Here is a 230686-nt window from a genome sequence, read left to right on the forward strand (position 1 = left end):
GTTTGAAATTTACCAGACTCCCGGTCTATCCGGGTTACATTAAATGAAGGATAAATGCGGTGAACGTCCTGATCGATATAAGAGCCATCTGTTGATGCAAAATATTTCTGTTCATTTACTGCAAAGATCACTGAATTGACAAAGCTGGCACCATTTTGCATCGCTATGTCGTTTACATTTAGCAGAAGATCTACTTTTTCCTTAACGGGAACCTCAAAGGCATTAATTTCAATTGGGGTTTTCCAGCTTACTTCACCGTAGCCCTTTTGAGCGGCCAGCTGAACCGGATCTCCCTGGATCTTTGAATTTGCCTTTGCTACAGCAACAGCTTGCTCAGCTGCTTTAGCTATGGCATCTTTACTGACTATGTTTGTTGCGGCGAATCCCCAGCATCCATTAGCTATTACCCGGATGCCTACACCATAGGATTCTGTGTTCGCAATTCCCTGTACCCGTTTTTCGCGTGTGGACACAAACTGGTTCAGATAGCGGCCAATGCGGATATCTGCATAGCTTGCTCCTTTAGACTTTGCAGCGTTTAAAGCCACGTCTGCCAATTCTTTCTTAATTTTTGTATCTACGGTCTCCAGTGCCTGTAAAGGATCTATTGGATTTCCGAAAGCAGACAGGTCCGGGAGCATCAATGCCCCTGCTCCTATTCCGGATAAATAGAGAAAATCTTTTCTTTTCAAAACGGTTCAATTTAGGTCAGTTAATAATGATCCAATTTAACCAATTCTTAATTGGAAGAGGCATCTGTTCTATAACATTTTAGTTTCAATTAGAATTTAGCACTCAGGATTCTGGATTCGTACCATAAAAATCCGGCGCTACAAAGAAATAACAGTAAAAACCACCATAGAGAGACCGATTTTGAGACTGTATTTTCGAAATCAGCAGATCCCGCCTTTACTGTCCTGGTATTAGAAACAAATTCTGTGGTAATCTTTCTGTTTTGATGGTTGATGGCCGCATTCCAGTTGCCCGGATGATATACATAAAAGTAATCTGGCTTATTATTGATCGTTATGATATTCCATCCTTGTTTTTGCGGCCAGCTTATTGCATCCCATTTAAATGGAAGCTCTATATTTTGTGCAGGGCTAAGCCTATGGTCATTAATCTCGATCAGGGGTACTTTATCTTTTTGATCCTGATCCACAATAAACCGTGTCTTTTGACCAGGAACGGGAAATGCAGGGATCATTAGCCAGCTTTCAGTTTTGCTTAGCTTTTTCAAAGCTTTGCTAAATAAGGCCGACCAAAAACGGTTGTAATCCTGCTCTTTGCCTGCAAGAAGCCAATTGTAGGTAGCCGGAACGGAAGATAGCAGCACCTTGCCTGATCCATAAAGATGACTGTTAACCAATCCTTTTCCGGATAGATCTGTTACCAGCATCTGATCATTGGGCCTGGGTTTTAAAAAGGATCTTTGCTCAATGGGCAAAACGCCAAAAGCAGGTTGTTGTCCCGGAAAATGCATATTTAGCTGTTTTGACTTTTCATCGGGCAGACGGTATACTGAAAACCCGTTTACCAATGCTGTTTTTGTTTTTAGTCCGGGATCGCCCAGGCGGATCAGTATTCCCATACCACTTTCCGCAGCCCTGCTTATGGCGTTATATTCGCTGGCACTTAATGCATTTAATTCTTCTTCATCGACTACCAAAAGATCCGTTTTCTTCAATACAGCGGGGTTTATACGTTCCATATTGGATTTACTGGTATTCAAAAAATCTGTGCTAAACTTATCCTTGCTGATCCTGCTCCGCATCGTTACGGCAAACTTATTTTCAAACAGCCAGTTTTTCAGGAACTTATATTCAAAATCAGGATAGGATGACAGGATCAATACGCTGGATGGCAGTACTTCTGAGGTCTGGATGGGTACAAATTCTCTGGCAACGGTATCACTGCCACGCATAGCGATCAGTTCATATACCGCCCTTCCGGATTGTTTAGGCTGATCATGAAGCGTAAAGCGGCTGTATTCTTTTGGGTTTATACGAACCGAATCCAGGTTGGCCCCAAAACCGCGAAGCAGCAGTTTTACAGGTTCTGTACTATCATTGTGGTATGTTCCTTCCAGCTGCAGCTTTTCTGTAGATGCTAATTTCCAATTCCAGCTGCACGAGACAACACCTACCGGATCCGGAGCGGGATGAAAGGACATCTGGTAATTATCCAGTCCCTTTAGCTGGTCTTTTGATAAGCCATAACCGTACACCTTAAGGGCATTGATGCGTGGGTTACTCTTTAAAAAGTAAGGCAGGTCTGCAATAAATTTAACCTTTTCTGAGCGTGCAGTATTGGCTATTTCCTGCTCTGTGGTATAGCTGTTTCCTTTAATTCCGGTTATGGAATCTTTAGCTGTCCCCCGGGTTAACAGGTTAATTTCATGTATACTCTTCTGATCTGCCTGGTACTGAACCGGGAACAGCATATAGTATAAGCTAAGAATGGCAACGATGCTTGCCAGGATCCTGGCTGTTAAAAATGCTTTATTTGGCCTTTTTAGTTCACTAATGATCATGAAGACCCCTAAAATGATGCAGGCGGCTATTGCCATGTATTTCATTTCCATGGTTAGCGTTCTGATTTTTTAAGGTTGTTGAAATAACTTTGATATAATTCTGATGCCGGCGCAGCAGACTGCGGCTTTGGCTGATCACTTTCCCTGATCATTAGCTTTTGTATGGATCTTTGAACGAGGGTAATCTCCGGAACATCAGGCTGCTTAGCAGCTGTAACCTTTCTCAATCCTTTGAGTGCAGTAAGAAAAGATGCCGGATTACCCGCTGCTGCTGCTGCCATATATTTTTCGGCATCTTTGAGCAGCAGCTGATCTGCTGCACTAAATTTATTTCCCGCTTTCCGTATTTCCAACACAGAAAGTGCCTTTTTTAAATAGTATTCCCTGTTTTGCTTTTGTTCTACAGTACTCGTTTGCGTTGGATTGTTAATTTTATCCAGCTCTCCTGACAGCCGTTTCTCTGGTTTTAACTGGGCGGTTTTAACGGTAGTTTTTGCAACATAGGCCCGTGATTTCTGCTGAAGATCTTTGAGCAGCCGAAGTGCTTTATATTCAAAAGGAAGCGCATCTTCTGGTTTATAAGTTCTAAGCCTTAACTCTGAACTCCACATCTCTGTGAGTACAGCTTTTAGCTGTGCCTTTAATTCAGGTTCAAAGAATGTGGCGTCTTCTGCAATATCGTGTTTATGGGCATATCGGTCCATGATTTCCTGCACATTAGCAATCTGTTCTGTCTTTTCTTCTTTATGGTCGTGTCCTTCTTCTTTATGTCCTGCTTCTTCATCCTTATGCCCCTTACCGGCTTCCTCATGATCATGGTCTGCTCCGATCTCCGTCTCTGACTCTTCTCCCAGAAACTTACCATACCTCAGCCTCAATAGTTTCTGGTCTACGCCAATGTCATTACTCTTGTCTTTAAACGACTGTACAGCCATAGACGTTTTTTCCTTTAACAGTTTTTCTGTATCAATGATGATCTGACGCTGGCTCCTAAAATATTCAGGAACCAGGTTAATGCCTGTACTCATGCCCGCCATACTCATCAATTCTGTTGTATCTACAATCGATACGAAATAAATGTCTGATCTGCTCGTTTGACCATGGTTATCCTGAGCGTTTATATAGAAATAAAGCTCATCACCAGGCTTCATTCCGAGCAACTTCAGGTCAATGACTTTTGATAATTTAGACTGCCTGCTATTATTGAAACCTATATTAAAAGATATTTTCTTTTCGGTAAAGCTTACCCCCTCACCTTTACCGCTTGCCATTGTTGCTGCGATAAATGCATCTTTAATTCCATAGTCGTCTGTTAAAGACAACTGAAGGTTTACACGCTGTGGCATCCCATAGTCTATGGTACTATACTGTTTGGGACTGGTAATTTTTATATTCACCGGTAAGTCTGGTATTACTTCAATTTGATACAGATCTGACCTTATCCCATCGAGCTCAACCTGGTAAAAGCCAGATTCCTTAATTAGCCTGGCAGACTTCCATTTTGTATGCGCCTCATTCTGGGACTTCAATGGCACAATCTCCCGGTCATTAAAAATGAGATTGATCTTTTTTATCGTAGTATTGGTACTCAAATTCCATATAACACTGGAGCCGGCTTCTGCTTTAACTGAAAACTGGCTTTGCGTTCTGCTTTGAACACGTGTATAGGCTGGCGGGTCTATATAAATAGCAATCCTTGAAATTTGCGGAAGAATCCGTTCATGCACAACAGGCTGACCAGCTGCTACTGAAGGGTACATTTTATTGTCATTGTTCTTTTTATGCAGGTTTCCAATAACCAGACTGAGAACAATAGCCAACAGCAATGCAGCTAGAGCAGTTCCCAGTTTTTTAAACGGTGTTACAGGAATCTTAATTTCAGCCAGCAATTCGTTTACCTTATTTCTCTGCATGCGCTCCAGACCGGACAACTCATCTTCTGGTTTTAACAGTAAGCCTGAACTCTCTTGCAGGTCCGTAAAATTGGCATTCAGATACCTGGAGATATCTTCATTATTGATTCTCCAAAAAGGGTATGTAAAAGAGCATATAGTAAATACGACCAGAAATATCGGAACCACCGTCCAGAAAGAACCTAATGTTAGGTAAGTTAATAAAGAAACAAGGATCAGCGCTATTGCGAGGCTAAATGTTAAAACCCTGAAAAAGTAAAGCGTTACCCACTTTTTCCTAAAATCTGTGATCCACTGCTGCCCCTCTGACCTAATCATAACTGATCTTAGTTTTCTTTTTTAACGACACTATTCTTTCTATTGCAAAGATCACAAAAGCTGCAACCCAGAAAAGGCAACTAACCGGCTCTTTTCTATTGTGCTTTACTGTATGAGGTACCTCTTTTAATTTGGTCATTTCGGGTTGTTCATTGCTTAAGACCCGTTGATCTGAAGGATGTGTTTCAAATGCAAAGCCGGCACTATTGCTTTCACCGTTCTCGACATCCTCAACGCTCACAACGTTCTTGATGTCCTGTATGTGATCAACGTTCTCAACGCGCTCATTACCAATTACGAGCGGCATAAGTGCATCAACAAATTGGCTGTTCCAAACCAATTCTGTCCACTGCGGGTTAAACCTGCTGTAAAAATGATAGTGAAGGACATTATCTTTTCGCTCTAAAGACAGCAACGGATCGCCGTAGCCATCCAGCCAGATATCCGTTCCGCTATAACGATCTTTAAAGATTCTCTTTGTTAACGATACATCATCGCGGTTACCAGCTTGCTGAATGTTTAATTTAATAGTGGAATTTAAGCCAATGATCTTTCCCTTTTCATAGGTAAACAATTTTCCTGTTTTTTTCAATGCAGACTGCAAACCCGGATTAACCGGTTGGTCTGAAAGCCAAAAGACCAGATCAGTATTTATAGGAACAGCTGAGCCAGCACGCCAGTCTTTCACCGTTATATTTCTCCGGGTAAAGCTGGCCATTGCCGCCAGTGCTGCTTTAACATATTTGGCATCTGCAGAATTTCCTCCGTCAAAGATCATTACCTTGATGCTGCCCGATGTATCTGTGTTTGAAGCTGCCGGCTGATAACTGGTGAATGAAGGAGTGGATTGCGCATTAAAGATTTTACCCGCATGTTTTGTAGTCCATTTGCTAACTGTATCCGTAGATGCTGGTATATTTTTCCATATTAAGTGATAGGTTATAGCGGGTAGATCTGTGTTTAAGTTTGCCAGGCGCCGGTCTGCATAAAGATACACACGCATACCTGCAGGCAATTCGGTATTCAATTGCTTTAGCAATGAGGAATAACCCAGCCTGGTTTTTATGGTATCGGCATTGAGCACAGTCAAGGTATCATTAAGGTTCATTTTACCAAACCCAGATTCAAATTCGTGCAGTTCATATCCCGCTTTCAGCAAAGAATCTATGGTTGTTTTGCTGTGTTTATAAACTTGCGGCAGCTGTGGCCGCTCTATAAGCACCCATCCTTTTTTATCACTTTTTTCATCTGCTTTCAGGTATGGGCCTGCAAGCATGAAAGCCAAAAGAATAAGCAGCATACACCGCAGCATAAGCAAAAACCAATCGGTTACCCGGATACTTCTTGAACTTAATGAGGTAGCTGCTCCCAGCAGGGCGATACTGCCAATTTTGAGTGTCTTTCCTTGCTTAACATTCCACAAATGGATAATTACTGGCACAATAAGGGCCAGCAGTGCGAGTAAACCGATGGGATATAGTAACTGCACAGGCTAAACGTTTAATTTGTTTCTCTGGTTCAAAAAATCCCTGAGCGCAGCATCCAATGGCTGATCGGTACGGATCATCCGGTAAAAGATGCGCCTGTCCAGCAGCTTGATCCGCGTGGCTTCAAGATACTCCTGAAGCCTTGCCTTATAAACTGCCCTGGCTTTATCCTGATCAATCTGAACAGAACGTCCGGTCTCCAGATCTTCAAATGTCGAATATCCTTTAAAGTTCAGTTCCAGCTCATTTGGCGACATCAGGTGAAATACAACCACTTCATGCTTCAATGTATTTAACGTATCCAGAAATGAAAATATTTCTTCGTTCGTTTCATACATATCGGTGATAAAGACCAGTAATTCACGTTTTTGTGCGCCGGCATAAAGTTCTTTGTAGTGGATGGGTGTGATGAATGTTTTGTCAGGTTTTATTTGTTCCAGCTGATAAAATAGCCTGGCCAGATGCTGATAATCCTGCTTTGCAGCCATAGAAAAGATGCCTGCTTCATTAATCACATATAGCCCTATGGCATCACCCTGCAAATTACCCAGGTATGCCAGCGAGGCTGCAAGGTAACGTGCATAATCTATTTTGGTAAAATCTCCATCTTTGTGGTTCATAGAAGCACTTGCATCTACCAAAAAGCGGATGGAGATATTGGTTTCTATTTCTGATTCCCGGATGTAATAGCGGTCTGAACGGGCAAACATTTTCCAGTCCAGCGAACGAAGATCATCACCGGGCTGATAGCTTCTGTACTGACTAAATTCCAGACCTTGCCCCTTTATCGTACTTTTATTGATACCGCTCATAAACCCATCAATGGTTGTTTTTGCAGCCAGAGACAGCTCTTTAATTGCCATCAGTACTTTGGGATCAAGCAGTTTACTCATTAGATGTTAACTTTTGGTCTGGATATCGCTTTGACCAGCTCTGCAGTAACATGATCGGCATTTACATTTTCAGCGTCTGCTTTAAAGTTCATTAAAACGCGGTGTCTCAATACCGGGTAGGCCATAGTTTGCAGATCTTCCATAATTACCGCATACCGGCCATGGATCAGCGCTCTTGCCTTTGCAGTAAGGATTAAGGCCTGACCAGCTCTCGGGCCTGCTCCCCACCTCACCCATTCCTTAACATAACCAACTACTGTGGTATCCGGCCGTGTTGCACGGATCAGATCACTCACATAAGCAATGAGGTCTTCACTAATACTTACTTCGCGGGTTAAAGATTGGAGCACTTTAATATCTTCTGCCCCGATAACTGGGTTTACCACATTCCTTTTAGAGCCGGTGGTACTGCTTAGTATCGCTACTTCTTCTGCTGCCGTTGGATAGCCTATTTTAATATATAGCAGAAAACGATCTAGCTGGGCTTCGGGAAGCGGATAGGTACCGGCCTGTTCAATTGGGTTTTGGGTAGCCAGGATAAAGAACGGACGGTCTAACGGATAGGTTTGTCCGCCGTAAGTAACCTCAAATTCCTGCATGGCCTCCAGCAATGCAGATTGTGTTTTTGGGGGCGTCCGGTTAATCTCATCTGCCAGTACAATATTGGCAAACAAAGGGCCCTTATTAAATTTAAAGAATCTTTTCCCAGTAGTATGGTCCTCTTCGAGGATCTCTGTCCCTACAATATCTGTAGGCATCAGATCTGGTGTGAACTGGATACGCCGGAATGAAAGATCAAGTGCCTGCGACATGGTACGTACCATTAATGTTTTTGCAAGGCCCGGCACTCCTTCTAAAAGACAGTGGCCGCCGGCCAGAAGTGCCACCAGCATCTCTTCAATGATGATATCCTGTCCAACAATTACTTTTTGAATCTCCTTTTTCAACAGGGAAACCTTATGAATTAATTCTTTTATGTTACTTTCTGAAATTTCCAAGGCAATGATTTTTAAGAATTAAGAATTTACATCTCAATATAAGGCATATCAGTTAAAAACAGCCGTTGGATTTACAGAATATCAAAAAAATTACAAGGGATATCCTATAAAAAATAGCTTGTAATGAAAAATGGAGTTATTTTAGAAAGATGGAACAAGCTAAGTTCACTTTTGCAAGGATAAAATACAATTCGGGGGACTGGGATACGGATCAGCGGATGCCTTCTAATATTTTAAATTCCCTGCTGGAGTATACTACTATACCTCTAAATCCTGAAGAAAAGATTGTAGAACTCAGCAGTAATGAACTGTTTAACTATCCTTTTTGCTATTTAAGCGGCCATAAGCTGGTTCAATTTAATAAACTGGAAGCCTCCAATTTTAAGAAATATGTACAAAATGGCGGGTTTGTATTTGTGGACGACTGCAATCATGATGTTGACGGGTTATTTGCGAAATCCTTTGAAAAACAAATGACTGATTTATTTGGTCCGCAGACCTTAAAGAAGATCCCCAATAACCACCCGATCTATCATTCCTTTTTTAGCTTTGAGAAAGGCCCTCCAACTACTTCTTTCGAACTCAACGGCTGGGGCGACGACCTTGTTCATGATTATCTGAAAGCCGTTACCATCAACAACCGCATTGGTGTGCTGTACAGCAATAAAGATTACGGCTGTGAATGGGATTATGACTTTAGGAACAAACGCTTCCTGGCAGAAGACAATACGAAGTTTGGCGTTAATATTGTTTTGTACGCCATGGGAGTTAACAGTTAGCTATTTCTATCATTAAAAGATCACGCCACTATTGATAAACAATAATGGCGTGATCCAGCAATTATAATAACAACGCAATCATGATCAACTGCATTGCAAATTAGATCAATAAGTTAAACCGCGTCTGATAAAGAGGTGAATGTAAAATCACGGATCTTTAATGGCGGCAAAAGATAATTCTGGTTTGACTCTGCACTAACTGTCCGTTCTGCTTTACCCAGTTCCTCTAAATTATTCAGCATGATTACGGGACTTTCATTGAAACGGAAGTTTTTAACCGGGAATTTGATCTCCCCGTTTTCGATATAAAATGTACCGTCACGGGTTAGGCCGGTTAACAGCAGTGTTTGCGGATCAACAGTCCTGATATACCATAACCGGGTTACCAGGATTCCTTTTTCAGTTCCTTTGATCATTTCTGCAAGGGTTTTGGTACCCCCCTCCATAATTGCACCCCCTGGTGTTGGAATATCCTTTATACCAGTCTTGGCAGCCCAGTACCTGGAAGTATATAGATTTTTAACCACTCCTTTTTCTATCCAGTTTATTTTTTGCTGCGGACGGCCATCGCCAGACCAGGTATTTCCGGGCAGTTCTGTATTCCATGGGTCTGAATGAATATTAACGCGCGGATCCAGCAGCTGTTCTCCTACCCTGGTCTTACCGCCAGGTTTACTCAAAAAGCTCCGGCCTTCATCAGCCTGACGTGCATCCATATCGTAGAATATATTTTCAAGCATCACGGCTACCGCTGTAGGTTCCAGGATCACGGTATATTTACCGGGTTCAATGGCCCTGGCAGTTACCGATGCCAGTGCTTTTTGGGCAGCTACCTCTGTATCCTTTTTTACATCTAACTTACTAAAATCATTATAGCCGCGCGTTGCATAACCAGAACCTTTACCGTCTGAAGTACGCATGGTAATGTTAAATGCCAGATCGGTCGACAGGCTATAGGCAAACAGTCCTTTGCTGTTCATCATTGCGCTGTAACCGGTACTGTTTTCCAAAAACCCTGCTGCATTTAAATTATTCTCTTTAGATACGGCCAAACTTTTTGCCACTGCATCTGCCCGTTCTTTTGGGCCAACATTTGCCGTAATTGGAGAAAACGTCGGCGCATCAGGCCCGTAAGTTTGCGGCCCGAGTAAGCTCATATACTCTGGGTTTTCCGGAGCCAGCTGCGCCAGCTCTTCAGATCTCCTGACCACCTTTTCTATAGATGCATCATCATATTCATTAATAGTGGCCACACCAGATTTCTTGCCATATGCCGAAGTAACCACCAATTGGGTTGAACTTACGGCTCCGCTGGTGTTTACAGAATTACGGGCATACCTGATATTACCACCATCTGAACCACTTATATTTATTTCACATTCATTTGCTTTTGAGTAGCTCAGGACTTTAATTAAAAGTGCTTTAGCTTGTTCTTTTGTTAGTATTGGCATGATCGTATCAGATTTTTCTTCCTGTATTAATAACATTAACTCCATTAAAACGTGCTGTTGCAGAACCGTGAGAAACTGCACTGGACTGTGAAGGCTGACCTTTTCCATCAAAGAAAGATCCGCCCAGCCTGTAATCACGCTGATCACAAACTGCAGAGCAGGAGTTCCAGAACTCCTGGGTATTGGATTGATAGGCCACATCTTTGAGCATACCTACAATTACCCCTCCTTTGATCTCGTAATAAAGCTGGCCGCCGAACTGGAAATTGTACCGCTGCTGGTCAATTGAAAATGAGCCATCGCCTACAATATAAATTCCCTTTTCTACATTTTTTATCTGATCTGCTATACTAAGCGGCTTTTTCCCCGGCTGAAGTGAAATGTTAGCCATGCGCTGAAACTGTACACTACTCCAGTTGTCTGCATAACAGCAGCCCTGTGAATGATCTAACCCGATGATATGCGCCTGATCCCTAATGGCCTGATAGTTTACCAGAACCCCTTCTTTTATAATATCCCACTTACCACATTTTACACCTTCATCATCATAGCCTACTGCTCCTAAGGAACCTGTTTCTGTTTTGTCTGCTGTAATGTTCACTTCTTTACTTCCGTAGTTAAATTTCTTCGATTCCCATTTATCCAGGGTAAGGAAGCTTGTTCCTGCAAAATTGGCTTCATATCCAAGCACACGATCAAGCTCAGTAGGGTGGCCGCAGGATTCATGAATGGTTAACCATAAGTGTGAGGGATCGAGTACCAGATCATATTTTCCGGGCTCTACAGATTTTGCTTTTAGCTTATCGCCAACCTGGACCGCCGCCTGTCTGGCATCTTCCAGCATATCGTATCTTCCTTTATACAATGTACCCTGTGCGGTCTTAATCTTATGCTCAGGTTTTGCATCCAGGTATTCATATCCCATTCCGGTTGGGGCACTCAATGCATTCCGGGTTTCAAACTTTCCGGTTTCCTTATTAATTTTTGTGATGAAGAACGTTGGCCAGATCCGGTGAATGTCCTGATCTATATAAGAATTGTCTGTAGACGCAAAATACTTTTGTTCATTGACCATAAACAAAATGGAGTTGATGTAATCTGCGCCGCCCTTCATAGCTGCATCATTTACAGAAAGTAAAAGGTCTACCTTTTCTTTTATTGGAATTTCAAATGAATTCTTTTCAATTGGGGCTTTCCAGGTTACTTCTCCGTAACCACTCTGCGGGGCGAGTTTTACAGGCTCGGTTAGCAGCCTTGAATTCTCTTTGGCAATAGTTACCGCAAGTTCTGCAGCTTTTGCTATTCCGTCTTTGTCCATTTTATCTGTGGCTGCAAAGCCCCAGCTTCCATTTGCAATTACGCGGATACCTATTCCATAGGATTCTGTATTCACGAGGTTTTCTACCTTGTCTTCACGGGTAACGACGTATTGGTTTAAGTAACGTCCTATGCGTACATCGGTATAGGTAGCTCCTTTACTGCGTGCAGCATTCAAGGCAACATCTGCCATGATCTTTTTTGCTGCGGGATCAACGTATTCAAGTGATTTTTCGAGAGGAATCTCATTCCCCCATACCGGAATTGCAGGAAGCATAGCCGTAGCAGCCCCTATTCCGGACAAATAGATAAAATTTCTGCGTTTCAAGTTAAAGTAGTTTAGTTGTTAGGTTTATAAATATAACAATAAACTAATAAACTAAAAAACAGTTGATTAAGAATTAATTTCAGGCTTACATTTTTCGGAAGGACTGTACGGCAGCTCTTAATCTGCAGCTGATTGTGTCCGGATCTGTATCCAGAATAAAAGCTACCTCTGCAATGGTGTATCCTTTCAGGACAATGAGTTCAAGAATGTCTGTTTCTGCGAGATCTTTTAAGCCAATAGTAACTTCAGCCTGTCCGTTTACCCGGTGCGGCGCAGCCGTTTGCTTCGCTATTTTAACCATCCAGGTGAATAGTCTCTCTTTAGATTCATTGTATTGATCAATAGAAGCCCAAATCATAACTAATGTTTCTTCTAAAACACGTTCTGCAATGGGGCCTGTCTTAACTGTCCTTAAAATTACGCCCATTAACAAAGGTGCATATGCCTCATAAAATACAGCAAAACTGGCATAATTACCTGCTCTTAATAAGGTTAGAACTTCTTGTTCATTTACTTTGGCAGGAATACTTTTTACATCTTTTATCATAGAAGCAAGCGTTTAGGAACTAAAATTAAATTAATTATTCCCAAAGTAAACAAAACTTAAGTCTATTTCATAGATTTAGCGCAACAAATTGTAAAATGAATGAAATGAACAAAAAGATATTAACCCATCATCTTCCAGATTGCGCAGCTACCAAATACTAAGTGAAACGTGCTTGTTAATCAATAACCAGGTCAGGAAAGTTCATGTTTCTGTAGTTTGCCTCAAATCTCAATTAAGAGAAGCTATAGAACAGGCAAAGCCATTAAATACGATTTGATGCCATTGCCGAATTGACAATAAAGCCTATTTTAGGGATAAATTTTACAGGAAATAAAGCCATTCTTGCCATCCCGATAGATTAGATCATGATCATAAATTGTATTATAGTTGACGATGAAACAAAAGCGCGTAATAATTTACGTCAGCTCCTTCATGAATATTGTCCTTCCATTAAAATTTTGGATGAAGCCTCTTCTGCAACAGGCGCATTAAAGCTGATCAATCAACATCAAATTGACCTGCTCTTTCTGGATATAGAAATGGGTACTGAATCTGGTTTTGACTTATTGAGGTCGCTAAATGGAAATCAGAATTTTGAGATCATATTTGTCACTGCATTCGACAAGTATGGCATCCAGGCTGTTAAATCATGCGCCATTGATTATTTACTTAAGCCAATTAATATTCTGGAATTAACAAGTGCTGTAGAAAAAGCAATCCGCCAGATTGCACCTAAAAAAGAAAACATCCGTTTAAAAGAATTGATTGCAAACATTGATCGTGCTGAAGATGAACAGCGCATTGCAATTCCTTTGACCGATAAGATCGAGTTTGTAGCAGTTGCCAACATCATCAGGCTGGAAGCAGAAGGCAATTATACGCACATTTACCTGACAGGCGGCAAAAAATACCTGGTATGCAAAACCCTGAAAGAATACCATGAATTACTGGAGAACCATAATTTTCTGCGAACACACCAGTCGCACCTGATCAACTATAAGAAAATCTCTGCTTACGTTAAAAAGGATGGAGGATATTTATCGATGGAAGACAATAGCCAGATCCCTATTTCAAGACAAAAGAAAGAAGAGATACTGGCTAAGATCCTAAAATAACTAGATATTTGTTTTTACCCCAATCGTAAACCATGATCCCGGCATTGGTACTGCGCCGGCTTCAATATACGTTACATTGAACAGGTTGGCGCCATCTGCATAGATGCTGTAATGCTTTTGTTTTAAAGCCAAACGTACATCCATTACCGTATATTTTTTATAGTTTATACGCTCATTATACCTTGCGGTCACCGTTAAAGAAACCCGGTTATAAAACTCGGAATATAAAATACCGCTCCATTGATTTCTTAAACTCTCTAATGCGTAACGTGAAAAGTTTGCGCTGGCTATTGTAGTTTTAAAGCTTGGGTCAAGATTGGTGTAAGAAGTACCAATCCTGGCAGTTGTCAATGCACTTGCAGCACTTGTGGTTAGTGTATAATCTGCACTTAATGTAATCCCCCTGGTGGTTACTTTACTAAAGTTTTGAGGCTGCCATGGATCCGTTTGATTTGTTTTTACCCAATCAATAAAATGATCAATGGTACGGACAAAATAACTTGCATTTAAGGCCAGCTTTGTGGTATTAAACTTAAGTCCGCCTTCTGCATATTTAGATTTCTCTGGCTGTAACTGGTCATTACCAATATTGGTTGGCCCTTTATAGTACAAATCGGTATAGGTAGGTAAGCGCTGTCCGGTACCGAGGTTGGTAAATAACCTCCAGTTACCGTAAAAATTATATCCGGCATCCAGTCCGGGAAATACCTGCCATCCATAATCAGAATTGTGATTGGCGTAGGCACCAGCATTGATCAATAAACGTTCTACGGGTTCAAATTTATACTCACCAAATATACCTGTGTTACTGCGGTCTCTTTTACCAAGATTCGTACTATTGATCTTTTCTGTTCTTGCTTCTAAGCCCAATCCGAAAACCCCAATTTTTGTGTCAAAGGTGTTGTTTAGTTCCGCATTAAAGATATTCGTTTCATGAAGATTATGGAATTTGTCTGGCGTCTGCTTAACATATAAATAATCGTCTACATTGTTCCGGTAACTAAGCCTTGGTATGAGCGTCCATACTTCACTTATTTTAGCGGTGTACGCCACTGAAGCAAGCGCTGTTTTAACGGTCTCCTCAGATTCTTTGTCTCCCGGGGCAGCGTAATAACTGTTGGCACCAAAATTATTATGAGTATAACCTGCACTGATATCAAACGCATCCGTTTTACCTACGGCTAACTTTCCCTGGTAATAGATCTTTTGATTATTGAATGCAGTATTGTAGCGGTAACCATTTCCAGCTTCCTGCGATGCAGATAACAGATGTGATGATCTGTTAAGTGCCAAAGTTCCACTGGCACGTATTCCATAATTGGCATACGTACTGCCTGTAACCTCGCTCTTTTTAAAACTGCTTCCAGAAAACAAATTGGCTGATACTCCAGTGGTTTGTACGTTGCGGGTAACAATATTTATTGCTCCTGTTAATGCATTGATCCCATAGATTCTGGATGCAGATCCGCGCAGTACCTCAATATGATCAATATCATCAATACCAATGGGCAGGTTCATCATGTTGTGGCCAGTTTGAGGATCTGATACTTTAATTCCGTTGATCAGTACCAGCGATTGATCAAAGGTACCACCATCTATACTGATATCTGCCTGCGAGCCGCCCGGGCCACGCTGCCGAACATCAACCCCGGACACATAGCTTAGCAATTCACTTACCGATCTTGCTGGCAAACTCCTGATCTTCTCCTTATCGATGATCCAAATGTTTCTGTTCTGTTTGGTAAAAGGCAACTGGATCCTGTTTTCTTTAATTATTACCTCATTCAGATTACTTGTTGTGTCTTTTACCCCGTTCTCTTTCTGTTGCTGTGCATGAACAGCCGTGCTGGCTGCAAACAGTATAACTGGTATGATAATTTTATACATGTTCAAATCGTTTGATTTTTGGAGGGGCAAATATATAGGCTTTAAAGTATAAAGCACAGATATATTTTCACCAGGCCTTAGAAGTGTCTTAAAGCGAATTTATCTGCTGTAACCATTGCTTTTTTTGATTAACCGGGAAAATTAATCCATTTACCGATACATTGTTTAACCGGAATTATTTGTCCGTAAATTTATATCAACTAATAACAGCAACTTCTAACTGTTCCAGAATATCTGAAGCAATGTTATTTAGGTTTATAGATTATTTGGTTTTAAGATTACAACGGCTGTCTGTGTGGGCAGCCGTTGTATTTGGTACGCAAACCATCCCCAATCAGATGTTAAAATTGCAACACGAATTAAGAGTAAGCAGTTCATTTTTAAATGAATCTGGTCTATTTTTTACTTCGTAGATGGGTTAAAGAAACAAAAAACCTATGAAAAAAATTATTCTATCTGTTGTAGCCTTAGTAGCTTTGGCATGCACCTCACAAGTTTACGCACAAAAAAATCCAATGGTTGGCGGTGCGGCCATGTATGCCAATAAAGACATTGTTGACAATGCAGTAAACTCAAAAGACCATACCACTCTTGTTGCTGCTGTTAAAGCTGCCGGATTAGTAGAAACTTTAAAATCAGCTGGCCCGTTTACCGTGTTCGCTCCAACAAATGCAGCATTTGACAAACTACCTGCAGGTACTGTTGAAATGGTACTGAAACCAGAAAATAAAGATATGCTGACTAAAGTATTGACCTATCATGTTGTTGCCGGAAAAATGACTTCTAAAGACATTGCAAAAGCAATTAAAGCAGGAAATGGAAAAGCAGAATTTACTACAGTCAGTGGTGGTAAATTATGGGCCTGGATGGATGGCAGTAAATTGGTATTAAAAGATGAAAAAGGCGGAATGGCTACCGTTACTATTGCAGATGTAATGCAAAAGAATGGGGTAATCCATGTTGTTGATACCGTTTTAATGCCGAATTAATTATCTGTAATTCCTTTAAATTTTAAAAGCCTGGTGCAAATTGCACCAGGCTTTTTTGATATTTTAAAAACTATGCACACATTTACGTAATCAATTACGTAAATAGAAATGGATGTAGAGATTATAGCTTACAAACCGGAGTATAAGACGGACTTCAGGAAACTCAATGAGGACTGGATTACAACCTACTTTAAGATGGAAGAAGCGGATACCGGAATTCCTTCACCTTATGAACGGTGTAACATTCAAATGGAAATTATACTTTAGTTTATGAAATTGTTGTACAAAATATTTGTTGCTGCTCTCAATACATCGTTAATATCCCTTGTATAGGTTGGGTTACACCCATTGGTGATCACAACAATGCCAAACTTTTCTTTAGGCTGGAAAAACATGGCGCTATAAAGTCCATAAGCGGAACCGGTATGCCCTTTCATTATCTTTCCGGGAATCAGATCGTCTGTTGTACGGATTGCCAAACCATAGCCTTCATCATCAGAAACTTTAGTCTGCATTAATTTAGCACTCTTTTTAGAGATGATCTTAATGCCATTATAGCTACCCTGATTCATGTGCATCGTCATGTATTTTGCCAAATCCCCGGCAGAGATCTTCATTCCTCCGGTCGGAGAAAATACAGGCGTGCTATAGCCCATCACATAATTCTTTATTTCTTCCCTGCGTGGTGTATAAGCCGCCAAAGAAGGCGTAAAACTCTTTGAAGCAGCATTGTATTCATATAGCGTTGCGAACAGGCTGCTATCCAAAGAATCTACACAATACCCGCCATATAAAGCCAACGGATCTAAAATATGTTGTTTAACATATTGATCAAAACGCGTTCCTGATAACTTTTCGATGATCGTACCGATCATATTGTAATTCAGATTACAATATTGATAACCTTTTCCAGGTTCATAATCGTTATAACAATTTGTCCAGTTTGGGTTTTTATCGGGATTGATCACATCCAGGTTAAAATAACCTTCTTTATCATTTATACTCGATGTATGCGAAAGCACCATTTTAAGCGTGATTACCCTTTTCGGATATTTAGGATTTCGCACTTTAAACCCTGCCAATTTACTAAAATCATCTTTAAGTGATAATTTTCCAGCCTCTATCAGCTGCATGATCGACGTGGCAGAGAAAGATTTAGAAATAGATGCAATTCTAAAGATCGTAGGATCTGTAAGTGGTGTATTGCTCTCCTTATCTTTTAACCCAAAAGAATGGGTATACACGATTGCTCCTTCTTTTACCACAGCAACGGACAGTCCTACCACATCAAGTCGTTTCATCATGCTTTGAATTTCTGATTCTGCCTTTTCTGCCTGGGCATAACTACCTGATGAAATGGATATGATCATAAAAAAGGCTACAAGATATTTTAAGGCAGATTGAACCATAATTGGAGTTATAACAATTTACTAAATATAAGTTTTTTGAATTAAAGAAGGTGCTTACTTTTCTTTTCATAAGCTATGCTCAATAATTCTTTAGCATAATTCATGTCTCCGGCATCCTGAATGTAAAAGCTGATCCACCCGGAGTTTTTAAAAACATGATGATGATTGATTTTACCTTCCAGCAGCAGTTCTTGTTTTACTTTACGGTCAAATAAAATATCAAGCAGTCCATTGCTGTGCAAATGACCTATTTCCTTACCATAATAATTAAACTGAAGTCCTCCGTATTTATGCAGACCAACGCTTGCCCCTTCCCGGCTCATCACGTCTGATTCGATCTCGTCCATCAGGTCCAGCAAACCGGGGTTCACAAAAAACAACCAAACCCTGATCAGGTGATCAAATATATGCGGCAGTCCTGGAATAAACTTAAGAAAACTGAAGTATCTTACGATAAGAGAAAACAGCTTATTTAGCTTCACTCAGTTCCTGAATATGATCCATCACCCTTAAATGAACATTTCTGGTAATGCTTTCGGCCCAAAGATCATAATACCAGGCAGGGAATACATACAGCTTATACCAGCTGTTGCCCGTGAGCGTTGTGGTACCATCGCCATTGTCTTTCAACAAGAACTGACCGCGGATGATATCAATGTGGCCCATAATTTCCGGATCAAGAGGCTGCCCGGTAATATCGAAGGTCAGATTTTCATTCGGCTTGTAGGTAACTATCTTCTCATCAAATATATAGCCGTTGCTAAAGATACATTTTCGCCCGGCACCTTCGTAATAACCATCTACTGTAGTTTCCATCGGACTTGGCATCCCAATTTTGAATAACCAGTATTTATCTTTTTGTTTGATCTTTTCAAAGGCAACTACATTTTTCCAAACCACTTCCGGCGGTGCATTGATAACCATCTTATCAGCAACAAGGTTTACATAATTGTGCTCAGACAATGAATCAGCAACAAAAACCAATAATAGCAGCGAAACGATACTGATGTTTAAGGTTTGGCTTTTTTTCTTGAAAACCCTTTTCCCATAAAAGGACCCGATCAGTATAAAGGAAAAAATAAGTGGGGATACAATCAGCAGACAGATTATTCCTTCACCTAAAAAGAAGTAGCTCAAGAGTATGGCCACAAAGCCATTGATAATGGAATACCCGGTTACCGCTTTGTTCTTTAAGTCTAGCTTTCTCCAAAACCAGGCACTGATTATACCCATCAGCACTGGTATAATTATAAATTCAGAAGCAACTAAAGTTCCCAATACCTGAGCTTCAAAATACTTACTCAGGCCAATAATAGCAAAGGCAAAAAAATTGGATACAACGATACCATTTAATAAGGCAGATCTGTAAAATTTAAGGTTCATAATTTGAGAATGAGTTATTTAACGCGGTTAAAAAGTATAGAATTGATCTTTGCGGTTACAAACGGATGCTCAATATATCTTTGATGGCATGTGCAGATTTTGTAAAAAGAAAGGAATAACCAGTATCCAGAAGCCGCTTGGGATATACCCACCTGCTTTTTAAGATCAGCTCGGTTTCTGTTCCAATCATTGCTGCACCAATTTCCAGTAACCAGGCCGGTGCCGGAAGCCCAAACGGAATTCCCCATGCCTTTCTGATTTCAGTCATCAAATCAGTATTCTTTACAGCTTCAGGTGCGGTACAATTGATTACCCCCTGCAATTCTTCGTGCTGAATTAACCACTCGGTACATCTGGCAGCATCCTGTTCATGGACCCAGGATACATATTGCTGCCCATCACCTTGCTTACCGCCCATTCCAAACTTAACCAGGTTGAGCAAGCGCGGAAAGGCACCGTCAGACCGGCCAAGTACAATCCCCATGCGCAAAGCGATCTTACGCGTAAGCGGGGTATTGGTATCAAAGAATGAATTTTCCCATTTCCGGCAAACATCTATAGAAAACCCGTAGCCAATTTCTCCGGTTTCTTCATCCTGCGCACGGTCTTCAGCATGCCTGTAAATTGTTGCAGAAGTAATATTGATCCAGAGCTTTGGAGGATCCTGAAGCTTTCCGATTACGTTACCTAATAGCGTTGTAGGAATAATTCTTGAACTGATTATTTCTGCCTGATTCTCTTTGGTATACCTGGAATTTACATTCTTACCACATAGGTTGACCAGCAGATCTGCACCATCAAGACTTTTTACCCATTCTCCTTCATTACACCCATCCCATACTATGGTCTTAATTGTATCGGTATCTTTTTTTTCTTTGCGGCTCAGAATAATTACTTCTTCTGCAAGGTGTTTATAGTAGTTGGCAAAAACACGGCCGAGGTAACCATTACCTCCGGCCAGCACTATTTTCCTGTATTTCATAATAAGTGTGTAAGGATGAGTAAAAGAATGGCAACACGATAAAATAACCAGGTAAATGTTAAGGTCCAGCCCAGTTCTAAAAGCCTGGTTCTGCGTATGTGTTCTAAAAACATGGCGCCGGCCACCGCCATAAACCACACCGCATAAAAGATCGGATCAAGTTTTGTAAAGCCCGCTACAATTAAGCCAGGCAATAAGGCTAAAGCACCGGCAAAAGAGATGGTCATCATGTTGCCAAGATAATCCCAGGCTTTGTTTTTATAAAGAAAGTAAATAATGATGCCCTGAAAGAACACCTGCCCGCCGCAGACCAGATATTCCCGATTGCTGAGCCCTGATGGTAAAAGGCCAGCCATCAAGGTAGTATAAGCAGAAAGTATAAAGGCGGTAATAAACCAGGTGATCAGTAAATAGGCTATTCTATAATCCAATCTGAATGCAGGCTGGATCTGGCCGGCAGTATGTGTGTATTTTGCAGGAATGATCACCCTTCTGTTGTAAGAAATAAAAAAATAAAGCCTGCTCATTAACCAAACAAAAGGCTTAAATGCAAAAAGTGGTTTAAGTGCAGGAACAGCCACTCCAAAAACTTTAAAAAGGCTGTGAATCCCATAAGTAACTTCGCCTGTTTCCTGGTTTACCAGCGCAATTTCATTAGCCGCCCGCTGCCTGTCTACCATCGGACAAGCCTGTTCAGAAAGATCCTGATATGCCATACGTCCTTTCTGATCTAAAATGCCCTTGCTTACAATCGCACGGGTGTATATTCTGCACATCGGACATTCAGCATCAAATAGGATCTGGTGGTTGGCTAAAGTTTTCATAACGTATGTATTTAGTTCAAAGATTCGGAGTACGAATGGTTATTTAAATATTTTAAACAGAGATCCCCAAAACCAGCTTTCTTCTGCCTTGAGCATCGTGTCTAATGTTTTATCTACATTTTTCGCCAGCTTATTAATGTCGGTGATGGATTTAGAAAAGGTTCTAAATTCAGGATCTTTAGAATCACCGGTAACTTTTGACAATTCATCCAATACTTTTAATACCGGGTCCAGTTCTCTTTTTCTCCGTTCTTTGGCAACCTGCCTTGCAATATTCCAGGTATCCTTATCGGCAAAAAAATACTCCTTGCGCTCACCTGCCTTATGCTGCTTTTCAATTAAGCCCCAACCGATCAGATCTCTGAGGTTCATATTGGCATTTCCCCTGGAGATATTTAAAGTCTCCATGATCTCTTCCGTTGTTAAAGCCTCTGGCGAGATCAATAAAAGCGCATGAACCTGTGCCATGGTCCGGTTTATACCCCACTCAGAGCCCAGTTTACCCCATGACTCAATGAACTTTTGTTTTGCTTCTGCTAATTCCATGTACAAATGTACACATATTATTAAACTTTCAAAACTTTTTGAAAGTTTAATAACAATTACTTCATCGTGGAATGATGAACCAGATAACTCATTTAAATGCGCTCGAAAAATAGAAAGCAGGCAAAATCCCCGTAAACGGTTATTGCACCTGCTCAATATTTATAGGATTTTTACCTGTAACTATGAGCAATAAAAGCATCAGATTTTACGCAGTAATCTTCACTGTTCTATCAGAATTCGCAGGATTCCACTCTTTTGCCCAACGAAAAGATATTGCTGTGGCACAGATTGACCAGAGATTTACCGTAAGTATACAAAAGAACTGGGGCGTTGGCTTTGAAGAATATTTCTTCACCATAACCAACAATACCAATGATGCCTACAGGCTTGTAATGACTGTTGATCTGGATCTGGCTTGTGTGGGTAAGAAGAAACTGACCATAGGGCTCAACAAATTTGTATATCTGCCGCCCAATGGAAAATTTACACCAGAAAAAGATAATGATTATACCTATAACAGCGGAAGCGATAATTTTAAGGACTGCAGGTTAAAAGACGGAAACAGTTATACCTTACTTAAAGAATTGAAGTATGAATTTTCAGATATCAGACTGGCAACAGCCGCCAAAACTGAACCTGAGAAAACTAAAGCAGAACCTGCAAGAACCAATACCGCATCCGGTACATCAGCTAAAGTACCGGAGCAAACGGTTACAAAGTCTGAAAAAGAACCTACTCCCACAATAGTTAAATCTAATACAAGTACCTCTACTTCACAAAACAACGGCAATTCTACCAGATCAAATGCATCGTTTACTGCAGAGGTAAATCAGAATTTAAAAAAGCAAAACGATAAATTTTGGAGCGATATTGCAGAAAGCGATAGGAAGACTGAAACACAGTCAGCAAACCTCATGACTAGCTATTATGCAGCTAAAGCAGTCCAGAACGCCAAAACAGGATTAAATAATCTTACAGAACTTAGCGGAAATTATTCATCAGTACAAGAGCTTGAAGCGGAGTTCAGAGCAAAATCAAGTGCCATTAACGAGCAGGTGCAGGAACTAACTGAAGCCAGGAACAATAATTTACAGGCCGCAAAAGAAGTATTATTTACCGGATCAGGAGCGTCAGAAAATGCACTTGGACAAGCAATAGTTGGATTTGGGGCCATATTTAACAGCATCAAAGCGGATAAGGAAGCAAAAGAAGCAAGAGATGAGTTGAGAAGGGCCAGGGCTGCAGAGCGTACAAAGTTAGAGGAGCAGAAAAAAGCACTGACACAGGAATTGCGGATGAACTTTCTGGATCAATTTCCTGACGGAGGTATTCCTCAAACTTCAGCAGAATCAGGTATTAAGGAACTTTACTTTTTCTCTTACATTTTAGACCGGAGATCTATTGGCGAGAACGAACCCACCGTATTTGTAACCAATGTTTTTCCTTTAGCACGCTACAAGGGAAAATGGCCATCGAAGAGCACTATATCCGGCGATATCAGCGCACTTAAACCGGGAGAAGTTACATTAATGGGCTATTATTCTACGAAGGAACAAGCGGAGCAAATGCAGGGTTCGTTTGTAAATCTGGCTGCAAAAACCGGGTTCAGGATCTCAACAATACGTTATGCTGGCCGTGAAGCCAATGGCAATGACTATTTAAGTGACGACGAGAAAAAGGGGGCTGCTGTTGAACTTGCCAAAAATAGCACGGATGCATTTAAAGATGGACTTAAATATTTTGTTGACAAGGACTTTATAAGCGCTTACGAATTTTTTAAAAAGGCAGCTAAAGAGGGTGACGCTGAAGCCATGCAATATATCGGCGACATGCATTATGCCGGCTCTATTGGAACGCGTAGTTTTGATCAGGCTTTTGCCTGGTATAAAATGGCTGCAGACAATGGCAATGTAGAAAGTATGGTGAGTATTGGCGGTCAGTATCTGCATGGCAATGGTGTAGCAACAAATCTGCCTGAAGCTTTAAACTGGTATAAAAAAGGCGCGTTAAAAGGACATGCCATATCGATGTACCTATTGGGTAAATGTTATTACAATGCCTGGGGAACAACACAAAATGTAAAGGCTGCCCGGGAATGGTTTTTAAAGGCTTCGGCCAATGGATGTAATGAAGGCGCCTATTATCTTGGATTAATTTACTTTAATGGCTGGGATACTCCGGAAAACAACCTTGAGGCATTGAGATGGTTTAAAGTAGCCTCACCTGCAAACGGCATTGCAGCAGAATATGCAGCAGACATGTATTACAACGGATGGGGTGTAAAAGAAGACCGGACACAGGCAATTGAACTGTACAAAAAAGCTGCTGCTTTAGGTGAAAAGGCTGCTGCAAGAAAAATTGGTGAGATCTATTATAGCGAACCAGAAGCCAACCCTGCTGAAGCTTTAAAGTGGTTTAAGAAAGCTGCCGATGATGGAGACATTCTCGGAAACCAGTATATGGGAGAATTTAATTACTTCGGCATAGGTAAAAAGAAGGACTTGCCAGAGGCGGCGCAGTGGTTTAAACGGATTACATTTGAAAGTGCTGATGCCATGTATTATCTCGGGTTAATCAACCTCGAAGGTGAGACTGGCACCCCGGACAACAAAGAAGCAATGAACTGGTTTTTAAAAGCTGCGGAGAAAGGGCATGCCAGTGCCACATTTTATATCGGATCAATGTACCATGAAGGTTTGGCGGGTCCGAAAAGCGTGACAAAAGCGTTAAACTGGTATAAAAAGTCGGCAAGTATGGGCGATGTAAATGGCCAGCTAAATCTGGCTGAATTCTACTTCTATGGAGCTGGCGTACCGAGAAATTACACAGAAGCGATAGCCTGGTATACTAAAGCCGCGGAGCAGGGGCATGAACATGCCATGTTAAAATTGAGCGAAATGTACGAAACCGGAACCGGCACAACTAAAAACCCGGTACTTGCAAAAAAATGGCTTGATAAAACCCACGCTAATAAAAAATAAACACACCAATATATGAAGTACCTTTTCACACTGCTTATCTTCTGCAAAATTTATTCCTCCGCCTATTCACAACAAACAGATTTTGCCAAAAGTCTTAGCGCCGGAAAAGCTGAGTTTAAAAAAGAATACGTAGATCAGGATTATGAAAATGCAATTAAGCACCTGGAAAAAGCCGTTCAAATTAATCCGTTAAGTGCAGAAGCACATTATTTTCTTGGCTATGCTTATGATAAATTAAATATTAAAGATGGCTCAATGATCATAGAAAGCAATCTGGCACTTGCTCTTAAAGTAAGCAAAGCCTTTGAAACCGTCATCAAACTTTCGCCAAAATACACCGGAGAATTACTGGCCCTTGATCCCTACTCAAAGATCACGTCAACCTGGGGGTCTCAAGCAATGGCTTATCTGTACCGGGGAGATATTGATTCAGCAAAATGGGCATTTGCAGAAGGCAAAAAAAGAGGTGGCTTTAGTGAACTCTCTTTAGCAGCAACCCGCCTGGCCCTAAATAACTGCACACCAGGAAGTCTGCTTTTATCAACTGGCGACAACAGCACTTACCCATTGTTATATCTCCAAAATTTAGAAAATTACAGAACCAATGTAGCCACTTTCGATATCGGACTCCTGGACACCTATTGGTACGCCGGTTATTTACAAAATAACAAAATTGTTGACTTCAAACTTCCGGTTGCCACACTGGATACCTTGGAATATACCGTTAACAAAGACTCTCTATTCACTTTACCATTAGAGAATGGCAAACCTTTTCAATGGGTCTCAAAATCAAATTATGATGATGGCGTGCTCTATAGAAGAGACCGGTTGCTGCTAAAACTTCTGCAATCCAGAGGGCTTAAAAACCCGGTATACTTTACAAAGGGATTTTCCAGAGAACTGGCGATGGACCTTTTGGATTATACATTAAACCGGGTGTTTGTACAGCAACTAAACATTATTGATGAGCCTGAACTCACCCTGGATTCTTTTAATCAGAAAATAAAAGAGATGTACAAGCTTATTGAGCTCATTAACCCCAATAGCAGTGATGAGTTGATTCAAATCGACCTGATAAGAACAACAGTTCTATTCCGCGCAAATTATGAAGCAGGAAATGACCAGGAAGAAACTGCGGGAAAATTAATTAAGGAAATGAATTTGGCGATTCCACTTGCTAAATTTCCTATGGAAGATGGGTTTCTAAAAGATTTTATGACACAGTTTTTGGATTAACGGCATGCAATCTCCGGCATTTACATGTCGCAAACAGCCCCTAAAAAAGTCGCATCTTCCCATTACAAAAATCATCCAGCAGGTTTATTTTTACGATACTAAATATAAATCCTATGGAAAACAGAATTACCAGTTCAAAGATCAGCACAAACTTATGGTTTGATCATATTGCAGAACCTGCAGTAGACTTTTATCTTTCAGTCTTTAAAAATGCTTCAAAGGGCAGAGTTGCCAGATATGGAAATGCAGGGCAAGAATTTCATGGCATGGAACCTGGCACAATCCTGACCATAGAATTTAAACTGGAAGGACAAACCTTTGTCGCATTAAATGCCGGGCCTGAGTTCAAATTCAATGAATCTATATCTTTTATCATCAATTGTAACGATCAGGAGGAAGTTGATTACTATTGGGATAAACTTTCTGATGGCGGAGAAATTCAAATGTGTGGATGGCTTAAAGATCAGTTCGGTGTATCCTGGCAAGTTGTGCCAACGGTTTTAACGGATTTGCTGCAGAATTCCGATCCTAAAAAAACAAGCCGTGTGATGGCTGCTTTAATGACGATGAAAAAGCTGGACATAGCCAAACTTAAACAAGCATCCGAAGGTTAATTTCAAATTATTTATCAAGTGATAAATACCAGGCCAGCGCATTTAACTTGTTTTTTAGTGTTAGCGGATTTGTGGTAGACTTTTCGAGAAACTCATCCCTGTTGACCAGAATAACGACCAGAAATAACAGAAAAAAGAGCGTCATCACCAGTTGGGTTTAGTATAATTCGATTTGGTTTGAACAAAGGTATAATAGGCCTTATAATAATCTGTAAAATATTCGTCTTTGATCTTGCCTTTTCCCAAATGACTGGTTTTTACAATAATTAAAGTATCCTTTTTAAGTAAACCATAGCTGTACACAAACTGCTTTCTGGGAGTGGACATTCGCTGGATCACGATCCTGTCATTTTCAAGCCTGTAATAACTCTCAAATAATGTGGCACTATTCTTTTCCTTACTCTCTTTGATCTTATTGTTAAAAGCGGCCACGTAATCGGACTGTTGATCAAATACATGATCTATATCCACAATGAGGTTTACCTGTCCGGATGGATAAAACTTATAGATCTCTTTTGGGCTTACAGGAGCTCTGGTTCCTTGTTTGTCTGTCCATATTTTTTGAAGTATGTATACTCCATCTGTCCTTAATGAGGATAGGGTATCCAGTGAGAAATTCTTTGAGTAAAATGAGTAATCATTTTCAGAATAATGTTTTTGATAGTTGCAGCCAGATAAACTGCACAATACAACGAATGCAGTTAGTGCTGCCTTTGTAACAGAAGACCATGGCAGGTGATTAATGGGTTGGGGCTTTAATATCATTATAGGCAGAACATATATGAACAACTAATGTTTTAGCTGCACTACTCTAAATCCCTGGTTACTGAATGATGCACGCGGATTAATGTTACCAATATCTACAGAATTAAAATAGTTGCATGAGTTTTTGCTGCACCACCATGAACCTCCGCGGGCATGTACAATGACTCTTTCTTTAGGATCAGAGGGTAAACCTCCCTGACAAAATTCAAAAACATTTCCATACATATCATAAAGGCCCCATTTATTGGGCAAGAAGCTTTTTACTGGGGCAGTATACATAAAACCATCTGATTGGTCTGCTTTCAAATGATCTTTACCATGCCAAACATTGGCATACTTTACAATCTGGGTTTTATCTGCGCCCCAAAAATATTGTTCAGCAGCATCGCCTGCCCTGGAAGCAATTTCCCATTCTTCAAAAGTAGGAAGCCTCACTTTAGCCCAGCTGCAATAGGCTTGGATATCACGGTAACTTATAGTAGTAACCGGATGGTTCATCTTATCTAAAATCCCTCCCCTGCTTATGCCATTTGGATATCTCCAGTAAGCAGTACTGTCATTGATCCATCTGAATTCTTTTAGGCCGGGTTCAAAGACCATCGCATTACCCAACCGCTCTGCGTCTGTTTTATAACCCGTAGCATGAACAAATTTCTCAAAATCAGCATTCGTAAGCTCAGTAACTGCAATATTAAAAGCAGCCATGTTGACTTTTCTCAATGGATTCTTTAAATGGTCTTTTTCCCCAACGGTATAAACACCAGCAGGAACAGCAACATAATTAAGATTAAGCTGGGCGTATAAACTGACCTGCATACTGGTTAGCAAAAAGATGAGCACCTGGCGCATAGCACTAACCCTTTTTCATTTTAAGATAAAAATCATTCGCCCTGCTCAGCATCAAATCTTCATTTGCTTTATTGAATTTAATATATGACCTGTCATTGGCTTCATTTCCATATAACTTGCGATGGGTTTCTGACTGCATAAATGGTGCATAGTTATTATTGATCATGAGCTTCATCAACAATGTAAGCAGATCCAGATCTTTATGATCGGCTTTAAACGTCTGGATAATAAAGGGGATCATTTCCCATCCATTTATCTCGTTTATTGCCAATTTATAATTCAAACCCATTCTTTTACTTCTTAAAACAGACGCTTTGACCAGTGCCATTACACTGTCGCGGTTTTTATTTAAAAATGCCGTCTGTCTTTCACTCCAGGCAAATTCAGGAAAAGGGTTTTCCAAACTCGCCATTATCTTTTTTTCTTCATCAATGACAGGCAAAACAGGATCGCAATTCTGATCATAATCCTCTGCATGGATCATGCAGTATGTAAATTTTTCTTTTAGGCTAAGCGACAGATATTCCTTCGCTGAAAGCTTTAAATTTTCTGTATCACTGGTTATTTTAGCGATTTTTGCCCTCACTTTTACGATGCCATAAGGTGGAACTGAAATTTTTGTGCGGGCTTCGTGATAAGCCAGACTTTCTTTACTTTGTTTCTGGTTGTAATCTGCGGATTCCTGCGCAAAAAGTGAAGAACAAAATAATAATGCAATTGTTAACAGTTTATATTTCATTGAGCTTAATTTAATCATACCGGATATATCTCAATAATTGTACCCTAATTACATGAAAACAGCATTTCCACCAATAGCCGGCCCTGAAAGCCGAATCCTGATATTAGGAACCATGCCGGGCGACCGCTCTTTAAAACTACAGCAATATTATGGCCATTCTGGCAACCACTTTTGGAAAATGATGTTCTTGTTGTTTGACAAAACGTTCACACCAGACTATGAGACCAGGAAACAGCTTCTGCTGGATCATGGGATTGCGTTATGGGATGTACTACAAGCTTGTGAGTGTGAAGGAAGTTCAGATAACAACATTAAAAATGAGGTGGCCAATAACTTCAGTGCATTTTACACAGCTCATCCATACATCAAAACCATATTCTTTGCAAGCAAAAAAGCGGAAGCCTTTTACGATAAATATGTAATTAAGGACCCCGCTAAAACGTACGATACACTGCCATCACCAAGCAGTGCCAATACCTGGAAAACTTTTGATCAGAAACTGGAAGAATGGAAGAAAATACTATAAAGACTCCTTAGTGGCTTTAATGGTTTTTTCAATAGCACGTATAACTGCATCTTTATAGACCGTAAAGTTATTTTGGCGTGCTTCATCCGAATCACTTTCCTTAACCAATTTTTTACCATCCTTTACTTCCTGCAACTCTTTCTCATACAGATTAATAAATGTTTCTGGCTCCTTATTCTTTAATATTCTGATGGTATGAGAATATTTTTCATGACCATCAACCAGATTGGCTAAATTCTTTTCATCGTAACTGCCGATATTATTGATCCTTGTTAATAGCTGTTCAAGCTTTCCTCTTTCTTTTGCGTAACCCATAATTAGCGCAAATATACTAGTTATCCCCAAGAGTTGTACTATTAAGCACAGAACTGGAAAAACACGGTGACCATTAGGGTGTTAATCCCATGAATTTTTGACGGATTACCAGTTACCTTGGTGTAAACAAAATATTTAATTTTATGAAAAAGTACTTGATCATTTTCCTTGTGGCATTCGGATACATTTTTCCAACTTTAGCCCTGATGTCAATCTCTTCACCTGCTCACGCACAGGAAGAGATGTCGGCTGGAGTGAAGCTTCAGTATTTTGCAGGCGCCTGCAATGCCAGCCAGGTGGAGGTGCTTCTGGCCAACAACCCAACATTCGACATCTATAGTTCTGGCGTAACCAATTCGCCGGTAATGGTAGCCATTGACAGATATATTACAGCCAATAATGCCGGCAATTTAAAAAGCTGCACAGAATGCCTGATCACCATCAGAACCATCTTAAAGGATAAACGCTATAATTTTAAAGAAATGCCAAATCGTGATAAAACCGATCTGATGTTCCTTTTAGCAAAAGGACGGTCGGTAACAAATACTACACTCTACATCAGTGGCTATAACAACCTGTTATTTGCAATGCTTGATGAGCTCGACAAAAAAACAGGGTTCGATATCAATTACACATTACCCTTATATTTGAAAACGCTGGCTGGAAACGCAATAGGTGCATTGGCTTCAGGAGGCCTTAAATCAACATTCTGTGCCTTAATTACCCGCTATCCGCAGCTTAAATTCAACCTCGATAAAAGAAGGGATGATTCTAGCTATCCCGCATTGTTACTTGCGGTAATGAGTAATAATATGGAAATGGTAAACGCGCTGGCCAGTAATGGTGCTGATTTTTACCTGCGTGTAAATAGCTTCGGCATTTTCCCGGCAGAGGAACTCGCCAGAACGCTGGGGCATACATCCATAGTTACCTATTTAAACAACAGGAGACTTGGGAATGAGCCTGCAGCAACTACTGCAAATTATTGTGCAAACTGATTGTCAGCAACCGGAATATTCTATCAAATGCTGAAGTAGATATTTTTGTTGGAATTACTTTCTGATTTGGGCTTTTTGAGCTAAGATCTCTTTACCACCTTTATAAATTACAAGCAATGCGGGTGGCGTATTTTTTCCACCCGTAACAAAAATTGGACAGGTGTAGGTATAGGTACCACTTTTAAACTCGTATTTGTGATTCCCTCCACTCCCTTCCATGGTAAGTTTACCGTTTTTTAAGATCAGGTTAGGCTTATCGCTCATTTTACCCGATAAGTTCCACGCAGCATAGCGGAAGCTATTACTTCCCATATCATCAATTCTAATGATATATTTTGTGGTTTCTAAAACTACGATAGGCCGTTCAAATTCTTTAATCGACTCATGCACGTAGCTTTTATCGAGCGCAATTAATTTCTCTCTTTTCTTTCTTTCCGCGTTTGATTGATGATTCACACCAATTAACCGTCCATCATAGTCCAGCCAAACATCTCCCCTCAAAAGCATGATTCCACGCCATCCCACAGCAGACCAGTCAACCGCTGGCTTAGAATTAACGATCATCTTAATTAACTCGTTATCAAAAACTTCAGTATAACGCTTTAAAAATTCTTGCTTATTTTTTATTTCAGGTATTGGATATTCTCTCTTTAAAGGATAGGAAACTCTATCCGCTAAGATCTCCTTCTTTTGATTTTTGATGTAATAAATGAAATCAGAAACAACTTTCTGCTGTTCAACCTTCATTTCCTGTCCGAAGACAACAACGAAACTCAAACTCAGAATACATGTAATGGTCAGCTTTCTCATATCTGCAAAAGAATTTTATTCAAAGGTAACCATTAAAGAAATTATAACCTGACTACTAACCTAAAAAATAGAATGTATATAATGCACCCGGTAAAAAAAGATCATTCCCATATCATTCAAATTACATAACCAGGTTTGACAACAGATATAAACACTGATCACTTGACCTTCACAAATATCTAAAAGAGATTCATAACCAGTTTACAAACAAACAACACAAAAAAGCCCTTTAGAAATTTATTTTTAATAACCAGGCTAATTTTAAAAGACAAATTAATTAATCAGAATTTCAATCCTGCAACAAACCATATAATCAAAAAACATTAAGCAAAAAAGTAAATGATTAATCTTTAATTTATATCACTAATTTTATTAATTTTATTCAATATTAAACCACCACCAGTGCAGCAATGCAAAAAGCCCTAAAAAAATCATCCTTAACAAACCAAATAAACTAAATTATGCTCATTACACTCACAAAAGAAGAATGTATTTCTGCCATCAAGACATGGAAGGAAGTTAAATCTGATTATTCAAAAATCGAATCTATAATTAATCCTCAATTGGTTTTTAGTTTCAACAGAGAACAGATTGATTGGTTAAGCAAACTCAATAAGTATAAAAACTTCCACACGTATATTGGTGTACATCGCGATGAATTAATATTAATTCTTGTTCCCCTTGATCAATCAGGTACAGAACTTAAACTTTCAGAATACTCAACCTCTTCCCTGATCCCACTGGCAATAGACTTAAAACTGGTTGAAATAGAGGAAACAACGAAAATAAAAACAACAGTACTGTCACAAGATCTAAAGATCAGCAGCTATACTGAAGAGTTTAAATTACCCACAGAAAACAGGCCTGCAGTAGGTGAAAAAACAGCCTTGCAAGAAATAGAATCCTGGAGTAATGAATGTCACGACTGGTTTTATTGTGAGTGTTTTGATTTTCTGGGAAAAAGAATCTTTAACACGTTTACCGTACCGTTTGAAGATCTGGGTAAACCTGAGGAAGGTATCGATCAGGTAATTTGTATTTTTGCATTTAAAATCTCCGTTCTCTATAAAAGACAGATCCCAACATTAATTTTTATAGCGCTTGATGACAAGCAACTGGGTGCTCAGATCATAAGATCAACAGATGATAATTCTTACGATTGGTCTCAACCTTGCCCCCCGTTTTGTAAAGAAGGAAATTTTGATTTTTTAGAATAAAATAATCCCAATGCTATTTTATTATGGATCATTAGTTCTTTCAAACTGCTTGCTGGTTATTTCATTCTTGTTTGGGATTTTAAAACGGCCAGTGCTGCAAAAGAAAGAAAAATGGTATGTCTATTACCTGGGATATATTCTTTGCATTGAAATAATTGTCAAATTATTGATATTCATATACAGCGCAAAAAGCACCTATTTGGTTTATCCATTTTATGTAAGCGGTGAATTCTTCTTATTGTCGGCTATGTTCATTACCGAGTTAAAAATTTCACGTAAATGGTATATCGTAAACGGATTAATTACTGCTGTTATATTTATTAGAACCGTCTTACTTGTAATAAACAACCCAGGTGTGACAGATAATGCCAGTAAGATTTTCTCGCATTTATTGATCGTATGCCTGGCAGGGTATTCTTTAATTAAGGCATTGGGTTCTTTTGAAAAGAAGAACAAATTTTTAATAATTTATGCCTGCTTGTTTTTGTATTATTCAGTTTCATTGTTATTTTTCCTGCTGCTTGATCAACTTAAAATGTTATCTGATTTTAATGCCAGCACCATTTGGGGAATGAACAATGTATTGTCTTCCATTTTGTATGGAGCATCACTTTACACTTTTATATCATCAAAGAGATCTCAATAAATATCGAATTCTTCGTGGTTATGGTCATCATCTTAATATTGATCATCACCTTCATTTTACTTACGTATAGAAATTTTATTCATAAAATAATATTAGAAAAAAACATCCAGCATCAGCAGGAAATTCAACACCAAAAAAACAATGTAATCCAGGGAGCTAAAGTACAGGAAGAGGAAAGAAAGAGAATAGCCCAACTTATACACGACGATATAGGAAACAAGTTAAACATACTTTCTGTATGGCTTAATAATCCAAATGCCTGGAACAATGAGCGGTCAAAAGAAATTGTTGCGAAGCAAATACCTGAACTCATTGAAGCCACCAGAAATATTTCTCATGCCTTATTTCCAGTTAATTTAGAACATTACGGGATGATCCTGACACTGGAAGAACTGATCGCTAATATAGAATCTTCTTTAACTGTTCATTTGATCATTGTTCATCCATACACACCAGGAGCTATGTATTTTGAATTACAATTATACAGGATTATCCAGGAATATTTAAGCAACGTATTAAAACATGCTGAGGCTTCTCAAATGTTTATTCAGTTGAGGGACTCATCCAAATACCTATGTATCACGTTATCTGACAACGGAATAGGATTTGATGTAAACTCAGCAAGTAAGGGTATGGGACTAAGAAATATAGCATCCAGGATCAAATCTATGGATGCCGTTTATAGATGGAAAAGCATTAAAAATAAAGGAAGCCAGCTAACTATAGTAATTCCTAAAACATGAACAATCAAATTAAAGTAGCATTAATAGATGATGAATCTTTATTTACCGAAGGATTGGTCCTTTTATTTTCCACTGTAAAACACATTACAGTTGTAGCTACCGCTGCACATGGTATCAAGTTTTTAGATGATCTGTTAAACATCCCGCCAGTAGATTTCCCTGAAATAATCCTTGCAGACATCCAGATGAAGCCTATGGATGGATTTGAACTGGTCGAAATACTAAAGAAGAAATATCCGGGCCTAAAAATCATCATCCTCTCCTCCCATTATAAGAACAATGTATTTGGACACATGATCAAATTAGGGGTCTCCGCCTTTCTTCCAAAAAATGCAAACCTGAAATTGCTCGTCGAAGCCATAGAATCTGTTCATAAAACTGGCGTGTTCTTTAGTCAGAAAGACCATTTGATGCTGGTATCCTACATGAAGGGTAAATCTAAAAGCCATGACCTAAATGCCATTAGAAATTTATCTGAACGGGAAATTGAGGTGATAAAGCTCATCTGTTTAGAATATACAAATGATGAAATTGCCGACAAGCTATTTCTTAGCAGACGTACTGTGGAGAGCCACAGACAAAGAATATTAGATAAAATTGGCGCTAAAAACACGGTCGGGCTTGTGGTTTATGCCATAGCCCACCAGATTTATATACCACCTCAGCATTTCGATTCCGTATAAATACGTAACCTGTCATTTAGTAATTTCTACGCTAAGGTTCACAGCAGTTATCCCGTTACTTTGAATTGTTCATCCCAATGAAGCTTCAAACCAAACGTGAACACTGGTGGAATCCGAAAAACCAAACCAATAGAGTAGGATCTTTTATTAAAATGATTAATTATGACAACTTATTCAGTTAATTTCGAAAATCAAACCAATAACACCTGGACCCTTTGCGTATATCAGCAATTACCAGATTCAATAGGTCTTGACAGTGTATCCTGGAAACAAACGAGGGTACCTACTCAAGGCGTATCAGGCGTTCAGTGGAACACGCAATATCTTGCCTGCCTGGCCAATTATAAACAAGATGGAGGAAAAGGGGTTTATATCGCCTCACAAAAACTAAATACCGAACTCGGTAAACAATGGGACTGCATATATGCAGATGGCGTTCAGCAATTGACCCTGGCAGGCACTGCAACTGCAGGACAATTAATGATTACCAATAAGTCTCAAAAACTAGCCAATTTAGGAATTGGTATGGATGGAGATATTGCACTGATAAAGAGAGATGTATACAGCGGAAACAATGCACAATTCGTAGTAAAACCAAAGTACTATGTGGCATTGTACAGCAATTTAACCAAAGGTGAAGTTATTTCTGGTAATCAGATCCATGGCCCGTTAGAAGTTATATTTGAAGGCGGCCAAACCGTAAAAGAATATGTGGCCAGAATTGAAGGCGCTACTTTTATTTTCGAAGAAACAGGAACAAACTTCAGAGTTTCTGCACCATTACAACAAATTAACGAGCGTCTTTTACTTCAAAATGCAGAAGCCTAATCCAATCAATAAAGGCACTTGTAATTCATAGTGCCTTTATTAATTTCAACCCTATTGATATGAATGATTCAATACATGCTATTCTATTTGCAGCACAGCAACGGAATTTAGTTTACAATCATAATTTCTTATACTATAGCAATGAGGTAGTACAAGACAGTGCGGTAACCTTTAATCACCCTGACGGATGGATCTATCAAGATTCCGGGCCAAATGGGGAGATCAGTTTCGATGGAGAAACCTGTTCATGCCTCATTCAAAAAAGCAATGGCGATGCAATGATGACCTTTAACCAGGTGATTAGTGAGTTTCCAAGATGGCAAAAAGTCCTCTGCAGACAAAAAGTAACTGCATGCGCAGTACTTCTTAATCCAGCTGCAGCGAAAACAAGCTTTGAACTGACATTTTCTATAAATGATGGAATTTCGACAAGCAGCAAATCTCTCGTTTTTAATGCCGGCGACAAAAAGAACATTTGTATTGAACTAAACGTATCAGAAAATGCCACAAAATTGGAAGTTGCTATAACCTGCCCGACAAAAAATGCGATCATATATGTAGAAAAGGTATATGCAAACATTGGAGATGTGGCATTGGATACGCTACCCTGCATGGTTTCAGGAGTTATAGGAGAACGAAAACAATATATTGGAACCGAAAACCCACCGGAAGAAGAACTATCGCTATGTAATCCTGCAGTAGAACTCGATCATAATTATACGCGGTTAAATTCCGTGCTCAACAATCGGTTTGGTACCGGCAAGAATGGATACGCTATGTTACTGGATATGCGGGGCTACTTTAGCCGGGCATGGGACAATGGTGCACAGGTTGATCCGGATGCCGGGAGCAGAACCGAACCTGGAACAGGTATCATCAAAGGGGATCATGTCAGTACTTTTGAAAAAGACATTTTTCTTGAGCATGATCACGGTTTAAACTTCGCAATCAACAAAACCATCTTATCAGGCGATAAAGCTCCTGCAACTATTATTGACATCAATGGCACTTCCAGAGCAGATATGGAGGCCGATGGTAAAGAAACCCGTCCAAAAAATATAACCGAATTGTATACCATAAAGTGGGCTTAGCCTCTTTAAAAGCAAAGGTGAAATCTGAAAAACCTATCTAACAGAGTAAGAAAGAATTTAAAGATCATAAATTATGGCACATCTAACCAGACAATCAGTAGAGCAGTGTATCATGGCTGCATATAACCAATACCTTACCACCACACAAGGAACTATCGTTTGTGCAACTACAGATAACGGAAATGTATCGATACAATGTGTAATTAACGGAACCCGGTTTAATTGTGGGTTTGCAGGCTTCGATATGAGCAGAGCAGAAGTAACTAACTTAAGGCAATGGTGCATTACCCACCCGGGAGCAGGCTGGAATTTTGGTTTTAGAGGCACAGACCCTACTCATCCGGACAGCATAAACATAACATTAATTAATAGAACAGTGTTGATGTTTAACTTCCACGTCTTTCTTTATTAACAACCAAACACTTCGTAAAAGACCCCATTTGCATTTAGCAATGGGGCTTTTAGGAAAGGACTCCATGTCGTCCAAACAGGTTATTTTTTACCTTTGTCTGTTTTCTTAGGAACGCAATTGGGCACCGTCTTACCATCTTTAGTCTTAGTCCCTATCTGTTCATAATTTTTCCAGCAAGGGTCTTTGTCTTTCTTTTCTTTTGCCATAACAATGATTTAACCTACATATTATGCTCAGTGATCAACTCGCCGATCTGCTGTACAAAACCAGGATCCAACTCGTCTTGTGTGTTCCAGGTAACCTGGTCATCAGTTGGCTCAGGATAAATCACACCCAGTTTATTTTCTCCCTCCATAACCCGGTAGGTACCGTTCTCCTGGGGTTCAATCGTTAGCAGGCTTTCAGGCAGCTGTATATCAAATGATTTCATAAATATTCTATTTAATCACTTAACCATTGCAGCAGTTAAAAGTTTCAACTAACTACATTTTACTTCATTCATTTAACAATCCCAATCTGATCAGGTATCTAATTACTTACGCAGCTGATCAACATGTGTATTAATTTGCTTTTCCAAGTCATTGCTGAAACCTTCTATAGCAGTGATTACTTTTCCCTGCTGATCGATGATATAAAACGTAGGGATCGGCGTAACATGAAATTCTTTACTGAGCGCTTTGCCATTGAAATATACAGGATAAGGAAGTTGATACTTTGCCGCAAACTTTGCTGCACTTTCTTTACCTTCATCCACATCTACAGATACAATAACCACGTCAGAACCTTTGTATTTATTATGGAGCCTGCTTATTGCAGGAACCGCCATGATACAGGCGGCACAATTGCCCCAAAAATCCATGATCACGATCTTTCCCTTCAGGTCGGGACTGGAAAGGATCTTGCCATTCAGATCTTCCAGCTTCCAAACTGGTACTTCAGAGCCTGCAGATAATAGCGATTGAGGCTTTTCACTCAGCCGGTTGTTATTCTCATTCTCAGTAATAAAGCCTAAAGGAATTTTAGTAATTGTCCGGTCATTTCCAGAAGGGTTGTCAAATTTATAATTGGAATAATAATTCCGGGTTACCAAATAGATCATGTCTTCACTTGCTATCCCTCCCTTCTCTAAAAAACCCTTCATTTGATTTTCTGCATATACAGGCAGATCGGTAGCTTTATTCATATAAAATTCATAAATGGTGTAAGGACGCTTACCTCTGATCAGGGTGTCAAGTTCTGTAATCCGGACATGATAACAAGGAATCGTATTGACTACCGTATCTGCCAGCTGCCTAACTTGCTTACCAGGCTGTGTAATACCATTAATAACAGCAACCATTTTAAATAAGGGGATGGAGTTAAAATAATGCGATGAACGCTTGTAGTCTTCACCAACCGAATAATATTTACCAGTCAGGTTTACTTTCAATAATTTCTGACCATCAAACCTATCCTGTTCGGTTTTTGAAGCCAACTCAAATTGCAGCCTGGCTGCACCTAAAGTTTGAAAGGTTTGGATGGTATCCGAAAACTCACCCACAAAACCATCGTTCTTAATAATGGATGTATAACTGATATTATGATGCAAACTAAGTTTGCGAACAAAATTTTGAAGCACTTTTGTTTGTGCGGTTCCCTGCTGTGCATATAAGATCAAGATAAAACACAACGGCAAATAAAAGATTTTTTTCATATCAGCCGTAATCTACGAATTTTTCGTAACAAATGCTATATATGATCTTTCTGTATGAATAGCAATACACTAAACAGCGTTCTCAATGATTACAATATGTTAATCTTGAGTTAAACTCCATATCAATTAAAGCGGATAATTTTGTAAGCGAATATGGATAACAATTCTATAAATATACTTAAGGAGGGTGATATAACTGCATTTAATACAGCATATCGCCTTTACCATAAACAGATATATAGTTTCATACTTCACAAAACCCAATCTGAATTTATCGCATCTGAAGTAGTTCAGCTTACCTTCATCAGGTTATGGGAAAAGAAAAACAAACTCAATGACGAAGTAGAATTACAGCTGCAGCTTTTTGGAATGGCACGTCAGGTTATGATCGATGAACTTCGTAAAGAAGCTACCCGCTATAAATACAACAACCAGTTTAATCAATATCCGTATACAGACAGCCTCATGAAAATGATAGAAAGCAAGGATTTGCTGAAGCATTTTGAAAGGGAGGTTGAAGCAATGCCAACCATGCGTAAAATGGTTTTTAACCTAAGCAGAAAGAATGGATTTTCTTACAATGAGATTTCAGAAATGCTGGGCATATCTCCTAAGACCGTAGAGAGCCATATTTCAAAAGCACTTACCACCTTAAAGCAATACATGCTTACCGTTTTACTTTAGCTGTATTAACAAATTGTTAAGCACTAAGGGCTAGGTTACCGGCGTACGTAATATTGGTATGAAGGCACCAAAAGGAGATTTTCGGAATCCCCGGCACTACCCCTATTTTATAAAGAAACTTTTCAGCAATGAGGAGTGGCAATCTCATCCGCAAAAAGAAGAACTTTCTGAAAAAGCGTCTGAAAACATGTATGCTGTTATCCTTGGAAAGATCAATAACACGAATGAGAAAGACCAAAAAAGAAAAGAACTCAGGTTTAAACTGACCTACATTACCAGGTATCTTTCAGCTGCCTGCATCACCACCATTCTTGGTTTCTCGTTATGGCACATGGTACTAAAAGAACCGGTAACACCAAAGAATTTACAGGCGGCTGCTCATGCTCCGGCCTTAAGACGATCCACGGTGTGGATGGAAGTTAAAAATACAGAAAACCGGATCAGAAACATTCAATTACCCGACTACTCAGTAGTTAGCCTGTCTCCACAATCTTCCCTCAGGTATGAAAAGGACTTTCAAAAAAAATTCAGGGATGTATTTCTTATAGGAAAGGCCTACTTCAAAGTTAAAAGAAATCCGGAGAGACCTTTTAGCGTTCATGCAGGCGGACTAAAAACTACGGCATTGGGAACATCTTTTACCATCAATACCTCAGAGTCTAAGCACCGCACTTCAGTTGTGCTGCATACCGGAAAAATTGTGGTCAGCCAAACATCCGGCACCCAGCAGCCCATATATATAGCTAAGGCGGGAAATGGTTTATTATACGATACCCAGCTACAAACGGCCCGGTTAACAAAGGCAGCTGCAAGACCAAAATTGATCCCGGAAACCTCATTACATTATGAAGGCACAGCACTGGTAATGAAAAATATACCGCTGCCAAAAGTGATCTCACTTCTTAAAGAATCCTATCAGGTAAATATTATAACCATAGGAAAGGATATCGATCACATTACTTATACCGGTACAGTTGATTCATCAAGAGAACAGATTGAGCAGGTTTTAAAGGTCATCTGTCTCATTAATAACCTAACCCTCAGCAGGGGCGCAGAACAGGAATTCATTCTTCAAAAATCAAATAAATAAAACCAATAGTATTCATTAACAAACATTATGTATTCAAAAACATTAAAAAGCCTGAAACGTATGTTATGCCTAAGCATGATATGTTGGGCAGGTCCGCTTTTTGCCCAGGAACTTCCTGTAAAAGGATTGGTACAAGACGCATCGGGACAACCACTTCCCGGAGTTAGTATCAAAGCAGAGCACCAGCAAACCCGTAAAACTTTCAATGCAATGTCTAATTCTGAAGGACTATTCAGTTTTAGCAACATTCCTGCAGGTGGCCCCTACCGGTTTATATTCAGCTTTATAGGCTTTCAAACCGATACCCTGTCAAATTACACCGTACGTGCAGGGCAGCAAATTGCATTAAATATTAAACTTAAAGACCAGCCGCAGGATCTTCAGGAAGTGGTAATCGGATATGGTAATACCAGAAGGAACCAGGTAACGGGCTCCGTAACCTCAATTAAGCCTGAAGAATTCAACAGAGGTGTTTTCAGTTCTCCCGGACAACTCCTGCAAGGAAAAGTTGCGGGTATAAATGTTACCCGCAGCGGTAACCCCACAGACAAACCTGCTGTAATCCTCCGTGGACCATCAAGTTTCCGTGATGGAGCACAAGAGCCATTTTATGTAATTGACGGTGTTCCTGGTGCTTCTATCGACCTGATTGCACCAGATGATATTGTGAGCATAGATGTATTGAAAGACGCTTCATCAACTGCCATATATGGATCAAGGGCCTCGAATGGAGTGATCATGATCAGTACAAGAAACGCAGCAAATGGTGCACCGCGCCTTTCTTATAATTCTTACGTAGCCAGTGAAACCATTTCTAATACCATCGATATGGCAAGTGGCGCTCAGCTGAGAACCTACCTGACAGACAACGGAAAGAAACTTGACGCAGTAAGCGACGATGGCAGCAATACAGACTGGTTAAAAGAAGTGACCAGAACAGGCATCTCCCAGAACCACAATCTAAGTCTTAGCGGAAGCGGTGAAAATTCTAACTATGGCGGAAGTGTTAATTATTTCAATAATGAAGGAATTATCAAGACCTCTGCAATGGAGCGTTTCATAGTAAGGGCCAACATAGAGCAGCGTATGCTAAACAACAGGCTAAAACTTAACCTGAATGTAACCAACAGCAATACGATCAACGATAGAATTGCAAGTCAGGTATATAACAATATGTTCACTTACCTGCCAACTGTTGGTGTAAGAAAAGCAGATGGTTCTTATTCTGAAGATCCCAGCCGTACTACAGGCACAGGTGGATACTATAATCCGGTAGCCTTGCTATACAACAATACCATGCAGGGAAAAACCAATCTTTACCTGGCCAATGGTTCAGCAAAAGTAAATATCCTGAATGGATTGGATTTCACCACCATGGTATCCATGCAGAATGAGCAGATCAACGAAAACCTTTACAACAACAGGTATTCTATGCTTAAACAGGGATTTAATGGTTACGCAGAGCGCTCATCTGTAAAAAATACACAGAAGATCTTTGAAGGGTATTTTAACTATGACAAATCTTTTGCCGATCACAATGTTAAATTACTCGCAGGATACTCCTGGCAGGAAAATAAAAATGGCGACGGATTCCAGACATCAGGTCAGGATTTTGTATCAGATGACCTCCTGTGGAATAACATAGGCCTTGGTAATGGAAACGGTACAACCATCGTTAACTACGGCAGCAATTACATTTCAACCTTAAGACTGATTTCCTTCTATGGCCGTGCCATGTATGATTACAAGGGTAAATATTTGCTGCAGGCAACATTACGCCGTGATGGATCATCTGCATTCGGAATAAATAACAGGTGGGGTATTTTCCCGTCAGTGTCTGCAGGATGGAATATAGACCGGGAGAGTTTTATGCAGAATATCAATTTTGTTGATAACCTGAAATTACGTGTTGGTTATGGAGTGTCTGGAAATTCGATCGGATTTGATGCATACACTGCCAGGTTAATCTATGGCGCTCAGAATTCTTCCTATTTCTACTACAACGGAGAATGGATCACAGCAATCGGCCCGGTTCAAAATGACAATCCAAACCTGAAATGGGAACGTACAGCAACCTTAAACATCGGTATGGACTTCGGTCTGTTTAAAAATAAGCTCTCAGGTACCATCGATGTGTACAACAAGAAAACCACGGACCTAATTGCTCCGTATCAGGTATCTACTACCCAATATCCATTCAATGTACTTACAGCCAATGTTGGTGCAATGACCAATAAAGGTATTGAATTGAGCTTAAATACTACTCCGGTAAGAACCAGCAACTTCAGCTGGAATACTGCGATCAACCTGTCACACAATAAAAATGAGATCACATCCATTTCAAATGATGTATTCCAGGCCAGTGAATTTTATACCGCAAACGTTGGCGGAAGAGGACAATCTGGTGTAAACGGGTTCCAGGTCATAAAAGAAGGTTATCCTCTGGGTTCATTCTATACCCTAAGGTATGCAGGTAAAGATGAGGCTGGTAAGTCCATGTTCTATGATAAAGACGGAAATGCATCAACAGCAAACACAGGTTTTGAGCATTTCAGCGTAACCGGATCAGCACAGCCAAAACTATTATACGGATGGAATAACAGCTTTAAATATAAACACTTTGATTTCAACTTCTTTATTCGCGGTGTATATGGAAACAAAATTCTAAATGCAACCCTTGCAGATATGAATGCCCCTATCTATGCATTGCAAACGAACATCGCAGTGATGACCTTAACTGAGTCTATCAGTGATGATAAGGCCCAATTCGTTTCAGACAGATACCTGGAAAGCGGATCATACCTGCGTCTGGACAACGCCACGCTTGGATATACCTTTAGAATCGCAGGTAGTAAAAGTTTACGTCTTTATGCATCAGGGAATAACCTGTTCATCATCACTAAATACAAAGGTGTAGACCCTGAAATCAATATGGCCGGACAAACACCTGGAATTGATTACCGTAATTTTTATCCTAAAACACGTTCGGCAATCTTTGGCTTGAACCTTAGCTTATAACATCAAACAGAATAGCAATGAAAAAGAATATAACAGCCGCAATCCTGATGGCACTGACCTTAGGAAGCTGCACAAAACTGGATGTCGATGTTGAATCACAACTAACAACTGAAAACTTCCCTAAAACTCCTGAAGCCTTTGTTGCCGCCACAGGAACAGTTTATCAGAAGTTTAATGCCAAATTTGGTGTAGACATCTGGAGAATGTATGAACTGACCAGTGATGAAGCCATCATTACCGCACGTAACGGTGGTTATTACGATCAGGGAAGGTATCAAACCCTGCACAAACACAACTGGGCACCTGACCATCCAATCATCCAGAGCGCCTGGGAATGGGGATATGCAGGTATAAGTGACTGCAACCGGATACTTAATCTATTGAGTAAAGCTGAAGAAGGACATTTAAAAGAGTTGTTCCTAAAAGAGATCCGCACCATGCGGGCCCTTTATTATTTCTATACCATGGACATGTTCGGAAATATACCGATCACCAGCTTTGGAACCATAGAAAGCCCTAAACAATCTACCCGCGCAGAAGTATTCAGTTACATTGAAAAAGAATTACTGGAAGTATCAGAAGGCTTGTCTGCCCCTGCTACAGTAACCCAGGAGTTCTATGGCCGGCCAACAAAGTGGATGGCCTATGCCCTGCTTCAAAAGCTGTATATGAATGCGCAGCACTACATTGGAAAATCGATGTATGCAGAATCTATCATCTATGCAGATAAGATCATCACCGGCTCAGCAATGGGTACGGTAGACGATTATAATTCTTTATTTGCCGTAAATAACGGGCCAAATAAAGAAACCATTTTTGCTGCTATTTATGACGCAAATTACTCTGGTGGAAATGCAATGACCAGGTTCACTTTGCACAGTACCTTAAGGGCAAAATATAATCTGCCGTTTAGTCCGAGTAATGCGATGTGTACGTTCCCTGAGTTTTACAGCATCTTCAACCTTCCTGGCGACGTACGTAACAGCACCTGGCTGGCGGGCAAGCAATTTCTGGCTGATGGAACAACAAAGATCATGAACGGATCGGCACAACTGGACTTTACCCCTGAAATTGTTCTTACCAATACAGAAACAATGGATGTAGGCCCGGAAGTAAACGGTATATCACGCGGCGTGCGTTCTATCAAGTTCTATCCGGATCCCAATACCAACAGCAGTACGCGTTTCCAGAATAATGACATGCCTATTTTCAGAATGGGAGACGTTTATATGTCGAAAGCAGAAGCATTATTGAGAACTGGCGGGTCTGCTGACGAAGCCCTTAAGCTGGTTAACAAATTAAGAACCCGTTCAAAAGCTCCGGAACTTAGCGCAATAACCCTTGATGGCATCTTAGAAGAGCGTGGAAGAGAATTTGCCTGGGAAGGCTGGCGCCGTAACGATTTGATCCGTTTTGGAAAATACCAGGGTAAATGGGGTTTCAAAAATGGAAATGAAGGTGCTACACGCGATATTTTCCCAATTCCTGCTACAGAACTGGTACTAAACAAAAATCTCGACCAAAACGAAGGATACAAATAATGAAAAGGAGAGACTTTGTAAAAGGTACTGCGCTAACTGCAATAGGGGCTACACTGCTGGCCCCTTTGCAGTCTATAGCTTCCGGCTCAGAAACGCACCTGGAGAGTGAGGATGTTGCTCCCCGCAGTGAATTAAATGATGATTATTCGCTGCACTTTGCCGCAATAGGAGACTGGGGACGAAATGGCGCAGACCACCAGATCCATGTAGCTAAGCAGATGGGTAAATGGACAACAGAAAACCCAAATGATTTCATTCTCTCATTAGGTGATAACTTTTACCCAAAAGGGGTAGCCAGTGAGCATGACCCGTTATGGCATTATTCTTTTGAAAATATCTATACTGATTTTTCATTGCAATGGGATTGGTATCCCATCCTGGGCAATCACGATTATATAAGCGATCCTGATGCACAGGTACGCTATAGCAAGATCAGCAGAAGATGGAAAATGCCAGCGCGGTACTATTCCAAAGAAGTTGATCTGAAAGGAACCAATGGCGATAAAGTATTGATGATCTTTATCGATACCTGTCCTTTGATCCCTGAGTTCCACGCCAATCCGCAATATGCGCCATTTGTAGAGAACCAGCATCCAGAAAAGCAGCTGGCATGGATAGACGAGACCTTGAAAAATGCAGGGCCGAATATCAAATGGAAAATGGTAATTGGTCACCATCCCATCTATACCGTTGGACCAAGGATAAAGAACTACGATACGCTTGCCTGTCGTAAAGTGCTTAAAGATATCTTTGATCGCAACAAGGTTGATGTATACCTTTCCGGGCATGATCATTCCTTACAGCACTTAAAACCAGAAGGTTTTACCAACCACTTTATATCTGGTGCAGGTTCTGAAGTAACACCTGTAACTGCCGGGGTAGCGTACAGTAAGTTTGAAGCATCAGAATATGGCTTTATGTATTTTTCTATAGATAAAAGCCGGCTAAATGTGAAGACGATCAGTCACGAAGGAAAGGTAATTTATGAGACCACCTTGTCAAAAGCATAACCGATATCATTTTCTTTGAATAATAAATGTGCCCAAACGAATATTTCGTGTTGGGCACATTTATATATTATTTCATCCTTTCCCTGGTTTAATCTAACTTATGCTTGTAAAAGATTGCCTGTATACCGTAGGTGATGTATTTGCCTTTTGTTTAAAAAGCTTATTAAAAGATTGTGGATGTTCAAAACCAAGCTGATACGCAACCTGGGCAATGGTAAGATCACTTGTACTCAACAACTCTTTAGCAATTTCTATCAGTTTATTGTGTATGTGCTGCTGGGTATTCTGGCCGGTATATGTTCTTAACATATCGCTTAAATAATCTGCAGAAAAATTCAGCTTCCCGGAGACGTACTGAACAGTTGGCAAGCCAGATGCCATTGCCTTACCGCCATCAAAATAATCGGCAAGCACATTTTCCAGCCTGCTAACCAGGTCATGATTCTCTGTTTTCCGCGTAATAAACTGCCGCGTATAATACCGGTCGCTATAATCCAGCAAAAGTTCAACATATGAAGCAAGCAAATCCTGGCTAAACGTGTCAATTGCTGAATGGAGTTCCGCCTCTATCTGCTTAAACAACCCAAGAATTACCTCTTTTTCTTTCTCAGAGAGATGCAATGCCTCAGATATAGAATAAGAAAAGAAACCATAATTTCTGATCTTCTTGCCCAGGCTGTGGTGCCTGATCAGATCGGGATGCAGGTATATAGAAATACCAGAAAGCTTATCAGAATTATGTACCACAGAGATGATCTGGTTGGGCGAAATAAAAAATAGTCCGCCTTCTTCAAAATCAAAATAATTCTGACCATATTTTATCTTGCTCTTTGAACCGGTTATAAAAGATATCTTATAAAAATTGAGCACAATACTCTTGTATTTATGATCCCTGGCGTTAATATCATTAAGGTTTACCACGCTGACGAGCGGATGCAGTGGTTTTGGAAGATCTAAATCCCGCTGGTATTCAGAAATAGAATCGTATAGATAGGGTTTTGTATCTGCCTTCATAAAATAGATGATATGCATGAGTATAATCAAATACACTCATGCTAAGTTAAGGAATTAAGATCACAAGTATTTGTTAATAAACTTCTTTACTATTCTTCGGTAGTATAGATGAAATCAGAGACGTTTTACCGTTAATGGTAGTTCCACCCATTCCATTGTGATAACCTGCCCTCATAAAAGGAATAGGAAAGTTGAGTACCGGTTCTGAAACTTCATTGAGGTACCCCACCTCTTCATCACTCAATGCTACAGAGAGCGATGCCAGATTCTGGTTCAGCTGGTCTATAGTTCTAGCGCCAATTAAGGTAGAAGTTACAACCGGCATGGCCATAACCCAGGCCAGTGCAATTGCAGAAACTGTGGTACCCTTTTGTTCCGACAATATTTTCAGCCTTTCAATGATCACATAAGTGGATTCTGGTAAATCAGGATTTCCGAGTCTGCCGCTCAGGCTTGCCCCGTTGCTTTCTTTAGTGTATTTACCCGTAAGAATGCCACCTTTCAAAGGCGACCATGGCATTACACCCAGTCCAAGTTCCTGCGCCATAGGGATCAACTCACCTTCAGGAGTTCTTTCCAAAAGTGAATATTCCGATTGAAGGCTGATAAATGGAGACCATCCCCTAAATTGTGCAATAGTCTGTGCCTGCGCTACCTTCCAGGCAGGAGTATCAGATACCGCAATGTAGCGTACCTTACCGGAAACTACAAGATCGTTTAATGCCGACATGGTTTCTTCAATTGGCGTAAATTCATCAAAGGCATGCATCCAGTACAGATCAATATAATCAGTCTGCAGGCGTCTTAAAGAGTTTTCCAAAGAATTGATGATGGTTTTTCTGCTGGTACCGCCCGCATTGGGATCTCCAGGATATAAATTGCCGTAGAACTTGGTAGAGAGCACAACGCCATCCCTTCTAACCTGGTTCTCGTGGAGGTAATCTCCAATAATTTTTTCAGAATGACCTTTGGTATACAAGTTTGCTGTATCCACAATGTTTCCACCCTGATCCAGGTATGCCTTCAATATCTCTTTTGATTCCTGAACAGTAGATCCCCAGCCCCACTCTTCTCCAAAAGTCATTGTCCCTAATGTTAAAGGACTAACCCTTAAACCAGATTTTCCTAATGTTCTATAATTTGTTAAATCCATAATAAACTGTCTTTTAATAACAACAGTACAAAGTTGCTGAAGGGACAATAGATGAAATTAGTCGAAACAAGGAAATGGGTAGCCAGAATGGGTGAAGATGCCGCAAATACCTTTAATTTGGCACATTGCTCAAATTAACTTAAATTGATGATTCCAATTGTACCTGTAAAATGAAAATATTCAATTTTAATCCTGCAGATTTTGAACCGGTAAGAAGAATTGCACTTCAGTTCCCCAATGCATCAGACAGCCTCTCCCATTATGATACGCCGTCGGTTAAGATCAAAAAAAATCTGCTTTGCCGACTAAATGAAAATGGAGAATGGATTGTGATCCGAACAGATTTCGACAGCAGGGCCCTATTTCTGGAGCAATATCCTGAAAGTTGTTTCATTACACCACATTATGAGAAATACCCATATATCTGCCTCCAGGTAAATAGTTACACCACAGATCTAGCCAAAGCAATCCTGGAAAGTGGTTATTTGGCCATTACTGCAAAAAAGAAAAAGTAAGCTCCTAATTTACACCTCCATAATCTTCCATGTCGGCCATTGGATAAAATACAACTGCATAGCCGTTCAAGGTTGTCAATACAATATGATTTTATTGAATAAAAAAATCTAAGTTTGTATTATAACCTCACACCGTTGAAAAAAATTTGCGCTTTCACCCTCTTATTCATCTGCACCGGTGTATTTCAACTATTGGCACAGCACAACCGTAAGGTTTCCGGTTCGGTAACCGATACCGCCAAAACTGCAATCCCCAATGTAAAAGTGATGATCATTGCTGATCAGGATACGCTAGGGACTGAAACCGATGATGATGGAAATTTCAGCATTTCAAAGATCAGTGCCGCAAAGTTTTCAGTAAAGGTATCCATCTTAGGTTATCAGGATTTTACCGCTGGGTATACGTTTACTGAAAAGGAAAAGCACAAGCGATTGGGTAACATCATCATAAAAATGTCCAGCAATATGCTGAAAGAGGTCGTCATCAGCGCCAAGCCTAATCCAATCAGGTTCATGCAGGATACTATAGAATATAATGCAGCAGCATTTCAGGTCAATGAGGGTGATAACGTAGCTGACCTTATCAAACAGTTTCCAGGTATAGAGGTTGATGAAGATTATAACGTTAAAACAATGGGTAAGGAAATGGTAAAGCTCCGCATCAATGGCAAAGACTTTTTCACCAATAATGTGAAAGACTTTATCGGAAAACTTCCTGCTGGCATGGTATCAAAGATCCATGTGATAGACGACTTTGGCGACGAAGCAAATTTTACCGGACTTAAGATTGGTGAGCCAAGGAAGATGTTAAATATTGTTACCAAGCCCGGCATGAGCAGGGGTGTATTTGGAAACCTTTCTGCAAATGCGGGAACAAATGAGATGATCGGTAGTCGTTCCCAAATGAATCTATGGAAAGACAATAAGCAAAGTTCAGCCAATGTAAATGTCAGCACACTAAATAACGGAGCGGGCATTAACAAATCAACCGGCATAGGATTAAGTCATAATGATAACCTGGGCAAAGGTACCCAGGGTGGCTTTAGCTATAATTTCAGCAACAATAGCAGTGCATTTATACGTGAACAGGTATCAGAGTCTTTAAATCCAGAGGGCAACTTCATCAATAACTCCAAAAGTGAGGGCGACAATGGAGCAAGCCGCCATGCCCTAAACTGGAATATAAACCACAGTAACAATAAAGTTTTCTTACAGGGATCCGTTAACAGCTCATACAGTCGCTCAGATAATCAAAATATGTCATTAAGCAATCAATCCGGACTTATCCGTCAGGATTTACAGAATAGCAATCGCTCAACAGGCTCATCGCCAAACTTAAGTACAAGCTTATCATTCTCAAAAAGGCTGAAGAATAAAAAGAATGGATTTTCAGCGAACACTTCTATATCCCTTTCAGGCAGCAACAGCGATCAGAACATTAGAACCAACACGCTTTATTACGACAAAAATACAGGAGCACTCTTAAAAGATTCACTTTTGAACAGAGACCTGAACAGCAACAGCGACAGACAGAACTTTAACTTCGGTTTTAACTATAGTATTGGGTTAAAAAGACCTAAGGATACCCTGGCACGGAAAAGTTTGAATTTCAGCTATAGCGGATCAGCAAGCAGGTCTATAAGCAAAGTTTCTACGTTTGTTTTCGACAACACAAATAGCGAAGTTTCCTTTGTCGACTCGCTGAGCACCTCATTTAGCAACCTTTCATTAAACCAGTCTATCGGCAGCAATTACAATTATAACTCAAACAAAACCCGGTATAATTTCGGATTCAACGCCAGCCCCAACATACTAACCAATCGTGATTTGAGGTTGTTTAAGACAACTAAGAACAATACATTCAACTATTCACCAAGTATGAACTTCAGCCGGACATTAAAGAGCGGCAAAACACTTTCAATAAACTACCAGGGATCTAACATTAATCCGACGATCAATCAGTTGCAGCCTGTAAGAAATACGCAAAACCTTCAGAACATAGTCGTTGGAAATCCGGATCTCAAAGCATCATTCAGGCACAATATGAATGCGAACTTCAATTATGCTCATATCAAATCCGGCAGGTCCTTGCAGGCTGGCATAAATGCATCAGCCACACAAAGGGAGATTGTGGACCATGTACTTTTATTACCAGATACCTTAAACAGTTTAAAACAGATCACACGGTATGAGAATGTAAATGGCAACTACCAGCTTAGCGGCAATTACAATCTCTATATCCCGATCAAAAAAAGCAAATATTCAATCGGATATTCAGGTTCGTTAGGCTTTTCAAATCGCGCCATTATCTTTAACAATCAAAAAGCCTTTGGTAAAGGCTTTAATTTCTCTCAACAGCTTAACGGCACCATATCATTAAAAAAAATCTCATTAAATACCATTGCCAGCTATTCCATAACGAATAATAACAATATGAGCTCAATGAGATTTTCTGAATATCAGCCGATAGGAATTGGCCAGATCAGTGCCCCAACCTTCTTTAGAACAACAAACTTCTCCACATCAATGAGTGGTAGTCTGAGGCTGAAAAAACTGACACTTGTTACCAGTTTAAGCTACAATACCAATCATAACAATACAACCGCAGAAGAGTCTATCCGGGATATTAGCACGATCAACATGTCTTTATCTGGCCATTTAACGATCATGAAATCCTGCCTCGTCAATTTAAGTGCAGCAAAAAGCAACAACTATGGTTATGCCCTTGCAAACTCAAATCCTCTGCTAATCAATGCCAGTTTATCAAAAAGCTTCTTAAAGAACAAGTCTCTAAGTTTGGCTATCAGCGGCAATGACCTGCTCGGGCAGGGCAACAATATCTCGCGTATCGTGGCAGGCAATACCATCATTGATAGCCGTGACAGACAGCAAACACGGGTTATTTCCATGAGTCTAGGCTACAACCTATCCAGATTTGGCGGAAGGAATTTCCGGGTTGACGCAGATTAATTGCCATTTATTAAATCTATTTTATCCAATTAGGCGCTACGACTCCAGTCTTCGTAACTCAATTCAAATTTGACCTCTCCATTTGCATAGCTACCCACAGGAGTCCAGCCTTGAAGGCTATAGAATTGTTCTGCACGGGTATTGGGAGATGTACCTAATACCAGCTTTTCTTTGGTTTGCTCAAAATACCAATCGATCATTAGCCTGTGCAATTCCTTACCAATGCCCTGCTCTGCAAATTCCGGATCTACAAATAATGCCCAAACACTTCTTTCCTTCAAATCAACAATTGAGAAACCTACCACTTGCCCATCCACCTCACAAACCCAGCCTTTTCCTTTTTCTGAAATATAAAATGCCACATCCTTATCAGGTACAAGATCAGGATTGCTAAGGGTGTTCTCTTTGACCAGGTGCCTGACTACCTGAATCTGTTTAATATCTGAAAACTCTGCCGTTCTAAAGATCATAGTTACAAAAATAAAAATCTGATATTTAACATGGTTTATTTATTCTCAACCCGGCCAATCGAATCTGGATTATCCCTTTAGGCCAGCTCCAACATCTTAAAATACTTTTATAAATGCGTGGAAATCAATTAAGGTTTCGGCTGTACGGCACATTCAGCCGCTCCAAAAATAAACTTCACTTGTCTGTAGTCGATAGGTACATTTTTGACAAAGTACGATCTGCCAAGCGTAGTTTCAATCTGCCCGACACCAAGGATCAGCTTCCCATCTGTTTTCAGTAAAGCCAATGGATTTTTATACACTACCGGATTTTTTGCAGAGAGCTTAAAAGTGTAATCTACAAAAAGGGTGTCACCTCTAAACTTTCCTTTCAGCTTACCATCATTTTTCCTCTTGTCCGCATAGTCAATTACCAGGGTACCGGTCACATCGCCACTCCTCAAATAGTCAAGGTTCAATTTAGCCGTATCCAGTGAATCAACAGCAACATAGCATTCCTTTTTCAATACGTCTGTTGATTTTAACGTATTTTTCGAATCATTATCGGTTTGATTACAAGACATTACAAGAGGCAACAAGGCAAGCAGGAAATATGTGGATACAGCTTTCATATTGTTTTTTTTAAATCCAAGATACATTATCCTCAACAACTTCCCATAGCAACTGGTTATTTTTAACAAAATTACTGAAAGTTCGGCAACCTGTAAGTTAGATAATACTAGACAAATGAATTTCAATATCGGCGATTTTAAGAAAAAAATGTAACAGTAAATGACAATGAACATATTCAGTTTGTCTTCGGAAAAGCTACCGAATGCTCGAATTCAATAGTCAATACTATTAAGAGGTTATTAAACCGGCCGAACAAATAGCTACCAGTAGAATTTAGAGATCACAGGTCATGTATTTAAACTATCTTCAAAGACTTTTGGTCAATAACAGAAATGGTGTTCGTAAACGCAAGAATTATATTTTTATCACGCTTCAACTTCATCAGTTGGGCTTGGGTGGGAGTAAAACCTTTGAAAGGTACTCTTTGCAAAGGAAACGAAATGATTAGATAGCTCGTATTTCGCAAAGAGATAATACCTTCTTGCATATAGTAATATCTTGTCCTATAAACTTGCCGTATTGCCTTTTTTATATGACCCCGGTTAAAATTATTATTATGTTGGCGGTATTTTAGTTCGGCAAACAAAACCCAAGAGTGTTGGTCAGAATCATGCGGAAATACAACGCATTCGCATTGTGATCTTGAATTGGTACCACATACAAAACTTAGATTATCGAAAGGAATTCCACCGATCTCTAGTTTGACATCATTTTTTAAAGTAAAATACAAATTATCTATCGGAGCTATATCAGGATGAAATTCCACACCTCTTTTAATGGGCAACAATTTTGTTTGTTCTGTATAATCCGCAACAAATAATGACGCAATCATATTTACGTATTTTTGGTACTGATGGGGAAGTTTAGTGTTTACAGCCCGTTTAATCATAGTGGTTTAGCATCGTGTAAAAACCTTCCATAAGCCCATTCATTATAGAATCAAAAAAATTTTCTTCAATAAGTCCATCTTTTCCCTGAATCTTATTCAACACACCATCAGTTATCTCATAAATAGAAACTTGTTCAGGACGTAAAGCAGATTGTGCACATAAGATCACGGCATTTTCCGCTTCACTCAGCTTTTCCTTAACTAATGAGTACATAATGCAATTATTTATTGCATATAATACATAAGGGCTATGGGTTGTTAATGTAAGCGTATGCTCATAGGAAGGGTTTATTATTTTGTTGATAAGATTATAAACAAATGTTTTTTGAGTTGCCGGAAAAAGATTCTGTTCTGGTTCCTCAATGATCAAATTTGAACTAGATGTCTTAAATAAGTTATCCATGATCATGTGATATTGACTAATACCTTTTTGTATTTCTTCGTTCGGTTCGTCTATCTCTTTGTTTACCGCCTCAACCTCTTCATCTGTCAATGACCCGCTATAGTGCTTATCAGGATAAATTTTGTTAACTATAAATTCGTACAATAATTTTCTGGAAGTTGCTCGCCTAATTTCATCCAATTCAAAAGAAGTCGATCCACCTTGATAGAATATATTGGTAATATATTCTATCGTTGTTAGCAAGGGAATAAGTGATTGTAATCCGCTAGAAGCTTCGCTCAACTGTATATCACTTTCTTTCGCTTTACTTAGGATATGATTTTCTTTGTTACTATCATTGAAATAATAAGCAAAATCCAGATCAAGAATATTTAAACAATTGTCGATATTGAATTTCTTTCTAGAGTCTAACCAATCAAACAAGAAACTCCTCAGATTATTATGCGGAAATTCAACTTTTTCAATCTCTGGTAAAATGACAAGATTTCTTTCCGAAGGAATGTAGGAAATCTTCTGCCGTTTGTACAAATGCTTGCTTTTCCAATCAATATTAAAGGAAGAATACTTATAGTGAATATCTATGATATCGCTAGAATAATAGATCTCACTTTTTTCGTTAAAATAGCCATGTAATTTGTGAAAACTAATCAATCTACTCTCAAAAAATTTAGGATCAGTCTTATATTCTTCAAGTGACTGATGTATTGAAACATTTTTTTCGACCCAACTACAATAACTAATGATCTTAGCTATAGTACTTTTTCCACTTCCTTGCGGACCAATAAATATGTTAACTTTGTTCAAGTCAATCGATATCTGCTTTATTGGGCCTACATTAACTATTTTAACAACTTTCATTCAAATGAATTTCTTTATTTATTTGGTAAAATTATGTTTTATCACTGTAAAAATATGCGACATTTATCTGACACTAGAACTAACAATGATAGAATCAACACCTTAAGACATTCAATATAATCTAAATGGCTATAATCCAGTAATTCACTATGATTAAGGCATAATCGTTACTTGCTTCAACTATTTTGTAATTGTAAAGTTAGAAATTATTATTATATCTTACTGTTACGTTCAAACTAATTCGAAATACAAACCGAGTAGAACCCAAGATTAATCTCACGTCCTTTAAAGAAATTATAATTATATGAAACACTGATTATTCCTTTGCACTTAAAAGCCGTATACTCATTTAGGACTAGTTCACAAAAAATAGACCGAGAATATCTTGCGACCTCAACTTATTTCTTCGATATTCAATTACAGATATCATTCTTAATTATCTTCAATATTGGATGCTTTTATTGACTCGTTATCGCTTAAATCTATCTGACCGGAGATTATTTTATTAGCCTCTAGAATTTACTAATGAAATTATAATTCTTAAAATTTTATATCACTATTATTGATCCAGAGGTTTTTATCGATAAAGCTAAGAAATACTCTAGTACATTTGACAACAACCTAATCAACATATTGACGTTATTTTTACTATTCTTAAAATTGAGTATTATAATCCTAAAAAAAGCAGGTTTACATCTATTAACAATCCTATCAAAATATCTTCAATTTGCTTCTACTTAATTTTGGAACACTACATTAGCTCACAATACGACGAATAAGTTAAAAAAGCGATATATTGGGTTGAATAAGCCTTAACAATTATTAAATAGCCTTAATTTTTAAGGCCTCAGTTTTGTACAAATCATCGCTTGTTTTAAAATGGATTGAATGGTCATTAACGGGAGGTTTTATCAGGCTCTAATAACATAGTCTTCATTCTCGAACGTTTTTTGATCAACAGGTCGGGATGATCCAACCGTTTACCCTCAACCATTCCAATATATGGCTATTTGAGTTTTTTTTATGGATTCACAAATAGCAAAACATTTCTCCTTTATAATAGAAAAACAGCATTCCATATTTCAAAGCAGTTTGCAATGTCTGGATCCTGATCAAGAATATTTCCCGCAATGCAAACAGACAACCTCTAATAGACTCGTTTTTTTTGTAGGTAAAATCATCCGGTCCTTTCATGACTGTCATGGTGTAACTGTATTGAATTAAAAATATCTTCAACAGTAGTGCTGATCAATTCCAATTCATGTATTTTAGTTGCCCCTATGAAAAGTAAACTGCAATTTCTCCATACAAAAAAGAACATAACCCCATTCATAAAAATTGAGACAGATATGCAAAAGTTTGATACAAAAACTCAACTCCGGTAAATTTCAACCACTTAAATTTACAATCCGGAATAACGAGAATTAAAAGAACACCGAAACCAAAAACCAAACATGAACAAATTGAAAAAATTAAAACTCCTGAGCTTACTGGCTTGCTTTTTTACATTCACCCAAAGTCAGGCACAGGACAGGAAGGCTCCTTCCTATCCGCTCATCACACACAATCCCAATTTCAGCATCTGGTCCAATACGGATGAACTCAACGCATCCACTCCTACTCACTGGACTGGTGTAAACCACTCGCTCCTCGGCCTGATTAATGTAGACGGAAACATCTACCGCTTTATGGGTAAGGAAGAAGCAAATTACAAAACGGTACTTGGAACTTCAGATGACGCACCTTTTACAGTAAAGTACACCGAGACAGTTCCCCAGGGAGATTGGATGGCTGACACCTATAGTGCCGGCGATTGGAAATCGGGTTCTGCACCTATAGGTAATGAGGCCAGGCAGGTAAAAACGCTTTGGAAAACAAAAGACATCTGGGTAAGAAGGACTTTTACAATTGCCAATCCGGCCAGCATCAATGAACTGCTGTTAAAACTGAACCATGATGACAACATTGAAGTGTATCTAAATGGCAAAAAGGTATATCAAAAACAAGGCTGGATCAACACTTTCGAGTATTACCCAATCAATAAGAACGACTTAAAGGCAGGTCAGAATGTAATCGCTATCCACATGGCCAATACTGCCGGTGGCAGTTACCTGGACTTTGGCTTGTCAGACAAACAAAAAGACAATTCAGCAAAGATCCAGTTAGCGAAACAGAAGAATGTAGAAATAACCGCTACACAAACGATCTATGACTTTACATGCGGCAAGGTAAATCTGAAACTAACTTTCACATCACCGCTGTTGATGAATGATTTAGGTTTGCTGGCGCGTCCGGTTTCGTACATCACGTATTCGGTACAGGCCAGCGACAAAAAAATGCATGCGGTAAAGGTGATGCTTAGCGCTTCGTCAAACATCGCAGTATACAAGCCCTCACAAGAAGTAACGGTTAAAAAGTACGCAACTTCTGAATTATCAATCCTTAAGGCAGGTACTGTTGAACAACCCATTCTGCAAAAGTCAGCCGATGATATGCGCATCGATTGGGGATATTTCTATGTGGCTGCTCCTAAATCAAGCGGTGCGGCACAATTCATTACCAGTGGTGCTGCTGCAGCTGATGCTTTCACAAAAGGCTCGTCAGCGTCTACCGCCTCCCGTGGTAAATCTCTCGCATTAAATACGGTGCTCTCTTTTGGAACCGTAGGTGAAAAACCAGTGGAGCGCTTTATTGAGCTGGGCTATGATGAGATCTACGCTATCCAGTATTTCAAAAAGGATCTTAGACCCTGGTGGAATACTTCCGGCAAAGAAACCATTGAAGGACAGCTAACCGATGCTGCAAAGCAATACAAAACTGTAATGCAGAAATGTAAATCTTTCGACAAGTCTGTATATGCAGATGCACTGAAGTCTGGCGGCAAGGAATATGCGCACTTGTGCGTACTTGGCTACCGTCAGAGTATCGCAGCACATACGCTGGTAAAAAGCCCTGAGTCAGAAATATTATGGTTATCTAAAGAAAACAATAGTGGCGGTTTCATCAATACCGTAGATGTAACTTATCCTTCAGCACCACTCTACCTTATCTACAATCCGGCTTTGCTGCAAGGTATGCTGAACGGGATCTTTTACTTCAGTGAAAGCGGAAAATATCCGCACCCATGGGCAGCACACGATTTAGGAACCTACCCACTGGCTAATGGCCAAACTTACGGAGAGCCAATGCCTGTAGAGGAATCAGGTAACATGATCATCCTTACCGCAGCAATTGCCAAGGCACAAGGCAACGCCAACTATGCAAAAAAACATTGGAACACCCTATCTACCTGGGCAGATTACCTGACAAAAGAAGGACTGGATCCTAAAACACAGCTGTGTACCGATGATTTTGCCGGCCACCTGGCAAGAAATGCGAACTTATCTGTAAAAGCCATTGTAGGGATCGCCTGCTATGCGCAAATGGCAGAGACATTGGGTTACACAGAGACCGCTAAGAAATACAGGGCCATCGCTGAAAGTATGGTACCTAAGTGGATCGAAATGGCTGATGCTGGCGATCACTATGCGCTTACTTTTAACGACAAGAATACCTGGAGCCAAAAATATAACCTGGTTTGGGATAAAGTTTTAGACCTAAACTTATTTCCGCAGAAAGTGTATGATACGGAAATTAAGTATTACCTGAAAAAACAAAACAAATTCGGCATCCCACTTGATAGCAGAAAGGCCTATACCAAGAATGACTGGATCCTGTGGACAGCTACTTTTGCTCCTACGCAGGAAGAGTTTGAAGCATTGGTAAAACCTGTTTACAGACATGCTATTGAAACGGAATCGCGCGTTCCGCTGAACGATTTCTATGATTCAAATACAGGCATCCGTGATAATTTTAAAGCAAGAAGTGTGGTTGGCGGATTCTATATGAGACTTTTTGCTGACAAGCTAAAAGGCAAATAGATTTAAGTTTTATCACATAAGGCTTACAAAGAGACTGTCTCACAAGGGCAGTCTCTTTTGCTAAAAGACTTCTTTATTAGTTTGCAAATAGCCCTATATATCTAAAATTTGTGATTTGGTTTTTCGGCAGAAAAGTAAAAGTTCCCGCCCTCATCTCCGAACGTTTCCTTCAGTTCCAATCCGAAGTCTGTAAGTAGTTTAGCATACGTATTTTTTCCCAGCGACCTTGACCATTCCCCTGTCAGCACATCTTTCCATTTCACCCGCTGCTTTGGCGCAGTGAAAAGTAGCCTTCCGCGAGGTTCGAGTGCTTTCGCCATTTTTTCTATCACCACCCGCTGACTTTGTTCACTCAGCAGGAAGATCAGTCCCCAGGCCAATATGCCATCAAACTTCTTTTCGAAAAAATCCGACTGTTCCGCTGCTTTACACTCAATTGGTAGCTTCGGAAAATTCTTTCCAAATAATTCTACCATAGTTTCCGATGCATCTGTCGCCCATACATTCATCCCTTCTTCTACCAGTATTGCCGTCAACGGAAAACCCGTCCCGCAACCCAAATCCAATACCTCCGATCCTTTTTCAAGCTTACGTGCCCATACGCAGACATGATCAGCACCGGCTCCCACTTTATGATTGCCTCTTGCTTGCGCAAAAGCTTCCGCATTTCTTTGATAACCATTTGAAGTATCCTGCATTGCTACGTGTTTTTATGCGGTCCTGAGCTGCTCAATATCCATTTGTTGCAACAGGCCATCATGAATTACATATACATGCAATACCTTGCCTTCAAATAGAACATGGCCTTCTAAATCCTTTACCAGTTGATCGACTTCAACTTCTAAAGTTCCATTTTCTCTTTCATGAAAACCAACCGGCGTTACATTCGGGTCAATCTCTTTCCATTGCCGTTTCCAATAAGCACTAACTTCATCATGTCCGTTTGCGTAGTCGCCTTCCCATGCCTTTGACCACTTTACTTCCGGATGCATAACTTGTAGTATGGCATCGATATCCCTGGCGTTAAAGGCAGTATAAGCTTTTTTAATTAACTCCTGATTTTTAGGCATATTTTCTTCGTTCATGATATTTAAATCAAGGTTTATGTCGTAATTATATAGGCGAATTTACAACTTATATCCATGGTTTAATACTTAAATACGTTAGCGGTGCGCTGCTTCAAGGCTGCTACTCCATTTGCGTTTCATATCGGGTGGCAAAAAAAACCTCTGGTATGAACATATTGTTCACTACTTCTAGTTAATAATTCAAATGCAACTTCTAATTTTTGATCACATAAGTATTAATACCGGCTTCAAGTCCTCCAATTTCCTCGTTAATAGTATGTAATAGTGAATCAATTTTACAGTTAAAAGGTTCTTTTTCCAGGTAAACACCAGAATTAAAGCTGAGCCGGATGTGCGCACCGGTTTGAATATCCAAATTTGGAACAATCATTTCCTCATACTTTGCAGAGGCTTGATGTTCAGAAAAGATTACAAATTTATAATGGTGAAATTTTTGGAGCAATTGCAGAATTGAATGATTATTTAAATGTTGCATAACTTGTCTTACCAGGAGTAAATCGCCCGCAGCAATATCATCTTTACAAGCATCTTTAAACTGAAATTTGACACATTGGGAACCAAAGGACGCTGTATTTCTGATAATTAAAGGTGCAACAACATCATACCCAAGGTAATTATAACCGTATTCCTGTTCATGAAGCAAGCTTAATATTTGACTGCTCACATGGAAGTCGCCGCAGCCTGCTTCAACTATGCTTCGAATGTTATTTTTAATAATAAATTCAGCAATTGTCCTCGCATAGCCCGGAATAAACCGACTATGCGATCCACAACCAGAATAGTATTCGCCTTTTTTACCACCCCAATAATTTTCCTGATAAACCTTTGTAAATATTGCAGCGTTTTGACTGTGATCTAAGTTGTCGTTTTGGTCATTTTCTTTCATATATGAAGCAGTTAGGGTAATTCCATGATTACAATCTACGGTGATCCGGAATTACAGATACATAAGGTTAACCAGCTAACCAATTTCCGGAAAAATAATGTACCGCATAGGCATTTTCCATTTTTAGGATCATTACATCATCCATGTCATTATCCACCAATCTTTCTGCTTCGCTGGCAGTTAAGGGATATAGCTTTTCAGATGAGATTAAATTAACCTCATCCTTATGAGCATATTCAGCATAGGTAAGCGACAGAAAAGTCGGGCCTGTGGATGCCAGCACATCGAAGAAATAATTTCCTCTGCTTACTTCAAACAGATATAACTTGTCAAGAATTTTTCTGAAAAAATCGTTGCTTTTATACGAAGCCATGAATGCATTGCAAATTAAAAAATCCATACTTTTCTGATCAGCATGAGCTGGAGGCTCTAAACCAAAACTGCATTTATAGTCAGCAATCAGCGGTTCTATGTTTTCCAGGCATTCAAAATCCAAATCAACAAAAACACCACCAAGCTGATACAAAATAAAATACCGTACTGCGTCAACACGTTGAATGTTATGCGGATATGAATCGTAAATTAATAGAAAGTCCGGGAAAAATGTTTTGATAAACACCCGGTTCATTTCGTCGGTCCACAAAATAAATTCCCAGTCGGGATGCATAACTTTCCAGGAATGAACAGCTTTTTCATAGTGTTCGGGAATATGCACTGTTTTCCAGGTTTGATGGAATATTTTAGGCATATCCTCTGCTGGGTTATTAAAATGTTGATCAATTGATCTTAAACAGTCTTCATGAACCATTCTTTTTCTGGGATAATGAAGTCCAGGATGTCTGCCATCAAAAGGAAGATTTTCATTCCAATTTAAGGACCGGCTACACACTGGAATTGGCACCGGGTCAAACCCCATCATCGTCGCAACTGTCGCAAATCGCAACTCACTTTCCAGATTCAGATAATCAGGCTTCCAAATCTCAGAACTGATATCATCCATAGCCCTTTCAGAAACAAGGATTCCGCAGAATGGCAATATACCGGTTGCATACAACCTGGATTGAACCGGAAGTTGATCTATGGTTTCAAACCAGTACCAGGAGTCTCTTTCCGGATACTTTACCGAAGGTCCCGCCACATCGGCGTTCCAGACGCCCTTGTAATATTCTTTTACGTTGACATCGCACCAGCAGGCCCAATCGATTAAAAGAAATCTTTCCGCATCAAGACTATCTTTGTTAGCGCTGTACCACTGTAATAAGGAGACATCCATCAATGAGTAGGATTCAGAAGAACTCTCCAGAAGGCTTTTAACACAAACAACCTCACATTCGGGATTATGTTTTCTGAAGGTTTTCATATTCTCCTCAAAACAATCCGCCTCAGCCTGATCCTTGCTGTCGTACCAGGATACAAGAATAGTCAGTTCTCTTTTTTTCATCAGTAAGTCTCTCCGTAGTAAGATAAATGCCGTGACGAGGGCAAAGAATATTTAATATATTCATTTCTCATAAAATTCATTCTTTTATAATTCTCGGCCATCGCTTCCTGGTTACCAGGTTCACTTTCCGAATCCAGGCGTCTTGAAATAAAAGGATAGATTAAAAGCTTATTTGAAGAAGCATTGTTATAGATCATTGATAGTGACAAATGATGTGTCTTTGGCAAACGGAGTATGGCATCAAAACAACTTTTAAACAATACAACAAATTGGGCATTTGTGAACCAATCTACCCAATACAAATTCGTTTGTACCGCAACAGCTGAACCAAACCGGTCAGTCCCTCCCGAAATGATCTTCGCGTTTGCATTTTGAGCAAGTTGAATACATTCGAAAAAATAATCACTGGTGTAAGTTGAAGTAAATTGATGATTTGAATTACAGATCACAATCTTATCTTCATCATGTGCGATTGCCAATTTGATGACTTCCTGAATAAAATACAAGAATCCCTGGTTGTCAGTTTCACGCTTGGCAATTCTCACTATTGTAGTGTCAAACTCATGCTTGTCTTTGAACTGCTCCCTGATCTTGTCCATCTGCAAAGCATCAGGATCTGAAGCCAGGATATAAGTGGAGATTACTTGGTGAGGTGTAGCTTGATAATCAGAAACGGGCAATTCTGTAACCGGGTTCGTATCATAGAATTTCCAGATTTGGTTTAATAAGCTTAGCCTTTGAATCGCTGAATTAAAAATTGCGGTAACGCGTCCGAAATTATCGTTTTTAGAGGTTGCATCAGAATAACCAAATTCCTTCTGCGTGGATATGAACGGAAACAAGATGAATTTTTTTGTCGACAAAGCAGCAATTTTGTAATCGGCTGAATCATGATCGCCGAAGTCAGCATCCAGGATCTGTTTATAAAACTTACTGAAAACAACTACAAATTGCGTCGCCGAAAAGGTTTCAACAGAAAACAAATATTCCGCAATCTGTGCTGCCTCGGTAAACCAGCTCACACCGCCTAAAAGCACATCAGCATCATTCTTCCGGGCCTCATCAATACAGGAAGCTAAAATTTCAGGTGAGTAAGCATCGGTAAACTGATGGTCATCTTCGCAAATGATTATAAATTCTTCATCAGTAACTTTCGAAAATACAGACCGTATACTTTGCCATAGGCCTATTGCACCGTTCGGATGTTCTATTGCCTCTACAATAGTTACCTTGAATTCATTCCGTCCTAAAAATTCATGTTGAATACTTTGTAATCTTTCCGGTCTTTTTTTCAGGTTAATTACATATATCGGAAATTGAGCATGATTCTTCATAAACTGTTATTATTGATGGTTAAAAGACAACCGGTTTCTTAACCGGATGAAAAAGTGACTGTTGACTGTAATCAAAATAATCAACTTCCTTCCAGGTTATGTTCCGATTGCAGACCGGATTAACGATGGGATCCATATTCAGCATAGATGCAATGGTCGCCAACCTCATTTCACTGTTAAAATTATCAAATTCTGCTTTGAGAATCTCTTTACTGATGCTTTCCATTGCCTTTCCCGACAATAGAATACCATTGAAGGGAACGATGCCTGTAGCATATGGTCTGGCTTTAAGCGGCAGATCAGGGATGGCATTAAACCAGTTCCAGTAATCTCTTTTAGGATAAAAAACCGATGGACCAACAACGTCACAATCCCAAACCCGGCTATAGTAATCCTTTAAATTACAGTTACACCAGCAATCCCATTCCACAAGCAGGTACCTTTCGCTTTCAATCTTATATCCTTCGTCAACAAACCATAAAAAAATGTTCAAGTCAGTGCTTAACCAGGCTTTATCTTTATTCTCAAACCTGTTTGGTATAGATATAATTGCAGATTCAGGATTATGATGGATAAACGAGTTTTTGTTGATGGCATAAGCCTGCTGCTTTTCCGGATCAGGATCATCATGCCAGCACATTAAAATAGTGAGTTCTTTCATTGGAGCATTTGGTTTACCTGGCAATGGTTTAATTTGATATCTGTAAATTGGTTTAATAGGTGATCCGCTTACAGATCACCTATTTTAATAAGTATAACCCGATGCAATTTCAATTAAGGGTTAACCTTGATGGTAATATTCGCATAGATTGATTTAGAAAACTGCGACCCGCAAATCTCATTATCATTATCAATTTTATAGGAAAGACTGGTTCCTAAATGATTACATGGAAATTCAAAAGTATGGCTAACACCAAAAAGATTGATAGGAAGTATGTTGTTACCTGTTAGAACATTATAGTTATTACCGTCAATTTTTATTGGAATGGTCAGGCCAGTTGAATAATTTTCGGTATATACCAGCCAATAGGTTCCACTGCCAGAGCCACTGCCAGAGCCGCCTCCTGAACCACTGCCAGAACCGCTTCCTGAACCACTGCCCGATCCGCTTCCACTGCCGGAACCGCTTCCAGAACCACTGCCGCTTCCAGAACCGCTACCCGATCCAGGAGTTGGACAAGTATAAGTAATCCCTGCTCCGCTACCGCAATCGCAGCTCACAGAAGTAGCCGTACTGCTGCATGATCCGGTATCGTTTGCACAATAACAAGTTGCAGATTCTTCTCCACCCGGACAGTCTACACTTGCCGAACACCCAGCTGCTGCCAGTCCTGCAGAATTGCCTTCATTACTATTTGGGTGGTATACTAAAGTATTTTTTAATTCATCTTTTGTTAGGATTTCTCCCGCGCCGAGGTCTTCAGCTTTTGATTCTAAATCTTTCATGATCTGATTGTTTATAGGTTAAATGATTAATTATTAAGTAGTAAATATTATTGTCGGTATTGATAGTTTTGCCATCCTCTAACATGTCAGTAAGGCAATTAGATACTAAATCACATGGCGATTGTCCATAATTGATACATCAATTCTAGGAGCCACTACCAGATCCGCTTCCACTTCCTGAACCACTGCCACTTCCTGAACCGCTTCCACTGCCACTGCCAGATCCACTTCCACTTCCTGAACCACTGCCGCTTCCTGAACCGCTTCCACTGCCTGAGCCACTGCCGCTACCTGAGCCACTTCCACTTCCTGAACCACTGCCGCAACTAACCTGTATGGTTGCACCACCGCTACATTGGCAGGTAACGGAATTACCGTCACTTGTACAAGTACTACCAGCATCGGGACAACCGCATGATACGGTATTTCCATCTGGGCAAGGATCGGATGTTGCCCGACAGCCGTTAGTACTGCCTTCACTTCGGCCGTACGTAGTTTTTAGTTCGGCTTTACTCAGGATCTTTTCAATTCCAGATCCTTCATTTGTTAATTCTAGTGTTTTCATAATGATTTATTTTTGGTTTAAAGAAATTTGCTTTAGCTACAGACCATTCATTTGGAGATATCCGTTTTCTGAACTAATCCATGAAGTAATATTTTAAATCACTGATCGTATAATCTGGCGGCAATTGATGCCCATTGACAAAAAATGTAGGTGTAAATGAAATATCTGTCTTGTTCGACCAGTCCCGCATCGAGTCGATCTTTTGATTTTGCCTGGACAGCATATCGTCACTCAATGGATATTTAGAAGCAAACACCGGGTAATCTTTTATATCTGCATGATACCAGTCCTCCAGGGCTTGTTCTATATTGACATCGCCTTTTTCATACAGCGCCAATAAATGTCTAACTGGCAATGCCCTAATGTCATTATTCTCATTGCTGGCTGTAAATATGATTTGAATGGACAAATCATCGCTATTGCTTAGCAATTCTTTTATAGAATCGTGAACAGAAGCGCAGGGGCCACAATATGGATTACATACTTTAACTATTTTATTGGCAGACAAAGGATTTCCCAATACAATACCCAAACCATCTAAATCTTCAGTAATTGTCTTTTGCTGAGCCAGGTTTTGATTTAAAACATCAGGATTACGTTTAGACCTTTGAAATTCCAATTTTCCCTTTCTATTTTCCTTAGCTTTAATGAACGCAGAATACAGCATACTGGCTCCAATAAAAGGAATAACGAATGAGGTAAGCAGCTGGATTAAGGAAGGAATATTAAAGTCTATAGTTGTATACCAACCGGCTACAAATCCAGCCAGCGTGATCAATACCAGGATAAGTTGTACAGTTAAACAAAGCGGGCACCAGGTTTTAGCGACTTTCCATTGATAATATACGGAGTAGAAAACGTATAGCGTGGCAACTAAATTTAGTCCCCAAACCATCGTTAACGGCTGTAAATTATTAAGCCCTCCGGTAAGTATAAAAATCAGACTGCCCAAAAAATAGGAAAACCCTATAATACTCCACTTGATTCCAAATATCTTGCCTCCGCTAGAATCCAAAATGGCATTACAATTGACTTTTTTACCTGCGGAACAAATGGCTTGGGTTGCCGGGTTAAAATGGTCGATATCGTGCCATACCAGCAGGAACGAAATTAAGCTCCCGGCCAAAAGCAGGATTGATAGTAAGAACGGTATAATGATCGGGCTACCAATCTGAATAAATCCAATCACCCCCTGAAAAAGTAAGATCGCGGGCAAAATAAAAGCAGCAAAATATTGAAAATATAGTGCCTGGTTTTCCTTCTTGATTTCCTTTACATAATTTTTCTCACCAGAATTTCCCCGAGTCTGTGCCCTTAACACTACTCCAGTACACTTTTCCCTGAAAATTGGCCTATCTTCTATTTTCCATTTCCGGGAATCAGGTTCGTAGTATTCAACACTATTTTCATCACTTTTTCTAACAACAGAGAAAAAGTTGCCCCCGCGGTCTTCACCTTTCATTTGAATCAGAAATGGCACGGGAATGTCCGGAATTTTATTCAGGTCGAACTTGGCTGTGACATTTTTAATCCCAAAGCTGCTTAAGACTTCGCTTATACTTAATAGACTGGGATAAAAAGGATGTTCTTCAATTTCTTTCTGAAGGGTTGATCTGGAAATTTTGACATGCAGTGAATTCACGAATATACTTGCAATGTCAACAATACTGGGGGTGGTTTTGAAAAGGTCAATCATATATAAGAATTAGAGGAATAATTACAAAACATACTTCAGCAATACCCTGAAGTTTATAGCATTCAGAATTCACAGCAACGATCAGGTGCTGATAAAGTCACGGCTTAGCTTTAGATATCTTAAAATCGATATTCCAGGCTATCAGGTTAGTAAAGTTTTAGAATTTGTTGAGTTTACTCAACTTGACGAATTATCATGAGCGGAAATTTAAGGTTTTACATTTGGTTAATAAAAAAGGGTTATTTTTTTAAGCTTCTACCTTTCGCATAATGAAGTTATAAAAAATAAAATTAAAACTAAAATAAATAAGTGATTAATTTTCAGATATATATAAAAATAATAAAAACACAACGATCATACTTTCAAAATAACGGATCAGAATTATTCTTATCGTATTTAAATTAAAGTAATCAATGGTTTTTATTATCTTGCATTAAGAAAGATTTAAATAACCTTAAGTTCATACCAAATGAACAAAAACGCTATAACGCTTATCATTATCTACTTTGGGAAGTGGCCTGAATGGTACAACTTTTTTTTAGAAAGCTGCAGTAAAAACATCGATGTCAATTTTTTAATATTCACTGATCAGGAAGTTGAGACCAACCCATTCACAAACATCAGATACATTGATTTCTCCATGAAAGATTTCAACATGCTTGCATCAGCAAAGCTGGATTTGGCCATTGAGTTTACCGAGCCTTATAAGATCTGTGATTTTAGACCTGCATTCGGAATTATTTTTGAAGATTATCTGAAAGGATGCACGTTCTGGGGACATACGGATATAGATTTAATACTTGGAGATATTACTCATTTCATTACAGACCAATTGTTAGAAGAATATGATATTTTAAGTGCAAGAAAAGAATATTTAGTCGGTCACTTTACCCTTTATAAGAACACCAAAAGAATGAATACGTTATATCGCCTAACCGATAACTATGAACATATTTTCAGGTCTAAAGAATATCTTGGTTTTGATGAATGTAATTTTTTGTGGTGGCGATTAATAGCAGGGCATGATATTTTAAGTTTGTGTACCAAGCACATGAGCATGACCCATCTGGTTAAGAGATTACAAGCAGATCATGAAATCCGGGCATTATTCACTCCGCTCGTTTTAGAACAAATCCATGCCAATAGTTCATTTGACAGGATATTAATTTGGAATGATGGAAAATTAAAAGACTATCATACCAACGAACCCATTTTATATTTTCATTTTCATTTCTTAAAGAAGAAACCCGAATTCACATACCCTGATTGGAACACCTTACACCAGGGGTTTTTTATTTCTAACGAAGGTTTTTCCTTCAAGCATTCTTAATTCTCGTTCAAAGTGCTTCGCTTCTTTTCATCGTCGGCTCCATCACTTTTTCTCGCATTTTTGATCGTGCCGCCAAAATTATAATTCAAGTTTAACTTAACCATTCTGGTTTCAAACTGGTTTCTCCACACTTGCTGCACCAGGCCGCTATTTTGCTGGTAGTAATTTCGGTATGATTTAAAAACATCCATAAAATTAAGCTGCACCGAAGCACGTTTATTTAAAAACTGCTGGCGAACACCCGCAGTTAAATAGGCAAAAGCCTGATTGGTAATGGTACGGTCTATGCTTTTACCGCGATAATTGAAAAGAAACATCACAGAGAAGTTCTTACTCAGCGACAAACTATTGTAAGAAGTTGCCGATAAGCTCGCAATGCCATCACTCTGCAGTGGCATGCCATTAAATTCACCTTTAAAAGACCGCTTTGATAAAATAGCATTTGTACTGGTATACCACGATGATAATACTTGTTTACCATACATGGCTTGCATAGTGAAATAATCAGCATAATCTGCATTACCAGGCAATGTAGTCGTTATGCGGTCATTCAACGGAATAGAGAGGCTTGTAAAATCATCAATACTGTAACTGTAGGTAAGGCCTAAGAAAAATGCATTTTTATAGCCATACCACAAATCGGCATTATAAGCAATTACAGGACGAAGTGCCGGGTTTCCCTGTTGAAAATTATTGCTGCTAACTACACGTACCAACGGGTTTAAACTTTCATAACCAGGGCGCTCTATCCTTTTGTTGAGTCCTAAGCTAAGGTTATGGTTTTTAGCAAGTTTATAATCAAAATGTACTGAAGGGAATGGTTGAAAATAGGTTCTGGTAAAACGGTTTGTTTCAAATTGCTGCTCGCCCTGTCCACGCGTATATTCTCCCCTAATACCCAACTGATACGAAAATGCTTTCCCGGTATGGCCATAAGTTAAATATGTCGCAGAAATAAGTTCTTTATAGCTGAACAAATCGGTCTGCTGACCATTTATATCCTGAAAGAAATTAGAATTTCCAGAATTGACATAACTCGTTTTCAAACCCATTTCTAATTGATAACCGTTCTCAAATGGATGAGAATAATCCATTTTAAATGCATAAATATCAAAAACGCGGTCTTGGGCAATCTTACTTCGCAAATCTGTAGCAGGATTGAAAACAAAGGTTCTATTTTCCTGATCGTTATAATTTCCATACCGGTAATAATCTAAGTCGATGGTTAGTTCCCGTCCAACCGTATCAATTTGATGCTGGAGCCGTAATCCAGAAGAGAAATTCGCTGCCTCAATATGAACCAGATTAAAAAATTGTGATTGATCAATGGGTTCTCCTTCCCGATTGGAATTGATGTAAGCAACACCATCCCGATTAAAATTTTGGAATCCGGGTTTAACAGAAGCAGACAAGGTAGTCCGTTTAGTAAGATAAAGATCTATCCCTAAATTTGGCGTATAATTGGAATTGGTCCTCATACTTTTAATATCGGAAATAGACTGGTCAGATGGTATTCCGGCACTATAAAAGCTGGAAGCAATGTAACTGTCGTAAAAATATTTATTGTAATTATAGTCAAGGTTTAGCAGCAGATTATAAGCCTTCCCTTTATAATTGAGGTTGATACCGCCATTGGCTTTTCCAAATGTTCCTTTACCTCCACCGGCGTAGATGTTACCGTTCAGTCCTGCTTTGTAGTTGCGCTTGCGGATGATATTGATAATAGCGCCATTCCCGGCAGCATCATATTTGGCAGATGGCTGGGCAATGAGTTCTATTTTTTGAATGGCTGATGAAGAAATACCTTTTAATAAGCCTGCAAGTGCTTCAGCAGATAGCGTTGTGGCTTTACCATCCATATAGATCTGAACAGATTTCCCATTCAGGCTAATCCGGTCATCCGGTGTAACAACAACACCTGGCAATTGGTTCATTACCTCCATTATGGGTGCTCCAGAGTCCAGTCCATTCAGGTTAACGATGAGTTTATCAGCCCTTCTTTCAACAAATGGAAGTGCTGCAGCAATGTTTACATTAGCTAATTGTGTCGCAACCGGATTCAGCCGGATAGTACCAAGTGATGTAGTTTGCCCGCCAACAACATCAAAAACTTTCGAGTAGATCATACCATACCCCATCATCTTCAGTTCAATCAAATATTTACCACTGGTAATTTCGAAGGCAAAGCGTCCCTGATCATCAGCAAGTACCGCTTTTACAGTACCAGAATCCCGCTTACTTTTTAAAGTTACCTGCACAAATGGAAGTGTAGTACTATTTTCATCAACTACCCTACCAGTAACCTTACCCGGGCTTTCCTGAGCGACAGCCAACATGATGTTAAAAAGCAAGGCAAAACTGAGAACGTAACAAAACAGATCGAATTTAGGAATTGAAACACACATAACGTTTGGATAAATTTACATAACCCAAACATATAACTAATAAATTAGTCAAACAACTAATTTATTAGATGTATTAACTAAATAATTAAATATAATAGATAATCAACTGATTATCAACTAAAAATTTATGCCAATTTGATAAGCTGAACGTACTTCTTCCCCATTCTGCAAAGCTGGCTCCCATTTCGGACTTGATTTAATAATCCTTAATGCTTCTTTATCACTTGCTCCATCCAGACTGCTTTCAACTTTTTCATTGGTAACTTCTCCATTGGTTTCTACAACAAAACTCACCATAACCTTTCCATTTTTATTAGAAACTTTCCTTGCAGTTTTGATCAGATATTTACTGAAAGCTTCAAATCCACCTCGGAAATTCGCTGCCTGATCAGTTTCATTCATGCTGCCGTTAAAATAGGAAGTACTGAACGAACACATTAACATTATCAAAACAATTAATGGTATATAAAGCACATATTTCCATAATCGATAAGCGTTAGAGCCTTTGCGCTGCAGCATTCGGATTCGCGCTTCCAACAATAAAGGAGTATAAAAGGAGTTGGACAAAGCCGGTCCAGCTTTAAAATTCTGTAAAAACAGCATCATTGCATATTCCTTCTTATTCTTTGCAAATTTCGCAGCGTACTCATCAGCCAGGTATTCATGAATAAACTTCAAACTACTCCGGTAACAATAAATCAGCGGATTAAACCAAAAAAATACACCAATCAGTTCAATAAATAGTATATCCAGCGTATGAAACTGTTTTACATGTACATTTTCATGCGCATCAACCGCAACAAAATCGGTAAACTCCTGATCGATCACCTTTGTTCTCCAAAATGAAAAGGCACTTCTCTTTTCCGGCGATTGCATTTGTCTTTTTACGCCAAGAAGTTTAATCCATAATAAAACTGCAGTAAACAGGACACCAATCCAGTAAATAATGGACAACCAGTTCAATTCTTTTTGAGCTGGGATTACTTTTCCATCACCCATAACCGACAATGCAGAAACCATCAATTCTATTTTTGGCAATACAATTAAGGGGGACAGATCCAGCCATGGAAGCATGATCGACAAACAAAGTGCAGATAACAAATAGATCCTATTCCACAGGAAAAAAGTCTCGCGTTTGAGCAATACCAGATAAAAAAGGTAAAATATAGTCATCGAAATGCTCGACCAGAAAAAGTAAAGCGGAGCTTGCATAGGGTTTAATCTTTAATTTGATCAATCATTTTTAACAATTGCTCCGCATCTTTCAGGTCGATTTTTTTTTCACGAACGAAAAACGAAAACATATCCTGAACAGAGTTCGAAAAATAGTTACCCAGAAATTTATCTGCTTCGTGACGCATGTATTCTTCCTTCGTAATGAGCGGATAATAACGATGCGTTTTACCAAAAGCCTCAAAACCAATCACACCCTTGTTTTCTAAAATTCTAATAATGGTAGAAACTGTGCTGTATGCGGGCTTAGGCTCAGGCAACTCTTTAATAATTTCTTTAACGAAAGCTTTGTGTAATTTCCAAAGTACCTGCATCAACTGGCTCTCAACTTTGGTCAAATCTTTTATATCCATCAACTATTTTTTATGATCAAATATCAGCTAAAAAATTAGTTGTTGCAACTAAAGAATTATTCCAAATCAAGAATCACTTCAACTCAATATGTGAAATGTTGACCTATATACAAACTACAATAAAGTGCTGGTTGATTAAAAGCTGAATCCTAAAACTATTAATCTGAACTCCGTACCGATCTTAACAGCATAAAATAAACCAGAATACATTTGCTAATATAGACCGAACGGTCTATATTAGTTATATCAAAGCATCAGATATGAGCAAATCAGAAAGAACCAGACAATTCATCATCGAACAATCAGCGCCCCTATTTAATAGGAAGGGCGTAGCGGGTACGGCGATGAGTGATGTAATGGCTGCAACTAAGATGGCTAAAGGAGGACTTTACGGACATTTTGAAAGTAAAGATGAACTATCATTCGCGGTTGTAGATTACAATTTAGGAAAACTGGTTGAAAAGGTTAATGATGTGGTAAACAGGGCTGTAACTGCAAAGGATAAACTCTTTGCCTTTCTTGGTGTTTTTAGTAATCCCATGCAGTTTCCAGTAGAGGGCGGTTGTCCGATGCTTAACTTCGGAACCGAGGCAGACGACACCAATCCAGTAATCAATCAGAAAGTAAAAGGTACTATTTTGAGCGCACAAACTAAGATTGCAGCGATTATAGATAAAGGAATTTCAAGCGGAGAATTTAAGCAGGGTTTCGACGCCGGGGAGTTTTCTATCAAAATGTTAACCCTTATAGAAGGCGGAACCTTAATTGGCCGCGTTCTGCAAACCAACAGTCAAATGGGCATCATTGTTAACCTGCTTAAAAAAGAAATTGAACAACAATTAGCCTAATTTTTTTAATCGAGAAAAGACCAAACGGTCTATTACAATAACAATCACCGCCGCATTATTATGGCCATCAGCAAAGCCTCGGCATTGATTACTCCCTGCATGCATGACCTGAGGCCAGAATATTTAAAACATAAATAAGCTTAAAACTATAAAACCATGGAAAATTTACCAATATATATTGCCGCCACGTTTGGCTTCACTGTTTTACTGGCAATCTGGCTGTTTATCAAAGCCGCACACTTTTCGAAACCATTTCTTTTTTTCTTATTGGCATTGATCATTATTCAATCCGCATTAGGACTCTCAGGATTCTACAGCGACCTCCAAACAATGAGTACACGGTTTCCGTTGCTGGTCATGCCGCTAATGGTTCCTTTAATATCCTTATTCTTTATCCGTCAGGGCAAAGCTTTCATCGACTCGCTGGACATTAAAACACTCACTGTTTTACACACAATTAGAATCCCAGTGGAAATTGTATTGTTTTGGTTGTTCGTACACCATGCCATCCCCCAGGCAATGACATTTGAAGGCAGGAATTTCGATATTTTGTCGGGTCTGTCTGCGCTATTGATATATTATTTTGGCTTTATCAAAAAGCAGCTCAGCAGAACCTGGATGATCATCTGGAACGTAATCTGTATGTTATTGCTGATCAACGTTGTATCTAATGCCATCTTATCACTGCCCTCAAGATTTCAAAGCTTCGGCTTTGAGCAGCCCAATATAGCAGTTGGCTACTTCCCTTTCTTGCTGCTGCCTGCCATTTTGGTGCCATTGGTCTTATTTGCAAACGCTGCCAGTATCAGACAATTGATCCTTAACAAAAGCATTGGCGTTAAAAATTTGAAATAAAGGAAATACAATATATGATTTATTGATTTTTTACCAGATGCATTGAGTAGCCAGGCAAGGGAACCGGAACTGTTCAAAATGCCGCTATAGGCTGATTAAATATGCATGAGTTGGAATCATATCCTTACCATATTCAAAGAAATAGATACCGGATTCAGTTATCAATAATAAACTATAGATCCTGCGCTTCATTTTTGATCAAAAAAAAGACAGAAATGAAAAAAACAGTTATCCTCTTTTCCCTGTTCCTATCAGCGTATTACTGCTCAGGACAATCCATCGATACCGCTGCCCTGGGAATCCTTCAAAGATCCTACGACAAGCTAGCCAAAATAGAAACGCTTAGTTACCAGTTGATCAAACTGGATACTATGATACGGGAAGGGCGAAATCTAAGCGCCATTAAATCAGCGGTAAGGGGAACAATAAAAAAAAATGGAGACTGGTATATGCATTTTGAGGATCATTCGGCATGGCTTCTCCATAACGATACCTTGTACAAGAAACAGCCTCCACATGCAGAATCCACAACATATACAACGCGATGGAACAGCCATGACCTAACCGCCTTTAGCGCCCATAATATCCTGGGCACGCAACGGCCTGTCCTGCGTTGGGATATTGCCTCGCTTGCATTTGTCCCTGGTTCTGAAAAGGAAAAATTTTACATCATAGACATTGTTCGTAAAAAAATTGATTACGGGACGGCAGAAATTGAAAGCAAAGAACACTATAACCGCTACTGGATCGATAAGAAAAGCCTTTTGCCGGTAAGAAGGATGATGTATGGAAAAAGGCTGGAAAGCGGAAAGGAAGCAATTGATATTTACGATTTCTCCGTATCGATCACTACATCTGACACAAATGATTATGATCTTTCAGAGTTCCTGTCTGGTCCACTGGAAGAAGAGGCTGAAAAAACCGGCATTGAAAATTTAGAAACAGGGACCATGGCTCCTTCATTTTCAGCAACCGATGTTAGAAACGGAAAACCGGTATCGCAGAAAGAATACAAAGGAAAGGTTGTACTGCTGGATTTCTGGTACATCTCCTGCATGCCCTGCAGAATACTGATTCCGAAGATCCAAAGACTGCAGGAGAAATTCAAAAATGAGGATGTTGCCATCATCGGGATAAACGTCAGCGACTCTTCTTCTACGGAAATCATGAAATTCTTAAAAGAAAGAAAGATTCTTTTTTCACAATATTATAAGACCGGATCTCTGGCTAAAGATTATAAACTATATGCTTTTCCCACCACCATGATCATAGGCAGGGATGGAAGGGTAAAGCTAGTGGAGGTCGGTGAAGCAGAGAATATAGCGCAAAAGCTGGAGCAAGCGATCAGAAAGGAACTGGAATCACCTGCACCAGTCAACAACCATTAATTACAACTACATTATAGCAGATTATGAATCAAGATTTTCACATATATTTTTCGATCTTGCCAGCCTTTTCATGCAAGAAAACTATGAAGAAAAACATCATCCTCATCATATCACTCTTTGTCATTTGCCAAAGTAGTTTTGGAAGACAAAAGCCGGAAGATAGCCTCCTGAATAGTTTTTCGAACATTATGGTAAAGAAAAAAGTAGCCGGAAAAGTGTGCGACACCTGCAAAATAGATTTTGCCGTTAGTGCCGAACCTGATTTCAGTTACATCATGACCGGATCGGGACATACTCCGCATCGGTTCTATCCCTTAATCAATCCTATTAAAACAGCGTATAGGGATACACACCATTCTTCAATTCAACTGGTCTCTAACCAGCTGATCGGGATAACCTTCCTGCCTAATTTTATAATCAGGAACGGCAAGAGAATCCAGCTTTATCGTTCATTTGGAGGTGAGGACTATAGTAAACTGGAATTTTCGGCACAGCAGAACAGCAGGACTATAATTTCATGGACTCCACTCCAACAGCTGGGGGAAGATAAAAATTATGCGATCCTGGGAAGTAAAACACATTCAAATGAAACTGTTGCAAAGCCCTGGATCCGTACCTTCTATGCCGGCACCTTTAAACTCGATATCAACGACACACTAAACATTACAGTTAGGAACATCCTTACAAAAAGCATCGTAAAGACGATCACGGTTATCCGGCCGGAGGATAAGGCCAATGATTTTATCTTTTACCAATTACCTCCCGGGGGTGAACAACTCAGCACAAACCTGGAAGATATTCTAAATTTCCGTTCCGGGATACCCAAGATTTTCGATGGAAGAACCTCGAATCTTTTTGAAAAAGACTATGGCACGATCTGCATTTTAAGATTTGACCACCTGGGGGATGAAGTGCTTCAGTATTCCTTTGAAAAAAATCCTGATCAATGGAAGTCTATAAAGCCACTGAATCCGGAGAATGCGGCCCATATTGTCCTGGACAATAATATGCCAGAAGGAAAAGACGAGGATCTCTACCTGAGGTACAGCAGCCAGCCAGGAACTATCCATAAGATAAAGATCCGTGTAAAACAACGGCCATTTCAAATCCCCTGGGTAAAAGTGGCTGGGATCAGCATGCTCTCATTGGCATTCGCTGCAATAGGGTTTTACCTTTGGAACAGGAAGAACAAAAGAAAGCTCACCGTGCTAAAGCGTAAAAGCGAGGATATTGAATCCCAGCTTTTATTACTGAGTGGACAGCTCAACCCACATTTTCTCTTCAATTCACTAAGTGCCATTCAGGGTGCTTTCAACAAAAACAATCCAGACCAGGCAAATGCCTATATAGGAAGTGTAGCGGCATTTATGCGTGATGTGATGGATAACGGAAGAAAAGAGTTCATATCCCTTCAGGAAGAATTAAAGATAGAAGCGGACTACTTAAAACTCGAGCAGGAAAGAATGTACTTTTCTTATTCCATTGATATCGAGAGGGAAACTGCATCTTCCATGATTGATTTTCCGCCTTTACTGTTACAGCCAGTATTGGAGAACAGTATCCGGCATGCCTTTAGCCCCAACCTTAATGCTCCGATGATTACCATCAGGATCTTTAGCAATGAAAACACTTTACATATTGAGATTGCTGACAATGGTTGTACCAGTTGGGACAGTGCAGCAACACCTGAGGGCCATGGATTATCTCTGGTCAGAAAACGGATCGCCATCTATAATAAAAAGCTGGAGAGCATGTCCATCGGGATGCAGATAAATTATGCTAAGGGAATAGGAACAATTACTAAATTTACCTTTCAAAACTGGCTTTCATGAACAATCTTTCCTGCTTTATCATGGATGATGAACAAGGCGCTGTCGAAACACTATCACAGCTGTTGCACAATTATGCTCCCCATCTAACCATTGCCGGTACTGCCAATTCGGTAAAACAGGCGCTGGAATTTCTAAGCGGTCATGGTGTTGATATCCTGTTTTTGGATATCAAGATGAAGCAGGAATCCGGATTTGATCTGCTGAAGCAATTGCCAGAAAATAAAGCACACGTAATTTTCGTTACCGCACATGACGAGTATGGTATACAGGCCATTAAATTCTCTGCCACAGACTATCTGCTAAAGCCGGTAATGCCTAAAGATCTGATCGCTGCAGTACACAAAGTTGGCCAGCAGAAAAATTCCCAAACCGAACAGCTTGCGATGCTATTACAGTCCTACCAGCATCAACGGGACAATACACAGAAAAGAATTGCCCTGCCCGATCAGCATGAGATCAAATACATGCTTATAGAAAACATCGTCTGCTGTGCTGCAGACAACAGCTACACCAGTTTCTATATCAGCGCTGAGAGCAGTCCTATTATTGTCTCAAAGCCTATTTCAGAATACGAGCAGATTCTCTCCGTTTACGGCTTTATCCGGATCCATCAGTCCTGGCTGATCAACAGGAATCATATTGATTCCTTCAAAAAAGCAGATGGTGGTTATCTGATCATGGACAATGGCATGAGCGTACCGGTCAGCAGGCAGCGGAAACATCTCCTAAAAGAATTATAAGTATTTCTTACCGGGCGATTACTTTGATACCCTTTTTTTTATTTCGCTGCGGACCTGTCCCAAAACGATCAAAATAGGTAAAAATGTCATAGGGAACCCAATACCAGCTGCTAAAAGTCCGGGCTTTTTTGATTCAATAGACAGATAGATTAATATGCCACAAGCCAGAAGCATAATAGTCCCTAATGCAATAGCTATATTCTTCAGGCTCTTTTGTCTTGCATTCAACTCGTCGAGCGTAAGTTCGGTAAGTGGTTTTGATGTTTTCATTACAGATTATATTATATATTTTTAGAATTTATCTACCAGAAAATATAAATAGCTATCGTTAAACCTGCTGGCTTTTATGGATTTCTTCTATTTCTCCTCTTATTATAGGATTCCGCTATAGCTATTGCTGCCGCAACTGCACCAATTATTGCAAAGATGAAATACCAAAAAGATTGAGTAAAAATATATGTGCTACTTTCAGAGTTGTTATTATTTACAACCGATCCAACACCAATTGTATCTGTTGACGGGATTTCAAGCTTTGACTGCGGTCTTTGCATTAATGGATATTTCATTTCAACAACATGCGGCAAACCAAATACATTCTTCCCATCTCCAATACTATATTTAAATACATAACTATTAACCCCGACCTGGTCTACGTCTAAGTACTTCTGATTGCTTGTTGGTTTGAATTCAGAAATCGTTGATACATTCTCCAACTTGACCTGCCCAATGCGTAATATTCTGTCATCAAATTTGATTTGCACCAACACTGAATCCGGTTCTGTACTAATCTTATACACATTAATCTTTAGCACCTGCTGGGTGCTGTTCCTATATTTGTAATTGTTAATTGGGTTAAAAAATAGCTGTGCCTCTTTTACCCCATTCAGCCTGCTGGTTAAAACAACAACTGATGTATCATCAGACACACTTAAATTGTAATTAATATTAGCCTGATCCCAAATTTTGGTGACGGCTTGCTGATGATCTCTGATCAGTTCTTTCAATGTACTGGACGTATCATCCGTTTGCTTTTCAATGCGTAAGGTCAAATATAGCTGATCATAATCTGCTTTTATATTTAATTCCTTTACCTGCACCCAATTACATGAAGAGAGAAAAAAGATAAGAAAGCTAAAAATACAAATCCTAGAAATGGCGTGTGAGATGGTATTTTTCAAAATTGTAAGTTAAGAGACGAAATTATATCCTGATAGCTAAAATTAGCACTAAATAATTTGATTCAAAATAAAAAAACACAAATCCTTAGATATCTTATAGCCTTGCCATCTGTATAAAAATCTTTATTGAAAATTTTCATTAAATAAATTAACAATCTATCACATTTGCCTTTACTCCTGCTCTCCATATTCACATTTTATTCCTAAGACCTTACAAGCGCCTGTTCTTTATAGCGTTCAACAAATTCAATGGCATCAATCATATTTTCGGGATATGGAGCGTAACCAATAAATCTAGGTATCGCATGGCGATCAGGTTCAAATATGGAGATGTGTTGATATTTAAATCCATGCTTTACAAGAAATCTAACCACATCCCATCTTCTGTTGTCATCTAATTTCGGAGGTCTAAATCTATGAGTAATGGCAATTGATTGATTACCACATTCGGGACATTTAAAATTCGAACCTTTTAAATCCTGTGATGACATGTTAAATGACTTTTTACAGTTTAAACATAGTTTTTTACCCATAGCAATTAAAGGTCATAATCTCGTTTTACATTTCCAATAAAATAAATAATAATGACTTTCTTGTAGTGGAACTGAATACAAGCTCAAAATGGTGCAGATCATTTATCTACAATGTTAGTTTCATCAGTCTTTCTTTAGCGCAACCTTTAATTGAAGCTTGCCCTAAATTCCAGGGGTGACAGATTGGTCTTTAATTTAAACAGCTTGCTAAATGATTGCGGATGTTCAAAACCCAACTGAAAGGCAATTTCACCAACCGTAAGATCGCTGATGGTCAAAATTTCTTTGGCTTTTTCGATCAGCTTGATGTGGATGTGCTGCTGTGTGTTGTGGCCGGTTAGTGCCCGCAATACATCGCCCAAATATTTTGGTGATATATTTAAACGCTCCGCCAGGAACTGAACGGTTGGCAAGCCATGCATCAATGCCGTTTTGTCATTGAAATAAGTATCCAGCATCTTATCCAGATTTTCAAGTAAGGCATTGTTAACAGGCTTTCTGGTAATGAATTGCCGTTTGTAAAACCGCTGGCTATAGTTCAATAGTAGCTCAATCTGTGATATCAGCACATCCTGACTAATATCATCTATAGCTATTTCCAGTTCGTCGCCTATATTTTTACCAATAGCACTAATGGTCGTTTTTTCCTTACCAGATAAGTGCAATGACTCATTTACCGAGTATTCAAAAAAGCCGTAAGTTTTAATCTTTGTATCCAGCGCATAATTCCGTAAAAAATCTGGATGGATCAGTAAGGTAAAACCCAAACTCGCATCAGCCGTCTCTACGCCAGTCAGCGGCTGACCCGGTGAAGTAAAAAACATACCGCCTTCCTGAAAATCATAAGTTGTTTGCCCGTATTTCATTCTACAACCAGCCGATTCATTATAGGTGATGTTGTATAAGTTCATCACAAAAGGAGCAGAAAGCATCTCCTTCGTGATTTCTACTTTGCTATAGTCAAGCATACTGATCAACGGATGCAAAGGTTGTGGTAAACCAAAAGCACGCTGCATTTCAGTAATAGATTGAAAGACCCGTAATTTATTTCTCTGTTCCATACCTAAATACTGCCGGTAAATATCATCAAAGATATCTACCGGCAATGTCATTTAAATTCCCTGATTGGTGTTGAGCATTTGCTTTATTCCTGCCATGAAAGCCTCATCGCCATTTTCCAGCCGCTGTGCATACAGGTTTTTGGCATCTTCACCACACACATAACGCAAGGTATCTTTACCGTCGGTAGCAGCACCATAAACAACTTCTGCGATCTGGTCTGCCGTTGTAACATTTTCACCATGTGCGATTAGTGCCATAAATTTAGCCATCAAACTTTCGTAAGCCGGGTGAGAAACGACGACCGACCGGTCTCCGATTTCGGTTGCTACCAACCCAGGCTCAATGGTTTTAATGCCGACACCAACTTCAGCTAATTCATAGGACAGGCTTTCGCTCCAACCTTCAAGAGCCCACTTGCTTGCATCATACATGGAACTTACCGGAAATCCCATTAAGCCGGCAGAAGATCCGGTAGTAATAAAAAGACCGGAACCTTTTTCACGGAAATATGGAATAAAGGCCTGAGTTACCCGAACCACACCAAAAAAATTCGTTTCCATCTGGCTAACGATCTGCTCATCCGTAATGGCTTCCAATACGCCTAGCAAAGCATAACCAGCATTATTAAAAACAACATCAATTGGAGACAGTGCCAGCGCTTTCTGTACCGTTTCTTTGATCTGTTCCAGGTTTGTCACGTCCAGTGGCAGCAAGGTTACCTTGTCCAAAAGATTAAGTTCTTTCTCATTTTCCGGCTTGCGCATAGTCGCAATTACATTCCAGCCTTTCTGCGCAAAAAATCTTGCAGTAGCCTTACCTATACCTGCCGAAGCTCCCGTAATAAATATTGTCTTTGTCATTCTTTTCTTATGATTAATTGAATGCAAATCTAATCCTGCAGCATACAGGCTTTGTGGCGAAACCGGAGCATCTTGTAGCCAAAATGATAAGTATGCATTTATTCCCTAACCTCTTCACCTTTAAAGTCCGAGATGGTCTTTCCGTCATAACGGTATACACCGTTCATAGTGCCAAACCAGATACTTCCGTCATAAGCTTCTAATATGCCGAAAATCATTATTTCATTTGACTTTATTTGGGTTACAACAGGCTTTTTATTGGACAAAGATTTTCCATCATACCTGGAAAGTGCCCAAGATGCAGTATTGGCACCATAACCAAAAAGCAGCCTGCTTAGATCGTTAAAACTCTCTGAACTGATCCAAATATTGTCCTTTTTGTCTTCGTAGATATGACCAACAAACTTCTGTGTGAAATTCGTAAATTTACTGCCGTCGTAGTTCCAAAGGCCATCATTGCCCCCCAGCCAGATATTGCCTTTTTTATCTTCTATTATCTTACGAACATTCTTAAAAGGTGTGTTCTCATGGCTGAAAACGGTAAATGTTTTTCCGTCATATACGAAGGTATTGCCCCTTGTGCCAAACCAAAACCTGCCTGTTTTGTCTTCAATAATAGAATTAACTTCATAAGGTGGTCTATTCGTAAAAGTTTTCCCGGTCCGATCTTCATTCATCGCATCTCCATTTATGATATAATTCCGAAATGATGTCCCATCGTAACGGCTTGCTCCTCCAAAAACGCCGAACCAGATGTTGCCTTTTTTATCTTCATAAATACTTCCAACATCATTATTGAGCAATCCATCCCTGGTTGTGAAATTTTGAAAGGATTTCCCATCGTAATAAAAAACACCTGAGCCAATAGAGCCGAACCATAAGTTGCCCTTTCTATCTTCTAAAATAGAAAAGAAACGTGCCGAACTTACTTTACTGGTGATATGAGTAAAAGATTTTCCATCGTACCGAAAAATACCATCAAATGCAGCAATCCAAATGTTGCTCTTTTTATCTTGAATGATATTTCGGGTAATCGTTTTAGGTCCCTGAGTGGTCGTTAACGCTTTGTTTTCGAACCCGGCATCTGCTTTTGGCAGCTCCGTTTTATTTTGTCCTCTGCAGGAGGTACAAAGAACGGACATCAGCAACAAACTATATATATGGGCGTATCTCATCATTTTTCTTTTTTACGATCTTAATTATTTCTTAGTAAACACCAGTTCCAGACTCACTGGGATATCATTGGCAATCAGCTCGTCTTGCAGGCGGCCAAAGAGGTTCCAGGATTTAGACTCCGATTGATGACTGATATTCCAATTTGAGCGGCTAATGTTCATGTTTGCCGTTGCTGTAATCGTACTGCCGTTCTGCTTCATGATCGTTGTAAATTCAATGGGTCTGGTTACGTCTTTAATCGTCAGTTCACCATAAACGTTATAGGTTATTCCATCAGGTTTCGGCAGCATCTTGTTAACTACCATGATGGCAACAGGGTATTTTGAAACCGCAAAAAAGCTTTCGCTTCTCAGCTTATCGTCAACCTCTTTCCTTTTGGCAACTGAAGTTTCGTCGGTACTCCTCATAATGTTCATATTAATACGGAAAGAACCGTGTGTTGGCCTGCCGTTAATAAAGTGGCTAATAGATCCCGAATTAAATAATATAAAACCCTTATGCCTGTTTTTAGGAGCTATCCAAAGCAGCTTGCTTTTTTTAACATCGAGCTGATAAACGACATCCGGAGGACCTTTTTTTTGTTGGGCCTGTACGGGAGAATAAACTACTGCCAGTATGATCAGCAGGCTGTAAAAAACGCTTTTATTATTTTTCATATCCTATCAAAATTGATTCAGTAAAATTACTTTGATATTTTTCCGTCAGAGGGATCAGAATTGTAAATAAAAATGTAAACTTTGTAAATAAAAACTTGACATCATGCCTGTTATCCAAAATCTCATCTTCGGAAAACGCAAGTACCTGTTCGGATTGATACCACTTGTGTTGATCTCTGTAATCTGCGTGGCTTTCAGTATGGATGGAAGTGACGATAACTTCGATATCGCCAGGCGGGAAGTTCTGCTCCGCAGGATCGGACATGAACTGCTCTTACAGTCGGGCGATAGTACATCAAGGGTACTCCCGGTAGAAAAGATAGCAGAAAATGAATACCAGATCAAGTTTGAGAATGAACTTACTTTTCAACCGGACTCCCTGGTAAATACGACCCGGCGTTTGTTGGCCAAAGATCCGCTTACACCTAATTATGTGGTTAATGTTCTTAACTGTGGCAACGCCGGCGTAGTTTATGGATACGCTATCTCAAAGAATAGAAAAGATGATATTGTAGCCTGTTCAGGAAGAAAGCAGCCTACAGCATGTTACATAATCAACGTTAAATTTAAACCATTGGGCTTAAATACAGTGAAGAATGGATATCTTTTGGGTAGCCTGCCCCTTTTAGCGGTTGTTGGTTTTCTTCTTTTCAGATCCGTTAAGCCGCGGAGAGGCGTACCTGAAGTTCAGCATGACAGCTTGTTCACTTTAGGCACCGTGTTGTTCGACGCGAAGAATCGAAAGCTCATCATAAATGGGGAGACAATAGACCTGACCGGAACAGAAACCCGTGTATTGCTCATTTTCGCATTGTCTCCCAACGAGACTATTGAGAGAAGCAGGCTTCAAAAAGAGATCTGGGAAGATGAAGGTGTTATTGTCGGCCGCAGCCTGGACATGTTCATATCAAAACTTAGAAAAAAACTGGAACTCGATCCAAACATCAACATTGTTGTTGTACGAAGCAAAGGATATAAGCTGGAAATCAGCGCTTAAGAAGATCTTCGCGCGCCCGAATGTTACTTTGTTACACCTAAGGCAATTTCCGTTTCGGGTGGTAGGTATGGTTTTTGATCATAAATAAAATGAGCACAATTAAGTTTCATTATGAATTAATAGATCAGGTTCGAATTTCAACAGTTCACAAGAAACCAAAAGGCCTTCAATTATTGATTTTGGAGGCCTTTTGGTTTTAGAAGGGAATGGCAGTTAAGCGTTCAGCCCGCCATCAACGGTAACCCACGATCCGGTGATCTGCTTGCCCTCGTCGCTTGCCAGGAATGATACCAGGCCCGCAACATCTTCCACACTGCCATAGTTGGGCAGTGCCATACGGCTACGCAAATATCCGGCCTGTTCGGTATTATCGGGATTCATATCTGTGTGTGTTGGGCCGGGCTGTACCAGCGTCACGGTAATCCCTTTTGGACCAAGATCGCGGGCCAGGCCACGGGTAAAACCTTGCAATGCCGATTTACTCATGGTGTACAAGGTAGTTTGCGGCCCTATGGCATTGTCAGCCATATTACTGCCTATGGTGATGATGCGGCCGCCCGCTTTCAAATGTTTTACCGCTTCTAACGCAGCTACATAAACCGCCTTTACATTTACATCCATTAACTGGTCGTATTCTTCAATGGTATGCTCCTGGAAATCTTTTCCGATATAGATACCTGCGTTATTTACCAAAATATCAAGGCCGCCAAATTCGGCGACAGTTTTGTTTACCGCATGGATGATATCGGCAGATTTTGAACTGTCTGCCCTAATAGCGATCGCGCGACCATCAGCTGCATTAATTTCGTTGACTATGGCTTCGGCCGTCTCTGCCGAATTGGTATAGGTAAAGGCTACGAGCGCACCATCAGAAGCTAAACGACGAACGGTTGCTGCACCTATTCCACGACTACCACCGGTTACTAATGCTATTTTATTTGCTAATTTTTTCATAACGATTTTCTTTTGTTTTTCTAATATGACACAAAGCTAGACCCATTATTCTACATTTGCAGACGGGCAGCAAATAGTTAGGTACTAACAAATTAGTAAGTAATGAGAAAAGAGAACTCAACCAACGCTTTGAACGAAAAAAGCATTATGAACGAATGTAACATGGCAATAACCTTAGGGGTAATTGGCGGCAGATGGAAGCCTGCCATTTTGTGCAGGCTGGCAGCCGGCATTATGCGTTACGGCGAATTAAGAAAATCTATTGAAGGTATTTCTGAACGAATGCTGGCGGCGCAGTTGCGTGAACTGGAACAGGACGGCATCGTACGTCGGGTCGTATATGCAGAAGTTCCACCGCGTGTGGAGTACATGCTTACAGAACTTGGCCATACGATGATGCCTATGCTGAAAGTGATGTCTGATTGGGGTGGTATTCACCGCAATTTGCACGAACCGAAAGCCACTGCTAAACAACTCGAAGATTAACATATCACACAGGAAAACCATAACCGGCCAGTAGTGGTATTTCTATCTTAACGATATACTCCATCCAATTATCCTGTTAAACGAAATTACATATCAACTTTCATCACACAAATAAGGACTTTTAAGCACATAAAAATCCCCAGCTACATCTTGAGATCGTCAGCCAAACGGCTTAAAATAGCCCAATACAATAAAGAATCATATATATTTGCACCGGAAAACCTTGACTAATGCACAAAACTGCCAATACGCTGAACTAAATCGACCGCGATTCTATGGCGATCGGGCATACAGAAGCCTTACCCAAGCACTACAATAGCTTGCAAATAAACAGCACTGAAATACCATCCGAATTCGTGTCTGGTTCGGCAATAGCCGAACCAGACACGAATGAGACACGAGGTAGACACGAAGGAGACAGCAACCAGAGACGAACCCGAGTCGAACCCGACCCGAAGCCAGGCTAACCCATATTACCCTTTTTAACTTTTATTTGACTTTGCCCTATAGGGAAATTTTACTTTAACAGCCATACCATAAACACAACTACCACTGATCCGACAATTGAGCGGGCATCCAGAATGCCTGGCCGGGCACTACAATAGTTTGCAAATAAACAGAAATCACTTATTGCTCTGAATCGTATCTAAAAGGGCAAAAGCAGAACAAGACCCGAAGCAGACCCGAACAAGACCGCAAGCGGACTGCAACAAAAGCCGAAGCCGAGCAGAAGCGGAGTCGAACAACAGTCGAACACTTATTAGGTGTTTTTAACCTGAACTGACATTCAATACCAATTAAGAAATCCAGAATCCGAACATCATCCTGATGAAATTTGAAGCTGGACAAAGGGAATACAAAACCGTATGCCGCCTGTGGATTACTTTAGCCAATATACGAATTTTTCAGACTTTATTGAAACCCCCACTCATGATTCGTATTTGAGCGTTTCGACAGGATTCTTATTAGCGGCTACGAAAGAATGCCAGGCTACAGTTAGAAAAGCGATAAGCAATATTCCCATGCCTGAAATGATGAATATGGCAGGTTGTATTGTAATATGGTAATCAAACTTATTTAGCCAGCGGCTCATTATAAAATATGACGGAATAACTGCAATCACCATTGCGATCAATACCGTTTTTAAAAAATCCAGTGAAAGTAAGGCGATCATGTTAACTAAGTTTGCTCCCAGTACCTTGCGGATCCCGATTTCTTTTGTTCGAAGTTCTGCGCTGAAAGCTGAAAGGGCGAACAATCCCAGACAAGAAAGAAATACAGAAAACCCTCCAAATAAATTTGCGATTGAGGCCATCGTTTGTTCATCTTTATATTTACCTTGAACAAGTTTATCTACAAATGTAATATCTACCGGGAAGTCAGGATTTATCTCTTCAGTGATCGAGGTAATCTTTTCAAGGTTCGCATTTAAGTCATTTGTGCTGGTTAATCTCATGGTAATAAAGTCGCTATTTTCCGCATTAAATGAAACAATCATTGGCTTGATCTGTAAAGCGGGATACCCCCATACTATATCTTCGAACACACCTATCACCTGTTTTAACTCACCATTCAATCTGACTTTTTTGCCGATAGGATTCAGTAGCTGCATTCTCTTCACTGCGGTCTTGTTTAGAAGGAGACCATTTTGATCAGAGGATTTGTCTTTAGAAAAATCATGACCTATGCTCATTTTTATTCCTGTGGTTTTCACAAAATCATATGTCGTGTAAATCTGATCAAAAGCAATGCTTTTGTCGCTTTCGTCCATATCATCCCATTCGGGCTTAACAGTTTTGTTATTTTCGACTGCAACACTTCCAGAAGATTGGCATAGGGATTTTACTGCTCCAGATGCTAAAAGACGGTCTTTCAGAAGATCGAATTTAGCATAAAGATTTCCCTCATGAGGCATTTGTATTAAATAAGAAACCTCATAACCCAAACGTTTATTCTTTAGAAAATCTAATTGCTGATAGATGATGATGGTTGCAACAATCACAACAAATGAAAAACAAAATTGTATGATAACTAATGTTTTACGGATGGATAATGCGAAAGTTCCATGTGGTGCGCGTCCCTTTAAGCTCTTTACAGCATCCATTGACGCCAGTACAAAGGCAGGGTAACCTCCGGCAAATAATGTAGTTACTCCAATAAGAACAAGAAATAAAGTCCAGTTTGAGAAGTCTAAATAATCAATTGTTAATCTCATATCTAACATAGAATTAAACCAGGGCAAGCTCAATTCTACGGTCAGTAAGCCAAAAAAGAAACTTAAAACCGTCAATATCAGGAACTCTGACAAAAATTGAATCTTTAAATCCGTTTGGCTTGCACCCAATGTTTTTTTGATCCCTATTTCCTTTGCACGTTTTTGTGACCGGGCAGTGGACAGGTTAATGAAATTGATACATGCAATACATAATATCCCCAAAGCAAGTGATATGAAGATTTGAAGCTGGCTTATTCTACCTCCTGATGGCTTCCCATTCAAAAATTCTCCATGTAAGTAAAGTTTTGTAAGTGGATAAATAAATATAGAATAGTTAAATTGGGTTACGCCTCCGTGATTAGCCACGAAACTGCCAAGCTTTTTGTTAATAGCGTCTAAGTTTGCGTGACTTCTAAGCGTAAGCAAAGTGTAGAAAAACTTATTTTCCCAATTGGGTGGTTGGACCCAGTCATTTAAGGTTTCATATTCCTTCCAGGATATCAGACAGCCGAAATCATAGGTTACGTTTTTCGGTAAATCTTTAATTACACCTGATACTTTCAGATTAACCTGATTTTCATACTTTACATCTTGATTAATGACATCGATGGTTCCAAACAATCTTCTAGCTGTACTTTCCGTCAAAACTATATTACCAGGCCGTAATGCAATTTGAGCATTTCCTCTGAGAAATTCATATTTCAGGACTTCAAAGATATTAGCATCAGCAGCTCTTCCGTTTATCTTGTAGCTGTTATTTTTTGCTTTAACCAATCTAGGGACCACTTTTGTAATGCGGGCGGCAGCCTGTATCTCAGGTACCTCCTGTAGAAGCGCCGAGGAAAGTACATTTGGCGTTTCTTTAATTGTACTTACAATACTATTGTCCTTTGCTATTGTATTGAGCATAACTTGATAGACATTAGTAGAGTTTCTGAAATGCCTATCATGATTTTCCTCAGAACTTATATACAAATACAGCAATACCGTTGCTGCTAAACCAATGCCCATTCCAGCAATGTTTATGAAGGAAGATATTCTATGTCGTAATATGTTTCTAAACGCAATTTTAAACTGGTATCTAAACATAGATTTTATATATTAAGATTCTGTTAAAAGCTAAAAGTGTACCAATGATACGGAGTTACTTTAAATGTTCTTCAAATTGATATAGTGCTGCAACCTGAATTACTTATGTTCGCTATTGGACAATGATCGTCCGAAAGTGAACAGTAGCAGCTAATCATGTTCATTAGGAAACTGTTCATAATACGCCTCTATCTGCCGCCCTATCTCATCACAAACCTCTGTATTGATATAAAATTCTTCACTAAGCCAGGCTTTAGGCTCGTCAGGTTTATCATCCTCACCATAAGGCGTAACATTGCATATATTTTTCCCGTCAAAAAAGATATTAAATGACCCATTTACCCTTGGCTCTGCCAGCAGCATCCTGCCAAATACCAAAATTTCAAAACTTCCCATAATTTAATTTTCATAATAATAAATAGTTAGTCACCATACTTTGGATGATAATAATCCTCATTAACCGGTATAGCTAACCTTATCCCCCACGAAGCAGCCTGTTTAAATGCTGGGTCGTAATGCCCAGGAAAGAAGCCATCATTTCATTGGTAACATAACCTTTAACAGGCGGCATCGCAGCCTGAAGTGCATCTAACCGATCCGAAGCATTAGGATAATGGTCAAGAAAATATTTACTGCTATGTACCTTATTACTTTCCAGTAAATAGTCCACAAAAACTTTCGCATACGGAAAGGATTGCAGCAACAGATCAACCTGCGCATAGGTTAAAGAAACCAAAACTGTACCCGGCGTAACAACCTCAATATAGTAGCTGGACTTTGTTTGCAACAAGAAACTTGTCGCATCAGCCATTAAAGATGTTTTAAGCCAGATAAAATCCGTTTTTTCCTTTTCGTTTACATCGTCATAAATGTAAGCACGGGCGCAGCCGTTTTCAACAAAGTATATGCGTTCAGGCGTATGCCCGCGCGCAGAAAGTAAAATCTTATGCCCATACGGGATTCTTTCAATTTGTGACTCTAAGAAGTCCACGAGCCTCTGCCGCTCACTTTCATTTTTAAGTTCTTCCGGAAGGATCTTACACCCGAAAAGAAAATCATACAGAATTTGGTTTACCATTTCATGCCAGTTTGATGCGTTGATAGCACGAAGCACTTGCTAGTAATTACAGTTGGAGTTGGAGCATCTTTCTTTAAGTGTATATATCACAATAGGGATTATGTATAATACGGTTAGTCAGTTCAAATGTGTAATCACAAAAACAATGAGTGTACTTATACTATTTAGGGTTGATTAAAACAAACGTAATAAATAAATCTTGCTTTACACTAAACTTTTTAAATAAAAAAAGCAGGATAGCAGCACCAGAATCGCACTATTTCTATTCTTTTTATAAAATATCCCAAAAATCACAAACAACATACAACTAAATAACCTAATGGTTATATACGGAAATTATAGGAGGAAAATACGCGTTTATTGTTTGACGTTCCAATATAACTATTAAACAGTGTATTCAGGCCGAAGAAATTGTGTTCCACTGGCTAACTAATCAAGAGCACCTAGGATTTATAAAAAGCGTTTAATTAAGATTGCCTGATATAGACCTCTCCATCAATATAAACCCGTCCAGTTTAAATTTCCAAACATAGAGCAATTGTTCTGAAAATAAGAACAATTGCTCCGCAATTAGCAACAATTGTTCTACACCTTTCAGGAATATCACCCATATCTTAGTCTTAACAAAACAAAGAGAAATATAACCAGACTTCAATAGATATTAAAATTGTTAAGATGAATAGAACAATCTTACAGTCCTCACTTTTAGCAATAGTTGCTGTAGCAGGAGCATTTACAAATAAAACAACTAATACAAATAATCAAATTCGTTATGAACAATATACAACCCCCCTTTTACAATGTTCGCAAATAACTTGCTCTAATATTGAATCGGAAATGTATTGCGGACATAGTTCGTCGAGTACTCTTTACTTACTTTCCACAGGAATATTATGTTTATTACCAATATATGATGATTTTGTTTACAAACCATAATAACACCGGAGATTATAATCACATACAAATGAAAATAATATGATAAAATCGCAAAATGCTAAAACATTAACTCTAGTTCGTATAAAGGAAATTTCAGTAAATATAATTTGTAGTCTGGGCATACTTTTATTTTTGTATGCTGCTGTTAATAAACTAGTTGACTACGAGAAATTTCAAGTCCAGCTTGGTCTCTCACCAATATTGTTCCCCTTTTCCGACATTATAGCATGGTTTATACCTATTGTGGAATTAATAATTGCTCTCTTATTATTAATTCCTAGAGTGACCTTAATAGGGCTATATGCGTTCTATACTTTAATGGTGGTTTTTACAATATATATATTTATAATACTAAACTACAGTGAAAATATACCATGTAGTTGCGGAGGGATTTTGGAAGAAATGGGATGGAAGACGCACTTAATATTTAATATAGTTTTTGTAATAATGGCTCTAGCCGGAATTATTATGAAAACTACAATCATTGGAAAAAAAGCTATAAAATAAGCTTTCAAAATATTCTCAGGCCACAAGAATTAGGGAACGCCGAAAACCTATGAAAGAGTAAGCACTAAAAATCAAATTAAATAACATGAAAAGATTAATTTTTTCCGCAATTCTAGCAACAGTTGCTATAGGCGGAGCATTTGCTACCAAAACTACCAAAGTAACAAATGCGACCCGTTACCAACAATTAACTTCACCTCAAGCATGTCAGCAATTGACTTGTAGTAATGTTGAGAAAGAAACATTCTGTGCAGTTTCTGAGTCAACAATTCTTTATTTAACTCCAGGTACTCCTAGTACAATTTGTACTACACCTGTTTCGGATGCATTTATTTATTCGAGAGATCTTTAAGAAATGAAGGGAGGAGAAGGACTAATTCCTTTTGCTCCCTTCTTATAACAATAACAATTACGAGGACACTTCATACAATATTGAAATTAAATGAGAAAAACCATATTCCTAATTTTAGCGTGTACACTTTTAAGTTTTGGTGTTAATTATTATCTATGGAAAGCTGAACAATTTAGAAGAAATATTAATAACGGGTTTCTTCGAATATATAGAATTCCTATCGCTACGCAAGCAAATAAGATAGATTTAAAATATACTTCATTCTATATTGCTGGAATTACTAATGACACTGTTTTTTTTGGAAATTCTGAAGCTCCTACATATCTATTAAAAAGTAACCTAGAATTAAAAGATACGGTTAGTCAAAATATTAAAATTATCACTAGAGAAAAGATTGCTTGGCAATCGATGAAGGTAAGAGTTGAATATCCAAATTATTATATAACCGAGGGGGTAACCCCCATAAATTATTATGGGAAATTCCCAAATTTAGAACCCAAAAGGATAGAAATAGGAAACAGGAGATTTGACAAACCAATTGTAATATCACCAACATCTGTAGTTTTTCGTACGCCAGATACAAAATTAAAGCAGAATATTCTTATGAAAGTCAAGTTTAATAATGACAGTACCGGGATTAAAAAGAATATCCTTATGGCACAAGGGGACGGCTACTTTAGTACTGATGGCGCTTTAATATTTGACGAAAAAACTCAGAAAATTGTCTATTTGTACTATTATAGAAATACATTTTCCGTACTTGATACGAATTTAAATCTAATATTAGATGGTCATACAGTAGACACAATAAGTAAGGTTAAACTATCTCTACATTATATCAGTAGCCTGAAAACTACAAAATTTGATAGCCCTCCCTTGGGAGTGAACTCCCAAGGAAGTATTTATAACAATCAACTCTTTGTACTATCAAAATTAAGAGCGGATAATGAAAACAAGCAAATGTTTAGTGAGAATTTTGTAATTGATGTCTACGCATTAAGTAATGGTTCGTATAATTACAGTATATATTTACCAAAGCTTGGACATAAAAAAATATCGAACTTCAAGGTTTATAATAACTTTATTTACGCTATATATGATACAGTTATTTATAAATTTATATATGTTTCAACGCAGCTGAAATAAGAATATCTATATCCGACGAAGACATTAAGTTATTTAATCTAGAGTAAATCCTTCCTTTTTTATCAATCATCAACAAAAAAGGTAACGCCATCACACCATACTTTTTTAATAATGGATGATAACTTTGTAGTCCATCTGTATATAAGTTAATATTCTCACCTGAAGTATAAAGTCCGGCTTTTACACTTTTAAGCCATTCGACCTTTGTTTTATCAATTGAAACACTAATAACCGAAAAATCTGAATTCTTCCTGAACTTGGGATAAACTTCCTTTTCCATACGTTGAGAAAACTCCCTGCAAGGGATACATCCTGTATACCATATATCTAAAATTACAACCTTACCTTTGAAATCTGATAGCTTAACTGTATCACCATTTGTATTAGGAAGTGAAAAGTTATAGGCATCTTGACCCTTTAATACTGTGGACAATCGCTGGAGAAATTCATTTTTTATTATCAAATTTCTTGAATTATCATATGCTTCCTTTAAACATAATTCATAATCCATAGAAGATTCTTTCCTACCGAATCTTTTATATTTAGGATTTATTAACAATTGTAGATACAATCTTTCTCTTAGATCACCTGAAAAGTTAGATTTAATTAAGTTAAAAACATCAGAAATTGAAAATTCGATATTCCCTCTACTGTATACAATATAATCTTGAAGATTCATAAACATGTTCTCGAGGCTTTTATAACTCAAACTATATATACTGTCATCAAAACTAGGTTTAAGGCTAAAGTCTGACAAAAACGATTGTGCAATAATTTTTCTCTCATGAGTCGATGAAGTAGAATTATATGCTATTGAAATTAAGCCCCTTTTAGGTATGGGATATTTCGCTAACGCATCGGCTCTTAATACATTTAACTCGTGTTCACTAATTTTATTTTTGAAATCATCAATAGGGAATGTGAGGGCTTTGCTCCATATCCTATTTAATGAATCAATTAATAGAGGCTCTTTCATAATCCGAGAGGAGTATATTTTTATATACTGATCAAGTAAAGTTGCGTATATCAATTCAACTTCACGACGGCACGTATATTTATCTTTACCAAATCCATCAAAAACTAAATTCACATTATCACCATGTCTACTGACTGACATATCAATATTATCATCATACCTTACTAAGTATTCCTCTGCAATAACATGGTCATCGTGAAAATAAAAGACCATTTGAGAGATCTTACCTAGTTCCTTAGAAGATTTCAAGTTTATGGTGAAATTTCCAGTATTAGTAGGATATACGGTATAGACACTTGTATTTTTGTCAATAACCCCAAATAGATACTCATGCTTATAAATCACACGAATGCTGTCTATTGGGTCAGAGTCTTTGGTTATATGCCCTGAAATACGAACTGTAGAATCAATCTGATTATACTTAACGTTACTGGCCTTTGTTATGTATGTATTCAATAAAAAGGATAAGATTAAAATACATTTACAACCGTACTTACCGAAAGTGACATTAAGCACTTCTATGAAACTAATAACCATTATTCTGCGTAATATTAGGGTTAGAATTAATTTCGCTTAAGGGAATAGGATACAGAGAATCATCTGAAGTCCAATTTGGGCTTTTAGTTTGACTTAAAGTTTGATCTGTCAATTCTAATCTTTTTATATCAAACCAACGATGGCCCCATTCTGTAAAGAATTCAAGTCTCCGTTGCTCAACAATATCACTGATAGTGATTTCTCTGTTTAACTGGTCTAAGCCGGCACGTTTGCGAATTAACTCTAAATCAACTTTTGCGTCAACATTGTTTCCTACCTTTAGTCTTGATTCAGATCTGATCAGATACAGTTCGGCTAACCTTAAAACCATTGAATATTCCGTTAAAGTCTCACTATTTCCGCCTTTAACATTGTATTTCTTCGGAAAATAGAATTTATCAGAACCTTCCATTAAACTGTCAATCCAAAAGAACTTTCTTCTATCATCTTTTGAGAAACTTTTGATTAAATTTGGACTTAATGAACTTGATTGTGTCAAAACCGGTGAGACTGTCAACTTCATATAAAATCCTTCCCAGGTATTGTAAGCTGGATTTACAGGTTTTAGCTGCCATATCGCTTCTGAACTATTCTTCAAAAAGACTTCTTGCAAATTATTAGTTAAAGAGAATAATGAATTGGATATTACCTCACTAGATTTTTGTTCAGCTTTAACATAGTCCTTAGTATATAAATATACCCTAGCCAATAAGGCTTTCGCAGCCCACTTATTTGGCCTGGTTCGTTCATTCGACGAATATGAATAATCGTTAGAAAGTAAAATTTCTGCATCTAACAAATCCGAAATAATTAAATCATAGACTTGGTTTATCGGGGATCGAGAAACCTTTGAATTAATCTTATAGTCCGTAGTACTATGAAGTGGAACCGGACCATACATGTTAACCAAATTAAAATATATAAATGCTCTAATAAATTTTGCTTCTCCTGTCAATTGCTTTTTCAATGCTTCTGATACCGTAGAATATTTCTCAAGACTTTCGAGAATTAGGTTTGCGCTATAAACATATTGATAAGGTTCTGCCCATAAATAGTAAGAAATTTTACTATTATTAGAATTCAAGGAATTTAAGAAAAACTCGTCATTCAATGCATGGCTGATAAGATCATCTGAAGACAATGAGGTAAGGGAGGTTAGGCTGCTAGGTCCACCACTGGCAAATCCCTCACCATTCCCTGTTATCATCTGGCTATATATTCCAACTACAGCTGAAGTTGCAGACTTATCGGAGGAAAAAACATTGTTAGTGAGCTGTTGATTTTTAGGAAGATCAATTTCAATAAATTTTTTACACGCACTAGTTAATAGTGTTATAACTATTGCAACGCAAAATATTAATGAAAATCGTTGATTCTGTTTTATACTTCTGTAGTTCATGAAATTAGATTAAAGTGAGAAATTTATACCAAAAGCATACACTCTTAATGGTGGAACACTTTTATTGTTTTGATTTTCTGGGTCTAAACCGATGTAGTTGGTGATGGTAAAAGCATTTTGTGCTTGAAAATATACTTTGGTTTTTTTTAGTCCAATTTTAGTTGACATGGATGTCGGTATGTAATACGATAACATTATATTCTTAACCCTTATAAATGAAGCATCAGTAAAATAATGATCGCCATCAGTTATAAATGCAGTATAAGCAGGTCTTCCTGCCTGTGTCGTGAATTTCTGAATACTAGTAAGATCACCAGGCTTTTGCCACCTGTTTAGCACATCCTTAGCTTGATTAACCGTAGTACCTGGAACACCAAAACTTATTCTATAGCTATAACCTAATTGTTTAACAAATTGAGCAAAGACATCCAATTGAAGACCCCTGTATTTTAATGTATTATTTAAACCGCCATAAAATTTAGGATTTAAATCAATTCGTGACTGCAAATCTCCAGGATACGACCTGCCAGTACCATCTCCATCTAGATCCTCAAATATTAATAAACCAGTGGTTGGATCTACTCCTAAAGAATGGAATTTTTTCACCGTCGATAATGATTTTCCAACGGTATATAGATTACCGTATCCTGAAGATTCAATATCTGGGAAATCTAAAAGTGTGTTTTTAGGAAAAGTAATATTAAAAGAAGTTTCCCATTTAAAATTTCTTTTATTAATGTTTAGTGTATTTAGCTCCATTTCAAAACCTTTATTTTGAACTAAAGCTGGGAGATTACTCTGTACACTGAAAGCTCCAGTACTTGAAGGTAACGAGTAACCAACGAGCTGATTTGTTGAACGGTTACTGTAATAGCCAATTGTAGTGGTAATTCTATTATTTATTAACCCAAGGTCAAGACCTATTTCTAATTTACGATTAACTTCCCAGGCGTAATCATCATTAGCTATTCTATTAATTACTAGCCCAGAAACCCCACCGTAGGGGAACGTCGTTGGATTCCATAATTCTAAGTATTGATAATCCCCAATCTGATCATTGCCTGATGAACCATAGCTAGCACGCAACTTGCCAAAAGTTAAAAACGAAAAGTTTTCACTTATAAAATTTTCTTGTGAAAAAACATAAGCCATCCCGAGTGATGAAAAGTTTGCAAACTGCTTGCCAGGTCCAAAACGGCTAGAGCCATCTCTACGCATAGTGAAATTTAAAATGTATTTCTGTAACAAATTATAATTCAACCTGCCAAATAATGCACTATATAAATATTGCGAGTGGGTGTTACTTAAAATACTCAATGAAGCTGCGGCCTGAATATTCTCTAACATTATATCATTTGTATAGCCCCCTGCGTCTATAACTTGGTCAGCCCTTATACTTTCCTGTAACGTACCTCCGATCAATGCGCTCAAATTTCCTTCACCAACCTTCCTACTGAAATTTATTTGGGGTTCAGTAATCCAAGTATTTATTTTAGAAGTACCAAAACTTGAAGAGGGCAAAGTAGTAGATGTTGGACTTATCGTAGTCGATGGTATAGTTCTTATTTCCGATCGAAGTACATCATTATAGCCTCCAGAGATTTTAAACTCAAGCCCATTTATAAGTTTATATGATATTAGTATATTACTAGATAGGTTTTTTGTAGTAGCATTGTATTTTCGATACAAATCTAAATAAGGATTTCCACCTATTGATAATATATTAAGGCTTCCATCTTGATTAAACAAATTTGGCCTATTAGGTGCAAGTGTTAAAGACAAGTTAGTTACATCACTACTGCTCAATTTATCATCTATATATGAATATTGGGAAGAAAAATTAATATTTAATTTCTTGTCTATAGATTGATGATTTAAATTAATTGATGCATTCCCTTTTTTCTCTCCAAAATCTCCTGGAAATACAGTTCCTTCACTAAAATAACCTCCGTTTAGTAAAAAGGTGGTTGCTGAAGTGCCACCCGAAAGCGACGCTTGAAGATTATTGGTATTTACCGTACCACCAATAAACTCCTTTTGCCAATCTATGTTTCTGTTTTTATCCCATATTAATTGATCAGGAGCATTCGCGACCGTTGGCACTCGATTATCGTTTGCAAAAGCCTCCTTTCTCATTGTTAAAAATTCCTCGGTATTTAGCAAACTCATAAAATGAGCTACGGAACCTATTCCCCTATAATAATTAACGTCCAAATTAGTACTTCCTGAAATTCCCTTTTTTGTTGTAATTAGAACTACTCCATTGGCACCCCGAGATCCATATATAGCGGTTGCATCAGCATCTTTCAAAACCTCTATACTTTCAATATCATTCGGATTTATGCTGTTCAAGGGACTTGCGCCTCTTGAAACTAAATCCCCTAAAGATGTAGCAAGTGATGTAGAATTGAAAGGCACGCCATTGAGAATGTACAGCGGGTCATTCCCAGAAGCTATACTGTTCCTACCTCTAATTTGGACACTGAATGCTCCGCCGGGCAAACCGGATTGCTGTGTAATTACTACTCCGGCCATTCTGCCAATTAAACTTGCCAAGGGGTTACTAATTGGCTGCTTACTAATAGTCTCACTTGATACCCTTGAAATACTTCCAGTTTTTTCTTTTTCTGAAACTCGATAATATCCAGCATTAATGCTTACTTCTTCGAGCTTCGAACTGCTCTCAATTAGTATTAATTTCCCAAGATTTTTAGATACGGAAAATTCCCTCCAATCGTATCCAATAAAAGAAATTACAATTTTCGATCTCTCATCTACATTGGAAAGAAAGAAATCACCATCATTATTTGTTTTCATAGAGATTGTAGTGCCTTTAATCGATACTGTTGCGCCTATTAAAGGTTCACCTTTTTCATTAACAACGCGTCCTGTAATGTCTATCTTATCAAAATAAGCTTGGATAGCTTCAATGGATGATTCTACGAATGATTTTTTATAGATATTGATGTCTTTCCCATCAATATCATAGGAAAATGGCTGCCCTGTAAAGAGATTATCCAGTGCATTTTGAATAGAGACATTTTTCAAGTCAACAGTAACCGGCTTCGCCGCTTTCAGTTGAGCTTTAGTGAAAATAAAAAAGTAACCTGTCTGATTACTTATTTCATCCAGGACCGTCTCTATCTTTATATTTTTTCCTTTAAGCGTAATTTGTCCATACGTATTCGCACTTACTTGCATAAACGCAGCGATCAATATGATAACGGTTAGCTTCATAATCCGCAGGAAATTATTGGCATAGGGTTGCGCCTTATACCATTTTATGGTGTAAAAATTATACATTTGTTTTTGGTTTAGTTGATATGCGACTACTTGCCGATAAAGCAAAGCAATTCACACGGTTTGATCGATTGTTGCGAATTTATTGTTGCGGTCTAACTGAACTTCAGCTGGTTCCGGTCTCAAACGGAGCCAGCTTCTTTTTTTCCAGGTAACCATGTATAACTATCTTTTTTATTCGATAACGGTTACCCTCCTTCCTTCAACTTTAAAATGTACACTACCTGTTTTACCCAAGAGTTTCAGCACCCTTGATAATTTTGCCGAACGTCTGATACGTCCACCGATCTCAATAAGATCGGGATTACACTCATAAACTACATCCACATCATACCACCTGGAAATAACAGTCATTACGTCACGCAGCGAACCTTCACTGAGCACCATATAACCGTTCTTCCATGCGACAGCATTTTGAACATTAACATTAGAGACGGTGATTAACCCGTCTCCGTTTAGGGATTGTTGTCCTGGTGACAGAATTTGAGCACCAGTTTTTGCAGCGACTCCTGCAATCGGAGAGACTGGAACAACTCTTACGGAGCCTTCCAATAGTGTTGTTTTGGTAAGCGGCTCATCACTGTACGCGCTTACATTGAAATGGGTTCCAAGAACTTGGATTTCCTGGGTTTTGGTTTTGACTATAAAAGGATGCTTTGCATCCTTTGTAACTTCAAAGTAGGCCTCGCCGCTTAATATTTCAACTTTTCGCACATTGGAGTAGGCGAAAGTTGTTGGGAGTTTTAGAAGTGTGGCGGCGTTAAGCTCTACTTGAGTGCCATCCGGCAAATCAATGTGAAATTGTCCCCCTCTTGGGGTTTCAATCGTATTGTATTCGATGTTCCCGGATTTACTTCCGGTGTTTGTAATCTTATAATTGATTCCATTAGCGCTTTTTGTGATCTCTATACCATCTTCTCTGGCAAGGATTCCATTTTTAGCATTTGAAAGATTTATTTTTTTGCCGTTTGCGAGGGTCAGCGTAGCATGATTGCCGCCAGGGTTAACATCATTCTGAAAGACTGTTATTGCTTCATTTTTTCTTCCCGGCGTGTATTCGAAAAAATAGGCCGCAATTCCAATGGTAATCAGGGCTGAAGCCGCAATGGCAAGCTTAGCCCACAAACGCGTGGGCGACTTTCTCAGCGCTTTATCTTTAACATGCTCCACTATTTCGCGCGCGCCGAGGGACAACTCCTCTTCAGAAAGTCCCACGAGCGGCTCTTTGTCGTAAATAAAATAACCCTCAACCATAGCGTGCTCTTCCGGGTTAAGTTGACCGGACTGAAGTTTTTGAAGCAGGCTGTTTGGATTAAGGTCTTTCATTATAGTGGCTTTATAATAACACTACAACCGAGCCCTGCCTGTGGGGACATTTTTTGTTAAAATAATGTTAAGTTATTGTACCCGAGATGAATCATCAAAGAGTAAATGCCTGATATTTAAAGAAATAATATCAGCGAATGACCCAGCCTTTTTCTAAGAATTTCCAGCGCGCGGGTCATGCGCTTTTTCACCGTCTCCTGTGGAAGGTCTAATTTGAGTGCAATTTCTTTTCTGGAGAGGTTTTCGTTCCTGCTCAGTTCAATCACTACGCGCATTGATTCGGGAAGCGTGGCAATTTCCTTGGCGATCAGATCAGAAAGTTCGTTATGCCTGACCAGGTGATCGGCATTATCAACAGCAGTTTGCAAGTAATCCCGGAACCCATCTATATGACGCTGCTGCATTTTGCAATGTTTGAAATGGTTCCACAAACGGTTCTTGATGATCGTAAAAATAAATGGACGGAACTCTCCCGGCACATTAATTCTCTCCCGTTTTTCCCATAGATCACAGAAAAGTGACTGGACCATATCCTTTGCAAGATCTTTATCATCAAGTTTACCATAAGAATATTTATACAGGATTAGACTATACCGTTCCATGAGTTCGACAAAGGCACCAGACTCCCCTGACCTCAGGAAGTCTACCAGTTCTAAATCAGAAAGGCTATTATAGTCACTCATGAATAAATTTATTTATCCCACTATATATATCGAAATATATAACATGATGGTTTTCTGACACAGGTATTTAGTGATAGTCTAAATAGATTATTGCCAAAACGTTTTAGTTGCCAAATATAGATAATCCAAAAGTTAACAACTACATTCCTAGTTTAATTTTTTTCTATAAAATTGTAACAATGGAAATACGTTAGGTGGATTATCAGGGTTAAATAAATAGGTCGAAGATATTAAACATTTAAGAATTTATACATCATCTGAGATATGGCATATGAAGTAATTTAATAATTGTGGCAGATCGAACACAATAGTTGTTGAAAAAAAAGTTGACTTTCCTCATAATTTAAAAATGAAGGAAAAGGACAGCATATTTTTAACAAAACTAGGAAGTCAAATTTTACAAATAAGGCTATCAAAATCTCTTAGCCAGGAAGATGTTTCTTTTCGCTGTGACGTGGATCGGGCGAAGATCAGCAAGTTGGAGACCGGAAGTGCCAACTGCAATATCACCACCTTAGCAGAACTAGCTAAAGGTCTTGATGTAACCCTTAAAGAACTCCTTGATTTCTCATGAGTAATACGATCGAAGTACATTCCGACTATGCGTCGCTTAGCAATTTTTTTCAGTTCGAACCTGTATATCGCGTACCTATATATCAGCGTAGTTATTCCTGGGAACAGCCGGAGATCGAGGATTTCCTGCGTGACCTGGAAAAATGTTACAAGCAGCGGAAAATGACAACCGGAAACGAGCATCATTTTTTTGGTCAGATCGTTTGTATCTCAGATACGTTGCTAGGCACTACTGATAAAAAAATGTTACAGATCGTCGATGGTCAACAACGGATCACCACGTTTATCATGCTGGCTGCTGCGATCGTTGGCAATTGCGACGCGTTGTTGAAAACGATCGAAGGTGATATGCACCTTAATAATGAAGCTGGCATCTTACGAAAAAGAATAGAAGACTTAACAAAAAGATTTATTTGGTTCCCTTTTGAAATAAATGGTGTAATCGATGAGGTGAATGTATTGGAGTTGTCAAAACATGATAAACCTTATTTTACAAAATTATTGAAAGACCAAAAAAAAAGTGTGGCAACTCTTCATTCCCACGAGCGGTTGAAATATGGCTACGATCGAATTTTTGAGATGACCGATAAATTAACACGGAATGGCCAGCTGATCGATCATATAGGCAATTTAAAAACGATGGAAAAAGTCCTTCTGGATGATTTTTTCATACTCAAAATGGTTACTTCAGATACAAAAGCAGCGTTTAAGCTATTTCAGGTGCTTAATAACCGTGGCAAAAACCTAACCGAGGGAGATCTACTCAGAGCTGAAACGCTGCGCGTACTGGAGAATTTCCCGGATCTACAGGAGATCGCAGAACGATCTTGGGACGAAATCCTAATCGATCATCCAACAAAGACCGGGCATTACCTTCGGGCAATCTACAGTTCTTACACAGGTAAGACAGTTGACACAAACACTTTTTTTGTTGAATTACAAAAAGAATTTCTACCTGAGCATATACTAACTGTAGTGGAGCGTAGCAACGCTCAGAGTGTGGTCGATCGCATGGAACTGATGAAGAGTGACATTCTGTTATTGCGCAAGCTCCATGAAGGGGAATGGTGTTATCCTAATAAAAAACCAGTTGAGTTTTGGGACCGGAACCGACTTTACTTGTTGATTAAGGGCCTTAACCATGCCGAATGTCTGCCGTTTTTATTGTCGGCCCAATTACTGGACCATAAAGAATTCAATCTGATCGTCCAAGTACTGGAGCTCTTTGTTTTCCGTTTTCTGACGGTAGGCAAAATGTATATAGGTGACCTTTTATCGATCTACAATGAAGAAGCAGCTTATCTAAGGCTTAACACTGCCACTTATAAAGCCAGCCGGCTGATTGCTAAATTACAGCCACTTCAGGCCATGGTCTCCGATGAAACGTTCCGTCATCATTTGGATGATCTGGTCTACTACCGTAGCGGAAAAAGTAATAAACCCGTTAAGTATTTCCTGTTAACTGTCGAATACTTTTATCCTTGGTATAACGCTGGAGCGACCGGAATTCCTACCAACAGTAAAGAGAAAACACACGATTTCAATGATATCTCGATAGAGCATATATACCCCCATGCTGCGAACGCCTCAGTTTTTGACACTGCAATGGAATCTTATAAAAATCAGATTGGTAATCTAACACTGCTCGGCAATGAAGATAATAAGGCTGGTGATAACGATGACTTTGCCACAAAACTCCCGATCTATCTCAGTTCTTCGTTAAGTATCAACAAAAACTGGCTGGCTACTTATGCTGTATGGACTTATGCAGAACAAGTGGACCGTACAAACCGACTCAAAGATATGGCCTGTAAGATATTCATAATTTAGGCTTTGGGCAATCCGTGTAGTATCTTGAGCGTAAAAGTTTCCAAGTCTGAATAGGCTGCCGGATTGTTCTTAAGTTCCTGATCAATGATAGATAAGCCGGCATTGGCATATTCTTCTATAAATTGCTTGATTCGCTCCTTTTCTTGCAAGATCTCGAATGTCGCAGCTTTGGCTACAGCTAGTACCAGTAAGTTTTTTCGATGCTGGCTGCCAATATTTCCCCAGCGGAAAGGTTTATTCAGCTTTGTCAACGATTTAGGATTGCCTCTTTTGAAACCTAAAACAGCAGCATAAACGAATAACTCCCACATGTGTTCGAAGGGGAAGTTTTTTTTCTCTCGTTTCTCACCGCCCTGGCTGGGGGTTAAACGGTTATTGAACAAACGTTCATAATAATCCTGTTCAATATTCATTAACGAACCATCGTCTATAGGCTGATCTTCCATAATATTTATTTTAAAGTGGATACGGTGGTGAACTGTTCCAGCACCTTCCCAGCACTCCGGTCTATACTTAATTCATACGCATGCTTGATCTGCGGGTTGTATTGGATCAGTTGACGAACTTCATCATTCCGCAAGCTATCTTCGTGGCCCGTCCGGGCATCATCCTTCAAGATGATGATCGATTGCCGGAAGATGCTGATCATCGTCTTGATCGCCCCAATCTTATTATTACCGCCTAAAGCAGAGATCGGCGCATCGGCAACGAACGGAAAATAACTACCCCAGATCTTATTAGAGACCGATAAAACGGCCGCAACGAAAGCGATCTGCAGTGAAACCTTATTAGCCTGATTGATATTGGAGACGCGAGTACCTGTCTCGTCAATAACATAAACCTCACGTGCAAGGTAATCTACCTTAACCTTGCCAGACAGGGCTTCGCTTCCCTGCGTCATACTTGCAAAATAATTATTGGCTTCGGCTTCAATATCATAAATAAGCTTCGATAAAAAATTGTCATGCAACCGGTCAACGTGTCCCTTTATCTGTAAAGCCAGTTTCATACGTTTCTTTTCCAGCTCATTCGCCGACTGATCAATCAGGCCTTCGTAATCGTCTTGCAATTCTTTAAAAGCATCATTCAGAATTTCTAGATTACCGATGTACTGGGCAATTCTACTTTTAGACTTTTCCAAGTCGCTACGCAACTGGTCACGGGCTTGTTTGACCTTTACAAGGTTTACTTTTTCAATATCTTCGCGGGTGATATTTTCATTACGCTCGGCGGCAATATTTTCGATTACTATATCCAGTTCATCTTCTTTTTGGACCATTAGTCCCTTTGCCCGGTTGATCTCTTCTTGAATGGTGGTCAGCTCCGTCCGAAAAGTATTGCCTGAACTACCGACATTGCGGATCATCGTTGTCATGCTGTCAGCCGTGTCGCTCAGCGTGTTAATAATCGCCACCTCTGCATCAAGTGCTTTTTCATTGAGGTGTTCCAGGATAGCCGCATAGGCTGCCGAGCCCTTGGGCGCATGTGTGCCGCATACCTTACAAAGTTCCTCTTCAATCATTTCTTGTATAAAGTCTTGACGGATTGGTTCTGGAATTTTTTTATCATCCTTTGCGTCTCTATACATAGAAAGATAATATTTGAACTCTTCCTCAGATCCGGCGTAGATCCATTCAGAGATCAACGTACTGTGGTTATGTTCATATAACTGCTTTTTTCGCATGATAGCTTGATCACGTTGCTGTTCGTATTTTTTTAAATCATCTAGAATCGTTGCGCAAGCTTCATATTTAGAAAGCTCACGCAATTTCTCATCCAGCAGTGCCTCGATCTGGTCACGCTCTTTCACCTCGTTATCCTGTTTCGCCTGTACTTCATTAATCTGGTCCTGTTGGGCATCGATCGCTTTAGACAAACGTTCTTTTTCTTTCTGAACAGATTCCTCTCCATCTACCTTATCTTCAAAGGCAACTTTCGCCCTTTCATAGACGTCACGGGCATATATCTTCGCTTTCGCAAAAAATTTAATACCTGATAGTTCACTAATCGCTCGGGTAAAATCCGAGCGCTGGTTTAATTGCATCAGCTTGCTGATATTTTCACCTTGAAATAGAAAATACCTTGACAGGTTTTTAGGAAAATATTTCTTTAATTCCTCCTTCGCATTTTCGCCGCCAAGGGCTTGCCGATTATGGGTTCCAGCTTCGGTTCTTGTCACTTGTAGATTGGTGAGGGGACTCGTGTCCCAACTATCTTCAGCAAGTTTTCTAATCCTGTGTGTGCGAGTCACCAAATAGACATTACCATCCTCGTCTTCAAATTCCAGCTCTACTAGGATCTCCAAATGATTGTTGATCTTGCACTTCTGCATAGCTAGGCGGTTGCCTAGTTCCGAACCCCATTCCTTTGTAGTTTCCCATTTTTCTGCTTCGGTTTTAAATGCTTCATCATACAACACCCAGTTGTAAGCATCAAATAATTTAGATTTCCCGGAATTATTCTGCCCGATAATTATCGTAGCACCCCGATCAAAGCGAAATTCCGCTTTACCGTAGTAAGACAGAAAATTATTTATTTCAATAGACTTAATGATCACGCTGAACGAATTTAATGGAATCTGGCCTGTTCATCGATCAGGCGGTAAATCTTATCTTCTACAGCACGCGTAGTTCCTTCTGGCATATCCAGCTTAGGATCTGTATACATTTCTTGGAGGAGCGTGTTAACAATAACATATTGCGTATGATCTTGCTCTTTCAGATCTGCGAGCAGTCGCTCGACTTCTTCATTAACATGGCTATTTTTTGTACTCTGCATTCTTTTTAGGAAAATGGTGAAAAAACATCGATTTCAAACTCCTTAGCTTTATCATCGATCGAAGCTAAAGCTTGGTATTTATTTAATGCTAAACCGGCAAATTCATGCACTCGCCTGAATTCACCCTGCAATATACTTTTTTCCATTTGTAATGTATCTTCAAAATATTGGTCTGTTATTTCCGGTACCACCACTAAATCGTAGATCGTAGCAAATTTTTTATCTGGATGGGTACGCAAAATGCGCCCGCGCCGCTGAATAAATTGCCTGGGGTTACCTGTGCTAGAGCAAAAAACAGCGATTTCCGCCCGTCTGACATCCACGCCTTCGTCCAGACACTTCATGGCCGTAAGTACAGATATCTTCCCTTTGGCAAATTGATCCAAAATGTTTTCTCGGTTTGCAGTCCCACCAATATACTGATGTTGGCTGAGCTTGAAATCTCTGGTGATAATAGCGGAATACTGATCGATCAATTTGATGTCCTCTTCTTCGATCTGGATGTCGTTCCCTTCAGGCACATACACCAGCAAATACTTCAACAGATCAAAGTCTTCAACGAGTGTTTTCATTATCTCTTTAAATACTGGCAATTTACCAGCCGCCTGATGAATGATCCTTTTTCTTTTTAATAATAAAGCGGTGACCGCTGGGCTATCAATGAGTTTCCCTGCCTTCGTATCAAAAAAACGCATCAATTTCTGAGATATCTCCTTATATTCGGTCAATTCACTTGTGGTCAGCGACACCAATTTGGGATAATAGTAATATTCGCATAAAAAGCCAGCGGCTATCGCCTCTTTCATTCCGAATCGGTAAGTTGGTTGTTCCGTAACATTAAAATAAGTATTCAATGCCGCACTTCCTGTCTCGTCAAAATAGCGGTCTGGCGTTGCCGATAGGCCCAGCCGGAAAGGGATGTGATGCGGATAAAGCGAAATATGTTTTAACGTACCGAAATTATGAACTTCGTCTCCAATCAATAGCGTTTCGTTAGGCAAAATTGCGACGAGATGCTGGAATTTAGTAGTTAAAAAAGTCGCATAAGTAGAAATAATGGTAAAGGTCGGCCGGTCTGTATTTAAAAGTTCCAAGCATTCTTTATACCAATTCTTTGTTTTGCTATTGGCTAGGATTATATTGTTGGAAAACCACTGCCTTACCTCCGATGCCCACTGAACAGATAGATCCAATGTCGGTACCAATACCAAGATAACGAGCTGCCCCTTTTCTTTCAGCAACACCCGAGCGCAAGAAAGTGCCGTGATAGTTTTTCCGGTGCCAGTAGCCATTTCTAATAAACCGCGATAATCATTTGCTTGCCAGCTACCAATAGCATCAAACTGATAAGGTCGTAAGTCCGGGGATTGAATCATGTTGCTAATTTTCAAATGTTACTAATCCCTTTTCGTCTGGTTAATATAATCCGTGCCTGTTATCTTTTGATTGAACCTCTTTGCGATAATTTTAATACCGTCATCAATATGCATCTTCACGTATCGCCAGATATTTATCGAATCTGTACAAGTTATAATGAACACCTAATAAAACGAAAACACAAATATGCTTAAATCTGCATAATAATCCGTTTATCGCTTGTAAAAATTTTCCATATTTGACATCTATAAACATCTTATTTTACCCTCCCTTTTTTCGAACTGGTTTAGGATACGAGAATTCAAATCTGAACCTTTATACAGCCAATCCCTTTTCCACTTCATTCATCAAAAATTCAAGGCCAGTTACAGAGTCCTTGTTAATTATCTCCTTATTAATCAATTCTAAGCCATCATCTATATGCAATTTTACATACTTGGATATATCTTTATCAGATTTGTGTATCCTGTAATGAACACATATTAAAGCAATATATGTATCCATATAATTTCCGAATAGAACCTTTGAATTATATTCTTTACCTGAAGAATCTTTTATTTGGGATAAATCCAGAAGGCGACCGCGAGATAATGAGTAACTAAAAGCCAATCTAGCGATTATGTTTTCTGCACCCAAATTTAGCTTCTGGGTAAGATTAGTCACAATATCTTTATTATTTTTAGAAGTCTTAATATTAGTAAACATGTACTTGACTCATTTTATGGTATTGACTAAATAGATCTTCAGGAAAAATATCGTTAAAGTTTGATTGATTGGTTGTCTTTTGACCTATTAAAAATGCTTTACCTATTTTTGGTATTAATAATTCATACTCTTCGGCATTAAGTTCTTTTTCAAGAAGTGGAAAAATAACCACTTGGGATGATACACTAGGATAAAAGTCCTTAATAATATTAGATGAGTGCATCTTATCTAATTTTTGAAGAGGACTATCTATAAATACGGGAAATTGAATGTTTGATTCGGTAATAAGAGCTTTCAATAGAGCTGTAGCATATAATTGCTGCTCTCCCTTTGACAGACTATCTTTTAAAATTAACGATTGACTGTAGTCATAAAGTTCGATATCGATCAAGTCTCCCTCAATCTTGACCTCCACATTTTCCACAAAATCGCTTTTGTGCATTAATCTATTAAGTTCTTTCTTGATGTTCTTCTCTAAAGAAGCTTTCTTTTTTTGCTTTAGCTGATAGATAAATTTCGTTAAATGGCTTATTAACCTAGACGCACTTTCCTCTTTGTTTTTGTCAGCAACCTCGACTGAAATATGTTTAGACTGCTCGGATATTTGCCTTTTTAAGGCTATATTTTCTTTATCAGCAATACCTATTTTAACTCTTATATCTAAAATTGATTCTTCTAATATCTTTATATCTGATGATAAAGATTCATAGCTTTCTTTTAAAGTTTTAATTACTGGATCATCAGCCTTACTCTCTGCATCTTGTATTTTCCGTTGCGTAATGCTATAAGTGCTTTGTAATCGTTTTGATTCGGAAATCAGGTTTTTTAAATGTTTGGTGTAGGAATTATGTAGATTATCATAAATAGCTAGAAAATTATTATGCTGTTCCTTAGTAAAGTCTAATATTGACTTATCATTCAAATCATCATGTGATATTAGAATATCCGTAAGAACTGAATCCACTTGTAAAAGATCAAATCCTTGTTTATTACGAAAGGCATCTTTAAGTTCCAGATATTTTTCCTTTAGAAGGTTATTAACCAACGCGGAATTTTGCTGTCTTTCTTCAATTTCAAGTTGTTTTTTAACCTGAAATATTTGTGAAGAGAGCATCGCAAAGGGCGCGAGTTCAAGCATATCGTTAAATTTATTTTTATTTATTACGATTTCTTCCTTTAGCTTAGCCCGAACTTTTTTGAACTCCTGAATCTCCTCGAAAGACATCGAACTTCCAGCTCGAATAAGCCTTTCCTGAATTTCTGAAAAATCTCCCTTTTTGGTTAGAACCTCTTGTTCCTTTTTTAGTAAACTGCTATTATAAAATTCTAACAAAATATCATTTTCACTAATCTTCGCTTGAAAGCCTTCCAACTTTTTAAGATCAGCTTTAGATGCTGACTTTTTTCTCACTCGTAGTTGGAGATTTTCCAAGTTTGTTTTCAGATCCGTATATTTTTTTATACCTAAGACTTCATTATAAGCCTTGCTGAAATATTGCTTTTCCTCCAAACTTTTAACCTCTGCAAATGCAGTTATTTTTTCGGCATCGAAAAAGAAAAATTTAGCAATCTCTTTAGGTAGTATAAAATCGTTAATAAAAATTTCCGAACCGATTGCTTTCGTTAATTCGTTAATGTTGCCATCTATAAGAATTTCAACAACTTCGTTTCCGGTTTGGTAATTATATGTACGTTTAACCGTTACCTGTTTACACGAAAGATGAGGAATGAATATGTCTGTGAGTTCAATAGACACGGAAAAAGTATATAAGTCAGATATTTGGCTCTTGATTAATTCTTTTTCAACAACATTTGATGTTATAGCCAATTTTGATCTTAAGAAAGTATCTCTCTCTGGAGCCTCATTTAGCAATGACCTACTTATAAGTTTACCTGCATACTTTTTATAACCGCCGCTTTCGTAAATTTCCTTTCTATATCTTTCATCTACGTCAGCCATTAATTTTCCATATAATCCCCAAACCAATGCCGTAAGAAGAGATGTTTTTCCAAATCCATTTTGTCCAGAAATAATTGTTACATGCTTTTCTGGATTAGTAGATAAGGGTAATTGGTGCTCGCCCTTATAAACTCTAAAATTTCGCAGGAGGATATTTTCAATTAGCATAATTGTCTTTTCTTATAATCTCTCTCAATATGATTTTCGAAATCACTTTGAATTCCAAAATTATTCACCAAAATAATTTTTGATTTTTGTATTTCTAGTAACTCACCGATTAGATTAAAATCAGCATCATCGTCACAAATTTCTTTTAACAACTCCTTTTCAAAAATTTGTCCATCGGAGAAATCTTCATTTTTAAGATCAGTTTTGTAAATAGAATTATATATATCTGCCACATTATAGTCAAAAATTGAGTCACGATGCCAAGTAACTTGGATAGCTACCAATTCTTGGTAATTAATCAATACCAAATTTGGCTCATCATTTTGCACTTCTTTTTGCGCTTTAAGTAGCGTTTGTAACATATATGCACGCTTTTCTGGCAAATAGGGTCCCCATGTCTCAGCATCAGCATTTTCTTCACTACTATTTCGTCTCCAGGTTTGACGCCAAGATCTATCATTTCGAAAATCGACAAGCATGTCTCTAAATTCTACCAATGGCTCCATCCATTCTTCTCCATTATCAATCAATGCCTCCATTGATTTATCTCTTTTTACCACACTACAAACCCAGCAACCAAAGCGGCTTTGCCCGCAAGAAGGAGTAGTTGTATCAATCACTAATGGGCAATCGCCACCAGTAGCATTTCTATACAGTGTAACCAAATTGCGGTGCGTTCCTCCCCAAGGTGGATTTACCTGTAATAGATAAGGCCATAACTCGTCTATCGTTACATCTTTAATTGGTGCATAAACGAATGCATTTGGGAGCACGTGTCTTCTCAGGCGTTCACTATCTATATGAATCTTGCTGCTTTCAATACTTTTAGCCCTTGAAGAACTCTCATCGCTACGAGTTCCAAGCAAAATAATAGCCTCACCAACCTCGCTAATCTTATCTTTAATAAATTCAGTGGTAGGGTTTATCTTAAGTCTATCTGTACACCATCTAAAAGTATTATTGGGTGCGGGATATCCTTTCCCTAAAAGATTAACCCAAAAAGTATCCTCCAGTCTTGGGGTTGTTTGATGGACGGTTATAGGTAATCCCTGTTCTGCGGCAGCTTGCTGTATATCTATTAACGTCTGGTTTATAAATTGCGCTATTTTTGGATTCTCGACTAATGTATCATTACAAACAATATAAACTGGCCGACTTCTTAAAATAGAATCAAGCTTCTGAATAGCAATCCAAACGACTTGTAAAAGCATTGTGCTATCTTTCCCTCCCGAAAATCCAATGATCCATGGACGAGGATTATCATCATTTAAATATTGATCTTGAATTTCACTTTCTAGATATTTTAGATCTAAAGCCATTGTTTACTAAAATTAATATGTAGTCCCTATTTAAAGTACTTCGTTTCAAATATCGTTATTTAAGAATAAACAACCCTTATTTCAAGGTCATTTTTATTGGTAACACAATCTTTGAGGTAGATATATCTTGAATAATACCTGAAGCATTATCAAGATATTTTAGTCTATAACCAGAATAATTCTATTGATTGCACTATAATTATTTAATTAAGTCAATTTGGACTATAATTGGTTTTAATGTCTAGTGTGCATATTTCAATGAGTGTTCCGCTGCATTTCAATTCAATGTGGCCACTTAAAGAACTTTAAAAATTAACTTCGCCTTCGTTTTCAGAGACTCCAGATATGACCAACCTATAACATCTCTATCAAATGTAATCAAGTTACACACGATTTCCACTACTGTCTCGTCCTGATATTACTTGTCGCTAAAAAGACTGATTATGCCACACTTGTTGATGAAGCATCAAAAAGACTAAAAAAGCTGTATGAATTATATTGTAACGGCACAATCGAACAAAAACGTTGTATTATTGGTTCGATCTTTCCAGCAAAATGGACAATTTTTGAAAATAAAGGTCGAACCGAAAAAGTCAACTTAGCAGCACTACTTATTTATCAGATTAACAACACTTTACGGCATAAAAAAACCGGAGTTAGAACTAAATTAGAACTAACTCCGGCTAGTACCCAGCGCCGGAGTCGAACCGGCACGGTTTCCCACAGGTGTTTGAGACCAGCGCGTCTACCAATTCCGCCAGCTGGGCATTTGCTTATTCAGCGGGTTGCAAATGTATCAATTGCAGCATTAAATAACAAGATTTATTTTAATTATCTTCCTTAAGCCTTTTATCCACTATAAATGGCGCAAAAGGGAGCAAAGAAGCCAGTCCGATCAATAACGCCTTTCCAATTTTCCATTTATATTCCGTCCACGCCATGATCAAAACAACGATGTACAGCATAAACAGCACACCGTGTGCCCAACCCGCATATTTAACCACTAGTGGCAAACCCGCCCAGTATTTCAAAGGCATTGCAATAAACAACAGAAAGAGGTAAGAGATCCCTTCGGCAACAGCAACTTTTCTAAAAATCGATAATGTACTCATATAACAAATTAAATTACAGGTTTTCCGCCTTATCAATACTCTCCCGGATGCGGAATAAATACTTCGTACGGTAATATAAATCCTTTACCGCAGTAAGTGATTTTACTTGCTCAGCCTCCGTTTGCGTATCAAAGGAAGCAGTTAATACAGAAATCTCGTTATACAGGCTCTGTTCTATAGCGTCCACATCGGTTTTAAGCGCTTCTAAGCGCAGCGGATCAGGATCGAACTGTAAATCCATCAAAGTTTCATTTACATCCATCATATCCATTAAAAAGCTTTGCGGAAGTACGTAGTTCTCCCCTTCTTTCAAAAAACCCTTTAATTCTAAAATGTAGTGCAGCCGTTTTTGAGGATCACTCAAAACCTGGTAAGCTTTATTATTTACAGTGCTCAGTTCTAAAACCTCAGCTTGCTTCTCTTCGGTTTCATTGATGTAAAAATCAGGATGAAACTTTTTGCTGAACGCATAAAACTGCTGTTTAATGAGTGCAGCATCAGGATTGAAACTAAGCGGCAGACCGTAAAATTCAAAATAATCAACCATGAAACCTAATGCATAATGGCTTTAAAAATATCATTCCCCAGTACAAATACCATCAGGGATAGCAATAGAACGAAACCAACGATCTGTGCACGTTCCATAAACTTATCACCAAGCGGCTTACCTTTGATCATCTCAATAATCAGAAAAACAACATGACCGCCGTCCAATGCCGGAATCGGTAACAGGTTCATAAATGCCAGTGCAATGGAAATAAAGCCGGTAGAAGCCCAGAACCTTGCCCAGATCCACTCGCCACCATATACCTTACGTGCAATCTCCACTGGGCCTGAAAATGCCTTGTTAGCCTGAACTTTTCCGGTTAACACCTTCCAGATCCCTTTAGCATTATCACTAAAAGTTTTCCAGGCCTGGTTAATACCGATAGGTAGTGCTGCAAAAAGACTGTAATTGATTGTTTCCTCCCTAATCTGGCCCATGTCAAATCCAATACCAACTGCACCAGCAGAATCAATCTGCACATTGTGAGCACTCGTTACTGTACCACGCTTCACCGTAAACAAAGCCGGTTTGCCTTTGTTTTTACGTAATTCCTGAACAACATCCGCGTTATACTTAACAGGAACCTTATTTATAGCAATGATCTGATCGCCTTTTTTCAATCCTCCCTTTAATGCATTGTTATAAACACTGTCCACCGATGCAAGAATAAGCGGGGTACGGCTAATAAACTCATCAATACCTAAATCAGATACCTTATTTAAAACATTATCAGGAATGCTGACATCAATGGTCCTGTTATTACGGATCACTGCCAGGTTTGTATTGCCCAATAAAACTTTAGAACTGGTGATCTCATCAAAGCGGATCACCTTTTTACCATTGATGGCAACCACACGGTCCCCTTTTTGTAAACCAATTTCTTTACCAATAGTACCCGGATTAATCCCGTTAACAACAGAACTGTTAGGAATAAAGGTTTCGCCATATATAAAAGTAAGCATCCAGAAGATCAGGATTCCCACAATAATGTTTACCACAACACCGCCAAGCATCACAATAAGACGCTGCCAGGCCGGTTTAGAACGGAATTCCCAGGGCTGAGCAGGCTGTTTCATCTGCTCCGTATCCATAGATTCATCGATCATACCCGTAATTTTCACATAACCACCCAAAGGCAGCCATCCAATTCCGTATTCGCAGTCTCCTCTTTTAAAGCTGAAGAGTTTAAAACCCCATGCATCAAAGAACAGGTAAAACTTCTCTACTTTGATCCCAAAGGCACGCGCCGCTAAAAAATGTCCTAATTCATGTAAAATTACTAGTATCGATAACCCCAGAAGTAACTGGGCCGCCATAATCAGTCCGCTCATATATTATTTTAATATTTTTTTAAATTTGATTGTAATAAACTTATTTTGTTACGAGTTGGTTGGCAAATATACGCGTATGTTGGTCGGTTTCTAAATAATTATTAAGCGTCGGCTCAGCAATAAAATCAACACCTTCCATACACGCTTCAATCACATCGCTCATCTGCAAAAAGCCAATCTGATCCTGTAAAAAAGCATGGACCACCACTTCATTTGCCGCATTCACGATACAAGCCATGTTCCCGCCCTTGCGCAATGCCCGGTAAGCAAGATCCAGATTCCTGAACGTACCGCCATCCGCCTGTGAAAACGTCAGCTCCGGATAATCCATGAAATTGAAACGTTTAAAATCACTGCTTATTCTATGCGGATAGGCAAAAGCATAATGAATAGGCAGTTTCATATCCGGCAAACCCATTTGGGCCTTCATGGAACCGTCATTAAACTGTACCAGGGAGTGAATGATCGATTGCGGATGCACAATCACATCGATCTGGTCGGCCTCCAGGTCAAAAAGCCATTTCGCTTCAATAACTTCAAGTCCCTTGTTCATCAGCGAAGCAGAATCGATCGTTATTTTAGCACCCATTACCCAGTTGGGATGCTTAAGTGCTTCATTTTTAGTAACGCCAGATAGAAAATTCCGGTCCTTACCTCTAAAAGGACCGCCAGAAGCCGTTAAATAGATCTTCTCTACCGGGTTATCCGCTTCACCTACCAAACACTGAAAGATGGCAGAATGCTCAGAATCTACCGGAATAATTTTCACACCATGTTTTTTAGCCAGTCGTGTAACCAAATCACCGGCAACAACCAGAGTTTCCTTATTGGCTAATGCGATGTCTTTACCAGCTTCAATGGCAGCAATGGTTGGCTTAAGGCCAACCGCACCCACCAAAGCAGTAAGCACCAGGTCTGCATCCGGTAAACTGGCCGCTTCACACAAGGCATCAATTCCGGCAAGCACCCGGATATTCGTATGGGCAAGAGCTGATTTTACAGCCTGGTATTTGTCCTCATCACAAATCACTGCCATAACCGGCATGAACTGCAAGGATTGCTCAATTAACAGATCTGCATTGGAATATGCCGAAAGCGCTAAAACTTCGTATAAACCAGGATTTGACGCGATAACGGATAAGGCCTGGGTTCCAATAGAACCAGTTGCGCCTAATATGGATATTTTCTTCAATTTGTAAAACTACTTAAAACATCCGCAATCTTTCTGTCGTTTGATAACCTCGGCACTTTATTCTGTCCGCCAAGCTTACCCTGGGTCCGCATAAAATCTACAAAAGCATCTTTCTTTAACGAGCGAATGATCAACGGCTGCAATATTTTCCCCTCAATGAGGTCAAAATAGTAAATATTCTTCTTCTGCAAAGCCTCATCTACTTTTTTACTGAAAGCCGTCAAGTCTGCCGGAGGCGTAGAAAACTCAATAAACCACTCATGGTAAGGCAGTTCACCAGCCGGGGTTTCTACCTGGGGGGCTACCGTAAATTCGGTGATCCCCACCCCCTCTTCATTGGCAACGGTAAGCAATGCATGCTCTACCTCTTCACCAATCACATGTTCGCCAAAAGCAGAAATGAAATGCTTGATGCGTCCGGTTACCATGATCTTATAAGGATCCTTTGAAACAAATTTAACGGTATCACCAATACTATAGCCCCAAAGTCCGGCATTCGTATTCAGGATCAGCGCATAATTCTTTTCCAGCTCCACCTCCCCGAGACTCAAGCGGACAGGATCATCGTTATAAAATTCATCAGCAGGAATAAATTCATAGAAGATCCCAGCATTGACCAGCAAGAGTAAGCTTTTATCGTGCTGACTATCCTGATAGGCAATAAAACCTTCAGAAGCCGGATAGGTCTCAATAGAATCTATCTTTTTACCGATGCTGGCTTCAATTTTAGCCCGGTAAGGTTCGTAATTAACACCGCCATACACAAACAGGCTGAAGTTCTTAAAAACATCTTTGATCTTTTTACCGCCCGATTGTTCCTGAAGCTTATCAAAATACATCTGGACCCATGGGGGGATACCGGAGATCAGCCTCATATCCTCCTGGATCGTCTCTGCTACAATCGCATCAACTTTCTGCTCCCAGTCTTCAATACAATTCGTTTCATAAGAAGGCATCCTGTTCTTCTGCAGATAAGCCGGTACCAAATGGGCAACAATACCCGACAACCGGCCAACATTGATCCCGTTCTTTTTGGTCAGAACCGGACTTCCCTGTAAAAAGATCATTTTGCCGTCAACAAAAGATGCATTACCAGTTTCGTGAATATAAGTCAGCAGTGCATTACGTGCCGCCTTAACATGTTCAGGCATAGATTCTTTAGAAAGCGGAATGTACTTTACACCGGAAGTAGTGCCGGATGTCTTGGCAAAATAAAGTGGTTTTCCTTTCCACAGTACATCAGCTTCACCATTTACGACACGGTCAATATAAGGACGCAGGTCTTCATAGTCGCGTACCGGAACCTGCTTTTTAAAATCTTCGTAAGTTGTAATGGCATCAAAACGGTGGTCTTTACCAAAGGCTGTATTTTTAGCAGAACTGATCAGACCGGCTAACGTTTTCTGTTGTGCCGCCACTGCATTCCTTTTCCATTTATCTGTACCCCTGACTATTAAGGCAGCAAATGGTCTGCTCAATGCCGCTTTAAATCCCATAAAATTAAATGATGTTGTGTATAATATCAGGTTCATCATCGCTATTGTACTCGTTCATCATTTTACGGTACGCAATTGTAAGCGCAACGCTGGATAGCGGAACAATAATGAATGAACTCAAAATATTTACAAAAAAGGCGACCACAGGCCAATGAATATAGCTAAAGAATAAGTACAGCAAATGAAAGCCCAACAGGACAAGCAACAGCAAAAAGATCTTGGTAAAGTTACCGCGGGTAGTTGCCAGGCTAAACTTAATGGATACAAATGGAGGCAAGTCTTTATCAATGATAAAGAACGGAAAGAAAGAAATCCGGATCCAGGTAATAAAAATAGCGATCACACCGACAGAAATGGCCACATTGGTAATCAGATCCAACCGGATGCCCGTATAAATAAATGGAAATGCGATCAGGATCACCACAGAATATACACCCACAATACAAAGCATGAAATAAAGGGTGGCAATTAAAAAGCGGATGATCTGCTTGCGTGTAGGGATCGTGCTTACAATACTCACATCGTGTTCCTCATCATCAAGAACATGAAAGATGTATTTGAAAAGGGAAAGATTGATGGTAAAGTAAAACATGACGAAGATGAACGACATCAAAATGCTCAGCCCTTTGTTGACCTCGCTTAAAAAAAATGCCATTAAACTCGAAGCATTGGAAGTAATGAACATCAAAAAGCAAAGCGTTGCTATCGAAAAGTAATTCCTTTTAGTAACGGTCCAGGCCTTGCTAATTACCTCATTTACAGCAAAAGTACTTTCCTTTAAAAAATCTATCATTGTTGTTTAAATACTACTCTTTTAAAAAAATCCTGCATAAAACCCAGTCCGTAGGCAGTTAGCTGTATGAAGGCAGCAATAATGCTCAAAAATGCAACTTTTAATGATTTATTAGCCTGCCACGAATGAAAAAATATCAACATAAAGTATACCACAATTAAAAAGTTGCATATAAAGGCCAGGGGCCAATAAAACAAATTAATAAGTACAGTAAATATGACGAAACACGTAAAAGCTGCCGGGAAAAAGTGAATCAATTTAAGCTCCGCCGGAAAGTGTTTATAAATATTGATCCTTGCCCGCCCAAAAAAGTGCAGCTGCTTATAGAATTGACTGAAGCTCGTCCTTCTTTTATGAAAAACCCGTGCTGCAGGAATCAACCCGATCTTAAAACCATGTTCATGAATGCGGATGCTATATTCAATATCCTCCCCCAGCCGGGTCAGGATAAAACCGCCAACTTTTTCATAAACTTCCCTCGAGATGCCCATATTAAAGCTGCGTGGATGAAACTGACCGATGTGCTTTTTGTTCCCGCGGATTCCTCCAGTCGTAAATGGAGAGGTCATGGCAGAGCTGATCGCTTTTTGAACAGGCGTAAAACTATCGTGTGCCGCATCCGGCCCGCCGTAAGCATCCAGGTTATGCTCAAACAAATAATCCCTAACCGTTTCCAGGTAATCTTCCGGAATCAGGCAATCGGAATCAAACACCACAAAGTAATCTCCTTTAGCGCGTTCAAAGCCATAATTACGGGAAAAACCCTGACCCTCATTGGGTTTAAAATAATAACTGACATCCAGCAGGTTGATATATTTTTCTACCACTGCCTTCGCATGATTTGTAGAACCATCCTCAATAACCAAAACCTCAAACTGGGTGTAGGTTTGCTTAGTTAAGGTAAACAGCAATTCGTCTATCTCCTGCGGTCGGTTATAAAGGGGAATGATGATCGAAAAAAACATGACTATAAGATTTCCTTCTCGATCAGGTATTGGTTGCGTTCTGATGAATTACGGGTAACCAGCTCGGCCACAAATCCGGTTAAGAACAATTGAAAGCCGACAACAATGGCAACCAACGCAATGTAAAACAAAGGCTGGTCGGTAATGTCCCGGTATTTAAGGTTCATAGAGATCTCGTACAGCTTAACACTGATTAGCCAAATGGTGAGGAAAGTTCCGATCAAAAAGCTCAGCACCCCTAAAGATCCAAAAAAGTGCATCGGGCGTTTTCCAAACTTACCGACAAAGAAGATGGATAAAAGATCCAGGAAACCATTGATAAAACGGCTAAAGCCAAATTTGGTAACCCCGTATTTTCTGGCGCGGTGTTCCACCACCTGCTCACCAATATTCTTAAATCCAGCCCATTTCGCAATCACAGGAATGTAGCGGTGCATCTCCCCATAAACTTCTATGGTCTTAATCACATCGCTCCGGTACGCTTTAAGTCCGCAGTTAAAATCATTCAGCTGAATGCCCGACATTTTACGGGTTGCTGCATTGAACAGTTTGGTAGGGATGGTCTTGGTAATCGGATCGTAACGCTTTTTCTTCCAGCCCGAGATCAGGTCGAACTTTTCTTCCCTGATCCTGCGGTACAGTTCAGGGATCTCATCCGGACTATCCTGAAGATCGGCATCCATGGTAATCACCACATCACCTTTTGCAGCCTCAAAGGCTACATTCAGTGCGGCAGATTTACCGTAGTTCCTTCTAAATTTTACCCCTTTTACAGCAGGGTTTTCTGCAATAAGACCTTCAATAACAGACCAGGATGTGTCTGTACTTCCATCATCAATAAAAAGCAACTCATACGAAAAATTATGCTCCTGCATAACCTTTGCAATCCATGCAGTTAATTCAGGAAGTGACTCTTCTTCATTATATAATGGGATTACAACAGATATATCCATGTGTATTCTAAAAACGCTTAAAGTGCAAATTTTGTCAAATAAAATGACATAATAGGCAAGATGCAGATTTTTTATAACTTTGGTTAGTCAATTAAAATCAAAACACAAATGATGAACTTTAATAAAACACTTTTCGTTACTTCATTAATGATCGGAGGAATTGGAATGGCCCAGGCACAAAACAAACCTAAACCAGAAGACACTGAAGTTTATACGCCCGTACCTAAAGTAGTAGCTACCCAACAGGTTACTATCCCTGCACCTGCAGACGCGATCGTTCTTTTTGATGGTAAAGACCTTAGCCAGTGGGTGATGACAGAAGACCGCAGCAAACCTGCTGAGTGGACAGTTGCCAATGGCGCATTTACGGTAAACAAAAAAACAGGTAACATTGAAACGAAACAATCTTTCGGAAACTACCAGCTGCACCTGGAATGGCAGGTACCTGCAAACATTTCCGGTAAAGGACAAGGCCGCGGAAACAGTGGATTGTTCCTGGCTTCAATTGGCAAGGGCGATGCAGGTTACGAACTGCAGATCCTGGATTCTTATCAGAATGATACCTATACGAACGGACAGGCTGCAAGTATCTACAAACAGTTTGTACCGCTTGCCAACCCAACCCGCAAACCGGGAGAATGGCAGTCGTACGATATCATCTGGACAGCTCCAACATTTAACGAAGATCAATCGGTAAAAACTCCGGCGCGTGTAACCGTTTTGTTTAACGGCGTACTGGTTCAGAACAATACAGAGCTTAAAGGCCCAACACAATATATCGGACAGGCATCTTACAAAAAAGCACACGGACCGTCGCCAATTAAATTACAGTCGCACGGCGACCCAAGTGAGCCGCTAAGCTTCCGTAACATCTGGATCAGAGAATTGTAATCCATAGAATATTCATTACGGTATTGCCAAATATCAGTCATACCTAAATAGGAACAATACAAAAAGTGCAGGCCTTTTATAAGACCTGCACTTTTTATTTATCTTCAATTTTATATATAACCTGCAATCATTCATTGAACATACATTGATGTTATATACTACATGTAATCATACATTGAGCCTGTAGTTAATTGTTGTTCAACTAAAATATCAGAACAGCTGTTTAATCAAAATAGCAGGATCAATTGTTATTCAGTAGTTTCAAAGCCGTCCTGGATACGGGGAGCATTCTGATTTGTCTTTTTCAAAATTGCAGCCAGGATCAGCGCTAAAACACCATATACCGCCAATGAAACACCAAAGCTGGTTACTACATTTTTCGGGGTAATCTTTAATTTATCCGCATTGTTTCCTGCTTTAGCCATGGCCTCATCGATCTGCTCGGAAGTAGAACCAAATTTCTCCATCATAGAACGGGTATTTTCATCGATAGCAGCTCCAGCTTTTACCGGCAATTCCGGGTCAATAACTGTCATCAGCAATACATTGTATAAGGTAGACAGAGATGCGATGATCAATCCCATGATTAAAAAGGATTTAAATGCTTCACCAAAAGTCCAGAATCCCCCGGCATCAGTCCGGATGGTTTTACCGGCATAAACCAATAAAGCGATAAACAATACAAAAAGTACTAAGCCCAGCCAAAGGCTTGTATAAGCCATTAAAGGGTTAATAAAATAAAGGACCAACGACAAAACAACACTTACAGCTGCAATGATCAATCCATTTTTTAACGACAATTGTGTCAACAATTTTTGTCGGTCTACGGTTACTATCTTTTCTTCCATAACAAGAGTTTGTTTATTTAAGATTAAAATTAGCAATTAAAGTATAAACTGCAATATCAAATTCTTTATTCGCACTGTAATCTTCCAGATCTTTAATGACCTGGTCACTCACTTTAGGCTGGTGGAAGAATACCATGAACGGTACAAACAACTCTTCCATCTCTTCACCCAGATCAATCATTCCGGCGTGGCTGCAGATATCTTCAACACTACTTTCTACCAATTGCTGGTTGCTGATCAGATCCTCATAAATATGGAACTCATCCTGAAACTCATCTTCTTCAACCAATAAGAATTCCTTTAGGAAGTCGCCAAGCTCAGGCTTAATGCGCTCATCATGACACTCATTGATATACAGCAACAGGTTTAACAATTCCGTTCCGCGGTCAATCGTGTCTTCTTCAATCTCTTCCCATTCCTTAGAATCGAGGTAATCTTCTTCCAGCTTCTTGATATCATTTGAAAAGAAATTGATCATTAGAAGATCAAAAAACACTTCTCTTAACTCATCAAAGGCAGGATGCTCATCAAACACAGCATCAAACTCTTCCACTTTTTCCATAAAGCCAAGGTCTTTGCTGAAAACCTCAACCAGATCTTCTTCCAGCTTTATTGATTCGTTGCCAGATATGGCAGCAAACTTGTCTAACGATGCAATGAGTGCAACTTTTACGTGATTATCCATAGTAGATTTTTAAAATTTTTGTAGTTGTTTATTGTTATAAACCAGCTTAACCTTACCGGTTAACTTTTTATTCAGTAGCGGTGAATTTGCTGATTTTGAAAAGTTGCTGGCTTTGTTATACAGCCATTCTTCAGCAGGATGGTACACCGTAAAGTTTGCCAACGCACCTTCTTCAATCACCGGAATGGCAAGTCCGAGTAACTTACGTGGGTTAACAGCAAGTTTCTCGGCAATCAAACCCGCATCCAGTCCGGCTCTGATCAGCAGCGGCAATACGGTTTGCAGTGCAGTGATCCCATAAGAGGCAATCTCGAACTCTACATCCTTAAACTCAATTTCATGCGGACGGTGCTGCGAACCAACCGCATCAATTGTACCCTCCTTTAAACCGGCAATCAGTGCCTTTACATCAGACTTTGCACGAAGCGGCGGTTTAACTTTATAATTGCTGTCAAAATCATTCAGCAGCTCTTCCGTAAATACCAGGTGGTGGGCAGCAACATCACAGCTCACCTTAACACCGTCCTTCTTCGCCTTTTTAATCAGGGCCACAGCACCGGCAGTAGAGATGTTACTGATGTGGACCGGGGCATTGTGATAAGCAGCAAGGAAAATATCGCGGCTGATCTGCATTTCCTCAGCGAGGGCAGGTAAACCTTTCATACCAAGCAGCACACTGGTTTTACTCTCATTGACCTGTGACTTGCCTGCTATGGATTTATTTTCAGGATAAACCATCAGTAAACCATTAAAACCCTTAACATACTGAAGCGCCCGGCTCATAAAGCCATCGTCGGCAATGGCTTTACCACCATCAGAAAAAGCGATGGCACCGGCTTGCTGCATATCGAACAGCTCGGCCATCTCCTTACCTTCAAGATCATGGCTAATTGCTCCAATTGGCAGCACATCAACCAGGTTGTATTTAGCCCGGTTGACAATGTATTCCACTTCAGCCTTAGAATGTATCACTGGTTTTGTATTCGGTAAAACGGCCAGACCTGTAAAGCCACCGGCCTTAGCTGCATTGGTAGCCGTTGAAATGTCTTCTTTGGTTTCAAAACCAGGATCTCCGATAGAACAGTTCAGGTCAAAGAAACCCGGAGAAAGGACAGATCCGGAACCATCAAAAACGGTTTCAGATTCCAGTGCTTTTAAATTACCTATTGCAGTTATCGTTCCCTGTTCTACTCTGACATCACAATTCTGTTGGTTGAACTGGCTGTTGGGATCGGCAATGGTTACGCCCGTGATGAGAAGGTTCATGCTGTTTGTATGTTTTTTGGGTTATTAAAAAATCTGATCAGTAGTATTTCAAGCACTAAAAAAACAAGAACCAAGATCAGACAAAGTTTCCATAGTTCAGTGCTGCTGTTTTTTGCCTGGATATTGAGTGATAACGCATCTCGTTTAGAGTTGTAAACCGACACCTTTTGTTTACCAAACAGGCTGGTCAGTTCTGGCTCAGAAGCATAATGCATATCAGACTCCGTCCGGTTATCGTTAAAAGCCATAACGGCCAGTGTAGAATCCGCTTTCCTGAGTTCGTAAAATCCGGCTTTCTTTACCTGGTCTGCAATATAGAGCAGGGTCTTTCCAGGCGTTTGCCTTACTTCCGGAATCACTTCAAACTGATCCGTTACCAGTTTCAGGGACTGGTTGGCCAGCAAGTCGATCTTAGGACTTTCCAGTAAATTGTTTAAGCCAATGGTATAGAACAAGGGCTGCTCCCTCACACTTGCAAAGGCAACTTTATACATCAGCGGCACAAATACCGGGTGCCGCGGCAAATTGCCATCTGCTATGGTTAATGAAGCGGCCGACAGGTAAACCTGCCCTGCTCCTAAATTATATTTTGCAAACAGGGACCTTCCCAATGGCAATTGTAAAATGCTTTCTTTCAGGCTGCTGTTTTGATCCCCATAACTGAAATACCGGTTAACTACCGGAAGATCCATATTGCGGGGAACCTGGTCAAATACATCTTTAAAAACCGGATTTTTAAGATCAATGGTGCTGGAAATTGGAGCACCCGTAACCAGTTGCTGTACAGGCGGCAGGGCCATGGCTGTTAAAAAGGGGGTATAAACAGCTGCACCGGCATCAAGGTCAGGAAAAACAACAACAGAACCGCCATTTTGTACGTATCCTTTAAGCTGCTGGGCCAAACCAGACGATGGGTTTTTTAGTCCGTTTAACACAATCAGGCTGTATTCAGAGAATGTAGAATACCGGATATTTGATTCCGGTGTCTCAGTCAGTTTAAAATATGGGTCTGAAGAAAACAATGAACGGATAAACTTTTCGGAGGCATCGCCATTGATGCTCAGAACCTTCAGTTCTTTGTTAACACGGAAGCTGAAGTTCAGTTCATCATCAAACGTAAGCGGAAAATCTTTGATGCCAACCTTACCCTTTTGCCAGCCGGCCTTTAAGCCGCTAAAGGATAAGGTATCCAGAACAGAAGCCCCGGCTTTAACTGCAACATTACCAATTGCCTTTTGCTGCTGATCAATGGTTAACTTAACCGGGATTTCAGCGGCATCTTCTTCACCATAGTTTTTTAAGCGTACAACAATTTGTTCAGCCTGGCCGGGCTGATGAACCGGTGATAAGCTCCACACACTATCTACTGCGATATTGGGCAGGTTATTTGCATTTAATTTGATGAAGTTTACGCTAACCCCCGGATTTGATCTCAGCGGTTCAGTACCTGCAAAGCCTTTCTGAAAATCTGACAAGAGGTAAGCAATGTGATTGGTATTGGCTGCATATTCTGCCTGTTGCCTGTTTATAATTTGTGCTAAGCTCCTGCCTGCCGGAGAGATCTTAATCTCATCAAGCAGCTGAATGAACTCATCCTGGTTAACCAATCGCTGGTGTTTACCCTCAAAATCATTGGTAAGCAGCTGAAACTGGTCGTTAAGGTTATAGGTCTTTACAATTTCCCTTGCTTTACGTTTCGCTTCATCTAAAAGACTGCCTTCCTTATTTACCGTCTCCATACTATACGAATTATCGATATAGATGCTGATTACACTGCGGTCTGCGGGACTATTCGTTGAACTCGATTTGATAAAGGGCCTTGCAAAAGCGAACACTAAAAAGGCAACGGCCAGAATGCGGCACATCAGAATTAACAGGTGCTTAAGCTTTTCCCTGGATGAATTTTGTTCTTTAGCTTCCTTCAGGAACTGGACATTACTGAAATAGATCTTCTTAAATTTCCTGAAATTAAACAGATGGATTACAATAGGAATGGCTATTGCCAGCAGTGCAAAAAGGAAACCTGGATATAGAAAATTCATTAAAAACCAAAGTTATAACTTTTACATGAACTTCCTCATTGCATTCCATAAAGTTTCATCTAAACTATAAACATCTGGTCTGAATTGCATCGTTCCATTTTGTGACCATGCCGTAATGTAATTTATAATCAGCGGAACGGGCTTTTTAACGCCAAACCATTTCGGTTTCAATTGGAAGATATTTACGGTATCTGCTTTTTTAGCCAATTTCTTTTTATATAAAGCCATTTTATTCGTATCAATTGGCGGCAAATTCACTTCCATGCGCAGCTGATCGTACTCATATTTGTCTTTTACCAGCGTTTCTGCAAATTCCAAGGGCCGTTCTACACGCACACAACCATGGCTAATGGCACGGTTGGTATAATTAAATGCCGTTTTATTATTGGTATCATGCAGGTAGATGCTCGAACCATTATCAAATATAAACTTGAACTTTCCAAGGGCATTACCCCCACCCGATCCCTGTTTAAATTGAAATGGTAATCTTTCCCTTGAATACTTATTCCATTGAATGGTATCCGGATCATCAACCACCTTGCCCTTATAGTATACTTTAATGTTGCTGTTAGAAAGGTAATATGGGTCTTTTAAGGCCTGATAATAAATCTCACTGCGGGCAATGCTTACCGGAATGTTCCAGATTGGATTTACCTGTATAGAATTCAGCTTGCTGTACAGCATTGGGGTTTCGTGATTCTTTGGTTTATCTTCCAGTTTACCGGATTTGAGGAATTGCTTAATTTTATCGGAATAGCCATCTTCTCTTTTTCCGCCTACACAGACCTTCATGTGGCTCAGTGTATCTTGCTTCTTAAACCAGGTTAAGGAGAAATCGGGAATATTCACCTCAACATACTCATCTCCGAGCTCAGGGGTTTTCCATCTCCGGCGTTCCATGTTTACCAGGATCGTCTTAATGGCTTGTTCATCTCTGCTGCTTGCCTGGCTATATTTAAAAAGTTCATTTTGAAGGGAAAGATAGGCCGAAGATCTCGGTTGGATCTCTTTCAAAAGATCTGCAAGACGGGATGTTTGGAGTACGGCATTGATGCTCGCACTATCGGGTCTTTTTACAACAATATAATACCGGTTAAATAGTTTCCGTGGATTTAAGCTGCCGTAATAGATAAAATTCTGGTACTTGATCAGTGATTGGGCAGCATGAAGTTCCAGGCCCGCAATAACGGGATATACCGCATCAATAGATTTAAATTTATCGGCTTTTAACTGACCTAAAAGATCGGCTAAGTCCTTATGTCCGAATGTCTCCGGATTAAAGCCATGAGCAGAACTCCGTTCGATGTATTGTGCTAAGGTATCAAGTTCGCCGTTCACAAAAAACTTCATAACCAGCTCCGGATTTAGCTGCTTTTCTTCATAAAAGGATCTTAGTGTTTTTGGATTGGAAAACTTTGGCGACAACGAGTCCAGGTATTTAATAAATACGGTATTGTATACAGCAGTGTCAAACTTTTTATACAGCTTGTTATTAAAATGTTTAGCGAGTACCACACCTACTTCAGGCGTATCCCTAAACCAGCCGCAAGCGCTTAGCATTAAAATCAGCGGGATAAAAATGAGTATGGTTTTTTTCAAGGCGGCAGGATTAGGCAAGCAGGTAAATTTCAATCATTATTTTGATTACTTGTCAAATAAAATGCCACGTATTGATTGTGCCGTTCTAAAATGATAATCCAGATATATTTTTGATTTAACAATTCTATTTATATATTTGCCTCACCTTAAGATGCTTTGCATTATTGATTAGGAAATAAAATAATATGAACACAATTTTGAATCATCACTTACATTTGCACCATCGCCTGTTGGCGATGTATATGTAATGTTTTGTACTTCAAAACTTGTTTCCGACCTATTTCCTTTTTAAAAACAATAATTCATAATCAGCACTTTGAAAACACTCAAAATAGCTATCCAGAAATCGGGTAGATTAAACGAAAAATCAGTAGAGATCCTTAAAAATTGTGGTTTATCTTTCGAAAACTACAAAAGCTCCTTAATTTCAACCGTTACCAACTTTCCTTTGGAAATCCTCTTCTTAAGAGATGATGATATTCCTGAATATGTACAGGATGGAATTGCCGACCTGGGCATCGTTGGCGAAAACGTAATTGTTGAAGCCGGTGCTGAAGTAACTTACCTTCAAAAATTAGGCTTTGGTAAATGTACCCTTAAAATAGCCATTCCAAATGAAAGCAACATCACTGAAGTTGCCCAGCTGGAAGGTAAAGCAATCGCTACCTCTTACCCGGTGATCCTTGAGAAATACTTAAAAGACAACCAGGTGAATGCCGACATCCGTACCATCTCCGGATCGGTAGAAATAGGCCCCGGACTTGGGTTAAGTGATGCGATCTGCGATATCGTCTCTACCGGCGGAACGCTTAAAAGCAATGGATTGAAACCCTTCTCTGAAGTGATGAAATCTGAAGCCATACTGATTGGCGGTGAAGGCTCCGACCTGTTACCGGAAGTGCAGGAATTATTGCAGCGGATCCGTTCGGTACTGCGTGCTAAAGAAACCAAATATGTGGTGCTTAACGTCGCAAAAACAAATCTTAAAAAAGTGGTAGACCTCCTTCCGGGTGTTAAAAGCCCTACCGTTGTGCCATTGTTTGATGAAGACTGGGTTGCCGTTCACTCCGTAATTGCAGAGTACGATTTCTGGGAAAAGATCAATAGCCTTAAAGCTGCAGGTGCCGAAGGTATCGTAGTCATGCCAATTGAAAAGATCATCTCCTAATCATGAAAATCTACCGTTATACCGATTTACCTACAGAAAAGATCCAGTTGCTTTGCCTGCGTCAGCTTGAAGACGATCAAAGTATCATGGAGCGGGTAAATGCCATTGTAAATACCGTTAAGGTGGAAGGTGATTCCGCTTTGCTGAACTACGCAGCACAGTTTGACCGCGTTACCCTGCAGCAGTTGTTTATCGGTAAGGATGAAATTGAGCGCATTGCCCAAACCATTCCTGAGGATGCAAAGGCAGCCATTGATACGGCCTATCAAAATATCATGACCTTTCATGCGGCACAAGCCAACCGGGAAGAAAAGATAGAAACCATGCCTGGGGTAACCTGCTGGCGCGAAACCCGTGCCATTGAGCGTGTTGGTCTTTACATCCCTGGTGGTTCTGCAGTGCTTCCAAGTACCTTTTTAATGCTGGGGATCCCTGCTGTACTTGCTGGCTGTAAAGAGATCATAGTCTGTTCACCACCCCAGGAAGATGGAAAAACAAACTGCTACCTCGCCTATTGTGCGCTAAAGCTCGGCATTGAAAAGATCTACCTTGCTGGCGGTGCACAAGCCGTTGCTGCAATGGCTTACGGTACAGAAACCATCCCTAAAGCAGACAAGATCTTCGGTCCTGGAAACCGGTATGTAACGCAGGCCAAACAACTGATCCAAGCGGCCACCATGACGGCAATAGACATGCCGGCAGGTCCGTCTGAGGTTTTAGTCCTTGCAGATGATTCTGCCAACCCTGCATTTATTGCATCCGACCTGCTTGCCCAGGCAGAACATGGCGCCGATAGCCAGACCATTTTAGTAGCTACCTCAAACCAGATCATCACGGAGACCCTGGAGCAGATTGCGTTGCAGATCCAGGATTTGCCCAGAAAAGAGGTGACTGCAAAAGCCATCGCCAATTCATACGCGGTACTGGTAGATACGCTGGAACAGGGAATGGAATTCAGCAATACCTATGCGCCTGAACACCTGATCCTTTCTACAGTACATTTCCAAAAGCTGATCCCGCTGATCTCCAATGCAGGATCCGTATTCCTTGGAAACCTGACCCCGGAAAGTGCCGGCGATTATGCGTCCGGAACCAACCATACTTTGCCTACCAGCGGCTATGCAAAGGCCTACTCTGGAGTGTCACTGGATTCTTTTGTAAAAAAGATCACCTTTCAGCACATTACTCCGCAAGGACTGCAGAACATCGGCAGTACCGTTGAAGTGCTTGCAACAGCTGAAGGTTTACAGGCACACAAGAATGCCATAACTATTCGTTTAAAATCACAAGACTGACCGTACTCATGATAGATATTAACAACCTACAAAGAGAAAACATTAAAAACCTGCGCCCGTACTCAACGGCAAGGGATGAATATAAAGGACAAGCGAGTGTATTTCTGGATGCCAATGAGAACAGCTTTGGCTCTCCGCTCGGTCCGTCTGATCAAAACTACAACCGTTACCCGGATCCGCTTCAGCTGGATCTTAAAGATGCCATCAGCAGGATCAAAGGCGTTCCGATAGAAAATACCTTTCTTGGAAATGGCAGTGATGAGGCCATCGACCTGCTCTTTCGTGCTTTTTGCGAGCCTGGAAAAGACAATGTAGTCCTGCTTCCGCCTACGTATGGAATGTATGAGGTTTCGGCCAATATCAACAATGTGGAAGCCCGAAAGGTAAACCTGCTTCCAGGCTTTCAGCTGGATCTGGAAAAAATTGCAGAAGCAATTGATGCGCATACCAAGCTCATCTTTATCTGCTCACCGAATAACCCAACCGGAAACTCAATTATCCGCACTGATATTGAAACCGTACTGGCCAATTTTAACGGCCTTGTGGTCATTGATGAAGCCTACATTAATTATGCAAAGCAACACACATTCATTAAGGAACTCACAGAATACCCGAACCTGGTTGTTTTACAGACGTTCTCCAAAGCATGGGGACTCGCAGCACTCCGTTTGGGTATGGCTTTTGCAGCAAGACCGGTAATCGATATCCTGAATAAAGTGAAACCGCCATACAACATCAACCAAAGTACCCAGGACATTGCACTGAAAGCGATTGAGAACATTGCTCAGGTAAACGAGTGGATCAGGATCACGGTTGAGGAGCGTGAAAAATTAAGTCAGGATCTTGTTCAGCTGCCAATGGTACGCAAAGTTCATCCTTCGGATGCAAATTTCATTCTTGTCGAGGTAGATGAAGCCTTAAAAACTTACAACGCACTGGTGGAACAGGGCATCATCACGAGAGACCGCTCTAAGGTGACGCTGTGCGAAGGCTGTCTGCGCTTTACAATAGGAACAGTCAAAGAAAACGAAACGCTCTTAGAAGCGCTAAAAACACTTCAAACTGCTTAAACCCGGATCATGAAAAAAGTATTATTTATAGACCGCGATGGAACGCTCATCAAAGAAACTGAAGACGAGCAGATCGACTCATTCGCGAAATTGGTGTTTTATCCAAAATCCATCTATTACCTGTCAAAAATAGCTGCTGAACTGGATTACGAACTGATCATGGTAACCAACCAGGACGGGCTGGGCACGGACTCACATCCTGAAATTAATTTCTGGCCGGTACACAATTTTGTGATCGATACCTTTGCCGGTGAAGGGGTTGTGTTTAAAGAAGTGACCATCGATAAGACCTTTGCGCATGAAAATGCAATGACCAGGAAACCAAATACAGGTTTACTGCAGCATTTCTTTGCCGAAGGATATGACCTGAAGAACTCTTTTGTTATTGGCGACCGCATCAACGATGTGATCCTCGCTAAAAACTTAGGCGCTAAGGCAATCTGGCTGCGCAATAATGATCTGCTTGGTGCCAACGAATTGCTTGAAAAAGCAGATAACCTGACCGATGTGGTTGCCCTGCAAACCCAGGATTGGGTAGACATTTATACCATGCTGAAGGCCGGAACCCGGGTAATTACCCATGAACGCAATACCAATGAAACCAAGATCAGCATCAGCATTGATCTGGATGGTACCGGAAAAGCCGATATTGATACCGGCTTAAACTTCTTTAACCACATGCTGGACCAGATTGCCCGTCACGGCAGCATCGACCTGAAAATAAAGACCAGCGGCGATCTGCACATTGATGAGCACCACACCATTGAAGATACCGGCATTGCCCTGGGCGAAGCTTTTGCTAAAGCTATTGGAAATAAGCTAGGCCTGGAACGCTATGGCTTTTGCCTGCCGATGGACGACTGCCTGGCACAGGCGGCGATAGACTTTGGCGGACGCAGCTGGATCGTATGGGAAGCCGGCTTTAAACGTGAGATGGTTGGGGATATGCCTACTGAAATGTTCTATCATTTCTTTAAATCATTCAGCGATGCCGCAAAATGCAACCTGAACATTAAGGCTGAAGGCGATAATGAACACCATAAAATTGAGGCAATCTTTAAGGCCTTTGCAAAAGCAATTAAAATGGCCATTAAACGTGATGCAGAAAAACTAGTCTTACCAAGTACTAAAGGCGTATTATAATGATTGGAATTATCAACTACGGGGCAGGGAATATTTTTTCACTTTGCTCGGCACTCGAAAGGCTAAACATCCCCTTCGGCATGGTGAATACCGCAGCTGAACTGGATAGCTATACCCACATCATCATTCCGGGTGTTGGCCATGCCGGGGCTGCCATGAAAAAACTCGAACAAACCGGTTTAGTTGAGCCCATTAAAGCCTTAAAGAAACCCGTTCTCGGTATTTGCGTGGGCATGCAGCTGATTACGGCACATTCCGAAGAAGGTGACGCCAACCTGATGAACATTGTTCCTGTAAAAACAAGACTCTTCAATAAGGATCAGGGCATTAAAATTCCGCACATGGGATGGAATAATATTGAGCATAAAAACAATTCCTTATTCGAAGGTGTTGAAAATGATGCACAATTTTATTTTGTTCATTCGTACTTTATTGAATATAACCCTACTTTTGACATCGCGACTGCAAATTATGGAATGCCATTTTCTGCAGCTGTACAAAAAGATAATTTCTATGGTGTACAATTCCACCCGGAGAAATCCGGTATCGCCGGCGAACGTTTATTAAAGAATTTTTCAAACTTAAAACAGTAAAATGTACATAATTCCTGCAATTGATATTTTAGATGGAAAAGTTGTCCGCCTGGTTGAAGGCGACTATAACCAGAAAACAGTTTACGATGTTTCCATCGCTGAAATGATAGAGACCTACCGGTCTAACGGTACAGAATTCATACATATTATTGATCTAAACGGCGCTAAGGGTGATTTCAGCAATCAGCAGGCCTTGTTTGACATCATCAAAAAAACCGATATGCGCGTACAGTACGGCGGTGGGATCCGTACCATTAAACAGGTTACGGACCTTCTTGATGCCGGTATTCACCGCGTTATTGTAGGTACCCAGGCCATCACCAATCCTGAATTTTTACAGGAACTGAGTACGGAAGTTGGTAAAAAATACGATTATGCCAACCGCATTGTCATTGCCATTGACGTGCTGGATGAGGTGATCAAATATTCCGGATGGATGGAAAGCAGTCCAATTAAATTAATGGACTATGTTGATAAATGCCTGCAGCTGGGCTTTTTCAGGTTCCTGTGTACCGACATCAACAAAGACGGTAAATTAGGCGGCGCTGCCATTGACCTGTATAAAAAATTGCTGGAACATTCTCCATTCATCAAACTGATCGCTTCTGGTGGAATCAGTTCCATGAAGGACATTGAAGATCTTGCTGAACTGGATATCCGTTCTGTTGTAGTTGGTAAAGCCATTTACGAAAACCGGGTTACCATTGATGAGATCAAACAATGGAACTTAAAGCAAATGACCTCCCTATAATTCCATGTTAAGCAAACGCATTATTCCCTGCCTGGATGTAAAGGACGGCAGAACGGTTAAAGGGGTTAATTTTGTTGATCTGAAAGATGCCGGTGATCCGGTTGAACTGGCCTGGCAATACGCACAGCAAGGTGCTGATGAACTGGTTTTCCTGGACATTACGGCTACGCATGAGCGACGCGGAACTACCCTGGAAATGGTTAAGTCCGTTGCCAGGCAACTAAATATTCCATTTACCATTGGTGGAGGCATCTCTACCGTTGCCGATGCTGAAGCCCTGCTCAACGCAGGCGCGGATAAGATCAGCATCAATTCTGCCGCGGTAAGAAACCCTGCCTTAATTGAAGAACTTGCTAAAGCTTTCGGTGTTCAATTCGTCGTAGTTGCAGTAGATACTAAATTGATTGAAGGCAAGAATTGGGTTCACCTGAATGGCGGCCGTTTAATTACAGAGCTGGAAACAGAAAACTGGATCCGGAAGGCCGAAGGTTTAGGGGCCGGCGAGATCTTGCTGACCTCTATGGATCATGATGGTACCAAGCAGGGGTTTGACTGCCTGCTGCTGGATAAGGTCGCTAAATCGATCAACATTCCTGTAATTGCGTCTGGCGGTGCCGGTAAGGTGGAACATTTTACAGAAGTATTCCTCCAAACGGGTGTAGATGCTGCACTTGCTGCTTCTGTTTTTCACTTTGGTGAGATCCCCATCCCCTATTTAAAAGAAGAATTAAAAAAACACCATATTCCGGTTAGGATATAACAACATGAATATAGATTTTGAAAAAACACAGGGTTTAGTTCCTGTCATTATACAAGACGTGCAGACCCTGGAAGTTTTGATGCTGGGTTACATGAACCAGGAAGCCTGGACAAAAACCCGGGAAGAAGGAAAGGTAACCTTCTTTTCAAGGTCTAAGAACCGCCTTTGGACCAAAGGTGAAGAAAGCGGCAATTTCCTCTTTGTAAAAGAAACACATATCGACTGCGATCATGATACCATCCTGATCAAGGCAAGTCCAGTTGGACCAACCTGCCACACGGGTTCCAGAAGCTGTTTCAATACGAACTACAACCAGAACTTCATCTTTGAACTGGAAAAGATCATTAATGACCGTTATGAGAACCCTTCCGAAGAATCTTATGTCAATAAGCTTCGTAAAAAAGGCTTAAATAAAATTGCCCAAAAAGTGGGTGAAGAAGGTGTTGAAACGGTAATTGCCGCTTTAAATGAAACGGACGTAGATTTTGTCAACGAAAGTTCTGATCTGATCTTCCATCTTCTGGTACTTTTAAGGGAAAAAGGAAAAACCTTAGCTGATATTGGGGTTAACCTGGAAGGAAGGCACAGTAAATAAACCAAGATGCTGAAACACCTGCATACGCTTACCGGCCATCAAAACCCGATCTATTCGTTAGCTAATTCTATCGAGGACGGAATATTCTTTAGTGCCGGCAACGATAAAGGTGTGGTTCAATGGTCATTAAAGAACATGGCTTTCGTAAAAGTGCTGGTGCCGGTACAGAGTTCCGTATATGCGCTGCACAGACACGAAAACCTGCTTTTCATTGCACAGCGAAGTGGACTGATCCAGGTATTTGATCTCGTAGAGGAAAAGATCACCGCGACGTTAAGCTTCCATAAAAAGGGTGTTTTTGACATCAAATCCATTGCTTATAAGAATGAACTGATCAGCACGGGCGAAGATGGAAATGCAGCCATCTGGTCGTTAAAGGATTACAGCTTGCTGTATAGTTTCCCCGTAATCGCGGATACCGTTAGGGCTATTGCTGTTAGCAACGATGAAAAGGAAGTAGCTTTAGGTTGTAAGGATGGCGTGATCCGGATCTACAGCTCTGCAGATTACGGCCTGATCAGGGAACTCAGGAGCCATTCCCTGCCCATTACGGCCATTCAATATTCACCCTCTGGTGATTACCTGATCTCCGGAAGCCGGGATGCCCAGCTCAAAGTATGGAGCCTGCCGGATTATCAACTGATCAACCAGGTTGCGGCCCACATGTTCGGCATCTACTCCATTGTGTTCCATCCTACAAAACCTTTTTTTGCTACCTGCAGTCAGGATAAAGGAATCAAGCTTTGGGGTGCCCATGATTTTAAGCTGTACAAGATCTTAAGTCTGGAGAAGCAGACGGAAGGTCATTCACACTCCATCAATAAATTGATCTGGAGCACCAATGGCAGGTATTTAATTTCTACCGGTGATGACAGACTGGTTATGATCTGGTCTTTTAATCCTTAAGATCTCTTTACTGTAATTCATTTTCCTTAATTGGATGACATCATTCTGGAGATGAAAAATTAATTACTTTTTAATGCTTCCGAATTTTCTTGGATAATAGGCCAGCGAAACCATAAAATACTGCTGCAATACATTGACTGTTCCCCTGGTGATGCTATTGCTGTCCCCATAATTGATGATGCTGGTATTTTGGTGCAGCAGATCAAGTGCAGAAAACTTAACCTCTCCATTGTTTCCTTTTAGAAACCGGTAGCCGACATTTGCATTCCATATCGTAAAATTCACATCTTCTGCATAAGACGAGATGCTTTTATTGTAGTTGAGGTTGCTGCTGATGAATACATTTTTTGGCCAGTTTAAACCCGCATTGATCCCGGTAACCAGGTTCTTGTACGAGTTATCGGAACTGCCCTGCTGTGTACGGTTATAGGTTAACAGGGACTGACTTAGTCCCGTATTTACCAGCCCTTTAAAGCTATACCCTAAACTCAGCTGGTTATTGGTATTTAAGCTTTTAGTCATTACTTCGCTTCCATTGATATATCCCGGATTGCGTCCATAGTTCAGGCTGCTGGTGTAACTAACCTGAAACTGATGGTCTTTAATATTGTAAACCTCGTATAAGCTGCCATAATAGCCAATATACTTCCGGTCTGAAACATTAACGGTATAATGCACATTTCTGCCCAGTGCATCGTAGTTACTGCTGTCAGAAAAATGATCTTTGGTAATTCCTGCTGTCAGATTAACCGATATAAATTCAGAATTTTTTGTTTGTCCCCCTGCATGTGTAAACTTCAGGACAGCTTCATGGGTATATGCTGGTTTTAATACCGGATTTCCCAAATGAAGGTAATAAACATTCGCATCATCTACAATTGGAGCGAGCTGGTAGATACCCGGATAACTAACAGATGTTGTATAGTTTAGGCTATAGTTATGGTAATAGTGCCCATATTGATCATTTTTATAGTTTATTGATGCCGCTGGTATGAAATGAGCGTATGATTTATCCAGCTTTTGGAATGCTTTATCTGAGTTATTTTTTTGATCGAATAACCGGGCTTGCGCAAAAAAGTTCATGCTCCAGGTTTTACTGTACCTGCTGGATAAGCTTTTTGTAATTGATTTGGTAAATTCCAGTCCCGGACGTTCATTAAGTGAACGGTAATGGCTGGTATTGGTCAAATTTGCGTTTGAGATGTATTGCTGGCTGCCTGTATTTAAATCTCCTACCCAAGTCTCTTCCCTGCTGTCATAACTGGTTAGCTCATTCTTAAAATTGACTGTAAAAAAATGACTCCCGGAATTTAAAAGGCCCAGTAAATCACTGAAATTCGTACTTAGGCTATGTGAGGCATTATTTTCATCTGTTTTATATTTCCGGTTGAAGTATTGGCCTTCTCCAGGGATATTTGATGTAAATTCTGTGATCCGTGTACTTTCATAATTCCGCTTATTGCCACCATACTTATAAACCACCTCCAGGTTGATCGATTTTGAGTGGTGCGATGCGTTGTCGTAATATCTTTTCATTGCGAGTCCTGTGAACAGGTTGATCCCGGTCTGCCTATCCTCATTATCCTGCTGCGACTTGTTCTTGCTTTGTGCATTGGTCTCCGTATTTAAGGACTCCATAACCTGCGCATTCTGGCTGTACCGTTGCTGCCCCTGCAGACTGGAATTGATATAAAAATTGGCTTGTTCGTAATTGTGTGTATAGTTGGCCGACGCACGATGACTTGTATTCCCATTTACTGAAGTACCAACCTTATCCTGAACCAGCAACGCATTCTCATTTAGGGTTACCAGGGTCTGAACCTGATCCAGTACCTCATTTTGAGAATCGCTATAGAAATAATCTGCTTTTAGTGAGGTTTTCTTATTGAACTCATGGGCAAACGTTGCTCCGCCCGAGCTAAACTCGTTTAATCCCTGCTTGCTGAAGTCTGACTGATAATCCTGTTCAATCCCTTCTCCCTTAAACGAGCTGTAACCTATTAATGTTTGTACATCGTTTGCCGTTTTATTGACATTGTTCCGTGATCCCACCAGGCTCAGCTGCGTTTTAGCAGTAAAACCACTTAACATCCCATCAAAGGCATAGCGCTTATCCGTTCCATATCCCATCCCTATCTTTCCAAAGTACCCATCTTTCTTATCCTTCTTCAGAACAATGTTCAGATTGGTGTTGGGATCTACCACGTTCTTATCTTCCTTATCGGTATACACCTGGATCTTATCTACAGCATTTTTTGGAAGGTTTTGAGTAGCGATCTTCGTATCTCCTCCAAAAAATAATTTCCCATCTACCAATACATTGCTGATCTTTTTACCATTTACAGTGATTAATCCGTCGCTCCAAATTGTTACGCCCGGCAGTTTCCGCAGCAGATCTTCTACTACCGCATTGGTATCCAGCTTAAACGCATCGGCATTGAACTCCAGCGTATCTCCTTTCATCCGCACCGGCGGCCTTTCTGCCACGATATTTACTTCCTGCAGATTGTTCTCTGCACGTTCCAAGTTCATCGCCTTCAGAATGATCTTTCGCGTGTTAGCCGGGATAATAAATTCCTGACTTATCGACTGGTATCCAATATAGCTCGCAGTGATCCTCAATCTTATCCCTACCGGAAGTTCTTTAAACTGAAACTTACCAAAGTTGTTGGCCAGCTGGTAGCTCAATAATTGTGCATTATCTGCCCTATAGATCGATAGCGTTGCCGACTTCAGTACGTAGTTATGTACGGAATCACGAACTAATCCGTCCACCAAACCAACGTATATCGAATCTTTCTTCTGTGCCTGAACATTAAAACTTAGACAAAGGAAGATCAGGCTAAATAGTATATTTCGAATCATTTTGAGAACGTTGAGAGCGTTGAGCACATTGAAAAGGTTAAGAATTTTGACATCACTAAGCACCCTGAAAGCACTGATAACGTTAAACTTATGGAGAAGTGTGAGAATGTTGAGAGCGTCAACTGGTATCGATTTGTGTGTTTGTGTTTCAATTATAATTTCTCCTTTAACCTGATCTGTAACAGCACTGGATTGTCCCGATTGCTGCCTTTGGTAAAATATGCTGTTAAACCGGGACTGTACTTAATGGATTTATCAGCGTTCTTCTCATAGGCCTGAAACATTTCCAGGGAGGAAAAGTCAGTATACAGGCTTTTTCCATCGCAAGCCATAAGCCCGGTGTTACCAAAATTGTATCCTTCTCCTATCGGAAGAAAGCAGGTACTCTCGTCAGTTAAAATATGATTATAGGCAATCAGGGTTCCTGTTTTTAGGTTATAGATTAAATCCTCTTCTTTATTATCTACATTCATCGTATTTGCCCTAAATATCAAATTATCTTTCATCTGGTAGCAATTGCTCAACGCAAAGATCTTATCGGTATTATGTTCTATGTATTTAATCCGCTTTTGCTTAAAATCCGGATTCTGTATAAAATCGGAAGGGAGAGCGCTAAACAGCGGAAAAATGAACTGGTAGGCTTCTGATACACCTTTGGGCGTAACTTTATAAATACTGTAATTGTAGGGTTTGATATAGAAGAACTCCGTATCTATACCATAATTGAAGAACGGACCCGTTGATGGGCTTAGGACGTCATCGTTTATTGGGAGTATATCTTTGCTGTAATAGAGCGCAGTTGCCAGCGTATCTTTAAAATGCTGAACATAATCCAGAAAATGACCGTCTTTGGCATTTGCGGGTAAATAATCATTGTATCCGGAAGATACAACCAATTTATCCTCTCCCAAAAAAACGAAATCCGAGAAATGTGGTTCGCCTTTCCTGATCTCAATCTCTTTTAATTTCTTACCATTAAAATCATAATGAAACCAGGTCATCATCATGGTATTCTGAAAAATGATCTCTTTTGTCCACCTGTTGACCTTAAAGTCCCGGATTCTTTTGGTGTAATCCAAATTGCTGTTGCCTCCTTGAATCTTTGCATGAAACTTTCCTGCTTTGGTAAAGAAAAGAATACTGTTCGTATTTTCATCGCGGATGATAAAATACTCGTCGGTTACCTCAAGCTGACTGATCTGTCCGAAAGTACTTTCCTTTGTTGTTTCCAGCGGGATGTAGATTGCTCCTTCAAAAATATCAGATGCACTCCCTCCGCTTGCGTTGGAAGGATCTACCCTGAGCCTGGTTACATTGGTGCTTACAAGTGTCACGTCGTCCTGTCCATAAACCGCTAAAGAAGCAGCAAATGATAGCGCGAACAGTATGGTTTTAATTGTTGTGCGTAAATTCATAATTACCTAATCCTAATCAAATAAATAAATAATAAAATCAAGATCAGCACCTCATTTATCAACTGACCGTTCTGATCGAATATTCGGTACTGATCTTTGTGCTTTCTGGAAATCTTACTAGTTAACGGTTACTCTTTTTAAACCCTCGCGACCATAAAAAACGGGGAAGTACATCATCTCTGCTTTTGCAGGATTAAGCACATAATTACCGGAATACCTTGGCATCAGCTGAATGTTAAATGTATATTCACCTTTCTTAAGTTTGGTACAGAAGATGGACGTTTTATGTTTAAAGTATTCGCGGTGTGTTTCTATACCCCAGAAGCTGGTCATTTTATTTTCGTAAGAGCAGCCTGCCGGAATTGGTATCTCGATCATCACATAATCTGCATCTGCACTTACCGTCACATTTACTTTTAAATTGGTCAGTACTCCCGCTTTTAACTGGCGAACGACAGTGCCGTTTTGATTAAACGCTGTAGTTACCGTAAACTCCTTGCTTACTTTTGCAGGTTTAGGATTATTGAACTGCTGATAGGCTGTAAAATATACCGGTGCATTTCCATTCTTTTCCACTATTAATTTTGCCGGTTCTATGGTTTTATGATATGGAAATACCGTAACTTTTTCCGTATGATTCAGTGATATTGAAGGAGGTTCTGGTCTCTGACGGCTAATCATCAAATCTGGTAAAATGGTTTCAAGGATCAAAGATGATTCATATGTATTGCGCCACTGTCCGTCTTTTCTCTGTTCCAGGAAATATCTTAAAATACGGTCAAGCTCGTTGTTGTATTTCCTTTCTGCTTTCAGGATCTGGTAGGCGAGCAGGGTATTTTGAATGCTGTTGTCCCAGAATTGGTTCAGCTCTTCACCCCAGTAGCTATTGCCGAACATGGTTGATTTTTTGAGATCCAGCAGCCACTTGATGTCTACCGCCATACCTGCTTTTTGCCGCAGCTGCATCATTTGCAGCTGATCATACAATGGTGTTTTGTATACTGGTTTTCGTTCCGGATATCTCTGCTGTTCAACTGCTGCTGCTTTTTCACGCTGCGCAGTTTGCTGTTCGATGGCTGTTACCCAATCCTTAATGTAATATTTATCGTTCAGTAAGTTCAACAATCTAACGGCATGGATCTGGTCTATATTTTTACGGTCTGCCAGCTTATTCACCAGGTAGTTATAAAGCTGGTCTTTATTAAGCGTTACTGCATATCCTTGTTTCTGGGCTTGAAGCAACGCTTCTACCACATGGAGGCTGATCCAGATCTCTTCATTACTATTTTGCCACCATCCCCAGGTACCTTCCGGCCGTTTATTGTTCTGCAGCTTCTTGATCAGTTCTTTGATGTTCTTTTCTTCTTTAAAACTTTCTCCAAGATAACTGCGTACTGTTTTTTCCAGCAACAAAGATTTAAGCTTGGATGCGATTTGCTCATTACATAAATACTCATACCGCTTTAGTTTCTCGATCTCATCCAGCAATACCGGGAAAACTGAAGCTTCGGCATGCAGGGTTACTTTTCCAAGACTTGCATCAAAATTGTAAGTAACTGCAGTATCCCTCAATAAAGCATCGAAATAACCTTTTGTTTCTAAAACACCGGCTTGAAGCAATGGGATCTTGCGGATCTCTCCATCAAAGTAGCCGTTATCTTTTTTAAGGGTGTACTCAAACTTTAAACTGTCTGCATTGGACGGATTGCCAATGGATTTGGCGACAATGGCCATGGTGTCAATCACCGCATTTTTAATTTTTTTCAGTCCATTCAATATTTCCAGGTCATTATAACTGAACTTACGGGTTACGCTTTCTTCAAAGGGGTTATAATTCATCAGCTTCCCGATTACACGGATGCTGTCTCCAATGATGGCAAACTGGGGAGAAACAAAATTAGCACTTAAGTTTTTAAAGGATTTTATGCTGGTTTCATGCTGTCCGTTTTGTTTTTTTCCGTTCATGGCAATGAGCCTGGTCGTCCAATTGGTAATGTCGTCCGGAAATTTAACGGTAAATTCGGCAATGCCATTTTCATCGGTAAGCAGCTTAGGCTGCCAGATGGCATAATCAGAGAAGTTGGTACGCATAGTTTGCTGTTGTGTAACCAGTTCTCCGGTTGCCGTTGCCTGCATATTTCCAGATTTGGTTTTAACAATAATTACCCCATTTGCTCCCCTGCTGCCATAAATAGCGGTCGCATCTGCATCTTTTAAAATACTTATTTCACCAATCAGGCTGGCATCCAGACCGGACACGTCCCCATCGTATGGAATTCCATCAACAATGACCAGCGGTTTTTTTGCTGATGTAGAATTAATTCCTCTGATCATGAAACTTGCTTCACTGAAAGATTTCACAGAAACACCGGCTACCCTTCCCGCTAACATACCGGAAAGATTTTGTGAGATGGTCGTTATAGAACCTGTTAAAGATTCTTTCTTCTGCGTACCATAACCAACCACGACAACTTCATTCAATGAATTAGACATCTGTCTCAACGGTATCTCACCTACATTACCATTATGAACCACTACTTCATGTGAATCATAACCTAAATAAGAAATAACAATTCTTCCATTTTTAGGAACCCGGATTTCAAATTCACCCTTTTCATCTGCAGTTACAATTCTGTTTAAACCTCTGATCTTAACTGTTGCGCCCCACAATGGCGTTTTATCCTTTCCGTCAATGACCCTTCCGCTCATTTTATAGATCAGCATAGATGGATCAAAATACGTCTTATTTAAGTTTTCGATGATCGTTTCACCAACAAAATATTCCGATGAGCGGCCTATGTCAACGGATTTGATTTGCTGATCGATGTCAATGCTTAGCCGATCTGCCGGTTTGATATTCACTACAGACCATTTAAAATAATTCACACCATTCCGCTTGATCTCTACCGGTTCCTGGATAAAGTACCGGTTATCTTTAAACAGGTACAGCACTCTGTATTTACCCTGTTCTAATGAAAGAAAATCACTATCGCTGCCCCTCCAGATCTTTAAAAAAGCAGGATCGTCATATTTATAGATTAAAATATTCTTTACATACGGCATTTTATTTGCAATGGCCGTATCCAATTCCATCATCAGCCTTCCTGAAGTTGGCGTATAACTACCGTAATTCCTGAACAGAATGGTTGTACGGCTTCTTAAATTCAGGTATTCATTCCAGATGTGATCAATCTCTCCACTCACCAGAGGGTATTCTTTGTAATCCAGGTATTGCTGTTGTTTATTATCGAATTTAGTTGTGAATCCAAATTTAGAGGAATACGATTTTTGTTTAAGCAGTTTTGGAAGAAACGTGTAGGTATAGCCTGGTTCTTTGATAAAATTTTCCCGTATTGAGCCGTAAGCAATATTCAGATAATTTTCTTGAAATGGCCCAACCAAAAGATCACTTTCTCCAGTCCTAAAAGGTGGTGGGTTTAATAAATGACTTACTGATCCTGCAGTAATAACAGATCTTTCGTTCATAAAATTATCAGTGATCCGGATCATGTATTTGGTAAGCTCTGAAGCTTCGTGATCTGTAAGTGAATCGGGAGCTATCGTTACCTGCGCTTTGGGATTTACCACATCTGCAGCAATACTTAAAATTGTCTTTTTCCCTTCTGCAAACTTGTAGTTATTTAGGGTAAGCATATTTCCACTTGTGCGCAGGCGGATCGTGTGCATACCGGGCTGTATTTTAAATGCATAACGTTTCAATTGATGAGCCTGGTCAAAGAACACAGGCACTTCGTCAATATATACCACATGAACAGGCACCATTTTACCATCTTTAACAACAAAGGGTGCAACTACTGTCATTGCATCTTTGGCATCTTCCTGCATCTCATACAAATCCCTGGTTTGAGAAAATTTATAATATTCTATGGTATCCAGATTGAGTTCTTTACCCCATTTATCCCAGTTCAATTCCATTGATCCGCTTGTAGACACATCATCAGTCTCTACTATTGGTTTTTGTTTACGGATGCGGTAATTTTTACCAAAATAAGGAAGCCTGACCGAGCTGCTTGTATTAAATTTCGAAGTATAGGCAAAGGCGGTAACATCGGTTCCTGGAATTGGTTTAAGGTCGACATCAGACACTTTCACCTTCATATTTACAGTTTGGCCCGGGTAGACTACTTGCGGGGCTACGAGCTGAACGTTTAAAAAAGTAGAAGCGTAACCAATGCTCGTTTCGGCCCTGCGTTCTTCCTCATCCCAGAAGTAACTAATTTTAACATAGGCTATTTTTGATGATGTGTATTTGACCGAGGTATCTAATGTGTTTGTATATCCTCTTAAAATTACCTGATCACCGGAAAAAACAGTGTACCAGAAAGGTATTTTATGTTCATTACCCACTGTCACTTGCAATGAATCTTTGGTACGGAAACCCCCAACCGTTAGTGTTGGATCAAAATCATCCATAAAGACAGACTCCGTAAATCCATTTGCTGTTTTAATAAAATAATCATTTGCGGTATAATCCACTTTAATTGCAGCAGGAAGCAGAACCATTACCGAGTCTTCATCGTCACGATTTATATAAGCGGTTGTGATCTTTGCTTTTTCAGGGATTGATTTACCATCAACCTGGTAATCTATATATAAACTATCTTTTTTAAATGAAGTCTTAATCACTTTATTTTCATACAAATAGCTTAAGGATTTACTTTCTGTACGTCTTTCGTTATTACTGTTTAAAAATGTAAAATCAACTGTAAAATTTAAATTTGTTTTAGGAAAGATGCTGTCTGGTAATATCAGTTTTGTTTCTCCTGTCGGATCAAGTTTAAGGTCTGTTCTCCATAGGCTATCCCTCACAAAGATCTGATCTGTATAAAATTTGCTTACATGATTTGCCCGTACAAATACTTCTACCCTTCCGTCTGGCACAGCCAGATCATTTTCATCCGTACCTTTCATGTAAAAAACTACCGGACTTCCCGGCCTGTGTTCCTGCTGGTCTGTCCTAACAGAAAAGTTAACCGATTTCAGCTCATAGTCTTCATAATTAAATCCTTTGGAATAGACAGATTTCCAGTCCTTACCGTCCTTTTCTTTCAGATAAATGGTGTAATTTCTGTCCAGTTTAAGATTAAGACTATCAGCAAGCAAGAAACTGTATTCATAACCGCCTTCACGATATGGATTTAATGTCGTTAATATCTTATTGGCATTCCCGCTTTCTGTTTGCAGCTCAACTTGTAAAGGTTTATTGTAAATGGCCTTTCCTTTTTTAGTAACCAGGTAAGCTTTAAATTTTACGGTATCCAGCGGTTTATATTTTGGCTTGTTAAACACCATATAACCGGTGTATTTGGGTGTACTTTGGGTGTTTAACCCAAGTACTGAATTAAAAAAGCGTTTGAACGAAAATGGTTTCTTATATGGCTTGTAGTCGTCATCTTCATCGTCTGCATCATGGGTAAAGTAACTGGAAAGTCCTTTATATTTAACGGTAATTACAGTTTCTCCGGGTTTAAAACCGGTGATATATAATTTAGACTTTTGGTCGTATTTTACTTTTTTGCCTTTACCCAATATTACTTCTGCATCCGGGATCAGGTTTCCTTTTACATCGGTTACTGCGAACTGAAAGTCTTTATTGTTGTTTACAAACTGGAGGTTTACATTGGATACGGGTTCCAGCCGGTATACAAGTTCATTTTTAACAGCCGTTACATACAGATAATTTCCATAAGGCAATTTCCTTGCTACCCGCTTTTTCTGGTCTACATAAAAAGAATCTACGAGGGTATGCAGAAAATCATCCTTAATTACAGACTTTGATTCTGAGGCGATCTTAAACGTTTCCGGATCTGTTAGCTTGTAGATGTAGGTGTAATATCCGGATGTTCTGCTGCTGCTCAGTTTTGTTTGAGCAAATACTGAGGTGATGATACTAAGCAGCAAGGCTAGAGTAAAGAGACGCTTCATTTAATTTGGTTTAAGTTTGTTTGCAGTCATATGTAAAGGATGGAATCCCGGCTGAAATTCCATAACCGGTTACGAAAAACGCTTGATGATCCTGAGTTTGTGGGTATATCTGCCCAATTCAGCATTATAGATCCCCTGATTATCGATCTGGTCAATACGGACTTTTCCGGAAGCATGAATAATTTCAGATGGACTAAGCATGATGCCTACATGGGTAATGCGGCCTTCATCGTTGTCAAAGAATGCAACGTCTCCTGGTCTTACTTCTGGTAAAAAATCTACCAGTACCCCCTGTTCTGCCTGCTGCCAGGCATCCCGGTTTAATTTAATTCCATTTAATTTAAATACGGTTTGTACAAAGCCTGAACAGTCGATTCCGAACAGGTTCCTTCCACCCCATAAATAGGGTACGTTTTGAAAGAACAACGCATAATCGACAATGGTATAGGTTTCGGAATGGACGATCCTGGGTTTAAAAAGCACTTCATACTTTTCATCGCCCAGGTAACAAAAGCCGTCGTCAAACATCGGAAGGTTACTTCCGGGAGACAGGTAGTATTTACTTCCATCTGCTGCGATGAGGAGGTTATTCAATTCTGCCGGTACGAGGTGTGGACAATCGTGATTTTCTACATATTGTTCCAGCGTTAGCATGCTGAGCTGCTTAAAATCCATCCAGCCTTCATAACCATCGTACGCATTGCGTACCTGCCACCAGCGTTCGTCTTTTTGAAGGATTTCTACATGCTCACCGAAGAGCAATTGTGAACTGATTTCCGCCTTGTCTGATGGCTCTGCCCTTAATGGGGCAACAGCTACCCTGCAAATTCCATAAAGTTGTTCCATAATATAATCGATAGCATAAATGTAAACTTTTATGGAGTTATTTTGTTATTTTTATACGATAAACTTAATTTTCAAGACAATGAACCTCAAAAAGATTTTAATTGCAGTTGACAACAGTACCTGTTCAGAAAAGGCTGCGAGAGTAGGTTATGAGGTAGCAAAAACCTTCGGTGCGGAAGTGGCGCTGGTGAATATCATTGAGCCTGTTCCGGCCAATGTAAACCCAGACCTTACCTTAGCCCCTGTTTTCCTGGAGAACTATGACAATAGTGAAGAAAACAGTCATTTGCTATTGAAAGAAATAGAAAGTAAATACAGCGGTGGTATTGCTACCACGTATTTAAGCATCATCGATAGTGCTGCGCACGGTATCATTCAGCAATCTGATGAATACGGATCTGATCTGATTGTGATCGGCACTTATGGGCGCACGGGATTGTATCATTTCCTGATGGGCAGTGTGGCTGAGCATGTGGCCAGAAAATCGGCTTGTCCGGTTTTGATCGTTCCAAACAAATACGAAGAAAAACCTTAAGACAGCAGATTAGCAGTCAGGCTTAACTTATAGAAAACTTGTTAAATAAAAAAGGGCGCCAATAGCGCCCTTTCAAATTATGTTATGCTGCTATTTAGTTTTCCTGGTGTAGCCAGGCTTTCTTAGCTAAAAGTTCTTCTTCAGTTTCGCGAATATCTTCATCATCTACGCAGCAATCCACCGGACATACTGCTGCACACTGAGGCTCATCATGAAAGCCTTTACACTCTGTACACTTATCGGATACAATATAATACACTTCATCAGATACTGCTTCCTGAGCAGCTTCTGCATCCACCTCCTTATTACCAAAATCGATAATACCATTTAAATTGGTACCATCGGAAAATCTCCAGGCCGTGCCTGCGTCATAAATTGCATTATTCGGGCATTCAGGCTCACATGCTCCGCAGTTAATACATTCATCTGTTATTTTAATAGCCATGTCTTCGTCTATATCTATTGCTAAGTTTAACTTTGCACTGCAAATATAACACATAAACTTTAAAATTGTTGGAATTATGCCAATCCTTACCGCGGAAAAACTAATTATTGCATTCAAAAAACTTAGTGACTTCATGTTGAATCCCAGTCCTGAGTTTAAAAACCTAATGCAGTCTGCCAGGAACAGCAATGCCTGGTTTACTGCTGAAGAGGTAGAAAAAGCACTTCTTTCTCTGCACATTATGCTTAATCCGAAGGATCTGGAAACCTGGTTTAAGAACATTGACGTAACTGCCCTGCCTAAGAAAGTGGGTCTTATTTTAGCTGGTAACATTCCGATGGTTGGTTTTCACGATGTACTTTCTGTACTCGCAACCGGAAATACAGCGCTTATTAAATTATCATCTTCTGATGACAAATTGATCCCCGCGCTGCTTCACGAACTTGTGCGCATTGAGCCTTTATTGGCTGACCGCATTGTATACGCCGAGCGATTAAAAGATTTTGATGCGGTTATTGCTACCGGAAGCAATAACAGTTCCAGGTATTTTGAATATTATTTTAGCAAAGTGCCCAATATTATCCGCAAGAACAGAACCAGCGTTGCCGTTTTAGACGGGCATGAAACTCCTGAAGAGATCGCACTGCTTGGTAAAGACATCTTTGATTATTTTGGATTGGGTTGCCGCAACGTGTCTAAGTTGTATATTCCGGAAGCGTATGACATTAAAAATTTCTTTGAGCCTATCGAATCGTACAGTACGGTGAGCAATCAGTTCAAATACAACAATAATTACGATTACAACAAGTCCATTTATTTAGTAAACCGTGCAGCGCATTATGACAATGGCTTTTTATTATTAAAAGAAGATTCCAGTCTTTCATCGCCATTGGCTGTCTTGTTCTATGAAAGGTATAAGAACCTGGATGAGGTAACACAAATCCTTAAAAAAGAAGAAGATACCATTCAGTGTGTAGTTACAAATACGGATTTAACACTTACAAACCCTACTTTAGGTTTTGGAGAAAGCCAGCATCCTAAACTTTGGGATTATGCAGATTCTATAAATACAATCGATTTTCTTCTTATATTGAGAGCCGATAAGAACTAACCGTGACCAACCTTACCAGATTTTTACTATTTCTGTCCGTATTTATATTGACGGCCAATTTTGCGCAATCCCAAACTTGTACCGGATCACTTGGAGATCCGGTTGTAAGAATTGATTTCGGAAGGGGTTCTACAAATACAGGTCCTTCTATCGGATCTAATACGAATTATACCTATGTTCCAAATAATCCGAGTGACGGGCAATATACCATAGCTAAAAACACAGCTGGTTTTGCGCCCGGGTGGTACAGTTTTGGAAATCATACACCAAATGATCCGACCGGGTACATGATGGTAATCAATGCAGCAAACAATCCCGGGATCTTTTATGAAACCGTTGTTGACATTGATCTTTGTCCAAACACCACTTACGAATTTGCAGCATGGGTAATTAACATGCTTAATTATAATGGGATTAAGCCAAACATTACCTTTTCTATTTTGACCACCAGTGATGTGGTTCTAAAAACATACAATACCGGTGACATCCCTGATGCCATTCCTAATAATTGGAAACAATATGGTTTCCCATTCGAGACCCCTGCAAATGTAAACCGGGTTAAGATCAGGATGACCAATAATGGTCCCGGAGGGATTGGTAATGACATTGCACTGGACGATATTACATTCAGGGCATGCGGTCCGCAGATCACTACCACCATGAACAATTCTGCCAGTGTTTCTGAACAAAACATTTGCCAGGGACAAGCCGGAACCTTTACTTTTTCTGCGAATATTCAGGGTTCTGCAACGCTGAAGTACTTGTGGCAGGAAAATACGGGAAGCGGCTGGGTTGATATGCCTGCAGAAAACAGGACTACACTGACCGTTAGCCTTCCGGCTACCACTCCGGCCGGTGCCTATAAATACCGGCTAAGTGCTGCTGAACCTGGTAATTTCAATTCAGCGGTCTGCAGAACCGCTTCTGCAGAACTGACTGTAAATGTGAACGCCCTGCCCAATGCCGTTGCAACAAGCAACAACATTGTTTGCCTGGGCAGCCCCATTATACTAAGTGTAACCGATGCAGGATCCAGTTATACCTGGACCGGGCCTAATGGCTTTACTTCTACGCAAAGAACCCCTACGATCAATGGGGCAACTTTTGACATGGCTGGTACATACCGCGTGGTGGTCACTTCGGCACAAGGCTGTCCGGTTGCTGCGCAGACCAGCGTATATGTTGTACCACTGCCCGTTGCCGCCGTAGGAAACCCTAATCTTGAAATTTGTGAAGGTGGTTCTGCCCAGTTGAGTGCCTCCGGCGGATCTATCTTCAGATGGGCTCCTGCCGAGGGATTGTCTGCTACTTATCTGGCAAATCCGGTTGCATCGCCAACAGAAACCACCACCTATACCGTAACGGTTTCTGACGGAGGCTGCGAGCGGACCGCCACGGTAACGGTTAAAGTAAATAAAAACCCGCTTGCCGATGCCGGCGCAGATAAAAAGATTCGGGAAGGCCAAATCATTACGTTAGATGGTGTTGCTGGCGGTGACGACGTGCGGTACTTCTGGTCGCCCGCTACAGGACTTGATGACCCTGCAAAAATAAACCCAAGGGCATCTCCAAGACAAGACATGACTTATACGTTAACTGTTGTTTCAGACTTTGGCTGTGTGACTTCGTCAGACCAGGTTTTTGTGAAGGTCTATCAAAAAGTGATCGTACCCAATTCCTTTAGTCCCAATGGTGATGGCACCAACGATGTGTGGAATATTACCGCAATTGATACCTACCCCAACCCGAAGGTGAGCATTATGAACCGTCATGGTGAGCAGATCTTTGTGAGCAAAGGTTATGAAAAACCCTGGGATGGTAAGTATAAGAATGCCGATGTTCCCGTTGGCGTTTATTACTACATCATCAATCTGGGGCCCGAAGTTGAACCCCTCACCGGCTCACTGATGCTGATCAGATAAATTGATCTCATGCGGTATTTCTCATTTTGAAATACTATTTTTGACCTGATGTATGTTATTAAAGTAAAAGGCATTGCCAAAATTCCGGATTATGTACAATTGAGGGATGATAAATTTACCCTTTTGGCGTACTTTAGGGTTGACAGGCCCGATAAATCGCTGGATAAACTGGGTTTGGGTGATAAATTGCCTTATATAATGAGTTTTGTAAATGATTTACCCTTTGGGAAAATCGCTAAAATAGATATTTAAAGATGACAGGAAACGCAGTTATAAATTTAAAGAATGTAGATGTATTTCAACAAAAGCACCTGGTTTTATCCAATGTGAACCTGAATGTTGATAAAGGGGAGTTTGTTTTTTTAATTGGCCAGACAGGATCCGGCAAAAGCAGCTTGCTAAAGATCATTTACGGAGATCTTCATATTGGTAACGGCGACGGACAAATAGCGGGTTTTGATCTTAAAAACCTGGCGATTAAGGACGTGCCTTATTTACGCAGGAAACTTGGAATTGTTTTCCAGGATTTTCAGCTGCTGACAGACAGAACGATTGAGAAAAATCTTGACTTTGTTTTGAAAGCTACCGGATGGAAGGACCAGTCGCTGGTTGATGAACGTGTTAAAGACGTTCTGGAAAAGGTTGGCCTGCGTTCCAAGATCCGTAAAATGCCCCATGAGCTTTCTGGCGGCGAGCAGCAGCGTGTGGTTATTGCCCGTGCACTGTTAAACAACCCGGAAATTATTCTTGCCGATGAGCCTACAGGGAACCTGGACCCGGATACTTCTGAAGAGATCGTAATGCTGTTGAAACAGATCAGTCAGGGTGGTACTGCTGTGCTTATGGCGACTCATGATTACCATATTATACGCACCTTTCCATCCAGGATCATTAAATGTGAAGGCGGCGTGGTACATGAAGATGCCCAAATTGTTTAGCAGATAAAATCTGACAAAATTTTCCTTTTCAGTCATTCTGGTCAGTATAGTATTGCTAAAACTGACAGCATGACTGATATACCTCATTGGCAAAGCTTTTGAGTTTACATCCAAAAATTCTACTATACCATGTTTAGCAAGAAGAAGAAAAATATTAACGAAGATCCGATCGTGGAAAATAAAGCTGAAGAGCAAATGAGCACTACTGAAGAACAACAGTTGAATACTGAAGAAAACGAAATACCTGCTGCTGAGGCAGAAGCCATACCTGAATTGTCTGCTGAAGAAAAGCTGCAAGAGGAAAATGCAGCCCTAAATGACAAATACTTACGTTTGTTTGCTGAGTTTGATAACTTTAAACGACGCACACAAAAAGAACGTGTTGAATTACTTCAGACTGCAGGAAAGGATGTTATCGTTTCTTTATTATCTGTTCTGGATGATTTTGACCGTGCGAATAAAGCAATTGAAAGTGCGACAGATATTAACCCGATCCGTGAGGGTATTGCATTGGTGCATACCAAGCTGAAAAACCTTTTGAGCCAGAAAGGATTAAAAGAGATGGAAAGTATCCATACCGTTTTTGATACCGATAATCATGAAGCGATCACCAAAATACCGGCGCCAAGTGAAGAATTAAAAGGAAAAGTAATAGATGAGTTGGAAAAGGGATATACTTTAAACGATAAGGTGATCCGCTTTGCTAAAGTTGTAGTGGGTAGTTAAGTTATGAGTAGTAAAAGAGATTTTTATGATGTGCTTGGGGTAGCCAAAAATGCATCAGCTGAAGAAATTAAAAAGGCATATCGTAAAATGGCCATCAAATATCACCCGGATAAGAATCCAGGAGATAAGCAGGCTGAAGATAACTTTAAGGAAGCAGCTGAAGCTTATGAGATCTTAAGCAACGCGGAGAAAAAACAACGTTATGATCATTATGGTCATGCGGGTGTTGGCGGTGCATCTGCTGGTGGCGGTGGCGGACATGGCGGCATGAATATGGAAGATATCTTCAGCCAGTTTGGTGATATCTTTGGTAATGGCGGCAGTCCTTTTGAAAGCTTTTTTGGAGGCGGTCAGCAATCCCGGAGCAGCGGCAGACGTGTAGCTAAAGGCAGTAACCTGCGCATCAAAGTAAAACTTACTCTTGAAGAAATTGCGAATGGCGCGGAGAAAAAAATAAAAGTCAACAAACAAATTGTTTGTAAAACCTGCGATGGAAGCGGTGCTAAAGATCGTTCATCGGTTAGTACGTGTAAAACCTGCGGTGGAAGCGGCGCGGTACGCAGGGTAACCAATACCATATTGGGACAAATGCAGACCACCTCCACCTGCCCTACCTGTAATGGGAGCGGACAGCAAATTACGGCTAAATGTACTGCTTGTCATGGTGATGGTACAGTACGCGGTGAAGAAACCATTACCATTAATATTCCTGCCGGGGTAAGTGATGGCATGCAGCTGAGCATGAGCGGAAAAGGCAATGCAGCACCTAATGGCGGCATTCCTGGAGATTTGATCATACTGATTGAAGAACTGCCTCATGAAAGCTTAAAACGCGAAGGAAACAATGTGGTTTACGACCTGCACGTTTCTATTGTTGATGCAGCACTGGGTTATAGTGCTGAGGTACCGACCATCGATGGTAAAGCAAAAATTAAAATAGAACCGGGAACACAAAGCGGCAAACTACTAAGGTTAAAAGGCAAAGGTATTCCGGAGATCAACTCCTACCAGCGCGGCGATGAAATTATCCATGTAAACATCTGGACACCGAAGGCACTGAGCCCGGAAGAAAGAGCGATACTGGAAAAATTAAGGGATTCTCCAAATTTTAAACCACAACCGGGGAAGAACGACAAAAGCTTCTTCGAAAAGATGAAAGAATATTTCGAGTAAAAAACAAGCGAGCACAATACCCAGCCACCTTTTTTAAGGTGGCTTTTTTTTGCCTAAACTTTATTCTACCCGCCGGTGTTAACTTAGCATGAACATTAAAATTGGCTGCTCCGGCTTCTATTATAAGGAATGGAAAGAAATATTCTATCCAAATGGCTTGCCTCAAAAGGCATGGTTTGAATATTACTGCCAGCATTTTAACACCATAGAGATCAATTCTTCCTTTTATAAATTACCCAGTTTAAGTACCCTTGAAAAATGGTACGATTTGAGTCTGCCGGATTTTTTGTTCAGCATTAAGGTACCCCGTTTAATTACCCACTACAGGCGGCTCAATGCTGCTGAAGAACTCATCTCAGATTTTTATGCGCTGATCAAAGCAGGCTTGCGGGAAAAGCTCGGTTGTGTATTGTTTCAAATGCCCCCAACCTTTAGCTATTCTGAAGAACGCCTGAACCTGGTGTTGCTGAACCTGGACCCTGCATTTAATAATGTGGTCGAATTCAGGCATGAGAGCTGGTGGATAGAACCGGTTTTTGATGCACTGGCTGCTAAAAAAATTACTTTTAGCGGGGTGAGTTTCCCTTCATCTATACCGGATCATATTGTACAAAACACAGCGGTACTTTATTACCGGTTTCATGGAAGACCTGTGCTGTTTAAATCATTATACCCACTGGAAGAGATCAAGGATTTTGCAGATGAGCTTAAGCATCTGGATGGATCTGCCTATATCTATTTCAACAATACCTGGGGAACGGCAGCACTGACCAATTCCAGGCAGCTGATTGACCTGACAACAGATTTGGAGAAATAATCACGATAATCTTAATTAAGTACCAGAATAATAATATTTTTAACTGTTCAAATTAAACCATACATGACTGCTGCTGTAATAGACTTGGGTACCAATACTTTTCATCTGATCATTGCCAGGATCTCTGCTGCAGAAATTGAGGTGATCTATAAAACAAACCTGCCTGTAAAACTCGGGGAAGGAAAGATCAATGAGAACCTTATTATACCGGAAGCTTTCGAGCGGGGGTTAGAAGCACTGAAAGGGTTTAATGAAACCATAAAACAGCATGATGTTTCTATCGTTAAAGCCATTGCTACATCCGCGATCCGTAGTGCATCTAACGGGGTTGATTTTGTTAAAGCTGCCAAGGAACAGGCAGGGATTGCCATTGATGTAATTAGCGGCGATGAAGAAGCGGCTTATATTTATAAAGGGGTAAAAGCTACGGGGGCCATTACCGGGTCTGCATTAATTATGGATATCGGAGGTGGAAGCACGGAGTTCATTCTTTGCGACAGTCAGGCCGTATTCTGGAAAAAGAGCTACAATATCGGAGCTGCACGACTGCACCAGGCATACTTTAATTCCGATCCGATCAATGCACCTGACCAGGCTGCCATTGTTGACCGTATAGCCAGGGAGCTGACAGATTTAAAAGAAGCCTGTGCATTGTATAAGCCTGAGCACCTCATAGGTTCTGCGGGTGCTTTCGAAACGTTTGCCGGAATGGTTGATGGTGAGACGAACATCAAACAGGTTAGGTCTGCTCCTATTGAACGTGAAGGTTATGAAACACTTTCTAAAAAACTCATCGCTTCCAGCCATGCGGAAAGAGAAGTGATGCCCGGACTGATCAAGCTGCGGGTAGATATGATCGTTATTGCTGCGATCCTAACCAATTATGTGCTTGATATTTCCGGGATAAGCAAGATGAGCTTGTCCACCTACGATTTAAAGATGGGTGTACTTTACAGCCTTACCGAATTAGAACGCGGATAGTGTACGGTAAAGCTTTTCTGTCGGCAATCCCATTACATTGGTATATGACCCTATAATTCGTTCTACAGCGATCATTCCGATCCAGTCCTGAACACCATATGCCCCTGCCTTATCCATCGGATTATAGTTTTTTATATAGTAATTGATCTGTTCGCTGCTGATTGGGTTAAAGAATACTTCGGTTACATCATAGAAAGAAGTGATCTTGTCTGCACTGGCGATACATACCCCGGTGTACACCTGGTGGTTTGTTCCGGAAAGTTTGGTTAACATTTCGAATGCATGACCAGCATCATCGGGCTTACCTAAGATTTCATTTTTATAGGCCACAATGGTATCTGCAGTGATGACCAAATGATCATTGCGGTCTGTAGTAAAGGCTTCTGCTTTTTTCTGCGCAATGTATACCGCTATTTCTGCTGGCAGCAGATCTTCCGGATAACTTTCGTCCACTTCTTTTAAGCGTACCTTAAAATCAAGATCCATTGATTTCAGAAGCTCTTGTCTTCTGGGTGATTTTGAGGCGAGCAGGATTGGAAGTGTCTGTTTGTACATGGCTTGTCTTGTATTCACAATGAATGAGTACAAACCTACCAAAATTAAACACATTCTGCTAACGCGGGCATTGCTTCAACTTTGAGAGCCAAAGATTCATCGTTTGTTTTTAGCCTAGCGAAAGGGCTATAACGAATAAAAGCGACCATAAGTCGCTTTTACTGAAATTGTTGTATAGATTAACGACCTCCAGGGCGTGGTCCACCACCTTCTTGTCTTTTTTTCATCATTTCTTTTCTTTCTTCCTGCCATGCAGTGAAAGCTTTTTTCTGATCTGCAGTTAACAAAGCAGTAATTTTAGTTTCTAATTCTTCGTTGCTTTTAACCATTGCAGCTCTCATTGCATCACGGTCATCACCAGCTTCTTCACGAAGTTTTTTAGATTTTTCACCTTGCTCTAAATAAAGTGCAGATACTTTAGCTTTCTGATCGTCAGTAAGCTTTAATTTTTCTGCAAGCATATCAGTGCTTCTCTTTGCTCTTTCTTCCGGAGTACCACCCATACGGCCGCCACCTTGTCCTTGTTGTGCTTGTGCGAACGTTATTACACTGAATAACAATGCGCAGATCATTAATAATTTTTTCATGTTGTTTTATTGTTTTTGTATGGATTAGAGACTAAACACCGCAGTAAGTTTAATCGCTAACTGTAACATACGTGTTGCAATAAAAAGATTTTTTATTTACTGGAATCTGCGGCATCGGGTTGCTCATCAAACCACTTCTGCTGTACTTTGAGTGTCTTTTCTATGATGTCACGTACGGCAGTTTTTCCTCCGGTATAGGGTGATATATACTGAGAGACGGCTTTGATCTCGGGAACGGCATCTGCTGGACAGACAGGCAAACCCACAAGCTGCATCACTTTAAGATCGGGAATATCATCGCCCATATAAAGTATCTGATCCGGATGGAGTTCATATTTCGTTACAAGCTGGTTAAAGACGGAAACTTTATCAGATACGCCCAAAAACACTTCGGGTATATTTAAACCTTCAAAGCGCTTCTGCATAGCCAGCCCCTTACCTCCGGAAATGACAACTACCAAAAAACCTCTTTTTACAGCAAGTTGTAACGCATACCCATCCTTGATGTTAAAGGTGCGCAGAAACTCACCACTGTCAGAAGCCAGGATATCACCATTGGTCAATACCCCGTCCACATCAAAGATGAATGTGGTAACGTGCTTCAGTTTTTCCAGGAACATCAGAAATTAGTCCTGGTTATCTCTCCATTCGTAAACCCAGGCAGACTGGATCTGTTCCAGGTGACCTTCATTACTTTCTTCCCTTGTGCCTTTAAAATTAGGCAATTCCAATACCCATTCTACCAATTCGGTAAAGCGGATCCGGTATATTTTAGCTTCATTAAAATCATTACCAAATTTCTCATAGAGCTCCTGGGCGATATCTTCGTGATCGTTCCAGTATATTGGTAAAGCAAATTTATCCTGCATGTTTTTCTTATTTATTGATTAATTAATGGCCCAGAAATTCGGATTGATCCGGAATGGTTACTTCAATGTCCCCATTGATAACTACACACTGACAGCCCAGTCTGGATGTGATCCTTGGGCGGACTGCACGATCAATAAAATCTTCTTCTTTATCTGAGATCTCTTCGATGTTATCCATTCCTTTGGTCACGTATACGTGACAGGTACTACATCCGCAAACACCTCCGCAGTTGTGCTGTAATTCTATACCATTGTCTAAACAAACGTCCAAAACCGACTCTCCACCTGCTATAGGCAGTTCTATTGGTTCTTTTCCTTGTTCTTCAAATTTTATTTTTAATTTAAAAATACTCATAATTCAGGGTCAAAAATAAGCACCAAAAACCGCAATATTTACTATTGATGTGTTTTTTTAATGCTTTCACTTAAAGTTTGATAGATTTCTTTGGTTTGCGGCATGGCTTGAAGCAGGCCCAAATGTCTTTCTATCGTTTGTTCATCTTTACGAACTGCCGGCCCTGTTTGCACATGACCTGGTAGTTCTGCCTGTACCTTTTCTGCGGTTTCCATGATTAAGGGCCTCAGCATGTCAAAGTCAAGCGCATTATCTTTTAGGATCTGCTCACTTAACGTGTACAGATGGTTTACAAAGTTGCAGGCAAATACTGCTGCAAGGTGTAGTATTTTACGTTTATCGCTATTTACGATGTACACCAGCGGACTTAAGCGGGAAGCTATATTTTTTAAAGCCTCCAGCGTATCGTGATCCTTCGCTTCTATACACAGCGGAATCTTTTTAAAATCCAGCTCCTTTACCTTTGAAAAAGTTTGCAGCGGGTAAAGCACTCCATAACTGGATAAAGGCGACAATACTTCGATTGGTGTTGATCCCGAAGTATGTACTACCAGGCCTTTTACGGACTTTAAAGCCTGAACCATTTCTAAAATGGCATCGTCCTTTACGGCGATTATATAGAGGTCTGCAGACTGATCTATTGCACCAGGATCTGTTATTGCTGCTGCATCAACTGTGTTTGCCAGCAAAGCTGCGTGCTGTATTTGTTTACTCCAGACCTGAACGATACTTGCACCAGCTATTGTAAAAGCTTGTGCGATGTGCGTTGCAACATTACCGGATCCTATACAAACGATTTTCATTACACTGTTCCAACTTCTTTTTGTCTCCTGAAAATAGAGATTAAAAACCCAATGACCATCACAATGGTACCTACCCAATACAGGTTGATATATGGGAATTCAATGGCTTTGAATACCACCCATTCTTTTGCCTGCCGTGGTTTTTCATAAACCTGCAGCTCTACCTTCTGCTCATCGGGAAGCACTTTGGTAAACCGTACCCGAAGACCAAGTTCGTCTATGTTGCGTGCAAAATCGAAGATGTTGTTTCCTTTTACCAGGAAGATGGGTTCTGTTTTATAGATCTTACCATTTACATCTACCTCAACCGGCATTCCAACGGCTACATCACCGGGAGCCAGCACTAAATTTTTAGCCGATGGTTTACTGTTCAGTGCTTTAACGGTAAGGACGCCGCTACTGGTATGCAGGGTATCGCCAACGCTTACTTTTACGATGCGGGGTGCTTTGTAGTTTTCTTCTTCACTATGCCCTTCATGATCGTCGTGATCTGCTTCCTTTTCCAGGGGTGCACTGGTGATGTGCGTATAAATATCGTGGGTTAGATAATGTTTGGTATCGGGTGATGCAATCAGGCCCATAGTTTCATTCGACTGCACATGCGGGTTCAGTTCAAAATCTTCTTTCAGCTCGCCGGTTTGATCATCATATACCTTAAAGTTTAATTTAAAAATGGTATTTGGGGCTATGGTCGTATCGCTGATATAAGTGACCGTGTAACGACCCATTTTCTTCGGCTCATTTCTATACAGCACAATGTTCTCACCTGGTTTTTCCGCTTTTTCAAAACCTTCAACAGGGATATATTTTGATGCATTTATAGAAATGGTCTTATTCGTTGCGGCTGCTACAAGGGCACCCACCAATAACAATGCAAAGCCAATGTGAGCTACTGCTGCGCCTACCAGTTTGCGTTTTCCGCCAAAAGCCTGTCCCAATATCCGTGCATTGGACATGATGGCAAATATGCAGCTAAAGCTGAGCAGAATGTACATCAGGTTGTGGTATACATTGGTGAGGTACACAAACCCTGCAGTTACCACAATGGCAAATACCAGTGTAGCAATCAGGCTGCTGTAAAATTTACGGGTATCTGTCCGCTTGTATTTCATGAATTGGGAGAAACCGGAGATCATGGTAACCAGGATGGCAAATGGTGCCTGCCATTGATTGTAGTATTTTACGGCATCAAGCGGCGGCGCAAAGTTGGTTCCAAAGGCTGCATTAAATACGGGAACCGAGGTGGTAAAGATCACCTGGATACAGGCCACAGTAATGACCAGAGCACCGATGAACATCCAAAACTCGCGGGAGTAGGTTTCTTCATCCTTATTGGTGATTGGCAATTCTTTCCAGCGCAGCACAAGCAGCACTACCGGGATCACCAGAAAAACGACGTTATATAAGATCAGGTGGCCAAACATGCCGAGATCTGTAAAGGAGTGGACAGATGTTTCACCCAAAATACCGCTTCTGGTCAGGAATGACGCATACAGTACCAGTACAAAGCTTAAGATGATCAGTACAATTGCGGTAAAAAAAGCATGTCCTGTATTCTTAAATGCAATCATGACGTGAACACCTGCAATTAGGGTTAACCATGGGATGATGGATGCATTCTCTACCGGGTCCCATGCCCAGAAACCACCGAAGTTCAGTGCCTCATAGGCCCAGAAAGAGCCCATGATAATTCCGGTTCCAAGGATCATTACGGCAAACAGTGCCCATGGCATCGCGGGTTTTACCCATTCTTTATATTTCTTTTGCCACAACCCGGCAATGGCGTATGAAAAGGGAACGATCATGCTGGCAAAGCCCAGGAACAGGGTTGGCGGATGGATAACCATCCAGTAATTTTGAAGAAGCGGATTTAAACCACGCCCGTCTGTAATGAATTTGAGGTAATTTTTATAGTTTTCAGGATCGGCAAATATGGGTGCTGTCCCTTTCAGGTTTACCGCTTCCCTTAATAAGATAAATGGTGAACTGCCGATGCGTTGTCCGAGAATTTCTACGCCAAGCAACATGGAGGTTAAGAATGCCTGCGAGAATGCTACTGTGGTCATCACACTGCTTTCCCATGACTTTGCTTTCCAGATGAGCAGCATACCCAGCAGTGATTGCCAGAATGCCCAGAGCCAGAAGCTTCCCTCCTGTCCTTCCCAGAATGCAGATACGATATAATATACCGGCAGTGCTTTAGAGGAGTGGTTGTAGACGTAGTAATACTCGTAATAGTGATTTAAAATAAGATAGAATAATGTTGCTCCAATGCCAATCACACTAAGCCAGTTGATTACAAAGGATATACGGCCTAACTTTTTCCAGGACTGGTCTGCAAGGTCTTTGGAACGGGCTGCAAAGAAATACGATATGGTAGATAGTAAAGACGCCGCAAATGCCAGAACAATAAAGAATTGACCGATTTTACCCGGAAGGAGGGTTTCTCCTGTAAATTGTATATCCATTAAGATTAATTGTATTTTTCCACTTTTCCATCCTGCTTCACCTCTACAAGATCATTGTTGTATTTAGAGGGACATTTCATCAATATCTTAGAGGCATAAAATACACCTGCTTTCATTTCGCCGATTAATACCAGTTTCTCTGAACGTTCAAAATCCTGTGGTTTTGTACCATTGTAAACCACTCTTTTTACCAGCCCATCCTGATCTTTCATGTGGAAAGAAAAGTGATTGGCATCTTTTTGGGCATTGTAATATATGCCTTGTTTCTTCTCCCAAAAACCCATAACATGAAATTCCCTTGCATCTTTTGCAGCTTCAGTAAAAGTAGAATAGCTGCTTGTATCTGCATTGAGGCTAATTAAGAAGCCAACGCATAACGCTATTGTTATTAAACCAATGATTGCACTTTTTCTCATGTTAGTAATAAAATTAAAAGAATGGTACAAAGATAAAAAATATAAGTACCTAAAGGCTTTTAGCTGAGGGCAATTCAGCAGGAAGGCCATTTATTGATAGTTCTCTGACAAAAAAGACAGGAGTTATAATTAATCGACGTATTGTGATTTAATAAAAGCGGGCATGGCCTTTCTAAGTTTCAGAACTTTAGGTCTGGATACCCTGCGGATATAAGGATCCCAGGAGTTTTTCTTATAGTAATTCTGATGTTCCATTTCTGCCGGATAGATGACCTTAAACGGGCTGATCTCTGTGGCCAGCGGGTCGGGATAGATTCCTGATGCATCGATGGCATCCATGAGTTTCCGGATGATCTTCCGCTCCCCTTCAGTGCGGTAAAATGCAATGGAGCGATAATCTGTACCGATATCCGGCCCTTGCCGGTCGATCTGTGTTGGATCATGTGCGTGAAAGAAAGCTTGTGTGAGCTGCTCAAAACTAATCACATTGGGGCGGTAATATACCTGGACTGATTCTGCATGTCCGGTTTTTTTACCGAGTACTTCTTCGTAGGTTGGATTTACGGCTGATCCGCCGGCATATCCGCTAATGACCTTATCTACACCTTTCAATTCTATGAGGCACTCCTGCATGGCCCAGAAACATCCGCCGGCGTAGGTTGCCACGGCATATCCTTCTTTTGGTTCAGGAATGACTGCAAAGCCATTTTTACTTTCAAGCTTCTGTCCTTCATTACAGGCCGATAATAAGATCATTAAAAGAAATATGGATACGTTCCGCTTCATGAAAAATGTTTAAGGCAAGATACAAAAAATCCGCAATGCGGTTAAGCATTGCGGATCTAACTATTTTTTTCAGCTGAGCCTATGGCCAGATGCCCAGGTTCATATAAGAGATTGCAATCTTATCAATTGAGCCTACAAAAGCAGCGGTACGCAAGGTTTGAACGCCTGGTTTAGTGATCAGGTTTTCGCGGATCTCATGGTAGGAATGCATCATGGTATCTTCCAGTCCGGAATTTACCAGCTCCATCTCCGATGCACCTTTTACGATCATCAGGCGGTTTTCTGCCGGGATCTTCTGACCGGTAAGGCTTTCTAACGTGTTGATCAGATTGGCATTTGAGTTCTCTGCATAGCGTTTTTCCATACGGCCAAATGCAACGTGTGAAAGATTTTTCAACCATTCAAAATAAGAAACGGTTACCCCGCCTGCATTGCAGTACATATCCGGGATGATGATACCACCCATTTCGGTAAATATTTCTTCTGCTTCCGGAGTTGTTGGTCCGTTAGCACCTTCAGCAATGATCTTTGCCTGGATATTTCTAATGTTATTTACGGTGATCTGGTTTTCTAAAGCGGCAGGTACAAGAATATCGCAAGGCTGCTCTAATCCTTCCATGGAGTTTTTAAAATCTTTGGCGCCCGGAAAGCCCAGTATGGAACCTGTATTTTTACGGTGTGCAAAGACCTCATCGATATTTAAACCATTTTCATTGTAGATGGCTCCTTCAAATTCGCACAGGCCAACGATGGTAGCCCCAAATTCTGCCAGGAATTTTGCAGAGTGGTAGCCCACATTACCGAGACCTTGTACAATGACACGTTTATCGCTCAGGCCGGCTGTAAGACCTAATTTTTTCATGTCCTCGGCTACGTTTACACATTCCTTAACGGCATAGGCAACACCACGGCCGGTTGCTTCTTTACGTCCGCGGATCCCGTGCAGTGCAATTGGCTTACCGGTTACACAGCCCAACGCATCCAGTTGTCCCGGATTCATGGTCATATAAGTATCTGCAATCCAGCTCATTTCACGTTCTCCAGATCCATAATCCGGTGCAGGAACGTCAATACCGGGACCTATAAAATTCTTTTTAATCAGTTCAGTGGTATATCTGCGGGTAATTGTTTCTAATTCTGCTACTGAATAATTTTTAGGATTGATACAAATTCCTCCTTTTGCACCACCAAAAGGAACATTTACGATGGCACATTTATAGGTCATTAAAGCGGCCAGTGCCATCACTTCATCTTCATTAACCATTTCACTGTAGCGGATACCACCTTTAGTTGGGCTCATGTGGTGAGAGTGTTCTACGCGCCATGCATCGATCACTTCAAATCCATTTCCTCTGCGAATGGGGAATTGAAAACGATACACACTGTTACAAGCTTTGATTTGATTTAATAACCCTTCCGGATGGGAAGTAAATTGTGCTGCACTATCAAAATTCTTGCATACATCTGCAAAAAAATTTGTGCCATTTGCTGTATTAGCCATTAGTTGTTTTTTATGAATTGAAATAAGTTTTATTATTTACGGCTGCAAAATTGCATTAAAAAAAGTGATTAATGCAAATGACAGCGGGCTTAGTGTAAGTGGCACACTAGCCCATAAAACGGTTAAAAACGGCGATTAAACGGTTTAAAATTAGTTTTTGCCTTAAGATTTTTTCTCTATTTTTTTTAATCTTTTTTCTATTGTGAATAGAAAGAAAAGCAAGGCCAATAGAATCAGTACAATACATGCAACAACGACATATATTTTATCTGACGCATACAGGCTATCAGATAGTGTGGAGGTTTGGGGTTGTGCAACCAATTGCATAGCGAATAGCAGCATTAAAAAGGTAACTGTTGTTTTCTTCATGATGATAAGGCATTATTTTTTTCAAGTGTACGCACCCGGTAAAGGATGGTATAGATCCAGTATCCGATCAGGATCCAGCCCAGGCATGCGGGGTAAAAGACCATGCGCATGCGGCTGTCCAGATCATAGGCATTAAAGCCGGGATTACCTCCATTTCCGGGATGCAGGGAATCGGATAATCTTGGCAGTACAAATAGCAGTACCACCATGATTGGAAATGCAAATATGTTATAGATGGCAGAGATCTTCGCCCTGCTTTGTTCTTCATCAATCGCGTTCCGCAGGATCAGGTACGCAAAATAAAGGAGCAATGAGATGGCCGCAAAGTTCTGTTTGACATCAAAGCTCCAGGCCTGTCCCCAGGTAAACTTAGCCCAGATGGCTCCCGTTACGATTCCAAGCAACCCGAAGATCACTCCAGCATTTATACTTTCTACAGCCTTAATATCGTCTGCCGGATTGTTTGTCCTTAAAAACTTAATGCTATGAAAAACAGATACACTGAACAGAACGATCATTGAAAACCACATCGGTACATGGAAATACAGATTACGGATACTTTCACGAATGATAGGCAGTTCAGGAACGGTTGATAAAAACCCCCAAACCGTACTATAAACTACCAATACTGCGCCTAATATTTTCCACCAGCTTTTGTACATCGGATTCTATTTGTTGTATGTGTTAATCGGGCAAATGTAATTAGAAATTCATCTATTTCTAGCATGATGTGGTCAATTAAGGATTGTGTATCAATTTAAAGCTGATTTTGAGCAAGTATATAACTAGATAATATTGCCAAAATTATAATTTACCAAAAATTGGTAATCACAAAATAAATAGTTATATTCGTTTATCAGTTGGTTATTCTTCTAAAATAAAATTAAACTCGTAAACATAAACGGACATAATTTATTTAGAATGCGTGTAATCATTGAAGATAAACAGTTATGTATGCTTATTGAACAGGACAATCAATTAGGAAAGCAGAAATTCCCATCTGAGATTATCAAACAATTTCAGAAGAGGATCCTGCAAATTGTCCAGGCAAGAGATACACAAGATCTAAGGGCTATTAAATCTTTACATTTTGAGAAGCTAAAGCAGCATAAATATGAAGGCAAATATTCCATACGGATCAACAGATCCTATCGGATTATCTTTCGAATTGATATAGAGGAGAAAACGGTTGAGATCTTGGTTATTGAGGAAATTAACAACCATTATTCTTGATAGAATGGCAAACAATAGTACCAATTTAAACAGACATCCTTATTTAATTATTAAAGTATGAAGAATCAAATTACAACGGGTAACGGGATTGTACTGACACCAACAGCGTACCACCCTGGTGAATTTTTACAGGAGGAAATTGAAGAACGTGCTTTATTAAAAAAAGAAGTTGCCAAAGCATTGGATATCTTACCCAATCATTTAAGCGAGATTTTTGTGGGAAAAAGACATATATCTGCCGCGCTTGCTGTAAAACTAGAAAACCTACTTGGGATCAGTGCAGAATACTGGTATGGTTTACAAACCGCTTATGATTTACAAAAGGCAAGGGAACCAGAACTGTTGAGAGGCTAGTCTCTCCAGAGATACGGAAACAGGATCAATGTAACCGCTCCTACTAACGCATTGATCACCAGCAGAAGTCCTATCTCATCGAGACTAACACTCCGATCCAGCCCATCAATTGCATTTTTAGTCAGTTTTACCAATACGATCAGTACTGGAATAATGACCGGGAAGCTTAATATGGCCATCAGCATGCCACCGTTACTGGCTTTTGATGCGATTGCAGAAACCATGGTAAAGATGGTAGAGAAACTGATACTCCCCAGGATGGTGGCAACCACATATAAACCCAGGTCCTGAGGTACGTAATCGAATACCAGCATGTAGAAGAACAACGCAATTACCGTTAATACCATCATCAGCAATACATTATAAATGGTTTTTGAGATGATCAGTGCCAGTGGGCTTGCCAGGGTATAGATATACAATTGCCGGCCTTTACTTTCTTGTAAAAAACCCTTGGAAACGGCATTGATTGATGCAAAAAGCATGATGATCCAAAAGAGGGCATTCCAGGTGATTGGCTTTACGGTTACAAAGGATAAGAAACATACAAATACGGTAGAAACCACGTACAGTAGAACACCATTTAATGCATACTTGGAACGCCATTCCAATACGATCTCTTTTTCGATCAAGAACTTTACCTGTTTTACCAATTGCATACGCAGCAAAGATAGTTTTATTGCTAAATATTGTAAGACTAAATTGTTGTAATATTGTATTTGTTTAACTCCCATAAGAAACAGGAATGGAAGCACTATATTGTTCTGTGATCAAGTCTCCGGTTGGAACTATAACCATCTTTGCAGATGATGAATACATCACTGAGATTACCTTTTCAGATAAAGACAATAAGGGTATGGAGGCAAACCAATGGACTGCAGCCGCAGCCTTACAGCTGCTTCAGTATTTTGAAGGCACTTTACAGCACTTTATTTTCCCTGTAAAACAAAGCGGAACAGAATTTCAGCAGCAGGTATGGCAGTCCTTACTGAACATTCCTTATGCAGAAACCATTTCTTATGCTAAGTTTTCTGCATCTGCTCCGCTTGCAATCCGGGCCATGGCGGCTGCCAATGGAAAGAATAAACTGGCCATTGTGATCCCCTGCCACCGGGTAATTGGCAGCGACGGAAAACTGGTGGGTTATGCCGGCGGTTTATGGCGCAAAAAATGGCTGTTGCAGCACGAAAGGGAGATTGCCCAAAAAGGTCAGACTGAATTAAAATTTTAACCCATGAACCCATTCCTTGATATCGCCCTGCGCAGCGCTGCTGTTTATGTTTTTATGCTGGTTGCCATACGGCTGACCGGCAAAAAAGAACTTTCACAATTAAATACAACGGATGTGGTGCTCATATTGTTGATCAGCAATGCGGTTCAAAATGCAATGGTGGGTCCGAATACCAGCTTATTGGGCGGGATCACTGCTGCTGCCATCTTGTTTGTTTTGAACTATATCCTTAAAAAATGGATATTCAAAAGCAAAAAGTTTCGCGATCTGATCAATGATAAGCCTGAAATCTTAATACACAACGGTAAGATGGATTTCACGATGCTGAGTAAGCTGGGAATTACTGACGAAGAACTCCATGAGTCTTTGCGGGAACATGGCATAGATCACTTTAAAGAAGTAAAACTGGCTATGCTTGAAGTGGATGGAAATATCAGTATCATCAGCAATGATGAACATCTAAAACACATCCAATACAAGCATAAAAGGAAGCACAAGACACTAGGCGACCTGAATTAAACTAGGTTACCCGCACTACTTTAGGTTTTCTAACGGTGATCAGTATAAATGCACCGGCAAGGATCACATACCAGCCCCATTTATATTTAACGAGTCCGGCAGCGAGATTAACGAGTTTCTTAAAATGAAGGAAACTGAATGAATCGTGTGCTTTCAGATAGATCCCTGCAAGGGTGATCAACACCAAAACTACTGCCCCCCAGCCTGCAAATCTGATCAAACCAATCTTTTTTGCAAACGAGCCGGTCAAGCCTACCAAGACCAGCACATAAAATGCAATGGCAAGGCGCTGGTCTACATCAAAATAATTCCAGTTACCCACTATAGGAATATGCATTAGCGGACTCATGCCGCCAACCGCCATAATTGCTGAACCAATAATACCCTGAGTTCTCATTTGAATTATCCCTGGGTATTGATACCCATTTTATCTGCAAAATGTGCGCAGTAATCACGAAGATCTTCAACGATCAGCTTCTCACCGGTAGCTTTCAAAAAGCTATCGCCCATGGTTTGCAGGGTTTCATAAAAAAAACGTTTCATTTCATCAACTGGCATGTCTTTAGTCCAAAGATCGATGCGCATTGAATTTTTATAATTATGGTCCCAAAGGGCCAGCATCATTGATTTTACGGCTACCTGATCTTTTGTTTCGGCATCTGTAGATTCCCAAAGGATATTTTCCGGCACATTATGATCATCCAGCTGAACGGTGATCTTGATTTCTGCTTGCTTCATTAACTTATACTAGCTTTTATAATAAATATTAAAATTACGATGAAAATGATGAGTATGATCTCTATGACCCAAAGCTTTTTTAAGTTCGGGATAAACTTTCTGAAGATCAGATCGGAAATAAAGGCGATTACTGCGGATAGAAAACTAAACCCTACCAGGAGTGCGGTCAGGTTAGTGTTTCCTGAAACCGGTTTCTTACCGGTAAGCAACAACACACCAATAACCAAACAGAGTGCAGAAACCAGATTAAGCGGGGTAAGTTTTATTTTCAACGTGCAATCAATTACTTTTTAAACTTCTTTTTCTTCCAGTTAGGCTGTTTGTTGGTTTTGTTCCTTGCTGCTGCTGCAATTGCTGCTGCGTGTTTTTTCTCATGGAATGCTCCTTTAAAATCAGGATCATCTTTCCGTTTTTGATCGTCAATAGCGCGATTGATGGCCTGTTTTTCTTCATATGGAGTTTCTTCCACAAAAACTTCTGCCGGCAAAGGTACAACAGGGATGGGCTGTCTGATTAATTTTTCTATTTTCTGAATGTAATATTTTTCAGCAGGAGTGCAGAAAGTAAGTGCATCACCTTTGGAATAAGCCCTTCCTGTACGGCCAATACGGTGTACATAATCTTCTATTACGATGGGTACATCGAAATTGATTACATGGCTTACTTCTGAAACATCAATACCACGGGATGCAACGTCTGTTGCAACCAACACGCGGATGTTTCCTTCTTTAAAATTATTTATGGAGTTGATCCGTGTATTTTGTCCTTTGTTGGCATGGATTACACGTACTACTTCTGCGCCGAACCTGCGTTCAATAAAGCTAAAGATATTGTCTGCAACGGTTTTAGTTTTACAAAAAATGATCAGCCGGTTAAACTCTTCGTCATTTTTAAGCAACTGCTGCAGTAAATTGATCTTTGTTTTAAAGTTAGGAACTTCATATAGCGTCTGTGTAACGGAAGCAGCAGGTGTTGCCTGCAATGAAACTTCGATTACAGTTGGGTTTTTTAAGAAGTCGCCCGCTATTTTCTGCACCAGATCACTCATGGTTGCTGAGAACAACAGGTTTTGTCTCTTCCTGGGTACGATCTCTAAAATGCGGTGGATAGATCCGATAAAGCCCATATCCATCATTTTATCGGCCTCATCCAGCACCAGGAACTTGATATATTGTGTATTGATATGACCGGCCAGGTAAATATCGAGGAAGCGGCCTGGGGTAGCTACAATAATATCTACACCTTTTTTAATTTGTTCGATTTGTGTTTTTGGTCCGAGGCCGCCATATACGACTACGGTACGCAGGTCCGTATATTTGGAGAACATGATAATATGTTCATGGATCTGCATGGCCAGTTCCCTGGTTGGTGCAAGGATCAGCGCCCGTGCTGAATCACCCTGTGCATATTTAAGCTGCATTAATATTGGCAAAACATATGCGGCCGTTTTACCGGTACCGGTCTCTGCAATCCCAAAAATATCCTGTCCGGATAAAACAGGTGCAATTGCTTTTTCCTGGATTGGGGTAGCTTCTGTGAAGCCTGCATCGGCTACAGCATTTAGAATCTGTCGGTTAAGATTAAATTCTTCGAATTTTTTGGACATTTTGCAAATATACTATTATTTAGTCATGCGGATATTTAATCCGCGCCGGGTTCTGGTTAAAATTGCCATTTCCACTTCTTTTTTCTAAGTTTGGCAGTATGAACACCATTCTGATAAAATCTGCCTCAGTTGTTAATGAAGGACAAATTAGTGTAAACGATGTACTGATTAAAGACGGTTTTATAGCTAAGATTGCTCCGGCTATTACTGAACCCGGAGCGCATGAGATCAATGCGGAAGGGCTGCATCTTTTTCCGGGAATGATCGATGACCAGGTTCATTTCAGAGAACCGGGCCTAACGCACAAAGCAGATATTTTTTCGGAAAGCATGGCTGCTGTTGCCGGCGGCATTACTTCTTATATGGAAATGCCCAATACCGTTCCAAATACGCTGACCCAGGAGCTGCTTGCTGATAAATATCAAATCGCATCAGAGATGTCCCTTGCCAATTATTCCTTTTTTATGGGGGCATCGAACACAAACATTGATGAAGTTTTAAAAACTGATCCTGCCAATGTGTGCGGAATTAAGGTGTTTATGGGCTCTTCTACCGGGAATATGCTGGTAGACAATGAAAAAGTTTTAGAAAATATCTTTAGGGAAGCACCTATGCTGGTGGCTACCCACTGTGAAGATGAACATACCATCCAGACTAACCTGGCTTTATACAAGGAAAAGTATGGAGATCACATTACCATAGACATGCATCCGCTGATCCGCAGTGCTGAAGCTTGTTATATTTCTTCTTCGATGGCCGTTGAACTGGCCAAGAAGTATGGAACGCGCCTGCATATCCTGCACATATCTACGGCCAGAGAGATTGCTCTTTTTGACAGCATTACCCCGCTTAAGGACAAACGGATCACTGCTGAGGCCTGTGTTCATCACCTTTGGTTTGATGACCGGGATTATGCAACAAAGGGCAACTGGATCAAGTGGAACCCTGCGGTTAAGACTGCTGGTGATAGAGATGCGATTTTAAAGGCCGTTCTGGACGGGCATATCGACGTGATTGCGACGGATCATGCACCGCATACGATCGAAGAAAAGGAGCAGCCTTATTTACAGGCCCCATCTGGCGGACCATTGGTACAACATGCGCTTTCTGCGCTTTTAGAGCTGTACCACCAAAGTAAGATCACGCTGGAAAAGATTGCAGAAAAGACGGCACACAATGTAGCTACCTGTTTTAATATAGACAAAAGGGGCTTTATCAGGGAGGGCTATTGGGCCGACCTGGTTTTGGTGAACCTCCATGATCCGGTTACCGTTACCCGCAACAATGTATTCTACAAATGCGGCTGGTCTCCTTTTGAAGGCCAAACGTTTCAGTCGGAGATTACCCACACCTTTGTTTCCGGAAACCTGGCGTATCAAAAGGGTAAATTTATGACCAATGAAACCGGCAAAAGATTAGCATTTAACCGATAATGAAAGCCGGATATCTGACCAGATCTAAATGGTCTGTTTTCCTGTTCGTACTTTCTTTATTGGTTTATGGGATTGGGCTTAGCAGTTCGCTTACTGAACGGATCTATTCGGGCGCGTTTTATACCCTTAGTTCCGTTGTTCAGCGTTTTATCAGTGCCCTGGTTCCTTTCGCCCTTGGCGATTTTCTGTACCTGTTACTGATCTTATTCATTATCAGAAGTTTATTCCTGTTCTATAAAAAGATTGCGCGCAAGACCTTAAAACGAGCGGACCGGATCAACATTCCGTTACAGGTAATCAATTTCACGCTGATCCTTTACCTGCTTTTTAAGATCCTTTGGGGTTTAAATTATTCGCGTCCGTCTATTGCATTAAAGCTAGGCATATCCAATGAAAAGTATACTACTGCTGAACTGGTGCAGCTGGGCGATCTGTTCATCAATAAACTAAACAACCTCCAGCGCATCAAAAAAACCAGATACACCTTGTTGGAACTGGAAAGTAAGGCAAAGGATGGGTACGACAAGATGAAAAAAGTGAACCCTTTTTTCAATTACGATGTTCCTGCGGTAAAAGCCGTTTTGAATAGCTGGGTAATTACTAAGATCGGTATTGAAGGATATTACAATCCGCTTTCCGGAGAGGCAAACATCAACATGCGGCTTCCTGCGGTTGCCCTTCCATTTGTAACGTGCCATGAAATTGCACACCAGCTGGGCATTGGCAGGGAGGATGAAGCCAACCTGATCGGTTACCTGGTTGCCATAAACAGTAATGATCAAAATTTTCAATATTCTGCTGCCTATGCGATGCTTAAAAGCATTTTATTTGAAATAAGGCTTAAATCTCCGGATGATTATGCCATTTTGTATAAAAAGATAAATGCAGTAACGCTGGGTGATTTTACACAGGACCGGGCCTTCTGGATGAAATACAATAACCAGATGTTCAATTATCTGGATGTTGCCTTTGACCGTTTCTTAAAGCTGAACAACCAGCGCAAGGGTACAGACAGCTACCAGGATATTGTGATCTGGTTGTATAATATCCATAAAAAAGAATTGAAAAAACTGTAGTACGCTGTTTTGATTACCAAACAAATGTAAAAAAGCAGTTGATCGATCCTTTCGCCTGAAAACAAATCCATGCTTAATGGAAAAAAACTTAAAACATTCCTAAATTTGCCAGACTATGGCAAAAATATCCATCAACCTGGCAACAGGTTCATTGCAAAAAGAAGAGATCATTGTAGGAATTGACCTGGGTACAACCAATAGTTTGGTTGCCTTTATTGATCCCGATAAAAACCCAAAGGTGATCAATGATACCGGAAAGGGTCTTTTAGTACCTTCTGTTGTACATTTTAATGCACAGGGTGATGCGCTTGTTGGAAATGAAGCTAAAGAATTTTTAATTACAGATCCGGCAAATACCATATTTTCAGTTAAACGTTTACTGGGAAGATCTTATAAGGATGTTGCCGGACATCAGGATACCTTTTCTTACAAGATCATTGATGATGAGAACGATGCCCTGGTAAAGATTAAAGCAGGAAACCGGTTTTATACACCTATTGAGCTTTCTGCAGAGATTTTGAAAGAACTAAAGGCCAGAGCCGAACATGCATTAAAAACTCCTGTAAACCGTGCGGTAATCACCGTTCCTGCGTATTTTAACGACAGTCAGCGGCAAGCAACCAGAGATGCGGGCAAGTTAGCCGGTCTGGACGTTTTGAGGATCGTAAATGAGCCTACAGCGGCTAGTTTAGCCTATGGCATTGGCCTTGATCCTGCGCAGCAAAAAACAATTGCTGTTTATGATCTGGGCGGCGGAACTTTTGATGTATCTGTTCTTTCTATCCAAAATGGGATTTTTGAAGTACTGGCTACAAATGGCAATACCTTTTTAGGAGGCGATGATTTTGACCGTGCCATTGTTCATTACTGGATTGAGAAGAATAACTTAAATAATGAAGAGCTTGCTGCCAACCCTGGTTTAATGCAATCTTTACGCCTTAAAGCAGAGGCTGCCAAAAAAGCATTGAGCAGTCAGAACTTATTCAATGAACAACTGGGTGAAATCTGGTGTACCATTGATAAGCAAACCTTTGAGCAGCTGATTGCTGCTAAGGTTCTTGAAACCATCAATTCCTGTAAACAGGCCCTTACTGATGCCAAACTTAAAATAGCCGATATTGATGAGGTGGTATTGGTTGGCGGTTCTACGCGTACACCGTTTGTAAAACAGCAGGTTGCTGATTTCTTTGGACGTACACCGCATGACCAGATCAATCCGGATGAGGTTGTTGCATTGGGTGCAGCCATTCAGGCCGATATTCTTGCCGGTAACCGGTCGGACATCTTATTGCTTGATGTTACCCCCCTATCGTTAGGTATTGAAACCATGGGCGGTTTAATGGATGTGATCATTCCGAGAAATGCGAAAGTTCCAACCAAAGCCGGCAGACAATACACGACTTCCATTGATGGACAGGTTAACATGAAGATCTCTATATTTCAGGGTGAGCGCGACCTGGTGAGTGAGAACAGAAAGCTTGCTGAATTTGATCTTAAAGGCATTCCTTCTATGCCTGCCGGACTACCTAAGGTTGACATTAACTTTCTGCTGAATGCTGATGGTATTTTAACGGTTCAGGCCATTGAACTGCGTTCCGGTGTTAAGCAGGAGATTGACATTACACCGAGCTATGGCCTTACCGATGAAACGGTAGAAAAGATGCTGATCGATAGTATTACCTATGCGAAGAGTGATGTGGAGCAGCGCATGCTGATTGAAGCCAGAAGTGAAGGCGAGCAACTGGTTTATACGGCTGAACGTTTTATTGAAAAGCACAGTACGTATCTGACTGAGGAAGAGATTACCAATACAAAAACTCATATTGAGGCTTTAAAAGGCGCATTGGCTAAAGCAGAGAAAGATGAGATCCTGAAAAAGGCCGATGAGCTTAATGAGTTTACACGTCCATTTGCTGAGCGGGTAATGGATGTTGCCGTTTCTTCGGCAATGAAAGGTAAAAGCATCGACAAATAGCCACCCAATAGGTTTTCTTAGATAAGTTTGCGGAAATGAAATCATTTTTTATTTCCGTAATCCTTATTGCTGCCGGCCTGGGTTTCAGCTCCTGGGGTTTCTTTGCCCACCAGCGAATTAACCGCCTGGCTGTTTTTACGTTGCCCAAAGGCATCAGCCGTTTTTATAAATCCAACATCCGGTATCTCTCCGAGCATGCGGTTGACCCGGATAAGCGGCGGTATGCCGATACTTCTGAAGCTGCCCGGCACTATCTTGACGCGGAACTTTATGAACAGGATATAGACAGTATTCCTGAAAGATGGAATGATGCCGTGCTCAGATACGGCACTCCGAAATTAAATAAAGATGGGATTTTACCCTGGCAGATTCAACGGAGCTATTACAACCTGGTTCAGGCCTTTAAGAACAGGGACTCTCTGAAGATATTAATCCATTCTGCCTATCTTGGTCATTACCTGGCGGATGCACATGTGCCGCTCCATACCACTAAGAATCATAACGGACAGTTGACCAACCAGGTTGGCATTCACGCTTTCTGGGAAAGCCGTCTGCCTGAATTATTTTCAAGAGATTACAATTTTCTGGTTGGAAAGGCCTTATATATAGAAAACCCTTTACGCGAGGCCTGGAAGATCGTTAAACACAGCCACAGCCTGGTAGATTCTGTTTTAAACTGTGAAGCCGCGTTAAACCTGACATTTAAAGCCCATAAAAAATACAGTTTTTCAAAGCGGAACGGACTTGTGATGAGGCAATATGCTGATGAATATACAAAGGCTTACCAGAACCTGATGAACGGCATGGTAGAACGTCAGATGCGTTCTTCTATATTGGCCATTGGTTCTTTCTGGTACACGGCATGGGTTGATGCCGGTCAGCCTGATCTGGAACACCTCGTGAAAACCGGATTAAGCAGTTCAGAAGAAAGGTCTGTTAGCGAAGCTGAATACAATTACAAGCAAGGAAAGATTATTGGACGTGAAAACTAGGTTAGCCAGTTAAGCGAAGCCAATGTTATTTATCGTAAAGAATTTCCAGAAACCTTTTAGCGCGCGCATTGAGCGCATTGAGCACGTTGAAGAACGTGAAGAGCTCTCAAGAGAGAATGTCTGAGAACGTCTGAGAACGTTTGAGAACGTTTGAGCGCATTAAAGAGCACTTAAGAACGCGTTTAACGCATCTCTCAGAAACCCGGCTAAACTTCTTCTGCGACTTCTTTTTCTGTGATAACTTCTTTCTTTTTGAACCTGGAGCGTACTGCGGCAAAGATTGCCGGAAAGAAGGTAACTACTGCAATGACAACAATTACGACATCAAAGTTCTTTTTAACTACCGGGATCTGACCTAATAAATATCCGGCCATTAACAAGCTGGTGATCCAGGCTACTCCGCCAATGATGTTAAACAGGGTAAACCTGCCAAAAGGCATTTTTGCAACACCTGCAACGAATGGGGCTATTGTTCTGAAGATGGGCAGAAAGCGGCTAAAGATGATGGCTTTACCACCGTGTTTTTCAAAGAATACATGTGATTGGTTATAATATTCCAGCTTTAGGATCCGGTTCTTTTCTTTAAAGACCTTAACCCCGAAAAAGCTGCCCAGTTTATAATTTAAGGAGTTGCCCAATATGGCTGCAACGATCAGCAGAATGAGCATTGCCCAGATGTTCAGGCCAGTATTGTTTCCTGCTATTAACGTTCCCATCGCAAACAATAAAGAATCTCCGGGTAAGAATGGCGTTACTACAAAACCTGTTTCGGCAAAAATAATAAGGAAAAGAATCGCGTACGTCCAGTTTTGATAATCTCTGATAATTTCTTCAAGATGTTTATCAATATGAAGAAGAAAGTCTATTAAAAAAGTAAAAAATTCCAAGTTCTATAAGTTAAGCCCAAAAGTAAAAATATCATGGCAATAACCATGATATTTTTAAACTTAGAATTGTAAAATTAATTCTGAATGATCGTGTGACCTGTTAATTCTGTTGCTGCAGCCCCATCCACCCAGATGGTATATATTTTACCTGCAACGATTCCAGAATTAACCTCTGGAGCATTGGTTACACCTGCTGCTGCCAATGTAAATTTAGTTCCCGGATCAACCGAATAATAAGGAGATACCACTGCAAAGCCCAAACCTGTAAACAGTTGTGCGCCACCGCTGATGCTTGCACTTAGATTTGTTGTACCTAAAAAATTGTTCAGGTGTACAAATCTAACCTTCGCTTTACCGGCGTCTGGAGCTGTCATATCATCAGGGATCAATCCTGCACTATGTCCGCTTGTTGCATTGTTAAAATAAAATAAAGTAAGGTTAGAAGAGATATCAATCCCATAGGAAGAAATGGCATTGGCTGTGGACGTTACTCCTGCATCTGTTACTGCAAACTCGTTGTTTCCGGATGTGATGGTAACATATCCTGATGATGCACTATAAGGCAGTGAAGTTGTACTTTTCAATGCACCATTTACATAGAAGTCCTGAGGCCCTGAAGTTAATGAGGCATTTACAAATTTGACCCTTGCTTCTCCTGTTGGTACCGGATCTGGTTCTTTTAAGCATGAGCTAAGCAGAACAAGCATTCCTAAACCTAAAAAAAATGATTTTTTCATAACAAGTATTTTTGACGTTAATAATTGGATTAAAACAATGATGGCTTGGTCAAAAACCAAGCCATCATTGTAATTAAAGAACTTAATTATAGTTATTTAACATAACCGGCATGACCAGCATGAGTACATCTTCGTTTTCATCGTTTGTTTGCGGGATCAATAATCCTGCCCGATTTGGTGTTGAAAGTTCTAAAGTGACCTCTTCACCACTCAGGTTGCTCAGCATCTCAATTAAGAAGCGGGCATTGAATCCAATTTCAAGATCTTCACCTTCATATTGGCAGCTCAGGCGCTCATGTGCTTCATTGGCGAAATCAAGATCTTCTGAAGAGATATTCAATTCACTTCCATTGATCTTTAAGCGCACCTGGTGTGTTGTTTTATTGGCAAATATGACTACCCTGCGCAAGGTATTTAAGAATAAAGCACGGTCAATTACGAGTTTATTTGGGTTATTGGCAGGTATCACTGCTTCATAATCCGGATAACGCTCATCAATTAAACGACAAACCAGGTTGATATTCTCAAACTTAAAAAAGGCACTGGTTGCGTTATAATCTACAGAAACGTTTACATCTGTAGACGGTAAGGCGGCCTTTAAAAGTGTTAATGCCTTTTTTGGAAGGATAAAAGAAGATGATTTGTCTGCTTTGCTATCCATACGTCTGTACCGTACCAGTTTATGTGCGTCTGTAGCTACAAAGGTAATGTGCTGGTCGGAAAGCTGGCAGAATACACCGGTCATAGCCGGGCGCAGCTCATCGTTACTTACTGCAAAAATGGTTTTTGTAATTGCTTCTGTTAATACGGAAGCGGGTAAGTTTACGGACGAGGCGTTTTCAACTACCGGAATTTTAGGAAAATCATCTCCGTTCTCTCCGCTTAATTTATATTTACCATCACCTGCACTAATCTCAATAGAGAATGAACTATCGTCTATATTGAACGAAATAGGCTGATCTGGCAATGTTTTTAAAGTGTCTAATAGAATTCGTGCAGGCACGGCAACTTTTCCGCCTTCTTTAGATTCAACTGGTAAAGAAGTAGTCATGCTGGTCTGCAAATCTGTTGCAGATATGGTTAAACTTCCATCTTTAATTTCAAACAGGAAATTTTCCAATATAGGTAGAACGGTGCTGCTGCTTGAGGCGCCATTTACGGTTTGCAAATGTTTTAATAGCGTTGATGTGGATACAATAAATCTCATAATATGATCTTGTCAGTTCTCAAAAATATAAAAATTACCTCGCATACTTACGCTTGCGGTAATAATGTTGAAAAATTGCAAACAATATTAACAATGTGATGGGCAAAAGGACATTGATTAACTGCCAATATAGCTTATCGGCATGTAAAACAGCTTTATCCAACAACCTGATCTTTACCTCTTTATTTCTTAGAGAGATGAGGTTATTGTCGTTAGAAAGATAATCTGCAATATTTAACAGCAACGTCTTATTGCCATATGTTCTTTGGGTATACCGGTCAAAACCCAATGGGAAAGCGGATCCATCCCTGTTGCTTACCTGATTTTTAAACACATCTCCATCTCCGATCACGACCATTTTAGTGGGCTTGCCCTGTGCCGGTAAGGGATAAGCTTCGGCTATGCCTGCCGGAACAGACCGGTTTAAAAATACGGACGGAAAACTGCCTTCCAGCAATACCCCAACGGTTTGGGGCACACTTGCATATTCCTTCGGATTGGGCTGCTCGGCTACCATTTGCAGGCTCAATAATTTAGGTGTATTGTGAACTTTGTTGAATGCCGAACTTTGCAGGATTATTTTTTTAGATACTCCTTTAACGCCAATGGTGTCTACGGTACTTGCAAATTCGCTACGGATCCCGTCTATATTCTTAACCAGGTTATTTACCTTATCAGGCATCAGCAATGGATAGTATACCCATGGGGCCATTTGAATTTGCCCCTGCCCGCCTCCCATGGCCAATGGGATCTCTATACAGTTTGCATCTGCAATCAGATTGTAATTGATCCGTGCTCCATACATGAATAACTGATCATCCAGGTTCAGTTTATTGTTAAAAGCGAGCTGCTCTCCCCTTTTACCCATGCTGTCCAGATCTGCATTAACCTGGTCAATACTCCAAACGACCTTACCACCATTCATTACAAAGTAATTGATCTTATATTTTTCAGCTTCAGTAAATTCTTTTTGCGGTTTTGCAATGATCAGCACGTTTAGTTTATCCAGGCCGGCTTTAGTGATGTCGTTTAAATTTACACGGCCAACTTCATAACTATCGGACAGGCTATTGATGGCATCACTTAGGAATACATCCGACAGCTCCCCATTTCCTTCTGTGAAACCGATGCGCGGATGCTGGCCGCTAAGCACTTTTTGAATGGCCGATGTAAATAAATATTCCAGGTTTTGTATGGAATTATTGATGTTTTCTTCATAATTACCATCTGCATCCAGATTTTGAAGGAGCTTAACGGGAAATTGGTTTCCGTTTGCATCCACCATCGCCATCGGAAATATCGTTTTCTGAGCAAAGCCATTGTCATTTTTGATATTTAGCGTTGTGGGCTCGATCCCAGCCTGGTATAGGTTATTGAGTACCGTATCCTGCTCTGATGCAGAGAGACCGGAAATGGGGTCTACAAATATGACTTTAAAACTTGTACCGTAATATGCTTTATAATCTGTTAGTAAGTCTTTGGTTGCATTTCTCAGGCGTTTAAACGCAGCTGGAAGGTCTCCTTCCAAAAACACCGTTATGGTGATGGGTTTATTTCCTTCTTTTAAAATGGATTTCGATTTATCGGTTAATGTGAACCGCTTTTCTTTTGTGAAATCTATCCGCGTATAGATAAACTGACCGGCTATATTAACTGCAGCCAGTATGAGCAGAAAAAGCAGCAGGCGAATGGCAGGATTCTGTTGTAGCTTTACCATTTCCGGCCTCCTATTACTTGCCTGGTGACTGCAAGGAACACCAATATAAATGTGATGAAATAGATCAGGTCACGGGTATCTAAGACCCCTCTGCTGATGGATTGGTAATGCTCGTTAACACTAAGGCCTATTAGCATACTTTCCAGGTATTGTAATGCAAAGATCTTACTCATGGCATCAAACCCATTGTATACAATGAAGCAGATGAATACGGCTATTGCGAACGCAATGACCTGATTTTTAGTTACTGCAGATGCAAATATGCCCACTGCAACAAATGAACTTCCCAATAATAACAACCCGATATAAGAGCCAATAACTGCGCCGGTATCAATATTACCTTCTGGCAAACCGAGTTTAAAGACCGAATAATAATAGATGAGGGTTGGGATCAATGCAAAAAGAACCAGTACAAAACAGGCTAAATATTTAGCCAGGATGATCTGCCAGTCTGTTAAAGGACGCGTTGCCAGTAATACATAGGTCCCTTCCCTTCTTTCTTCGGCAAACGACCGCATGGTAATGGCAGGAATGAGGAACATGAACAGAAAAGGGGCCAGATTAAAAAAACCGGTCAGTTCAGCATAACCATATTCCAATATGGAAGTATCTGGAAAAAACCAAAGTAATAGTCCGGATGCCAATAGAAAGACACCAATGGTGATATAGGCCATCAGGGAATTTAGCAGACTGAATAGTTCACGTTTAAAAACGGCGTACATGCATTTGAGTTAATGATGCCGAAGTTAAAAATATAGTTTAAACTATGAAAGGCTTGGGAATTTAAAAATTAAAACCTGCTCTTAGTCCGATGAAGGACATGTTATTGTTTCCTGACCAGTTTTCGTACCGTGCGGATAAATCTATACTTCCGGAATTGGATACCGGAAACTCAAAGCCCAGGTTGGGCGCATAGGCAAAACCTGTTCCCTTGCCATTTCCATTTGCCGTAGAAATGGAAGCACCCAATTCACCTGCTGCAAAGAATTTACCGGTTACATATAACCTTAGCCCTGCTTTAATGGGTACAAAGCCCTGGCGATATTTAATATTTGCAAATACGGGATCGCCGTTAAATCTAAGGTAACCAACATTTACAGTCAGATTTAATGCTTTAGCCAATGGATGCTGATAAAGCAGGGATGCCCCGGCCCCATAATTCGGATTGTTCTTAGAATTATTTTGAGGAAAGGCAAAGTCTGCCCCTATCCCCAGGCGCGGCCCATTTGTTACCGGACCTGTTTGGGCATTCACGGCTGATACCGATAAAAAAAATAAAAGTATGGTTACGAAGGATAAGTTTCTCACGCTTTAAAATTTATATACAGCGATATTATAAAATAATAGTGAAGTAAGAAAGAATAATGATGTTTTTAATGAAAGAATCTAATTGTGGATAGGTCAGGAAAGATTTGGAATGGTAAACCAAAATGAACTTCCCTGGCCAATTTTGCTATCTGCTCCAATCTGGCCACCGTGCTTATAGATAATTTGGGAACAGATATAAAGCCCCAGTCCCAGCCCTGAATATTGGACTCCACTACTGTCAACACGATAATACCGGTCAAAGATATAGGGTAGTTTTTCTGTAGGAATACCCGGCCCCTGATCAATCACTGAAACTTTGGTATACGTTTCTTTTTTTTCTATTAAGACCTTAATTTCTTTTGAATTCGGTGCGTATTTAGCAGCATTGCTGATAAAGTTTACGATTACCTGTTCTACTTTGTGTTCATCTGCAAAAACGGCAGCTTCTAACTCACCACTAACCGTTAGTTTAAAAGTTCCGTCTGACAATACATCATGGCAGCAATCATGTATCAGATCATGCATGTTAAACCAGGACTTTTTGAGATGCAGCTGTCCTTCGGTCATTTTTGTGGCGTTTAACAGATCTTCTATCAGCACACTCATCTTGTTCATGCTCTTGTTTGCCTGTGAAATCAGCTTTGGGATCATGACTATAGCATTTGAACGGTCTTTTAATCTTTCCATTAATTGCAATGATGCTTTTAATGAAGTTACGGGAGTTCTAAGCTCATGACTGGCTACGCTGATGAAATCGTCTTTCTGCTGAATTGCTTTCCGGCGGTTGGTTACATCCATAAAGGTTCCGATACCAGCAATGATGTTTCCTTCTGCATCTTTAATGGGTGCTGCGTTAACGGATATGTAAAACCGCTCACCTTCAGGTGGCTGAATGGATATTTCATAGTCATAGACTGGTTTACCCGACCTCATGGCTTTCCAAACCGGATAATGTTCTAATGGTAGTTTTTCTCCATTAACCCATTGAAACTCCCAATTGGAGTCGATGTATTCGTTTTCATTAGACTCACTTTCGACAATGCCCATAATTTTTTGCGCCATTGGGTTGGCGTAGGCGAGCTTATAATCAAGATCTTTAATGATGACCCCTTCGGCCATGGTTTCCAGTATTTGAGATAAGCGTTCCTGATTACTGCGCAGGCTTTGCTCAACCGCAACTTTTTCGGCGATGGTTATGGTTAAAGCCTTTGTTCTTTCTGCTACTGTATTTTCTAAGGTTGCATTTAAGTAGTTGGCTGTTCTTTGCGCTTCTTCCAGCTGTTCATTCTTTTTTTGTAAGAGCCGTTCGGTATCTTTCTGGGCAGACAAGTCTGTGATGATCACGCTTAAAGAAAGCCCGTCACTAAGTTCCAGCTTTTTTAATGACAGCAGGACAGGAACAATACTTCCGTTGGTGCTAAAAAGTTCAAGCTCTACTTTGGTTTGGTTGTTCCAGGCATTAAACATGATCTCGTTCCACTTTAACAGATCCATTGGAAGGATAAACCGGTCAAAAGGATGGGCAATGATTTTTTCGAGCGGCAGATCTATTATTGATGCGAAGCTGGAATTGGTATATAATATTAAACCTTCCTTATTAAGGGTTACCGCTCCTTCAGACATCTGTTCAATAAAAATACGGAAGGAATGGTCGGCAGATTTTAATGTAAAAATAGAATGACCGTCATCTCCTTTTAAAATGAGTGCATCAATTTCGCCTGATTTAATGGCATCTAATGTATCATTTGCTTCTTCAAGCCTGTATTCTGTCTCCTCTAGTAACTTTAACAGCTCTTCTTTGGATTTTTCTGTGTTCAATGCGGCTGCCATTATTTTATACTGAGTCCTCTTAGCACTTTAGCTGTATCAGACATGTCTCCAATTAATTTTCTATTTGGTGCGGGAAACTTTTTAACGAGCATTGGAACTGCAGTTATATCCTCGCTTAGGGCAATCAAAGGTTGTTGATGTATATCGATAACCTCCAGTTCATATCTTCCCTCCAAATGCTCAGTAAGGATTGATTTTAAATTATTAATTGCACGGATAGATAGAGATGAAGCACCCGCTACAAACAGGCGCAGCTGGTATACAGAATCTTCATTTGTATTCCAGTTGTTATAATCTTCACCATTCTCAATTACCATATCAACCTAATTGGGTTATTTTAGGTCGAATATTTAATCCTACCAATACTTTCTCTTCGTTAGACAAATCGCCGATGATCTTTCGTACAGGTTCCGGCACTTTTTTAACTAAAGTTGGTACAGCAAATATTTGATCTCCCTCTGCAAGCTGTGGATTTTCCAACAGGTCAATTACCTCTATAACATACTGATCCTTTAAATGTTCTTCACAATATTTTTTTAAGTTGTTCAGCGCATTTACGGATTTAGTTGTTTTGCCTGCTACATAAAGCCTAAGCTCATAAATCTCTTTCATCTTACCTTTTAAAATTTTCATTTTCAGAACCGGAGGGCCTGCTGCGTAAATTTTTCATTTGCTCGCGGGTCTGCAGGATCACTTCGTTTTTAATTTTTTCTTCTGTATAAATTTTGTTCAACTCTTCTTCTGTCGATTCAAATTCAGTCCTTAGGCTATCAATCTTGCTTTCCAGCACTTTTCGCTTGCGCTCCAGTTCCCGGTCTTTTCGATCCAACGCATTTGTATGCAGCTTCTGACCGGTTTGTTCTTCCAGTTTATGTGCTTCTCTTGCAGAACCTGTTAAAATACCTTCCGGGCCGAGATACACATCCAGTAAACTCAATCCTTCTTCACCGATTACGAATTCACGTACCTGGTTTGAGTGCTTCATACCGCGTGATTTCATTACATACAATCCTTTGTTACGCTCACCATTCATTTCAATATCTTTAATCAGCAGCCAGGCATCAACAAGAGAAGATACCCCTTCATCCGTCTGCTCATTGATAATATTATTTAGCGTAAGTGCGGTAAACATGACCGTAATCTGTTCTACCTGTAGGAAGTCTATCAATCTTACCAGCATGGCTTTTACTTCACTTACTGATCCAATGGTAATTAAATTGGTAATGGGATCAAGAACGACCACTTGCGGCTTAAACTTTTTAATTGCCTTATGAATGGCCACCAGGTGCATTTCCAAACCATATAGCGTTGGTCTTGAGGCATAAAAACTTAACAAGCCAGCGTCTACATGGCTTTGCAGATTCATGCCTATAGATCCCATATTCCTAATGATTTGCTGAGGTGATTCTTCAAATCCAAAAAACAAACATCTTTCTCCGTTCAGGCAGGCCTGGTTCACAAAGCTTGCTGCGATACTTGTTTTTCCTGTTCCTGCTGTTCCTGACGCTAAAATACTGCTTCCGCGATAGTATCCGCCTCTACTAAACATTTCATCTAATGCGGTAATGCCTGTAGGAATACATTCGGATGAAACCGGCTTATCCAATAGCAAAGAGGTAACCGGCAATACCGAGATCCCTTCTTCATCAATTAGAAACGGGTATTCATTGGTACCATGTACGGTACCGCGATATTTGATGATCCTGAGTCTTCTGGTTGATATCTGATTAATGATCCGGTGATCCAGCAGGATCACACAATCAGAAACATACTCTTCGAGTCCTTGCCTGGTTAGTGTTTTTTCGCCGGTTTCACCGGTAATAATTGCGGTAACCCCTTTTTCTTTTAACCATCCGAAGAGGCGGCGCAATTCAGCACGTAATATTCCTAAATCTGTTAATCCCGCAAAGAGGTTTTCTATGGTATCTAATACTACGCGTTTTGCTCCAATACTATCTATTGCATATCCAAGTCTAATGAAAAGCCCTTCCAGGTCATATTCTCCGGTTTCTTCAATTTCACTTCGGTCGATATGTACATAGTCTATTTTTATTTTCTTTTCTTTTTGAAGTTCAGCAAGATTAAATCCAAGAGATGCCACATTCATTGTAAGTTCCTGAGGCTTTTCTTCAAAAGCCATAAAAACACCTGGCTCGCCATATTCCTGGGCTCCGCGGACTAAGAATTCTAAAGAAAATAATGTTTTCCCACATCCGGTGCCTCCACATATTAAGGTAGGCCTGCCTGTGGGCAATCCGCCGAGTGTAATTTCATCCAGACCAGTAATGCCTGTTAAAGTTTTTGGTAATGTCGCTAAATGATTATCAGAATTTTGTTGCGACGGTAGTGTTGATGACATAGAATATTGGTAATGTAATGGAAAGATAAAAATATTTATCTGAATCCACATAGAAGATTTACAACTATAAGTTGTTTAAGTTTTAATCTTTTATATTTAAACGATTTACGCTACATAACACATTTACAAATTATTTTGTTTTAAAAATGGCGCATATGCTAAAGCATAAAAAAACAGGCTACCTGATGTTGAGATAGCCTGTTCAAAAACTTTAGTTTTACAAACCGAAGTTGTATGCTAACCTAAGGCCGATAAACCTGGATGTTCCGTTATTTGACCAGGCTTCGTAACGTGCGCCAAGGTCAACGGTTCCTTTATCTGCTACAGGGAACTCAACGCCAATATGTGGCGTATAAATAAATGCAGTTTCAGAATTATCTCCGGTACCAAATGCAGCACCCAATTCACCGCCTGCATAGAAGTTCTCTGCCAGGAAATACCTTGCACCCAACTTAACCGGGATTACACCATAATCTTCAAAGGGAAGGCCATCTTCTGGGGTAAAGTTTAAATATCCAGCTGTTGCTAAGAAGTTAAGCTTATTTGCAATTGGCATCTGGTATTGTAACGAACCACCATATCCCATTTTATATATTTCTCCAAAATTACCTGTTGGAAATGCAAATTCTGCACCTATACCAATTTTAGATCCGCCCATTGCCGGGTCTGATGTTTGAGCGTTAACATTTGAAATTCCAAAAAAACCTGCGATAGCTGCTGCTAAGAATAACTTTTTCATCTTGTCAAAAATTAAAATGTATAATTAATTATATAAATTTTATCTCTCCGACGCAAAAATTTTGCCAGTTATATAACCGATTAGACCCGAATAGTTTACGCTGTCAGTTTTCTGAATATTTCTTCTAATGAAGACAGATTATGTTCCTTTTTAAGATCGTTTATAGATGAATTTGCAACGATACTACCTTTATTGATCACGATGACCTCATCGCACATGGCTTCCACTTCCTGCATAATGTGCGTGGAAAAGATCACAGTCTTATTCTTTCCAAGCTCTTTGATCAGTGCCCTGATGTCTGTTAACTGGTTGGGATCCAGTCCTGATGTAGGCTCATCCAGGATAAGGACCTGTGGATCATGAATGATGGCCTGCGCCAAACCTACACGCTGTTTATACCCTTTTGAGAGCATGGAAATCTTCTTATGCTGCTCTACTGACAGGCCTACCCGCTCTATGGTTTCTTTTACTTTAAGTTCCGGCTGATCCAGCTTGTAAGTATTTGCAACAAACAATAAGAATTCCTTTACATACATATCTGTATATAATGGCGTGTGCTCCGGCAGGTAACCAATAACCCTTTTCAGTTCCAGGCTTTGTGTTTGGGTATCAAAACCACATAGCTCTGCTGAACCTGATGTTGGCTTTAGATAGCCGGTAAGCATTTTCATGGTCGTGGATTTGCCGGCCCCATTCGGGCCTAAAAAACCAAGTATCTTTCCTGGCCTTGCTTCAAAGCTTATTCCATCCACCGCATGCTGCCTGCCATAGTGTTTAGCTAAATCTTTTACCGTAATGCTCAATTTATTTATATTCTAGGTTTGTTGCTGAGATCATTTTCAAAAGTAGGAAAAAGTTATTTGTGAAAACTTATATTTCCTTTAAAACAATTTTATCTAAGTTTGCATCATTATGGCAAAAAACACTAACGACGAGCAATTTAAAAATGTTATCTCTCATGCTAAAGAATATGGTTTTGTATTTCAAAGCAGCGAGATTTATGATGGACTAAGCGCTGTTTACGATTATGGACAGTTGGGGGCAGAATTAAAGAACAACATTAAAACGTATTGGTGGAAAGCCATGGTGCAAATGCATGAGAATATTGTAGGTATTGATTCTGCCATTTTCATGCATCCAAAAATTTGGAAAGCAAGCGGGCACGTGGATGGTTTTAACGATCCAATGATCGATAATAAAGATTCAAAAAAACGCTATCGCGCCGATCAGTTATTAGAAGATAAAATTACCCGTTATGAAAAAGACGGTAAAACAGATAAAGCTGCCAAATTGCAGGCAGATATGGATGATGCGTTAAAATCTGAAAACCTGCAGTTGTTAAAGACCCTGATTGAAGAGCATGAGATTGCTTGTCCGGTTAGCGGAACAAAAAACTGGACTGATGTACGCCAGTTTAACCTGATGTTCAGCACCCAGTTTGGTGCGATGGCCGAAGGTGCTGAAGAAATTTACTTACGTCCTGAAACTGCCCAGGGTATCTTTGTAAACTTCTTGAACGTTCAAAAATCCGGCAGGATGAAAATACCTTTCGGAATTGCCCAGATCGGTAAGGCTTTTAGAAATGAAGTCATTGCCCGCCAGTTCATTATGCGGATGCGTGAATTTGAACAAATGGAAATGCAATTCTTTGTACGTCCGGGAGAAGACGAAAAATGGTTTGCTTACTGGAAAGAAGCACGCCTGAAATGGCACCTGGCCCTTGGTACTTCTGAAGAGAAATACCGCTACCACGATCACGTTAAACTTGCCCACTATGCGAATGCAGCAACGGATATAGAATTTGAATTCCCTTTTGGCTTTAAGGAAGTGGAAGGTATTCACAGCCGCACCGATTTTGACCTTTCCCAGCACCAGGAATTCTCTGGCAAGAAAATGCAGTATTTTGATGCTGAACTGAATGAGGAGGGCAAGCCTTATGGTAACTATATCCCTTATGTAATTGAAACTTCAATCGGTTTAGACAGGATGTTCCTTTTAACGATGATCAATGCATTTGAAGAGCAGGATCTTAGTGATGGCGATAAACAAGACAGCAGAACACTGCTTCGTTTACATCCTTGTTTAGCTCCTGTTAAAGTGGCCATCTTCCCCCTTACTAAAAAAGACGGTTTACCGGAAAAAGCAAGAGAGATCATGAACAGCTTAAAACTTGATTTTAACTGTATTTATGAAGAAAAAGATGCCATTGGTAAACGTTACCGCAGACAGGATGCTATTGGCACTCCTTTTTGCTTAACGATAGATCACCAGTCGCTGGTTGATGATACCGTAACCATTCGCCACCGCGATACCATGGAGCAGCAGCGCATTGAAATTAAAGACCTTCAGGACCTGATCAGCAGTAAAACCAGCTGGAAAAACCTGCTTAGATAGGTCTGTTATTTATAGAATTACGTCATAAAGGCAGGCCATGTACAATACATGGCCTGCCTTTTGCGTTAACCTGCACATGAAACTTGTATCAGTCGCTTTATTATTTATGATGCCCTTGCTGGTTTCTTTTGCCGGAAAGAAGCAGGACACAGCATATACATGGTCTAAAGAAGAGCTAAAATTTGCCAACACTGCCGGTAATGCCAGCTACCTGACCGGCGAAGAAAAGGACATGGTTCTTTATATGAACCTGGCACGGATGGATGGTGAGAAGTTCTTTAACACCTATTTTCAGGATTTCATTGACCAGCACAACAAGCAAATGGTTAAATACAGCAACTACAATGAGATTAGGGTGAGCCGGACAGATTCCTATTACCGCAGCCTGGAGAAAGAACTGAAAGCCATTAAGGGACTGCCTGTTCTGTGGCCTGATGAGGCCTTGAGCTGGGTGTCTAAGCAACATGCTAAGGATATGAACAAGAACAACTATGCGGCTCACAATTCTCTTGATGGCAGAACGGTTAAAGACCGGATTGGCAAAATGTACCCTAAACGATCTTTTGGTGAAAACCTGGCTTTTGGTTTTCAGACGGGTTTAGGAAATGTTTCGATGCTGTTACTGGATAAAGGTGTTCCTGATCTTGGGCACCGGAAGATCATTTTAAACACGGCCTTTAAGCTAAATTATGTAGGCGTAAGCATACAGCCGCATAAAGGTTATAAATACTGCTCTGTCACCGATTTTGTTGCATTACCGGGCCAATAAAATAATATCTTTGCAGGATTAGCGGTAAATTAACAGTTCATTAGTGTATGCGTAAAGCCTTATTAAGATTAATAGATTTCTTTTATCCTCCTTTTTCACGCTTTTTGCCGCTTCATACCTTTAGATATATCGTTTCTGGTGGTATATCTGCCAGCACTGGTATTGTTGGTTACTACATCGCCTTTAACTGGATCCTGCACCAGAAGAATATTTATGTTGATTTTCCCTTTGTGCCTAAAATGATCAGTGCTCCCGTTGCCGCATTGCTCATGAGTACCTTTGCTTCCTTCCTGGTTGGGTTTATGTTAAATAAATACCTGATTTTTACACAATCCAACCTCAAAGGCCGGATCCAGATATTCCGTTATGCTGCAGTTGTGATCATTAATTTTATGCTCAATATTACCTTGCTGAAATACATGGTTGAGGGTCTGCATTTTTATCCATCCCTCTCTCAGGCCGGTATCACAATTAGCCTGGCATTGATCAGCTATTTTGTACAAAAACACTTCTCTTTCAGGGTTAAGAAGTAACTCATTTCCGTTTCTTTTTTCTGTCAAAGCCCGACATTTATTTGCTAAACTTTAACGATAGGCTTATATTGTGCCCAACCAAAGAGAAAGCGATATGAGTGATTTTAATGACTTTAATAACCCTCAGGTTGCAGGGCTGCCAAAGCACCTGAGACAGTTCATTGTGGAACAGCATTACGAAAAATACACTCCAATAGATCAGGCGGTTTGGCGGTACGTAATGCGTCAGAATTACAGTTACCTAAAAGATGTTGCCTATTACCCTTATATCAAAGGCCTGCAACGTGCCGGATTAAGTATTGAATATATTCCAGATCTGCAGACCATGAACGACAACCTCGGAAAGATTGGCTGGGGTGCGGTTACTGTGGATGGCTTTATTCCTCCAGCTGCCTTTATGGAATACCAGGCGTACCGGGTATTGGTTATTGCTGCTGATATTCGCCAGATCAATCACATTGAGTATACGCCTGCCCCTGATATCATCCATGAATCTGCCGGCCATGCCCCCATCATTGCCGATACCGATTATAACAATTACTTAAGCTACTTTGGTTCTATTGGTGCCAAAGCCATGTTCTCTTCAAAAGACTTTGAGTTGTATGAGGCCATTCGCAACCTTTCTATTTTAAAGGAAGCCGTTGATGTTTCGGAGCAGGAGCTTGCCAAAGCGGAAAAACACCTGGAACAGATTGCTGAAGATATGGGCGACCCTTCTGAAATGGCTTTGCTTGGCAGGCTGCATTGGTGGACCGTTGAATATGGCCTGATCGGAAATTTAGAGAACCCTAAGATCTATGGTGCAGGTCTGCTTTCTTCCATTGGTGAAAGCTCTTCCTGTATGCGTGCTGATGTCAGGAAACTGTGGTACAATAAATACACCGTAAATTATCCGTACGACATTACCAAAACCCAGCCCCAGCTATTTGTGACCGAAACCTTCCAGAACCTTATTGATGTACTGGAACAATTTGCCGATACCATGGCGTTTAGACGCGGTGGTTCTGAAAGCATCGTTAAGGCCATTGAATGTAAAAATGCGGCAACTGCTGTTTACAGTTCAGGATTACAAGTTACCGGGATCTTTACTGATATGGGCTTAGACCGCAATGATGAACTTACTTTCATTAAAACAACCGGCCCCTCTGCTTTAGCGGCAGACGGCAAGCAGTTAGATGGTCATGGTAAATTTTATCATAAGGATGGTTTTTCATCGCCTGTTGGGCGGCTGAAAAACTCAGATACTGCGCTGGAGAACTTTGACCTTGTACAACTTAGAGAGATTGGCGTTGTTGCCGGACAGCCTGCGGAGCTTACTTTTGAAAGCGGAATCCAGGTAACGGGAACAGTTAAAGAAATTATAAGACATCAGAACCTGACCATCCTGATTGTATTTGAAGACTGCAGGGTTAAGGAAAGTAACGGAAATATATTGTTTCAGCCGGAATGGGGTACTTATGATATGGCTGTCGGGGAACGTATCGTTTCAGTTTTTAATGGTGCTGCTGATAAAGATGCATACGAAGAGCTTACTCACATTAGTGACAAGCAAACTCATAAGGTCTCTTATGATGAAAAGACCCAAAAGCTGCATCAGATCTATAAAAGCGTACGTGAGATCCGTGAAAAACAGGAGAGGTTTGGTCTGCTTTCCGATCTGTTCAATACATTGAAATCAGAACACCGCCACGATTGGCTTTCTGCATTGGAAATACTCGAAATACTGCACCATACCGGTGTTAACCCGGAACTTGAAAAAGAGGTTCGCATCTATTTGGAACTTAAATCAATCCGGGAGGCTGATCATAAAAAACTAATCAATGACGGACTGCACATCATTGCAAATCCTGTAACTCAACTCATTACTGAAGAAGAAGAAAATTAATGAATATCGTATTAACTGGTGCCAGCAGCGGAATTGGATTTGAAGCCGCATTAGAATTTACATTAAGTGCAGAAAATAAAGTGGTATGCATAGCCCGTTCTGCAGACAAGCTGCGCAAGCTTTTAGAAATTGCAAAGGGAATTTCTCCGGACTGCACCTTGCTGCCTGTGGAGTTTGACATTGTTCACGACGACTATGCTGCCCTGGTGCCTTTTTTAAAGGAAAGGCTGGGTCATGTAGATATCCTCATCAATAATGCAGGCGCTTTAGTAAATAAACCATTTTTAGAAACGACTCCGACTGATCTCTGGCAGATGATGGAAAGCAATGTAATTGGGCATTTTAATATGATCCAGAACCTGATTCCGCTAATGGCTGCAGGCAGCCATATTTTAAATATTGGAAGCATGGGTGGTTTTCAGGGAAGTGTTAAGTTTCCAGGTTTGTCGGCCTACTCATCCAGCAAGGCTGCCCTTCATATTCTAACTGAATGTTTAGCCATTGAGCTTGCGGATAAAGGCATTAAGATAAACTGCCTGGCTTTGGGATCTGCACAGACGGAAATGCTGGAGCAGGCTTTTCCGGGCTATGAATCTCCGGTAATGGCATTTGAAATGGGTAAGTATGTTGCAGACTTTGCCAGGACCGGGCATAAATTTTTTAATGGAAAGACGCTCCCGGTAGCGGTAACCACACCTTAGCCAATAAGTTATCAACATTTTTACCGTTGAGTACTTTTTTTAATATCTTTAGCTTATTGATATGAAGAAAACCTTTATTCTATTCAGTATACTACTATGTAGTATGTTCGCAGTGAAATCGCAAACAACTGTACCCCTTCAATACCGGGAGCTGGTTGATCAGCTGATTAAACAACTGCCAAAGGAGCAAGAAGAAAAGGTGGTTACCTCCCCAAACAGATTACTGGAATTTGCAAAATCAATGATCGGTATCCGTTACCGTTATGCATCAAGCAGTCCGAAGAAAGGCTTTGACTGTTCTGGTTTTGTTAACTATGTGTTCAGTAATTTTGGCTTTAAAGTTCCGCGTTCTTCCAGGGAGTTTGCCTCAAGTGGTGAGCCAAGAAAGCTGGAAGATGCCAAAATTGGTGATGTGATCTTATTTACCGGTACCAACAGCAAATCCAGAAGTATTGGGCATGTAGGCATCATTTATTCTATTGATGGCGAAGAGATTAAATTCATTCACTCTTCATCTGGCAACAAACGTGGTGTTACCATCTCCAGTTTAGACGATGGCTTTTATAGAAAACGTTTCATGAAGGTAGTAAGTATCTTGTAGATCTTTACTTAAAGCAACACCACTTTTAAAGCTTCATTCACAGATCCCCTGCTTAACAATTGTTTAGCAAAGTCGTGCAGTTCACGTTCACGGTTGTTTGCATCTCCTATTGTTGCATCCAGAATCTCTTTTACAGTTTCAGAATTTCGAATGGCATCTACTTCATCATCTGTTGGCAGGTGTTCCACATTGCCAAGCATCCCAAGATCATTTCCGGTTAATACCATCGAATTTCTTACTCCCTTTGGCAACGCATCTACTCCTATTCCAAGTGTGGTTAAAGGTTTGGCTACTTTAAATAAATTGTCTGCAGTAACCCTGCAGTACCAATCACCTCCAAGGCGTGCAACCAGGTCAATTTTTTCCTGGTCTATTTTACCCTCTGCATCCAGGATCTCTTCTTTGATATGGATCAGCTTTACTTCTGCAAGGATCAAATTACCGGCTCCGGGGTTTTCACCCAGGTGGATTACCTCAGTTACTGTACATTCCATCTGTACCGGGGCTTCGGCTACCCTTGGCGGTTTTACCAGCTGCGATGGCAGCATGGTGAAACCTGCCTTTTCAAATTCATTAACTCCTTTGGCATATTCTGTACTGGCCAGGCTCATTTGCTGTACCATTGGGTAATTTACAATATTGATTACGCATTCCTTTACCTCCAGGATATTTTCAAGCGTATGCTTGGTCGTATTGTCACGCACCCTCCTGGCTGGCGAAAACACACACATTGGTGGATTGGTACTAAACATATTGAAAAAACTAAACGGGCTTAAATTAATGTTCCCGGCTTTATCAATGGTGGTTGCGAAACAAATTGGCCGCGGTGCAATGGCATACTGCATGTAGTTCTGCAATTGCGCCGGACTAAGGTCTGAAGTTTTTATAGTCAGCATAAATGTCTGTCGGCATTTTTAATGCCGTTGGTTATTTCTTTTTTAAAGCTAAAATGGAGAAGTCGGTGTCTGCTTTTTTAATGGTATTGCTCAATCGGCCTAGACCGGTAATTTCCATTTCTACTACGTCCCCATCCTGAAGCCATTGTGGTTTATAGTTTGCATTATTTAGCAATCCGGTGCCGTTAAGCTCTAAAAAACAGCCTGTTCCAACAGTTCCTGAGCCAATTACGTCTCCGGGCAATATATCTACCCCATAGGCACAACGTTCGATGATCTCCGCAAAGGTCCAATCCATATCTGCTGTGTTACCTGCAGAAACTTCGATTCCATTTACCATACAGGTCATTTTAAGGTTATAAGCATTTCCGGTATGTCCGGGCTTAGCTGCTGTTTTATAGCTTTCCAGCTCATCTGGTGTTACCATCCAGGGGCCGATCACGGTTGAGAAATCTTTTCCTTTTGCCGGGCCGAGATTTAACAGCATCTCTTCCATCTGAAGTGTTCTTGCACTCATATCATTCATGATCATATATCCGGCAATGTAACTGTCAGCTTCTGCAGCTGTGATGTTGCGTCCTTTTTTACCTATCACCACAGCTACTTCCAGTTCAAAATCCAGTTTCTGGAAATGATCAGGCATACATTCAATTTCACCTGGTCCCTGAATGGCATTGTGATTCGTGAAATAAAAGATAGGGTATTGATCAAACTCGGCAATCATATCTACTTTACGGTTTCTGCGTGCTGCTGCAACGTGCTGGCGGAATGCATATCCATCCCTGCAGGATGAAGGATGGGGTACCGGGGCAAGCAATTCAAAAAAGGCTTCTTCTTTAGGTTCTATTTCAGCAGATCTAATTTGCTGATTGACCTTTTTTGCACGTTCCATCAATGCATCGCCACCGGCTAAAAAGTCATTCATACCATCCGGCAGCTGCTTATCGCAAGAATTTAAATTATAAATATGTCCGTTTACAAAAACACCCAAGTGTTCCCTGTCTTCTGTTTTATAGGATACCAGTTTCATATGATAAATCGTTTATAATTAGTTGGTCAAAGCTATATAAAATTACTGCAAACCTGTATATAAAATATCTTGTGATTAGATTTTGTATTATTATTTGTTTGAATAATCGATTAAATAACTAATTTAGCCGACGCAATAAAATGACACAAAGCAACTTTACATATCAGGATCAAATTGCCAGACAAGCACTGGCCTCTTTTAGATATGCGCTGCTTTCTAAACTCATTTTTGCTCAGTATTCCTTGTAAGCTCTTTCTGCGCTTTCATTTAAAACGTTTCCCGTTTTAATCTTTACGATACCCATACTTTAACCAAAATAAACCTACTGATATGCCTATTTATCATACCTTAGGAACTATACCTGCTAAACGCCATACCGTTTTTCGAAAACCAGATGGTAAGTTATATGCAGAAGAACTCGTTTCTACTGAAGGATTTTCAAGCTTGTACTCGCTTGTTTATCATTGTCACCCTCCAACGATTGTGAAGTCGCTTGGCGAACCTTATTCCGTAGAACCTAAAATTGCGCGGGAAAAGCACCTTCGCCACACCAGTCTAATCGGTTTTAATGTAAAACCTGAAGACGACTACTTAAAAAGCCGTAAACCTGTTCTGGTTAACAGTGATCTGCACATCTCGCTTGCTGCACCACGAAAATCGATGACGGATTATTTTTACAAAAATAGTCAGGCTGATGAAGTGATCTTTATCCATGAAGGATCCGGAACCTTGAAAACAGGCTTTGGTAAGATCAGGTTTCAATACGGAGATTACCTGGTGGTACCCCGCGGAACCATTTACCAGATGGAATTTGACAATGAAAAGAACCGGCTGTTTATTATAGAAAGCTTTAGTCCGATCCGTTCGCCTAAACGCTACCGGAATGAATATGGACAGCTGATGGAACATTCTCCATACTGCGAGCGCGACATTAAAAGACCTGCTGATCTGGAAACCATTGATGCGTTCGGGGATTTTAAGGTTTTAATTAAAAAACAGGGATTGATGTACCCATATACATATGGCACACATCCGTTTGACTTTGTTGGATGGGATGGCTTTCATTATCCATGGGCATTCTCTATCCATGACTTTGAACCCATTACCGGCCGGCTGCACCAGCCACCACCAGTTCATCAAACTTTTGAAGGACATAATTTTGTGATCTGCTCTTTTGTACCGCGCAAATACGATTATCACCCGCTTTCTATTCCTGCTCCTTATAACCACAGCAATGTAGACAGTGATGAGGTGCTTTATTATGTAGATGGTGATTTTATGAGCAGAAAGAGCGTGGTAAAGGGCCAGATCACTTTACATCCCGGAGGGATTCCTCACGGACCGCACCCCGGTACCGTAGAGAAGTCTATCGGGAAAGAAAGTACCGGAGAGCTTGCCGTGATGATTGATCCCTTCCGGCCGTTAATGCTTACCCAGGATGCGGTAGACATTGAGGATGAAGGCTATCATAAAAGCTGGCAGGAAAACGTAGAATAAAGATTTAATACTAAAAACAGACTATATTTTATCAACCATGAGTACACAAACATTTGCAGAAAAGATAGCCAGGGCACAAGACTTTCTGCCTATAAATGGAACAGACTATATTGAACTTTATGTGGGCAATGCAAAGCAGGCAGCACATTTTTATAAAACAGCATTCGGATTTCAGTCCCTTGCCTATGCAGGCCCGGAAACCGGTGTGCGCGATCGTGCTTCTTATGTTTTAAAACAGGGAAAGATCAGATTGGTACTGACTTCAGGCTTAAAATCTGACAGCATCATCTCTGAACATGCTAAAAAGCATGGCGATGGGGTTAAGATCCTGGCTTTATGGGTTGATGATGCCTACAGCGCTTTTGAGGAAACTACCCAAAGGGGTGCCAAACCGTATATGGAACCTATAACCCACAAAGATGAACATGGTGAAGTGCGTATGTCTGGTATATACACCTATGGCGAAACAGTGCATTTATTTATAGAGCGTAAAAATTACAACGGTACATTTTTACCGGGTTATCAGGACTGGAAAAGTGACTACAATCCTTCAGATGCTGGTTTATTATATATAGATCATTGTGTTGGAAATGTAGGATGGAACCGGATGGATGAAACCGTAAAGTGGTACGAGGAAGTGATGGGCTTTGTAAACATCCTTTCTTTTGATGACAAGCAGATCAATACGGAGTATTCTGCGTTGATGAGTAAGGTAATGAGTAATGGGAATGGCTTTTCTAAATTCCCGATCAATGAACCTGCTGAAGGCAAAAAGAAATCACAGATCGAAGAGTACCTGGAATTTTATGAAGGCGAAGGGGTGCAGCACATTGCTGTTGCTACTAAAGACATTTTAGCGACGGTAAAAGAATTAAAATCTCGAGGGGTTGAGTTTTTAAGTGCACCCCCTGAAGCCTATTACAACATGATGCCTTCCAGGGTTGGTGAGATTGATGAGGAGATTAACAAGCTGAAGGAACTCGGCATTTTGGTAGACTGCGATGAAGAAGGTTATTTGCTGCAAATCTTTACGAAACCTATTGAAGACCGTCCTACGCTGTTTTTTGAAATCATTCAGCGTAAAGGTGCACAGTCTTTTGGTGCCGGTAATTTTAAAGCATTGTTTGAATCTTTAGAACGCGAACAGGAGCTGAGGGGTAATCTATAACCGAATTTCTACTGTTTGCAAGTCTAAGAATATCCCGGATACTGTCTGGGATATTCTTATTGTTTTAATCGTTTAACGTGTACCCCTTATCGTATGCAAATAGAATCATTAGGTATTATTTAATAAAAATAGCTATTTTCGGCCTTTATAGTAATATGCCGGGAATGGAATTTAACATCATTAGCAGGGTAAATCTTTTTTTTACACGTTTTAAAGCTGCTTTTAAATTGTTTCAAAAAAACGATCCGCTGCGTTTAGCTGGTGCCACTGCTTTTTTTGCAAACTTTGCCCTTCCTCCTATTCTTTTAATCCTGATCCGCTTATTTGGTTTTTTTATAGACCGGAAAATACTGGCGTCGAGAATATTTGAACGTTTGGCTGACATTCTGGACGACAGCAGTACGGGTCAGATTCGGCAAACGCTTAGAAACATCAGAGGTATTGACCACCAATGGTATGCTACCCTGCTCAGTTTTGTATTTTTTATTTTTGTTGCGACTACATTATTTAATGTAATTAAAAACTCGATGGATCAGATCTGGTCCATTGGAAATAAGGAGCATTCTGGTTTTATGTTTAAGCTGAAATTAAGGGGCCGGTCTATGGTAATTATTTTACTTGCCGGAATTTTATTCATAACTGGCTTTTTAACCGACAGTGTGCAGGCTTTTATTGGCGTATACATCAATACCGCCTCTCCTAACTTTGGCAAAATATTTCTGGATATTTTAAATCAACTGCTCTTTGTAGCCATTGTAACCATTTGGTTCAGTGTTCTTTTCCGTTATCTAACCAATGGCCGGCCCACCTGGAAAGTATCCATACGCGGCGGCCTACTTACGGGCATACTGTTTACCGCTGGAAAGTTTATCCTCCGAATCATGTTACCTTTAAGCGGCATTGGCAATATTTACGGCACTTCTGGCTCTATTGTGCTGATCATGCTTTTTGTATTCTATTCTTCTTTCATCTTTTACTTCGGTGCCTGCTATGTGAAGGTACTAAGTGACTCCAGGGAAACACCAATCAGACCTATTGAGGGTGCTTTCCATTATGAAATTAAGGAAGTAATAAAAGAAAATTAGCTTGCCATTAAACCCGGTTGCGGCACTGAGACTTTTTCAAATCCCTGCATTTCAAATACAGCAAGCTTATTTATAAGGTTGTAATGTAGTGTTCCAAAGAAGTTGATGATACCATCCTTATTCTTTCCTTCAATACAAATACTCTCTTTAACGATCTCACGATGTTCCAGATTATGATCATTTAAGATCACATCCTCATCTTTAATTTTAACATCATCTGCACTAAGTGCGAATTGTTTAAGAAGCTCTAAAAAGCTTTGTCCGTTCAACAATAGTTCTTTAATATTCATGGCTATATTCGATTAGTTTAGGTAAGGTACCGGCATCAATTTTAAAGCCAAAAATGATTAATGTCAAATAAAAAAGGCGCTTTACAGCGCCTTTTTACAATTCTTTATCATTTGTTAATTTAGAATAACTTGTAGGCAAGCCCGATTGTAAATAAGCTCAGTTTAGTATCGTCATAACCATCTTTACCAATTTTAGAAAGACCTTGTTCAAACCGAACATCAACTCCAAGATTTTTAATGTCCAAGCCTGCACCAAACTGCCATGCAAGCGATTGTCCTTTAAAATCTCCACGGAATACGCTGCCTGCAGCTTGTCCGAATTTTTGTTCATCATTTAAAATAAAGGACACCACCGGACCAGTGTTTAAGCGAAGACCTATCCCTGCTGCACCAATTTTAGTACCTACCAATACCGGAACGTCCAGACTTGTAAATTTAACTTCGTTCTCTAATCCATTGGCATCAGTTAACGTTGTATTTTTTCCACTTAAGTACAATTCAGGTTGTAAGTGAATACCCGCAGCACCAATTCTTGCCCAAAAACCACCATAGTAGCCAGCTCTGTTATCGCTGTCGAACGTGTTTTCTGTACTTAATTTAGATAAGTTGGCTCCGGCTTTTATTCCAAACTGGAAGCTGGGAAGTATTTGTGAGAATCCAAATAAACTCGAACAAATTAATGCTGCTGATAAAATTAGTTTTTTCATAAAATGTTTTTAGTATATGATTTAAATTATCTACGTGAAATTAAGAATATTTTAAATTCAAAACTACGTATTTATTCCAATTGTTAAAAATTAGAAAGCCCCAAAAAGGGGCTCTCCATATTATTGACTAATTCGTTAATGATTAATGACCGGTTACTTCATCAATTGCTTGCTGTTCTTTCAGCGCATCTACATTATTTTTATTTCCAAAATTCTGGGTCTTATCCGCAAAATATTCAAGAATACCTACAATGGTATCCAGGTTATCTGCTACCCTTTGGTGCATATCCGGTAAATCTTTATCTAATCTTTTATCACCAAGTTCTATATTATCAACTTCAATTTTTCCGATCTTCTGAATAATTGCCTGCTGTGAGTGTTGTAAGTCTTCTAATTCTCTTACAATTTTCTCCATCAACTCAAACTTTTTTAACGTATCCATATTTGTATTTTTAATTAGATGTACATTTTTATTTCATCCAGTATCAACCAATTACCTTGCCAGTATTCCAATCCCCCTTCTTTTTATACGCTTTAAACTGAGAATACGTTTAAAAAAATAGATTCAAATTTGCATTACCCACAAATAACTAATATTTTAGTTTAAAATTCCAACTGTTATGAAAAGATTGTGCTTTCTATTTTTTATTTTGATTGGTGTGCAATTCAGCAATGCCCAATCTGGTATTAAGCTTGATAATGAAAAATTGCTTGACTATTATCAGACCCAGCGCTATGCGGAGGCTGCACTATATTTACAAAGCATTTTTAAGGAAGACACTGAAAACCCAAAAGAGATTGCTCAACTCGCTTATGCGAATATAATGGCCAATAAGCTTACCGAAGCGCAGAAGAACTACTTAAAGTTATATGCACAGCAGCCGAAAAATCTAGCCATTCTATTTAATCTCGCAACGATTAATATCAAACGTGGAAATAATGAGAAGGCAAAGGGTTATTATCAGGAGATCTTAACAATTGACAGCACGAATTACAGGGTGTATAAACAACTGGCGGATATCAGTCCGAATTTAGTGGAAAAGTTTTCGTTCTTATTAAAGGCTAACAAACTAAATCCCATAGATGGTGAAATTGCGTTTGACCTAACCCAGTTCTATCTGGATATGAAGGATTATGCAAGGGCCAAATCTACACTTTACCCTGCCTTAAATGCAGATACGGCCAACCTGCAACTGTTAAAAATGAAAGTACCCATTTGCCTGTTCATGAAAGAGTTTGATGAAAGTATTGCAACAGGATTAAGACTTCTTTCTTATGGGGACAGTTCAAACTTTGTGGTAAGCAATATGGCCAAGAGCTATTATTCCAAACTGGATTATACCAATGCCCTTAAATACTTTTTGATGGTTGATGTAACTACATTTGATGCAGAGGCACTTTCTTATAATTTAGGGCTGACGTACAGAGGATTAAAGGATTATAAAAATTCTATTCCTCAGTTTAAAGCGGCAATTAAAGCTGGGATATCTGATGGTATCTCGAGATATTATGGTTTACTCGGAGATTCTTACGAACGTGTTGATCAGAACGATGAAGCAAATGCCGCTTATAAAAAAGGTTTAAACTTTGATAATGATGGCAGCCTTTTGTACAATATTGCATTGGTTTATGAAAGTAAACTTAATGATAAAAAGAATGCAATTGTGTATTACGAGCGTTACCTCAATACCATAAAACCGGAAATACAGCCGAAGCTTATTGGATTTTTAAAAGAAAAGATCGTTGAACTAAAAAAGTAGCTATCGGTTAACCAGGCGGGCCACATATTTACCGATAATATCAAACTCGATGTTTACGGCATCACCCACATTCACTTCGTGCAGATTGGTGTGTTCAAAGGTATACGGTATAATGAACACAGAAAATTCATCGTCTGCCGAGCCAACCACCGTAAGGCTGATTCCATTTACACAGACAGATCCTTTCTCTACAGTTACATTGCCAGGCGCAGCATCGTATTTAAACCGGTACTCCCAGCTTCCATCCAGTTCTGCTCTTTTGATACAAACTGCAGTCTGATCAACATGGCCCTGTACAATGTGGCCATCCAGTCTGCCGTTCATCTGCATACACCGTTCTAGATTCACCTTATTGCCAACAGCAAGTGTTTTCAAATTTGTTTTCTGAAGTGTTTCTTCAATAGCAGTAACGCGATAAGTATCTCCTGTTAGTTCTACAACGGTTAAGCACACCCCATTATGAGCCACACTTTGATCTATTTTCAATTCATTACTTATTGCCGAGTGAATGGTATAATGAAGATTAGTGCCTTCTGCCTGTACCGCTGTAATTTCCCCTAACGTTTCTATTATTCCTGTAAACATATTCTTAAATTAGTTTCTGCCTGTTCCTTCTCCAGTTCCCATTATCGGAGTTTTGAGGACTTGCCTGAAGCGGTGCATTTCTTTTCTTCAAGGCTAAAGCGGCAAATATAGCCGCCATAAGTGCTTCATTGTTGTCCTCTCTTTTTAAGCTATCGGGACCGAAGTATTTACTGACAAAATGTGTATCAAATTTACCCGATCTAAACGCATCGTGCTGCATCACAAATTTCCCAAAGTTAAGGGTAGTTTTTATACCGGTAATGTCATATTCATCAATAGCACGAACCATTCGTTCTAAGGCTTCTTCACGGTCTTTCCCGTAGGTAATGAGTTTGGCGATCATGGGATCGTAGTAGATTGGAATTTCCATGCCTTGTTCAAAGCCGTCATCTACCCGAACACCATTTCCTTTGGGTATGCTGTATGTTTGCAGCATACCGATATCAGGTAAGAAGTTGTTATCCGGATCTTCTGCATATACCCGCAGTTCTATTGCGTGACCGTTTATTTTTAATTCATTCTGAGTGTAGGAAATTTTCTCACCGCGTGCTATTTTAATTTGCTCTTTAACCAGGTCCAGACCGGTGATCATTTCAGTAACCGGATGTTCGACCTGCAGGCGGGTATTCATTTCTAAAAAGAAGAAATCCAGATTTTCATCAAGAATAAACTCTACTGTTCCGGCACCAACATAGTTTACGGCCTTTGCAACTGCAACTGCGCAATCGCCCATTTTCTGGCGTGTTTCGGCAGACAAGATACTGGATGGGGCTTCTTCTACTACCTTCTGATGCCTGCGCTGTATGGAGCATTCCCGTTCAAACAAATGCACAACATTACCATGCGTATCGCCCAGCACCTGAATTTCTATATGACGCGGAGAAGATACATACCGCTCTATAAAAACGGATCCGTCACCAAACGCAGAAACTGCTTCACTTACTGCAAGCTGCATCTGTTCTTCAAAATCAGCAGCCTGGTTAACAATCCGCATACCCTTACCACCACCTCCGGCGGCTGCTTTAATGAGGATTGGGAAACCAACTTCCAATGCCCGTTTCTTTGCTTCAGATACATCCGTTATTGCTTCATCTGTTCCGGGAACCATTGGAATATTATATCTTAAAGCGGCAGCTTTCGCAGACAGCTTATTGCCCATAACCTCCATGGCTTCTGGTGTTGGACCGATTAAGATTAATCCGGATGCTTTAACCAACCTTGCAAAAGATGCATTTTCTGACAGGAAACCGTACCCTGGATGTATGGCTTCTGCACCGGTAATTTTACAGGCTTCTATTATTTTTTCGCCCAGCAGATAGGATTGATTAGATGGCGCAGGGCCGATGCATACCGCTTCATCTGCATAGCGCACATGAAGTGCTTCGCGGTCTGCCTCAGAATATACGGCTACAGTTTTAATTCCCATTTCTTTTGCAGAACGCATAATGCGCAGGGCGATTTCGCCCCTGTTGGCAATGAGGATTTTATTCATGTAAACGAAATTAGTATAATCTCTTATAATTAGGGAATCCTTTATAAATTATAAGTTTTTAATGACCTCTATGGTCCTGTCGATCATTTCCGGAGTAACATCCAGGTGGGTAACCAAACGGATGGTTTTAGGCCCGGTTGTACCGCAGGCAATACCTTTTTCTGATAACTGGTGTACAATTGCATCTGCCTTAAAGCCTTCAGCAACCTCAAAGATGACAATGTTAGTTTCTACAGGCATCACTCCTGCTACATAACTCATTTCCTGTAATGCCCCGGATAATGCCAATGCGTGCTGGTGGTCTGTCTTTAACCGGTCTACATGATGATCCAGCGCATAGATTCCTGCCGCCGCAAGGAATCCTGCCTGACGCATACCACCCCCAAAAGCCTTCCGGATCTTTACTGCCTTTTGAATGGTCTCTTTAGAACCCAATAGAACGGATCCAACGGGTGCACCTAATCCTTTAGATAAGCAGATAGAAATTCCGTCAAAATATTTCCCATAATCTTTTGCCTGATCTCCGGTAGCGATCAATGCATTAAAGATCCGGGCACCATCCAAATGAAGCTTTAATCCTTTGATATTACACAAGGTATGGATCGGTTCGATCTGGTTTAAGTTATAGCAGGCTCCTCCTCCCTTATTCACCGTATTTTCCAGTACAACAAGACTGGAATTTGGATAATGAATGTTCTGCTCATTAATTTCCGGTTCGATCAGTTCAGGTGTCAATATTCCCCTGGTGCCGTTTAACAGGCGGACAGAAGCCATAGAATGATACGCAATTCCACCGCCTTCATAGCGATATACGTGTGCAGTCTGGTCGCAGATCACTTCATCCATAGGCTGTGTAAAACACTTTATTGCGATCTGATTGGTCATTGTTCCTGAAGGGCAAAACAAACCAGCTTCCATATTAAAGAGGCCGGCGAGTTTACTTTCAAGTTCTTTAACCGTTTCATCTTCTCCATAAACGTCGTCTCCTACTTTGGCGGTCATCATGGCCTCGATCATGCCTGCTGTTGGCCGGGTTACGGTATCACTTCTAAAATCGATCTTTGCTGCCATATATTTTTTACTTAACACAAATATTCATTTTTTAAGGATTTAAACCAGATTCTATTGATAAATATTACAAAGGTATCATGGGAATGTTAATTTCAAAAGGTAACAATAGTGTTTTGATTTATGCCTCTAATGTCATTTTATTGGTGTTATTGCGTTACCAGAAAAAAGGGGAATATTTAAAAATTTGGATTTTAAAATAACAAGCGTATTTTAGCTTAGTGTTTTTTTAACAATATGGTAACTTCAAAATCACGAGCAAAACTATATAAATCAACGTTTTTACAGGTTTAAACCTATAAAAATATATAACTAACCAAAACCAATAAATTAAATTAATTGAAATTTTATGTGCTTTTATCTCTGTAAAAAACGGAAATATTGGGCTATAAAAACTTCATGACCACTTAAAACAAATTTATGAATATGAAAAAAAGCCGTACAAAAGTGTTTGGATTATTTACTTTTATCCCGAAAAAAACAAATTAAGATGATAGTTATTGCAGATGGTGGTTCAACCAAAACCAATTGGTGCTTAATTAATGAGGCCGGCAGAAAAATTCTTTTTAACACAGAGGGTTACAATCCATATTTCTCAAGTACGGAATACATTGTAGAATCTTTAAGAAAATCCCTTCCGGATCATTTGGAAGTAGAAAAATTAACAGAGGTAAATTACTACGGTGCAGGCTGCTCTACAGATGCTAAACGTAAGATCGTTGCCGATGCAATGAAACAGATATTTGTTAATGCAGAGATTAATATCGGGCATGATCTTTTGGCTTCATGCAGGGCTTTACTTGGTGATGAGCCCGGTTTTGCTGCTATATTAGGAACTGGTACAAACAGCTGTTTGTATGATGGTACTGACATTAGCCTTAATATTGATTCACTGGGATATTTTCTTGGTGATGAAGGCAGCGGCTGTTTTATTGGAAAAAGAATTCTTTCTGATTATATGAAAGGTTACATGCCTAAAGGATTAAGGGAAAGTTTTTACGATAACTTTGCACTGACTAACGAAGATATCTTTGATCATATCTATAACAAGCCATTACCTAACCGTTTCTGTGCAAGCTTTAGTAAGTTTTTATACGACTATAAGGACAATTATGAGGAATATACTTTCTCTACTATTGAATACGCATTCACTGCATTTTTTGAGAACCTGGTAATTCATTATCCAAATTACAAGGACTATACTTTGAACTGTGTAGGTTCTGTAGGTTACAGTTTCAGAGACATTCTGAGTGTAGTGGCAGACAAATACGAAATGGGTATCGGTAAGATCATCCGCTCACCTATAGATGATCTTGTAAATTACCACTTAAACAGTGCTAAGAAAAAATAACGGTACAACGTATTGCCAGTAAAAAGGGGTCTTAATTTAAAAATTAAGACCCCTTTTTACTTCTATCATCATTCATTAATTCTATTCATCGCTTCTGATATTCAGCACCTGCTGCAAAGGTGCAAGTAAGTTTAGTATAGGGTGCATTTTTGAGATTATTAAAAAGAGATCTCTTTGCCAAACAGCTTCGCATATTTTCGTTTATCGAACTTATATAAAGTTGCTGCCCTGAACGATACGCCCTGCTGCTTTTCTTCCAGGTCTTTTAATACCCCAAAGCTCAGCATCTTTTTCCTGAAGTTACGCTTATCCAATTTCTTATTTAAGATAACCTCGTATACATTCTGCAACTGCGTTAATGTAAATTTTTCCGGCAGCAGCTCAAATGCAATCGGCTGGTGCTTAATGCGTCTTTTTATCTTTTCCAAACCAGTCTCAAAGATCTGCTTGTGATCAAATGCGAGTTTAGGAAGCTCTTTTACATTGATCCAGTGCGCTTGTTTCGCATAGGTACTGATCGGTTTCACTGCCTTATCACCACCCAGTCTAAGCAACGCATAATATGCAATACTAACTACCCTGCCTTGAGGGTGACGGTTTACATCTCCAAAAGTATAGTACTGCTCCATGTAAATGTTGCTAAGTCCGGTTAGCTCATTCAGGATCCTTCCGGCAGACTGGTCCAGACTTTCACGCTCTTCAACAATATTTCCAGGCAAAGCCCACCAATCTTTAAAAGGTTCTTCATTTCTCTCAATTAAAAGGATTTTTAGTTCCCCCTCATCAAATCCGAACACAACACAGTCAATAGAGAAAGTGGAATTAAATTTTGGTAAGACTTCTTTCAAAATATTATTTATTTAATTTTATGAATATCGATTTTAAACATAATCGTTTAGTTATTTTCCATTTTCTTATGGCAATCCTAACCTGCAATTTGCAAATATAATTTCATAAGCTGATACAACAGTAATGAATCGGCAGAAAATTAAGAATTTTTAATTTGCTTTCAAATCCATTCGTAATTTCCAGCTTCTAAAATCTCATGCCTCCTTCCCAAAATTCAGATTGATGGGACATGGCAGAAAAAAGATGCTTGTTCTTTAATTGTATATTATCTCCTTTTAATGTTTTATATGTAAAAGCAAATAAATATACTTGCGTCCTAATTGCATAAAAATTACAAATAAAATTACTTAGTGTAAAAATTACACCTTATATTCGTATCAACAATATGAAACCAAATATCAAAAATATCGCTGTATTAACATCAGGAGGGGATGCCCCCGGAATGAATGCCTGTATCAGGGCTGTAATACGAACAGGAATATATAATGGTATAAATATGTTTGGTGTTATGCAGGGATACCAGGGACTGATCAATAACAACATCAACCCTATGGACGCAAGATCCGTTAGTAACATCATTCACATGGGTGGTACCATACTAAAAACCGCCCGCTGTCTTGAGTTCAAAACAGAAGAAGGGATGGAAATTGCGTTCCAAAACTTAAAATCCAGGGACATCGACGGTCTTGTTGTTATAGGCGGCGATGGAACTTTTACGGGTGCTCAGCGTTTTGGAGCAAAATATGGCGTACGGGTAATGGGTGTTCCCGGTACTATTGACAATGACTTATACGGATCTGACTTTACTTTGGGTTACGACACAGCCATCAATACAGTAATTGAAGCGATAGATAAGATCAGGGACACTGCAGATTCGCACGACAGGTTATTCTTTGTTGAAGTGATGGGACGTGATTCCGGATGTATTGCATTAAGAAGCGGGGTTGCCAGCGGTGCCGAAGCTATATTATTGCCAGAAAAAGAAACAAGTCTTGATGAGCTGATTGCACAGCTGGAAACAGGTGCATCCACTAAAAAATCATCGAGTATTGTAATTGTATCTGAAGGTAACAAACATGGTGGTGCTTACGACATTGCAAAAAAAGTTAAAGAACGTTTTAACCATTATGATACTAAAGTAACTATCTTAGGCCACCTTCAGCGTGGGGGCAGTCCGAGTAGTTTTGACCGGATACTGGGTAGCAGATTGGGTTTTGCTGCCGTAAATGAATTATTAAAAGGAAACACCATGCAAATGGTTGGACTTCGTGGCAATGACATCAGTACCACGAGCATTGAAGAAGCATTAACAAGACACTTCTTTAAACTGGAAAGTGACTTATTAGAGATGACTAAAGTTTTATCAATATAAATAAATGGTAGCAGTAGTATACAGCGGTTCAAAAACAGCTTTCTGGAAAATAGCCCGGGACGGTAAAACTATCGCTGAATGTACTATGCCCGGCATCAATCCATGCTTTAACGATCAAAAATCTATACTACATCTTTTAAATAAGAAAACTACGCTGATCAATCATGCGGAGAGTATCAAGAAGATCTATGTTTTTGCTGCCGGCGCGTCTTCTGCTGAACGAAGGAACGAGCTTTCTGAAACCCTTGCTTTATTTTTCAAATACAGCAAGATCACGGTTAAAGACGATCTGTTTGGTGCGGCAATTTCTGCCTGTTATAACAATAGCGGCATTGTAGGCATACTAGGCAGTGGTGCCAACTGTGCTTATTTTGATGGTAAAAGTGCAGAGAAAAACAATTTCGGACTTGGGTTTGTTCTTGGTGACGAAGGTTCATCCAACTATCTCGGTAAGATTATCCTGAGAAACTTTATCCAGCACAAGTTACCGGCAGATCTTCAAAGCGACTTTGAAAACAGATATAACCTGGACAGATCACAGGTGTTGGAGCGGGTTTATAAAAAGCCAATGGTCCAGCATTTTCTAAGTTCGTTCTTTGAATTCTTTATTGAAAACAGAGATCATAAATACATCATTGAACTTATTGATGCTGCATTTGAAAGCTATTTTAAAACATACCTGCTGCCTACTATAGCATTGCATCCTGGAAATGACATACACTTTGTTGGTCTTGTTGCCGGAAGTTTTCAAGATCAGCTGCGCAGCACAGCATCAAAATATAATATACAAATCACATCAATTACTAAAGAACCCATATATAATTTATTAAACTACTATTCAAATTAATAAAATGAGCAAAATTGGAATAAACGGCTTTGGCCGTATCGGCAGACTGGTTTTTAGAGCTGCGTTAAAAAGAGGTTTAGATATCGTTGCAATCAATGATTTAGTTGAGCCTGATTACATGGCATATATGTTAAAATATGACTCTACCCACGGACGTTTCGACGGAACGATCGAAGTAGTGAATGGTAACCTTGTAGTAAATGGTAAAACAATCCGCATCACTGCAGAGAGAGATCCTGCAAACCTGAAATGGGATGAAGTTGGTGTTGAAACTGTAATTGAATCTACTGGTTTGTTCTTAACTAAAGCAGATGCTGATAAACACATTGCTGCTGGTGCTAAAAGAGTAGTTCTTTCTGCTCCTGCTAAAGACGATTCTATCCCTACTTATGTTATGGGTGTGAACCATGACCAGTTAACAGCTGATCAAACTGTGGTTTCAAATGCTTCTTGTACGACCAACTGTCTTGCTCCCATTGCTAAAGTTCTACATGACAACTGGGGTATTGCTGAAGGATTAATGAGTACTGTTCACGCAGTTACTGCAACACAAAAAACAGTTGATGGTCCGTCTGCAAAAGACTGGAGAGGTGGCCGTGGTGGTTTCTCAAACATCATCCCTTCTGCAACTGGTGCTGCTAAAGCGGTTACTAAAGTAATTCCTGCTTTAAAAGGAAAATTAACAGGTATGGCTTTCCGTGTTCCGGTAGCTGACGTTTCTGTTGTTGATTTAACCGTACGTTTAGAAAAACCTGCTACTTACGAAGAAATTAAAAAAGCCATGAAAGATGCCTCTGAAGGGTATTTGAAAGGTGTATTAGGATATACGGAAGATGAAGTTGTTTCTTCTGACTTTATCGGAGATGATCATGCATCTATTTTTGATGCCAATGCAGGTATTGCATTGAATGACAACTTCGTAAAAGTAGTTTCCTGGTATGATAACGAATGGGGCTATTCTTCTGCATTAGCTAAATTCGTAGAGTACTACGGAAATTTAAAATAAAACCCGTTCATACAGGTTTATATTTGGTTAGAACAGGGATGTACGTGGATGCGGCATCCCTTTCTTTTTGGATATATGCTTACAAAATTTAACTTTGCACTAGAAATCCGAACCCTTTTTATATTATGAAAAAATTATTAACCGCACTTTCCCTTTCCATTATCTTCTTTGGCTGCCAAAGCGAAAAAGGTAAAATCTATGTTCCCCGTGAGATCACGAAAAACGAGAGTCTTAATGCGTACCAGGAAAAGAACGCAATTACCATCAATGATTACGAAACAAACCAGAACAAGGAACTGAACTTAGATCCTGGAGCTGAAGAAACATTTAATGTTAAATTCAGGGACACCGTGATCCGCATTCAAACAGATCCTGCAAAAGAAGATGCTGCCATTGACAGGTTTGCTTTTGCCCAGTTTGTAAATTCTCAAAAAACATGTGTGTTGGTTCAATCTGCTGATACAACTGAACAAGTTGCACCATTTTATTTAATCTCTTTCAGAGATGAAAAAGTTGAAGTGATCAGTCTTTCCAGACCTTCTAAGGGTGCTGATGACAAGAAATACACCAAAGGCCTGGTTAAAGCCGGAAGTTCTGGTTTTATGATCAACAATGACTTTTTTGTAACGAATGTTACTTCTAAAGTATATTTGATTAAAAGACAAAATCCTGATGAGAGAATTCAGGGTGATTTTTTAATGCAGTCTCCTGATAAACAAACTGTGGTTTTCCTTACTCCTAAATCACTTTACCAGTTTAATTACTTAACCAATGAAGCTTTTAACCAACCTTTTGCCATAAAAGCGCCGGCAACACCTGCTGAAACTTACGAATGGGCTAAAGACAATTTTAGCTGGAAAAAGAATAAAACCGGTAATACATTCTTAGTTGCCAATCCTGATGAAGACCGGATTGTTGACATCAACGAATTTAGTGTCCCTTACAAAGACAGATAATTAAACAAAAGAACCGGCCAAATGGCCGGTTCTTTTGTTTAAAGATAAATTTAAAACTTAATGCGCTGGATACGTACTGCATTTAGAATGGCAAGGAGCGCAACACCAACGTCAGCAATCACAGCTTCCCATAACGTTGCTATACCCCCTGCACCAAGTATAAGAACCAATACTTTTACGATAAGGGCAAATGCTATATTTTGCCAGACAATACTTCTGGTAATTTTACCAATCTTAATCGCGGTTACTATTTTTGAAGGCTGGTCATTTTGAATTACAATATCTGCTGTTTCAATTGTTGCATCGCTGCCCAGTCCACCCATTGCAATACCGGCATCTGCCAGCGCAACTACGGGTGCATCGTTTACCCCATCTCCAATAAAGGCTATTCTTCGTCCTGATTTTTTAAGACCTTCAACATGCGCTACCTTATTTTCCGGAAGCAGATCGCCAAAGGCACTTTCTATTCCTAAAATAGTCGCCACCCTACTCACTACACTCTCGCGATCACCGCTAAGCATAACCGTTTTGATTGCTAATGCATGCAGATCAGCGATGGCTTGTTTTGCATCTTCTTTAATTTCATCTGCAATAACCAGGTAACCGGCATATTGTTGATCTACAGCAATCAATACTACGGTATCTTCAATTTCATCTACAGCTTGCTCATAGCTGATATTAAATTTCTTAAACAGGCTGGTATTACCTGCAAGGATCACCTTGCCATCAATTATACCTTTTAATCCATGCCCTGCAATCTCTTCCAGGTCGCTTATAGCGGTCTCACTTAAATTAGCTGTATCACTTAAATTTTCGGCATATTGAATAATTGCTGTAGCAATCGGATGCGTAGATTTGCTTTCTAATGCCGCCGCAAGACTGACAAGTTCTTTCTCTTCATAGTTTTTGGTTATTACTTTCTGAACCTTAAAGACCCCTTTGGTCAAGGTTCCTGTCTTATCCATTACTACGGTATCGATCTTTGTGATCACGTCTAAAAAGTTAGAGCCTTTAAATAAGATCCCATTTTTCGAAGCCAGACCAATGCCGCCAAAATAACCAAGTGGTATAGACACCACCAAAGCGCAGGGACAACTAATTACCAAAAAAACCAGTCCACGGTACAACCAGTCTTTAAAGATGTAATCGGGCACAAAGAAATAAGGAACAAGTACCACAAGCACGGCAAGCAAAAATACAAGTGGTGTGTATACCTTGGCAAAGCGTGAAATGAACAATTGCGTTTGAGATTTTCTTGCGGTAGCATCCTGAACCATTTCCAGGATCTTACTCAGCTTGCTGTCCTTAAATAGTGCAGTTACTTTGATTTGCGCCAGTTGGTTGAGGTTGATCATTCCAGCGAGTACGATTTCTCCTTTTGCCTTACTGTCCGGGCGACTCTCTCCAGTTAATGCCGCTGTGTTAAATGTAGCCTTATCTGAAAATAAGACACCATCCAAAGCTACTTTTTCTCCTGGCTTTACTTCTATAACCTCCTCAATCTGAATCTCAGAAGGCGGTACGTTTAGTGTTTTACCTTCCCTAACTACATTGACGCTTTCAGGCCTAATGTCCAGCAAGGCTTTTATGCTCCGTTTTGCATTGCTCACGGCGGTATCCTGAAACCATTCTCCTATGGAATAAAAAACCATAACAGCCACTCCTTCACTATAAGACCCTATGGCAAATGCACCTGCTGTGGCGACACTCATTAAAAAAAACTCATTAAAAAAGTCTAACCTGATGGCCTTTTTATATGCCAGGTAAAGTACATTATAGCCCGCCAGCAGGTACGCTGATCCGTAGATGATCAACCCCTGGATCTTAGGGATAGTGATCTTAAACCCAAGTTCTAAAACCTGCATTACGATCAGTATCACTAATGCAGTGATCAACGGCCAATGATTAAGCCATGATGTGTCTTCAGAATCCCCATGATCGTGGTCATGGTCATCATTTTCGTGATCATCGGGATTGTGATGATGCTCCGCATGTTTCTTTATTTCTTCAGCCGCATCCTGGTTTCCGCAGCAATCGCTTTGTTTTTTCATATTCATTAATGTGCATGCCCCCCTTCTTCTTCTCCATTACTCATCTTACTCAATAGATCGTAAGCTCCGTTAACTACTATTTTTTTACTTTTCCAGTCAAAATTATCTTGGAAATAGACTTGTGTGTAACCGAACTCCGTAACTCCTGTCCTGATTGCTACACGTTCAAAATGAGATGCTTCTGCTTCTACAAAGATATACTTAAGACCTTCAAATTCTACTATTGATTTTTCCGGCAATGCAGTTACCTTACTGCTTCCGCTTTCTACCAATGCCTGCAAATACATACCCGGCAAAAGCTGATCGTCTTCCTGATCTAAATGACAATGAATTTGAACGGTTCTTTCATCGCTGATTTCACGGCCTACCAGGTAAACGGTTGCCATACGCTCTTTCGTCTCATTTGCTAAAGTAAAGCGTACTTTTTGTCCTATTTTTAATTTGGGTACATCTTTTTCAAAGACAGTTAACTCTGCATGGAGATGGTCTGTGTCTGCGATCTTAAACAGCACATCTGAAGGATTTGCCAGCGCACCAATATTGGTATTTACCTGAATTACGTATCCGCTAATCGGTGTGTACAGATTAAAGGTGCTTGATATCTTTCCTTTATCCAATGCACTCAAATTCACATTCATCAGGTTTAGCTTCATACGCATACCTGAAACCTTTGCCTGCATACTTTGGTATTCACTTCTGGCCTTTTGCAGCGCTTTTTTTGAGTTTACCTGCTCTGCTGCCAGTTCCTGCTGACGATCATACTCCAGCTTTAAATATTCCAGCTGACTCTTATAATCCAGATAATCCTGCTGGATCTCTATAAAATCAGGATGCTGCAATACAGCGATCAGCTGGCCCTTACGTACGCGCATTCCCTGCAGCATTTCTGTACTTTTTACCGTTCCGGCAAAAGGGGAAGAAATAGAAACCATATTTTGCGGAGGCAAATCCAGCATTCCATTGACTTTTGTAGTACCGCTGAGTGCCTTCATTTCTGCAGCGCCTAATTGTATGTCTGCAGTTTTATACTGCTCAGCACTCAGTTCAATGATATTTTCATCATGGTGTTCTTCCTGAACGGCAGTTTGTTTAACTTCTTTTGGCTCGCCGCTACAGGATATGAATAGTGTAATAATAACGAACAGACTTAAAAATTTATATATAGAATTCATGATCGATTAATTAATTTTTCCGGATAAGTATTCAAGTGTATGGATGCTTTGGTTAAGCTGCAGCAATGCCATCAGGTAATTTTCATGGATGACATTTACATTTTTTAGATTGATGAGAAACTCATTATAAGTCATTTCCCCCGATTGATAGGCTATCTTACTATTTTTTAAGATCAGCGTTGCATTGGTCAAGGCAGATGTTTGGTAATATTGAAGACTATTCTTATTTTTCTGGTACTCCTGAATAGCTTGCTGGTACTCTCCCTTCAGTCTATTTTCAGAAGATTCATATCCGCTAACCTGCTGCTGCCTGCTCAATTCTGCTGATCTTACCCTGGCCTTTTGAGCACCAAAGAAAAGTGGAATAGAAAGACCAATGTTAAGCCCTTGAAACCGGTCCATCCTATCGAAGAAAACCTCTTGTCCGTTTACATTCTGAGTTCCTGTAAGTGATTGGTTAAAGTACCCAAGGGTAATGTCTGGCAGCGATCTGGCTCCAATCAGTTTTTTTTGTTTTTCTGCAATCTCTATCTGCTGTTTACCCAGTTCAAGTAATGGGTTATTTTTAAGTTCAGCAGTATCTGTAACCATCGCAGTGTCTTCTGCTTTTAAATCCCGATCTGCAATAATAACTGTTGTTTTAAGGCCAAGCAGCACCTGAAGTTTTGACAAATAGATTGAGATATTGGCTTCGTTTAACAGCAGTTGGTTTCGAATCTCATTTTGCTGGGTCTCTGCGGTTGTCTGCTCCAATAATGTGCTTTCGCCCGTTTTATACCGCAGCGAAGCTGATTTAACAAAACCTGTGTTTATGCTGTCCTGTTTGTTCAGAAGCTTCCTTAATTCATACAGATACTGCAAGCTGCTGTACACTTGTTTTACCTGCAATACAAGTTCATTTTTACTTATGGCTGCTTTCAATTGCGCGCCTTTAAGCTGTGCATTTCCAAGTGCAGCAGTTGCCCCAAATACGGATGGAAAGGGGAATGTTTGAGAAACACTGAAATTATTATCATTCTTCACCTGACTGTTATATTGTCCATACATCATGTTGAATTCCGTTTTAGGGATTTCCAAAGCGGCCTTTTTATGCTCCTGCTGTATCCCGATCTCCAAGCCAGCATTAGTCATAAGCGGATTATTTTTTAATGCCAGTTCTATGGCTTGCTGCCTGTTTATTGGCCCTGTTTGTGCATTTACGGTACCGCAGGTCAGGATGAAAAGAAGCACGGCAATTACTGGTGTACGCTTAGCGCCGGACGGTTTAATCTTCTCAAACCAGATATACAATATTGGCAGCAGCAAAAGGGTCAATAAGGTTGCCGTTAGTAACCCGCCAATAACTACTGTAGCGAGGGGCTTTTGAACTTCGCCGCCACTGCCTCCTGAAAGGGCCATTGGCAGAAAACCAAGTGAAGCCACCAGGGCAGTCATGATCACTGGCCTTAAACGTAAGGAAGTACCAGATTTAACAATGGCTGTTAGATCTGTCATCCCTTCTTTCTTTAACCGGTTAAACTCTGCAATCAGTACAATTCCATTGAGCACAGCGACACCAAACAGCGCGATAAATCCTACGCCCGCAGAGATACTGAACGGCATGCCACGCAGCCAAAGGGCAAACAAGCCACCTATGGCCGATAGCGGAATTGCGGTGAAGATCAATAGCGCCTGCTTTGCAGAATTAAATGTTAAGTATAGCAGGAAGAATATTAAAAACAAGGCTGCAGGAACGGCTATGCCCAATCTTTTATTTGCCGCCTGAAGATTCTCAAAAGTACCCCCGTAGGTTGGATAGTATCCGGGTTCAAACTTCATTTGCTGCTCTATTTTAGACTGAATTTCTCTGACGATACTTTCTACATCCCTGCCACGGGTATTAAAGCCAACAATGATCCTCCGTTTGGCATCATCTCTCTGGATCTGATTGGGGGCAGCTTTAAAACTCACTTCTGCAAGCTGCTCTAATGGAATGTGATTGCCATTAGGTGCGGTGATGTACAGGTTTTTAACATCATCCAAAGATTGCCGGTTTACTTTTTCAAGGCGCACCACCAAATCAAACCGTTTTTCGCCCTCAAAGACAAATCCGGCCACTTCACCGGCAAACCCTGTACGGATGGCGGTATTGATGTCTTCTACATTTAATCCAAATTGGGCAATTTTATCCCGGTTAAAACGAATGATCACCTGCGGCAATCCAGAAACCTGCTCTACATAAATATCTTCAGCTCCGTCGATCTTTCTTGCAATGGCACCTATTTTCACCGCATAAGCGCTTAGCTTCTCCAGATCTTCACCATATACCTTAACAACCACATCCTGCCTCGCTCCTGTCATTAGTTCATTAAAACGCATCTGGATCGGTTGTTGAAATCCAAATGTTACGCCTGGCACATGCTGTTCCAGAACAGCCTGCATTTTATCGGCAAGTTCTTCACGTGTTCCTGCACTGGTCCATTCGCCCTTATCTTTCAAAATGATCATCAGGTCGCAGGCCTCAACAGGCATTGGGTCTGTCGGAATTTCTCCGGATCCTATTTTTCCGACAACCTCTTTTACTTCCGGAAAATTGTCTTTCAATACTTTTGCGGCACGTGTGGAAGCTTCTATCGTTTGCGATAGGCTGCTTCCGGTAAGCACCCGTGTTTCTACTGCAAAATCGCCTTCTTCCAATGTTGGAATGAACTCGGAACCCATTCTGCTAAACAGAATCAGGCTAATCACCAATAATATCCCGGCTATAGAAACGACCAATGCTTTAGATCTTAAACTAAAGTTGAGCATCGGGGTATATACCCGATGAAAAAATGCCATGATCTTATCCGCGCTGTTTGGTTTATGGTTATTTTTTTTACTCAGAAACAAAGCGCTCATCATCGGCACATAGGTTAGCGACAATATAAATGCGCCTATTACCGCAAAAGATACGGTTTGGGCCATCGGCTTAAACATCTTTCCTTCCGTGCCTATCAGTGCCAGTATTGGCAAATAAACAATCAGGATGATGAGCTCTCCAAAGGCTGCGCTGTTCCTGATCTTTGATGAAGACAGAAAAACTTCTTGATCCATTTGCTGCTGGGATAATGCATCTCTGCCCTTTCGCATACCCAGATGATGCAATGTGGCCTCCACAATGATTACGGCCCCATCTACAATTAAGCCGAAGTCAATCGCCCCAAGGCTCATCAGGTTTCCGCTTACCCCAAAGAGGTTCATCAGGCAAATGGCAAAAAGCATGGCCAATGGAATTACTGAGGCTACGATTAATCCGGCCCGTAAATTGCCAAGCAGCAATACCAGTACAAAAATGACGATCAATGCCCCCTCTGCGAGGTTGGTGATCACTGTTCGAATGGCATTGTTTACCAGTTTGGTACGATCCAAAAAAGGCTCAATGACCACACCTTCTGGCAGGGTCTTTTCAATCTGGGCCATTCTCTCCTTTACACTGGCGATTACTTTTGACGAATTTGCGCCTTTAAGCATCATTACAATTGCGCCCACTACCTCACCTTCGTCGTTTCTGGTCATAGCTCCATACCGCGTTGCAGTGCCTAGCCTCACACTTGCCACATCCCTGATTAAAACAGGGATGCTGTTCTTATTGGTATGGACAACAATGTTTTCAATGTCCTGAATACTTTTGATCAATCCTTCAGACCTGATAAAATAGGCATTTGGCTTTTTATCAATATATGCACCCCCGGTATTCTGGTTGTTCTTTTTTAATGCCTCAAAAACATCGGCAATACTAATTTCCATACTTTTGAGACGGTCTGGATTTAGTGCAATTTCATATTGCTTTAAAAAACCGCCAAAACTACTTACATCTGCAATGCCTTCTACACCGAGCAGCTGGCGGCGAACGATCCAATCCTGAATGGAGCGGAGTGCCGTTGCATCGTATTTATTTTCATAGCCCTTTTTTGTGTGGATCACATATTGATAGATCTCTCCCAGACCTGTGGTTAATGGTGCCATTTCAGGACTGCCCATTCCATCCGGGATCGCTTTAACTGCATCGGATAGCCGCTCACTAACTTGCTGTCTGGCCCAGTAGATCTCTATGTTTTCTTTGAATACTACGGTAACCACAGAGAGACCAAACCTGCTAAATGAGCGCACTTCCTGAATGCCGGGAATGGTTGCCATCGTTTGCTCAACCGGAAAAGTAACAAAGCGTTCGATATCTTCTGCGCCGTTACTGGGAGAAGTGGTAATAATCTGTACCTGGTTATTGGTGATGTCCGGTACCGCATCAATGGGTAATTGTCTGATCGAATAAACGCCCCAAACGATAAGGGCAAATACCAATGCACCTATAATGAGTTTATTGTTTATTGAAAAACGAATAATATAATTTAACATTCTTCATGCTGCTAAAAATGAATAATACAGAACTGATCACAGCCCTCCTGTTATAGCGGGGACTGTTTACAAAAAATACTGAGTTATACGAATTTAGGCGGCTGCCAGATGGAACTGCTTACCACTACATAATCCCCTTCAAAATAGGGAACAGAAGGATTATGCTGAATGCTTACAGGTGCGATAAGCACCTCAGTCAGTTTTACAACTACAGAACTGGCACAGCAGGAACAATTGCAGAAAGGGGTACATGCATCTTCTACTGAACGCTCAGTGTGCTTGTCTGGATTAGAAAATGAGAAAGAAATGCTTTCATCTAATTTTTCATGCAGATCTGCACATGGCACTAAATTTAATGCCATGACCACGATTACACAAAGGAGTGAAAGGATTCTCATGTCTGCAAATATATTATTATATTACTTATGATCGTCATTTACTTCAAGCCAGTGACCATCAGGATCTTTGAAATAGATCTGTTTGATGCCATCTACCCTTAAATTAACTTTATTTATTGTTCCCGCCCAATCTTCGAAGGCTATTTTCTTAGTATTTAATTTGGCAATAAAGGAATCTATATCGGCAACGCTAAAACACAGATGTTCATTTTTATCATGCACTGTACTCTTTTTTGCACCTTGTATTAAGTGAAGTTGTCCTGCAGGCCCTAAAGTAAACCAGGTATGCCTGTCGTCATGAAATGGTTCTGGTATTTGTTCTAGATCAAATACTGTTTTATAATATGCTGTGGCCTCTGCCAAATTGCTAACGTATACTGCAATATGATTCAGGACTGCACTTTTTTGCTTTTTCTCTGTTTGCGCCATAACTTTTTGATATGGAATAGTTAATAATACAGTAAAAGCAAGCATCAAAACTATTTTCATAAAAACTGTTTTAGATCTCCGGTTAGGTTTTTTTTAACAAGATAGTTAAGATTCTTGGTATTTGACTCCTATCATTATCGTCAAAATATTCATCCAGATTAACCAATGATAATCCATGCTTTTTACCTGCGTGAATAAAATCGGATACATTATGATTGAAGCAATCTACAATTTGACTTCCTTCATCGGTATCAAATCTGGCTTTTGTTCCGTTGTACTGTTTAAAGGGATGCAGTTCACCGATATATACATATCCGCCAGGGCTTAATGATCTGGATGCCTGGTTAAATACATAGTCCAGGTTCTCTATATGCTCCAGGATCAGACTAAAAGTTACGAGATCATATAAACCATCCCTGAATTTCCATCTGCCGGTAATATCAGCTTGCTTAAACTGAACTTTGTTAGAACCAATTTTATCTTTTGCACGGGCCAGCATTTGATCGGAAAGGTCTACCGCTGTGATCTGCACTGCTTTTTCAATCAGCCACTCTGTATTTTTCCCGGTACCACACCCTATTTCTAAAACATTATTAAATGAGATACTGGCCAGTGATAGCTTTAACGCCATGCCTTCCAGGTCCCTTGTCTTATTTGCATTGGTATCGTATTGTGCAGCCCATAGGTTATAGGCTTGTTTTGTATTTAAATTCATATCCATATTTGAGCGTAATTACCCTGGCAATTTACAAAAATATGAATTCTGTACACCTGATATTTAAAAAATCAATTTAGAGAACCCTTTGAACGTTTTCATTATCAAAGAAAGCCCGTTTGGAACCCATCAGATGAACGCGCTTTACTACACTACACTATATTGTAGAGAGCCTTATTGAGACCGTTAATAGAAAGCGTTGATAGAAAGCGTTGACAAAGAACACAAGTAGCATTTTATTTAGCAAACATGCCCATTAATGTATAATGTTTATTTCAATAGCCCTACCTTTGTACCATGACATATGAAGAATTAGAAGGGGCATTTCATGGAATAACCGTACCAGATGAAGCACAATTAGACGACGGGGTTCGAATTACAAATGTTCCTAAATTCATTAAGAGCCACCTTCAGGTAATTAAAGGAGCTCAAAATGCAAGGATGTCTACCGTTTTCGAAGACCGGCTGATCAAGCTGCTTGAAATTATTGCTGAATCAGAAAAGGAAGATCCCCGGGTTAAAGAACCGGCTGTACAACCCGATTCTTTAACAGAGATTAATTAACTTTATTTAAACACTTCAGCAAACAGTTCATAAGAATGCAATCTGGCTTGATGGTCAAAAATATGTGAAGTAGCCATGATCTCATCTACCCCGGTTTGATCTAAAAACTGTTCAAGATCTTGCTTTATAGTTTCTTTACTTCCTATAAATGTACAAGCGAGCATTTGATTGGCCTGTGCTTCTTCATAAACATCCCAAATATCATCCATATTATCTACCGGTGGCTGCAATAACTGGCGTTTGCCGGTAACAATGCCTCTAAATAATTGATACAATGAAGTGGCCAGTTTATGGGCTTCAGCATCTGTATCTGCAGCAACGACATTGACACAAGCCAATACATAGGGTTCGGAAAGATGCGCCGAAGGTTTAAAGTTTTTTCTATAAATATCAATGGCAGTTAAAAACTGGGCAGGGGCAAAATGACTCGCAAAAGCATATGGTAAACCAAATGCTGCTGCTAAATGCGCACTGTCTGTACTCGAACCCAGTATCCAGATTGGAATATCCAGTCCTTCACCGGGAATGGCCCTTACATTGCTATTTTTATTGTCTGCAGATAAATAGGCTTGCAACTTTAACACATCCTTTGGAAAATCATTGGCGCCACTAAAACGTTCACCGCGAATAGCCATTGCCGTAACCTGGTCTGTACCTGGTGCGCGACCCAATCCAAGATCTATCCTTCCCGGAAATAAAGAGGCTAGTGTTCCAAACTGTTCTGCAATAACCAATGGTGAATGATTGGGTAACATGATACCTCCGGACCCAACCCGAATTGTTTTGGTGCCCCCTGCAATGTGGCCAATAACTACTGAAGTTGCAGAACTCGCTACACTGATCATATTGTGGTGTTCTGCTAGCCAATAGCGGTTATAACCCCATTGCTCAACATGCCGGGCCAATTCTAAACTGTTTCTAAAAGTGTCTGCCGGTGTTGTGCCTTCTATAACGGTTGCAAGATCTAATACAGAATATGGTGTGGAATTCAATAATTTTTTCATGTAAATTAACTATAGATCCAAAATTACAGAGTATTCTGCTAAACCTACATCGATTACAACGATATGACTTTAAATCCACATGGATATTACACCGTGGTTATAATCTCTCATAAAAATCTATAGTTCGCTTTGAACATTATTCCTCCCAGTTGTTTGAAAATCGGAGTTTTAGCTGTTCATTTTCAAACAATAATTTAAAGCCTGCTGTATTAGATAAAAACCTATTTCTATACTATGAAAAATCTATTTTTAAAACAATTAAGCTTCGCCATTACAGGAGTTGTACTTACACTAACAGCATGCAATGGCGGTTCAACCAACTCTTCTTCAACAGACAGTACCACTGTTCATACAGATACCTTATCCGGCGATACTTTAGCCGGCGGTCCGGACCAGGTAAAGCCAATGGGGCCAGCGCCAGAATGGGGACCTGGTATTAAACCACAAATGCATGCGGTAATAGAAAAGCTTGCAAGCTATAAGGACAAGCCTATTCCTGAATTAACTGCCGTTGAAGCACGTAAAAATCATACACCTACAGATGCTGTAATGGGTTTGATGAAAGAAAACCACATTCCAATGCCCGTATTTAATGTAGATACGGCTGGCAAAGAAATTCCGGTTACCGGTGGCAACATCCACCTGCGAATCTATACGCCTAAAACCGGTAATGGTCCGTTTCCCGTAATCGTATATTACCACGGCGGTGGATTTGTAATCGCTAACATTGATGTTTACGATGCTTCAGCCAAGGTACTTGCTGATAAAGTTGGTGCTGTGGTGGTTTCTGTAGCCTACCGTTTAGCACCAGAGCATAAATTTCCTACCGCTCACAATGATTCATTTGCGGCATACCAATGGGTAGTTAAAAATGCAGCATCTATAAAAGGTGATCCTAAGATGATTGCTGTTGCAGGTGAGAGTGCAGGCGGTAACCTTGCGTTGAATATGGCAATAATGGCCCGTGACAAAGGTATTGCCGTTCCTAAGCACATTTTAGCTGTATATCCTGTTGCCGGATCAGATATGAATACTCCCTCATATGTAAAAAATGCAGCAGCGAAACCCCTGGATAAGCCAATGATGATGTGGTTTGTTAAAAACTATCTGAACAATATGGCGGAAGGTAAAGACCCAAGAATAAACCTGATTGCTGCAAACTTAAAAAGACTACCGTCAACAACGGTTATCACTGCAGAATATGATCCGTTACAAAGTGAAGGACTCATGCTTGCCGATAAATTAAGGGCAGCCGGTGTAACGGTTGACAACAAGAACTATGACGGGGTAACCCATGAGTTTTTTGGGATGGGCGCGCTTGTTCCTGAAGCCATTGCGGCTGAAACTTACGCCGTTGACCAATTGAAAAAGGCATTTTCAAAATAATATTATCCTGAATCTATCCTAACCGATAGTTTATAAAAAAGGCTGGCAATTATACAATTTGCCAGCCTTTCTTGTGGTCATTTTTTTTATATATTGCAGCTCATAATATGACCGCTATGAAATTTGCTTTAAAAACCCTCTTACTTTTCACTACACTATTTATTGCAGCAGATATCCCTTTATTTGCTCAAGAAATCAAAGCAGTAATTGCCGGAGATTTTGCAGATCCGTCGGTGATCAGAAAAGGAAACGAATACTTTGCTATTGGCACATCATCTGAATGGGCGCCCCATTTCCCCATATATAAGTCCGGTAACCTGAAGGACTGGAAACAAAGCGGCTATGTATTTGACGTGACCCCTGAATGGGCCGGGTCTTCCTTTTGGGCTCCTGAATACTATTTTCACAACAATACCTATTTCGTTTACTATTCGGCAAAACGTAAAAAAGATGGTGTTTCCTGCATTGGTGTGGCGACTTCAAAATATCCAGACAGGGATTTTAAAGACCATGGTGTAATCATTGAATATGGTAAAGAGGCTATTGATGCATTCTTGTTTAATGACAATGGCCAATTGTACATTACCTGGAAAGCATACGGACTTGATGGCAGACCCATCGAAATACTAGGCAGCACAGTTTCAAGTGATGGCTTATCCCTTACCGGAACTCCATTTACGATGATGAAAGACGATCAGGGTATTGGACTGGAAGGACAAAGCATCCTCAAAAAAGACGATTTCTATTATCTTTTCTATTCTGTAGGCAACTGCTGCGGCAGTAAATGCGATTATAATGTTCGTGTAGCCAGGTCTAAAGATTTTAAGGGTCCTTATGAAAATCACTTAAAAAACCCGATACTCCAGGAAAATGCAGATTGGAAATGCTCCGGTCACGGAACTTTTGTAAACAGCCCCGATGGTAAATATTATTACCTGTATCATGCATACAATAAAGAGAGTACTGTTTTTACGGGCAGACAGGGAATGCTTGCCGAATTGGTATGGGCAGGAAAAAATGAATGGCCATCATTTACAGCACTATCTGCAGGTCTTATCAGCGCCGGTAAGAACAATATCAAAGATGATTTCAATTCAAAAAGTATAGCGAATTACTGGCAATGGGATTTCAGGAATGCCACCCCGGTTGTTAAACAACAAAAAGGAAGCCTTCACTTATCCGGAAGCATTACAAAATCAAATAATACTGGTGTTGTATTAACCCTGCGTCCGACAGCAATGGACTACGAAATGACGACTACAGTAATGAACCAGAATAATGCGTTAAAAGGATTGGTGATCTATGGCGATGCAAATGCTGCTTTGGGTATAGGCGTTGTAAATAACCAGGTAGAATTCTGGTCGTCCAAAGACCGCAAAAGAACAGTATTAAAAAGTATCTTACTTAAAAATCCTGCTGCTCCTGTTGACCTAAAGATAACTGTATTGCCAGATCATACCTGCAAGGTATACTGGAAACAACAGAAAGATGCCTGGGAAGAACTTGTATATGCAGATCAGGGATATTCAATGAATCATTTACCGCAATGGGATAGAAGTCCGAGAGTTGGTTTATGCTTTCATGGAACTCCTGAACTGGAAGCTGTATTCTCGTCCTTTAACCTTTCCTATTCGGAAAAGTAAGCAGTTATTTTCCTTGTTTTAAGACCATTGCTCCCAATGGCGGAATATTTAACAGAATAGAATACTCCCTGCCATGGCATGCTTCTTTTTCTGGCAGCATCAGTTTTTCATTCAGCTTACCGCTTCCAAAAAATTCTTCAGCATCTGTACTGAATATTTCTTTCCACTTACCTTTAAACGGTAAGCCTACCCGATAGTTTTCACGGTAAACCGGGGTAAGGTTTAGAATAACGATCAGGGTATCTTTAGCCTTCGATGATTTTCTTGCATAAATATAGATGGAGTGGTCGGCATCATCTGCATTGATCCACTCAAAACCATCATAAGAAAAACTGCGCTCGTACAATGCAGGTTCAGACGTATATAATTTATTCATGGCCCTTACCGTTTTCTGCATCCCTAAATGCGGCGGATGCTGCAGTAAATGCCAGTCCAGCGAATTCTTAAAATCCCATTCGTGAGTTTGTGCAAACTCATTACCCATAAACAATAATTTTGTTCCGGGCTGCGTAAACATATAGGCATACAATACCCGCAGATTAGCAAACTTTTGCCATTCATCTCCCGGCATCTTGTAGATCATGGAAGATTTACCATGTACTACCTCATCGTGTGAGAACGGAAGCATGAAGTTTTCAGTAAACGCATAGGTGATGCTAAATGTTAATTGATGGTGATGATGCTTGCGGTTGATCGGATCATTTTTGAAATACTTTAAGGTATCGTTCATCCATCCCATCATCCATTTCATTCCGAAACCCAGGCCGCCCGCATATACCGGATTTGTTACTCCCGGATAGGTACTGCTCTCTTCGGCTATGGTCTGCACACCTTCAAAATTGCCATAAACCGCCTCATTAAGATCTTTAAGAAACTCAATAGCACCTAGGTTCTCACTGCCCCCATATTTATTGGTAGCTGCTTCTTCCGCTTTTCTGGAGAAGTCAAAATAAAGCATAGAAGCTACAGCATCAACCCTTAAGCCATCGGCATGAAATTTATCCAGCCAGTATAAGGCATTGCTGATCAAAAAAGAACGTACCTCGTTGCGGTCGTAGTTGAAGATGTACGATTTCCAGTCCGGATGAAAGCCCTTACGCATATCTGCATGCTCATACAAATGTGTACCATCAAAATGATACAGTCCATGTGCATCGCCAGGAAAGTGTGAGGGCACCCAGTCTAAAATTACTGCAATGTTATTCTTATGCAGCTCTTCAATCAGGAACATCAGCTCCTGTGGTGTACCATGTCTGGAACTAGCGGCAAAATAGCCTGTAATCTGGTATCCCCATGAAGGATAATAAGGATATTCCATAATGGGCATAAACTCTACGTGTGTAAAGCCCATATCCAGCACATAAGGAACCAGACTTGCGGCAATCTCGGTATAGGTTAAAACTCTTTTAGGTGCTGCCGGATCACGCTGCCATGAACCCAGATGCAGTTCATAAACCGACATGGGTTTATTTAACGCATTTAATTTAGGGCGCTTACTTAGCCAGGCCTTATCTTTCCAGGTATAATCGTTGTCCCAGATTACGGACGCTGTTTTTGGCGGATGTTCCCATTTGGTTGCATAAGGATCTCCTTTTTCTACCATGACCCCATCAAATCCATTAACGGCATATTTATATACCTCACCTTTGGTAAGATGAGGTATAAAGCCTTCCCAGATTCCGGAGGAGTCCAGACGTCTATTTAGCGGATGTGAATCTTTGTTCCATTGGTTAAAATCCCCGATAACACTTACTGACCGTGCATTTGGTGCCCAAACTGCAAAATAAACCCCATCAATATCCTGGTGCGTCGTTAAGTGTGCCCCAAACTTTTCGTACAACCGAAAGTGCTTGCCTGAAATGAATAACGAGATATCAAAATCACTGAATAAACTGTAGGCAAGCACTTCCATTAACTATATATTTTTATAATGATAAAATTCTTATTGGATTTAAACCTTAAACAATTCCGGTCATCAAGCACATAGTCTGTGATTTCTTTATCGTCTACGGTTATCTTATTGACATTAAAGGGAAGTCCAACGATATTGTAATTATACAATTCATAGTTCGGTGTATACAACCCGTCCCTGCTTTGCTCAATTGTCAGGCCAAACTGGCTTCCTTTGACGCTGAATTTTTTCTCGGAATAAATATCCTGCTCATACGCAAAGGTATCGCCATGATCTTCAAAAAGAAATGAGTTTACTTCGTAGTCAGAGAAATAAACATTCAATAATACTTCATCAATGTCTTTCTCACCTACATATTGCATAACCGGATATTCCGGAATAACCGATCCTGCACGCACAAACAAAGGCATATGATCTAAAGGTGCTTCAATGTTATGCTCACTTTCTCCGGTAAGCACTTCATGGGTCCAGAAATTAACCCACATCCCCTTAGGAAGGTATACTTTACGCGAAGTGGCTCCTTGTTCTAAAACCGGGCACACCAGGATCTTATCACCAAAGGTAAACTCATCCTGACGGAAGCTATTGCTGATATTTTCCTGCTCAAGCATCACCAATGGTCTTAGAATAGGAAAACCGTACCGATGGTGTTCCCAAAATACTGAATACAGGTAGGGTAATAAACGGTATCTCAGCTCAATATAAGTTCTGTTGATGCTGGTATAGGGCTCTCCGAAGCTCCATGGTTCTCTTTCTGAGGTATCACCCGCAGAGTGTGCACGCATAAATGGCGAAAAGGTTCCCAACTGGATCCAGCGGGTAAATAGCTCGGCATCCGGCTCTCCGCTAAAGCCGCCAATATCGGTTCCGCAGAAAGGCACTCCGGAAACAGACATGCGCTGACATTGGATGTTACCAATTTTAAGGTGTTCCCACGACGCCACATTGTCACCCGTCCAAACACAACCGTAACGCTGCATACCAGAGTAACCGGCACGTGTGATGGTGAAAGGGCGTTTATTGCGCATCAGTTTCTTTAAGCCGTCATAGGTTGACCGAACCATCTGCATGCCATATACGTTATGTGCTTTTCGGTGTGAGCCTCTGTAACCGTCGTAGTTGTGCCTTACATCGTTAGGAAAAGTTCCTGAACCAAATACTGCGGGCTCGTTCATATCATTCCATACTCCTGCAACGCCCATATCTACCAGCTCTTTGTACAGGTTACCCCACCATTCACGAACGTTTGGATTTGTAAAGTCAGGAAACTGGCATCTGCCCGGCCAAACGTGACCTTCCATAAAGTAGTCATCACTGCGCCTGCAGAAGTAGTTATTCTCTTTACCTTCTTTAAATACCCAATAGTTATCATCAACTTTGATACCCGGATCGATCATGACCACGGTCTTAAAGCCATCATTGGCCAGTTCCTTGATCATTCTTTTCGGATCGGGAAAATGGGTTTTGTTCCAGGTAAAGCAGCGGTAACCATCCATATAATCAATGTCCAGGTAAATGGCATCACAAGGAATATTTCTGGATCTGAAACCTTCAGCAATTTCTTTTACTTTCTTTTCAGGATAGTAACTCCAGCGGCACTGGTGGTACCCCAATGCCCATTTAGGTGGCATAGGATGGGTACCCGTTAACGTTTGATATCTTTTTACCACGTCCATCAAATGCGGGCCATGGATGTAATAGTACTGCAGTTCTCCACCATCAGCCCAGAAGCTGGTTTTGCTGTTGTCTTCTTTACCGAAGTCAAAATAAGAACGGAATGTATTGTCAAAGAATATTCCGTAAGCAGCTTTATCATGTACACCTACATAAAATGGAATGGTACGGTACAGCGGATCCTGGTCCCAGCCAAATGAATAAGCATCAGTATTCCAGTTCTGGAAATGACGGCCTCTTAAATTCATATTGCCAGATTTGTCCCCCAGTCCGAAGAAGTTCTCTTCTGCCTGGCACTTCTTGGTTGCATACACATAATAACCACCAAATTCTACGTTTTCTTCCCAATGCATAGGTGATGCATCTTCACTCATTACCATCTGACTTTGGTTTTCTGTGAATGAGATCGCGAAATCACTTTTTCTTATTTTACAGGTAATGGTATTCGTTGATACGGCATAATATTCATCCAGTTCCTCTAACTTAAAGGTGGTTACCTTTTGATCAACTACAGGGACCGCATAAGAGAAATCATCTAAAAAAACACCATGTGGTGCCAGTCGTACCCGAATAATTTCGTCACTCACTACGCGTACCTCTACCCTGGCACTGCCATCAGCAAAAAAGAACCGGTTACCCTCTGTAATTACTTTTTGAACTGAACCTAAGTATTGTTTTACAATTGGTTTCAGATCCGTTACCGGATTATTTAAATGCTGTACAGCTTCTTCAACTTCTTGTGATGTAGTTATGCTATTGGTTATCTCTTTTCCTGGTTCGTTTTGTTCTTCCATTATCATCTCTTATTAAAAATCGCTCCCTTTAGATCGTGTAATCTATACACCTAAAGTGTTAAAATTTCCAGTAAAACCAAAGGATTATTATTATATATGGCTATTTAAATACAAAAAGGCCCTGACTTGATGGTCAGGGCCTCGAATTTATATTCTGTTATTTTTTGGTTAATTTATTTACGGATTATAGGTAAATCCGATATAATACAATGCCCCTACAGAAGGATTTCCATAAGACGTAAAGTAATATTTATTTAAAATATTTGAACCACCTACTTTGATCATAGATTTTACTGAAGGTATTTTTAAATTAATCTGTGCATCCAGTGTACTGAATGACGGCACCTCTCCAGATGAGAATGATGAGTTCCAGTAGAACCCGTCCTGCCAGCGATAATTTACGTTAAAGCCGATATTTTTAATGACCTCTTTATTTCCCAACCCTAAATTATAACGAACTTTAGGTGTATTAAAATCATTGATGTATTCAGCAGGAAGATCACCTATTTCATTGTAGGATACGTTACCGCTTACATTATAATCACCCATCAGGTAATCAATTCCTAACGCTGCACCATAAGATGTTACTTCACCTTTAGCATTTACAGGAACACCAAATTTAGGGAAGTTATTAGCTGGATTTTCCTGGTACACATCAACAGCAGTTATAAAATCCTTATAAGTGTTGTAATAGGCGTAGGTATCTATTAAGAACCGTGGACCAAGCAATCCTTTATAACCAACTTCGTAAGCCTGAACACTTTCTGGACGTACC

General features: G+C 40.1%; 213 protein-coding genes and 1 tRNA gene (2 of these 214 only partly in view). 81 read left to right on the top strand and 133 right to left on the bottom strand.

The window, feature by feature from the left end:
- The 6 genes from ATK78_RS14110 to ATK78_RS14135 form a co-directional block, all read right to left on the bottom strand.
- Positions 1-692 carry the 5' end (the start) of a TldD/PmbA family protein gene (locus ATK78_RS14110; RefSeq protein WP_133576762.1) on the bottom strand. 943 nt of this gene lie to the left of the window's left edge, so the window shows 692 of its 1635 coding nt (coding positions 1-692); the start codon lies at positions 690-692; its stop codon lies beyond the left edge, outside the window.
- 89 nt (positions 693-781) lie between these two features.
- Positions 782-2584 (bottom strand): hypothetical protein, encoded by a 1803-nt coding sequence (locus ATK78_RS14115; RefSeq protein WP_133576763.1) that lies wholly within the window; start codon positions 2582-2584, stop codon positions 782-784.
- A 2-nt stretch (positions 2585-2586) separates the two neighbouring features.
- Positions 2587-4764, bottom strand: a complete 2178-nt coding sequence (locus ATK78_RS14120; RefSeq protein WP_133576764.1) for a hypothetical protein — start codon at positions 4762-4764, stop codon at positions 2587-2589.
- On the bottom strand, positions 4757-6253 hold the full coding sequence (locus ATK78_RS14125) for a BatA domain-containing protein (protein ID WP_133576765.1): 1497 nt from the start codon (positions 6251-6253) through the stop codon (positions 4757-4759). The genes ATK78_RS14120 and ATK78_RS14125 overlap by 8 nt, the downstream gene beginning before the upstream one ends.
- A 3-nt stretch (positions 6254-6256) precedes the next feature.
- Positions 6257-7144, bottom strand: coding sequence for a DUF58 domain-containing protein (locus tag ATK78_RS14130; protein WP_243732532.1), 888 nt, complete (start codon positions 7142-7144; stop codon positions 6257-6259).
- The gene (locus tag ATK78_RS14135; protein WP_133576766.1) at positions 7144-8142 is read right to left on the bottom strand and encodes an AAA family ATPase; all 999 of its coding nucleotides are present in this window, start codon (positions 8140-8142) and stop codon (positions 7144-7146) included. The genes ATK78_RS14130 and ATK78_RS14135 overlap by 1 nt, the downstream gene beginning before the upstream one ends.
- Before the next feature lie 149 nt (positions 8143-8291).
- Between ATK78_RS14135 and ATK78_RS14140 the strand changes: the two genes are divergently transcribed.
- On the top strand, positions 8292-8921 hold the full coding sequence (locus ATK78_RS14140; protein WP_133576767.1) for a DUF4159 domain-containing protein: 630 nt from the start codon (positions 8292-8294) through the stop codon (positions 8919-8921).
- Positions 8922-9034: 113 nt separating this feature from the next.
- Here the strand turns inward: ATK78_RS14140 and ATK78_RS14145 are convergent, their stop codons facing one another.
- The 3 genes from ATK78_RS14145 to ATK78_RS14155 form a co-directional block, all read right to left on the bottom strand.
- Positions 9035-10408, bottom strand: a complete 1374-nt coding sequence (locus ATK78_RS14145) for a TldD/PmbA family protein (RefSeq protein WP_243732533.1) — start codon at positions 10406-10408, stop codon at positions 9035-9037.
- Positions 10380-12017, bottom strand: a complete 1638-nt coding sequence (locus tag ATK78_RS14150) for a TldD/PmbA family protein (RefSeq protein ID WP_133576768.1) — start codon at positions 12015-12017, stop codon at positions 10380-10382. The genes ATK78_RS14145 and ATK78_RS14150 overlap by 29 nt, the downstream gene beginning before the upstream one ends.
- An 85-nt stretch (positions 12018-12102) precedes the next feature.
- Complete coding sequence (locus ATK78_RS14155; RefSeq protein WP_133576769.1) at positions 12103-12564, bottom strand: sigma factor; 462 nt, start codon at positions 12562-12564, stop codon at positions 12103-12105.
- Positions 12565-12929: 365 nt separating this feature from the next.
- Here ATK78_RS14155 and ATK78_RS14160 point away from each other — a divergent pair, with 365 nt between their 5' ends.
- Positions 12930-13679 (top strand): LytR/AlgR family response regulator transcription factor, encoded by a 750-nt coding sequence (locus ATK78_RS14160; RefSeq protein WP_133576770.1) that lies wholly within the window; start codon positions 12930-12932, stop codon positions 13677-13679.
- Here ATK78_RS14160 and ATK78_RS14165 read toward each other — a convergent pair whose 3' ends face one another.
- Positions 13680-15566: a TonB-dependent receptor plug domain-containing protein gene (locus tag ATK78_RS14165; RefSeq protein ID WP_133576771.1), complete on the bottom strand. Its 1887-nt coding sequence runs from the start codon at positions 15564-15566 to the stop codon at positions 13680-13682.
- Between the two features lie 437 nt (positions 15567-16003).
- On the opposite strand from ATK78_RS14165, the gene ATK78_RS14170 reads away from it, so the two are divergent.
- Both ATK78_RS14170 and ATK78_RS22775 read left to right on the top strand, forming a co-directional pair.
- The gene (locus tag ATK78_RS14170) at positions 16004-16555 is read left to right on the top strand and encodes a fasciclin domain-containing protein (RefSeq protein ID WP_133576772.1); all 552 of its coding nucleotides are present in this window, start codon (positions 16004-16006) and stop codon (positions 16553-16555) included.
- Positions 16556-16663: 108 nt separating this feature from the next.
- Positions 16664-16822: a hypothetical protein gene (locus ATK78_RS22775; protein ID WP_166664886.1), complete on the top strand. Its 159-nt coding sequence runs from the start codon at positions 16664-16666 to the stop codon at positions 16820-16822.
- On the opposite strand, the gene ATK78_RS14175 is transcribed toward ATK78_RS22775, so the two are convergent.
- The 6 genes from ATK78_RS14175 to ATK78_RS14200 are packed head-to-tail and all read right to left on the bottom strand — an operon-like array spanning position 16819 to position 21699.
- A complete protein-coding gene (locus tag ATK78_RS14175; protein WP_243732534.1) occupies positions 16819-17964 on the bottom strand; it encodes a serine hydrolase domain-containing protein in 1146 nt (381 codons plus the stop codon). The two genes, ATK78_RS22775 and ATK78_RS14175, sit on opposite strands and share 4 nt — an antisense overlap.
- Before the next feature lie 41 nt (positions 17965-18005).
- Entirely contained in the window at positions 18006-18446 is a 441-nt protein-coding gene (locus ATK78_RS14180) for a luciferase domain-containing protein (protein ID WP_243732535.1), read from the bottom strand.
- Positions 18433-19347, bottom strand: a complete 915-nt coding sequence (locus ATK78_RS14185; protein ID WP_133576773.1) for an SRPBCC family protein — start codon at positions 19345-19347, stop codon at positions 18433-18435. Before ATK78_RS14185 ends, ATK78_RS14180 begins: the two co-directional genes overlap by 14 nt.
- A gap of 55 nt (positions 19348-19402) precedes the next feature.
- The gene (locus tag ATK78_RS14190) at positions 19403-20329 is read right to left on the bottom strand and encodes a TIGR01777 family oxidoreductase (protein ID WP_133576774.1); all 927 of its coding nucleotides are present in this window, start codon (positions 20327-20329) and stop codon (positions 19403-19405) included.
- Positions 20326-21153 (bottom strand): DCC1-like thiol-disulfide oxidoreductase family protein, encoded by an 828-nt coding sequence (locus ATK78_RS14195; protein WP_133576775.1) that lies wholly within the window; start codon positions 21151-21153, stop codon positions 20326-20328. Before ATK78_RS14195 ends, ATK78_RS14190 begins: the two co-directional genes overlap by 4 nt.
- A 39-nt stretch (positions 21154-21192) precedes the next feature.
- On the bottom strand, positions 21193-21699 hold the full coding sequence (locus ATK78_RS14200; RefSeq protein WP_133576776.1) for a GbsR/MarR family transcriptional regulator: 507 nt from the start codon (positions 21697-21699) through the stop codon (positions 21193-21195).
- 182 nt (positions 21700-21881) lie between these two features.
- Here ATK78_RS14200 and ATK78_RS14205 point away from each other — a divergent pair, with 182 nt between their 5' ends.
- The 3 genes from ATK78_RS14205 (at position 21882) to ATK78_RS14215 (ending at position 26530) form a co-directional block, all read left to right on the top strand.
- Complete coding sequence (locus ATK78_RS14205) at positions 21882-24680, top strand: tetratricopeptide repeat protein (protein WP_133576777.1); 2799 nt, start codon at positions 21882-21884, stop codon at positions 24678-24680.
- Between the two features lie 12 nt (positions 24681-24692).
- Positions 24693-25916, top strand: coding sequence for a tetratricopeptide repeat protein (locus tag ATK78_RS14210; protein WP_133576778.1), 1224 nt, complete (start codon positions 24693-24695; stop codon positions 25914-25916).
- Positions 25917-26029: 113 nt separating this feature from the next.
- Entirely contained in the window at positions 26030-26530 is a 501-nt protein-coding gene (locus ATK78_RS14215) for a VOC family protein (RefSeq protein ID WP_133576779.1), read from the top strand.
- 7 nt (positions 26531-26537) lie between these two features.
- Here ATK78_RS14215 and ATK78_RS22780 read toward each other — a convergent pair whose 3' ends face one another.
- Genes ATK78_RS22780 through ATK78_RS14230 form a run of 4 tightly spaced genes read right to left on the bottom strand, consistent with a single transcriptional unit; the run spans position 26538 to position 28883 of the window.
- Complete coding sequence (locus tag ATK78_RS22780; RefSeq protein WP_166664887.1) at positions 26538-26675, bottom strand: hypothetical protein; 138 nt, start codon at positions 26673-26675, stop codon at positions 26538-26540.
- On the bottom strand, positions 26675-27295 hold the full coding sequence (locus tag ATK78_RS14220) for a hypothetical protein (RefSeq protein WP_133576780.1): 621 nt from the start codon (positions 27293-27295) through the stop codon (positions 26675-26677). The genes ATK78_RS22780 and ATK78_RS14220 overlap by 1 nt, the downstream gene beginning before the upstream one ends.
- Before the next feature lie 24 nt (positions 27296-27319).
- Positions 27320-28111, bottom strand: a complete 792-nt coding sequence (locus ATK78_RS14225) for an SUMF1/EgtB/PvdO family nonheme iron enzyme (RefSeq protein WP_208112373.1) — start codon at positions 28109-28111, stop codon at positions 27320-27322.
- Positions 28112-28148: 37 nt separating this feature from the next.
- Positions 28149-28883, bottom strand: coding sequence for a hypothetical protein (locus ATK78_RS14230; RefSeq protein ID WP_133576781.1), 735 nt, complete (start codon positions 28881-28883; stop codon positions 28149-28151).
- 52 nt (positions 28884-28935) lie between these two features.
- Here ATK78_RS14230 and ATK78_RS14235 point away from each other — a divergent pair, with 52 nt between their 5' ends.
- On the top strand, positions 28936-29409 hold the full coding sequence (locus tag ATK78_RS14235; RefSeq protein ID WP_133576782.1) for a DNA-deoxyinosine glycosylase: 474 nt from the start codon (positions 28936-28938) through the stop codon (positions 29407-29409).
- On the opposite strand, the gene ATK78_RS14240 is transcribed toward ATK78_RS14235, so the two are convergent.
- Positions 29404-29724 carry a hypothetical protein gene (locus ATK78_RS14240; protein WP_133576783.1) on the bottom strand — a complete coding sequence of 107 codons (321 nt, stop codon included), beginning with the start codon at positions 29722-29724 and terminating at the stop codon, positions 29404-29406. The genes ATK78_RS14235 and ATK78_RS14240 overlap by 6 nt on opposite strands.
- Positions 29725-29867: 143 nt before the next feature.
- On the opposite strand from ATK78_RS14240, the gene ATK78_RS14245 reads away from it, so the two are divergent.
- Positions 29868-30722, top strand: a complete 855-nt coding sequence (locus tag ATK78_RS14245; RefSeq protein ID WP_133576784.1) for a hypothetical protein — start codon at positions 29868-29870, stop codon at positions 30720-30722.
- A gap of 54 nt (positions 30723-30776) precedes the next feature.
- Here ATK78_RS14245 and ATK78_RS14250 read toward each other — a convergent pair whose 3' ends face one another.
- Positions 30777-31532: a hypothetical protein gene (locus ATK78_RS14250; protein ID WP_133576785.1), complete on the bottom strand. Its 756-nt coding sequence runs from the start codon at positions 31530-31532 to the stop codon at positions 30777-30779.
- Between the two features lie 461 nt (positions 31533-31993).
- On the opposite strand from ATK78_RS14250, the gene ATK78_RS14255 reads away from it, so the two are divergent.
- From ATK78_RS14255 to ATK78_RS14280, 6 genes are all read left to right on the top strand, one after another.
- Positions 31994-32749 (top strand): hypothetical protein, encoded by a 756-nt coding sequence (locus ATK78_RS14255; RefSeq protein ID WP_133576786.1) that lies wholly within the window; start codon positions 31994-31996, stop codon positions 32747-32749.
- A gap of 564 nt (positions 32750-33313) precedes the next feature.
- Positions 33314-34138, top strand: coding sequence for a sensor histidine kinase (locus ATK78_RS14260; protein ID WP_208112374.1), 825 nt, complete (start codon positions 33314-33316; stop codon positions 34136-34138).
- Positions 34135-34821 carry a response regulator transcription factor gene (locus ATK78_RS14265; RefSeq protein WP_133576787.1) on the top strand — a complete coding sequence of 229 codons (687 nt, stop codon included), beginning with the start codon at positions 34135-34137 and terminating at the stop codon, positions 34819-34821. The genes ATK78_RS14260 and ATK78_RS14265 overlap by 4 nt, the downstream gene beginning before the upstream one ends.
- A 162-nt stretch (positions 34822-34983) precedes the next feature.
- On the top strand, positions 34984-35649 hold the full coding sequence (locus tag ATK78_RS14270; protein ID WP_133576788.1) for a hypothetical protein: 666 nt from the start codon (positions 34984-34986) through the stop codon (positions 35647-35649).
- 59 nt (positions 35650-35708) lie between these two features.
- The gene (locus tag ATK78_RS14275) at positions 35709-36740 is read left to right on the top strand and encodes a hypothetical protein (RefSeq protein ID WP_133576789.1); all 1032 of its coding nucleotides are present in this window, start codon (positions 35709-35711) and stop codon (positions 36738-36740) included.
- Positions 36741-36813: 73 nt separating this feature from the next.
- Positions 36814-37152, top strand: coding sequence for a hypothetical protein (locus ATK78_RS14280; RefSeq protein ID WP_133576790.1), 339 nt, complete (start codon positions 36814-36816; stop codon positions 37150-37152).
- Between the two features lie 80 nt (positions 37153-37232).
- Here the strand turns inward: ATK78_RS14280 and ATK78_RS23060 are convergent, their stop codons facing one another.
- The 3 genes from ATK78_RS23060 to ATK78_RS14290 all read right to left on the bottom strand — a co-directional run bounded on the left by ATK78_RS23060 (position 37233) and on the right by ATK78_RS14290 (position 38845).
- Complete coding sequence (locus ATK78_RS23060; protein ID WP_262712171.1) at positions 37233-37358, bottom strand: hypothetical protein; 126 nt, start codon at positions 37356-37358, stop codon at positions 37233-37235.
- 14 nt (positions 37359-37372) lie between these two features.
- Positions 37373-37582, bottom strand: a complete 210-nt coding sequence (locus ATK78_RS14285) for a hypothetical protein (protein ID WP_133576791.1) — start codon at positions 37580-37582, stop codon at positions 37373-37375.
- Between the two features lie 102 nt (positions 37583-37684).
- Complete coding sequence (locus ATK78_RS14290) at positions 37685-38845, bottom strand: TlpA family protein disulfide reductase (protein WP_133576792.1); 1161 nt, start codon at positions 38843-38845, stop codon at positions 37685-37687.
- Between the two features lie 153 nt (positions 38846-38998).
- Here ATK78_RS14290 and ATK78_RS14295 point away from each other — a divergent pair, with 153 nt between their 5' ends.
- The 5 genes from ATK78_RS14295 (at position 38999) to ATK78_RS14315 (ending at position 46188) form a co-directional block, all read left to right on the top strand.
- Complete coding sequence (locus tag ATK78_RS14295) at positions 38999-39529, top strand: RNA polymerase sigma factor (protein WP_133576793.1); 531 nt, start codon at positions 38999-39001, stop codon at positions 39527-39529.
- A gap of 58 nt (positions 39530-39587) precedes the next feature.
- The gene (locus tag ATK78_RS14300) at positions 39588-40619 is read left to right on the top strand and encodes a FecR family protein (RefSeq protein WP_133576794.1); all 1032 of its coding nucleotides are present in this window, start codon (positions 39588-39590) and stop codon (positions 40617-40619) included.
- A gap of 75 nt (positions 40620-40694) precedes the next feature.
- Positions 40695-43637, top strand: a complete 2943-nt coding sequence (locus tag ATK78_RS14305; protein WP_243732536.1) for a SusC/RagA family TonB-linked outer membrane protein — start codon at positions 40695-40697, stop codon at positions 43635-43637.
- Positions 43638-43654: 17 nt separating this feature from the next.
- Positions 43655-45178, top strand: a complete 1524-nt coding sequence (locus tag ATK78_RS14310; RefSeq protein ID WP_133576796.1) for a RagB/SusD family nutrient uptake outer membrane protein — start codon at positions 43655-43657, stop codon at positions 45176-45178.
- Complete coding sequence (locus tag ATK78_RS14315) at positions 45178-46188, top strand: metallophosphoesterase (RefSeq protein ID WP_133576797.1); 1011 nt, start codon at positions 45178-45180, stop codon at positions 46186-46188. Before ATK78_RS14310 ends, ATK78_RS14315 begins: the two co-directional genes overlap by 1 nt.
- Positions 46189-46281: 93 nt before the next feature.
- On the opposite strand, the gene ATK78_RS14320 is transcribed toward ATK78_RS14315, so the two are convergent.
- Together ATK78_RS14320 and ATK78_RS14325 are read right to left on the bottom strand one after the other, a co-directional pair.
- Complete coding sequence (locus tag ATK78_RS14320; RefSeq protein ID WP_133576798.1) at positions 46282-47202, bottom strand: helix-turn-helix domain-containing protein; 921 nt, start codon at positions 47200-47202, stop codon at positions 46282-46284.
- Positions 47203-47275: 73 nt separating this feature from the next.
- The gene (locus tag ATK78_RS14325; RefSeq protein ID WP_133576799.1) at positions 47276-48355 is read right to left on the bottom strand and encodes an aldo/keto reductase; all 1080 of its coding nucleotides are present in this window, start codon (positions 48353-48355) and stop codon (positions 47276-47278) included.
- 170 nt (positions 48356-48525) lie between these two features.
- On the opposite strand from ATK78_RS14325, the gene ATK78_RS14330 reads away from it, so the two are divergent.
- Positions 48526-48870 (top strand): hypothetical protein, encoded by a 345-nt coding sequence (locus ATK78_RS14330; protein WP_133576800.1) that lies wholly within the window; start codon positions 48526-48528, stop codon positions 48868-48870.
- A gap of 135 nt (positions 48871-49005) precedes the next feature.
- Positions 49006-51840, top strand: coding sequence for a TonB-dependent receptor (locus ATK78_RS14335; RefSeq protein ID WP_166664888.1), 2835 nt, complete (start codon positions 49006-49008; stop codon positions 51838-51840).
- Between the two features lie 29 nt (positions 51841-51869).
- Here ATK78_RS14335 and ATK78_RS14340 read toward each other — a convergent pair whose 3' ends face one another.
- The 4 genes from ATK78_RS14340 to ATK78_RS14355 all read right to left on the bottom strand — a co-directional run bounded on the left by ATK78_RS14340 (position 51870) and on the right by ATK78_RS14355 (position 55072).
- Complete coding sequence (locus tag ATK78_RS14340) at positions 51870-52310, bottom strand: GNAT family N-acetyltransferase (protein ID WP_133576802.1); 441 nt, start codon at positions 52308-52310, stop codon at positions 51870-51872.
- 128 nt (positions 52311-52438) lie between these two features.
- On the bottom strand, positions 52439-52921 hold the full coding sequence (locus tag ATK78_RS14345) for a hypothetical protein (protein ID WP_133576803.1): 483 nt from the start codon (positions 52919-52921) through the stop codon (positions 52439-52441).
- A 296-nt stretch (positions 52922-53217) separates the two neighbouring features.
- Positions 53218-53811, bottom strand: a complete 594-nt coding sequence (locus tag ATK78_RS14350) for a hypothetical protein (protein ID WP_133576804.1) — start codon at positions 53809-53811, stop codon at positions 53218-53220.
- Positions 53804-55072 (bottom strand): AAA family ATPase, encoded by a 1269-nt coding sequence (locus tag ATK78_RS14355; protein WP_133576805.1) that lies wholly within the window; start codon positions 55070-55072, stop codon positions 53804-53806. Before ATK78_RS14355 ends, ATK78_RS14350 begins: the two co-directional genes overlap by 8 nt.
- Before the next feature lie 1454 nt (positions 55073-56526).
- Here ATK78_RS14355 and ATK78_RS14365 point away from each other — a divergent pair.
- Positions 56527-58992, top strand: a complete 2466-nt coding sequence (locus ATK78_RS14365; protein ID WP_133576806.1) for a glutaminase family protein — start codon at positions 56527-56529, stop codon at positions 58990-58992.
- A gap of 101 nt (positions 58993-59093) precedes the next feature.
- On the opposite strand, the gene ATK78_RS14370 is transcribed toward ATK78_RS14365, so the two are convergent.
- The 9 genes from ATK78_RS14370 to ATK78_RS14410 form a co-directional block, all read right to left on the bottom strand.
- The gene (locus ATK78_RS14370) at positions 59094-59690 is read right to left on the bottom strand and encodes a class I SAM-dependent methyltransferase (RefSeq protein ID WP_133576807.1); all 597 of its coding nucleotides are present in this window, start codon (positions 59688-59690) and stop codon (positions 59094-59096) included.
- Positions 59691-59702: 12 nt separating this feature from the next.
- On the bottom strand, positions 59703-60077 hold the full coding sequence (locus ATK78_RS14375; protein WP_243732537.1) for a nuclear transport factor 2 family protein: 375 nt from the start codon (positions 60075-60077) through the stop codon (positions 59703-59705).
- Positions 60078-60273: 196 nt separating this feature from the next.
- Positions 60274-60966 carry a hypothetical protein gene (locus tag ATK78_RS14380; protein ID WP_133576809.1) on the bottom strand — a complete coding sequence of 231 codons (693 nt, stop codon included), beginning with the start codon at positions 60964-60966 and terminating at the stop codon, positions 60274-60276.
- 67 nt (positions 60967-61033) lie between these two features.
- Positions 61034-62407, bottom strand: a complete 1374-nt coding sequence (locus ATK78_RS14385) for a glycosyltransferase family 32 protein (protein ID WP_133576810.1) — start codon at positions 62405-62407, stop codon at positions 61034-61036.
- Positions 62407-63741, bottom strand: a complete 1335-nt coding sequence (locus ATK78_RS14390; RefSeq protein WP_133576811.1) for a glycosyltransferase family 25 protein — start codon at positions 63739-63741, stop codon at positions 62407-62409. The genes ATK78_RS14385 and ATK78_RS14390 overlap by 1 nt, the downstream gene beginning before the upstream one ends.
- Before the next feature lie 19 nt (positions 63742-63760).
- On the bottom strand, positions 63761-64402 hold the full coding sequence (locus tag ATK78_RS14395; protein ID WP_133576812.1) for a hypothetical protein: 642 nt from the start codon (positions 64400-64402) through the stop codon (positions 63761-63763).
- A 113-nt stretch (positions 64403-64515) separates the two neighbouring features.
- Entirely contained in the window at positions 64516-65187 is a 672-nt protein-coding gene (locus ATK78_RS22910) for a hypothetical protein (RefSeq protein WP_208112375.1), read from the bottom strand.
- Between the two features lie 145 nt (positions 65188-65332).
- Positions 65333-65752, bottom strand: coding sequence for a hypothetical protein (locus ATK78_RS22915; RefSeq protein ID WP_208112376.1), 420 nt, complete (start codon positions 65750-65752; stop codon positions 65333-65335).
- 73 nt (positions 65753-65825) lie between these two features.
- On the bottom strand, positions 65826-67448 hold the full coding sequence (locus tag ATK78_RS14410; RefSeq protein WP_133576813.1) for a vitamin K epoxide reductase family protein: 1623 nt from the start codon (positions 67446-67448) through the stop codon (positions 65826-65828).
- A 469-nt stretch (positions 67449-67917) separates the two neighbouring features.
- Here ATK78_RS14410 and ATK78_RS14415 point away from each other — a divergent pair, with 469 nt between their 5' ends.
- On the top strand, positions 67918-68778 hold the full coding sequence (locus ATK78_RS14415) for a DUF6625 family protein (RefSeq protein WP_133576814.1): 861 nt from the start codon (positions 67918-67920) through the stop codon (positions 68776-68778).
- Here the strand turns inward: ATK78_RS14415 and ATK78_RS14420 are convergent.
- The 3 genes from ATK78_RS14420 to ATK78_RS14430 all read right to left on the bottom strand — a co-directional run bounded on the left by ATK78_RS14420 (position 68775) and on the right by ATK78_RS14430 (position 72769).
- Positions 68775-71183 (bottom strand): outer membrane beta-barrel family protein, encoded by a 2409-nt coding sequence (locus ATK78_RS14420; protein WP_133576815.1) that lies wholly within the window; start codon positions 71181-71183, stop codon positions 68775-68777. The two genes, ATK78_RS14415 and ATK78_RS14420, sit on opposite strands and share 4 nt — an antisense overlap.
- A 117-nt stretch (positions 71184-71300) precedes the next feature.
- On the bottom strand, positions 71301-72395 hold the full coding sequence (locus ATK78_RS14425) for a M56 family metallopeptidase (protein WP_133576816.1): 1095 nt from the start codon (positions 72393-72395) through the stop codon (positions 71301-71303).
- Positions 72396-72400: 5 nt separating this feature from the next.
- Positions 72401-72769 carry a BlaI/MecI/CopY family transcriptional regulator gene (locus tag ATK78_RS14430; protein WP_133576817.1) on the bottom strand — a complete coding sequence of 123 codons (369 nt, stop codon included), beginning with the start codon at positions 72767-72769 and terminating at the stop codon, positions 72401-72403.
- A gap of 260 nt (positions 72770-73029) precedes the next feature.
- Here ATK78_RS14430 and ATK78_RS14435 point away from each other — a divergent pair, with 260 nt between their 5' ends.
- The 5 genes from ATK78_RS14435 to ATK78_RS14455 all read left to right on the top strand — a co-directional run bounded on the left by ATK78_RS14435 (position 73030) and on the right by ATK78_RS14455 (position 78432).
- The gene (locus ATK78_RS14435; protein ID WP_133576818.1) at positions 73030-73617 is read left to right on the top strand and encodes a TetR/AcrR family transcriptional regulator; all 588 of its coding nucleotides are present in this window, start codon (positions 73030-73032) and stop codon (positions 73615-73617) included.
- 156 nt (positions 73618-73773) lie between these two features.
- Positions 73774-74472 carry a hypothetical protein gene (locus ATK78_RS14440; protein ID WP_133576819.1) on the top strand — a complete coding sequence of 233 codons (699 nt, stop codon included), beginning with the start codon at positions 73774-73776 and terminating at the stop codon, positions 74470-74472.
- A 215-nt stretch (positions 74473-74687) separates the two neighbouring features.
- The gene (locus ATK78_RS14445; protein ID WP_166664889.1) at positions 74688-75860 is read left to right on the top strand and encodes a TlpA family protein disulfide reductase; all 1173 of its coding nucleotides are present in this window, start codon (positions 74688-74690) and stop codon (positions 75858-75860) included.
- Between the two features lie 83 nt (positions 75861-75943).
- Positions 75944-77692 (top strand): sensor histidine kinase, encoded by a 1749-nt coding sequence (locus tag ATK78_RS14450; RefSeq protein WP_166664890.1) that lies wholly within the window; start codon positions 75944-75946, stop codon positions 77690-77692.
- The gene (locus ATK78_RS14455; RefSeq protein WP_208112377.1) at positions 77689-78432 is read left to right on the top strand and encodes a LytR/AlgR family response regulator transcription factor; all 744 of its coding nucleotides are present in this window, start codon (positions 77689-77691) and stop codon (positions 78430-78432) included. Before ATK78_RS14450 ends, ATK78_RS14455 begins: the two co-directional genes overlap by 4 nt.
- A gap of 18 nt (positions 78433-78450) precedes the next feature.
- Here ATK78_RS14455 and ATK78_RS14460 read toward each other — a convergent pair whose 3' ends face one another.
- The 7 genes from ATK78_RS14460 to ATK78_RS14490 all read right to left on the bottom strand — a co-directional run bounded on the left by ATK78_RS14460 (position 78451) and on the right by ATK78_RS14490 (position 83897).
- Positions 78451-78702 carry a hypothetical protein gene (locus ATK78_RS14460; protein ID WP_133576823.1) on the bottom strand — a complete coding sequence of 84 codons (252 nt, stop codon included), beginning with the start codon at positions 78700-78702 and terminating at the stop codon, positions 78451-78453.
- Between the two features lie 74 nt (positions 78703-78776).
- Positions 78777-79610 carry a hypothetical protein gene (locus ATK78_RS14465; protein ID WP_133576824.1) on the bottom strand — a complete coding sequence of 278 codons (834 nt, stop codon included), beginning with the start codon at positions 79608-79610 and terminating at the stop codon, positions 78777-78779.
- A gap of 203 nt (positions 79611-79813) precedes the next feature.
- On the bottom strand, positions 79814-80101 hold the full coding sequence (locus ATK78_RS14470) for a hypothetical protein (RefSeq protein ID WP_133576825.1): 288 nt from the start codon (positions 80099-80101) through the stop codon (positions 79814-79816).
- Positions 80102-80289: 188 nt separating this feature from the next.
- A complete protein-coding gene (locus ATK78_RS14475) occupies positions 80290-81255 on the bottom strand; it encodes a helix-turn-helix domain-containing protein (protein ID WP_317126214.1) in 966 nt (321 codons plus the stop codon).
- Positions 81256-82065 (bottom strand): SDR family oxidoreductase, encoded by an 810-nt coding sequence (locus ATK78_RS14480; protein ID WP_133576826.1) that lies wholly within the window; start codon positions 82063-82065, stop codon positions 81256-81258.
- 98 nt (positions 82066-82163) lie between these two features.
- Complete coding sequence (locus ATK78_RS14485) at positions 82164-83243, bottom strand: ligand-binding sensor domain-containing protein (protein ID WP_208112378.1); 1080 nt, start codon at positions 83241-83243, stop codon at positions 82164-82166.
- 21 nt (positions 83244-83264) lie between these two features.
- Positions 83265-83897 carry a YceI family protein gene (locus ATK78_RS14490; protein ID WP_133576827.1) on the bottom strand — a complete coding sequence of 211 codons (633 nt, stop codon included), beginning with the start codon at positions 83895-83897 and terminating at the stop codon, positions 83265-83267.
- A gap of 103 nt (positions 83898-84000) precedes the next feature.
- On the opposite strand from ATK78_RS14490, the gene ATK78_RS14495 reads away from it, so the two are divergent.
- The gene (locus ATK78_RS14495) at positions 84001-84894 is read left to right on the top strand and encodes a winged helix-turn-helix domain-containing protein (protein WP_133576828.1); all 894 of its coding nucleotides are present in this window, start codon (positions 84001-84003) and stop codon (positions 84892-84894) included.
- A gap of 213 nt (positions 84895-85107) precedes the next feature.
- On the opposite strand, the gene ATK78_RS14500 is transcribed toward ATK78_RS14495, so the two are convergent.
- Positions 85108-85848, bottom strand: a complete 741-nt coding sequence (locus tag ATK78_RS14500; protein WP_133576829.1) for an SDR family NAD(P)-dependent oxidoreductase — start codon at positions 85846-85848, stop codon at positions 85108-85110.
- A gap of 147 nt (positions 85849-85995) precedes the next feature.
- Here ATK78_RS14500 and ATK78_RS14505 point away from each other — a divergent pair, with 147 nt between their 5' ends.
- Positions 85996-86334: a winged helix-turn-helix transcriptional regulator gene (locus tag ATK78_RS14505; RefSeq protein ID WP_243732538.1), complete on the top strand. Its 339-nt coding sequence runs from the start codon at positions 85996-85998 to the stop codon at positions 86332-86334.
- A 928-nt stretch (positions 86335-87262) separates the two neighbouring features.
- Here the strand turns inward: ATK78_RS14505 and ATK78_RS14510 are convergent.
- From ATK78_RS14510 to ATK78_RS14520, 3 genes are all read right to left on the bottom strand, one after another.
- Positions 87263-89638, bottom strand: coding sequence for an ABC transporter permease (locus tag ATK78_RS14510; RefSeq protein ID WP_133576831.1), 2376 nt, complete (start codon positions 89636-89638; stop codon positions 87263-87265).
- Between the two features lie 150 nt (positions 89639-89788).
- Positions 89789-90034 carry a hypothetical protein gene (locus ATK78_RS14515; protein ID WP_133576832.1) on the bottom strand — a complete coding sequence of 82 codons (246 nt, stop codon included), beginning with the start codon at positions 90032-90034 and terminating at the stop codon, positions 89789-89791.
- 79 nt (positions 90035-90113) lie between these two features.
- Complete coding sequence (locus tag ATK78_RS14520) at positions 90114-90716, bottom strand: Crp/Fnr family transcriptional regulator (RefSeq protein WP_133576833.1); 603 nt, start codon at positions 90714-90716, stop codon at positions 90114-90116.
- Positions 90717-91691: 975 nt separating this feature from the next.
- Between ATK78_RS14520 and ATK78_RS14525 the strand changes: the two genes are divergently transcribed.
- The 3 genes from ATK78_RS14525 (at position 91692) to ATK78_RS14535 (ending at position 93657) form a co-directional block, all read left to right on the top strand.
- Positions 91692-92159 (top strand): MauE/DoxX family redox-associated membrane protein, encoded by a 468-nt coding sequence (locus tag ATK78_RS14525; RefSeq protein ID WP_133576834.1) that lies wholly within the window; start codon positions 91692-91694, stop codon positions 92157-92159.
- An 85-nt stretch (positions 92160-92244) separates the two neighbouring features.
- The gene (locus tag ATK78_RS14530; protein ID WP_133576835.1) at positions 92245-92511 is read left to right on the top strand and encodes a DUF6520 family protein; all 267 of its coding nucleotides are present in this window, start codon (positions 92245-92247) and stop codon (positions 92509-92511) included.
- A gap of 90 nt (positions 92512-92601) precedes the next feature.
- Complete coding sequence (locus tag ATK78_RS14535) at positions 92602-93657, top strand: hypothetical protein (protein WP_133576836.1); 1056 nt, start codon at positions 92602-92604, stop codon at positions 93655-93657.
- On the opposite strand, the gene ATK78_RS14540 is transcribed toward ATK78_RS14535, so the two are convergent.
- The 5 genes from ATK78_RS14540 to ATK78_RS14560 all read right to left on the bottom strand — a co-directional run bounded on the left by ATK78_RS14540 (position 93629) and on the right by ATK78_RS14560 (position 101878).
- Positions 93629-95089: a TlpA family protein disulfide reductase gene (locus ATK78_RS14540; protein WP_166664892.1), complete on the bottom strand. Its 1461-nt coding sequence runs from the start codon at positions 95087-95089 to the stop codon at positions 93629-93631. The genes ATK78_RS14535 and ATK78_RS14540 overlap by 29 nt on opposite strands.
- 70 nt (positions 95090-95159) lie before the next feature.
- On the bottom strand, positions 95160-96569 hold the full coding sequence (locus ATK78_RS14545) for a RagB/SusD family nutrient uptake outer membrane protein (protein WP_133576838.1): 1410 nt from the start codon (positions 96567-96569) through the stop codon (positions 95160-95162).
- 9 nt (positions 96570-96578) lie between these two features.
- Positions 96579-99872 (bottom strand): SusC/RagA family TonB-linked outer membrane protein, encoded by a 3294-nt coding sequence (locus tag ATK78_RS14550; protein WP_133576839.1) that lies wholly within the window; start codon positions 99870-99872, stop codon positions 96579-96581.
- Positions 99873-100043: 171 nt separating this feature from the next.
- The gene (locus tag ATK78_RS14555) at positions 100044-101195 is read right to left on the bottom strand and encodes a FecR family protein (RefSeq protein ID WP_133576840.1); all 1152 of its coding nucleotides are present in this window, start codon (positions 101193-101195) and stop codon (positions 100044-100046) included.
- A 116-nt stretch (positions 101196-101311) separates the two neighbouring features.
- Entirely contained in the window at positions 101312-101878 is a 567-nt protein-coding gene (locus ATK78_RS14560) for an RNA polymerase sigma factor (protein ID WP_133576841.1), read from the bottom strand.
- Between the two features lie 349 nt (positions 101879-102227).
- Between ATK78_RS14560 and ATK78_RS14565 the strand changes: the two genes are divergently transcribed.
- Together ATK78_RS14565 and ATK78_RS14570 are read left to right on the top strand one after the other, a co-directional pair.
- Complete coding sequence (locus tag ATK78_RS14565) at positions 102228-102452, top strand: helix-turn-helix domain-containing protein (protein WP_133576842.1); 225 nt, start codon at positions 102228-102230, stop codon at positions 102450-102452.
- The gene (locus tag ATK78_RS14570) at positions 102449-104281 is read left to right on the top strand and encodes a DUF262 domain-containing protein (protein ID WP_133576843.1); all 1833 of its coding nucleotides are present in this window, start codon (positions 102449-102451) and stop codon (positions 104279-104281) included. Before ATK78_RS14565 ends, ATK78_RS14570 begins: the two co-directional genes overlap by 4 nt.
- Here the strand turns inward: ATK78_RS14570 and ATK78_RS14575 are convergent.
- From ATK78_RS14575 to ATK78_RS14645, 16 genes are all read right to left on the bottom strand, one after another.
- Entirely contained in the window at positions 104278-104727 is a 450-nt protein-coding gene (locus ATK78_RS14575) for a hypothetical protein (RefSeq protein WP_133576844.1), read from the bottom strand. The genes ATK78_RS14570 and ATK78_RS14575 overlap by 4 nt on opposite strands.
- A gap of 5 nt (positions 104728-104732) precedes the next feature.
- The gene (locus ATK78_RS14580) at positions 104733-106838 is read right to left on the bottom strand and encodes an AAA family ATPase (protein WP_166664893.1); all 2106 of its coding nucleotides are present in this window, start codon (positions 106836-106838) and stop codon (positions 104733-104735) included.
- Between the two features lie 11 nt (positions 106839-106849).
- The gene (locus tag ATK78_RS22920) at positions 106850-107059 is read right to left on the bottom strand and encodes a hypothetical protein (RefSeq protein ID WP_208112379.1); all 210 of its coding nucleotides are present in this window, start codon (positions 107057-107059) and stop codon (positions 106850-106852) included.
- Positions 107060-107064: 5 nt separating this feature from the next.
- Entirely contained in the window at positions 107065-108435 is a 1371-nt protein-coding gene (locus ATK78_RS14585; protein WP_133576846.1) for a DEAD/DEAH box helicase family protein, read from the bottom strand.
- Positions 108436-108751: 316 nt separating this feature from the next.
- Entirely contained in the window at positions 108752-109141 is a 390-nt protein-coding gene (locus tag ATK78_RS14590; RefSeq protein WP_133576847.1) for a DndE family protein, read from the bottom strand.
- Entirely contained in the window at positions 109131-111269 is a 2139-nt protein-coding gene (locus tag ATK78_RS14595; protein WP_133576848.1) for a DNA sulfur modification protein DndD, read from the bottom strand. The genes ATK78_RS14590 and ATK78_RS14595 overlap by 11 nt, the downstream gene beginning before the upstream one ends.
- Entirely contained in the window at positions 111263-112588 is a 1326-nt protein-coding gene (gene dndC, locus ATK78_RS14600; RefSeq protein WP_133576849.1) for a DNA phosphorothioation system sulfurtransferase DndC, read from the bottom strand. The genes ATK78_RS14595 and dndC overlap by 7 nt, the downstream gene beginning before the upstream one ends.
- Positions 112589-113275: 687 nt before the next feature.
- Positions 113276-113355: transfer RNA gene (locus ATK78_RS14605), tRNA-Leu, on the bottom strand.
- A 60-nt stretch (positions 113356-113415) separates the two neighbouring features.
- Positions 113416-113700 (bottom strand): DUF3817 domain-containing protein, encoded by a 285-nt coding sequence (locus ATK78_RS14610; RefSeq protein WP_133576850.1) that lies wholly within the window; start codon positions 113698-113700, stop codon positions 113416-113418.
- 13 nt (positions 113701-113713) lie between these two features.
- Positions 113714-114247 (bottom strand): Fe-S protein assembly co-chaperone HscB, encoded by a 534-nt coding sequence (hscB, locus tag ATK78_RS14615; RefSeq protein ID WP_133576851.1) that lies wholly within the window; start codon positions 114245-114247, stop codon positions 113714-113716.
- A gap of 5 nt (positions 114248-114252) precedes the next feature.
- The gene (rseP, locus tag ATK78_RS14620; protein WP_133576852.1) at positions 114253-115578 is read right to left on the bottom strand and encodes an RIP metalloprotease RseP; all 1326 of its coding nucleotides are present in this window, start codon (positions 115576-115578) and stop codon (positions 114253-114255) included.
- Between the two features lie 40 nt (positions 115579-115618).
- Positions 115619-116770 (bottom strand): 1-deoxy-D-xylulose-5-phosphate reductoisomerase, encoded by a 1152-nt coding sequence (locus tag ATK78_RS14625; RefSeq protein ID WP_133576853.1) that lies wholly within the window; start codon positions 116768-116770, stop codon positions 115619-115621.
- Positions 116767-118266 (bottom strand): GH3 auxin-responsive promoter family protein, encoded by a 1500-nt coding sequence (locus ATK78_RS14630; RefSeq protein ID WP_133576854.1) that lies wholly within the window; start codon positions 118264-118266, stop codon positions 116767-116769. Before ATK78_RS14630 ends, ATK78_RS14625 begins: the two co-directional genes overlap by 4 nt.
- Positions 118267-118270: 4 nt before the next feature.
- Positions 118271-119059, bottom strand: coding sequence for a hypothetical protein (locus tag ATK78_RS14635; protein ID WP_133576855.1), 789 nt, complete (start codon positions 119057-119059; stop codon positions 118271-118273).
- Entirely contained in the window at positions 119056-120024 is a 969-nt protein-coding gene (locus ATK78_RS14640; RefSeq protein ID WP_133576856.1) for a glycosyltransferase, read from the bottom strand. The genes ATK78_RS14635 and ATK78_RS14640 overlap by 4 nt, the downstream gene beginning before the upstream one ends.
- Positions 120025-120026: 2 nt before the next feature.
- Complete coding sequence (locus ATK78_RS14645; RefSeq protein WP_133576857.1) at positions 120027-120977, bottom strand: glycosyltransferase family 2 protein; 951 nt, start codon at positions 120975-120977, stop codon at positions 120027-120029.
- A 108-nt stretch (positions 120978-121085) separates the two neighbouring features.
- On the opposite strand from ATK78_RS14645, the gene ATK78_RS14650 reads away from it, so the two are divergent.
- Complete coding sequence (locus ATK78_RS14650; protein WP_243732539.1) at positions 121086-121868, top strand: 3-keto-disaccharide hydrolase; 783 nt, start codon at positions 121086-121088, stop codon at positions 121866-121868.
- Positions 121869-122116: 248 nt separating this feature from the next.
- Here the strand turns inward: ATK78_RS14650 and ATK78_RS14655 are convergent, their stop codons facing one another.
- The 5 genes from ATK78_RS14655 to ATK78_RS14675 are packed head-to-tail and all read right to left on the bottom strand — an operon-like array spanning position 122117 to position 128308.
- A complete protein-coding gene (locus ATK78_RS14655) occupies positions 122117-122716 on the bottom strand; it encodes a DUF4199 domain-containing protein (protein ID WP_133576858.1) in 600 nt (199 codons plus the stop codon).
- A gap of 13 nt (positions 122717-122729) precedes the next feature.
- Positions 122730-123401 carry a hypothetical protein gene (locus ATK78_RS14660; protein ID WP_133576859.1) on the bottom strand — a complete coding sequence of 224 codons (672 nt, stop codon included), beginning with the start codon at positions 123399-123401 and terminating at the stop codon, positions 122730-122732.
- Between the two features lie 9 nt (positions 123402-123410).
- Entirely contained in the window at positions 123411-124667 is a 1257-nt protein-coding gene (locus ATK78_RS14665; protein ID WP_133576860.1) for a dihydroorotase, read from the bottom strand.
- Positions 124664-126709 carry a BatA domain-containing protein gene (locus ATK78_RS14670; protein ID WP_133576861.1) on the bottom strand — a complete coding sequence of 682 codons (2046 nt, stop codon included), beginning with the start codon at positions 126707-126709 and terminating at the stop codon, positions 124664-124666. The genes ATK78_RS14665 and ATK78_RS14670 overlap by 4 nt, the downstream gene beginning before the upstream one ends.
- Positions 126710-126730: 21 nt before the next feature.
- Positions 126731-128308: a L,D-transpeptidase family protein gene (locus ATK78_RS14675; RefSeq protein ID WP_243732540.1), complete on the bottom strand. Its 1578-nt coding sequence runs from the start codon at positions 128306-128308 to the stop codon at positions 126731-126733.
- A gap of 316 nt (positions 128309-128624) precedes the next feature.
- Between ATK78_RS14675 and hisG the strand changes: the two genes are divergently transcribed.
- The 9 genes from hisG to ATK78_RS14720 are packed head-to-tail and all read left to right on the top strand — an operon-like array spanning position 128625 to position 136589.
- Complete coding sequence (gene hisG / locus ATK78_RS14680) at positions 128625-129476, top strand: ATP phosphoribosyltransferase (protein ID WP_133576862.1); 852 nt, start codon at positions 128625-128627, stop codon at positions 129474-129476.
- A 2-nt stretch (positions 129477-129478) separates the two neighbouring features.
- Positions 129479-130771 (top strand): histidinol dehydrogenase, encoded by a 1293-nt coding sequence (gene hisD / locus ATK78_RS14685; RefSeq protein WP_208112380.1) that lies wholly within the window; start codon positions 129479-129481, stop codon positions 130769-130771.
- An 8-nt stretch (positions 130772-130779) separates the two neighbouring features.
- Complete coding sequence (hisC, locus tag ATK78_RS14690; protein WP_133576864.1) at positions 130780-131841, top strand: histidinol-phosphate transaminase; 1062 nt, start codon at positions 130780-130782, stop codon at positions 131839-131841.
- 9 nt (positions 131842-131850) lie between these two features.
- Positions 131851-132984 carry a bifunctional histidinol-phosphatase/imidazoleglycerol-phosphate dehydratase HisB gene (gene hisB / locus ATK78_RS14695; protein ID WP_133576865.1) on the top strand — a complete coding sequence of 378 codons (1134 nt, stop codon included), beginning with the start codon at positions 131851-131853 and terminating at the stop codon, positions 132982-132984.
- The gene (gene hisH, locus ATK78_RS14700; RefSeq protein WP_133576866.1) at positions 132984-133577 is read left to right on the top strand and encodes an imidazole glycerol phosphate synthase subunit HisH; all 594 of its coding nucleotides are present in this window, start codon (positions 132984-132986) and stop codon (positions 133575-133577) included. The genes hisB and hisH overlap by 1 nt, the downstream gene beginning before the upstream one ends.
- Position 133578: 1 nt before the next feature.
- Complete coding sequence (gene hisA, locus ATK78_RS14705) at positions 133579-134328, top strand: 1-(5-phosphoribosyl)-5-[(5-phosphoribosylamino)methylideneamino]imidazole-4-carboxamide isomerase (protein ID WP_133576867.1); 750 nt, start codon at positions 133579-133581, stop codon at positions 134326-134328.
- Between the two features lie 4 nt (positions 134329-134332).
- Positions 134333-135088 carry an imidazole glycerol phosphate synthase subunit HisF gene (hisF, locus tag ATK78_RS14710; RefSeq protein WP_133576868.1) on the top strand — a complete coding sequence of 252 codons (756 nt, stop codon included), beginning with the start codon at positions 134333-134335 and terminating at the stop codon, positions 135086-135088.
- A 4-nt stretch (positions 135089-135092) separates the two neighbouring features.
- Complete coding sequence (gene hisIE / locus ATK78_RS14715; RefSeq protein WP_133576869.1) at positions 135093-135683, top strand: bifunctional phosphoribosyl-AMP cyclohydrolase/phosphoribosyl-ATP diphosphatase HisIE; 591 nt, start codon at positions 135093-135095, stop codon at positions 135681-135683.
- 6 nt (positions 135684-135689) lie between these two features.
- Positions 135690-136589, top strand: coding sequence for a WD40 repeat domain-containing protein (locus ATK78_RS14720; RefSeq protein WP_133576870.1), 900 nt, complete (start codon positions 135690-135692; stop codon positions 136587-136589).
- Between the two features lie 63 nt (positions 136590-136652).
- Here ATK78_RS14720 and ATK78_RS14725 read toward each other — a convergent pair whose 3' ends face one another.
- The 4 genes from ATK78_RS14725 to ATK78_RS14740 form a co-directional block, all read right to left on the bottom strand.
- Positions 136653-139454, bottom strand: coding sequence for an outer membrane beta-barrel protein (locus ATK78_RS14725; RefSeq protein ID WP_133576871.1), 2802 nt, complete (start codon positions 139452-139454; stop codon positions 136653-136655).
- Between the two features lie 152 nt (positions 139455-139606).
- Entirely contained in the window at positions 139607-140869 is a 1263-nt protein-coding gene (locus tag ATK78_RS14730; RefSeq protein WP_133576872.1) for a 6-bladed beta-propeller, read from the bottom strand.
- A 117-nt stretch (positions 140870-140986) separates the two neighbouring features.
- A complete protein-coding gene (locus ATK78_RS14735) occupies positions 140987-146815 on the bottom strand; it encodes a carboxypeptidase-like regulatory domain-containing protein (RefSeq protein ID WP_133576873.1) in 5829 nt (1942 codons plus the stop codon).
- 69 nt (positions 146816-146884) lie between these two features.
- Positions 146885-147661 carry a C40 family peptidase gene (locus tag ATK78_RS14740; protein ID WP_133576874.1) on the bottom strand — a complete coding sequence of 259 codons (777 nt, stop codon included), beginning with the start codon at positions 147659-147661 and terminating at the stop codon, positions 146885-146887.
- A 79-nt stretch (positions 147662-147740) separates the two neighbouring features.
- Between ATK78_RS14740 and ATK78_RS14745 the strand changes: the two genes are divergently transcribed.
- Positions 147741-148196, top strand: a complete 456-nt coding sequence (locus ATK78_RS14745; protein ID WP_133576875.1) for a universal stress protein — start codon at positions 147741-147743, stop codon at positions 148194-148196.
- A 94-nt stretch (positions 148197-148290) separates the two neighbouring features.
- Here the strand turns inward: ATK78_RS14745 and ATK78_RS14750 are convergent, their stop codons facing one another.
- A complete protein-coding gene (locus ATK78_RS14750) occupies positions 148291-148641 on the bottom strand; it encodes a 4Fe-4S dicluster domain-containing protein (protein WP_133577284.1) in 351 nt (116 codons plus the stop codon).
- A 76-nt stretch (positions 148642-148717) separates the two neighbouring features.
- On the opposite strand from ATK78_RS14750, the gene ATK78_RS14755 reads away from it, so the two are divergent.
- From ATK78_RS14755 to ATK78_RS14790, 8 genes are all read left to right on the top strand, one after another.
- Positions 148718-149752: an acyl-CoA reductase gene (locus ATK78_RS14755; RefSeq protein ID WP_133576876.1), complete on the top strand. Its 1035-nt coding sequence runs from the start codon at positions 148718-148720 to the stop codon at positions 149750-149752.
- Between the two features lie 2 nt (positions 149753-149754).
- Positions 149755-151674 carry a gliding motility-associated C-terminal domain-containing protein gene (locus ATK78_RS14760; protein ID WP_133576877.1) on the top strand — a complete coding sequence of 640 codons (1920 nt, stop codon included), beginning with the start codon at positions 149755-149757 and terminating at the stop codon, positions 151672-151674.
- 48 nt (positions 151675-151722) lie between these two features.
- Positions 151723-151926, top strand: coding sequence for a fructose-6-phosphate aldolase (locus ATK78_RS14765; protein WP_133576878.1), 204 nt, complete (start codon positions 151723-151725; stop codon positions 151924-151926).
- A 2-nt stretch (positions 151927-151928) separates the two neighbouring features.
- The gene (locus tag ATK78_RS14770; protein WP_133576879.1) at positions 151929-152612 is read left to right on the top strand and encodes a cell division ATP-binding protein FtsE; all 684 of its coding nucleotides are present in this window, start codon (positions 151929-151931) and stop codon (positions 152610-152612) included.
- Between the two features lie 129 nt (positions 152613-152741).
- Positions 152742-153338 carry a nucleotide exchange factor GrpE gene (locus ATK78_RS14775; RefSeq protein ID WP_133576880.1) on the top strand — a complete coding sequence of 199 codons (597 nt, stop codon included), beginning with the start codon at positions 152742-152744 and terminating at the stop codon, positions 153336-153338.
- Between the two features lie 3 nt (positions 153339-153341).
- On the top strand, positions 153342-154511 hold the full coding sequence (gene dnaJ / locus ATK78_RS14780) for a molecular chaperone DnaJ (RefSeq protein ID WP_133576881.1): 1170 nt from the start codon (positions 153342-153344) through the stop codon (positions 154509-154511).
- An 88-nt stretch (positions 154512-154599) separates the two neighbouring features.
- The gene (locus tag ATK78_RS14785; RefSeq protein WP_133576882.1) at positions 154600-155328 is read left to right on the top strand and encodes a DUF72 domain-containing protein; all 729 of its coding nucleotides are present in this window, start codon (positions 154600-154602) and stop codon (positions 155326-155328) included.
- A gap of 63 nt (positions 155329-155391) precedes the next feature.
- Complete coding sequence (locus tag ATK78_RS14790) at positions 155392-156309, top strand: Ppx/GppA phosphatase family protein (RefSeq protein ID WP_133576883.1); 918 nt, start codon at positions 155392-155394, stop codon at positions 156307-156309.
- Here the strand turns inward: ATK78_RS14790 and ATK78_RS14795 are convergent.
- From ATK78_RS14795 to ccsA (ATK78_RS14850), 12 genes are all read right to left on the bottom strand, one after another.
- Positions 156295-156864 carry a Maf family nucleotide pyrophosphatase gene (locus ATK78_RS14795; protein WP_133576884.1) on the bottom strand — a complete coding sequence of 190 codons (570 nt, stop codon included), beginning with the start codon at positions 156862-156864 and terminating at the stop codon, positions 156295-156297. The two genes, ATK78_RS14790 and ATK78_RS14795, sit on opposite strands and share 15 nt — an antisense overlap.
- A gap of 179 nt (positions 156865-157043) precedes the next feature.
- Positions 157044-157451 carry a periplasmic heavy metal sensor gene (locus tag ATK78_RS14800; RefSeq protein ID WP_133576885.1) on the bottom strand — a complete coding sequence of 136 codons (408 nt, stop codon included), beginning with the start codon at positions 157449-157451 and terminating at the stop codon, positions 157044-157046.
- 92 nt (positions 157452-157543) lie between these two features.
- Entirely contained in the window at positions 157544-158071 is a 528-nt protein-coding gene (locus ATK78_RS14805; protein ID WP_133576886.1) for a KdsC family phosphatase, read from the bottom strand.
- Positions 158072-158077: 6 nt separating this feature from the next.
- Entirely contained in the window at positions 158078-158320 is a 243-nt protein-coding gene (gene iscX, locus ATK78_RS14810; RefSeq protein WP_133576887.1) for a Fe-S cluster assembly protein IscX, read from the bottom strand.
- Between the two features lie 22 nt (positions 158321-158342).
- The gene (locus tag ATK78_RS14815) at positions 158343-158675 is read right to left on the bottom strand and encodes a 2Fe-2S iron-sulfur cluster-binding protein (RefSeq protein ID WP_133576888.1); all 333 of its coding nucleotides are present in this window, start codon (positions 158673-158675) and stop codon (positions 158343-158345) included.
- Between the two features lie 41 nt (positions 158676-158716).
- Positions 158717-159478 (bottom strand): Rossmann-like and DUF2520 domain-containing protein, encoded by a 762-nt coding sequence (locus tag ATK78_RS14820; RefSeq protein ID WP_133576889.1) that lies wholly within the window; start codon positions 159476-159478, stop codon positions 158717-158719.
- Positions 159478-161946 (bottom strand): cytochrome c biogenesis protein CcsA, encoded by a 2469-nt coding sequence (ccsA, locus tag ATK78_RS14825; protein ID WP_133576890.1) that lies wholly within the window; start codon positions 161944-161946, stop codon positions 159478-159480. The genes ATK78_RS14820 and ccsA (ATK78_RS14825) overlap by 1 nt, the downstream gene beginning before the upstream one ends.
- A gap of 5 nt (positions 161947-161951) precedes the next feature.
- Entirely contained in the window at positions 161952-162362 is a 411-nt protein-coding gene (locus ATK78_RS14830; protein ID WP_133576891.1) for a cytochrome c maturation protein CcmE domain-containing protein, read from the bottom strand.
- 129 nt (positions 162363-162491) lie between these two features.
- Positions 162492-163148: a peptide-methionine (S)-S-oxide reductase MsrA gene (gene msrA, locus ATK78_RS14835; protein ID WP_133576892.1), complete on the bottom strand. Its 657-nt coding sequence runs from the start codon at positions 163146-163148 to the stop codon at positions 162492-162494.
- A gap of 79 nt (positions 163149-163227) precedes the next feature.
- A complete protein-coding gene (locus ATK78_RS14840; RefSeq protein ID WP_133576893.1) occupies positions 163228-164649 on the bottom strand; it encodes a Glu/Leu/Phe/Val family dehydrogenase in 1422 nt (473 codons plus the stop codon).
- Between the two features lie 162 nt (positions 164650-164811).
- Complete coding sequence (locus ATK78_RS14845; RefSeq protein ID WP_133576894.1) at positions 164812-165018, bottom strand: CcmD family protein; 207 nt, start codon at positions 165016-165018, stop codon at positions 164812-164814.
- Positions 165015-165680 carry a cytochrome c biogenesis protein gene (gene ccsA / locus ATK78_RS14850; RefSeq protein ID WP_133576895.1) on the bottom strand — a complete coding sequence of 222 codons (666 nt, stop codon included), beginning with the start codon at positions 165678-165680 and terminating at the stop codon, positions 165015-165017. Before ccsA (ATK78_RS14850) ends, ATK78_RS14845 begins: the two co-directional genes overlap by 4 nt.
- 259 nt (positions 165681-165939) lie before the next feature.
- On the opposite strand from ccsA (ATK78_RS14850), the gene ATK78_RS14855 reads away from it, so the two are divergent.
- Both ATK78_RS14855 and ATK78_RS14860 read left to right on the top strand, forming a co-directional pair.
- A complete protein-coding gene (locus ATK78_RS14855) occupies positions 165940-166251 on the top strand; it encodes a type II toxin-antitoxin system RelE/ParE family toxin (RefSeq protein ID WP_133576896.1) in 312 nt (103 codons plus the stop codon).
- Between the two features lie 57 nt (positions 166252-166308).
- Positions 166309-166605: a HigA family addiction module antitoxin gene (locus ATK78_RS14860; RefSeq protein WP_133576897.1), complete on the top strand. Its 297-nt coding sequence runs from the start codon at positions 166309-166311 to the stop codon at positions 166603-166605.
- Here ATK78_RS14860 and ATK78_RS14865 read toward each other — a convergent pair.
- Positions 166602-167261, bottom strand: coding sequence for a heme exporter protein CcmB (locus ATK78_RS14865; RefSeq protein ID WP_133576898.1), 660 nt, complete (start codon positions 167259-167261; stop codon positions 166602-166604). The two genes, ATK78_RS14860 and ATK78_RS14865, sit on opposite strands and share 4 nt — an antisense overlap.
- A gap of 86 nt (positions 167262-167347) precedes the next feature.
- On the opposite strand from ATK78_RS14865, the gene ATK78_RS14870 reads away from it, so the two are divergent.
- Both ATK78_RS14870 and ATK78_RS14875 read left to right on the top strand, forming a co-directional pair.
- Positions 167348-167833, top strand: coding sequence for a methylated-DNA--[protein]-cysteine S-methyltransferase (locus ATK78_RS14870; protein ID WP_133576899.1), 486 nt, complete (start codon positions 167348-167350; stop codon positions 167831-167833).
- A 3-nt stretch (positions 167834-167836) separates the two neighbouring features.
- Complete coding sequence (locus ATK78_RS14875) at positions 167837-168352, top strand: DUF421 domain-containing protein (protein ID WP_133576900.1); 516 nt, start codon at positions 167837-167839, stop codon at positions 168350-168352.
- Between the two features lies 1 nt (position 168353).
- Here ATK78_RS14875 and ATK78_RS14880 read toward each other — a convergent pair whose 3' ends face one another.
- From ATK78_RS14880 to ATK78_RS14895, 4 genes are read right to left on the bottom strand one after another with little or no spacing between them, the layout of a single operon-like run.
- Complete coding sequence (locus ATK78_RS14880; protein ID WP_133576901.1) at positions 168354-168749, bottom strand: hypothetical protein; 396 nt, start codon at positions 168747-168749, stop codon at positions 168354-168356.
- 5 nt (positions 168750-168754) lie between these two features.
- A complete protein-coding gene (gene gldC / locus ATK78_RS14885; protein WP_133576902.1) occupies positions 168755-169090 on the bottom strand; it encodes a gliding motility protein GldC in 336 nt (111 codons plus the stop codon).
- Positions 169090-169362: a hypothetical protein gene (locus ATK78_RS14890; RefSeq protein ID WP_243732541.1), complete on the bottom strand. Its 273-nt coding sequence runs from the start codon at positions 169360-169362 to the stop codon at positions 169090-169092. The genes gldC and ATK78_RS14890 overlap by 1 nt, the downstream gene beginning before the upstream one ends.
- A gap of 11 nt (positions 169363-169373) precedes the next feature.
- Positions 169374-170696 carry a DEAD/DEAH box helicase gene (locus ATK78_RS14895; RefSeq protein WP_133576904.1) on the bottom strand — a complete coding sequence of 441 codons (1323 nt, stop codon included), beginning with the start codon at positions 170694-170696 and terminating at the stop codon, positions 169374-169376.
- A gap of 98 nt (positions 170697-170794) precedes the next feature.
- On the opposite strand from ATK78_RS14895, the gene ATK78_RS14900 reads away from it, so the two are divergent.
- The 4 genes from ATK78_RS14900 to ATK78_RS14915 all read left to right on the top strand — a co-directional run bounded on the left by ATK78_RS14900 (position 170795) and on the right by ATK78_RS14915 (position 176172).
- Positions 170795-172129: a dihydroorotase gene (locus ATK78_RS14900; RefSeq protein WP_133576905.1), complete on the top strand. Its 1335-nt coding sequence runs from the start codon at positions 170795-170797 to the stop codon at positions 172127-172129.
- Positions 172129-173205: a DUF3810 domain-containing protein gene (locus ATK78_RS14905; RefSeq protein ID WP_133576906.1), complete on the top strand. Its 1077-nt coding sequence runs from the start codon at positions 172129-172131 to the stop codon at positions 173203-173205. Before ATK78_RS14900 ends, ATK78_RS14905 begins: the two co-directional genes overlap by 1 nt.
- Before the next feature lie 115 nt (positions 173206-173320).
- Entirely contained in the window at positions 173321-175180 is a 1860-nt protein-coding gene (hscA, locus tag ATK78_RS14910; RefSeq protein ID WP_133576907.1) for a Fe-S protein assembly chaperone HscA, read from the top strand.
- A gap of 35 nt (positions 175181-175215) precedes the next feature.
- A complete protein-coding gene (locus ATK78_RS14915; RefSeq protein WP_133576908.1) occupies positions 175216-176172 on the top strand; it encodes a zinc dependent phospholipase C family protein in 957 nt (318 codons plus the stop codon).
- Between the two features lie 206 nt (positions 176173-176378).
- On the opposite strand, the gene ATK78_RS14920 is transcribed toward ATK78_RS14915, so the two are convergent.
- The 12 genes from ATK78_RS14920 to ATK78_RS14975 form a co-directional block, all read right to left on the bottom strand.
- Entirely contained in the window at positions 176379-177059 is a 681-nt protein-coding gene (locus ATK78_RS14920) for a DedA family protein (RefSeq protein WP_133576909.1), read from the bottom strand.
- Between the two features lie 74 nt (positions 177060-177133).
- Positions 177134-177796, bottom strand: a complete 663-nt coding sequence (locus tag ATK78_RS14925) for a DUF4397 domain-containing protein (RefSeq protein ID WP_133576910.1) — start codon at positions 177794-177796, stop codon at positions 177134-177136.
- Positions 177797-177878: 82 nt separating this feature from the next.
- A complete protein-coding gene (gene dnaN / locus ATK78_RS14930; RefSeq protein WP_133576911.1) occupies positions 177879-179003 on the bottom strand; it encodes a DNA polymerase III subunit beta in 1125 nt (374 codons plus the stop codon).
- 34 nt (positions 179004-179037) lie between these two features.
- Positions 179038-180720, bottom strand: coding sequence for a gliding motility-associated ABC transporter substrate-binding protein GldG (gene gldG / locus ATK78_RS14935; protein ID WP_133576912.1), 1683 nt, complete (start codon positions 180718-180720; stop codon positions 179038-179040).
- Positions 180714-181442: a gliding motility-associated ABC transporter permease subunit GldF gene (gene gldF / locus ATK78_RS14940; RefSeq protein WP_133576913.1), complete on the bottom strand. Its 729-nt coding sequence runs from the start codon at positions 181440-181442 to the stop codon at positions 180714-180716. Before gldF ends, gldG begins: the two co-directional genes overlap by 7 nt.
- A gap of 61 nt (positions 181443-181503) precedes the next feature.
- A complete protein-coding gene (locus ATK78_RS14945; protein ID WP_133576914.1) occupies positions 181504-182028 on the bottom strand; it encodes a hypothetical protein in 525 nt (174 codons plus the stop codon).
- A 93-nt stretch (positions 182029-182121) separates the two neighbouring features.
- Positions 182122-183858 (bottom strand): PAS domain-containing sensor histidine kinase, encoded by a 1737-nt coding sequence (locus ATK78_RS14950; RefSeq protein WP_133576915.1) that lies wholly within the window; start codon positions 183856-183858, stop codon positions 182122-182124.
- The gene (locus ATK78_RS14955) at positions 183858-184175 is read right to left on the bottom strand and encodes a circadian clock KaiB family protein (protein WP_133576916.1); all 318 of its coding nucleotides are present in this window, start codon (positions 184173-184175) and stop codon (positions 183858-183860) included. Before ATK78_RS14955 ends, ATK78_RS14950 begins: the two co-directional genes overlap by 1 nt.
- A gap of 1 nt (position 184176) precedes the next feature.
- Positions 184177-184470 carry a circadian clock KaiB family protein gene (locus ATK78_RS14960; protein ID WP_133576917.1) on the bottom strand — a complete coding sequence of 98 codons (294 nt, stop codon included), beginning with the start codon at positions 184468-184470 and terminating at the stop codon, positions 184177-184179.
- 1 nt (position 184471) lies between these two features.
- Positions 184472-186217 (bottom strand): circadian clock protein KaiC, encoded by a 1746-nt coding sequence (gene kaiC / locus ATK78_RS14965; protein ID WP_133576918.1) that lies wholly within the window; start codon positions 186215-186217, stop codon positions 184472-184474.
- A gap of 217 nt (positions 186218-186434) precedes the next feature.
- A complete protein-coding gene (locus tag ATK78_RS14970) occupies positions 186435-186956 on the bottom strand; it encodes a hypothetical protein (RefSeq protein WP_133576919.1) in 522 nt (173 codons plus the stop codon).
- Between the two features lie 95 nt (positions 186957-187051).
- A complete protein-coding gene (locus ATK78_RS14975; protein ID WP_133576920.1) occupies positions 187052-187759 on the bottom strand; it encodes an ATP-binding cassette domain-containing protein in 708 nt (235 codons plus the stop codon).
- A 109-nt stretch (positions 187760-187868) separates the two neighbouring features.
- On the opposite strand from ATK78_RS14975, the gene ATK78_RS14980 reads away from it, so the two are divergent.
- From ATK78_RS14980 to ATK78_RS15005, 6 genes are all read left to right on the top strand, one after another.
- Positions 187869-189350 carry a glycine--tRNA ligase gene (locus ATK78_RS14980; protein WP_133576921.1) on the top strand — a complete coding sequence of 494 codons (1482 nt, stop codon included), beginning with the start codon at positions 187869-187871 and terminating at the stop codon, positions 189348-189350.
- Positions 189351-189426: 76 nt separating this feature from the next.
- Positions 189427-190119: a CAP domain-containing protein gene (locus tag ATK78_RS14985; protein WP_133576922.1), complete on the top strand. Its 693-nt coding sequence runs from the start codon at positions 189427-189429 to the stop codon at positions 190117-190119.
- Positions 190120-190166: 47 nt separating this feature from the next.
- Positions 190167-190652, top strand: coding sequence for a GtrA family protein (locus ATK78_RS14990; RefSeq protein ID WP_133576923.1), 486 nt, complete (start codon positions 190167-190169; stop codon positions 190650-190652).
- Between the two features lie 94 nt (positions 190653-190746).
- On the top strand, positions 190747-192537 hold the full coding sequence (locus ATK78_RS14995; RefSeq protein ID WP_133576924.1) for an aromatic amino acid hydroxylase: 1791 nt from the start codon (positions 190747-190749) through the stop codon (positions 192535-192537).
- The gene (locus tag ATK78_RS15000; RefSeq protein ID WP_133576925.1) at positions 192537-193238 is read left to right on the top strand and encodes an SDR family NAD(P)-dependent oxidoreductase; all 702 of its coding nucleotides are present in this window, start codon (positions 192537-192539) and stop codon (positions 193236-193238) included. Before ATK78_RS14995 ends, ATK78_RS15000 begins: the two co-directional genes overlap by 1 nt.
- 61 nt (positions 193239-193299) lie before the next feature.
- Positions 193300-193839, top strand: coding sequence for a C40 family peptidase (locus ATK78_RS15005; protein WP_133576926.1), 540 nt, complete (start codon positions 193300-193302; stop codon positions 193837-193839).
- A gap of 8 nt (positions 193840-193847) precedes the next feature.
- Here ATK78_RS15005 and ATK78_RS15010 read toward each other — a convergent pair whose 3' ends face one another.
- Both ATK78_RS15010 and ATK78_RS15015 read right to left on the bottom strand, forming a co-directional pair.
- A complete protein-coding gene (locus tag ATK78_RS15010) occupies positions 193848-194735 on the bottom strand; it encodes a flavin reductase family protein (protein WP_133576927.1) in 888 nt (295 codons plus the stop codon).
- A gap of 31 nt (positions 194736-194766) precedes the next feature.
- Entirely contained in the window at positions 194767-195765 is a 999-nt protein-coding gene (locus ATK78_RS15015) for a fumarylacetoacetate hydrolase family protein (protein ID WP_133576928.1), read from the bottom strand.
- Between the two features lie 330 nt (positions 195766-196095).
- Here ATK78_RS15015 and ATK78_RS15020 point away from each other — a divergent pair, with 330 nt between their 5' ends.
- The 3 genes from ATK78_RS15020 (at position 196096) to ATK78_RS15030 (ending at position 199515) form a co-directional block, all read left to right on the top strand.
- Entirely contained in the window at positions 196096-197262 is a 1167-nt protein-coding gene (locus ATK78_RS15020) for a homogentisate 1,2-dioxygenase (RefSeq protein ID WP_133576929.1), read from the top strand.
- A 37-nt stretch (positions 197263-197299) separates the two neighbouring features.
- Entirely contained in the window at positions 197300-198430 is a 1131-nt protein-coding gene (gene hppD, locus ATK78_RS15025) for a 4-hydroxyphenylpyruvate dioxygenase (protein WP_133576930.1), read from the top strand.
- Between the two features lie 164 nt (positions 198431-198594).
- Positions 198595-199515 (top strand): YihY/virulence factor BrkB family protein, encoded by a 921-nt coding sequence (locus ATK78_RS15030; RefSeq protein WP_133576931.1) that lies wholly within the window; start codon positions 198595-198597, stop codon positions 199513-199515.
- On the opposite strand, the gene ATK78_RS15035 is transcribed toward ATK78_RS15030, so the two are convergent.
- The 3 genes from ATK78_RS15035 to ATK78_RS15045 form a co-directional block, all read right to left on the bottom strand.
- Positions 199512-199805 carry a hypothetical protein gene (locus ATK78_RS15035; protein WP_133576932.1) on the bottom strand — a complete coding sequence of 98 codons (294 nt, stop codon included), beginning with the start codon at positions 199803-199805 and terminating at the stop codon, positions 199512-199514. The two genes, ATK78_RS15030 and ATK78_RS15035, sit on opposite strands and share 4 nt — an antisense overlap.
- A 119-nt stretch (positions 199806-199924) precedes the next feature.
- On the bottom strand, positions 199925-200512 hold the full coding sequence (locus tag ATK78_RS15040; protein ID WP_133576933.1) for a porin family protein: 588 nt from the start codon (positions 200510-200512) through the stop codon (positions 199925-199927).
- Between the two features lie 142 nt (positions 200513-200654).
- On the bottom strand, positions 200655-200954 hold the full coding sequence (locus ATK78_RS15045; RefSeq protein WP_133576934.1) for a hypothetical protein: 300 nt from the start codon (positions 200952-200954) through the stop codon (positions 200655-200657).
- A gap of 178 nt (positions 200955-201132) precedes the next feature.
- On the opposite strand from ATK78_RS15045, the gene ATK78_RS15050 reads away from it, so the two are divergent.
- Positions 201133-202272: a tetratricopeptide repeat protein gene (locus ATK78_RS15050; RefSeq protein WP_133576935.1), complete on the top strand. Its 1140-nt coding sequence runs from the start codon at positions 201133-201135 to the stop codon at positions 202270-202272.
- On the opposite strand, the gene ATK78_RS15055 is transcribed toward ATK78_RS15050, so the two are convergent.
- The 3 genes from ATK78_RS15055 to ATK78_RS15065 are packed head-to-tail and all read right to left on the bottom strand — an operon-like array spanning position 202273 to position 205420.
- The gene (locus tag ATK78_RS15055; RefSeq protein ID WP_133576936.1) at positions 202273-202857 is read right to left on the bottom strand and encodes a riboflavin synthase; all 585 of its coding nucleotides are present in this window, start codon (positions 202855-202857) and stop codon (positions 202273-202275) included.
- A gap of 4 nt (positions 202858-202861) precedes the next feature.
- A complete protein-coding gene (gene accC, locus ATK78_RS15060) occupies positions 202862-204349 on the bottom strand; it encodes an acetyl-CoA carboxylase biotin carboxylase subunit (protein WP_133576937.1) in 1488 nt (495 codons plus the stop codon).
- Positions 204350-204397: 48 nt separating this feature from the next.
- Complete coding sequence (locus tag ATK78_RS15065; protein WP_133576938.1) at positions 204398-205420, bottom strand: threonine aldolase family protein; 1023 nt, start codon at positions 205418-205420, stop codon at positions 204398-204400.
- 487 nt (positions 205421-205907) lie between these two features.
- Here ATK78_RS15065 and ATK78_RS15070 point away from each other — a divergent pair, with 487 nt between their 5' ends.
- Positions 205908-206768 carry an N-acetylglucosamine kinase gene (locus ATK78_RS15070; protein ID WP_133576939.1) on the top strand — a complete coding sequence of 287 codons (861 nt, stop codon included), beginning with the start codon at positions 205908-205910 and terminating at the stop codon, positions 206766-206768.
- 158 nt (positions 206769-206926) lie between these two features.
- Here ATK78_RS15070 and ATK78_RS15075 read toward each other — a convergent pair whose 3' ends face one another.
- Positions 206927-207616, bottom strand: coding sequence for an NUDIX hydrolase (locus ATK78_RS15075; protein ID WP_133576940.1), 690 nt, complete (start codon positions 207614-207616; stop codon positions 206927-206929).
- Positions 207617-208002: 386 nt separating this feature from the next.
- Between ATK78_RS15075 and pfkA the strand changes: the two genes are divergently transcribed.
- The 4 genes from pfkA (at position 208003) to ATK78_RS15095 (ending at position 211798) form a co-directional block, all read left to right on the top strand.
- Positions 208003-208989 carry a 6-phosphofructokinase gene (gene pfkA, locus ATK78_RS15080; RefSeq protein ID WP_133576941.1) on the top strand — a complete coding sequence of 329 codons (987 nt, stop codon included), beginning with the start codon at positions 208003-208005 and terminating at the stop codon, positions 208987-208989.
- Between the two features lie 4 nt (positions 208990-208993).
- Complete coding sequence (locus tag ATK78_RS15085) at positions 208994-209836, top strand: hypothetical protein (RefSeq protein ID WP_133576942.1); 843 nt, start codon at positions 208994-208996, stop codon at positions 209834-209836.
- Between the two features lie 4 nt (positions 209837-209840).
- Entirely contained in the window at positions 209841-210842 is a 1002-nt protein-coding gene (gene gap / locus ATK78_RS15090; protein ID WP_133576943.1) for a type I glyceraldehyde-3-phosphate dehydrogenase, read from the top strand.
- A 125-nt stretch (positions 210843-210967) separates the two neighbouring features.
- On the top strand, positions 210968-211798 hold the full coding sequence (locus tag ATK78_RS15095) for a hypothetical protein (protein WP_133576944.1): 831 nt from the start codon (positions 210968-210970) through the stop codon (positions 211796-211798).
- Positions 211799-211848: 50 nt separating this feature from the next.
- On the opposite strand, the gene ATK78_RS15100 is transcribed toward ATK78_RS15095, so the two are convergent.
- The 6 genes from ATK78_RS15100 to ATK78_RS15125 form a co-directional block, all read right to left on the bottom strand.
- Positions 211849-213849 (bottom strand): heavy metal translocating P-type ATPase, encoded by a 2001-nt coding sequence (locus tag ATK78_RS15100; protein WP_133576945.1) that lies wholly within the window; start codon positions 213847-213849, stop codon positions 211849-211851.
- 5 nt (positions 213850-213854) lie between these two features.
- Complete coding sequence (locus ATK78_RS15105; protein WP_133576946.1) at positions 213855-215021, bottom strand: efflux RND transporter periplasmic adaptor subunit; 1167 nt, start codon at positions 215019-215021, stop codon at positions 213855-213857.
- 6 nt (positions 215022-215027) lie between these two features.
- Entirely contained in the window at positions 215028-219392 is a 4365-nt protein-coding gene (locus ATK78_RS15110) for a CusA/CzcA family heavy metal efflux RND transporter (RefSeq protein ID WP_133576947.1), read from the bottom strand.
- 83 nt (positions 219393-219475) lie between these two features.
- On the bottom strand, positions 219476-219790 hold the full coding sequence (locus ATK78_RS15115) for a DUF6660 family protein (protein ID WP_133576948.1): 315 nt from the start codon (positions 219788-219790) through the stop codon (positions 219476-219478).
- A gap of 21 nt (positions 219791-219811) precedes the next feature.
- Positions 219812-220279: a VOC family protein gene (locus ATK78_RS15120; RefSeq protein WP_243732542.1), complete on the bottom strand. Its 468-nt coding sequence runs from the start codon at positions 220277-220279 to the stop codon at positions 219812-219814.
- Between the two features lie 22 nt (positions 220280-220301).
- Positions 220302-220934, bottom strand: coding sequence for a class I SAM-dependent DNA methyltransferase (locus ATK78_RS15125; RefSeq protein ID WP_133576949.1), 633 nt, complete (start codon positions 220932-220934; stop codon positions 220302-220304).
- Between the two features lie 297 nt (positions 220935-221231).
- Here ATK78_RS15125 and ATK78_RS15130 point away from each other — a divergent pair, with 297 nt between their 5' ends.
- Positions 221232-221498: a DUF6965 family protein gene (locus tag ATK78_RS15130; RefSeq protein WP_133576950.1), complete on the top strand. Its 267-nt coding sequence runs from the start codon at positions 221232-221234 to the stop codon at positions 221496-221498.
- A 2-nt stretch (positions 221499-221500) separates the two neighbouring features.
- Here the strand turns inward: ATK78_RS15130 and ATK78_RS15135 are convergent, their stop codons facing one another.
- Complete coding sequence (locus ATK78_RS15135) at positions 221501-222502, bottom strand: LLM class flavin-dependent oxidoreductase (protein WP_133576951.1); 1002 nt, start codon at positions 222500-222502, stop codon at positions 221501-221503.
- Between the two features lie 234 nt (positions 222503-222736).
- Between ATK78_RS15135 and ATK78_RS15140 the strand changes: the two genes are divergently transcribed.
- Complete coding sequence (locus ATK78_RS15140; RefSeq protein ID WP_133576952.1) at positions 222737-223888, top strand: alpha/beta hydrolase; 1152 nt, start codon at positions 222737-222739, stop codon at positions 223886-223888.
- A 116-nt stretch (positions 223889-224004) separates the two neighbouring features.
- Positions 224005-225531 carry a family 43 glycosylhydrolase gene (locus tag ATK78_RS15145; RefSeq protein ID WP_243732543.1) on the top strand — a complete coding sequence of 509 codons (1527 nt, stop codon included), beginning with the start codon at positions 224005-224007 and terminating at the stop codon, positions 225529-225531.
- A 4-nt stretch (positions 225532-225535) separates the two neighbouring features.
- Here the strand turns inward: ATK78_RS15145 and glgB are convergent, their stop codons facing one another.
- The 3 genes from glgB to ATK78_RS15160 all read right to left on the bottom strand — a co-directional run.
- Complete coding sequence (gene glgB, locus ATK78_RS15150) at positions 225536-227443, bottom strand: 1,4-alpha-glucan branching protein GlgB (protein ID WP_133576954.1); 1908 nt, start codon at positions 227441-227443, stop codon at positions 225536-225538.
- Positions 227443-229911, bottom strand: a complete 2469-nt coding sequence (locus tag ATK78_RS15155; RefSeq protein ID WP_133576955.1) for a glycoside hydrolase family 31 protein — start codon at positions 229909-229911, stop codon at positions 227443-227445. The genes glgB and ATK78_RS15155 overlap by 1 nt, the downstream gene beginning before the upstream one ends.
- A gap of 177 nt (positions 229912-230088) precedes the next feature.
- A protein-coding gene (locus ATK78_RS15160; RefSeq protein WP_133576956.1) for a TonB-dependent receptor crosses the window boundary here: on the bottom strand, positions 230089-230686 show its 3' portion. It continues 2291 nt past the right edge of the window; only the last 598 of its 2889 coding nucleotides appear in the window; its start codon lies off the right edge, out of view; its stop codon occupies positions 230089-230091.

This window comes from Pedobacter metabolipauper (assembly GCF_004362715.1).
Lineage (GTDB): Bacteria > Bacteroidota > Bacteroidia > Sphingobacteriales > Sphingobacteriaceae > Pedobacter > Pedobacter metabolipauper.

What these genes read in the sequence shown, in the direction of transcription:
- ATK78_RS14115 (WP_133576763.1), bottom strand. Translation starts at nt 2,584, where the DNA reads ATGGAAATGAAATACATGGCAATAGCCGCCTGCATCATTTTAGGGGTC.
- ATK78_RS14120 (WP_133576764.1), bottom strand. Translation starts at nt 4,764, where the DNA reads ATGATTAGGTCAGAGGGGCAGCAGTGGATCACAGATTTTAGGAAAAAG.
- ATK78_RS14130 (WP_243732532.1), bottom strand. Translation starts at nt 7,144, where the DNA reads ATGAGTAAACTGCTTGATCCCAAAGTACTGATGGCAATTAAAGAGCTG.
- ATK78_RS14140 (WP_133576767.1), top strand. Translation starts at nt 8,292, where the DNA reads ATGGAACAAGCTAAGTTCACTTTTGCAAGGATAAAATACAATTCGGGG.
- ATK78_RS14145 (WP_243732533.1), bottom strand. Translation starts at nt 10,408, where the DNA reads ATGTTATTAATACAGGAAGAAAAATCTGATACGATCATGCCAATACTA.
- ATK78_RS14155 (WP_133576769.1), bottom strand. Translation starts at nt 12,564, where the DNA reads ATGATAAAAGATGTAAAAAGTATTCCTGCCAAAGTAAATGAACAAGAA.
- ATK78_RS14160 (WP_133576770.1), top strand. Translation starts at nt 12,930, where the DNA reads ATGATCATAAATTGTATTATAGTTGACGATGAAACAAAAGCGCGTAAT.
- ATK78_RS14165 (WP_133576771.1), bottom strand. Translation starts at nt 15,566, where the DNA reads ATGTATAAAATTATCATACCAGTTATACTGTTTGCAGCCAGCACGGCT.
- ATK78_RS14170 (WP_133576772.1), top strand. Translation starts at nt 16,004, where the DNA reads ATGAAAAAAATTATTCTATCTGTTGTAGCCTTAGTAGCTTTGGCATGC.
- ATK78_RS22775 (WP_166664886.1), top strand. Translation starts at nt 16,664, where the DNA reads ATGGATGTAGAGATTATAGCTTACAAACCGGAGTATAAGACGGACTTC.
- ATK78_RS14175 (WP_243732534.1), bottom strand. Translation starts at nt 17,964, where the DNA reads ATGGTTCAATCTGCCTTAAAATATCTTGTAGCCTTTTTTATGATCATA.
- ATK78_RS14185 (WP_133576773.1), bottom strand. Translation starts at nt 19,347, where the DNA reads ATGAACCTTAAATTTTACAGATCTGCCTTATTAAATGGTATCGTTGTA.
- ATK78_RS14190 (WP_133576774.1), bottom strand. Translation starts at nt 20,329, where the DNA reads ATGAAATACAGGAAAATAGTGCTGGCCGGAGGTAATGGTTACCTCGGC.
- ATK78_RS14195 (WP_133576775.1), bottom strand. Translation starts at nt 21,153, where the DNA reads ATGAAAACTTTAGCCAACCACCAGATCCTATTTGATGCTGAATGTCCG.
- ATK78_RS14200 (WP_133576776.1), bottom strand. Translation starts at nt 21,699, where the DNA reads ATGGAATTAGCAGAAGCAAAACAAAAGTTCATTGAGTCATGGGGTAAA.
- ATK78_RS14205 (WP_133576777.1), top strand. Translation starts at nt 21,882, where the DNA reads ATGAGCAATAAAAGCATCAGATTTTACGCAGTAATCTTCACTGTTCTA.
- ATK78_RS14210 (WP_133576778.1), top strand. Translation starts at nt 24,693, where the DNA reads ATGAAGTACCTTTTCACACTGCTTATCTTCTGCAAAATTTATTCCTCC.
- ATK78_RS14215 (WP_133576779.1), top strand. Translation starts at nt 26,030, where the DNA reads ATGGAAAACAGAATTACCAGTTCAAAGATCAGCACAAACTTATGGTTT.
- ATK78_RS22780 (WP_166664887.1), bottom strand. Translation starts at nt 26,675, where the DNA reads ATGACGCTCTTTTTTCTGTTATTTCTGGTCGTTATTCTGGTCAACAGG.
- ATK78_RS14220 (WP_133576780.1), bottom strand. Translation starts at nt 27,295, where the DNA reads ATGATATTAAAGCCCCAACCCATTAATCACCTGCCATGGTCTTCTGTT.
- ATK78_RS14225 (WP_208112373.1), bottom strand. Translation starts at nt 28,111, where the DNA reads ATGCAGGTCAGTTTATACGCCCAGCTTAATCTTAATTATGTTGCTGTT.
- ATK78_RS14230 (WP_133576781.1), bottom strand. Translation starts at nt 28,883, where the DNA reads ATGAAATATAAACTGTTAACAATTGCATTATTATTTTGTTCTTCACTT.
- ATK78_RS14235 (WP_133576782.1), top strand. Translation starts at nt 28,936, where the DNA reads ATGAAAACAGCATTTCCACCAATAGCCGGCCCTGAAAGCCGAATCCTG.
- ATK78_RS14240 (WP_133576783.1), bottom strand. Translation starts at nt 29,724, where the DNA reads ATGGGTTACGCAAAAGAAAGAGGAAAGCTTGAACAGCTATTAACAAGG.
- ATK78_RS14245 (WP_133576784.1), top strand. Translation starts at nt 29,868, where the DNA reads ATGAAAAAGTACTTGATCATTTTCCTTGTGGCATTCGGATACATTTTT.
- ATK78_RS14250 (WP_133576785.1), bottom strand. Translation starts at nt 31,532, where the DNA reads ATGAGAAAGCTGACCATTACATGTATTCTGAGTTTGAGTTTCGTTGTT.
- ATK78_RS14255 (WP_133576786.1), top strand. Translation starts at nt 31,994, where the DNA reads ATGCTCATTACACTCACAAAAGAAGAATGTATTTCTGCCATCAAGACA.
- ATK78_RS14265 (WP_133576787.1), top strand. Translation starts at nt 34,135, where the DNA reads ATGAACAATCAAATTAAAGTAGCATTAATAGATGATGAATCTTTATTT.
- ATK78_RS14270 (WP_133576788.1), top strand. Translation starts at nt 34,984, where the DNA reads ATGACAACTTATTCAGTTAATTTCGAAAATCAAACCAATAACACCTGG.
- ATK78_RS14275 (WP_133576789.1), top strand. Translation starts at nt 35,709, where the DNA reads ATGAATGATTCAATACATGCTATTCTATTTGCAGCACAGCAACGGAAT.
- ATK78_RS14280 (WP_133576790.1), top strand. Translation starts at nt 36,814, where the DNA reads ATGGCACATCTAACCAGACAATCAGTAGAGCAGTGTATCATGGCTGCA.
- ATK78_RS23060 (WP_262712171.1), bottom strand. Translation starts at nt 37,358, where the DNA reads ATGGCAAAAGAAAAGAAAGACAAAGACCCTTGCTGGAAAAATTATGAA.
- ATK78_RS14285 (WP_133576791.1), bottom strand. Translation starts at nt 37,582, where the DNA reads ATGAAATCATTTGATATACAGCTGCCTGAAAGCCTGCTAACGATTGAA.
- ATK78_RS14290 (WP_133576792.1), bottom strand. Translation starts at nt 38,845, where the DNA reads ATGAAAAAAATCTTTTATTTGCCGTTGTGTTTTATCTTGATCTTATAT.
- ATK78_RS14295 (WP_133576793.1), top strand. Translation starts at nt 38,999, where the DNA reads ATGGATAACAATTCTATAAATATACTTAAGGAGGGTGATATAACTGCA.
- ATK78_RS14300 (WP_133576794.1), top strand. Translation starts at nt 39,588, where the DNA reads ATGAAGGCACCAAAAGGAGATTTTCGGAATCCCCGGCACTACCCCTAT.
- ATK78_RS14305 (WP_243732536.1), top strand. Translation starts at nt 40,695, where the DNA reads ATGATATGTTGGGCAGGTCCGCTTTTTGCCCAGGAACTTCCTGTAAAA.
- ATK78_RS14310 (WP_133576796.1), top strand. Translation starts at nt 43,655, where the DNA reads ATGAAAAAGAATATAACAGCCGCAATCCTGATGGCACTGACCTTAGGA.
- ATK78_RS14315 (WP_133576797.1), top strand. Translation starts at nt 45,178, where the DNA reads ATGAAAAGGAGAGACTTTGTAAAAGGTACTGCGCTAACTGCAATAGGG.
- ATK78_RS14320 (WP_133576798.1), bottom strand. Translation starts at nt 47,202, where the DNA reads ATGAAGGCAGATACAAAACCCTATCTATACGATTCTATTTCTGAATAC.
- ATK78_RS14325 (WP_133576799.1), bottom strand. Translation starts at nt 48,355, where the DNA reads ATGGATTTAACAAATTATAGAACATTAGGAAAATCTGGTTTAAGGGTT.
- ATK78_RS14330 (WP_133576800.1), top strand. Translation starts at nt 48,526, where the DNA reads ATGAAAATATTCAATTTTAATCCTGCAGATTTTGAACCGGTAAGAAGA.
- ATK78_RS14340 (WP_133576802.1), bottom strand. Translation starts at nt 52,310, where the DNA reads ATGATCTTTAGAACGGCAGAGTTTTCAGATATTAAACAGATTCAGGTA.
- ATK78_RS14345 (WP_133576803.1), bottom strand. Translation starts at nt 52,921, where the DNA reads ATGAAAGCTGTATCCACATATTTCCTGCTTGCCTTGTTGCCTCTTGTA.
- ATK78_RS14350 (WP_133576804.1), bottom strand. Translation starts at nt 53,811, where the DNA reads ATGATTAAACGGGCTGTAAACACTAAACTTCCCCATCAGTACCAAAAA.
- ATK78_RS14355 (WP_133576805.1), bottom strand. Translation starts at nt 55,072, where the DNA reads ATGAAAGTTGTTAAAATAGTTAATGTAGGCCCAATAAAGCAGATATCG.
- ATK78_RS14365 (WP_133576806.1), top strand. Translation starts at nt 56,527, where the DNA reads ATGAACAAATTGAAAAAATTAAAACTCCTGAGCTTACTGGCTTGCTTT.
- ATK78_RS14370 (WP_133576807.1), bottom strand. Translation starts at nt 59,690, where the DNA reads ATGCAGGATACTTCAAATGGTTATCAAAGAAATGCGGAAGCTTTTGCG.
- ATK78_RS14375 (WP_243732537.1), bottom strand. Translation starts at nt 60,077, where the DNA reads ATGAACGAAGAAAATATGCCTAAAAATCAGGAGTTAATTAAAAAAGCT.
- ATK78_RS14380 (WP_133576809.1), bottom strand. Translation starts at nt 60,966, where the DNA reads ATGAAAGAAAATGACCAAAACGACAACTTAGATCACAGTCAAAACGCT.
- ATK78_RS14385 (WP_133576810.1), bottom strand. Translation starts at nt 62,407, where the DNA reads ATGAAAAAAAGAGAACTGACTATTCTTGTATCCTGGTACGACAGCAAG.
- ATK78_RS14390 (WP_133576811.1), bottom strand. Translation starts at nt 63,741, where the DNA reads ATGAAGAATCATGCTCAATTTCCGATATATGTAATTAACCTGAAAAAA.
- ATK78_RS14395 (WP_133576812.1), bottom strand. Translation starts at nt 64,402, where the DNA reads ATGAAAGAACTCACTATTTTAATGTGCTGGCATGATGATCCTGATCCG.
- ATK78_RS22910 (WP_208112375.1), bottom strand. Translation starts at nt 65,187, where the DNA reads ATGAAAGATTTAGAATCAAAAGCTGAAGACCTCGGCGCGGGAGAAATC.
- ATK78_RS22915 (WP_208112376.1), bottom strand. Translation starts at nt 65,752, where the DNA reads ATGAAAACACTAGAATTAACAAATGAAGGATCTGGAATTGAAAAGATC.
- ATK78_RS14410 (WP_133576813.1), bottom strand. Translation starts at nt 67,448, where the DNA reads ATGATTGACCTTTTCAAAACCACCCCCAGTATTGTTGACATTGCAAGT.
- ATK78_RS14415 (WP_133576814.1), top strand. Translation starts at nt 67,918, where the DNA reads ATGAACAAAAACGCTATAACGCTTATCATTATCTACTTTGGGAAGTGG.
- ATK78_RS14420 (WP_133576815.1), bottom strand. Translation starts at nt 71,183, where the DNA reads ATGTGTGTTTCAATTCCTAAATTCGATCTGTTTTGTTACGTTCTCAGT.
- ATK78_RS14425 (WP_133576816.1), bottom strand. Translation starts at nt 72,395, where the DNA reads ATGCAAGCTCCGCTTTACTTTTTCTGGTCGAGCATTTCGATGACTATA.
- ATK78_RS14430 (WP_133576817.1), bottom strand. Translation starts at nt 72,769, where the DNA reads ATGGATATAAAAGATTTGACCAAAGTTGAGAGCCAGTTGATGCAGGTA.
- ATK78_RS14435 (WP_133576818.1), top strand. Translation starts at nt 73,030, where the DNA reads ATGAGCAAATCAGAAAGAACCAGACAATTCATCATCGAACAATCAGCG.
- ATK78_RS14440 (WP_133576819.1), top strand. Translation starts at nt 73,774, where the DNA reads ATGGAAAATTTACCAATATATATTGCCGCCACGTTTGGCTTCACTGTT.
- ATK78_RS14445 (WP_166664889.1), top strand. Translation starts at nt 74,688, where the DNA reads ATGAAAAAAACAGTTATCCTCTTTTCCCTGTTCCTATCAGCGTATTAC.
- ATK78_RS14450 (WP_166664890.1), top strand. Translation starts at nt 75,944, where the DNA reads ATGAAGAAAAACATCATCCTCATCATATCACTCTTTGTCATTTGCCAA.
- ATK78_RS14455 (WP_208112377.1), top strand. Translation starts at nt 77,689, where the DNA reads ATGAACAATCTTTCCTGCTTTATCATGGATGATGAACAAGGCGCTGTC.
- ATK78_RS14460 (WP_133576823.1), bottom strand. Translation starts at nt 78,702, where the DNA reads ATGAAAACATCAAAACCACTTACCGAACTTACGCTCGACGAGTTGAAT.
- ATK78_RS14470 (WP_133576825.1), bottom strand. Translation starts at nt 80,101, where the DNA reads ATGTCATCACAGGATTTAAAAGGTTCGAATTTTAAATGTCCCGAATGT.
- ATK78_RS14475 (WP_317126214.1), bottom strand. Translation starts at nt 81,255, where the DNA reads ATGACATTGCCGGTAGATATCTTTGATGATATTTACCGGCAGTATTTA.
- ATK78_RS14480 (WP_133576826.1), bottom strand. Translation starts at nt 82,065, where the DNA reads ATGACAAAGACAATATTTATTACGGGAGCTTCGGCAGGTATAGGTAAG.
- ATK78_RS14485 (WP_208112378.1), bottom strand. Translation starts at nt 83,243, where the DNA reads ATGATGAGATACGCCCATATATATAGTTTGTTGCTGATGTCCGTTCTT.
- ATK78_RS14490 (WP_133576827.1), bottom strand. Translation starts at nt 83,897, where the DNA reads ATGAAAAATAATAAAAGCGTTTTTTACAGCCTGCTGATCATACTGGCA.
- ATK78_RS14495 (WP_133576828.1), top strand. Translation starts at nt 84,001, where the DNA reads ATGCCTGTTATCCAAAATCTCATCTTCGGAAAACGCAAGTACCTGTTC.
- ATK78_RS14500 (WP_133576829.1), bottom strand. Translation starts at nt 85,848, where the DNA reads ATGAAAAAATTAGCAAATAAAATAGCATTAGTAACCGGTGGTAGTCGT.
- ATK78_RS14505 (WP_243732538.1), top strand. Translation starts at nt 85,996, where the DNA reads ATGAACGAATGTAACATGGCAATAACCTTAGGGGTAATTGGCGGCAGA.
- ATK78_RS14510 (WP_133576831.1), bottom strand. Translation starts at nt 89,638, where the DNA reads ATGTTTAGATACCAGTTTAAAATTGCGTTTAGAAACATATTACGACAT.
- ATK78_RS14515 (WP_133576832.1), bottom strand. Translation starts at nt 90,034, where the DNA reads ATGGGAAGTTTTGAAATTTTGGTATTTGGCAGGATGCTGCTGGCAGAG.
- ATK78_RS14520 (WP_133576833.1), bottom strand. Translation starts at nt 90,716, where the DNA reads ATGGTAAACCAAATTCTGTATGATTTTCTTTTCGGGTGTAAGATCCTT.
- ATK78_RS14525 (WP_133576834.1), top strand. Translation starts at nt 91,692, where the DNA reads ATGATAAAATCGCAAAATGCTAAAACATTAACTCTAGTTCGTATAAAG.
- ATK78_RS14530 (WP_133576835.1), top strand. Translation starts at nt 92,245, where the DNA reads ATGAAAAGATTAATTTTTTCCGCAATTCTAGCAACAGTTGCTATAGGC.
- ATK78_RS14535 (WP_133576836.1), top strand. Translation starts at nt 92,602, where the DNA reads ATGAGAAAAACCATATTCCTAATTTTAGCGTGTACACTTTTAAGTTTT.
- ATK78_RS14545 (WP_133576838.1), bottom strand. Translation starts at nt 96,569, where the DNA reads ATGAACTACAGAAGTATAAAACAGAATCAACGATTTTCATTAATATTT.
- ATK78_RS14550 (WP_133576839.1), bottom strand. Translation starts at nt 99,872, where the DNA reads ATGTATAATTTTTACACCATAAAATGGTATAAGGCGCAACCCTATGCC.
- ATK78_RS14555 (WP_133576840.1), bottom strand. Translation starts at nt 101,195, where the DNA reads ATGAAAGACCTTAATCCAAACAGCCTGCTTCAAAAACTTCAGTCCGGT.
- ATK78_RS14560 (WP_133576841.1), bottom strand. Translation starts at nt 101,878, where the DNA reads ATGAGTGACTATAATAGCCTTTCTGATTTAGAACTGGTAGACTTCCTG.
- ATK78_RS14565 (WP_133576842.1), top strand. Translation starts at nt 102,228, where the DNA reads ATGAAGGAAAAGGACAGCATATTTTTAACAAAACTAGGAAGTCAAATT.
- ATK78_RS14570 (WP_133576843.1), top strand. Translation starts at nt 102,449, where the DNA reads ATGAGTAATACGATCGAAGTACATTCCGACTATGCGTCGCTTAGCAAT.
- ATK78_RS14575 (WP_133576844.1), bottom strand. Translation starts at nt 104,727, where the DNA reads ATGGAAGATCAGCCTATAGACGATGGTTCGTTAATGAATATTGAACAG.
- ATK78_RS22920 (WP_208112379.1), bottom strand. Translation starts at nt 107,059, where the DNA reads ATGCAGAGTACAAAAAATAGCCATGTTAATGAAGAAGTCGAGCGACTG.
- ATK78_RS14585 (WP_133576846.1), bottom strand. Translation starts at nt 108,435, where the DNA reads ATGATTCAATCCCCGGACTTACGACCTTATCAGTTTGATGCTATTGGT.
- ATK78_RS14590 (WP_133576847.1), bottom strand. Translation starts at nt 109,141, where the DNA reads ATGTTTACTAATATTAAGACTTCTAAAAATAATAAAGATATTGTGACT.
- ATK78_RS14595 (WP_133576848.1), bottom strand. Translation starts at nt 111,269, where the DNA reads ATGCTAATTGAAAATATCCTCCTGCGAAATTTTAGAGTTTATAAGGGC.
- dndC (WP_133576849.1), bottom strand. Translation starts at nt 112,588, where the DNA reads ATGGCTTTAGATCTAAAATATCTAGAAAGTGAAATTCAAGATCAATAT.
- ATK78_RS14610 (WP_133576850.1), bottom strand. Translation starts at nt 113,700, where the DNA reads ATGAGTACATTATCGATTTTTAGAAAAGTTGCTGTTGCCGAAGGGATC.
- hscB (WP_133576851.1), bottom strand. Translation starts at nt 114,247, where the DNA reads ATGGTTGATTATTTTGAATTTTACGGTCTGCCGCTTAGTTTCAATCCT.
- rseP (WP_133576852.1), bottom strand. Translation starts at nt 115,578, where the DNA reads ATGAGCGGACTGATTATGGCGGCCCAGTTACTTCTGGGGTTATCGATA.
- ATK78_RS14630 (WP_133576854.1), bottom strand. Translation starts at nt 118,266, where the DNA reads ATGGGATTTAAAGCGGCATTGAGCAGACCATTTGCTGCCTTAATAGTC.
- ATK78_RS14635 (WP_133576855.1), bottom strand. Translation starts at nt 119,059, where the DNA reads ATGATAGATTTTTTAAAGGAAAGTACTTTTGCTGTAAATGAGGTAATT.
- ATK78_RS14640 (WP_133576856.1), bottom strand. Translation starts at nt 120,024, where the DNA reads ATGTTTTTTTCGATCATCATTCCCCTTTATAACCGACCGCAGGAGATA.
- ATK78_RS14645 (WP_133576857.1), bottom strand. Translation starts at nt 120,977, where the DNA reads ATGGATATATCTGTTGTAATCCCATTATATAATGAAGAAGAGTCACTT.
- ATK78_RS14650 (WP_243732539.1), top strand. Translation starts at nt 121,086, where the DNA reads ATGATGAACTTTAATAAAACACTTTTCGTTACTTCATTAATGATCGGA.
- ATK78_RS14655 (WP_133576858.1), bottom strand. Translation starts at nt 122,716, where the DNA reads ATGGAAGAAAAGATAGTAACCGTAGACCGACAAAAATTGTTGACACAA.
- ATK78_RS14660 (WP_133576859.1), bottom strand. Translation starts at nt 123,401, where the DNA reads ATGGATAATCACGTAAAAGTTGCACTCATTGCATCGTTAGACAAGTTT.
- ATK78_RS14665 (WP_133576860.1), bottom strand. Translation starts at nt 124,667, where the DNA reads ATGAACCTTCTCATCACGGGCGTAACCATTGCCGATCCCAACAGCCAG.
- ATK78_RS14670 (WP_133576861.1), bottom strand. Translation starts at nt 126,709, where the DNA reads ATGAATTTTCTATATCCAGGTTTCCTTTTTGCACTGCTGGCAATAGCC.
- hisD (WP_208112380.1), top strand. Translation starts at nt 129,479, where the DNA reads ATGAAAATCTACCGTTATACCGATTTACCTACAGAAAAGATCCAGTTG.
- hisC (WP_133576864.1), top strand. Translation starts at nt 130,780, where the DNA reads ATGATAGATATTAACAACCTACAAAGAGAAAACATTAAAAACCTGCGC.
- hisB (WP_133576865.1), top strand. Translation starts at nt 131,851, where the DNA reads ATGAAAAAAGTATTATTTATAGACCGCGATGGAACGCTCATCAAAGAA.
- hisH (WP_133576866.1), top strand. Translation starts at nt 132,984, where the DNA reads ATGATTGGAATTATCAACTACGGGGCAGGGAATATTTTTTCACTTTGC.
- hisA (WP_133576867.1), top strand. Translation starts at nt 133,579, where the DNA reads ATGTACATAATTCCTGCAATTGATATTTTAGATGGAAAAGTTGTCCGC.
- hisF (WP_133576868.1), top strand. Translation starts at nt 134,333, where the DNA reads ATGTTAAGCAAACGCATTATTCCCTGCCTGGATGTAAAGGACGGCAGA.
- hisIE (WP_133576869.1), top strand. Translation starts at nt 135,093, where the DNA reads ATGAATATAGATTTTGAAAAAACACAGGGTTTAGTTCCTGTCATTATA.
- ATK78_RS14720 (WP_133576870.1), top strand. Translation starts at nt 135,690, where the DNA reads ATGCTGAAACACCTGCATACGCTTACCGGCCATCAAAACCCGATCTAT.
- ATK78_RS14725 (WP_133576871.1), bottom strand. Translation starts at nt 139,454, where the DNA reads ATGATTCGAAATATACTATTTAGCCTGATCTTCCTTTGTCTAAGTTTT.
- ATK78_RS14730 (WP_133576872.1), bottom strand. Translation starts at nt 140,869, where the DNA reads ATGAATTTACGCACAACAATTAAAACCATACTGTTCGCGCTATCATTT.
- ATK78_RS14735 (WP_133576873.1), bottom strand. Translation starts at nt 146,815, where the DNA reads ATGAAGCGTCTCTTTACTCTAGCCTTGCTGCTTAGTATCATCACCTCA.
- ATK78_RS14740 (WP_133576874.1), bottom strand. Translation starts at nt 147,661, where the DNA reads ATGGAACAACTTTATGGAATTTGCAGGGTAGCTGTTGCCCCATTAAGG.
- ATK78_RS14745 (WP_133576875.1), top strand. Translation starts at nt 147,741, where the DNA reads ATGAACCTCAAAAAGATTTTAATTGCAGTTGACAACAGTACCTGTTCA.
- ATK78_RS14750 (WP_133577284.1), bottom strand. Translation starts at nt 148,641, where the DNA reads ATGGCTATTAAAATAACAGATGAATGTATTAACTGCGGAGCATGTGAG.
- ATK78_RS14755 (WP_133576876.1), top strand. Translation starts at nt 148,718, where the DNA reads ATGCCAATCCTTACCGCGGAAAAACTAATTATTGCATTCAAAAAACTT.
- ATK78_RS14765 (WP_133576878.1), top strand. Translation starts at nt 151,723, where the DNA reads ATGTATGTTATTAAAGTAAAAGGCATTGCCAAAATTCCGGATTATGTA.
- ATK78_RS14770 (WP_133576879.1), top strand. Translation starts at nt 151,929, where the DNA reads ATGACAGGAAACGCAGTTATAAATTTAAAGAATGTAGATGTATTTCAA.
- ATK78_RS14775 (WP_133576880.1), top strand. Translation starts at nt 152,742, where the DNA reads ATGTTTAGCAAGAAGAAGAAAAATATTAACGAAGATCCGATCGTGGAA.
- dnaJ (WP_133576881.1), top strand. Translation starts at nt 153,342, where the DNA reads ATGAGTAGTAAAAGAGATTTTTATGATGTGCTTGGGGTAGCCAAAAAT.
- ATK78_RS14785 (WP_133576882.1), top strand. Translation starts at nt 154,600, where the DNA reads ATGAACATTAAAATTGGCTGCTCCGGCTTCTATTATAAGGAATGGAAA.
- ATK78_RS14790 (WP_133576883.1), top strand. Translation starts at nt 155,392, where the DNA reads ATGACTGCTGCTGTAATAGACTTGGGTACCAATACTTTTCATCTGATC.
- ATK78_RS14795 (WP_133576884.1), bottom strand. Translation starts at nt 156,864, where the DNA reads ATGTACAAACAGACACTTCCAATCCTGCTCGCCTCAAAATCACCCAGA.
- ATK78_RS14800 (WP_133576885.1), bottom strand. Translation starts at nt 157,451, where the DNA reads ATGAAAAAATTATTAATGATCTGCGCATTGTTATTCAGTGTAATAACG.
- ATK78_RS14805 (WP_133576886.1), bottom strand. Translation starts at nt 158,071, where the DNA reads ATGTTCCTGGAAAAACTGAAGCACGTTACCACATTCATCTTTGATGTG.
- iscX (WP_133576887.1), bottom strand. Translation starts at nt 158,320, where the DNA reads ATGCAGGATAAATTTGCTTTACCAATATACTGGAACGATCACGAAGAT.
- ATK78_RS14815 (WP_133576888.1), bottom strand. Translation starts at nt 158,675, where the DNA reads ATGAGTATTTTTAAATTAAAAATAAAATTTGAAGAACAAGGAAAAGAA.
- ATK78_RS14820 (WP_133576889.1), bottom strand. Translation starts at nt 159,478, where the DNA reads ATGAAAATCGTTTGTATAGGATCCGGTAATGTTGCAACGCACATCGCA.
- ccsA (WP_133576890.1), bottom strand. Translation starts at nt 161,946, where the DNA reads ATGGATATACAATTTACAGGAGAAACCCTCCTTCCGGGTAAAATCGGT.
- ATK78_RS14830 (WP_133576891.1), bottom strand. Translation starts at nt 162,362, where the DNA reads ATGAGAAAAAGTGCAATCATTGGTTTAATAACAATAGCGTTATGCGTT.
- msrA (WP_133576892.1), bottom strand. Translation starts at nt 163,148, where the DNA reads ATGAAGCGGAACGTATCCATATTTCTTTTAATGATCTTATTATCGGCC.
- ATK78_RS14840 (WP_133576893.1), bottom strand. Translation starts at nt 164,649, where the DNA reads ATGGCTAATACAGCAAATGGCACAAATTTTTTTGCAGATGTATGCAAG.
- ATK78_RS14845 (WP_133576894.1), bottom strand. Translation starts at nt 165,018, where the DNA reads ATGAAGAAAACAACAGTTACCTTTTTAATGCTGCTATTCGCTATGCAA.
- ccsA (WP_133576895.1), bottom strand. Translation starts at nt 165,680, where the DNA reads ATGTACAAAAGCTGGTGGAAAATATTAGGCGCAGTATTGGTAGTTTAT.
- ATK78_RS14855 (WP_133576896.1), top strand. Translation starts at nt 165,940, where the DNA reads ATGCGTGTAATCATTGAAGATAAACAGTTATGTATGCTTATTGAACAG.
- ATK78_RS14860 (WP_133576897.1), top strand. Translation starts at nt 166,309, where the DNA reads ATGAAGAATCAAATTACAACGGGTAACGGGATTGTACTGACACCAACA.
- ATK78_RS14865 (WP_133576898.1), bottom strand. Translation starts at nt 167,261, where the DNA reads ATGCAATTGGTAAAACAGGTAAAGTTCTTGATCGAAAAAGAGATCGTA.
- ATK78_RS14870 (WP_133576899.1), top strand. Translation starts at nt 167,348, where the DNA reads ATGGAAGCACTATATTGTTCTGTGATCAAGTCTCCGGTTGGAACTATA.
- ATK78_RS14875 (WP_133576900.1), top strand. Translation starts at nt 167,837, where the DNA reads ATGAACCCATTCCTTGATATCGCCCTGCGCAGCGCTGCTGTTTATGTT.
- ATK78_RS14880 (WP_133576901.1), bottom strand. Translation starts at nt 168,749, where the DNA reads ATGAGAACTCAGGGTATTATTGGTTCAGCAATTATGGCGGTTGGCGGC.
- gldC (WP_133576902.1), bottom strand. Translation starts at nt 169,090, where the DNA reads ATGAAGCAAGCAGAAATCAAGATCACCGTTCAGCTGGATGATCATAAT.
- ATK78_RS14895 (WP_133576904.1), bottom strand. Translation starts at nt 170,696, where the DNA reads ATGTCCAAAAAATTCGAAGAATTTAATCTTAACCGACAGATTCTAAAT.
- ATK78_RS14900 (WP_133576905.1), top strand. Translation starts at nt 170,795, where the DNA reads ATGAACACCATTCTGATAAAATCTGCCTCAGTTGTTAATGAAGGACAA.
- ATK78_RS14905 (WP_133576906.1), top strand. Translation starts at nt 172,129, where the DNA reads ATGAAAGCCGGATATCTGACCAGATCTAAATGGTCTGTTTTCCTGTTC.
- hscA (WP_133576907.1), top strand. Translation starts at nt 173,321, where the DNA reads ATGGCAAAAATATCCATCAACCTGGCAACAGGTTCATTGCAAAAAGAA.
- ATK78_RS14915 (WP_133576908.1), top strand. Translation starts at nt 175,216, where the DNA reads ATGAAATCATTTTTTATTTCCGTAATCCTTATTGCTGCCGGCCTGGGT.
- ATK78_RS14925 (WP_133576910.1), bottom strand. Translation starts at nt 177,796, where the DNA reads ATGAAAAAATCATTTTTTTTAGGTTTAGGAATGCTTGTTCTGCTTAGC.
- dnaN (WP_133576911.1), bottom strand. Translation starts at nt 179,003, where the DNA reads ATGAGATTTATTGTATCCACATCAACGCTATTAAAACATTTGCAAACC.
- gldG (WP_133576912.1), bottom strand. Translation starts at nt 180,720, where the DNA reads ATGGTAAAGCTACAACAGAATCCTGCCATTCGCCTGCTGCTTTTTCTG.
- gldF (WP_133576913.1), bottom strand. Translation starts at nt 181,442, where the DNA reads ATGTACGCCGTTTTTAAACGTGAACTATTCAGTCTGCTAAATTCCCTG.
- ATK78_RS14950 (WP_133576915.1), bottom strand. Translation starts at nt 183,858, where the DNA reads ATGGCAGCCGCATTGAACACAGAAAAATCCAAAGAAGAGCTGTTAAAG.
- ATK78_RS14955 (WP_133576916.1), bottom strand. Translation starts at nt 184,175, where the DNA reads ATGGTAATTGAGAATGGTGAAGATTATAACAACTGGAATACAAATGAA.
- ATK78_RS14960 (WP_133576917.1), bottom strand. Translation starts at nt 184,470, where the DNA reads ATGAAAGAGATTTATGAGCTTAGGCTTTATGTAGCAGGCAAAACAACT.
- kaiC (WP_133576918.1), bottom strand. Translation starts at nt 186,217, where the DNA reads ATGTCATCAACACTACCGTCGCAACAAAATTCTGATAATCATTTAGCG.
- ATK78_RS14970 (WP_133576919.1), bottom strand. Translation starts at nt 186,956, where the DNA reads ATGAAAAAGTTATTCTTAGCAGCAGCTATCGCAGGTTTTTTTGGAATT.
- ATK78_RS14980 (WP_133576921.1), top strand. Translation starts at nt 187,869, where the DNA reads ATGGCAAAAAACACTAACGACGAGCAATTTAAAAATGTTATCTCTCAT.
- ATK78_RS14985 (WP_133576922.1), top strand. Translation starts at nt 189,427, where the DNA reads ATGAAACTTGTATCAGTCGCTTTATTATTTATGATGCCCTTGCTGGTT.
- ATK78_RS14990 (WP_133576923.1), top strand. Translation starts at nt 190,167, where the DNA reads ATGCGTAAAGCCTTATTAAGATTAATAGATTTCTTTTATCCTCCTTTT.
- ATK78_RS14995 (WP_133576924.1), top strand. Translation starts at nt 190,747, where the DNA reads ATGAGTGATTTTAATGACTTTAATAACCCTCAGGTTGCAGGGCTGCCA.
- ATK78_RS15000 (WP_133576925.1), top strand. Translation starts at nt 192,537, where the DNA reads ATGAATATCGTATTAACTGGTGCCAGCAGCGGAATTGGATTTGAAGCC.
- ATK78_RS15005 (WP_133576926.1), top strand. Translation starts at nt 193,300, where the DNA reads ATGAAGAAAACCTTTATTCTATTCAGTATACTACTATGTAGTATGTTC.
- ATK78_RS15010 (WP_133576927.1), bottom strand. Translation starts at nt 194,735, where the DNA reads ATGCTGACTATAAAAACTTCAGACCTTAGTCCGGCGCAATTGCAGAAC.
- ATK78_RS15015 (WP_133576928.1), bottom strand. Translation starts at nt 195,765, where the DNA reads ATGAAACTGGTATCCTATAAAACAGAAGACAGGGAACACTTGGGTGTT.
- ATK78_RS15020 (WP_133576929.1), top strand. Translation starts at nt 196,096, where the DNA reads ATGCCTATTTATCATACCTTAGGAACTATACCTGCTAAACGCCATACC.
- hppD (WP_133576930.1), top strand. Translation starts at nt 197,300, where the DNA reads ATGAGTACACAAACATTTGCAGAAAAGATAGCCAGGGCACAAGACTTT.
- ATK78_RS15030 (WP_133576931.1), top strand. Translation starts at nt 198,595, where the DNA reads ATGGAATTTAACATCATTAGCAGGGTAAATCTTTTTTTTACACGTTTT.
- ATK78_RS15035 (WP_133576932.1), bottom strand. Translation starts at nt 199,805, where the DNA reads ATGAATATTAAAGAACTATTGTTGAACGGACAAAGCTTTTTAGAGCTT.
- ATK78_RS15040 (WP_133576933.1), bottom strand. Translation starts at nt 200,512, where the DNA reads ATGAAAAAACTAATTTTATCAGCAGCATTAATTTGTTCGAGTTTATTT.
- ATK78_RS15045 (WP_133576934.1), bottom strand. Translation starts at nt 200,954, where the DNA reads ATGGATACGTTAAAAAAGTTTGAGTTGATGGAGAAAATTGTAAGAGAA.
- ATK78_RS15050 (WP_133576935.1), top strand. Translation starts at nt 201,133, where the DNA reads ATGAAAAGATTGTGCTTTCTATTTTTTATTTTGATTGGTGTGCAATTC.
- ATK78_RS15055 (WP_133576936.1), bottom strand. Translation starts at nt 202,857, where the DNA reads ATGTTTACAGGAATAATAGAAACGTTAGGGGAAATTACAGCGGTACAG.
- accC (WP_133576937.1), bottom strand. Translation starts at nt 204,349, where the DNA reads ATGAATAAAATCCTCATTGCCAACAGGGGCGAAATCGCCCTGCGCATT.
- ATK78_RS15065 (WP_133576938.1), bottom strand. Translation starts at nt 205,420, where the DNA reads ATGGCAGCAAAGATCGATTTTAGAAGTGATACCGTAACCCGGCCAACA.
- ATK78_RS15070 (WP_133576939.1), top strand. Translation starts at nt 205,908, where the DNA reads ATGATAGTTATTGCAGATGGTGGTTCAACCAAAACCAATTGGTGCTTA.
- pfkA (WP_133576941.1), top strand. Translation starts at nt 208,003, where the DNA reads ATGAAACCAAATATCAAAAATATCGCTGTATTAACATCAGGAGGGGAT.
- ATK78_RS15085 (WP_133576942.1), top strand. Translation starts at nt 208,994, where the DNA reads ATGGTAGCAGTAGTATACAGCGGTTCAAAAACAGCTTTCTGGAAAATA.
- gap (WP_133576943.1), top strand. Translation starts at nt 209,841, where the DNA reads ATGAGCAAAATTGGAATAAACGGCTTTGGCCGTATCGGCAGACTGGTT.
- ATK78_RS15095 (WP_133576944.1), top strand. Translation starts at nt 210,968, where the DNA reads ATGAAAAAATTATTAACCGCACTTTCCCTTTCCATTATCTTCTTTGGC.
- ATK78_RS15100 (WP_133576945.1), bottom strand. Translation starts at nt 213,849, where the DNA reads ATGAAAAAACAAAGCGATTGCTGCGGAAACCAGGATGCGGCTGAAGAA.
- ATK78_RS15105 (WP_133576946.1), bottom strand. Translation starts at nt 215,021, where the DNA reads ATGAATTCTATATATAAATTTTTAAGTCTGTTCGTTATTATTACACTA.
- ATK78_RS15110 (WP_133576947.1), bottom strand. Translation starts at nt 219,392, where the DNA reads ATGTTAAATTATATTATTCGTTTTTCAATAAACAATAAACTCATTATA.
- ATK78_RS15115 (WP_133576948.1), bottom strand. Translation starts at nt 219,790, where the DNA reads ATGAGAATCCTTTCACTCCTTTGTGTAATCGTGGTCATGGCATTAAAT.
- ATK78_RS15120 (WP_243732542.1), bottom strand. Translation starts at nt 220,279, where the DNA reads ATGAAAATAGTTTTGATGCTTGCTTTTACTGTATTATTAACTATTCCA.
- ATK78_RS15125 (WP_133576949.1), bottom strand. Translation starts at nt 220,934, where the DNA reads ATGAATTTAAATACAAAACAAGCCTATAACCTATGGGCTGCACAATAC.
- ATK78_RS15130 (WP_133576950.1), top strand. Translation starts at nt 221,232, where the DNA reads ATGACATATGAAGAATTAGAAGGGGCATTTCATGGAATAACCGTACCA.
- ATK78_RS15135 (WP_133576951.1), bottom strand. Translation starts at nt 222,502, where the DNA reads ATGAAAAAATTATTGAATTCCACACCATATTCTGTATTAGATCTTGCA.
- ATK78_RS15140 (WP_133576952.1), top strand. Translation starts at nt 222,737, where the DNA reads ATGAAAAATCTATTTTTAAAACAATTAAGCTTCGCCATTACAGGAGTT.
- ATK78_RS15145 (WP_243732543.1), top strand. Translation starts at nt 224,005, where the DNA reads ATGAAATTTGCTTTAAAAACCCTCTTACTTTTCACTACACTATTTATT.
- glgB (WP_133576954.1), bottom strand. Translation starts at nt 227,443, where the DNA reads ATGGAAGTGCTTGCCTACAGTTTATTCAGTGATTTTGATATCTCGTTA.
- ATK78_RS15155 (WP_133576955.1), bottom strand. Translation starts at nt 229,911, where the DNA reads ATGGAAGAACAAAACGAACCAGGAAAAGAGATAACCAATAGCATAACT.